The following is a 161,587-nucleotide window of genomic DNA, read 5'->3' as shown; positions in this document are numbered from 1 at the left end:
GCGCCCTGTCCAGAAACGTCGCTCCCCTCTCCCGACCCACTTCGTGGGCCACCCTCTCCCGCAGAGGGGAGAGGGTTCACGCGCACGACTTTCAGCGAAACAAGGACGCCCGTCGTGATCGTTGAGGTCGGCCACTTCGCTCTAGCCCTGGCGCTGGCGCTGTCCGTCATCCAGGCGGCGATGCCCGTCTGGGCAGCGCGCTCCGGCGACGAGACGCTCCGCGAGACGACCGTGCCGGCGGCGCTCGGCGTCTTCGCCTGCATCCTGTTCGCGTTCGGGGCACTCACCTACGCCCACGTGATGTCCGACTTCTCGGTCAAGAACGTCGTCGAGAACTCGCACACGCTGAAGCCGCTGATCTACAAGATCTCCGGCGTCTGGGGGAACCACGAGGGCTCGATGCTGCTCTGGGTCCTGATCCTGTCGCTGTTCGGCGCCATGGTCGCGGTCGCCAGGAACTCGGTGCCGCCGGTGCTCCGCACCAACACGCTGGCCGTGCAGGCGTTGATCACCTTCGTGTTCGTGCTGTTCATCATCACGACCTCGAACCCGTTCGACCGGGTCGCCCCGGCGCCGCTGGAGGGCAACGACCTCAACCCGCTGCTGCAGGATTTCGGGCTCGCGGTGCATCCGCCGCTCCTGTACCTCGGCTATGTCGGCTTCTCGATCACCTTCGCCTTCGCCGCCGCCGCACTCATCGACGGGCGCATCGACGCCGTCTGGGCGCGGGCCGTCCGGCCCTGGACGCTCACCGCCTGGGTCTTCCTGACGCTCGGCATCGCGATGGGCTCCTACTGGGCCTATTACGAGCTCGGCTGGGGCGGCTGGTGGTTCTGGGATCCGGTCGAGAACGCCTCGCTGATGCCTTGGATCGCCGGCACCGCGCTGCTGCACTCCACCGTCGTCATGGAGAAGCGCGACGCCCTCAAGGTCTGGACGGTGCTGCTCTCGGTCCTGACCTTCTCGTTGTCGCTGATGGGCACCTTCATCGTGCGCTCGGGGCTGCTGACCTCCGTCCACACCTTCGCTTCGGACCCGACTCGCGGCGTGTTCATCCTCGCGATCCTGGTGCTGTTCATCGGCGGCTCGCTGACGCTGTTCGCGTGGCGCGCGCCGTCGCTCCGCCAGGGCGGCCTGTTCGCGCCGATCTCCCGCGAGGGCGCGCTGGTGATGAACAACCTCTTCCTGGTCGCCGCCTGCGCCACCGTACTCGTCGGCACCCTCTACCCGCTGCTGCTGGAGATGCTGACCGGCGAGAAGATCTCCGTCGGACCACCCTTCTTCAACTGGACCTTCGTGCCGCTGGCGATCCCGCTGCTCCTGATCGTGCCCTTCGGCCAGTCTCTCGCGTGGAAGCGCGGCGACGTCGCCGCGGCCGCGCAGCGCCTTTTCGCGGCCTTCGCCTTCGCCTTCGTGGTCGGCATCGGTACCGCGGCCTACACCTGGGGCGGCCCGGTGATGGCGCCCGTCGCCATCGGCCTCGGCGCCTACCTCATCATCGGCTCGGCCCTCGAGATCATCGCACGGTCCCGCGGCTACGGCGCCAGCCGCTCGCGCGATCTCGGCACCGTCGCGCGTCGCGCCTTCGGCCTGCCGCGCTCCGCCTGGGGCACGGCACTCGCCCATGCCGGCGTCGGCGTCGTGGTGATCGGCATCGCCGCGCAGAGCTGGGCGGTGGAAGGCCTCGGCACGCTGAAGCCGGGCCAGAGCCTCGCGGTCGGCCCCTACGTCGCGACGCTCGACAAGGTCGGTCCGCAATCCGGCGAGAATTACGAGGAGACCGCGGCTTTCCTGACCGTGCGCACCGCCAAGGGCGACACCGTCGGCCCCGTGGAGACCGGCAAACGCTTCTATCCCTCACGAAAAATGACGGTGACGGAATCCGGCTTGATGACCATCGGCGTCAGCCAGGTCTATGCCAGCCTCGGCGAGGTCCTGCCCGACGGCGCCATCGGCCTGCGCCTCTACTACAAGCCGCTGATCCTGCTGATCTGGCTCGGCGCGGTGGTGATGGCGCTCGGCGGCGCCCTCTCCCTCACCGACCGCCGCATGCGCGTCGGCGCCCCGGCCAAGGCCCGCGCAAAACTGCCCCCGCACGCGGTGCCGGCGGAATGAGGCCCTCGACGCTCCGCTGGCACGGCCGGCCGATGGCAATCACACGGTCCCTCATGCTGAGGTGCCGCGCAGCGGCCTCGAAGCACGGCCGATCTGTGGTCCAAACCTCCCACGCCGGTTGGCATCGGCGTTCAGGGGTGCTTCGCGGCGCCTTCGGAGCACCTCGGCGTGAAGATCGTGGGGGCGTGCAGACCGCGTGGAGCAGGCAACTGCTGCTGGCTCTCATGCTTGCTCTCACAGCAGCTGCCCCCGCCCATGCCGTCCAGCCCGACGAAGTCCTGAAGGACCCCGTCCTCGAATCCCGCGCGCGCCACATCTCGGAAGGCCTGCGCTGCCTCGTCTGCCAGAACCAGTCGATCGACGATTCCGATGCGCCGCTCGCCAAGGATCTGCGCGTGATCGTGCGCGAGCGCCTCACCGCTGGCGACAGCAACAACCAGGTCGTCGATTATCTGGTGGCGCGCTACGGCGAGTTCGTACTGCTGCGCCCGGTCTTCGGCTGGCACACGTTGCTGCTCTGGCTGACGCCGCTGCTGGCGGTGCTGCTCGGTGGCTTCGGCATCTGGCGGCTGTCGCGTCGGCGCGCGCCGACGAAGGCCGCCGGGCTCTCGCAGGCCGAGCAGGCCGAGGTCGAGGCGCTGCTGGAGCGCCGATAGGTTTCGCGTCCGTCGTGCGAAGTCCTACGGCTGCTCAGGCCGCCAGCGCCGGAGCGCCGCTCCGAACGCAGGCCGCCTCGACCCGATCGCGTCCGTTGCGCTTGGCCTCGTAGAGCGCCCGGTCGGCCGCCGCGAGGAGATCGTCCGGACCGACGCCCCATCGCCGCGTCGCCCCATGCGCGGAGGTCACCCCGACGCTCGCGCTGACCACCGCATCGCCCCGAAATCCCGGATGGGGCAGGGCGAGCTCCGCGATCGCCCGATGCAGCGCCTCTCCGGCCGCGATCACCGCCTCGGGCGTCGCGTCCGGCAACAGCGCGACGAACTCCTCGCCGCCGTAGCGCGCCAGCAGACCGCCCCGCGCCGTCACGGCGGAGTGGAGAGCCCCGGCCACCTCGCGCAGGCAGCGGTCCCCCTCGGCATGGCCGGCCGCATCGTTGAACGCCTTGAAGTGATCGACGTCGATCAGGGCGAGCCCGAGCCAGCCGCGTTCTCCGATCGCGGATTCCCAAGCCGACCCCAGGCGCTCGCCGAACAGCCGGCGGTTGGCGATGCCCGTCAGCGGGTCGGTCTCGGAGAGTACGGTCAGACGGGAATTGGCCTCGGTCAGCGCGTCCGCCTGCATCTGCTCGCGCAATCCGAGCAGAAAGCTCTGCTTCGTTTCCCATTCGTGGGCGTAGGCGAGCTTCAACGGCACCAGGATCAGACTCGCGACGAGAAGCGGAATGCCGACCCCATCGGGGCCACCGAGTTCCAACCCGACGACAGCCGTCACGTACAGGGCGAAGCAGGTGCCGCAATAGAGGATCGCGTGCCGGAACGAGAGCGCCGCGATCATGCCGACGACGAGCGGGATGATCGCGGCGAGGATCAGGTAGACGTCGGCATGCCGCCCCGGGGCAATCAGGGCGCTGTTGAGCGTGATTGCCATGTCGACGAGGCTTGTGACCATCACGGCGGCGGTCTGCCGCGCCGGCGGCGCATCGTGGCGCAGGGCGAGGATGGCGAGCAGTGCCAACGGCACGAACAGGCACAGCGTCAGCGCCGCCGGAACGACCACCGCCTCGGCACCGAACATGTCGAGATCGACCTTCACCGAGAGCACGTTGAAGGCGATGAAGACGAGAAGCCAGGAGCGGATACGCCGCGCACTGCCCGCGGCGCCCTGCGCGGCGTAGCGCGCTTCGAGAGGCTCCGGCAGGCGAAGGCGATACCAGGGCCGTGCAAGGCCCCTTTCGATCGACGATAGCATCGTGGCGACGGCGGCTCCCGGCCCAGTGTTGACAAGCCGAGTTTACACCCGTGCGTTTTCGAAGACGTAAACAGACCCCGGATCACGATCAGTTCGGGCTCCCGAGATGCGACCGCTCTATCAATATTGCGCCGATGACGGCCGCGAGGTGGGAATCGTTTTTCAATCGATCGATATATTTCTAGTTGCAATAGGAAATTATTATCTGACGAGCCGGCACTGCATGGTGCCATGAAATTCGAACGAAGTAGAAACGCTTCTACATCGGCCGGTGTATTCGGAAAATATGTACCTTATCGGTAAAACGTTGATCGGAACCAGATCGATGATCGAGCGGAGTGACGTGGCGGCGGTCGTGCCGGCGACGCCGGGCGGTTGTCGGCAGGAGGTTCGGGTGAACGATGCGATGCCGATGTGAGCCGGCCGCGCCGCGCGATCCATTCGCGTTCGCGACCGAGATCGCCTATAGGAACGTCATTCCAAACGTCCCAAGGTTATCGAAGCAATGGCGACGGCGTCGTTCGACACCGCCCGGCGCGAGCCGACTGCAATCTCTCCGATCGAGAAGACGCCCGACTTCCGGCCGGAGCCCCTCGCGCTCAGCGGCAAGACCTCCCTCGTCGGCCTGACGCGCGCCGGTCTCAAGGAAGCGCTGCTCGGCATCGGCGTGTCCGAGCGCGAGGCGCGGATGCGTGGCAGCCAGCTCTGGAACTGGATCTACCTGCGCGGGGCCACCGACTTCGACGCGATGACCAATCTCGGCAAGAGCCTGAAGGCGCTGCTGGCCCAGACGTTTACCCTCGACCGGCCCGAGGTCGTCAGTGAGCAGATTTCTCGCGATGGCACCCGCAAGTGGCTGCTCCGCATGGCGCCGACGAACGTGCAGGAGCACAATCGCGGCGCCGAGATCGAGTGCGTCTACATCCCCGGGCCCGACCGCGGCACGCTCTGCGTCTCGTCCCAGGTCGGCTGCACGCTCACCTGCACCTTCTGCCACACCGGCACGCAGCGCCTCGTGCGCAACCTCTCGGCCGCCGAGATCGTCTCGCAGCTGATCCTAGCCCGCGACCGCCTCGGCGACTGGCCGGGCCTGGAGCCCGTGCGCAATGCCGGCAGCACCGGCGAAGCCGGCCGGCTCGTCACCAACGTCGTGTTCATGGGCATGGGCGAGCCACTCTACAACGTCGACGCCGTGATCGACGCCGTCCAGGTGATGACGGACCAGGAGGGCATCGGCCTCTCCCGCCGACGCATCACCGTCTCGACCTCCGGCGTCGTCCCGCAGATGACCCGCCTCGGCGAGGAGTCGCACGCGTCGTTGGCAATCTCGCTGCACGCCGTCCGCGACGAGCTGCGCAACGAACTCGTGCCGCTGAACCGCAAATACCCGATCGCGCAGCTGCTCCAGGCCTGCCGCGACTATCCGGGCCTGAGCAACGCCCGCCGCATCACCTTCGAGTACGTGATGCTGAAGGGCGTGAACGACAGCGACGACGACGCCTATGAACTGGTCGAGCTGCTCCGCGACATCCCGGCCAAGATCAACCTGATCCCGTTCAACCCCTGGCCCGGCAGCGCCTATGCCTGCTCGGACTGGAGCCGGATCGAGCGCTTCTCGCAGATCGTGTTCGATGCCGGCTACGCCTCGCCGGTGCGCACGCCGCGCGGCCGCGACATCCTCGCCGCCTGCGGCCAGCTCAAGAGCGAGACGGAGAAGCTGCGCGCCCGCGCCCGCATGATGCTGGAGGACGGCATGGGCGCGGAAGCCGTCTATGCGGGCGCCGATACCGACGACTGATTGGTCGGTCGATCGCATCGCCCGGAACGGTTGCGACGTCTTGGTCGTTCTTCGCTCCGATCATCCCGACCGGAGCAAACCATGCGCAAGACCCTCCTCGCTGCAGCCACCACCCTGACCCTGCTCGGCGTCTCGGCCGTTCAGGCCCAGACCACCGTGATCGAGCGCCGCGACGACGTCGTGGTCGACCGTCCCTCCACCGAGTCGAAGTCGGTCACCGTCAAGGAGCACGGCGACGGCTGCGTCTCGAAGACGGTCCGCAAGGAGAACGACGCGGGCGACACCAAGACCGTCAAGAAAGAGACCTGCGACTGATTTTTCAGGAGCTGGCGTCGCGGTTCCGCGGCCAGCAGAAAGCCCGCTCCGAGAGATCGGGGCGGGCTTTTTCGTTTGGCTGGTTATGTCCGGCTACTGGTGGGCGAGGATCGCCAGCAGCAGCAGGGCGATGATGTTGGTGATCTTGATCGCCGGGTTCACGGCGGGGCCGGCCGTGTCCTTGTAGGGGTCGCCGACGGTGTCGCCGGTGACCGAGGCCTTGTGCGCCTCCGAGCCCTTGTGATGGGTGACGCCGTTGTCGTCGGTGAAGCCGTCCTCGAAGGACTTCTTCGCGTTGTCCCAGGCGCCGCCGCCCGAGGTCATCGAGATCGCGACGTAGAGGCCGGTGATGATCACGCCGAGCAGGCTGGCGCCGACGGTCGCGAAGGCCTGGCTCTTTCCGGCGATCAGCTGGATCAGGAAGAACAGGACGATCGGCGAGAGCACCGGCAGCAGGGACGGGATCACCATCTCCTTGATCGCAGCGCGGGTGAGCATGTCGACGGCCCGGCCGTAATCGGGACGGTCCGTGCCCTGCATGATGCCGGGCTTCTCCTTGAACTGGCGGCGCACCTCGACGACCACCGCGCCGGCGGCGCGGCCGACCGCGGTCATGGCCATGCCGCCGAACAGGAACGGGATCAGGCCGCCGAGCAGCAGGCCGACGACGACGTAGGGGTTGGAGAGCGAGAAATCGACGCTGACGCCCTTGAAGAAGGGGTACTTGTCGGAATTCGCGATGAAGTAGTCCAGGTCCGAGGTGTAGGCGGCGAACAGCACCAGGGCGCCGAGGCCCGCCGAGCCGATGGCGTAGCCCTTGGTGACGGCCTTGGTGGTATTGCCGACCGCGTCGAGGGCGTCGGTGGCCTTGCGGACGTCGGAGGGCAGGCCTGCCATCTCGGCGATGCCGCCGGCATTGTCGGTGACGGGGCCGAAGGCGTCGAGCGCCACGATGAAGCCGGCCAGTGCCAGCATCGCGGTGACCGCGATGGCGATGCCGAACAGGCCGCCGAGCGCGTAGGTCGAGATGATGCCCGCCACGATGACGATGGCCGGCAGCGCCGTCGATTCGAGCGAGACCGCAAGGCCCTGGATCACGTTGGTGCCATGGCCGGTGACGGACGCGTTCGCGATCGACTTCACCGGACGGAAGTTGGTGCCGGTATAGTACTCCGTGATCACCACGATCAGCGCCGTGATGGCCAGCCCGATCACCGCGCAGCCGAAGAGACCGCCGGAGGTGAGGTTCACGCCGGTGCTGGTCTTAAAGGTGGTGCCGAAGCCGCCGAACAGAGCGAAGTTCACGATGGCGATGGCGCCGATGGAGAGCACGCCCGCGGTGATCAGGCCCTTGTAGAGCGCGCCCATGATCGACTGGTTGGCGCCGAGTTTCACCGCGTAGGTGCCGGCGATCGAGGTGAGGATGCAGGCCGAGCCGATGGCGAGCGGGTAGAGCATCATCGCTTCGAGGATGGGCTGGCCCGCGAAGAAGATCGCGGCGAGCACCATGGTGGCGACGACGGTGACGGCGTAGGTCTCGAACAGGTCGGCGGCCATGCCGGCGCAATCGCCGACATTGTCGCCGACGTTGTCGGCGATGGTGGCCGGGTTGCGCGGGTCGTCTTCCGGGATACCGGCTTCGACCTTGCCGACGAGATCGCCGCCGACGTCTGCGCCCTTGGTGAAGATACCGCCGCCGAGGCGGGCGAAGATCGAGATCAGCGAGGCGCCGAAGCCGAGGGCCACCAGGGCGTCGATGACCTCACGGCTGGCGGGCTCGAGACCGGCGACGCGGGTGAGGTAGAGGTAGTAGATCGCGACCCCGAGGAGCGCGAGGCCGGCGACCAGCATGCCGGTGACGGCGCCGGACTTGAAAGCGACGTCGAGGCCGCCGCCGAGGGAGGTCGTCGCGGCCTGGGCGGTGCGGACGTTGGCGCGCACCGAGACGTTCATGCCGATGAAGCCGGCCGCGCCCGAGAGCACGGCGCCGATCAGGAAGCCGACGGCGACCTTGAGCCCGAGGAAATAGGCCAGCGCCACGAAGAGAACGATGCCGACGATGCCGATCGTCGCGTATTGGCGCTTGAGATAGGCCTGGGCACCCTCGGCGATCGCACCGGCGATTTCCTGCATGCGGGCGGTGCCGGCGTCGCGTTTCATCACGTCTCGGATCGTGACGATTCCATAGGCGACGGCACAGAGCCCGCCCAGGATGATCAGCAACAATGCGGTCATGCGTTCGTCCTTGGCCTATTCATTCGTGTTTGCCGAGCTTGACCTTTTCGGTCACGGGACGGTTGCTCGGGTCAGGACGCTCCTCCCCGGAAGAGCGGGCCTTGATTGCCAAACTTCAGCGTAAAGCGCAAACGGTGGTTACGCTTCCGCAGCACTTATTTTTGCGCTGCGTAAATCACGAATAATTCTGATTCTTTTCCGGTCTTGTTGTGCAACGCAGCGCCAACTTTATTGCGACTGCGAAATATTGGAATCGATCGCAATCTCGTGCGTCCGAAGCCACGCCGGAACGGCACGTTGCAGTGACTGGAGCGTCGCTGGGCCGCAACGAATCTTCGAGACGGCGCTGCATGCGATCCAGCCCGCCGGGCCTCGTCGCGGACGAGCGATCGGGGCCGGCAGGATAAATCATGCCGTGACGGCTCCAAAGCACCCGGAGAAGGCGCGGCGGACCGGCCTCGCTCAGCGCGGGCAGCCGTTCCGGCGCTCATCGGCGACGATCTCGGCGATCTTCTTGCGGTCGGCGGCCGAAAGGGGGACGTCGGCTATGTCGTCGTAACGGCAGTCGGCATTGCCGAATTCGCGGATCGCCTGGGCCGTCTTGAAGCAGTAGCCGGCGTCCTTGTAGGTGGAATTCCGCTCGGCCCGCAGTTCGTCGCAGGGGAACCCTGCAAAGGCCCGTGACAGGGTGATGGACGAGGCGAGACAGGCGAAGGCGAGGCGCAGCACGGGGGGCTCCACGGACAGGAGCCGCATGAGCGCGGATCCTCGCCGCCTTCATGCTCGGCAGTCGCGACCGGGGATAGTCTTCACGCGTCAGCGCACGACGGAATTCAGCGCCGACGATGTCGTGTGGTTCGCGTCGCTTACCGCAGCGGAGCGCGCAACGCCGGTGCGAGGATCTGCTCGTTGATGTGCCGGCGCTGGCCGAGGCGGCCTTCGGTGCTGGCGTCGCTGTAGTAATCGGCGCCCGAGAGGCCGAAGCCGCCGCCGTTCATCACGTGCGGGACGGGCACGGCGTTGACGATCCGCTCGCCTGGGCCGGGCGCCACGGCGCCGAGCGGACGGCCGATGAAGCGGCCGCGATCGGGGTCGACCTGCAGCACGGTCAGGCCGGCGGCGGCGGCGCGGTTCGCCCGGTCGAGCTGGCTCTCGGCACGGGCGAGGCCGGTGAGCGACAGGCCGATCAGGGCCGCGGCGGCGAGAAGGCTGGGATGCGACACGGGCTCAGATCTCCGGCAGGCTGTGCTCGATCCTGGCGCCGAAACGCTCAGACCGGGTAAACGGCGCCTCGTCTCTTCCATCGGAAAGGACTGCGCTCAGCCCCGCGACTGCAGGACCGTCGGTGCCTCGCGGTAGCGGGGCGCACAGTTCGAGATCGCGGCGTTGAGCGGCAGCCGCGTGGTGCCGCAATCGTAGGCTTCGGCAGGCGACGGCGGCGGCTGCGGATCGCGCGCCACGATCGGGTGGGGCGCGCAGGCCGACACGGTGGCGCCCGCGAGCGCGAGAGCGACGGTCTGCATCAGGCGACGCATGGGGACCTCGAAGAACGGAATCGGGACGGTCGGCAGAGCCGGGACGTCGAGACAGGCCGGAACCCTGCGAGCCCGCGCATCGGCTGGCAAGCTTTGCCGGAGACGCAAGAGCGGATTGCCGGCGAATGTCGCCCGGCGGCCACATGGCGGATAGGCCGATCAAACCCCGTAACCGGCGAGGAAAACCCGCACGGCTTCGGAGATGCGATGGCGCTTGTCGTCCTCGGGGGGAGGCTCGCCGGCGGCGAAGAGCAGGCGGGTGAGCAAGCCCGCCTGGCACAGATGCAGGAAATGCTTGGCGGCGAGCTCGGTGTCCGACGCACGCAGCCGTCCGGCCGCGACCTGGGTGTCGAGATAGCCGGCAAGCCGCGCGATGCCGCAGGCCGGCCCAGCCTCGAAGAAGGCTTGGCCCAGCCGAGGGAACTTCTCGGTGGCGCCGATCACCATGCGGATCACCGAGACATGCTCGGGCCGGGCCATTTCGGTGAGATAGGTGGAGCCGAGCTTGGTCAGGGCACCGGAGAGGTCCGGGTCGTCCGGATCGAGCTGGAACATCGCCTCGGCGAGACCACGCTTCTCCTCGACGGTCAGCGCCTCGAACAACGCCTCCTTGCTGTCGAAATAGACGTAGAGCGTGCCCTTGGAGACGCCGGCCGACTTGGCGATCTCGCCCATGCTGGCGCCGTCGAAGCCGGCGGCCATGAATACGGCGCGCGCGCCCTCCAGGATCTGGCGGCGCTTGTCGGTTTCCACGGTTGAGGATGCGGTAACCGGTCGTTCCGTAGGATGCGCGCGGCGCGCCGCTGAGGCCGTCATCTCGTCATGCCCATTATTGACCGAACGGTTCGGTCAACGTATCTATGCGTGTGAAGCCGCTTCGGGTCAATGTGGATATCGCATTGACCGAACGGTTCGGTCAGTGGATCTGAGAGGCCGTGATGTCCCTTCGCGAGGACACTTCCCACCGGGAGGACGCCATCGTCGAGACGAACGACGAGAGCCTGTCGCCGACAACTGCCGACACGCCCCGCGTACCGGCCGTGACCCCGCCCGCGATGCCTGTCCCGGGGCCTTCGGAACCTGCAGGGGCCGCTCCGAAAAGACGCCGGCCCCTCAAGAAGCTCCTGCTTCTGACGGTGCTGGCCGCAGCGCTCGGCGGCGGCGGCTACGCGGGTTGGCAGTATTGGACGCTGGGGCGGTTCTTCGTCTCGACGGACGACGCCTACGTGCAGGCCGATATTTCCGTCCTTGCGGCGAAGGTCCCCGGCTACCTCGAGGCGGTGCCGGTGGTGAACGGCCAGTCGGTGAGGAAGGGCGATGTGATCGCCCGGCTCGACGACGGCGATTACCGCCTCGCTCTACGCGCTTCGCAGGACAAGCTCGCCACGCAGGAGAGCACGATCGCGCGTATCGCCCGGCAGGCCGAGGCGGCGCAGGCGCAGGTCGTCCAGAGCGCTGCCCAGGTCGAGGGCATGAAAGCCGACGCGGTTCGCGCCGCGGCCGATTACGTCCGTGCCACGCAGATGCAGGCCGACTACGTCGCGAAATCCAAGCTCGACCAGACCAAGGCCGACCGCGACCGCACCGATGCCTCGGTGAAGGGCGCCCAGGCGGCCGTGATCGCGGCGAAGGCCAATGTCGACGTGCTGAACGCCCAGAAGCAGGAAGCCGAAAGCCTCGCGGGCGAATTGCGGACCGCCGTCGACCGGGCCCAGCGCGATCTCGACTTCACCATGATCCGCGCACCCTTCGATGGCGTCGTCGGCAACAAGGCGGTGGAGGCCGGGGCCTATGTCCAGCCGGGCTCCCGCATCGTCGCGCTGGTGCCGCTCCAGAGCGTGCGGATCGATGCGAACTTCAAGGAGACGCAGGTTTCGCACATGAAGCCGGGCCAGCCCGTCTCCATCATCGTGGACGCCTATCCCGACAAGGCGATCCAGGGCGAGGTCGAGTCGTTCTCGCCGGCCTCCGGCACCGTGTTCAGCCTGCTGCCCACCGACAATGCCACCGGCAACTTCACCAAGATCGTCCAGCGCCTGCCCGTGCGTGTCCACGTGCCGGCGGACGTCGCCCGCGAGGGGCTGCTGCGGCCGGGCATGTCGGTGACGGTCAGGGTCGACACCCGTGGGCCGGACGAGCGCGCGCCCGTCCGTACCGCCCACGCCATCGGCGAGTAGCGCCCATGGCCGCTACGGCCGCCATCGCCGCCCCCTCGGCCGAACCGTCCCTCGACCGCCGCCGCATGGTGGCGTTCCTGTGCATGGTATTCGGGATGTTCATGGCGATCCTGGACATCCAGATCGTCTCGGCCTCGCTCAACGAGATCCAGGCCGGGCTCTCGGCCTCGGGCGACGAAATCCCCTGGGTCCAGACCAGCTACCTCATCGCCGAGGTCATCGCGATCCCGCTCTCGGGCACCCTCTCGCGGGTGCTCTCGACGCGCTGGATGTTCGTGATCTCGGCTGCCGGCTTCACGCTGATGAGCGCCATGTGCGCCACCAGCTCATCCATCAACGAGATGATCGTCTGGCGCGCCCTCCAGGGGTTTCTGGGCGGCGGCATGATCCCGACAGTGTTCGCCTCGGCCTTCACGATCTTCCCGCCGTCCAAGCGTTCCATCGTCTCGCCGATGATCGGCCTCGTCGCGACGCTCGCCCCCACGATCGGCCCAACGGTTGGGGGCTACCTCACCGACCTGCTCTCCTGGCACTGGCTGTTTCTGATCAACATCGTGCCGGGCATCTTCGTCACGGTCTCGACCTGGGCGCTGGTCGATTTCGACCGGCCGAACACGAGCCTCATCAAGAACTTCGACTGGACCGGCCTCGTCATGATGGGCGGCTTCCTCGGCTGCCTCGAATACGTGCTCGAAGAGGGTCCGAACCACGACTGGCTGCAGGACGAGGCGGTGCTGGTCTGCGCCGTCGTCGGCACGCTCTGCTGCGTGGCCTTCTTCTGGCGGGCCTTCACCGCGCGCCAGCCGATCGTGGAACTCCGCGCCTTCACGGATCGCAACTTCGCTGCCGGCTGCGCGGCGAGCTTCGTCATGGGCATCGGCCTCTACGGGCTGACCTATCTCTACCCGGTCTATCTCGCACGGGTGCGCGGCTACTCGGCGCTGCAGATCGGCGAGACGATGTTCGTGTCGGGCCTGTGCATGTTCGCCACCGCCCCGATCGCCGGACGGTTCTCCGGCAAGATCGATCCGCGCATCCTGATGGCGCTCGGCTTTTCGGGCTTTGCCGCCGGCACCTGGATCGTCACCGGGCTCACCAAGGACTGGGACTTCTGGGAGCTCCTATGGCCGCAGGTGCTGCGCGGCTGCTCGCTGATGCTGTGCATGATCCCGATCAACAACATCGCGCTCGGCACCCTGCCGCCCGAGCGGATGAAGAACGCCTCGGGCCTCTACAACCTCACGCGGAACCTGGGTGGTGCGGTCGGCCTCGCGCTCATCAACACGCTCCTCAACGACCGTTGGGACCTCCACCTCGCACGCCTCCATGAGCGCGTGACCTGGGCGAACGACACTGCGCTGCAGCGCCTCGACAGCCTGCGCCAAGGCTTTTCGGGGTTCGGCAGCGCGGCCGACGCCATGGCACTGAAGTCCCTGACCAATCAGGTCCGCATCCAGGGCATGGTCATGGCCTTCGAGGACGTGTTCCTCATCCTCACTCTGCTCTTCCTCGCCATGGCCTGCGCGACCCCGCTGATCCGCCGGCCGAAGGTCGCGGGAGCGGGTGGGGGCGGGCATTGATGCGCCGTCCGTAGGATCGCCCGATCGCGGTCGCGAACGGCTGCTCGCCAATCCATCAGCACCGACGGGCTTCCGCAGCGATCTGCTGAGCCCGCCGCCTTGATCCCTCCATCCATCCAGTCCATCCCCGCCGCGCCATCTCCTGCAGCGCGAGCCTCCATGCCCACCCCGAAAAAGCCCATCGCCGTGTTCGATCTCGACGGGACGCTCGCCGACACCGCGGGGGATCTCATCGGGACGCTGAACGTGATCCTGCAGCGGGAGGGGCTGGCGGCGTTGCCTCTGGAGCAGGCGCGGGATCTGCTGGGCGCCGGGGCGCGGGCGCTGATCCAGCGGGGGTTTTCAGCAGCCGGGGCGTCGCTGGAGCCGGAGCGGCTCGAGCGGTTGTTTTCGGAGTTTCTGGAGCATTACGGGGCGCATCTCGCCGACCGCTCCCGGCTCTATCCCGACGTGGTCGCGGCCCTCGATGAGCTGGAGGCAGCGGGGTTCCTGCTCGCCGTCTGCACCAACAAAGTCGAGAGCCATGCCGTGGACCTGCTCGCCGCCCTCGGGCTCGAGCCCCGCTTCGCGGCGATCGTCGGCAAGGACACGTTTGCCTGGTCGAAGCCCGACCCGCGCCACATCACCCTGACGATCGAGCGGGCCGAGGGCGATCCGGCGCGTGCCGTGATGGTCGGGGACTCGCGCGCCGACGTCGATGCCGCCAGGGCGGCCGGCATTCCGGTGGTAGGCGTGAGCTTCGGCTACACGGCGATTCCGATGTCCGACCTGAAGCCCGACCGTCTCATCGACCATTTCGAGGAACTGCCGGCGGCCATTTTCGCGGTCGTGCCGGGCTGAGTTCTCTCCGGCACGCGCGACCGCGCGCCGCCGCTGCGGACGGCTTTGGAAGCGAAGCTGGAAGAGCAACCGAAGAATGGTGGACGGTGCAGGGATCGAACCTGCGACCTTTCCCGTGTGAAGGGAACGCACTACCGCTGTGCTAACCGTCCGTGCCGGTCTTGTGCCGCTCGGGAGTGGTGCCCGACGGTGGGGCGCTTCTAGGGCCGGGCATCGAGTTCCGTCAAGGCTGGCCATGGCCGACTGCCGCGGCCGTTTCAGGCTACTGCGGTGTGTGGCCCGGGAAACCTCCCGGCGCGTGCCGTCTCAAGCTGGCGCAGCCTGCGGCGGCCCCCTTCGCAGGGGCGGCCAAACCCGCTAGGCGTGGCGGCCATGACCGCCCCCCTCGTCCGCTTCGCGCCCTCGCCGACGGGCTTCCTCCACATCGGCAACGCCCGGCCGGCGCTGCTGAACTTTTTGTATGCGCGCCGCGCGGGTGGGCGGTTTCTGCTGCGGCTCGACGATACCGACCGGGAGCGTTCGACCGACGCGTTCGCCCAGGCGATCCGGGAAGATCTGGCGTGGCTCGGCATCGTGCCCGACCTTTTTGCCCGGCAGAGCGAACGCACGCCGAGCCATGACGCGGCCAAGGAAAACCTGATCGCGCAGGGTCGGCTCTACCCCTGCTATGAAACCTCCGAAGAACTCGACCGACGCCGCAAGCGCCAGTTGGGCCGCGGCCTGCCGCCGATCTACGACCGGGCGGCGCTGGCTCTGACGGAGGCGGACAAGTCCGCCCTGGAGGCCGAGGGCCGTCGTCCGCACTGGCGCTTCAAGCTCGATCCCGTCGTCGTCGCCTGGACCGACCTCGTGCGCGGCGAGAGCCATGTCGACTGCGCCTCCCTCTCCGACCCCGTCCTGATCCGCGAGGACGGCAGCGCGCTCTACACGCTGCCCTCGGTGGTCGATGATGCGGAGATGGGCGTGACCCACATCATCCGCGGCGAGGACCACGTCACCAATACCGGCGTGCAGGTTCAGATCTTCCGGGCGCTCGGACACGCCGTGCCGGCCTTCGCGCATCACAACCTGCTCACCACCGCGGACGGGGAGGGGCTGTCGAAGCGGCTCGGCCACCTCTCGCTGCGGGGCTTGCGCGAGGCCGGCTACGAGCCGGCCGCGGTCGCCTCCCTCGCGGTGTTGACGGGCACGTCCGAGGCGGTGCGGCCGGTGGCCTCCCTCGACGAACTCGCGGGCCTCGTCGATCTCGGCCGGATCTCGCGGGCGCCGGCGAAATTCGACCCGGCCGAGCTCGACGGCATCAACGCCCAACTCGTCCATGCCATGCCTTTCGACGACGCGCGCGAACGGCTCTTGGCGCTGGACATACCGGGAGCTGTGGCCGAATCCTTTTGGAACGCGGTCCGGGCCAACCTCGAGAAAGTCGGGGATGCCGCCGCATGGTGGCGCGTCGTCGCCGGGCCGATCAGCCCGGTGATTGCGGATCCCGACTTCATCGCGCGGGCGCGGACCCTCCTGCCGGAAGGTCCGTTCGACGGCGGGACCTGGAAAGCCTGGACCGAGGCGGTCAAGCGCGAGACGGGGGCGAAGGGCCGCGCCCTGTTCATGCCGCTGCGCCAAGCGCTTACCGGGCTCGACCACGGCCCGGATCTCGCCAGCCTGTTGCCGCTGATCGGACGCGAGCGGTCCGCCCGGCGACTGGCCGGCGAGACCGCGTGATCCAGCGCACATGCGTGCCGTGGCGTAAGGATTCTTCTTTTCGAATAACGAAGGATCGAACTTTATTCCCTGCCGCGCTGTCGTCATGGAAGAATTCGCATGATTTTGCGACGGTCTGATCTAACTAGTTTTTCAGAAAATCTGACACGGGGTCTCGGCCCGAACCGAATGAGTGGATCTGTGCTTTACGGGCCGGCGGATCGTTCGGTATAGAGAACGAATTGGTCGTGTCGCTCGGTGTCGAGCGGCAGGCCTATTCCGTTCCGGAGTCTCCTCATCATGGGCGCGTCGCCCTCTGCGCTCCCCATCGCTGTGATCGGCGCCGGTTTCAGCGGCACCATGGCCGCGATCCAGCTGCTCGAGACCCTGCCGCGCGGGCGGCCGGTGCTGCTCTGCGAGCGCTCCGAGAGCTTTGCGCGCGGGCTCGCCTACGGCACCGGCGATTTCGGGCACTTCCTCAACCTGCGCGCGGCGAACATGAGCGCGTTTCCCGACCGGCCGCGGCATTTCGAGGACTGGCTCGCGCGCAACGCTCCCAGCCTGCCGCCGGAAGAGGCGGTCGGGATCCGCGTCACCCCGGCCGGCACCTTCGCCTCGCGGCCGCTCTACGGGCGCTATCTCTCGGAGATCCTGACCGAGACCGTCACGAATGGCGGGCCGCCGCGGCTGCGTCTCGTCAACGACGGAGTGACCGATCTCGTGCCGTCCGCCGGGGGCTTCTCGCTGCGCACCGAAGGCGGCCTCGGCCTGCCGGTGGCGGGTGCGGTGCTCGCCATGGGCAACCTTGCCGGCACCGGCGAACCGCATAGCCGGCACCGCGCCGACATCTGGGCGCCCGAGACCATCGGCCGGCTGCAGCCCGACCAGCCCGTGCTGATCGTCGGCACCGGACTGACCATGATCGATGCCGTCATCAGCCTGCGCCGGCGCGGCTTCGGCGGCCCGATCGTCGCGCTGTCGCGGCGCGGCCTGCTGCCGAACACGCATGCGCCCGCCGCGGCGCACCCCGTGCCGAACCTGACCGCGACGGACCTGTCCTCCCTCGTCACACTGAGCCGGCGGCTCCACGCCTCCGCCCGCGCGGCCGGCGGCGACTGGCGCGGGGTCATCGACGCGCTCCGTCCGGTGACGGATTTCATCTGGCGCAGCCTGCCGCAATCCGAGCGCGGCCGCTTCCTGCGCCACCTCCGCCCGTTCTGGGACGTGCACCGGCATCGCTCGGCGCCGCCCGCAGCCGACGCGATCGACAGGGAGATCGCGGACGGCCGGCTCACGGTGCGCGCCGGGCGGATCCTGTCGATCGCGGACGAGGCGACCCAGGCCGTCGTCACACTACGGCCACGCGGCGCGGCGGAGCCGGAGCGTCTCGCCGTCCAGTGCATCCTCGACGCCACCGGGATCGGACGCGTCGGCGAGACGACGGACCCGCTGCTGCGCCGGCTGATCGACCGCGGACTGGTCCGCCCCGGCGCCTTCGGCCTCGGCCTCGACGTGGGTGCGGATTTCCGGGCCCGCGGACAGCGGCAGGCCGGACCGGTCTGGACGCTCGGGCCCCTCATGCGCGGCGCGCTCTGGGAGTGCATCGCCGTCCCCGACATCCGCAACCAGGCGGCCGACCTCGCCGCCGGCATCGCGGCGGAGATGGCGCGCGCCGAAGCGGCGTAGGGCGCACTCCGTTATGGCGAGCGCAGCGAAGCAACCGAAGGCCGATGGTCTGGCATCGCGTGGTGGCCCTGGATTGCTTCGCCTGCGGCTCGCACTGACAGGTGGTCGAGAGGGATCTCCCCGCCTCGCTCACGCTTCGTCCGAGCCGCCCCTGCGCAGCAGGAACACGCCCTGCGCGCCGACGAGGTTCCAGAACCACCACGGCATCGAATAGCGCATCGGCCGGCCGCGCCCGTCGAGCGCCGTGGCCTTCTCGATCTCCGCACCGACCGTCCGGCACAGCCCGACGAAGTCGCGGATGGTGCAGTGGTGGATGTTGGGCGTCTCGTACCAGGCCTCCGGCATGATCTCGGTCACCGGCATGCGCCCGCGGAAGGCGAGTTCGGCCCGCACCCGCCAATGGCCGAAATTCGGAAACGAGATGATGACCTGACGGCCGATGCGCAGGAGATGATCGAGCACGATGCGCGGGTTGCGCGTCGCCTGGATGGTCTGGGAGAGCACGACGACGTCGAAGGCGTTGTCGGGGTAGTTGGCGAGATCGGTGTCGGCGTCGCCCTGGATCACCGGCAGGCCGCGGGCGAGGCAGGCGTTGACCCCGGCGCGCGAGAGTTCGATGCCGCGCCCGTCGACGCTGCGCCGATCGCGCAACAGCGCGAGCAGCGAGCCATCGCCGCAGCCGATGTCGAGCACGCGCGCACCGTCCGGCACGAGGCCGAGAACGACGAGATGGTCGACGCGCGTGCCGTCGTCACCGGCGTTCCGCGGCAGCGTCTCGATGCTCTTCCACGCCGCACCGGGAGCGGCGTCGCTCAGTCCCAGACGACCGCTCATAGCCCGCGCGCCCGGGCGGCCGCATCGACAAAGCCGCGAGCAGCCGAGAACAGCGCCGGCTCGTCGAGCAGAAAGGCGTCGTGGCCCTTGTCGCTCTCGACCTCGACGAAGGCGACGGGCGCAGCGACCGCGTTCAGCGCATGTACGATCGCGCGGGAATCCGCCGTCGGAAACAGCCAGTCGGAGGTGAATGAGATCACGCAGAACCGGCTCTTGGAGGCGCGGAAGGCGTTGGCGAGCACGCCGCCATGGTCCTCGGCGAGGTCGAAATAATCCATGGCGCGGGTGAGGTAGAGATAGGCGTTGGCGTCGAAGCGCTCGACGAAGCTGAGCCCCTGGTGGCGCAGGTAGCTCTCGATCTGGAAATCGGCGTTGAACGAGAAGGTCGGGGCCGCCCGGTTCTGAAGCCGTCGGCCGAACTTGCGGTGGAGCGCCGGCTCGGAGAGGTAGGTGATGTGCGCGCCCATCCGCGCGACGCCGAGGCCCTTGGCGGGCCTTGTGCCCTCCTCGAAGTAGCGCCCGTCGGCCCAGGCCGGATCGGCCATGATCGCCCGCCGGCCGACCTCGTGGAAGGCGATGTTCTGGGCCGAGTGGCGCGCGCCGGTGGCGATCGGCATCGCCGCGAAGACGCGCTCGGGAAACAGCGAGGCCCATTGCAGGACCTGCATCCCGCCCATCGAGCCGCCGATACAGAGAAACAGGTCGGGGATGCCGAGCCGGTCGAGCAGCATCGCCTGGGCACGCACCATGTCGCGGATGGTGACGAGCGGAAAGTCGAGGCCGTAGGGCTTGGCGGTCGCCGGATCGACCGACGCCGGCCCGGTCGAGCCCATGCAGCTGCCGATGACGTTCGAGCAGACGACGAAGTAGCGGTCGGTGTCGATCGGCTTGCCGGGGCCGACCAGGGTCTCCCACCAGCCGGCCTTGCCGGTCACCGGATGGCGATGGGCGAAATGCTGGTCGCCGGTCAGCGCATGGCAGATCAGGACGGCGTTGGAGCGCGCGGCGTTGAGCGTGCCGGCGGTCTGGTAGGCGATCTGGAACGGCCCGAGCGCCGCGCCCGAGTCCATGGCCAGCGGCTCGTCGGCGCCGAACAGCGCGACGGGGCTCTTCGGGTCGGTCGCCGGCATGGCCTCGTATCCGGGAAGAGGCTTGGCCTCGCTCCGCAGGCCGGCCTCGGCGTCTGACGTCAAGGTGCTGTCCATCGCGCTTCGGGTGCCGCCCTCAAAATGCGGCCTGCCCGGCCGACGGTCGAAGCCTTTGCCGAGGAGGAACGACGGGATCCGGTCGTCTCAGGCGCGAGCGAGCATCCTTCGCCGGACGCTTCGGGAGGTAATGTGCCCATCCTGATGCGTCAACGAAAGGGCGACGCGCCCGATCGCGGCAGGATGGCGGGCCACACGGTGCCGCACTGGCCGGCAGCAGCTGCGGGACGTAGTGCTCACCCGAACGATACGACACGCTGCAAGGACCGCGATGACGGCGACCGACACCGACCCGGCGACGCACAAAAAACTCGACCGCAAGGCGGTGGGTGCCGTGGTGCTCGGCAACGCCCTCGAATTCTACGATTTCACGATCTACGCCTTCTTCGCCGTGCCGATCGGCGCCGCCTTCTTCCCCTCCGACAACGCCACCGACAGCCTGCTCGCGTCGCTCGCCCTGTTCGGCATCGGCTACGTGATGCGGCCGGTGGGCGGCATCCTGATCGGCGCCTTCGCCGACCGGGCCGGACGCAAGCCCGCCATGCTGATCACCATCGCGCTGATGGCCGTCGGCATGATGATGCTGGCATTGACGCCGGGCTACGCGGTGCTCGGCGGCTGGTCGCAGGCCATCGTCATCGTCGGGCGGCTGATCCAGGGGCTGGCGCTCGGCGGCGAGGTCGGCCCCTCCACCGCCTACCTGCTCGAGGCGGCGCCGCCGAAGCAGCGCGGCTTCGTCGCCAGCTGGCAGATCGCGAGCCAGGGCTGCGCCGCGCTGATCGCGGGCATCGTCGCCTCCGTGCTGACACTTGCCGTGGGCGACCACGCCATGGCCGAGTGGGGCTGGCGCGGCATGTTCCTGCTCGGTCTCGCCGCCGTGCCGGTCGGGCTGATCATCCGCAGCCATCTGCCGGAGACGGCGGGCGAGGGGCAGGACCCCGCCGCGGCGGATTCGACGCTCCAGGTGGTGGTGCGGTTGGTGCGGGAGCATGGCCGCCTGCTTGCCCTGACCTTCCTCGTCATCGCGGCCTCCACCGTCTCGAACGCCATCGGCACCAACATGCCGGTCTATGCGCAGGCGACGCTGGGGCTGACCGAAACCGTCTCTACCGCCGTGCCGATCGCGCTGGGGCTCGCCTCGATCGTGTTTCCCCTGCTCGGCGGCTGGCTCGCCGACCGCGTCGGACGGCGCCCGGTCATGATCTGGCCGCGCGCCGCGATCGTCATTTTGGCCGTGCCGGCCTTCGCGTGGCTCGTCCACGCTCCCACGGCGCTGAACGTCTACGCCGTGACCTTCCTGATGTCGGCGCTGTCCTCGATCAACGCGGCGGCGATCATCGTCGGCATCCCGGAATCGCTGCCGCGCAACGTGCGCAGCGCCGGCCTCTCGATCGTCTATGCCTTCTCGGTCTCGATCTTCGGGGGCAGCACCAACTGGGTGGTGAACAAGCTGATCGCGGTGACGGGCGACCGGCTGGCCCCGGCCTATTACCTCGCCGCCTTCAGCGTGGTCGGCACCGTCGCCGCGTGGCTGATGCACGAGACCCGCGGGAAGGACATCGACGCGAACGTCGAGGCCTGAGCGGACCGACTCCACGGCGGCGCGAAATGCTGTAGACGGACGGATATCCGCCGCAGCCCTCAGCCGTCCGTCGCCATGTCCGTCGCCGAATCCCTCCGTCCCGTACCGCGTCCCGGCGTGCTCGCCATCGAGGCCTACGTGCCCGGCAAGAGCGCGGCGCCGGGCGTGGCCAAGATACACAAGCTCTCCTCGAACGAGACGCCGCTCGGCCCGAGCCCCAAGGCAGTGGCGGCCTTGCGGGCGGAATCCGAGACGCTGGCGCTCTATCCCGATGGCAGCGCGACGAAGCTCCGCACCGCCATCGCCGCGCGCTACGGGCTCGATCCGGCCCGCATCGTCTGCGGTGCGGGCTCCGACGAGCTGCTGAGCCTGCTGGCACTGGCCTTCGTGGGGCCGGGCGACGAGGGCATCTTCTGCGAGCACGGATTTCTGGTGTACCGCATCGCGATCCTGGCCGCCGGGGGCACGCCCGTGGTCGCGCCGGAGACCGACCTGACGGCCGATGTCGACGCGATCCTGGCCGCCGTGACGCCGCGGACCAAGATCGTCTTCATCGCCAATCCGAACAATCCGACAGGCACCTACCTGCCCTTCGACGAAGTCCGCCGGCTCCATGCCGGGCTGCCGGGCGACGTGCTGCTGGTGCTCGACGGCGCCTATGCCGAGTATGTCCGCGCCAACGATTACGGCGCCGGGCTGGAGCTCGTCCTGGAGTCTCAGAACGTCGTGATGACGCGGACCTTCTCGAAGATCCATGGCCTCGCCGCGCAGCGGATCGGCTGGATGGTCGGACCGGAGGGGGTGGTCGACGCCCTCAACCGCATCCGCGGACCCTTCAACGTCTCGGCCGGCGGCATCGCGGCGGGTGCCGCCGCGATCGGCGACGAGGCGCATCTCGCGGCGGCGATCGCCCACAACGAGGAATGGCTCGGCTGGCTGACGGAACAGATCCGCGGACTCGGCCTGACGGTCACCCCGAGCGTCGGCAATTTCGTGCTCGTGCACTTCCCTGACGCGCCCGGCCGGACTGCGGCCGAGGCGGACGCTCACCTGTCGCTGCAGGGCGTGATCGTGCGCCGGGTCACGGCCTACGGCCTGCCGAACGCGCTGCGCGTCACCGTCGGCAGCGAGGAAGCGAACCGGGCCTTCGTCGCGGCGCTGACGGACTTCGTGCGCGGATCGCGCGATGCCTGAGACGATCGCCATCGTCGGCCTCGGGCTGATCGGCTCCTCGATCGCCCGCGGTGCCCGAACCTATGGGCTCGCTCGAAAGATCGTTGCGGTGGACCGCGATGCGGCTGTGCTCGACCGGGTCCGGGCGCTCGGCATCGCGGATCAGGCCTCCGCAAGCTTCGCCGAGGGGGTGGAACAGGCCGACCTCGTGATCCTGTGCGTTCCGGTCTGTTCCATCGGCGCCGTCGCGGCCGAACTTGCGCCGCACCTGAAACCCGGCGCGGTGCTGTCCGATGTCGGCTCGGTTAAGGGCTCCGTCGTCGCGGCAGTGATGCCGCATCTCAAGTCCGGCAACGCCTTCGTGCCGGCGCATCCGGTGGCGGGCACCGAATATTCCGGCCCCGATTCCGGCTTCAGCACGCTGTTCTCGAACCGGTGGTGCATCCTGACCCCGCCGGACGGCACCGACCCGGCCGCCGTCGCCGCGGTGACCGCCTTCTGGGAGGGCCTCGGCGCCATCGTCGAGACCATGAGCCCGGAGCATCACGACCTCGTGCTCGCCATCACCAGCCATGTGCCGCACCTGATCGCCTACAACATCGTCGGAACGGCAGCGGACCTCGAAACCGTGACCCAGTCCGAAGTCATAAAGTTCTCGGCCGGCGGGTTCCGCGATTTCACCCGCATCGCCGCCTCCGACCCGACCATGTGGCGCGACGTCTTCCTGACCAACAAGGACGCCGTGCTGGAGATGCTCGGCCGCTTCAACGAGGACCTCGCGGCGCTGACCAAGGCGATCCGCTGGGGCGACGGCGATGCGCTGTTCGACCTGTTCACCCGCACCCGCGCGATCCGCAAGGGGATCGTCGCCATGGGGCAGGAGACGGCGGAGGCCGATTTCGGGCGGGCGCGGCCCGACGCAAAGAGCACGGGCGGCTGAGGGCACCTGCGCGCTCTCCCTCCGGTCACGACGGCGTAGCGCACGTTTTGGGAGAAGCACCTATTGCAGCGTCGGCGCCATCAGGTCGTTGACCTGAAGCATCGTCTTCGATGCATGGATCATCGACACCGTCAGAGCGCTCGCGCCCGCCAGGACCGCCTCCATCTCGAGGTCGTTCATGGCTCCAATGAGCTCCGGGCGTCTGCGACAGTCACGCGTATCGGCTTCTTCGTCGAGGAGCACGATCAATGCGTCCAGGAAGGGGCAAGCAGGCCTGTCGCTTTGTGAACGCATTGCCAAAGTCCTCTTCATCGAAATGGACACGCCTCTTGCCGCGACGGCAATCGACGCGCGATCAGGGCCGATCACCCACTACGGCAGGGTCCAATCGACCAGCAGCACCAAGCCCTCGACCGTGAACAGCATGATGATGACGAGAGCGATCCAGCGTGTGCCGTCTCTTAGATCGTCGACGGAACCTCTCTCCACTGCGATCGGCTTTCGAAAATCGAAACTACGTCGAGGCAACCATCGAATCGATTTCTGACGTGTAGGACATGACCAGGCGGTCTGCGGGATCGTAGATCTCGAATACGAGCGGATACGTCTCACGTGGCGCGGATTTCAATTGGTTGATCCCGAGGTCTATGGCCTCTTCTTAGGTCCGGGTGTCGTAGACCTGTATCTGGCTGATGGCACTGCCGTCCTTGCTGACACGATAGATGCGGACACGATGAGACATCGTCAGGCCTCGCATGCGAGAACCCCTTTGGCCCGTCATCTCGCCGGAGGGAAGGACAACGAGATGACGGAGCCTGCCGAGTGACAGGGCAGAACACGACTCGACGGACTGAGATCTGCACGCCTTTGCAGGGGATTCACCGACATAGAGCAGCTTTTTCTCCGATCGTTCTTCATTTTCCGGAGAAATATTGCTGTTTGGGAACGCCGCGACCCTCAAGGATTACTCGGTCGAGGTCGCTCAGACGGCATCACGCGTGTTCAGACGCTGCCGCAGCCATCGCTTGGCTTCCTCCAAGGTTTCGAAGGCCGGCGGTTTCAGATCTCGCAGCGAACCGAAGCCACTTTCCAAGAACCAGTATCCCGGATTCCTGTGCTCGGGCGCCATAAGCTGGACCAATACGGCCACGAGCATGCCGTTTGCCAGCACCAGCATCCCCTCCCGGTCGGGACTGCCGGTATCGACCGCGATCGGTTGCAGCACGACCAACGTCTCGACGTTGTGTCGTTGGTTCACGGTCAGCCGCCCTGCGATCGCGCCAGCCACGGCGAGGTCCGGCGATCGCTCCAGCGGGCGTTCTTGAGATGCAGATAGTTCGGCGTGAAGTTGCAATACTCCTTCAGACGGGCGCTATCGTGGATCGTCAGAATCCGCTGTTTGAGCGCGATGAGGCCACGCTTCCGCAAATCCCGCAGCGTGCGGTTCACGTGCACGTCGGACAGGCCCATGCAGTCGGCGAGGTCGATCTGCTTGAACGGGAAAGCGAAGCTGTTGTCGGAGGCGTACCCCACGGCCTCCAGACGCGTCAGCAGCTCGCAGATCAGATGGGCGATACGCTGGTCGGCCTGGCGGCCGCCGAGGTTGACCAGCCACTCGCGCAGCACCGCTTCATCGACCAGCGTGCACCACCAGAAGGCGCGCGTGATGCGGGGATGGTTCTCGGTGATGTGATCGATGGCGTTGCGTGGGATGTCGGCCACCCGGCAGGCCGAGATCGTCCCGATGCTGTGATCCATCGCGTCGAGGATGAAGACGTTCAAGTCGCAGAAGTCGCCCGGGACGAAGAATGCCATGATCTGACGCTGACCGTCGGGCAGAATCTTGTAGCGGCAGGCGAAGCCTTCGAGAATGAGATGTACGAGCTCGGGCGGATCGCCTTCACGGATCAGGTCCGTTCGGGCCGGGACCTGCCTGACATGCGGGGTCAACGCGCTGAGAGCACGGCGCTCCTGCTCGGACAGCACTTCGTAGCTCTCGAGCTTGCGGACCAGAGCATCCTGCATCGTACCTCGATCCGTGCGATCGAACAGGTTCGGTGGTCTTCGATCCGCCAGACCTGCTCTTTGTTGGCGTGTGCTCGCATTGTCTTCACGCGAGCCGCGCCGGGCGTGATCGAGAATGCTTCGATAACCTAAATATGTCGGGTTCCCGACATTGCTACCTGTGGTAATTTTGTTGAATTACGGGCCGAGCTTCGAAACGGCGCGACATCGACGTCTTGCGACGGATTTGCGCGTGGTGCCGGACAGGCTTCGCTATCGATCCATGCGTCCGACGAAGGCGCGCGCGGAAGATCGCAGGACTTCGTCGCAGGCGGCATGATGCCCTCTCCGGCCGAAGCGCCCGGTTCCATGTCGAGGTTCCGGCGGCGATTTCGCCGCAATGGATCGGAGACTGTCGAGGCGGTCGCCGTGGCGATCGGCGCCGCCCGGCTCAGCGCGGAAACACCGTGCCCACCGCCGGGAAGCCGCCGTAGAAGCCGGAATACGGATCGCGCTGGTAGTTGCCGATGATGGTGAGCGCGGTGTCGGTGGAGGGCCGCCACGTCACGCTGGGGTTGATGAGCGCGCGCTCGAGCTCCGTCGTCACCGCCGGCCCGTCGCCCTTCCAGCCGAAGCCGACGACGCGGTAGGCGAACTGGTCGGAGAGACCGGCGACGTCGGAGGCGATCGGGCCGCCGACATCGAAACCGCCGCGGATCTCGTTGAAGCCGCCGCCCTGCACGAAGACCTCGCCGTGCTGCACGAAGCGCGGCACCTTCGAGACGAGATTGACGATGCCGCCCGGCCCCGACTGCCCGTAGAGCACCGAGGCCGGCCCCATGATCACGTCGACGCGCTCCAGCCGGTAGGGGTCGATCGTCGCGTTGGCATCGCGCCCGCCGACGAGCGCCATGCCGTCGAGGAAGACCGGGGCGTTGAAGCCGCGGATCAGGAACTGCTCCAGCCGGGTCGAGCCGGCGCCGCCGCGCTGCTCGGTGGTGACGCTCGGGGTGTAGCGCAGGGCCTTGGTTGATCGCGAGCGCGTTCTGGTCCTCGATCTGCTGTTACAAGGAAAGGTTCGACGGCGGGCCCGTGGATTATCCGCGACCGCCATTCGTGGTCTCGCCGCAGAGGGGGACGGCTGTCGCGGCCCGCGCAAACCGGTCCCACCCGTCCGGCAACCGGCGCGACGGGAGGCACCCGTGCGTCGTGCGATGTGATGAATCGGTGACACTTCAGGTGGCTCAGGGCCGTCGCGGCGTTTCGTTCCGCGCGACGCAGCCCGCACGCGTCCGCTAGATCAGACCGGCCAGCGCATCCGGAAATCCTGCGCCTCGGTGCAGCACCGCCACCGGTGCCGCGATCCGCCGGGCGATCGCGTCGGCCACGGTCTCGGGGGGCGTGGGCGCGCTCGCGCTCTCGCTCACCACGACGCCGACGAGCGGGACGCCGTGAGCGCGCAAGGTCTCGATCGCAGTGAGGGCGTGGCTGATCGCGCCAAGATAGCTGCCGGTGACGAGGAGAGCCGGCAAACCAAGCCGGTCGAGCCAGTCGAGCCCGGTGGCGTCGGCGGTGATCGGGCTCATCAACCCGCCGACCCCTTCGACGAGGACGGTCTTCCCATCCGCGCCCTCATCCTCGGGTGCCGGGTGGGATGCGAGGCGTGCCGCGCACCACGCGACGAGAGCGTCGAGGCTCAGCGCGCGGCCTTCCCGGGCGGCGGCCTGATCGGGCGCGAGGGGTGCCGAAAACCGCCATGGCGAGCAGGCCTCCACGGTCTCGGCGGTGACGGGCAGGCCTTGCGCAGCGAGCAGGATCGCGGTGTCGCTGTCGGCGAAGGCAGGATCGTCGATCGCCGGCACGCCGCTCGCCAGCGGCTTCAGCGCCGTCACGGCGCGGCCCTGATCGCGCAGGCGGCGGGTCAGCGCGGCGGTGACGTAGGTCTTGCCGATCTCGGTTCCGGCGCCGGCGATGAAGAGGGCGCGGAGCGCCGCCACCCTCAACGAAGCCCTGGCCTGGAGAGGCGAAACCGACAGAAGATCATTTTTCGACGAAGGCTTTTTCGATGACGTAATGGGCCGCCACGCCGTGGTTGCCCTCCTCGTAGCCGAGGCCGGTGAGCAGGTCGCGGGTGTCGCGGATCATTTCCGGCGAGCCGCAGAGCATGAAGCGGTCGTTCTCGATCGACATGTTCGGCAGGCCGATATCCTCGAACAGCTTGCCGGAGACCATCAGGTCGGTGATGCGGCCGCGGTTGCGGAACGGCTCGCGGGTCACGGTCGGGTAGTAGACCAGACCGCCGGAGATCGCCTCGCCGAGGAACTCGTGGTTCGGCAACGCCTCGGTGATGGTCTCGCCGTAGGCGAGTTCCTGCACCTGCCGGCAGCCGTGGACCAGCACGACCTTCTCGAAGCGCTCGTAGGTCTCCGGATCCTTGATGATCGACATGAAGGGGGCGAGGCCGGTGCCGGTGCCGAGCAGATAGAGGTTCTTGCCGGGCAGCAGGTTGTCGAGCACCAGCGTGCCGGTCGGCTTCTTGCCGACCATGATCGGGTCTCCGACCTTGAGGTGCTGCAGCTTCGAGGTGAGTGGGCCGTTCGCCACCTTGATCGAGAAGAACTCGAGCTCCTCCTCGTAATTGGCCGAGACGACGGAATAGGCGCGCAGCAGCGGCCGACCCTCGACCTCGATGCCGATCATCGTGAATTCGCCGTTGCGGAACCGGAACGCGGGATCGCGGGTGGTGCGGAAGGAAAAGAGCGTGTCGGTCCAGTGATGGACGCTGAGAACCCGCTCCTCGTAGTACTTGCTCATAATTCTAAGCTGTCCCGAGTCCGATTCAATTTGGCGGCTCTTCTCGCAGGTGCGGCCGGCGCGTCAAGCCGGAGGGCTCCTGCGCGCGCCGTGCGAGCCCGGCCGAGTGCGCCGTCCCATGCCGGGGACATGCCAGTCGTTCATGACTGAATCGCGGCGTCTGCAGGGTTCGGCCGCCGCGGCATCCCCGCCTGCGATCCGATGGCCGCCGTGGCCAGATTTTGAGAGCATCAAATGTTAGTGCTTTCGGTGTTGCGAATCATTATAAGTCCGATTCAGATATACTGATCTCGTTGTGAGAACTGACAAATGGTTAAAATTTAAACTTTTGAATTTTTCGAAGATCATTGGAGAAAGTCATGCCGATCGATCTCGATGCACCGCTGTCATGGAAAAACGCCGACCGAGACGAGCTTCTTCTGCTGCAATGCCTTCAGGGCAATATTCTCAAAGGTCATGGACGCGACTTCACGGCAAATCTCTTCTTCCGGTTCGATCCGGCGAGGACGCGCGAATCGCGACGATTGCTGCGCGATCTCGCCTATCACCATCTCACCAATGCCTACCGGCAATTGCTGGATGCGGAGGTGTTCAAGCGGACCGGCCAGGGCGGCGGTCCTTTCGTGCACCTCGCCCTGTCCAAGACCGGATACGACGCGATCGGCCGGTCGGCCGATGCTCCGGGGGATCCGGAATTCCAGGCCGGTATGAAGGCGCCGGCAAGCATCGTCGCGCTCAGCGACCCGCCGGTCACGGCGTGGCAGCCGAAGTTCCGCGAGGACCTCCATGGGGTCGTGCTGGTCGCGCACGAGACGCCCGCCAGGACCGGCGCGCTCGCCCTGCAAGTTCGCGAGCTGATCGAAGAGGCCGGTGGCGAGGTGGTGTTCGTCCAGCACGGGGCGGCCGTCCGCAACACCGCCGGCGAGGGTATCGAGCATTTCGGCTACGTCGACGGGCGCAGCCAGCCGCTGCTTCTCGCGGAGGACATCGCGGAGGAACGGGAATCCGCCGGCACGGATCGCTGGGATCCCGCCTTCCCCCTCAAGGCCGCCCTGGTGAAGGATCCCGGCACCGTCGATGCCATCAGCTTCGGAAGCTACTTCGTCTTCCGCAAGCTCGAGCAGCACGTGCGCGCCTTCAAGACGCGGGAGCAGAAGATCGCGGACAAGCTGAAGCTGAAGGGCGACGACCGCGAGCTGGCCGGCGCGATGATCGTCGGGCGGTTCGAGGACGGCACGCCGGTGACGATGTCGAAGGTCGCCCGCGGCGAGAAGCCGCCGAACGATTTCGACTACGACAGCGATCCGGGCATCCGCTGCCCGTTCCACGGCCACATCCGCAAGACCAATCCGCGCGGCAGCGGCGGCGCGCCGGGCGGCGAGGAGGGCGAACGCACCCACATCATGCCGCGACGCGGCATCCTCTACGAGGACGCCCGGCGCGAGGTCCACCCGGACGAATTGCCCGAGACGGACAGCACCTCGGAGTTCCTGAGCGAGGTGGCGCCGAAGCTGCCGAAGGACGGGGTCGGCCTGTTGTTCATGGCCTACAACCAGTCGATCGCCGGCCAGTTCAAGTTCACCCAGGAGACCTGGGCGAACAATGCCGGATTTCCGCTCCAGCCGCCGGGTCCGCACGGAATCGATCCCGTGATCGGACAGGGCGTCAACGGCGCGGGCCAGCAGAAGCTGCCCAAGGTGTGGGACGACGACTCTGCCGGCATGGAGGACGACGTCGGTTTCGCCGGCTTCGTGACGATGAAGGGCGGCGAGTATTTCTTCTCGCCGAGCCTCACCTTCCTGCTCAATCTGTGAGCGTCAAAGGGGTTTCAGCCCCGCCTCGATCTCGGCCCGGCGCGGCTCCAGGAACGGCGGCAGGGCGAGGCCCTGGCCGAGGGTCTCCAGCGGCTCGTCGGCGGTGAAGCCGGGGCCGTCGGTGGCGATCTCGAACAGGATGCCGTTGGGCTCGCGGAAGTACAGGCTGCGGAAGTAGAACCGGTCGATCGGCCCGCTCGTCGGTATGCGCCGCGTCTTCAGACGGTCGGCCCAGGCCGAGTAGTCGACATCGGGGATGCGGAAGGCGACGTGGTGGACGCCGCCGGCCCCCTGCCGCGCCGGGGCGCCGGCATCCTTCAGGAGCTGCACTTCGGCCGCCGCGCCGCCCTCGCCCATGGCGAAGACGCGGACTTCACCCTCGGGCGTGTCGAAGCTGCGATCGAAGCGCATGCCGAGCACGTCCGTCAGCACGGCCTCGGTGCGCTCCGGCGCGGCGACGCTGAGCCGGACCGGGCCGAGCCCGCGGATCTGGCGCTCCGTCGGCACGGGGCTCTTCGCCCAGGGATGCGCCGCGCCCGCGCCTCCGTCGTCGACGAGGCTGAGGCGCTGGCCCTCCGGGTCCTCGAAATCCAGGGTGAGGCGCCCGTCGCGCAGGACGGGTTCATCCACCCGCACGCTCTCGCGCAAGAGATGCTCGCGCCACCAGTCGAGGCCGCCCGCGACGCGCAGACCCGTGCGGCTGATGCTGTCGGCACCGCGCCGCTCGGGCGGCGCCGGCCAGTCGAAGAAGGTGAGGTCGGTACCGGGCGAGGCCAGCCCGTCGGCATAGAACAGGTGATAGGCCGAGACGTCGTCCTGGTTCACCGTCTTCTTGACGAGGCGCAGGCCGAGCACGCAGGTGTAGAACGCGGCATTGTCGGCGGCCCGCGCCGTCACGGCGGTCAGGTGGTGAAGTCCGGTGAGCTGCATCCTGAATCCGTCCCGTCGCGCGCCTGAGGCTCAGATGGGATGACGGATCGGATTTGCCAAAGCGGGGCGCCGATGCCCGGGAACGAGATCCCGCTCACGCCGCCCGCAGCGTCTCGATCTGCCCGAAGGCTAGCCGCCGCTGGGCATGCAGCCGTGCGAGCAGGGCGCGATAATCGTCGCCGGTGCGGCAGGCGGTCTCGACCGCGCGGCAGAGTTTCGCCAGCTCCGTGAACCCGAGCATGCCGGTGGGCGAGATCATGGCGTGGGCGCCCTCGGCGAGGCTGTCGCGGTCGGGAATCGTGCCCTCCGGTCCGAGCCGGCCGCCGAGTTCGTCCGCGAGGGTGAGGAGCAGCCGGTCGATGGCGCTGCGGCCGAGCACGGCCACCATCCCGTCGAAGGCGTCGCGGTCCAGACCGGGCGTCTCGGCCGCGACCGGCTCGGGCTCGCCCGCCAGCGCCCAACGCTCGATCGTGGCGAGCAGTGCGGCCAGTTCGAAAGGCTTGCCGACGTGGTCCTGCATGCCGGCGGCCCGATAGCTCGCGATCTGCTGGGCCAGCACGTTGGCGGTCATCGCGACGATCGGCACCGTGGCGGCGGGACGATCGAGGGCACGGATCAGGCGGGTGGCGGTGATCCCGTCCATGCCCGGCATCTGGATGTCCATCAGCACGAGGTCGTAGGATTTCGCCTGCACCGCCGCGATGGCCTCGGCTCCCCCCGGCACCACGTCGACCGCATGGCCGGCCCGGGTCAGCACGGCATGGGCAAGTTCCTGGTTGAGCACCACGTCCTCCACGAGCAGCAGCCGGCGCCGGCCGCGGGTCGTCTGCTGTGCGGAGGCCGGCGCCTTGACCGGCACGCCTTCCGCCAGCGGCAGGGCGAGTTCGAACCAGAATGTCGCGCCGCGACCCGCCTCGCTCTCGAGGCCGATGGTGCCGCCCATCAGCTCGACCAGCCGCTTCGAGATGGCGAGGCCGAGGCCGGTGCCGCCGAATTCGCGCCGGATGGTGCCGTCGATCTGGCTGAAGCGCTCGAACAGCAGGTGCTGCTTGGCGGCCGGGATGCCGATGCCGGTGTCGCGCACGGCGAAGCGCAGCCGGGCCGCATCGCCGGCGACCGTGGCGTCGATCGTCAGGGTGACGCTGCCGGCGGCGGTGAACTTGACGGCGTTGTTGAGCAGGTTGAGCAGGACCTGCCGCAGGCGGTCGCGGTCGCCGAGCACGAACGGCGGCAGCCCGGGTCCCGCCACGACGCGCAGCGACAGACCCTTCTGCTCCGCGCTCAGCCGCACGATCGCGGCCGCCTCCTCGGCGAGGCGGTCGAGCGCCAACGGCTCCGGTGAGAGCGCGATCCGTCCCGCCTCGACGGTGGAGAAATCCAGGATGTCGTCGACGATGGTCAGGAGCGCCGATCCGGCCGAGCGGATGCGCTCGCCGTAGCGGCGCAGGCCCAGATCGAGGGCGACGTGTTCGAGCAGCAGGTCGGTGTAGCCGAGGATGCCGTTGAGCGGGGTGCGGATTTCGTGGCTCATCGAGGCGAGGAAATCCGACTTGGCGCGACTGGCCGCCTCGGCCTCTTCGCGGGCCGCATCCGCTTCCTGCGTGCGCGCGGCGACGCGTTGCGCCAGGGTGGCGTTCAGTTCGCGCAGGGCCTCGCTGGTCCGCTTCTGCTCGGTGACATCGATCAGGATGCCGTCCCAGATCAGCGAGCCGTCGGGCAGCTCCCGCGGCGCGGAGATGATCCGGCCCCAGCGCACCTCCCCCGTATCGGCGCGCCGGAACTCCACCTCGACGTCGAAGGGCGCCCGCTCGCGGATCGAGCGCGCCTCGGCCTCGGCGATCACGGCGTGGTGCTCCGGCAGGATCAGGCCGTAGGCGACGCCCGCGTCCGCGAGCACGATTTCGGCCGGCACGCCGGTCAGACGCTCGTGGCTGCGCGACAGGTGCAGGAAGCGCCGCGCGCATCCGTCGCGCCCGACGGCGAGCTGGAAGACCACGCCCGCGGGCATGTTGTCGGTGAGCGCGCGCATCCGCGCCTCGCTCTCGCGCAGGCGGCGCTCGACGGCCTCGCGCGCCGTGTCGTCGCGCAGCGTCAGCACCGCGCCGATCCGCTCGTCCCTCGGGCCGCGCAGGGGCCGCGCGCTGCCGATGGCCAGCATCTCCGAGCCGTCGGGCCGCAGGATGCGCCAACGCGCATCCGTGACCGTCTGGCCGCGCACGGCGCGCGCGAGCGGCAGATCCTGCGGGACGTAGGGACAGCCGTCCTCGGTGTAGAGGTGGTAGGTGTCGCTGTAGTCGCTCGGCGCCACGTCGAGGCGGGCGACGCCGTGAATCGCGGCGGCGGCCTCGTTGACGAGGACGATGCGGCCCTCCGCATCGGTGACGATCACGCCCTCGGCAAGCTGCGCCAGGATCGCGGCCTGCCGGTCGGCGACCTCGCGGGCCCTGTCGGCATTCGCCGCGTGCAGGCGCAGATGCGCCACCACCATCTCGGCGAGGTCCTGCAACTGCCGGCTCTGCGCCTCCGAGAACCGGCGCGGCGCGAAGTCCAGCAGGCAGACGCTGCCGACCCGCACGCCCGGCCGCAGGATCAGCGGCGCGCCGGCATAGAAGCGCACATGCGGCGCACCCGTCACGAGCGGGCTGTCGGAGAAGCGCGCGTCGCAGGCCGCATCCTCGGCGACGACGACGGCATCCGAGAGGATGGTGTGGCTGCAGAACGCGCCCTCGCGCGGCATCGTCCCGGCAGCGATCCCGCAACGCGCCTTGGTCCAGAGCGTGTCCGCGTCGACCAGTGTGACCAGGGCGACGGGCACCGAGAACAGGGCGCAGGCGGTGCGGCAGACCGCATCGAAATGCGGCTCGGGTGCACTGCCGAGGATGCGCAGGTCGCGCAGCGCGCTCAGGCGCTCGGCCTCGTTCGGCGGGATCGGAAGCATCGTCGGAATTCGCACGGGAGGGGAAGCCGGCAGCGGGGCCGGCATTCGCTCAGGTTAATGCGGGATCCATTAACTCCTTACAAAGCCGCACGATCGATTCACCGACCACGCCCGATCACGAAGCCGGGAGCCGCAGCACGGCACGCAGTCCGCCGAGATCGGAACGGCCGAGATCGAGGCCGCCGCCGTAGAGCTCGGCTAGCTCCAGGGTGATCGGCAGCCCGAAACCGTCTCCGGGCACGCTCTCGTCGAGGCGACGACCGCGCAGGAGGACGTGGGCTATGGCCTCGGCTTCGAGGCCCCGTCCGTCATCCTCCACGCTGACGTCGACCGTCGAGCCCGCGCGCTCGGCCGAGATGCGCACGCGGGTCCTGGCCCAGCGGCAGGCATTGTCGACGAGGTTGCCGAGCATCTCGTCGAGATCCTGTCCCTCGCAGGGCACCAGCGTGCCGGCTGCGACGGCGTTCTCGATCCGCAGAGCCTTGTCGGCATGGAGGCGCGCCAGGATGTCGGCGAGGTCCGCGGCATGGGCGGCGAGATCGCTGCGGGCGCGCGTCGGGCCGCCGAGCGCAGCGGCACGGGCGCGGCGCAGGTGGTGGCGCACGCGCCGGTCCATGCCGCTGACGAGATGCGAGAGCTGCCCGTCCGGATCGCGCGTCCCGTCGAGCGCCATGGTGAGGGTCGCCAGCGGCGTCTTGAGGCCGTGGGCGAGGTTCGCGACCTGGGCGCGCGCCCGCTCCAGCCCGGCTTCGTTGCGGTCGAGCAGCAGGTTGACCTCGTCCACCAGCGGCCGGACCTCGCTCGGCTGCTCGATCGGCACGCGGGCACGGGTACCGGCACGGACCTCCGCCAGATTGTCTCGCAGGCGATCGAGGGGCCTCAGCCCCAGCCGCACCTGCGCGGTGACGGCGGCGAGGAGGCCGAGGCCGAGGAGGCCCAGCGTGATCGCGAGGGTGCGGGCCGCCTCCCGCAGCGGGCCGTGCAGGGCCGCGCTCGGGGCGGAGGCCATGATCGTCGCCGCCGGTGCGCCGTTTGCGGCCGGCAGCGTCAGGATGCGCAGGATCAGCGCCTCGCCCTGGGGACCGGTGCCGTCGGCGGGGCTCGGGCCGTCCGCGTGCTCCGGTTCCGTCCGCGCGGGGGGCTCGAGGGTCGCCCCCTCCAGCGAGGCCGAGCGCAGCACCGTGTCGCCGGAGCGAACCTGCCAGTACCAGCCGCGCGGACCGCGATCGGAGCCCGGAATCCTGTGCTCGCCGGCGAGTTCCAGGCGGTCCGGTTCCCGCTTCAGGTCGGTGACGAGGGCGGCGATCTCGGCATCGAGCCGGCCGTCGACCTGGGCGCGGGCGAAGCGGTAGAGCACGAGACCGATAGCGAGCCCGGCGACGACGAGGGCGATCAGGATGAACAGGGCCGCCCCGAAGAACAGCCGCCGCTGCAGCGAGCCGAGCCCGAACAGGCGCTTCACGCCTCCGGCTCCGCATGCAGCCGCCAGCCGAGGCCGCGTATGGATTCGATCCGCGCCGGGGCGATCTTGCGGCGCAGCCGGGTGATGATGACTTCGACGGAGTTCGAATCGACCTCGGCGTCGCCCTCGTAGACCCGCTCGATCAGCTGCGTGCGCGGCACCACACTCTCCTTGCGCAGGATCAGCGCCGAGAGCACCCGCCATTCGAGCCCGGTGAGCTTGAGCGGCAGGCCGTCGCGCTCGAAGCTGCCGAGGCCGGAATCGTAGCTGAGCGGGCCGCACACGATCCGGCTGGCGCCGCCGCCCTGCGCCCGCCGCACCAGGGCACGCAGGCGGATCACCAGCTCTTCCACCCGGAACGGCTTGACGAGGTAGTCGTCGGCGCCGGCCTTGAAGCCCGCGACCTTGTCGCTCCAGCCGTCGCGGGCGGTGAGGATCAGCACCGGCAGGGTGCGCCCGGCCGCCCGCCAGTCGCGCAGCACCGTGACGCCGTCGCGCTTCGGAAGGCCGAGATCGAGCACCACCGCGTCGTAGCGCTCGGTCTCGCCGAGATGCCACGCATCCTCGCCGTTCGCGGCGTGGTCGACGGCAAAGTGCTCGGCGCGCAGGGCCTTGAGGATCTCGGCGGCGAGCGGGCCGTCATCCTCGGCGAGCAGCAGTTTCATGGTTTTTCCGGGTTCCGCGCGGCGGCGGTGGATAGGCAGGGGCCTTTAACCGGGACTGAACCGGCGGGTTCAGTCCGGATTTGCGGGCCTGTCCTAGAACGCCGTCATCCCGAAAGGGTCCACGGAAAAGGACACGTCGCTCATGACCAACCCGAACACGACCACGCTCATCGACGGCACCGCCCGGGAGCTGCCCGAGAGCCCGAAGCCGGTCGCGGCCCGCCGCGCCCGGCGCGGCCTCGTCGTCGGCGCGCTGGCCATCCCCCTGGCGGTCGGCGCCGTCGGCCTCTCGCTGGCGCAGCGCGGCGAGGCTTCGCTGGATTCGATCGCGCCGGTGGCGATCTCGGCGCTCGCCCCCTCCGGCGCAGTCGCCGCCAAGGGCGAGGTCGCCGAGATCTTCGGCAACAAGCTCATCATCCAGGACGGCACCGGCCGCGCCCTCGTCGAGACCGGCCGCCAGGGCGAAGACGGCACATTGGCCAGGAAGGGCGAGACGATCACCGTCCAGGGCCGCTTCGAGAACGGCTTCCTGCACGCCCGGCTGCTGACGCATGGCGACGGCAGCGTCGTGCGCCTCGGCCCGGCCGGCGGCCCGCCCCCCGGCGGCCTCGACTGGGCGCGGGACAAGGTCGGCCTCGGGCCGCAGGCCGATGTCCCGGCCCTGACGAAGTCCGTGGAGGCCGCCGGCTACACCGACATCCGCGTCGCCGGCCGCGGCCCGCGCCACCTCGAAGTCGCCGCCAAGGGCGCGGACGGCCGCGAACGCCTGCTGCATGTCGGGTTCGATGGGCAGGTGCGGGAGGTGAAGGCGTATTGAGCGTCGTTTGCCGGCTGCTCGCTACAGACGGGCGAGCAGCCGCTCGGCCAGCGGGTTCTCCGCGGCAAACGCATAGTCGATGCGGCGGACGCTGACGGCGCGGGCTCCCGCCTGGACGAGGGCGTCTGCGAGCGCGAACACCGCCTCGGCCGGGCAGCGCAGGACGATCTCGCCGTCGAGACCCTTCGGCGCGCCGTAGGGCAGCTCGGCCTCGTGCAGGGCCGCCAGGCTGGCGAGGTCGAGTCCACCGCTCTCCGGCAGAGCGGCACGGACCTCGCGGCTGGTGCGGGCACGTTCCTCGGCGGCAATACGGCCGAGCACGGCCCGCAACGCGCCGCGCTGGCTCTCGCCCCATGGGGCCTTCAGCGAAGCGACGAGATTCGCTTCCGAGCGCAGGATGATGCCGTCGTCCAGGATCTTCAGGGCGTTGGCCTGGAGCGTCGCGCCGGTGGTGGTGATGTCGACGACGATCTCGGCGGAGCCGGCGGCCGGCGCGCCCTCGGTGGCCCCGAGGCTCTCGACGATGCGGTAGTCGGCGATGCCGTGCTCGGCGAGGAAGCGCCGGGTCAGGTTTACGTATTTCGTGGCGATGCGAAGTTTTCGGCCCTGGCGCAGGCGCATCTCGCTGGCGACCTCGTCGAGGTCGCCCATGGCGCGCACGTCGATCCAGGCCTGCGGTACCGCGACCACCACCGTCGCCTGCCCGAAGCCGAGCGGCGTCAGCATCTCCACCGAGGCTTCCGCGTTCGGCAGCGTCTCGCGGATCAGGTCCTCGCCGGTCACGCCGAGATGGGCCGCGCCGCTGGCGAGCTGGCTCGCGATCTCGGAGGCCGAGAGGTAGCGCACCTCGACGCCGGGTACGCCGACGAGGGTGCCGCGATAGTCGCGGGCGCCGCTGAGCTGCGCCAGCTTGAGGCCGGCGCGGCCGAAGAAGGCGGCGGCGTTTTCCTGCAGGCGACCCTTCGAGGGGACGGCAAGCACCAGAGGGGCGTTGATCCGGTCGGTCATGTCAGTTCCCGCCGCATCGCGAGAGCCAGAAGGCGCAGCCCACCGCCGGCAGCGGCACGGGACTGCCGAGATGCTGCAGCAGGCCGTCGTAGCGCCCGCCCCCGACGAGGGCCGGGGCGCTGGGCCTGTCCGTCACCTCGAAGATGAAGCCGGTATAGTAGTCGAGGTTGCGCGCGAACCCGCCGGAGAAGGCGAAGCGCTCGACGGGCAGGCCGCGCGCGGCCATGAAGCCGGTGCGTTCCTCGAAGAGCGCGAGCGCCGCGTGAAGCCCGTCGTGCCGGAGACCCGCCTCGGCCGCGAGGGCGCGCACCTCGGCGACGGCCAGGTCCGGATTTCCCGTCACGGCGCAATAGCGCTCGACGACGGCGCGGTTCTCGGCGTTCAGGCCGGCGCCGCCATGGGCCTGGGCGGCGGCCTTGGCGAGGAAGCGCTCGGCGATCTCGCCGGCGCTGCGGCCGCCGACCCGCGAGATGCCGGCGATCGAGAGCACGTCCTCGACGAAGGCGCGCACGCCCTTGGGATCCTGCCCCTGGATCGTGGCCAACAAGCCCGCGTGAGGATCCTCGGTCTGGGCGGTGTTGGCGACCTCGTCGAGGGGACGGCTGGCGGCGATGGCGCGCAGCGTCCGGCGCTTGGCCACGGGCGGCACGGCCAGTGCATCGAGCAGCGCGTGGGTCAGTCCCATGTCGCCGAGGCGCACGGCGACCTCCTTGCGGCCGAGGCGCTCCAGCCCGTCGAGGGCCATGCCCAGCACTTCGGCGTCCGCCGCCGGCGTGTCGGTGCGGCCGATCGATTCGATGCCGGCCTGCGTGAACTCGTCGGGATCGCCGGCCGCGAGCCGAAAGACCGGGCCGAGATAGGCATAGTCGGCCGATTCGCCGGGACGCATCGCCTGATGGTGGCGGCAGACGGGAATCGTGAATTCGGGCCGCAGGCAGAGTTCGGCGCCGGCGCCGTCCGTCGTCACGAAGATGCGCCGGCGGATGTCCTCGCCCGACAACTCCAGGAACGGTTCGACCGGTTGCAGCACCGGCGGCGCGACGGGCGCGTAGCCGGCCTCCGCAAAATGGGCGAGCAGTCGCGCCTGGGCCTCGGCCTCCACCGTACTCGCTCCGCTTGGCTCCGGTCTCGTCATGGTCCTCGTCCGGGCTCGACAGGCCTTCGCCATGAACCCCGAATCATGGAGAAAGCGCTAAGGCCTTGTCGTGACGCCGCTTCTTCGCCTGGCTGCCTGCGAAGATGCTTAAGTGCACCTCGCACGATCCCCGATAACTCGAGAGTTCTCCCTCTCGTCCCGACCGCCCAGCGGGAGCCGTGTGACCCGAAGGTTCGGCTCTCCTAGCAACCGCTGCCGCACTTGGCGACAGGGCCGGCCCGGGCGCGAGGGACGCGAATTACGCAGGGCCGGCACGGCTCCGGCCCCTCGTCATCCGGAGGACATCGGCTCGGCCGACTACCGAGCTTGGCGTGAAATCCGGGATAGCCGCAACGTTAGGTGACGTTAGCTCTTGCCTAAACGTCGCGGTTGGGCTGACTTTGGACTGGGCCACGACTGATGGAGGGAGGTATGGCGACTCATTCGAAGGTGCCGGCCTGGGTCAAGAGGCGCATCAGTGATCGACCGGCAGCGCGCTGGATCGCGTGGAATGCCGGCCGGCCGCCGGAACCCGGCATCCAGGCGCGGGAGCCTCAGCCGGTGACGCAGCCGGACTACCGTGGGAACGTCGTATCCTTGTTCAGGCGGTCGGCTTAGCCCAACCTGAGCCGGTTTCAGAAAGCCCCGCCGCGGCTTTCCGGCAAAAGCCTGCGAGGATTCAGGACGCGAAGCCGACGAAGGGTCGATGAGCATCGTGGGTCGGCGCAGCCGCTGCCGACCGAGCTTCAGGCGACTTGGCCGACGACCCGCGACAGCATCCCGCGCAGATCCCGGGTTTCGGCCACGCCGAATCGGGTCTCGAACTCGGCCTGTGCCCGATCCCAGGCCGGCGCCAACTCTTCGATCAGGGCGTGGCCGGCCGGCGTTAGGGACAGCAGGCGGGTCCGCGCGTCGCGGCCCGGCGCCATGCTCACGAGCCCTTCCCGTTCGAGCGGGCGCAGAGCCCGGCTCAATGTGGTCCGGTCCATGACCATGCGGTCGGCCAGCGCCTGCATGGCGAGCGGCTCGTTGCGCCCGAGCATGCGCAGGACGGAATACTGGGTGACGCGGAGGCCCGTCGGCGCGAAATGCCGGTCGTAGAGCTGCGTCACCTGCCGTGAGGCCTGACGCATCGTCAGGCAATGGCAGGGGGAGGCGTTAAAGCTACGCTCGGGCACGGCACGCCACTCGTCCTGGTGTGTCAAGATAGACTTTCGTACAAGTGCTGTAGCACGCTTTCCGGTGATGGGACAGGTACGGACCGGGTCGGTGGCCACGCGCTCGAAGGGCGCCGCGTACGGCCACCGGTCTCATCCGATCGACAGCCGTGTGCGTGGGCCGATGCGACGGAGCAACCGTACGAGATCGGGACGGGCGAGCGCCACACAGCCTTCCGTCGGCCGATAGCCCGGACGCGCGACGTGCAGAAAGATCGCCGAGCCACGGCCCGGGCGGATCGGGCCGCGGTTGCAGTCGAGGTCGACCACGAGGTCGTAGAGACCGTCGCCGCGCCACATTTCCTCCGCGCCGACGCCGGGGAGCGGCAGGCGGACCGGCCGGTTGTAGCGCCGGTCGCGCGGGTCGTCGCACCAGCCGTCTCCGGGCTTCGTCGCACGCAGCTGCAAAGGAGTCCGTGGTCGTGCCGCAAAATGGTCGGGCCGGTAGACGCCGCCGCGCAGACGGAAAGCCCCACGCGGCGAGGCGCCGTCGCCCTCGCGCTTGACCTGGACGATGCCGGTGCGCCCGAGTGCGCAGGCGACGACCGCCGATCCCGCCAGGAGCTGCCCGCGGGTCCGGTCGCCGACGAGCGGGCGCACCCGCAGCAGGGAGATCGTGGTCCGTTTCATCGCGAGCCCCGTCGTGGCATTCGGGTGGCGTCTTATCCCGGCGGCGGCCTCGTCGGGAGGGCCGTCGCGGCGCGAGCGCGGCTCGAATGGCCTGCGGTTGGGAGCGGTTGAGCCGAAAACGCTGCAAAACCGGAGCGTTGCTTATTCCCTGACCGCAAAAACCGGATAGGTTGACCGTTGGGTCCGGCCGGTACGGTCGTCCTCGGCAGGTTTCGGAAAGCCGCTCCGCGGATTTCCGATACGAGCCTGCGACACGACCGAAGCTGGGCGGGCGAAGCGTCGGACCCCCGACGCAAGTCTGCTCAGGTGCAGCCGGCGGCCGGATGGGCAGTCTCGTCGCAGCGCACGCCCTTGCAGACGTAGCGGCCCGATCGTGGATCGATCGGGCTCAGACGCGCAACGAACCGCGCGGGAGTCCCGCCCCTGATGTCCAATACCCACCGTCTCCTCGTCTGCGACGACGACGATGCCCTGCGGGAGACGCTTACCGAAGAGATCGACCACTACGAGGAATTCGCCGCCATCGGCGAAGCGACGGCGCAGGGCGCCATCGCGCTCGTGGCCGAGGATCGCGTCGACCTCGTCGTGATGGATGTCGGCCTGCCCGACATGGACGGGCGCGAGGCGGTGCGCGTGATGCGGCGCGAGGGCTTTCGCGGGCCGATCATCATGCTGACCGCACAGGATTCCGAGGACGACACCGTCGAGGGGCTGGAGGCCGGCGCCAACGACTACGTCACCAAGCCCTTCAAGTTCGCGGTGCTGCTCGCCCGCATCCGCGCCCAGCTGCGCCAGCACGAGGCGAGCGAGGACGCGATCTTCCGGATCGGCCCCTACACCTTCCGGCCGGGCGCGAAGCTGCTCGTCGGCGAGCGCGGCTCGAAGCTGAAGCTCACGGAGAAGGAGACCGCGATCCTGCGCTATCTCTACCGCGCCGGCCGCGAGGTGGTGGGGCGCGATACGCTCCTCGCCGAGGTCTGGGGCTACAACGCCCACGTCACCACCCACACCCTCGAGACGCACATCTACCGGCTGCGCCAGAAGATCGAGCCGAACCCGGCCGCCGCGGCGATCCTGATCACCGAATCCGGCGGCTACAAGCTGCTGCCGTGACCGGGCATCGCCAGTCGCTTCAGCCGCGGTCCGGCTGAGGGCGCCGCCGGCCCGTGCTCAACGCCGGGTTAAGATCTCGGCGATAATGATGGTCGATGGTCGTCCGACGATGGGGATGCAGGTCGTGCAACCCGATCGCCGACGCCCAGACGCGGCGCGGAGCCTCGCGTTTCGCAGCCCGGCCTGCTTCGGCTAAGGGTCTTGTCGCAAGCGGAACCGGCCGAGGGATGGGCGCGCATTGGGGTTCGACGACGACATCGCGATCCTGTCCGCCGCCCCCGTTTTCGGATTCTTCGATTCCGGTGCGCTGCGCCTGCTGAGCTTTGCCGGCGAACGTCTCGCCCTGGACACTGGCGAGACCCTGTTCAAGCGCGGCGACCGGGCCGATGGCGGCTACGTCGTGCTCTCCGGTGCGATCGAACTGACCGGTCAAGGCGGCGTCCCGATCGTCGCCGGCCGCTCGGCCCTCATCGGACGCACCGCCTTGTTCGCGCCGGGCAAGCGCCCCGCCGATGCCACGGCAACGACGAAGGCCGAGGTGATGCGGATCAGCACGCAGCTGATGACCCGCGTCCTGAAGGAATTCCCGGACGCCGCCGTGGCGATCTACGACTGGCTCGCGGACGATCTCGGCGAGCTCACGCGGGGGCTGGCGCAGGTGCGGGCGAAGCTCGTCGACACGCGGGCCGGGTGACGCGCGGAGACTGAGGCCCGTCCGGTTCGCGGCCCTGCGGGCAGCCGGGACCGAAATGCAGCCGAACGCCAAAGGCCGAGCAACCCCGAATTCGCCCGGTTTCGGGGTTCAACCTCGGTTCATGCGGGGAGGAGCGCCATGGCGCCGCCCCGGCTCGTCGAGTCGAGCCAGCCGAGGGAGGCCTGTCATGAGCGCGCCGTCGCGGGTTATCGTACTGCTTGCCGTCCTGTCGTCGTTTCTTCTCGCCAGCCTCGCGCGGGCCGAGCCGGTGCCGGGCGGATCCGAGAAGCGGATCGCCCTCGTCGTCGGCAACGCCGCCTACAGGGCCGGCGAACTGGCGACACCGGCCAACGATGCCGGGCTCGTCGCACAGACGCTTCAGGGGGCGGGGTTCGACGTCGTTGGCGCCCGCGACCTCGACGAGGATTCACTGCGCCGGGCCATGCGCGACTTCACCGACAAGGCGGCGGCGTCCGGCCCGGATACCGTCGCCTTCGTCTACCTCGCCGGCTACGGCCTGCAGCTCAACGGCGAGAACTATTTCGCGCCGGTCGATGCGCAGATCGCCAGCGCCGCCGACGTGCCGGTGCGGGCGCTGCGGCTCTCCGACTACAAGCGTCAACTCGCCGCGATCCCTCTCAAGGCCCGCTTCGTGGTGTTCGATGCCGGCCGCACCGCCCCCTTCGCCAAGACGGGTGACCCGCTCGCCGGGGGCCTCGCCCTGACCGAGGCCGAGCCGGGCTCGCTGATTGCGTTCAACGCCGCGCCCGGCACCGTCGGCCCCCAGGAGAAGGGCCCCTACGGCGCCTATGCCCAAGCATTGGTCGAGATGATCCGAGAGGGTGGGCTGCCGCCGGCCGAGCTGTTCGACCGGGTGCGCCTGCGCGTCAGCGAGACCACGCAGGGCGGCGAGGTACCGTGGAGTGCCTCGCGGATCGAGGGAGGCTTCGAATTCTTCAAGCGCGCGGCCGATGCGCCGCCTGTCTCCGACCCCGCCAAGATCGCAGCGCTGAATGCGCGTCCGTTGCGCGAGATCGGCCCGCAGGACGCCTACGCCTCCTGCCTGCAGCGCGACTCCCTCCAGGGCTACCAGGAATTCGTTTCGGCCTATCCGCGCGATGCGCTCGCCAAGCGCGTGCGCGTGCTGATCGCAGCCCGTCGCGAGGCGCTGACGTGGCGGCGCACCTATCTCGCCGACGGTCCGGACGGCTACTGGTCCTATCTCAGCCGTTACCCGCGCGGTCCGCACGCCTGGGACGCGCGTCGTCGCTTGCGCGAACTCGCCGTGGCGCTGGAACCGCCGCCGCATTTCGCGATGCTGGCCTACGACGTGCCGCCGCCGCCGCCGGAGGAGATCGTCTACGTCGAGCGCCCGGCCGTCTATTTCGACGACCCCTACTACGATCTCGCGCCGCCGCCCCCGCCGCCGGTGTTCTTCCTGCCGCCGCGGCCGGCCTACATCGTCGACCTCGCACCGCCGCCGCCGGTCTACGTCGAATATGCCCTGCCGGCGCCGGCCTTCGTGCCGATGCCGGCTTATGTCGTCGCGCCAGCCTTCATCGTGCCGCCGCCGAACAACGTCTATTTCGAAAACATCCACAACACGACGGTGATCAACGAGATCAACCAGCAGAACGGCGCGTTCGTGCGCGACCGGCGCGGCCCCTCCGTGCAAGCCCTCGGCGCAGGGGCCGTCGCGGGCGCGGCCGCCGGACTGGCGATCTCCCGCGTGGCACTGCCCCCGGCGCTGCAGCAGCGGGCGGCGCTGCCGGCCAATGCGCTGTCCGGCGGCGGTGGACCTGTCGGCGACCCGCACTCGCGACAGGGAAGTTTTGGTGGTCCGGGGTTGGCGCCGAACGGCCAGCCCGGTCTCCAGCCCCCGGCGAATCGGCCGGGTCAGCCGCAGCAGGGCCTCCCGGCCGGTCCGCGGCCGGCATTTGGGCAGTCACTTCCCGGACAGAACGGACAACCGCTGCCACAACAGGCGAACCGTCCCGGCCAGCCGGGACAGCCTCCGCAAGGACCCGTGCCGGTCGTTGGCACCGGCCAGCCGCGACAGGGGCTCACCTCTCCGAACGGCCAACAGCTGCCGCAGGCGCAGGCCAACCGACCGAATGCACCGGTTCGGCCTCCCGCCCAGCCGCTCCAGCCGATGCAGGCCGTCGGCCCGGGACGGCAGGCTCCCGGCATCGGTCCGAATGCCCGGCCGGCCGTGGGACAGGCCCAGCCGGTTCCGAACGCGCTGCCGCAACAGCCCGTTCGGCCGGGACAGCCTCCGGGAGGGGGTTCGCCGAACGCCGCCCAGCAACAGCAAGCGGCCCAGCAACGTCAGCTCCTGCAGCAACAGCAGCGGGCTGCGGCGCAGCAGCAGGCGAACCAGCAGCGCCAGATGCAGATGCAACAGCAGCAGGCCGTCCAACAGCGAGCGGCTGCGCAGCAACAGCAAGTCGCGCAGCAGCGGGCCGTGGCTCAACAGCAGCAGGCCGCGCAGCAGCGCCAGATGATGCAACAGCAGCAACAGCAGCGGGCCGCCGCTCAGCAGCAGATGGCCCAGCAGCGTCAGATGCAGGCTCAGCATCAGCAGATGGCCCGGCCGCAACCCCAGCCGCAGCAGCAGCCGCACGGCGGTGGGGGCGGGCGCCCCCATTGTCCTCCGGGCATGCCCTGCCGCTAGAACGCCTTCCGACCAGGGGGATGCCGGTCGATCGAAAGAAGGCGCGTCAAAGCAAGGGCTTAGAGACGTCGGCCCGATGCGGTCGGGTCTAATGCGGCTCTAAGCGGATGCGGTCGTTATCGCACCATGGCGGCGGAGAGCGCCGCCGCCGTGTTGCCGATCGGCGCCGCGGTGGCGCGGCAATGCTTCCATCCTGCTCCCGAAATCCGCTGAAGCACCCGTCATGAGACCACCTCATGATACCGCGGCCACCGTCAGCACCGTCCCCTCCACCCCCGTCACCCGCACCCGTGTGCCGGCTGGCAGGTCCGGGCCGGAGACACGCCAGAGCGTGTCGTCGACGCGTGCGCGCCCGCTGCCTTCGACGATGGCGGTGTCGAGGACGATGTCCCGCCCGATCAGCCCATGCGCGCCCCGGTTCAACAGCGGAACATGCCCGCGGTTGAGGCGGGTGGAGAGCGTCACCGCAATCACCGACAGGACGGCGAAGAGCGGCAGCTGCGCCTGCCAGGGCAGGTCGAATGCGGTCTCGACGAGGCCGGTGACGAAGGCCGCGAGGCCGAGCCAGACCAGGAACACGCCGGGCAGCAGCAACTCGCCGCCCATCAGCACGAAGCCGGCGAGGACCCAGGCCCATGCCGGATCGATCGCGTGCAGGCTGCTCACGACGTCGCCGTGGATTTGCTCGCCGAGCCGCCGACGCGCGGCGGCAGGCCGGACGCACGGGAGCCCTGGCCCGAACCGCCATCGCCGAAGACGCTGCGGGTGATCTCGGCGATTCCGCCCAGAGTCCCGGCCAGCGCGGCCGCCTCGATCGGAACCACCACGACGCGCTGGTTCGGCGCGGTGGCGATGGCCTTGATCGCCTCGACATACTTCTCGGCGACCAGAAAGTTGGCGCCCGCGATGTCGCCCTGGGCGATGGCCTCGCTGACCATGCCGGTGGCCTTCGCCTCGGCTTCGGCCGAGCGCTCGCGCGCCTCGGCGTCGCGGAACGCGGCCTCCTTGCGCCCCTCGGCTTCGAGGATCGCCGATTGCTTCCGACCTTCCGCGCGAAGGATCTCGGCCTGGCGCTGGCCCTCGGCCTCCAGCACCGAGGCGCGCTTTTCGCGCTCGGCCTTCATCTGGCGCGCCATCGAGCCGGCGAGGTCGGCGGGGGGCAGGATGTCCTTGATCTCGACGCGGTTCATCTTGACGCCCCAGGGCGCGCCGGCGGCGTCGAGCACCTTGAGCAGGCGGTCGTTGATCTCGTCGCGGTGCGAGAGCAGCTGGTCGAGATCCATCGAGCCGACCACGGTGCGGATGTTGGTCATGGTCAGCGTCAGCAACGCGACTTCGAGGTTCGAGATCTCGTAGGAGGCGCGGGCCGCGTCGAGCACCTGATAGAAGACCACGGCGTCGATGCGCACGCCGGCGTTGTCGCGGGTGAAGGCCTCCTGGCTCGGCACCTCCACGACCTGCTCCATGATGTTCACCCGCCGGCCGACCCGCTCGACATAAGGAATGATCAGCCCGAGGCCGGATTCGAGCGAGCGGTTGTAGCGGCCGAAGCGCTCGACGGTGTGGACATGGCCCTGGGGGATCGTGCGGATGCCGATCGCCAGCGTCACGATGACGAGGAGCGCGAAGGCGATCGCCACCGCGCTCAGCCCGATCGAAATGGTCATGACGGCCCCCGCCTGATTCCGCTTGCGAGCGTTCTATACGAGGATCGGTCGACACGGCAGGCGCCAGACCGAACCGATCTGTTCATCTGGCCACCGCGTATCTCAGCGTTTCCACACCCCGAGCCGCTCCGTCCGTGCATGGTCCTCGGCCGCGACGAGGTCCGGGGAAGCCTCCGACGAGGCCCGGCCGCCGCCGTTGAAGAGCACGACCTCCGAGAGGTCGCGGCCCTCCACCGCGCAGAGGAAGGCGCTGGAGCCGGCCGCCGGGCGGCAGGTCACGGAGCGGCCGCGGATGTACTTGGCGAGCTCGTCGGCCTGGCCCCCGCGGACCCACTCGACTCCGAACAGGTGGATGACCTTGCCGGAGAGCTTCAGGGTCGCGGTGTCGATCACCTGGGGTACCCCGGCGATGTCGTTGGGATTGCGTGGCGGCTCCTCGACCGGCGCGGCTTCGGCATCCTCGGGCGCGGCGTCGGATAGAGTCGGCCTCGGCTCCGGTGCGGGAGGCGCGGGCTCGTTCCTGGCCTCCGCCTTCGGCGCTTCCTTCGGCGCCTCGGTGCGGGGCGCTCCCGTTCCGGAGGGCGAGGGGCCGGTCGCGGGTCCCGAGTTCATCAGAACGACCGCACCGAACACGAGCACGGTGGCGGCGGCGAGCCCGAAGAAGGCGATGCGGTGCAGGTCGAAGGCGTGACGGTCGATCGTCGGCAGGGCCTCGCGCGCGCGCCGGGCGAGATCGCCCAGGTGGCTGCCACCGGCTCCTGCAGCCCTTGGGAGGGGACGGCCGCTGTCGAAGGATGTCGTGGCGGGCCGCTCGGACGGCTGCGGCAGCGCGCCCCCGAAAAGGTCCGGCTGCGGATCGCCGGCGACGGGGAGCGGAGCCGGCTTTGCCGCACGGCGCTGGTTCAGCTGCGCGCGCCACCCTGCGACTCGTCGGCCGGCGGCGTTGGCGAGTGTCCGGCCGCGCTCGGCCGAAGTGGCCGCGAAGGATTTCGCCAGGGCCGATTGCGTCTCGACGAAACGCGCGCCGGCGGCTTTCACGTCGGCCAGGGCATCGTGCGGCGGCTCGGGCGGGGGCGGTGGCACGGGATCCACCACTTCGGGCTCGGGCGGCGTCGCGAACAGATCGGGATGGCGCTCGCGCAGCTCCGCGACGAGGCCGCGCAGGGTCATCGGTGCGGTGAGATCGCCCGCTTCGTCCGGATCGGCATCGCCGTCCCGGATCAGCCGAGTGTCGCCGCTGCGGTCGATGACGCGGTAGCCGGGCTCGTCCTGCGTCGGCTCCAATTCGGCCTCGGCGAGCAGCTCCAGCGTGCGGCGCGCCAGCGGCATGGCATGCTGGCGGTCGAGCTCGGCCCGGATCAGGACGCGCAGCCGCTCGTCGTCCTCCGGCGTCGGCGTGCTGAGCGTCGGGGCGTCGATGCGCGCGTCCTGCTCCCCCTCTCGCGCTTTTTCAGCGGCTTCGGCCGTCATCCGGTCTGTGTCTCCAGGAGCCCGATCAGGAAGAGCCCGATCACGCTCCGCCATGGCGGCCGCGCTCGTCCGAACTCAGTGCCGCGCTTCCACGGCGGAGCACACGGCTCGATTCCGAGACGATCACAGGGCGCTCCCCCGTGAAACTGACGGTGAGGCTCAGCTCCGACAAGCCCTCCGACCGGACACCTCGCGCCGGATTCCCGGCGGAAAAGGCCATCACGGTGCGGACGACGCAGACGGAACCGGCGGCGTTGCAGGCCGTGCGCATGGTGCCATCCTGCGGCGCGTAGCGGCGCTCGGGCCAGCGGCGCACGAAGCGCCGCTTCTCGGACATCAGGGCGGAGATGCTCATGGGCCGGCCGTGGAAGCGCACCCGGTCGCCGTAAAAGCGCGGAGCGGCGGCCAGCATGGCGCCGTTCGGGGCGGAAACGCTATCGAGATAGTCTCCCGTCAACCGCTGCGCCTGTGCGGCCCAGCCGCCGAAGCGCGGATCAGGCGCCGTCGTATCGATCTCGGAGGACACGGCCATCCGACGACGCTCCTGACGCCGCTCGCGCCGCTCCACCCGCTCGACACGGCGGTGGTCACGGGGTGCCGCAGCCTGCTGGCTGTCCACCGCGTCGGGGTCGGCCGACGTGTCCGCGGACTTGGCCGCTTCCTTCGTGGGATCGGCGGCTTGCGGCTTCGACGCGTCGGATCGGGCCGCCCCCGTCTTCGCCGGCGGATCGACCCAGCCGGAGGCCGGGTCGGCGCGCGTCGGCATACAGGCGAGCAGCAGAGCGGCCAGGCTCGATGTTGTGAGGGCGAGGACGGAGCGCATAGGCGGGACCGGGGTTTGGCCGAGGAACCTGCCCGAACGCCCGGATGCGGGCCGCGACGAGACGCGCGCGTTCGGCATCATCCAACGTCGGCGGATACCGGCACGGTTCCATCGTGCCGGCGGGGGTGCATGCCAGGGGACGCATTGCGGAGCAAGCTGCAGCCGCGCGGGGTCGGATAAATCTTAACCTTGAGCAATCGCATTTCATGGCCGCTCCCGGCCTTGCCGCCACGCTCGGGCTCCCCACCTTGGGCGTGATGGGTCCGGGCCCCTCTGACGGTCGAGGCGTCGACCGTGATGTCGGGCCACCACGCGCCTCGCGCCCACGCCGCGCATTCAGGCTGCCCATGCCCTCACCCGTCGCCAGAACCCTGTCCTCCGGATGGCCGCTATGAGCGCACCACGCCGCGCCCTGATGCTGGTCAACCCGAAGGCCCGCAACGGCGGCGTGCCGCTCGATGCGATCCGCGAGGCCCTGCGCGACGGCGGCATCGAGCCTGTCGAGCCGCAGGGCGCCGATAGCGGGCAGGCCGACTGCAGCGCCGTCATCGCCCGCCACGCCAGGAACGCCGACCTGATCGTCCTCGGCGGCGGCGACGGCACGCTGAATGCCGCCGCGCCCGCCCTTGTCGAGACCGGGCTGCCCCTCGGCATCCTTCCCCTCGGTACCGCCAACGACCTCGCCCGCTCGCTCGGCCTGCCCCTCGATCCTTTGGCGGCGGCGCGCGCCATCACCACGGCCGAGGCCCAGCCCGTCGATCTCGGATGCGTCAACGGGCACTACTACTTCAACGTCGCCAGCATCGGCTTCTCCGCCGACCTCGCGGGCGAGCTCACCGCCGAGGCCAAGAAGACCTGGGGCACGGTGGGCTACGCCATCGCCGCCTTCCGCCTGCTGCGCCGCGCCCGGCCGTTCTCGATCACCATCGAGCATGACGGCAAGGTCGAGAAGGTCACCACGATCCAGGCTTCCGTCGGCAATGGCCGCCATTACGGCGGCGGCATGACCGTGTCGGAGGACGCCACCGTCGACGACGGCAAGCTCGATTTCTACAGCCTCGAAGTCGACCATTGGTGGCGGCTGATCGCCCTGCTGCCGGCGCTCCGCCGCGGCACACATGGCGAGGCCGCGGACGTGCGCGCCTTCAGCACCACAGAAATCGTCCTGAAGACGAAGAAGCCGCGGCCGGTGAACACCGACGGCGAACTCGCCACACACACGCCGGCGCATTTCAAGGTGCTGCCGAAGGCCGTGCGGATCTTTGCGCCCGAGCGGAGTGCGCGGCCCGCGGCGCAGACCGGCTTCCGGATGCCGTTCTGACGGCGTCACGCATCTGACGGCACAACCAAAAACGAGGACCGACCGGGCGTGGACCACATTCTTCAACTTGCCGCTGACCCCACCGCCTGGGCGGCGCTGGCGACCCTGATGGTCATGGAGGTCGTCCTCGGCGTCGACAACCTGATCTTCATCTCGATCCTGACCAACCGGCTGCCGGCCGACCAGCAGACCCGGGCGCGCCGCATCGGCATCGGCTTGGCCCTGGTGCTGCGCCTCGGACTGCTCGGCACCGTCGCCTGGATCGTCCACCTCACCGAGCCGGTCTTCGAGGTCTTCGGCAAGGGCTTCTCCTGGCGCGACCTGATCCTCATCGCCGGTGGCCTCTTCCTGCTCTGGAAGGCGACGAAGGAAATCCATCACAGCGTCGACCCGGACGGCGGCCAGGGGGCAGAAAACGCGGTCAAGCTCGGCTTCGCCGCGGCCATCGGCCAGATCCTGGTGCTCGACCTCGTCTTCTCGATCGACTCGATCATCACGGCGGTGGGCATGACCGAGCACGTGCCGATCATGGTGATCGCCGTGGTCGCCGCCGTGACCGTGATGCTGATCGCCGCCGATCCGCTCTCCCGCTTCATCGCCGCCAACCCTACGGTGGTGATGCTGGCGCTCGGCTTCCTCATCATGATCGGCATGACGCTGATCGCCGAAGGCTTCGGGGCACACGTGCCGAAAGGCTACATCTACACCGCCATGGCCTTCTCGGCCGGCGTCGAAGGCCTGAACATGCTGGCCCGGCGCCGGAGGAAGAGGCGGGCGGCCACGCAGCCGTGATGTTTCACGTGGAAGCGGGGCCGCCGGACCAGAGATGGCGGCTGCGCTCGCAAGGACGAGGACGAATCGAAGGCGCGATGGCCCGGTGCGGATCGGCCGGACAGGGGCGTCAGAGAATCGGCTCGCGCGCCGCGGCGTCCTCCCGGGCGCAGATTGCGGCGTCCGGCTTCGCGCCGCTCGTCGTCAGCGCCTTGGAAAGCTCGCTGCGGGCCCGGTCGAGATCGCTCCGAAACCCGGCATCGCTCATCAGAGCCGCGAACACGACCGAGGCGTTGGTGCGCGCGGCAACGACGTCGCTCATCCAGTGGACGCCGCAGATGACGCGGCTCTCGCCGTAGAGCCGGCCGCGCACCAGGATCGGCGTCGCCTTTTCCGGCAGGAGGGTCGCCATGATCATCGCGTAGGCCCAGCCCTGCGTGGCGTGGCCGGAGGGGTAGCTGAAGCTGTCGGCGAGTTTCGGATCGCGCGCGACGCAGATCGGAAGTTCGTTGCCGACGAAAGGCCGCAGGCGGCGGTAATGGCGCTTGGGCGCCCGCACCGCGCGGACGAGATCGAGCCGCGTGCGCTCGAGCAGCGTGATCAGGACGGGCACGCGGGCCGGGTCGAGGCGCTGGCCGAGTACGCAGGAGAAGTCCTCCAGCAGGGCGGCCGCGCCTTCGGCGACGTCGTTGGTGGCGAGGTCCCAGCGCGGCGTCCCGGCATAGCTCCGGGTCATGGTGTAGATGGCGTGGTCGGCGCTTTCCGAGGCCGAATGACCGCCGGGCGGCGGTGGCAGGATCGCCAGGGTATCGGGCGCGGTCTCGTCCGCGAGATACGGCTTGTGCGCAGGCTTGTCGGGGTTCACCGGATCCGACGCCAGCGAGGGCGCCGACGGCTCCTTGGACGGGGTCTTGCCCGGTTCGGCCGCGCCGGGGGACGCCGCCAGCAGGAGGACGGCCAGCAGGGTCGGCAGGCGCAGCATCGGATCGGCCTTGGGTGAGGCTCGCCGGGGCGGGCGAGGCAGAAACGGGGACGGAATCGGGTTTACGGTCGCGCTCTAACATCGACGTGCGACGGCACGGTCACAATCCGATGTTATCGCGGCGCGGATGAACCGCTCCCGTCATTGCTTCGCTGCGTTCGCAACGATGGGAAGCATAGCGGCGCCGTCTGCCTGGACGTATCTCACGCCGCACGGATCGCCGCGGCCGTCTCGCGAGAAAACTCTTCGTGGGGGCTGAGCGCGCCCGGGATCCGCCTCGCGACGACCCGGCCCGAGGCGCAGAGCGCATCCATCTCCGCCCCCGACCGGCGCGGCGCGCTCTCGGAGCGCAGCACCAGCACCGGCGGCACGTCTCGTCCGAACAAGTCGAGGAAGGCCTCACGGCTGTCGACCGGGTCGAGGCCTCCGGTGACGAAGGCCGCCGTGCCGAAGCGCCCGCCGCGCTGGCGCGTGATCCTGTGCTTGTCCGCGATCACCTCCGGCGTCACATGCGCCGAGTCGGCGAAGACGTGGGCACGCATCATCTTGCCGATCACCGGGCGGCTGATGTTCGCGCGATAGAGCGCCTCGCCGACTACCGGCATCTCCACGGCCTTGCGGATGCGCCCGAACCAGGGCCGGCGCGCCTCGCCCATCGCGGTGGGGAGAGGGCCGCGCCAGGTCGGCGCGATCAGGACCAGTTTCTGGAAGGTCTGCGGATGCCGGGCCGCCGCCGCGACGAGATAGCCGGCGGCGTGGCCCGCGGCGATGCCGAGGGCATAGGGGCCGGGCGCGGCGGCGAGCAGGGCATCGAGGAAGGCATGGAAGGTCGCCGGTTCGAGGGGCACCCGCGCCCGGTCATGCGCACCGAAGCCGGGCCAATCGGGTAAGAGGCAGCGATGGGAGCCGGACAGCGCGCGCGCCAGCGGCAGCATTTCTTCGCGTGCAGAAATGGAAGACAGCGCCGGAAGCAACAGCGCCTCGGATCCCTCGCCGAGCACGTCGCAGGGCGTCGGCACGCGCCGGCCGGCCACCGTCAGGTCGAGCGTCCGGGTGACGGGGACCGGGACTGTCATGCTGACCGTCTCTCTATCATGTGGCCGGGAGATACTGACGCGGTCGCCAGCCTCCCGGCGCCGGATGTCAGGTCCGCAGCAGCTCGTTGATCCCCGTCTTCGCCCGCGTCTTGGCGTCGACGCGCTTGACGATCACGGCGCAGTAGAGGCCCGGACCCGGAGTACCGTCGGGGAGCGGCTTGCCGGGGGTCGTACCGGAGACGACGACCGAATAGGGCGGCACGCGGCCGTAGAAGGTCTCGCCGGTGGCGCGGTCGATTATGCGGGTCGAGGCGCCGATATAGACGCCCATGGAGAGCACCGAGCCCTCGCCGACGATCACGCCCTCGGCCACCTCGGCGCGGGCGCCGACGAAGCAGTTGTCCTCGATGATCACCGGATTGGCCTGCAGCGGCTCCAGCACGCCGGCGATGCCGGCGCCGCCGGAGATGTGGCAATTCTTCCCCACCTGCGCGCACGACCCGATCGTTACCCAGGTATCGACCATGGTGCCTTCGCCGACATAGGCGCCGAGGTTGACGAAGGACGGCATCAGCACCGCACCTGGCGCGATGAACGCGCCGCGGCGCACGAAGCAGCCCGGCACGGCGCGGAAGCCGCCGGCGCGGAACTCGGCCTCACCCCAGCCCTCGAACTTCGAGGGCACCTTGTCCCACCAGGTGGACGAGCCGGGTCCGCCCTGGATCGGGACCATGTCGTTCAAGCGGAACGAGAGCAGGACGGCCTTCTTCAGCCACTGGTTCACCTGCCAGCCTTCGCCGGGCTGGTCGCCGGTCTTGTAGGCGACGCGTTCCCGGCCGGAATCGAGCAGGTTCAGCGCCTCCTCGACGGCCTCGCGCACCGCGCCTGTGGTCGTGGTGGAGATGCCGGCGCGGTCTTCCCAGGCGGCTTCGATGGTCTGGGCGAGAGCGTCGTGGGACATCGGGTGTTTCCGGGCGGACGGGATAGGCGGCCTCTCTACAAAAGCCGCCCGTCGCTGTCACGGTGTGGGCGCGCGCGTCAGCGCTTCGTATTCCCGGCGGTCTGGCCGAACATCACCTTCTTGGCGTCGTCGCTCATGGTCTTTCCGAAATCGGGATTGACCTCCGGCGCCCGGGCATAGGCGGCCTTGGTCGCCGGGCGCTCGGCGATCGTCTCGAACCAGCGCTTGAGGTGCGGGTGGTCGTCGAGGCGCTGGCCCTGCTTCTGCCACGGCACGATCCAGGGATAGGCTGCCATGTCGGCAATGGAATAGTCGGGTCCGGCCACGAACGCGCGGTCGGCGAGGCGCCGGTCGAGGACGCCATAGAGGCGGTCGGTCTCGTTGACGTAGCGGTCGATCGCGTAGGGGATCTTTTCGGGCGCATATTGCGAGAAGTGGTGGTTCTGGCCGGCCATCGGCCCGAGACCGCCCATCTGCCAAAAGAGCCATTGCAGTACCTCGGCCCGGCTGCGGACGTCCTCCGGTAGGAACCGCCCGGTCTTCTCCGCGAGGTAGAGGAGGATGGCGCCGGATTCGAACAGCGAGATGGGCGCGCGGCCGTCGGCCGGGTCGTGGTCGACGATCGCCGGCATCCGGTTGTTGGGGGCGATCTTCAGGAAATCCGGCGCGAACTGGTCGCCCTTGCCGATGTTCACGGGAAAGATCCGGTAGGGCAGTCCGGTCTCCTCCAGGAACAGCGTCACCTTGTGGCCGTTCGGGGTGGGCCAGTAATGCAGGTCGATCATCGGATGCTCCGGAGAAGCTGACGGGCTGCCCTCTCGGCGGTTCACATGAGTCCGCCTTCGGGCCTCGACAACCGGCTTAACCCGCTCGAAACGCTGCGGCCGATACAACGCGGACTGGTGCGTGTGCGCCCGCGCACGCCGATTCGCGAAGAACCGTCATGGCAGCGGGTCTCTCCTTCGACGCCACGTTCGGACGCCTGAAGGCGGTCCGTTCCGGCGCCGGCCTCTCGGCCGTGAGCGTGTTCGCCGTGCGGATCGCTGCGGCCGGCTTCGCCTACGCGGCGCAGGTGCTGATGGTCCGGCTGATGGGCGGGACCGAGTACGGAATTTTCGCGACCGTCTGGGTCTGGATGACCATTCTCGGACATACGGCCACGCTCGGGCTCTCGCAGGGCGCCTGCCGCTTCCTGCCGGCCGCCGAGGCGCTGGGGCGCCGGGCCGAGATGCGCGGCTTCCTCGCCGGCGGGGCGGCGGCGAGCATGGCGTGCGGGCTGGCCGTGTCGCTGCTCGGGCTGCTCGCCCTGCGGGCGGAGGGCAGCCTGCTCGCCGGCCCCTTCGGCGTGCCGATCGTGCTCGGCGCTCTGGTCCTTCCGCTCCTCGCCTTCCAAGACTACCTCGAAGGCGTCGCCCGCAGCCGCAACTGGGCCGTGCTCGCCATCGCGCCGCCCTACCTCCTGCGCCAGGGCCTGATGATGGCCGCGATGGTCGTCGCGGTCCTGGCGGGTGCGCCGGCCAAGGCCTCGGTGGCGCTGGCCTGCACGCTGCTCGCGACCGGCATCGCCGTGACCGTCCAGGGTGGCCTGCTGCTGGCGCGGCTCGGGCCTTCGCTGCTGCGGGGCGAGCGCCGCTACCGCTGGCGCGAATGGATGACCGCCTGCCTGCCGATCGCGGCCGTGGAACTCGCCGCCGCCGCCTTCGCCTTCGTCGACGTGCTCGTCATCGGCATGCTGATGTCGCCCGCCGCCGTCGGCCTGTACTTCGCCGCGACCCGGATCCAGCAGCTCGTGATCCTGGTGCATTACGCGGCCTCCGCCGCCACCGCGCAGCGCTTCACCGCCGCCAAGGCACAGGGGGACATGGCAGGGCTCAATAATCTGGTGCGCGATCAGGCCCGCTGGGTGCTCGGCGCGACGGCCCTCATCGGTGCGGGCACGGTGATCGCCGCACCGCTGCTGCTCGGCCTGTTCGGGCCGGAATTCCGCGAGAGCCTTCCGGTGCTGACGGTCCTCGTCGTCGGCAGCATAGGCGCGAGCCTGTTCGGCCCGGGCGAAGACCTGCTGACCATGCTGGGTGGGGAAAGACTTTGCGCCGGCATCACCGTGGCGATGCTCGGCCTCGGCGCCGTGCTCTGCTTCGTCCTCGTCCCGTGGCTCGGCCTGATCGGCGCGGCTCTGGCCATGGCCTGCGTGACGATCCTGCGCGCCGCCGCCATGGCGCTCGCCGCCCGCGCCATCCACGGCATCGCGACGCCGGCGTTTTCGCAGGCTCGCGCGCAGAGGGCCGGGCGGTGACCGCACGGACTGGTCTTCGCCGGGTCGAAGCCCAGACGGGCGAGCGTCGGGTCCGTCACTCGGTCGCGATCGTCGATCTCGCTGCGCTGAGGGCCGAGCCGCAGGCCTGGGACGATCTCGTCGCGCGCGCGGTCGAACCTCATCCGCATTTCACCCGGCACGTCGTCGAGGCGCACCGACGGGCCGGACTGCTCCGCGACGACTGCGCCTTCGTCATCGTCCGCACGGCCGACCGGCTCGATGCGATCCTGCCGTTCCGCAGTGGCCTCGACATCACAGGCCTCGGGACCGCGGTGGCGCAGCCCGTCCTCTCGCCGTTCATGCCGTCGAGCGCGCCGTTGGTGGCGGGCGAAGTCTTCGCCGAGACGCTGGCGATCCTGGTCGCGGGCCTCGCCGAGGCTTCCAACGGACGAGCCTGGCGCTGGCCGCTTCTGTCGATCTCGAGTCCTGTCGGCCGAGCCTTGCTCGCCGCGCTGCGTGATGCCGGCTGGACGACCGGCATCGTCGACAGCTTCGAGCGCCCGGTCCTCGACCGTCGCCCGAGCCACGACGCCTTTCTGGAGGACCATCCCTACAAAAGCCGGCTCAAGGACCTGCGCCGCCGCCGGCGCCGGCTCGCCGAAGCGGGCGCGATCGAATGCGTCACCGCGACCGAGGGCGATGCCCTCGTCTCGGCCGTCGAGGATTTCCTGGCGCTGGAATCGGCCGGCTGGAAGGGCGACGCCGGTACGGCCATGGCTTGCCGCCCCAGGACACTCGCCCTGGCGCACGCCCTGTTCGCCGAGGCATCGGGTCCGGTGACCGTGCGGGCCGACACGCTGAGCCTCGACGGTCGCCCCCTCGCCGTCAGCCTCGCATTGATCGCGGGCGGCACGGCCTGTCTCCTCAAGACCGCCTACGACGAGCGCGAGCGCGCCCTCGCGCCCGGCCTCGTGCTGGAAGCCGAGATCGTCCGCGCCTTTCACGAGGCCGCCTTCGCCGAGCGACTGGATTCGGCCACACGCGCCGGCTCGGCCCTGGAGAGCCTCTACCGCGAGCGCGAGACGGTGGCGGAGATCATCGCGGTCCCGCCCGGCGGGGAGGGGCGGTTGTCGATCGATCGGCGCGTGGCGCTCGCCCGCTTCGAGCGCCGGGCGAAGGCCGAGGCCAGGCGGCTGCTGAAGCGCGGCTGAGGCCCTCGTCATCAACCGCGTTGCCACCGCGCGCGAGCCGGTCCTATAACGCAGCCCCATTCCGTAGAACGTCAGGCGTCGAGGATCCCACTCTCGGGAGCCCTCCGCCGATCAAGCAAAAGAAGAAGGTCACGCCATGGCCGGGCATTCCCAGTTCAAGAACATCATGCACCGGAAGGGTCGCGTCGACGCGGTCCGCTCCAAGCTGTTCGGAAAGCTCGCCCGCGAGATCACGGTCGCGGCCAAGCTCGGCATGCCCGACCCTGCGATGAACGCCCGCCTGCGCGCGGCCATCGTCGCGGCGCGTGCCGAGAACGTGCCGAAGGACAACATCGAACGCGCCATCAAGAAGGCCAGCGGCGCCGACGGCGAGAACTACGAGGAGATCCGCTACGAGGGCTACGGCCCCGGCGGTGCCGCGCTGATCGTCGAGGCGCAGACCGACAATCGCAACCGCACGGCGAGCGACGTGCGCTCGGCCTTCACCAAGTCCGGCGGCAGCCTCGCCGAGACCGGTGCGGTGGCCTTCATGTTCGACCATGTCGGGCTGGTCGAATTCGCGCCCGAGGTCGGCGATGCCGACGCCGTGCTGGAAGCCGCGATCGAGGCCGGCGCCGACGACGTCCGCTCGTCGGAGGATGGCCACGAGATCGTCTGCGAGCAGACCGCCTACGGCGAGGTCTCGAAGGCGCTGGAGGCCCGCTTCGGCGAGCCGCGCCGCACCGCACTGATCTGGAAGGCCCAGAACACCATCGATGTCGACGACGAGACCGGCGAGAAGCTGCTCCGCCTCGTCGAGGTCATCGAGGACCAGGACGACGTGCAGAACGTCTTCGTGAACTTCGCGCTGTCGCCGGAGCTGATGGCCCGCCTCGCGGACCAGTAGGCTCGATAGGACTGTGTCATTGTGACGCAGTTCGGTGCCGGAGATCGCGGCGTCTGCCTAAAGAATGTTCTGGAACCGAAACGTCTGCAGGGTCATCCTGCCGCCGGTGTCGTCCGTATGACGGCATGCATCCTGTGGATGGCTCTTTCTCCATTTGGTGCGGTGCACAAAGCGTATGGAAGCGCCTAGTTTCGGGCGATGACCTCTGCGAGTCGTGCCGTGAAGAAGACCTCGAAGAACTTCGCCGACCTGCCGCCCATCCGGGTGCGCAAGGAGCCGCCGACCCTGGTCGAGGCGGTCGCGGCTGCGCAGGACCTCGCCGACGATGTCGAGCAGCAGGTCGAGATCGCGGCCGGTCTGATCGGTCTGGCGCTCGACGAGGTCCGCCCGCATGTCGTCGCCGCCGCCAAGGCACGGCAGGAGCGGCCGAAAGAGCGTTTCTCGGAGCGGATGCTCGACCGCGCCTTCGAGCGGATGCCGGACCGGGTCATGAGCCCGGGCTCGCCGAGCCGCGCACCGCGCACCGTGGTCGTCGAGCGCCGGACCCGTCCGACCGTGGTGATCGAGCGCCGCAGCGGACGGCCGCTGGAGCCGCGCCGCTGAACCGCTCTCGCGGCCGGACTTGACCCCGGCCGCCGAGCGCCCGCATCCCGTCGACATGACAGACCGGCGCGGCGATCACCTCTGGCGGCCCTATACCCAGATGAAGCACGCCGCCGCCCCGCTCGAAGCGGTGGCGACCTCCGGCAGCCGGATCACGCTCGGTGACGGCCGTGAGCTGATCGACGGCATCGCCTCGTGGTGGACGGCAGTCCACGGCTACAACCATCCCCATATCCGCGATGCGGTCGCCGACCAGCTCGGGCGGATGCCGCACGTGATGTTCGGCGGCCTGACGCATGCGCCGGCGGAACGACTGGCCGCGCGTCTCGCCGCCCTGCTGCCGGGCGCGCTGAACCACGTCTTCTTCACCGATTCCGGTTCGGTCGCCGTCGAGGTCGCCCTGAAGATGGCCGTGCAGCTCTGGCTGAACCGAGGCATCACCGGCCGGACCCGCGTCCTCGCCTTCCGCGGCGGCTACCATGGCGACACGATGGGCGCGATGTCGGCCTGCGACCCCGACGAGGGCATGCATCGCCGCTTCGGCGCCTACCTGCCGTCCCAGGTGTTCTGTGAACTGCCGCGCACGGCCGCCCTCGAAGCCGATCTCGATGCGGCACTCGTCGCCCATCGGCACGAGCTCGCAGCGGTGATCGTCGAGCCGCTGGTCCAGGGCGCCGGCGGCATGCTGATGCATCCGCCCGAGGTGCTTGCGACGATCGAAAAACTCAGCCGCCGCCACGGCCTTCCCCTCATCGCCGACGAGATCTTTACGGGCTTCGGCCGTACGGGCTCGCTGTTCGCCTGTGAGCAGGCCGGTGTAACGCCCGACATCCTCTGCCTGTCGAAGGCGCTCACCGGCGGCACCCTGGCCCTCGCCGCCACCATCGCCACCACCGAGATTTTTTCGCAGTTCTGGTCCGACGATCCGGCCCATGCCCTGATGCACGGCCCGACCTTCATGGCGAACCCGCTGGCCTGCGCCGCCGCCAACGCCAGCCTCGACCTTTTCGAAGTGGAGCCGCGGCTCGTTCAGGCCGGCGCTATCGGCAGATCGCTCACCGCAGGCTTGGCGCCTGTGCGAAGTAAGCAGGGGATCGCGGATGTCCGGGTGCTGGGCGCAATCGGCGTCGTGCAATTCGAAAAGGCACCGGATCTGGCGGCGCTCAAGCAGCGCTTCATCGCGCGCGGCGTCTGGGTTCGGCCCTTTGGCGACATCGTCTATCTCACCCCGGCGCTGACGATTTCGGAGGGGGATCTCGAAGAGCTGATCGCGGCGGTCTGCGAGGTCGCTGCGGCCGCGGCGTGATGCCGGTTCCGGTTGGTCACCTCGAACGATCCTTCGTCATTGCGAGCGCAGCGAAGCAATCCAGGGCCAACACGCCGACGGCAGGGCGTTGGCCCTGGATTGCTTCGCTGCGCTCGCAATGACCGCTTGGCATTTTGCGGAGGATGGCCCGGACGCATCAACCGAAGACGGTCCGAGAGGGATCCTCGCCGGAGGCCCGCTCGGATTCGTACTCTGGCGTCGGCCAATCCGCGCCGCGGTGCGGCCCTACAGCCCCCGCTCTCGCCGTAGCCGGACGATGGCCCGGTCGAGGGCTCCGAGAAACGCCGAGCGATCCTTCGGCGAGAACGGCTTCGGGCCGCCGGTGATCGCGCCGGCCTCGCGCAGGTCCTGCATCAGGTTGCGGGTCGCCAGCGCCATGCCGACGGAGGAATCCGTGAAGGCCTTGCCGTTCGGGGCGATGGCGACCGCGCCTGCCTTCACGCAGCGGCTCGCCAGCGGCACGTCGTTGGTGACGACGACGGAGGCGGCGTTCGCCCGCTCGGCGATCCAGTCGTCGGCCGCGTCGAACCCGTCGCTGACGACGACGCGCTCGATCCAGGGCTCGCGCGGCAGGTTCATGAAGCTGTTGGCGACGACGTAGACGTGCAGCCCGTAGCGGGCCGCCACGCGAAACGTCTCGTCCTTCACCGGGCAGGCATCCGCGTCGACGTAGAGCGTGATCGCGTCGGGCCGGTTCGGATCGCCCATGGTCGGTGGCTCAGGAGCCCGAGGGCTTGATCACCGCGAGCACGGAGGCGATGCGGGTCTTGATCTGATCGGCCAGCACCTTGGCGAGGCGAATCTCGGCATCGCGGGCCGCCCGCAGCGAGGCGAAGCGCTGGGTCGAGCGGTCGTAGGTCGCGGTCGAGGTGGCGACGCCCTCGGTGACGATCTTGGTGCCGTCGAGGTTCTCCAGCGAGAAGCTGACGGTGCCGATGATGGTCCCGGCCTCCGCCCGCGCCGTGGTCGAGGACACGATCGGCGTGGTGACCGACTCGCTGCCGCGCAGCTTCAGCCGATAGCGCTTCGGCGTCGCGTTCTGGCCCGATCCGTCGAGGCCGAAGATCAGCTCGCTGCGCAGGTAGTGCCCGAGGCGATCCTGGTCCTGCGCCATGATGACGTCGTCGATCTGCACCGAGGCGAGGGCCACCTGCATCGACTCGCCGGAAGCGGTCGGTCCGTAGAGCGGGCGGAAACAGGCGGAGACGTTCAGCGCGAGGCCGGCTGCCAGAGCGAGCCGCGCCGTGCGGAAGGCCGCCTCTCGTGTCCCGAACCGCATCATCGCCCGTGGTCGCCCCGACTCGTATGCTCAAGCTTGTACGGCAAGCGCCGCGTCCGGTCATCAGCCTGCCACGGCGGGGTTTACGCTTCGTCTGCGGCGAGAGTGGGGTGAAGCGGCGGCTTCACACCACGAGGTTCACGATCCGCCCCGGCACGACGATCACCTTCTTCGGAGACCGTCCTTCGAGAGCACGCAGAACGGCCTCGTCGGCAAGCACGGCAGCCTCGACGACGGCCTTGTCGGCACCGCTCGGCACGGTGACGTCGGCGCGCTTGCGGCCGTTGATTTGCACCGGCAGGGTGATCTCGTCTTCGACCAAGAGCGCCCGCTCGACCTGCGGCCAGGGGGCGTCGGCGACGAGCCCGTCGCGGCCTAGCGCCTGCCAGCATTCTTCGGCGAGATGCGGCATCATCGGTGCGATCAGCTGCACCAGGATGCCGGCCGCTTCGCCCGCGATCGTGCGGGTGGCGCCCGTGCGGAGCGCCTCGTCGAGGGCGTTGGCCAGGGTGTAGACATGGGCGACGCAGCGGTTGAAGCGCAGGCGCTCGACATCCTCTTCGACGGACGCCAGCGCCTTATGAGCCGCCTTGCGGAGCGGCGCGTCGGCGGCTCGGGTCTGGCCGTCGGTGACCGCTGCGAGGTTCACGAGGCGCCAGATGCGCTGGACGAAGCGGGCGGCGCCCTGCACGCCCTCCTCGGTCCAGATCACGTCGCGCTCGGGCGGCGAGTCGGAGAGCACGAACCAGCGGGCGGTGTCGGCGCCGTAGCTCGCGATAATATCGTCGGGGTCGACGACGTTCTTCTTCGACTTCGACATCTTCTCGATGGGGCCGATGGCGATCTCGGCCCCCGTGCCCACGTGAAACGCCCGGCGTGTGCCTCCCTCGTTGTCGAGGCGGATCTCGGCCGGGGGCACCCAGGCGCCCGCCGCATCCTTGTAGGTCTCGTGGACGACCATGCCCTGCGTGAACAACCCGGCGAACGGCTCGGAGACGCCGGACCAGCCGGTCTCGCGCATCGCCCGCATGAAGAAGCGCGAGTAGAGCAGGTGCAGGATCGCGTGCTCGACGCCGCCGATATACTGGTCGACGGCGAGCCAGTGATCGACCGCGCCCCGGTCGGTCGGGGCGTCCTGCAACCAGGGCGCGGTGAAGCGGGCGTAGTACCAGGACGAATCGACGAAGGTGTCCATGGTGTCGGTCTCGCGCCGGGCCGCAGCGCCGCAGCGCGGGCAGGGCACGTTGCGCCAGGCATGGTCGCGCTCCAGCGGGTTGCCGGGCACGTCGAACGAGACGTCGTCGGGCAGCTTCACGGGCAGGTCGGCGACGGGGACCGGCACCGGGCCGCAGGCATCGCAATGGATGATCGGGATCGGGCAGCCCCAGTAGCGCTGCCGAGAGACGCCCCAGTCGCGCAGCCGGAACTGAATCTTTCGTTTTCCTACCTTTCGATTTTCGCATTCACTAATGGCTGCTTCGATTGCTTCTTTGATGCTTGTCACGTAGCGCGGGCACCCGGGGATTGGATTTGTGTATAGAAATTCTCCGTCCCGCTCATGCTCCTTCACTTTCTGAAGAATCCGGATGAAATCCTCCTTAAGTTGTCCGAATTCTTCTATCTCTTTCGTTAAAGAATTATCAGTTGTATATTTCTCATTGCCTCCAATCTCGAATGCGCGCGACGTAATACGAAAGAAGTCGATATAATCCTCGTTCAAATACCCATATTTATCAATGTAGCTTAGACTAACATGGGGATTCTTCTCAAAAGACTCCTTCAGCTTTTCGAATATTTCTGGCGTTGGGTCTTGTGCTGGTGCCGGGCGATAGACTTCAGTGACACCCAGGTCATATTTAATTGCGAAGTCAAGATCGCGCTGGTCGTGCGCCGGGCAGCCGAAGACCGCGCCGGTGCCGTATTCCATCAGCACGAAATTCGCGACGTAGACCGGCAGGGTCCAAGACGCGTCGAGCGGGTGGCGCACGGTGAGGCCGGTATCGAAGCCGAGTTTTTCGGCCGTATCGATCGCGGCCTGCGCCGTACCGAGACGCCGGCATTCCTCGATGAAGATCTGCAGGTCGGGCCGGTCCGCCGCGAGCGTCGCGGCGAGGGGATGATCGGCAGCGATGGCGAGGAAGCGGGCGCCGAACAGCGTGTCGGGACGGGTCGTGAACACGGTCACGGCGTCGTCCACACCCGCAGGGGCGGACGTCAGCGAAAACCGGACCTCCAGCCCCTCCGAGCGGCCGATCCAGTTCTTCTGCATGACCCGGACTTTTTCCGGCCAGCGATCGAGCCCGTCGAGCGCGCTCAACAGATCCTCTGCGAAATCGGAAATCCGAAAGAACCACTGGGTCAGCTCGCGCTGTTCCACCAGCGCGCCCGAGCGCCAGCCGCGCCCGTCGATGACCTGTTCGTTGGCGAGCACGGTGTGGTCGACCGGGTCCCAGTTCACCTTCGCCGTGCGGCGGGTGACGAGGCCCTTGTCGAGGAAATCGAGGAACAGGCGCTGCTGGTGGCGATAGTAGTCGGGGTCGCAGGTGGCGATCTCGCGGCTCCAGTCGAGGGACAGGCCCATCGACTGCAGCTGCTTCTTCATCGTCGCGATGTTGGCGTAGGTCCACTCGCGCGGATTGACCTTCCGCTCCATGGCCGCGTTCTCGGCCGGCAGGCCGAAGGCGTCCCAGCCCATCGGGTGCAGCACGTTGAAGCCGCGTGCCCGCTTGTAGCGCGCCACCACGTCGCCCATCGCGTAGTTGCGCACGTGCCCGACATGGATGCGCCCCGACGGGTAGGGAAACATCTCGAGCACGTAGTATTTCGGGCGTGGATCGTCGTTTCGCGTCTCGAACAGGCGCGCCGCGTCCCAGGCCTGCTGCCAGCGCGGCTCGGCATCCTTGGCGTTGTAGCGCTCGATGGCGCGGTCGTGGCTGGGGGTGCTGGTCATGGGCCGAGAACGCCGCGAAGTCCGAAGGAAAGCGAGGGGCGGCACTAGCATATCCCCGGCGCGGGGCGTCAACGCATCGGCTCTCTCCGACTTTCGTGCAGTCGCGCGGAGCCGAGGGCTGCCGGCCCGCGTTCCGGGAAGGTAAGGCGGGCGGCTGCGCTCCGAGCCCCTACGGAAGATAACCGAGACCCGATGACGGACCCCTGGACTCCCACAGTGCCCGAGGACAAGCCGCCGCTTGGCGAGGCCGACGTCGCGGCGGGCCTTGCCGAGGTGCGCGCGCTGATCGCGGGGGCCGCCGAGGACAGCGAGCGGGATCCGCAAGACATCCACCTCGTCGCGATCTCGAAGACGGCGCCGGCCGAGGTGATCCTTCCGGCGCTGGAGGCGGGCCAGCGTCTCTTCGGCGAGAACTACGTGCAGGAGGCGAAGGCGAAGTGGCCGGCGCTGCGCGAGCGGTTTCCGGACGTCGAGCTGCACTTCGTCGGCCCGCTGCAATCGAACAAGGCGCGGGAAGCCGTCGAGCTGTTCGATGTGATCCACTCTCTCGACCGGCTCTCGCTCGCCGCGGCGATCAGTAAGGAGAGCGAGCGGACGGGCCGGCAGCCGCGGCTGCTGATTCAGGTCAACACCGGCGGCGAGGAGCAGAAGGCGGGAGTCGCGCCCGACGCCGTCGATACGCTGCTCGCCGAGTGTCGCGACACGCACGGCCTCGTCGTGCAGGGCCTGATGTGCATTCCGCCCTTCGACGATCCGCCCTCGCCGCATTTCGCGCTGCTGGCGCGCATCGCCGACAAGCATCGCCTGCCGATCCTGTCGATGGGCATGAGTGCGGATTACCCGGCCGCGATCCAGATGGGTGCGACGCATATCCGCGTCGGCACCGCGATTTTCGGAGCCCGGGCGAAGAAGGCTTGAGACGCCGTCAGAGCGCGTCGCCGCGCAGCAACCGCGGCTGCGCCCCGCGGATCGCCGAGGCCTCGCCGATGAAGAAGCGCTTGAGACCGGGCAGGCGGTCGACGAGGCCGAGGCCGAAATCGCGGGCGAGGCGCACCGGCAGGGCGTCGTTCGAAAACAGCCGGTTCAGGCCGTCGGTGGCGGCCGCCATCGCCACGGTGTCGAAGCGGCGGGCGCGCTCATAGGCGCGCAGCACCTCCGGCGCGCCGGGATCGGTGCCGAGGCGCAGCGCCTCGGTGATGGCCTCGGCCAGGGCAGCGGCGTCCGAAAGGCCGAGATTGAGCCCCTGCCCAGCGACCGGGTGGATGACGTGGGCGGCGTCGCCGAGCAGCGCGAGGCGGTCGCCGCAGAACCTGCGGGCGATGCCGAAGCTCAGCGGATGGGCGCTGGGGCCGTCCTCCAGTTCGATATGGCCGAGGCTCAGTCCGAATCGCCGCTCGATCGCGGCCAGCGTCTCGTCGGCACTGCCGCCCAGCAGCGCCGGCACGTCGGCCTGCCGCTCGGTCCAGACGATCGAGGAGCGGTGCCGGCCGTCGCGATCCGGCAGCGGCAGGATCGCGAAGGGGCCGCTCGGCAGGAAGTGCTCGTAGGCGCGGCCCTCGTGATCGCGCTCATGCGCAATCGTCGCGACGATGCCCGATTGCGGGTAGGACCAGCCGACCCAGCTGATGCCGGCGGCCTCGCGCAGGCGCGAGCGCCCGCCATCGGCCGCGACAAGGAGGGAGGCGGCGAGGTCGCGCCCGTCCCCTAGCGTCGCGCGGATGCGGTCGCGTTCCGGCAAAGCCGTCGTGATGCCCGTCGCTTCGAAGCCGATCCCGGTCTCCGCCCCCGCCCTCAGCAGCACATCGACGAAAGCCTCCGCCTCGACCATGTGGGCGAACGGCTCGCCCCGGCTCTCGTCCTCCGCGCTTCTCTGCGCGAACGTCAGGAATGTCGGGCGCACCGGGTCGGCGAGGCGGCTGTCGGTGATGACCATGTCGCGGATGGGCTCCGCCGCCGGCGCGATCCGCTCCCAGAGTCCGAGTCGCTCGAACATCCGGCGCGGGCCGGCCGCCACGGCGAAGGCGCGGCCGCGATGGCGCGCGGCGCCGGCGGACAGGCCGGGATCGCAGATCGTGACCTCGAGTGCCGGTCCGTTCGCCTGCTTCAGGGCGAGCGCGAGGCTCAGGCCGGGGATGCCGGCACCGGCGACGAGCAGGCTGCGGCTGCCCGCGCGATTTTTGTTCGCACTGCTCATGCTGCTCCCCCGATGATTGTGCGATCGACGTCGAGCGCTTGCGCCTCCAAGCGGACACCTCCCGGCACCACGGTCCTGGAAGCCCCGACGACCCTCATGCTGAGGTGCCCGCGTCAGCGGGCCTCGAAGCACGGCAGCGGCTTATCCGATACGGAGAAACGCCGCCCGTCGAAGGCTATGGCAATCTCATTCAGTCGAGATCGACACACTGTCGCGACATCGAGATCTGCAGAACCGTCGGCCGTGCTTCGAGGCTCGCTTCGCGAGCACCTCAGCATGAGGAGGTTTTGTGATGGCAGCATGGTTGCGGTCAACCGGTTCTCGGCCGCCCAGCGTCGCAGGCATGAACGCGCGGCATGGCGAGGGGCGCCGTCCCCGCGCTATATCCCGACCCGCATCCGCCCCCGGGAGACCATGACAGCTGCCGTCCGCGAACTCCTCGACATCCTCGATCTCGAACGTCTCGAGACCGATCTGTTTCGCGGAGCCTGCCAGAAGAACGGCTGGCCGCGCGTCTTCGGCGGGCAGGTCGTGGCGCAGGCGCTGGTGGCGGCCTCGCGCACGGTTGACACGGCGCGGCCGCCGCACTCGCTGCATGCCTATTTCCTGCTCGGCGGCGATCCGGGCGTGCCGATCGTCTACGAGGTCGAGCGCATCCGCGACGGCGGCAGCTTCACCACCCGCCGGGTCAAGGCGGTCCAGCACGGCCGCGCGATTTTCGCGATGTCGGTTTCCTTCCACGCGGGGGAAGCCGGCTTCGACCACGCCACGGCGATGCCGGACGTGCCGCCGCCGGAGGATCTGGCGGATGCGGGCAGTTTCGTCGCCGCGGGCCGCGAAACGGACGACATCATCGTGCCCCCGCTGAAATTCGCCTACTTCACGCAGAAATGGCCGATCCAACTCAGGCCCGTCGAGGTCGAGCGCTATCGCAGCCGCGCGCCGCGCGCACCGCGCTTTCATGTCTGGATGCGCGCCGCCGAAACCCTGCCCGACGATCCGGCGATCCACCGGGCCGTGCTCGCTTACGCGTCCGACATGACGCTGCTCGATTCGACGCTCATCGCCCACGGGTGCACCGTGTTCGATCCCGAGATCCAGTCGGCGAGCCTCGATCACGCCCTCTGGTTCCACCGGCCGGTGAAGGCCGACGAATGGCTGCTCTACGCCCAGGACAGCCCCAGCGCCTCGGGCGCGCTCGGCTTCGCCCGCGGCGCGATTTTTTCGCGGGATGGACGGCTCGTCGCCTCCGTCGCTCAGGAAGGGCTCATCCGGCCGCGGGACCGCTGAGGCAGCGCACGCGGATCGATGGATCCTTAGGCGTTCGCCGGTGTCGACAGCGGGCGCCGGCCAAATCTGCCGCACCCTTCGACTTATTGCCTAAAAGGTATGCAGCTTGAGCGTTTGCTGTGCCTCCCGCGGAGTCATCTCCGGCTCAGTTTCTGGGCAGACAGGCAAACCGCCGAAAAGTTCCGACTGGCATAGTCCTTGAATGATGGCGCGCGGTCGCAGGCTCATTCCGAGCGCTGCGGAACCGCCGGACCTAAAGCCGTCCCAGTGACGAAGAGGGCGACCGGCGGCACATCGTGCGAACCCAGGGGGCGCCGCCCATGAAAATCGTGATGGCGATCATCAAGCCGTTCAAGTTGGAGGAGGTCCGGGATGCCCTCACGGGGATCGGCGTGCACGGCCTCACCGTGACCGAGGTCAAGGGATACGGCCGCCAGAAGGGCCATACCGAAATCTACCGCGGCGCCGAATATGCCGTCAGCTTCCTGCCGAAGCTCAAGATCGAGGTCGCGGTCGCCGCGGATCTCGTCACCAACGTCATCGACACCATCGCGGGTGCCGCCCGCACCGGCCAGATCGGCGACGGCAAGATCTTCGTCCTGCCGCTGGAGAAAGCGATCCGCATCCGCACCGGCGAGACCGACCAGGACGCCCTCTAGTCCCTGAGATCATCGGCGATCCGGCCCGGCCGGACTATCGCGCCTTCTCCTTCCACCAGAATCGCATCGCGATCGGGAGCCCCGTTTCCATGAAACTCCGTCACTTCCTTGCGCTCGGACTGGGAGGAGCCGCCATGGGCCTCCTCCTCGCCGAGCCTTCGCTCGCGCAGGATGCCGTCGCCGCGGCCGCCGCGCCGCCGGCCCCCGTCCCCAACAAGGGCGATACCGCCTGGATGCTGATCTCGGCCGCCCTCGTGCTGATGATGAGCGTGCCGGGCCTAGCCCTGTTCTACGGCGGCCTCGTGCGCACCAAGAACATGCTCTCGGTGCTGACCCAGGTCTTCGCCATCGTCTGCATCGTCGGCCTGCTGTGGGTTTTCTACGGCTACAGCCTCGCCTTCACCAACGGCGCCGGCCTCAACGACTTCATCGGCGGCTTCTCCAAGGCCTTCCTCAAGGGCGTCGATCCGAACTCGACCGTCGCCACCTTCTCGAATGGCGTCGTGATCCCCGAATACGTCTACATCTGCTTCCAGATGACGTTCGCGATGATCACGCCGGCTCTCATCGTCGGCGCCTTCGCCGAGCGGATGAAGTTCTCCGCGTTGATCGTGTTCATGGTCCTCTGGGTCACGCTCATCTACTTCCCGATGGCGCACATGGTCTGGTACTGGGGCGGCCCGGACGCCGTCGGCAACGCCGCCAAGGCGCTGGCCGCCGCAACCGACGACGCCACCAAGGCCAGCGCACAGGCGGCTCTCGACGCGGTCAATGCCGATGCGGGCTTCCTGTTCAAGAAGGGCGCCCTCGACTTCGCCGGCGGCACGGTCGTTCACATCAACGCGGGCATCGCCGGCTTCGTCGGCTGCCTGATGCTTGGCAAGCGCATCGGCTACGGCCGTGACCTGCTCGCCCCGCACTCGCTGACCATGACCACGATCGGCGCCTCGCTGCTCTGGGTCGGCTGGTTCGGCTTCAACGCCGGCTCCAACCTCGAGTCGAACGGCACCACCGGCCTCGCCATGCTGAACACCTTCGTCGCGACCTGCGCCGCGGCCGTGTCTTGGCTGTTCGTGGAATGGGCCGCCAAGGGCAAGCCGTCGCTCCTCGGCATGCTCTCGGGCGCCATCGCCGGCCTCGTGGCCGTCACCCCGGCCTCGGGCTTCGCCGGCCCGATGGGCTCGATCGTCCTCGGCTTCGTCGCCGGCGGCGTCTGCTTCGTGATGTGCTCCACCGTGAAGAACGCCATCGGCTACGACGACTCGCTGGACGTCTTCGGCGTCCACTGCGTCGGCGGCATCCTCGGCGCCCTCGCGACCGGCATCCTGGTCGACCCGAAGCTCGGCGGCGTCGGCATCCCCGACTACACCACAAAGCCCGGTGAGCTCGTGGTCGGCGCCTACGACATGATGGGCCAGTTCATCATCCAGGCCGAGGCCGTCGGCCTCACCCTGCTCTGGTCCGGCATCGGGTCCGCCATCCTCTACAAGCTCGTCGATCTCACGATCGGCCTGCGCGTGAAGGAAGACGAAGAGCGCGAAGGTCTCGACATCGCCGATCACGGCGAGCGCGCCTACAACTACTGATCCGAACGCGGCAGCGCTTCGAACGGAAGACCCCGGCGCCCGGCGCCGGGGTCTTTTCGTTTGCGTCGCGAATCTACGCTTGGACGATTGGCGGCGGTGATTCGAAATCGGGACGAATACGCAGGCGCGGCGATCGAATTCGCGCAATGGTCAAGAATTGATGAAAGACTTCGCACGCGAAACCGTGATCGGACGTGCCCGTGAGGCAGCGAAATTGTTGCGATACGGCAACAGTTTCGGGGGACCGCGACGACAGGAGCCGATTTGCCTAATCGATAGGCAATTGCTCGAATCTTCCTTTTGCGGTGCAGGGCGCTTTCGGCAACCTTGACCATACAAGAAACAAGGGGCTCGACCGATGTCTTCCAAACTGGTGCTGCGGGGATCCGTAGCGACGCTTGCACTGCTCGCCGCCGGTTCCGCTTTCGCGGCCGATCTGCCTTCCAAGGCCGCTGCACCGATCGTGGTCGAGGAGCATTGCAAGGCGGCGATCTCCACGCCGGCTTACGGCGCCACCATCAAGGCCCCGGCGACCTCGTCCTGCTGGGCCTCGCCCATCGGCGACCTCTACCTCGGCGGCGCCTTCTCGGCCTACGCCTACAGCTTCTCCAACCCGTTCAATGCGGCGGTGACCCCGATCAACACCGATCCGGACCAGAACTCGCGTCTCGACGTCAGCAACGCGCTGCTCTTCGTCCAGAAGGCGGACGGCCCGTTCCAGTTCTTCGTGGCGACCGGCCTCTACTCCATCCCGTCGCTCGGCCTGCCGGTCTACTACTCCTACGACCAGAACAGCCTCCTGTTCGGGCCGGTGCCGGTGGCTTTCGGCAAGTACCAGATCAACGAGGAATTCTCGGTCCAGGGCGGACGGATGTTCACGAACATCGGCTCCGAGGCGCCGTTTACGTTCCAAAACATCAACATCTCGCGCGGTCTGCTGTTCAACCAAGAAAACATCATCAACCAGGGCGTCCAGGTGAACTATGCGAGCGGACCGTGGGCGGCTTCGCTGGCGGTCACCGACGGCTTCTTCTCGGGTGAGCTGAACTGGATCACCGGTCTCGTCACCTACAAGATCGACGACTCGAACACGATCGGCATCAACGGCGGCACGAGCTTCAGCAAGTTCGACAGCCGCAACCGCGGTTCGCAGTTCCAGTTCGCGACCTTCAACACCTTCCAGAACAGCAGCATCGTCAGCGTCAACTACACCTACGCCAACGGTCCCTGGACCATCACGCCCTACGTCCAGTACACCGAAGTCGCTCCCGACCTGTCGCTCGGCATCGTCGGCGGCGCCTCGACCTTCGGCGGCGCGCTGCTCGCGGCCTACTCGTTCACCGACAACTTCTCGCTCGGCGGCCGCTTCGAGTACATCACGCAGGACGGCAACCGCTTCGGTCCGATCGCGACGACCAGCCTGCTCTACGGCCCGGGCAGCTCGGCGATCTCCTACACGATCACGCCGACCTTCACCTTCGACCGCTTCTTCATCCGCGGCGAGTACTCGCACGTGGATCTGCAGGACATCCAGCGCGGCAACCTGCTCGCCGGCACGCTCGGCACGGGCTTCGGCCGCACCGGCAACCGCACCACGCAGGATCGCTACATGATCGAGACCGGCATCACCTTCTGATCCACTCCGATCACGATCGACGAAAGGCCCCGGAGCGATCCGGGGCCTTTTTCGTTTCGCGCCCAGCCTGGATGGTGCGCCACGGCCTCCGACCGAGGCCGATCCGACACGAGAATCACGCGGCGTCGGCGGGTTTGTCCTTGGCGGCCTCGGGCTTCGGGCCGCCCTTGGAGACGCCGACGAGGGCCGGTCGCAGGGTGCGGTCGCCGAGGATGTAGCCGCTCTGGATCACTTGGACGACGGTCCCGTTGGGAACCTGGGTGTCCGGCACCTCGAACATCGCCTGATGGCGGTTGGGGTCGAAGCGCTGGCCCTTGGGCTCCACCACCTTCACGCCGTGACGCTCCAGGGTCTTGGCGAGGTCGCGCTCGGTCAGCTCGATCCCTTCGATCAGGCCCTTGAACGCTCCCTCGGCGGTCTCGCGGGCCTCGGCCGGCACGCTTTCGAGGGCGCGGCGGATGTTGTCGGCCGCGTTGAGGATGTCGCGGGCGAAGTTGGTGACGGCGTAGGTGCGGGCGTCGACGACCTCGCGCTCCGTGCGGCGGCGCAGGTTCTCCATCTCCGCGAGCGTACGCAGCAGGCGATCCTTCATCTCGTCGCGCTCGCGCAGAGCGGTCGCCAGCGTCTCGGCGTCGATCGCCGCCGGTATCGCTTCGGCCTCCGACGCCTCCGCTCCGTTGCGCCGATCCTCGTGCTCGTCGTGGTCTGCCATCATCGCCGTTCGTCAGTCGAAACAATCGTTCAGGAACGGCGCTGATATCAGGCGGGGCGCGCTCGAAATCAAGTTTTGCGCGAGCTGCCCACCCTCAAGCCTCACGCGGCGGCGGCGAGTCGACCAAGGCGTCGAGCCCCTCGGCCCGGAGCGCGGCGACGTCTCCGGCAAACACCTCCATGACAGCGACGCGGATCGCGGCGAGGCGGTCGGGCTGCATCACCCGGGTGCCGGTGAGGTCGACCACGTAGAACACGTCGACTGCCCGCTCGCCGAAGGTGGCGATATGGGCCGAGACGATGTTGAGGCCGAGCCGGTTGATCGCGGTGGTCAGCTCGTAGAGCAGGCCGGGCCGGTCGAGGCCGGTGATCTCGATCACGGTCTCGCGGCTCGACAGGGCGTTGTCGATCGAGAGGTCCGGCGGCACCAGGAAGGTCTTGGGCGACTCCTTCGGGTGCTTGTCGGCGACGAGCTCGGCGATCTTGATCTCGCCCTTGAGCGCCTTCTCGATGGCGGTGGCGATGCGCTTGGCGCGGCGCATCTCGTCCTCGTCGCGCTCGAAGGCGCGGGAGATGAAGATCGTGTCGAGGGCGAAGCCGTCGGTGGTGGTGAAGATCTGCGCGTCGACGATGTTGCCGCCGGCTGCCGCGCAGGCGCCGGTTATGATGGCGAGCAACCGCGGATGGTCCGGCGAGTAGACCGTCAGTTCGGTGACACCGCGAAACACGTCGGTCTCGTAGGCGGTGGCCGAGGTGCGGCCCTCGTCGGTCACGGCCTTCAGGAAGCCGGCATTCTTGAACTGCCGAGTGCCGTCGACCTTGAGCCAGTAGGCCTGGTTGTGCCGGGCCGCGTAGCCGTCGAAGTCTTCCGCGCTCCAGTCGGAGAGGCGCTCGCGGAGCGCCATCTGAATCAGCCTGACCCGATCGGTGCGGGCGAACTCGGAATGGCCGCCCGAGAGATAGACCTCGGTCTCCTCGTAGAGCGTACGCAGCAGCGTGCCCTTCCAGGCCGTCCAGGTGCCCGGACCCACCGCCTTGATGTCGGCGACGGTGAGGATGGTGAGGAGCTTCAGGCGCTCCAGGCTCTGCACGACGGCGGCGAATTTCTCGATGGTCTTCGGATCGGACAGGTCGCGGCTCTGCGCCACCATGGACATCAGCAGATGATGCTCAACGAGCCACGAGACGGTGCCTGTCTCGGCCTGGGTCAGGCCGAAGCGCGGGCCGAGCTTCTTCGCGATGGCGGCGCCGGCGATGGAGTGGTCTTCCGGTCGGCCCTTGGCGATGTCGTGCAGCAGCACGGCGACGAACAGCGCCCGGCGGTTCTGGATCGTGCCGATCAGCCGGGAGGCGAGGGGATGCTCCTCCTCCAGCCGCCCGCTATCGACCGCGGAGAGCACGCCGAGCGTGCGCAAGAGATGCTCGTCCACCGTGAAGTGGTGGTACATGTTGAACTGCATCATCGCGACGATGCGCCGGAAATCCGGGATGAAGCGGCCGAGCACGCCCGCCTCGTTCATCAGCCGCAGGATGGTCTCGGGGGCGTTCTTCGAGGTCAGGATGTCGAGAAACAGCCGGTTGGCTTCCGGGTCGGTCCGGACTGCCTGGCTGACGAGCCGCAGGGAGCGGTTGGCGAGCCGGGCCGCATCCGGGTGGATCGGCAGGTTGTGGCGGTCCGCGAGCCAGAACAGCCGGATCAGGTTGACCGGATCGCGCTCGAAGGTCGCCTCGTTGCGGGTGTTGACTCGTCCGTTGTCGATCCGGAAATCCTCGGCCTCGATCGTCGTGGCGCGGAAACGGTCGCGAAAGCGGCCGATCCAGCGGTCGAGCACCGGCGTGCGCTTGGCGTGGCGCGCCTCCAGCTCCGAGCAGACGATCGCGGTGAGGTCGCCGACCTCCTTGGCGACCAGGAAATACGCCTTCATGAAACGCTCGACGCCCGAGAGGCCGCCGCGCGCGCCGAAGCCGAACCGCTCGGCGATCTTGGGCTGAAGCCCGAAGGACAGGCGCTCCTCGGCGCGGCCGGTGGCGAAATGCATGTGGCAGCGCACCCGCCACAGGAACTCGTCGCAGCGCTCGAACAGCCTGTATTCCTCGGCCGTGAACAGGCCGGCATTCACCAGCTCGGCCTGATCGCGGACCCGGTAGGTGTATTTCGCGATCCAGAACAGCGTGTTGAGGTCACGCAGGCCGCCCTTGCCGTCCTTGACGTTCGGCTCGACGAGGTAGCGGGACGACCCGGCCTTGGCGACGCGGCCGTCGCGCTCGCGCAGCTTCGCGTCCACGAACTCGGCGGCGGTGCCCATGACGAGCTCGCCGTCGAAGCGCGTCACCAGCTGCTCGAACAGGGTGCGCGAGCCGAACAGGAAGCGCGCTTCGAGGAGCGCCGTGCGGATCGTCATGTCCGCGCGGCCCTCGCGCAGGCATTCCTCGACCGAGCGAGTGGCGTGGCCGACCTTCAGCTTGAGGTCCCACAGCACGTAGAGCATCGCCTCGACGACGCTCTCCGACCACGCCGTCTGCTTGTAGGGCAGCAGGAACAGCAGATCGATGTCCGAGCCCGGCGCCATCGTGCCCCGGCCGTAGCCGCCGGTGGCGACGATGGCGAGCTGCTCGCCGGTGGAGGGGTTGTCGTTCGGGTAAAGACGCCAGACCACGGCGTCGAAGATCGCCTTCACGACGTGGTCGGTCAGCCGCGAGATGCGCTGGGCGCAGGCGACGCCGTTGCGATCCTTGAGGAGCTGGCGCTCCGCGTCCTTGTGGCCGGCTTCGATGACCTTGCGCAGCTCGGGCACCAGGGCCGCGCGCAACCGGGTCGGCTCCCGCGCGTCCCGGTCTAACGATTCCAGGACTTTCTCGAGAGCGGGCGCGGCGTCGAACATGGCATTCCCGTTAGCATGTTACGGGCCGCGCGACAGCGGGCGCGCATGGTTGGAACATCGCACCTGCGGTTGCGTGAAGCGGGAGAGGATTGTTCTGTTCTTCGGATTTCCGTTTGACGCGATGAATGGGGTTGACCTAGCGCTTGCGCCTTCTCGGTCCCGAGATACCGCAACGATCGCCCCCCGGAGCCCGTCCATGCTCGACCGCCGCATCCTCCTCTCGGCTCTGGCCGGCGCCCTGGCGCTCGTCGGCATGCCGACGTCGCCCCGCGCGGCCGACGTCAAGGAGATCCGGCTCGATTGGGCGACCTACAACCCGGTGAGCCTCGTCCTGAAGGACAAGGGCTTTCTCGAAGAGGCGCTGAAGGCCCAGGGCATCAAGGTGCGCTGGGTGCAGTCTCTCGGCTCCAACAAGGCGCTGGAATTCCTCAACGGCGGCGCCATCGATTTCGGCTCGTCGGCCGGCGCGGCGGCGCTGCTCGCGCGCATCAACGGCAACCCGATCAAGGTGGTCTACGCCTATTCGCGGCCGGAATGGACCGCGCTCGTCACCCGCAAGGATGCCGGGATCGCCACCGTCGCCGACCTCAAGGGCAAGCGCATCGCGGTGACCCGCGGCACCGATCCGCACATCTTCCTGATCCGGGCGCTCCAAGGGGCGGGCCTGACGGAGAAGGACGCCAAGCTCGTCCTGCTGCAGCACGCGGACGGCCGCACGGCGCTGGACCGCGGCGACGTCGACGCCTGGGCCGGGCTCGATCCGATGATGGCCGCGGCCGAGATCGAGAACGACGACGTGCTGTTTCACCGTGAACCGGCCGCCAACACCTGGGGCGTCCTCGATGTCCGCGAAGACTTCGCCAAGGAGCATCCGGACCTCGTGAAGACCGTGATCGCGGCCTACGAGCAGGCGCGCGTCTTTTCCCTGGCCAACCCCGACGCCCTGAAGGCCGCCCTCGTCGCGGCGACGAAGCTGCCCGATCCGGTGATCGCCCGCCAACTGGAGCGCACCGATTTGGCCAAGCCCACCGTCGGCCCGGCCCAGGCCGACACGATCCGCGCGGCCGGGATAGCCTTGCAGCAGGCCGGCGTGATACCGGCGGCTACCGACGTCGCCGCCGCCGTGGACGGGCTGATCGACCCGCAGTTCAATCCGCCGCCGGCCCGCTGAGTCTTTTCGCTTTTGCAGGTCAGGGCCTTGGCTGCCGAGGGAACCATCTCCGTCGCTGTGCCCGAGCCGGCGATCGCCGCAACGCCGCGGGCGCCCCGCGCCAACGGCTCCGCCCTACGCTGGGGCTTGGGCCTCGCGGTGCCGGTGATCCTGGCGCTCGGCTGGGAACTCGCCGTTCGCTTCGGCTTCGCGCAGGGGCGGCTGATCCCGCCGCCGAGCCGTGTCGGTGCGACCCTCTGGCAACTCGCCGCCTCCGGCGATCTGCGGATGCATGTCGCTGCGACGCTGATCCGCGTCGGCCTCGGCTTCGCCTTCGGGGCGGGCGCCGGCATCCTCGCCGGCACGGCCACCGCGACGCTGCCGTGGCTGCGCTGGCTCATCGACCCGACCCTGCAGGCCCTGCGGGCCGTGCCGTCGCTGGCCTGGGTGCCGCTGTTCATCCTATGGTTCGGCATCCTGGAGACGCCGAAGGTGGCGCTGATCGCGGTCGGCGTATTCTTCCCGGTCTATGTCGGCGTCTCGGCGGCCATCGCCTCCGTCGACCGCAAGCTCGTCGAGGTCGGCCGCATCTTCCGGCTTTCGAAAACCGCGCTCGCCCGCCGTATCCTGCTGCCGGCCGTGCTGCCGGCGACGCTCACCGCGCTGCGCACCGGCCTCGGCCTCGGCTTCCTGTTCGTGGTCGCGGCCGAGCTGATGGGCGCTTCGGAGGGCCTCGGCTACCTGCTGGTCGACGGCCAGCAATTCGGAAAGCCCGACCAGATCCTCGCCGCGATCATCAGCTTCGCCATCGTCGGCAAGCTCGCCGATACCCTGCTCGTGGCGCTGACCAACCCGCTGGTGCGCTGGCAGGACACGGCGCGGGAGACGCTCTGAGGCATCCTTCGGCCACGACGGACCTGCCAACCCCAAGCCTCCTCATGCCGAGGTGCCGGCAGAGCGGCCTCGAAGCACGATTGACGGCTGCGCAAAGCCTCCGCTTCTGCAGCTATGCCAGTTGGCACACCGCTTTTGGCCGAGCGCTCACCCCTTCGCCCGCAACCTCACCCGCACTCGCCCATCTCCAAGTGGAAGCGGGCACGACCCCGGCACGACGCTGAGGATCGCCGAGTTCGGGCACAATGCCCGGCAGTTCAGCGCCGCGTCGATCTGGTTGCGGCCGCAGGCGTCGGCGAAGCAGAACTGGCCGAGGTCTTCGCAGGTGGCGAGGAAGCGGCCCGTCCGCACCGGCGCGCCGGAGAGGTCGGCGGCGGAGGCCGGGCCGAGCACGAGCGCGGCGAGCAGGAGGCCACGAAGGCTGGTGGTCAAGGCCCGATACCCCGGCGGACTGGATGTCGCTGCCTAGCACCGCACCGGCCCAGGCGGATATGCCCTGTGGGCGACACGGTCGCTGCGAATCCGCCGTTCCGGCGCGATGCCCTCCGCCCACATCGCGTGCTATCGAAACGCCGCCATGCTGAGCCTCGACGCCCTCTCCAAGACCTATGCCGACGGCACCCACGCCCTCGACCGCATCGATCTGCAGGTCGCCGGCGGCGAGATCGTCGCGCTGATCGGCGGCTCGGGCTGCGGCAAGACCACGTTGCTGCGCCTCATCGCCGGGCTCGACACGGCGAGCGCCGGCCGGATCAGCCTCGACGGCGAGGCCATCGCCGGCCCGCATCCCGGCGTCGGCTTGGTGTTTCAGGAGCCGCGCCTGCTGCCCTGGCTGACGGTGACCGACAATGTCGGCTTCGGCCTCGCCGACCGGCCGCGGCGGGAGCAGCGTGCGCGCGTCGCCCATGCCCTCGACCGCGTCGGCCTGTCCGAGCACGGACACCGCTGGCCGCGCGAACTCTCCGGCGGGCAGCAGCAGCGGGTTGCGATCGCCCGTGCCTTCGTCGCGAGCCCGCGCGTACTGCTCCTCGACGAGCCGTTCTCGGCCCTCGACGCCTTCACCCGCAAGGACCTGCACCGGCACCTGCTCGCCCTGTGGGAGGAGGTCCGCCCGACGGTGCTCATCGTCACCCACGACGTGGCCGAAGCCGTGGCGCTGGCCGACCGTGCGGTGGTGATGCGGCCCAAGCCCGGTCGCCTCGACGAGACCCTGGCGCTGCCCATGCCCCGCCCGCGCGACCCGACCTCGCCGGCAAGCGAGGCCGCGACCCGGGGCATCCTCGCCGCCCTCGACCGCTCGCTGCGTCCAGTCGAGACGCGGGCGAAGGTGGCCGAGGCCTTTGCCGGTGGGGGTTCGTTTTAGCGGAAAGCGCGTCGCGTGCGGGACGATCGTCCCGCCTGTCCCGGGCCGTCCCGGCGGCCAGCCGCTCGATTTGGAGAAGATTTCTTTTCGAGGAAGGATCCGGCGCACGATATGGCGCCGTTCCCGACTTTCTGCACCAACCGTCCGGGCCGCATCAGGGGGGCGGCCAAGCTCGTGAGGGCGAACTGGGGGAGCGATCCGGATCGGCTGCGGGACTTCGGACTCGGGTGAATGTCCATCTGACTTGGCTACAGCCATGCCGCACTGTCATTCCGGGTCCGCGCAGCGGAACCCGGGATGACGGTGTGGTTGTCACAAATCAGAGGGGTCACCGTATACGTTGCAAGTCGTTGACGCGGGTTCGGAGCCCTGGAGCCGGCCGCCATCCGATTGCCTCGGCCTCGATCCGGCACTAAGCCGCGCCGACGATGGAATGACGAGGACACGCCCGATGGACGCCACCGCCCTTCGCGAGATGCAGGCCCCGCTCAAGAACCGATACCGCGAGACGCCGGATTCGGCGGTCGTCACGCTCAAGGCCCGGGGCACCCTCGACGACACCTCCATCGCCTGCAAGGTCGAGACCGGCCGCGCCCTGGCGGTAGCCGGCCTGCATCCGGCGACCGGCGGCTCGGGCCTGGAGCTGTGCTCGGGCGACATGCTGCTCGAAGCCCTCGTCGCCTGCGCCGGCGTGACCGTGAAGGCGGTGGCGACGGCCCTCGAGATTCCGTTGCGCGCCGGCACGGTCAGCGCCGAGGGCGACCTCGACTTCCGCGGCACGCTCGGCGTCGACAAGGAGGCCCCGGTGGGCTTTCGCGCCATCCGCCTGAGCTTCGCACTCGACACCGACGCGCCGCAGGAGAAGCTCGACCAACTGCTCAAGCTGACCGAGCGCTACTGCGTGGTGTTTCAGACGCTGAACCACAAGCCGGAGCTGGCGGTCACGTCCTCGCGAGGCTGATCGCCGCATCCGTAAGTACGCGCGCCGCGAAGCCGTCCAGGGCCGGACCCGTGACCTCGGGGGAGGCGGCCCCGGACCGACAGTCAGCGCAACTGCACGCTGTCCACCACCTGCCGGAACAGCGACAACGTCTCGTCGCGCTGCTCGGCGCGGACCACGCCGAGCGAGCGCAGGTAGCCGTCGGGGTTGAAGCGGATGGTCTGGGTGATGACCACCGCCGTGCCGGTGGGCACGTCGTTGGCGCGGGCGACGATCTCGTGCCAGTCGATGCCGTTCTGGCGGTAGCTCTGCGAGCGCTCGACCATGAAATCCTTCAGGGTCTGGTTCGAGTAGAGCGCGGCGCGGGCGAAGGCTTCGCGCTGCTCGGCGGCCGGCGGTTGCTGCACGGCCTGGGCGAGCACCAGGATCGGCTGCTCGAAGTTCGCCGGCTGGTCGTTCGGGCCGCGGGTCAGCAGGATCGAGTTTCCGGCGAGCGCCCGGATCGGCCGGAATCCGGCGAGATCCGTGATGCGGAAGGGCAGGGCGTCGATCTGCTGCGCGACGGTGAGCGCCGGCCGCAGGGTCACGCCGAGCAGCATGCTCTTGATGGTCTCGTCGGTCTCGGCGCCGGGGGTGATCTGCGCGACGACGATGCCGGTGACGTCCGGGCCGTTCACCAGGAGGAGCCACTTCTTGATCGTCGGGCCGCCGGGGGCGATGGCCGGCGCCTCCGCCGACGGCGTGCCCGTCGCGTCGGGGGTCGGCGCGGCCGGCACCGATTGCCCGCCCGTGAACAGCAGGCCCTCGAGACCGCCGCTGACCTTCACCGCCTCGCGCGAATCCACCGCGAACCCCTGGCTCTTGAGGTTTTCGTCGGTGAAGCTCCTCTCGATCTCCGCATAGGCCCCGGCCGGCAGCTCGACCACCGAGACCATCGCGCCGCCCTCCAGACGCTCGAAGCCCATGAAGCGCTTCGAGGGCGCCATGTCCGAGGGCGGCTGGAAGCCGAAGCGCGAGCTCGGCGGAAACACCGTCGCATCGGCGCGGGCCGCCTCGGTCGCCAGGAACGGCACCGAGAGGGCGGCGACCAGAACACCGAGGGCGGCATAACGGCGGAGGGCAGGACGCAACGGCATCGGGTTGGTGTCTCCGGGAGGCCCGGTCGAACGGGCACTTCTTCGCGATGCGTCAGCCCGTCCTCGCTTCCTGTCAAGCGCTCGGCCCGACCTCCCATGCTCCGAGCCGAGGTAAAAGACCTGCAACTTGAACGGCGAAAGTTGCGGCTCGCGACAACCATGCCGTCATTCCGGAGCGGCGTCGGTGAACTCGGAAGGACGCGAGGGTGCAAGACGCCGCCCGGCGCACCCTTTCTCGCGGCGCTGCCAGGAGATCGATGAACCGGTGAACGCCTTCCTCGACCGTCCGATCGAGGGCGAGCGGCCCTATCTCGGGATCGACGCCACCGACGTGAAGACCCGAGAGGCCGGCCGCACCGTCTCGGTCGCGGTGATCGTCAATGCAGACCGGCGACGGGAGGTGCTCGGCAGGGATGCCGGGCCGTCCGAGGCCGAGACGTTCTGGACGGCCTTCCGCCGGAGGCTGGCGCGCCGCGGTCTGCGCGGGGTCAAGCTCGCCGTCTCGGACGCGCATGCGGGCATCACGCATGGCTCCTCGGGCAACGGTCGGGGTCCCGCCTCAGAAATCGACGGAGGCCGAGAGCAGTACGGTGCGCGGCGCACCCTGGCTCAGGATGCCGCGGCCGGTGGAAGCCCAGTAGTTGTTGCCCGTCACGTTCACGACGGTCGCCCGCAACGTCACCGGCCGGGTGTCGTAGACGGTGGTGTAGCGCAGGCCGACGTCGAGCGTCGCCCAGTCGGGAATCTTCTGGGTGTTGCCGAGGTCGTAGTATTGCGACGCCGTGTAGATGACGCGGCCGGTCGCGGTCAGTCCGGGCGCGAGCCAGGACGGCAGGTCGTACTCGCCGTAGAGGTTGATCTGCGCGTCCGGCACGCCGATGGCGGTCTTGCCGGCGAAGGCGGCGGTCGAGCTGCGGACCTGCACGCCGTCGAGGAGCGTGAAGCCGCCGATGAGCCGCACGCCGGGCATCGGCTCGCCGAACACCGTGAACTCGACGCCGTCGTTGCGCTGCTTGCCGCCCGCGAAGAAGACGTTGCTGGTCGGATCGAGGAAGCCGAAGGGCTGCTCGATGGTGAAGGCGGCAAAGCCGAGGCCCACGTTGCCGAAATCGTACTTGGCGCCGACCTCGGTCTGGCGCGAGACGAAGGCGGGGAACGCATCCGTCGCGTTCCGCGCGGTCACCGGCGCCACCGGCGAGGTCAGGCCCTCGATGTAGTTGGCGTAGAGCGAGAGCCGCTCGAAGGGCTTCACCACGAGGCCGATGCCCGGTGAGAAGGCGCCGGCGTCGCTGCCGCCGGTCTTGAACCCGGTCGTGGGGCTGAACGAGCGCACGTCGAGGCTCTGCCAGCGGCCGCCGATGGTCAGCAGCACGTGGTCGTCGAGGAACGACATCGTGTCGGCGATGGCGATCGAGCGGTTGATGCGCGTGCTCGTGGTCGGCGTGCGCTGGGAGATGCCGATCGCCGAGCGCTCGGGTACATAGGTCGGTGCGTAGAGATTCGAGACGATGGTCGCGCCGACGGGGATGCCCGGCTGCTGTCCGTTCGCCTGCCAGAATCCGACGGCGGCGAGGCCGAAACTGTGCTTGATGAAGCCGGTCTCGGCGGTGCCGCGCAGGCCAGCTTCGGCCGTCTCGTTGTTGATCTCGAACGGGATGAACTGGATCGGGTCGCGATAGTCGCCGCGCGTGTTGAAGATCGTCAGCACGCCGCCGAAATACTGCTGGAAGAACTGGCTACGGCCGTAGGCGCCGTAGATCGTGAGATCCGGCGTGAGATCGTACTCGATCCGCGTCGCGACCGACTTGTTGTCGCTGGTGCGGTACTCCCAGGGCTGATGCTGGTTCAGCGTCAAATCGGGCGCGCGGGGGATGCGCACGCCGGCGGCCACCGAGCGGTTGCGCAGGGGCGAGTCGAAGTCGAGCTGCTGGTAGCCGAGGTCGACGCTCGCCCGGAACCGCTCCCCGCGATAGTCGAGCGCCAAGGCCGCGACGCCGAAGTCGATGCTCTGGTTGTCGATCGGGGTCTGGCCCTTGTTGATCGCCCCGTTGAAGCGGATGCCCCACTCCTTGCCCTCGCCGAAGCGCCGGCTGACGTCGACGGCCGAGTAGATCGTCGCGTTGGAGGAATAGCCGACCGTGACGCGATTCAAGGGCTCGTCCAGGGCCCGCTTCGGGATCAGATTGATCGTGCCGCCGATATTGCCGAAGGGCGGCACGCCCGAGAGCAGGGTCGAGGGCCCGTGCAGCACCTCGATCCGCTCGATCGGCTCGATCGCCGGGTTGAAGGAATCGGCGACGCCGTAGAGCCCGTTGAAGGCGATGTCCTGTGCGAAATAGGGGAAGCCGCGGATGAAGAATCCGAGAATCCCCGAAAAGGCCGGCACGTTGGTGCGGATCGAGGGATCGTTGTCGACCACGTCCTGAACGGTGCGCGCCTGCTGGTCGCGGATCACCTTCTCGGTGAAACTGGTGGAGCTGAAGGGCTGATCGAAGACGTTGCGGTTGCCGAGCAGCCCGAGGCGCGAGCCGGACCCGACCTGCCCGCCGGAATAGGGCGCCGGCGGCGGCCCGACGACGCCGGTGGTGGGGGTCGGGATCGACGTCGTCGGTGCCGGTGTGGGGGCGGCAACCGGCGGTGCTTCCGGACGTGGGCCGGTTCCGCCGCCGCCACCTTCGACGCTGATCTCGTCAAGCCGCGTGGCGTTCTGGGCTGACACGGCCGACGCGTCGAACAACAGCAGGGTCGACAGCAAGACGACCTGACTGTTGCGAGAACCACTGCGAGCGTCGCGCGATTGCTTCACAGCACCAGAGATGCATAGACCGCGTGTTCGCCGATCCTTCATAGTCAGCAGCCCACTTCTTGCACGCAACCTAAGATGACGCTGTATTGAGCGCAGTAATATACTGCGCGCCCAACACGCTGACGAGGCATCTACTGGGCCGATCAACAGGGGTGCAAGCCTCGGGGAGAGCGATCCAGACGGTTTGCGTCGTCCGTGACTGGAGAGACACAGGATTGTTCTGGTCTAATTCTAAACTTTGATTCTTTGTATAGAATGCAACCTTCCCGACGGCTGCCGTTTTTGCCCGAGGTGGCGTTGTTTCGATCACCGCCGGCCGCGCAGCGCCGGCACCGGTCTCGCCGCGATCCCGACTAAGTTTCAGAATGCGAACGATATTTTCGTTCGAATTGGAATAGATCTACAGTAAACTCTAAGATGCAGATCGACAATTTCTGCGTTTTGCTTGATTTACGATCGCAGCTGATTATGTCTGTGCCAAGCTGAGGTCGATGGCGATCTTGGCTCTTGCGTCAAGTGAGCTGGCGTATTGCCGCTTAAATTTTGAATTATCTTCAATCCGGGATCAGCCATGACGACGATCTCTCAAACGCCGGTGGGCAAGACGCCGCTGGTCGCGCTCGATCGGATGTTTCCGCCCGTTGCGGTCCCGGTCTTCGCCAAGCTCGAAATGCTGAATGTCGGCGGCAGCGTGAAGGACCGTACGGCGCATTATATGGTCGACCAAGCCATCGCGGCGGGCCGCATCACCACCGGCAGCCATCTCGTCGAGAGTTCGTCCGGCAATCTCGCCATCGCCCTGGCGATGATCGCCCGCCAGCGCGGCCTCGCCTTCACGGCGGTCGTCGACCCGAACATCGCCGCGGCCAATCTGCGGCTGATCGAGGCCTATGGCGGGCGGATCGATATGGTCGAGGAGAAGGACGAGGAAGGCGGCTACCTCCACACCCGGGTGCGCCGCGTCCAACATCTCGCCGCCAAGATCCCCGGCGCCGTCTGGCTCAACCAATACGCCAACCCCGACAACTGGCGGGCCCATTACAACGGGATCGGTGCCGAGATCGTGCGCGAGATGCCGGTCGAGCCGACCCACGTGGTCGCCGCGGTCTCGACCTGCGGCACGCTGATGGGCCTCGCCCGGCGCCTGCGCGAGCGCTGGCCGCGGATCGAAGTCGTCGCCGTCGACATGGAGGGCTCGGTGATCTTCGGCGCGCCCGGCGGCCGCCGCGACATCCCCGGGATCGGGGCGAGCCGCGTGCCGGAACAGCTCGAGGAATCCGAGGTCGATGCGGTCATCTACGCCACCGACTGGGAGGCGGCGCTCGGCTGCCGCCGTCTCGTCGACACGCAGGGCATCCTGGCCGGCGGCTCCTCGGGCGCGGTGATCGCCGCGATCACGAAGCTGGTCCCCGAGCTGCCGCGCGGCTCGCGCATCGTCACGCTGCTGCCCGACCGCGGCGAACGCTACCTCGACACCGTCCACGACCGGTCCTGGCCGGACGAGGAGCGCCGGCTGACCCGCTCCTTCGCGGATTCCCACCACCGGGTCGGCTGCGGCCGACACGACGCCGCGCGATCCGCCGCAGCCTGATCCGAACGCCGGTCGCAGGCCCGCCTACCGGCCCGGCCGGGGGGCGCCGTCCTGCGCGCCGATCCATCGCACCGCCAGGTCCAGAAGGCCGACGCCATGACCGCACCGACGCTCCGCTACCTGTCACGCTCAGACATCGCCGCCCTCGGCGGCGACCATTCCGATCTCTACATGGCAGCGATCGAGCACGGCCTGCGCCTGCACGCGGCCGGAGAGTTCGTACAGCCGCTGAAGCCCTATCTGCGCAATCCGCGCGGCTGCCACATCGCCGACCGCATCATCGCCATGCCGGCCTGGATCGGCGGCGACCATCCGATTTCCGGCCTGAAATGGATCGGCTCCAAGCACGACAACCCGTCTGCGCGCGGCCTGGAGCGGGCGAGCGCCGTGATGGTGCTGAACGACGCCGAGACGAATTTTCCGGTGGCGATCATGGAGGCGGGCCTGATCAGCGCCATGCGGACCGCCGCCGTCACCGGCGTTGCCGTGCGCCATCTCGCGAAGTCCGGCTTCACTGATGCTTCCATCGTCGGCTGCGGGCCGATCGGCGAGCGTCAGGCCAGGATGCTGGCCGAGCAGTTTCCGACGCTGGAAACCCTGCGCCTGTTCGACCTGCGCCGCGAAGCGGCCGAGGATCTCTCGTCCCGCCTGCGCGACCGGTTCCCGCGCCTGCGCATCGCGATCGCGGAGACCGCCGAAGCGGCCGTGCGCGACGCATCGGTGGTCGTCACCTGCACCGTCACCGACACGCCCTACCTGCCGTTCTCCTGGCTCTCGCGCGGAACATTTTTGGCCAACGTCTCGATCATGGATGTCGAGAGCGAGGTGTTTCTCAAGTCCGACAAGGTCGTCGTCGACGACTGGGACCAGTCGAACCGCGAGAAGAAGGTGATCAACCTGCTCGTCGAGTCCGGCCAGTTCTCCCGCGAGACCTTGCATGCGGAACTCGGCGAGATCGTCGTCGGCAGGAAACCCGGCCGCGAGAGCGACGACGAGATCATCCTCCTGAACCCGATGGGCATGGCGATCGACGACGTCGCCTGCGCCGCCGCCATCCTGCGCCTTGCCGAGGCGAAGGGCGCCGGCACGCTACTGCCGCTGTACTGACGGGCGGCACGTCGTGACCGACGCCATGACCGGCCGCATCGGGCCAGAGCTCCTGGCCGAGCTGTTCGACGCGCTCTGGATCGAGGATGTGGCGGGCTTTCGCAGCCGCGCCGTCCTCGGGGCGGACTTCGCCGACGGCAGCCGCGACTATGCCCTGGCGCTCGGCGCGGCCCATCTGCGCGCGACGGTGCGGCCGGACGGCTGGAGACGCGGCGTCCGCCTCGCCGGACCAGTGCGCTACGAGAGCGCCACGACCGAGGACCCGCTCGACGCGCCGGGCCTGCTCGCCGGCGTCCTCGCGGCGGTACCGGACCTCGCGCCCGCAACCGCCGCGGCCACGATCGCGCGGCTGCAAGGCATCGTCGCCGAGGCCGATCTCTGGGAGACGGCTGCCCCGGATCTGGAGGCCGATGCCCGCGATGGCCCGCCGCTGGCCTTCGAGCGGCTCGCCGCCTGGCGGGACCGTCCGTTCCACCCGCTTGCGCGCGCACGGCACGGCCTGAGCCGGGAGGACATGCTGGCCTACGGCGCGGAAGCCGGTCGCTATTTCCCGCTCGCCTGGTGCGCGCTGGTGCGAGAGCGATGCGAGCCATCGCCCGCGGCCGATCCCGGCGGACCGGCCGCGGTGCTGCTCGACGCGCCCCAACGGGTCCTCCTCGACGCCGAACTCGCCGCGCGAGGGCTGACGGGCTCGCACGTCGCTACCCCGCTGCATCCCTGGCAGGCCGCGCACGCGCTGGCCGAGCCGTTCGCCGACGAGACGCGCTCCGGCCGTCTCGTCCCGCTCGACTTCCAGGGATCGCTGTGCGCGGCGACCTCGTCGCTGCGGACGGTGGCGCTGCCGTCGCGGCCGGGGCTCCATCTCAAGCTGCCTCTCGATGTGCAGACGCTCGGCGTGCGCCGCCTGCTGCCGCCGCAATCCCTCCAGAACGGCCTGCATGGCGAGGCGCTGGTGCGAGCGGGGCTCGCCCGCGACCCCTGGCTCGCTCACCACGTCCGGGCCGCAGACGAGACGGCGTTCTGGCACTTTTCGGAAGCCGACGGCGACGTCTACGCCGAGCGTGGCGCCCTGCTCGGCTGCCAGATCCGCCGCCTGCCCGAGGCGGCCGGCATGCCCGTGCCGCTCGCGAGCTTCGCCGTCGCGCCCCTCGGCGGCCTACCGCCCGCCGTCCGCGCCGTGGCGGGAGACCATCCGGACCTGGCCGGGTTGTTTGCCGGGATCGCCGATCTCGTCCTCGGCACGGCCCTGCGCTGCATCGCCCTCGGCTTCGTGCCCGAACTTCACGGCCAGAACGCGCTGCTGCTCTGCTCGGACGGCGCGCCGCGCCGCCTCGTCCTGCGCGACCACGACACCGTGCGCACCGCGCCGGCCTGGCTCGCCGAGAGCGGCCTGACCGTGCCGCCCTATCTCGTCACCGATCCGCTGCGGAACTCGCTGCTGCTGCGCCGGCCGGAAGACCTCCTGGCCTACGCGCAGACGCTCGCGGTCGACGTCGCCCTCCGCGCGATCGCGGAGGCCTTCGCCGCCGCCGATCCCGGCTTTAGCCTCTCCATCGCGCGAAACAGTCTCGTCGCCACCTGCGAGCGCGTGCTCGCCGAGACGCAGATGCCGGCCGAACGCCGGTCCTTCATCACGAAAAACCTGCTCGACAGCGAGGCGGCACCGTTCAAGCAGGTGCTTATCCCGCTCTTCACGCTCGAGACGGCGAACACCTCGATGCCGAGCCGGCTCGGCTCCGCGCCGAACCCCCTGTTTCGGGACGCCCTGCGATGACCGGCCTGTCGCGGACCCCGACGGCAGACCCGTGCGCCGGGGCGGGGCATCCGCGTGCCCTCCTCGCGCTTGTCGCCCTGCAGACCCTGGTGACGGCCGCTCCCCTGGCGCTGCTGCCCTTCCTCGGCTTGCAGGTCGCCGTGATGAGCGACGCGCCGGCCTCGTGGACGGCCCTGGCGCTGGCGGCGCCAGCCGTCACGACGCTGGCGCTCACGCCGGCCTGGCCGTGGCTCGCGGCCAGGGTCTCGCTGCCCGGCCTGATCCTCTGGACCGGCCTGCTCACTGCCTTGAGCTGCGCGATGATCGCCTCCGCCGCGCACCCTGCCGCCCTGGTCATCGGCCGCTTCGTCCAGGGCGCGGCCGGCGGCGGCGTCGTGCTGGCCTTGGGCTTCCGGGAGGCGTGCCTCGGCCCGGCCCGGGGCTACACGCTGATGCAGCAGGCCGTCTCGGCCGGCTGCCTGATCGGGCCGCTCGTCGGCGGTCTCGCCTTCGAGCATGGCCGGTTCGCGGCGCTGATGCTCGCCTGCGGCGGGTTCATTCTAGTGGCGAGCCTCCTCGCCGCCGGCCTCTGCCGTGGCATTGCGCTCCAGGCCCCGGACGGCACGGTCGGTGAGGGGATCACCGGCTGGCCGGTGCTCGGGGCCGGCCTGCTCGGCAGCGCGGGCGCCTTCGCCTTCGTCGCTTTCTTCCCGACCTGGGCGAACGCGGAGGACCCGGCCACCTTCACGCCCGGGCTGATCGGCTTGCTGCACTCCGCGAGCTGGCTCGTGGCGCTGCTGGTGCTGCCGGCCTGGGGACGCGGGATCGGCGCGCTCTCGCCGCTCACCGCGCTCGCCCTGTCGCTGGCCGGCTGCGCGGCCGCCTTCGCGGCGGTCCCGCTCGGCCTCGGTCTCGTCGGGATCGCCGCGCTGCGGCTGCTGCAGGGCGCCCTCTTTGCCGGCCAGTCGCCGGCCCTGTTCGCCGCGGCCGAACAGGCCGGCGCGAACCGCGTCGCCGCGGTGGCGCATGTCCGGGCGAGCCTGACCCTCGGCCAGCTCGCCGGACCCTTCGCGGCCGGTCTCGTCCTGGTGCCGTTCGGCCCGGCCGGGGCGATCTGGGCCGCGGCCGGCCTGTCGCTGGCCGGCGCCGTCTGGCTCGCCATCGCCCGCCATCCCCTAAACCAGACCCGGAGCCGCGCCGCATGACCCGCGCCCTCGCCACCTCCGACCGTCTCGACCCGGTCGCCGCCATCCACAGGACCCACGCCGTCGAGCGTCTGCTCAATACCTGGTTGCGCGAGAGCCCAGGCACTGTCAGGCCGCAGGCGGGCGAGACCTGCGCGATCCCCCTCGGCGCCGACACCCTGCTCGCACCCTGCCTGCGGCATTCGCCGGGCGGATTTCACGAATGGGGGCAGCCCCTCCGGCTCCGCCGGCCGGACGGCCGCACCCTGCCGTGCGACGATCCGGGTGATCTGGCCCGGCGTATGGTCGATGCGCTCGCGACCGATCCGAGCCCGATCCGCGAGACGGTGAAGCGGCGCATGCTCGACAGCCTCGACCGCTCGGCCGATCACATCCGCGCCTGTGCCGCTCGGCCCGCCGACCTCTCGCCGATCGGGCTGGAGCAGAGCCTCTGGCACGGTCACCCGTTTCACCCCATGGCGAAAAGCGTCGACGGCTTCTCGGAGGCGGACACGGCGGCCTACGGCCCGGAGCGCGGCGCCGCCTTCCGGCTGCGCTGGATCCTGGCCGATCGCGACTGCGTCGGCGGCCTGTGGCGCGATCCGGGCGCCGAGGCAGCGACCCACGCTGCGCTGGTCGCCCTGTCCGGCCTCTCGCCGGAGACGATCGGCGAACGCGTCGTCCTGCCGAGCCATCCCTGGCAGGCCGCGCGCCTGGAGGCCGACCCGGCCTTCACGACGCTCGTCGCCGAGGGCCGGCTCGTGCTGACGGGACCGAGCGGCGAGACCGTGCGGCCGACTTCCTCCGTCCGCACGGTGTTCGCGCCGGAGAGCAACCTGTTTCTCAAGCTGCCGATCGCGGCCCGGATCACCAACTTCGCCCGCACCAACAGCCGCGAGCATCTCGCCCGCAGCATCGCCGCCGCCCGCGCCTTCGCGGCCGTGCCCGAAGCCGTCGCCGCGGCGGGGCTCGACGTGTTGAGCGAGCGCGGTGCGCTATTCGTCGACCATCCGCAACTCGACGCCGTCACCGGCGTTCTGGTGCGCGAGGGACCGTCCCGCGAAGCCTTCGTCGTCGCCGGCCTGCTGGAACCCTTGCCCCGCGACGGCCGGCCGATCCTGGCCGATCTCGGCTGTGCGCTCCATGCCGAGGGGGCAGCGGCCTGGATCCGGGCCTATGGGCGGGCCGTCCTGCTGCCGGCCCTGCGCCTGTTCGCGACGACCGGGATCAGCCTGGAGGCGCACGCGCAGAACAGCCTGCTCGCCTTCGACGCAATCGCGGACGGCCGTCTGCCCGACCGCCTCGTGCTGCGCGATCTCGAGGGCATCAGCATCGACGGCCGACGCTTTGCGGCGGTGGCGCCCGGCCTCGAACTCGATCCGGCGGTCTATTATTCGGCCGACGAGGCTTGGCACCGGCTTCTCTATTACCTCGTCGTCAACCAAGCCTCGCATGTCGTCGCGATCGTCGCGCGGGCGGCCGATCGCGACGAGGCCGGTCTCTGGCAGGTGCTGTCGCAAACCCTCGCCGAGGCAGACGAGGGCCCCGCGACGGCCGCCCTGGTCGCGCGCCTGCTCGACGCCGAGACGCTGCCCGCCAAGGGCAATCTCGCGAGCTGCCTCGCCGGACGCGGTGAACGGCCGGATTATGTGCGGCTGGCCAACCCGCTACGCATTCCGAATGCGGACAGCCGCTCGGATATCGCGGCGGACGCCACGCTGCAGGCCTGGAACGAGGCCGGTCAGCGCGTCGCCGTCCAACTGCTCGGAGCGCTGCTGCACGAGGAACTGCTTCCCGCCTCCGTACTGACGCTCCGAGAGGCCGACAACGGCCTAAGCATCGTCATCACCACCGCGAACGGGGCCCGAACCTACACGGCCCGCGCCCGCCGGATGTGGGCTTATGGCCGCGTGCTGGTCGAGGCCGGCAGCCTCACCACGGCGGGAGCGGCGGTCGGCGATGCCTCCACCTTCCTTGCCGATCTTCTGCCGCACCTGCCCGGCACGGCAGACGACCACACACGTTTCGCGGAGGAACTCGCCCGCACCCAGGACAACCACGCCCGCGCCCTCGCACACGGTGCCGGCAAGCGCCTCCGATCGCTCGACTACGACTCGCTGGAGGGCGCCCTGCCCGACGGGCATCGCTACCACCCCTGCTTCAAGTCCCGCATCGGCTTCTCGCCCGCCGACAACGCCGCCTACGGTCCCGAATTCGGGGCCGATATCCGTCCCGTCTGGATCGCCGCCCACCGTTCGATCGCGGCCGGCGGCGCGATCGGCGTCGCGAACGGTCAGGACGACGGCCTGCTGTCCCAAACCCTCGACCCAAAGACCCGGTCGGCGTTCGAGGCCCGCATAACGGTGCGCGGCGGAGCCTCCGAAGACTTCGTTCTGCTGCCGGTCCATCCCTGGCAGTGGGAGCGTCTCGCCGACGGCGCGAGCGCCGCGGCGCGGCATGGGGGCCGATTGATCGTTCTCGGCGAGGGACCGCATGCTTACCGCGCCCAGCAATCGATCCGCACCCTCGGCGACAGCACGGATCCGTCCGCGCCGTCGCTGAAGCTCTCTCTCTCGATCCGCAACACGTCCACGGCCCGCACGCTGGCGCCGCATACGGTGCTGAACGCGCCGATCGTCAGCGAATGGCTCGGCGAGGTCGCCCGCGACGATGCGTTCCTGCGCATGTCGGGCACCGTCCTGCTCGCCGAGCGCATGGGCGCGGCGGTGACGCTCGCGCCGTCCTGGGACCGGGCCGGATCGCTCCGCGGCGCGCTCTCGGCGATCTGGCGCGACCCGGTCGGCCCGCATCTCCAGGGCGAAGCCGCCGTGCCGTTCACGGCGCTGACCCATCGCGACGGCGATGCGCCGTTCATCGCGGACTGGATCGCCCGGCACGGCGTCGAGCCGTGGCTCGACAGGCTGCTCACCGTGGCGATGCTGCCGGTGGTGCACCTGCTGGTCGCGAAGGGCATCGCGCTGGAGAGCCACCAGCAGAACATGGTGCTGTTCCACCGCGACGGCTGGCCGACCCGCGTGGCGCTGAAGGACTTTCACGACGGCGTCCGCTTCGTGCCGGACCTGCTGAAATGCCGACGGCCGGACCTCGTCCCGACGCCGGCCGAGCATGCCCGCGTCAACGCCAATTCCTATGTCGAGGCCCGCGATGTCGAGGATGTGCGCGACTTCATGGTCGACGCTCTCTTCGGCGTGAACCTGGCCGAGCTCGGCTGGTGCCTCGATCTCTGGTTCGGGTTTCCGGAGGCGCGGTTCTGGGAGCGGGTCGTCGCCGTGTTGGCCGATCATTGCGCCGCCCATCCCGCTTCACGCGAGGGGGCTTTGCGCTATCGGCTCGCGGCCGAGACCGTGGTGATGGAGGACCTTGCCCGCCGCCGTCTCGACCCGGCCGGCGCCCGCGGCCGAAGAGTCGCCAATCCACTCGCGGCGCCGGGACACAGGCTGTGAGCGCGCGCCTTCGCCTCAAGACCCTCTTGGATCGAGGCCGTCCGGCCGGCGGCCTGTTCGTGTCGATTCCCGCCTCCGAGATCGTCGAGATCGCGGCCGTGGCCGGCTTCGACTTCGTGCTGATCGACCTGGAGCACACCCTGATCGACGGCGGCGCCCTCGAACGGCTCCTCGCTGCCGCCGACCGGGCCGGCGTGAGCGCCCTCGTTCGCGTGCCGAACGCCGCCTCCGAGCGCATCCTGCAGAGCCTGGATGCCGGAGCCGCCGGGATCGTGGTGCCACGGGTCGAGTCGCCCGAGCAGGCCGAGGAGACGGTGCGGAACGCGCGCTACGCGCCGCGCGGCATCCGGGGGCTCAATGCCGGACGCCTCGGCCGCTTCGGCGACTGCGACCTCCCGGACCTCGTCGCCCGGCTCGATCGCGAGACCCTGGTGATCGCGATGATCGAAACGCCGGCCGGCCTCGATGCCGCCGAGCGGATCGCCCGGCTCGACGGCATCGACGGGCTGCTCTTCGGCGCCGCCGACTACTCACAGGCGATCGGCCTGCCCTGGCAGACCGGCGCCGAAGCCGTGACCGCTGCGGGAACCGCGCTCGCCCGGATCTGCCGGCAGGCCGGGATCCTCAACTTCGCCTTCGCCCGTTCGGAGGCCGACACCCCGAAAATACTGGACGAAGGCACCCTCGGGGTCATCGCCGCCAATGACCGCGGCCTGCTGCGCCGGGCGCTGACCGAGTCGGATCGCGGCTGGCGTGCCGCCTTCGGAGACCAGGCATGACGCTGTTTCGCCCCACCATCGAGCAGATCGCCGCCCTGACGCGGGATGACCGGCCGGTCTGCGCCTTCGTCTACGATCTCGATGCCCTGATGGATCACGCCCGGTCGCTCGTCTCGGCGCTGCCGCGCGGCGCCGAGTTCTTCTACGCCGTAAAGGCGAACAACGACCCCCGCGTGCTCAGGGCGCTCGCTCCCCATGTCGCCGGCTTCGAAGTCGCTTCCGCGGGCGAGATCAGGCGGGTTCGCGCTGCCGTAGGCCTGAGCGCACGGATCATCATGGGCGGCCCGGCCCGCACGGGATCGGACATCGCCACGCTGCTCGCGCACGGCGTCGAGCGGCTGCACCTGGAGAGCCTGCAGGCCATGCGGATCGCCAACGCCGTCGCCGAGGCGGCCGGCGCGATCCTGCCGGTGCTGCTGCGGGTCAACCTCGCCGGCCCGGTGCCCGGCGCGACCCTGACCATGGGCGGCGCGGCAACGCAGTTCGGCATCGAGGAGGCCGCGATCCCCGACGCCATCGCGGTACTACGCGACTGCCCGGCGCTGCGCTTCGAGGGGTTCCACTTCCACACCGTCTCGAACAACCGCGATGCTGCCGGCCACGCTGCGCTCTGCGCCGCGGAACTCGCCCTCGCCCGCCGCTGGGCGGAGGCCTACGGCCTCGATCTCCGGCTGGTCAATCTCGGCGGCGGATGGGGGGTCGACTACGCCGATCCGGACTGGCGCTTCGACGCGGACGCGTTCGCACGCCTGCTCGCGCCGCATCTCGATGCGCGCACCCGCGTCCAGTTCGAGTGCGGCCGCATCGTCGCCGCCTATCACGCGGCCTATGTCTGCGAGATCGTCGACCTCAAGCGTGCCCACGGCCGGGCCTTCGCGCTCCTGCGCGGCGGCACGCATCATTTCCGCCTGCCGAATTCCTGGGCGCATGATCACCCCTTCGCCATCCAACCGCGGGAGGCATGGCACAACGACTGGCCACGTCCGGAGATCGCCGGGGAGCCGCTGACGCTGGCCGGCGAACTCTGCACGCCCAAGGATATTCTGGCCCGCGACATCCCCGTGGAACGTGCCCGGATCGGCGACCGCGTCGTCTTCCTGATGGCCGGCGCCTATGGCTGGGACATCTCGCACCACGACTTCCTGTGCCACGCGCACCCGGAGCGCCTCTTCCTGGCCGACGGCGCCGTCGTCCCGGAGCAGTCGGCGTGAACGCGGACGAGATCCGCCTGATGTCCCCCCTGGACCTGCGGCCGACGGAGCAGATCATCCCGGGGCGGGTCCGCGACGTCATCGCGATGATCGTCACGCGACAGGCTTGGACGCAGCCGATCTGCCTCGAACGGACGACGTTCGCCATCCTCGACGGCCACCACCGCCACGCAGCCGCGATCCAGCTCGGCCTCGGCCGGGTGCCCGTTCGCATCCTGGCATACGATGACGTGGCTTTGACGTCATGGCGCGCCGAGATTCGCCCGACCCGAGAAGACGTTCTTCGTCGTGCGCGTGCCGGTGAACTCTACCCGCCGAAAACCACGCGTCATTTCTTCGAAGCGAAGGCATCAGAGACATTCTGCCTACAAGCTCTGCTTTGGTAGCAATGGTCAGATTCAAATCGATCTTGGATCTTAGCGATCGCTGCTCGCGCACGCGTCCCAAAGCGTGACGATGTCGGGGCGAGCGGATAGCACTATGCTGCGCGGTCTGTTCGTCGGACGACAACCTGATGCGCGCTCTACGACGTTACCATTCATTGGTTGTTCGGCTGGTCTACATCCGGGGAACCGTAAAACCCTTGTAGACATATTTCGAGGATCCATAGCCGCTGCAGATTCTTGCCGGCCGGCCTGATTCTACGTCCTGCGAGCCTCGGTACTTCGCGCTCTGCGTCGTTCCCAACTTTACAGAAATCGTAGTGCCACACTGGTTGTTGACGATGAGGCAGTTATCGTCTCGACCAGCTTCTTCCGATACGGTCACCCCGCCGTTGCACCCACGCGTGGCTTGTCGCCGTGGCTCCGGATCACGCGGCGCCGCGGTCAGGCGAATTGCCCTGTTGTTTCCCGGCCCTTGCAACACTTGGCCACCCGGCTGAAGCACGTAGTCCCATGCACCGCCGGCGTTCTGGTAGTGCGCCACGTTCCCGGTGCATGACCACGTGCCCTGACTGCAGAAGGCGTTGCCACTGCAGATCGCCTGTCCGTCGGCTGTCAGTGTCTCGGTATTGCTCGTGGTTGCGCCTTCGTGCCGCCAAGTGCCGATAAATTTCCGAGCGCAATCGCTGGATGGCGTCTCAGCATAGGCCGACCCAATAAAAAGCGGACCGGCGAACAGGGTGAGTAGCAGTTTCATCAAGATCCAAATCCTTGATTGAGTGCGGCCGTAGTTCTTCTCTGATGTGCCGACGCATGCATCGACAATTTCCATGAGCGCAAGTCGGCGTTGCCTGCGGTTGGCGTCTGGATTGCGAGCATGTGTAACGATGGTCGAGATCGATAGAAATTAGCTACTTCAAAGGAACAGTACGGACGGTACTCCACCACATGGAAAATGCTTGAGAAGACCGATACGTCATCACGATGCTGAGTTGCGTTGTGATTTGCTATGCCCATGTTTTATTTTGATGTGGATGGTGAGCATCCAGTCCACGATACGCAAGGCGTTGAATTGGCTTCTGCGCAAGACGCACGACATAGGGCACTCATGCTTGCGGTAACTTTCGTTCAAGAACTCGATGTTCTAGGCGAAGGCGGTGTTATAGCGATCCGTGTGAAGGACGAATACCAAGCCATCGTGAGCAATGTTCGGCTCGTATGCGAAGTCGATCAGGGACAGCCTGACGTTCGAATACCGACGCCTGGGAACGACCCTTGACTGACTGAGCGCCGTTCCCTGTCATGTTGGCTCGAAAGCATCGTATCCAGCGGCTGCGACATGGTTTCGGCGTTCGTCGGGTTTGAAAGTGGCGAAGGCGTTTGGGATGGCGGCCCAAAGGTCTGGGACGGTCCGTGCGGCGGCTGTCCGCAAGAGTGCCTTCAGTTCGGCGAAGGCCTGCTCGATCGGGTTGAGGTCCGGACTGTAGGCCGGGAGATAGAGCAGACGCGCACCGGCCGCTTCGATCGCTTCGCGCACGCCGGCTAGCCCACGCTGCTGCATCGGACCGGAGTAGAAACGTTTTCGAGATCGGGGAAAGACCGTCACGGCGCACTTGGCCCTGCCAAGATTGCCCACGCTTGCGGATGATTGCCATGGTTTCAGCCTCGATGCTTGTGACGGCAGCGTGACAGGCTGATCGACGGTGTGATTGGGCCGCTTGGATCAAAATGCCAAAATCATAACGAAAACGAGCCGTTATGATTGGCGCACCCGACACGATTCGAACGTGTGACCTTTGCCTTCGGAGGGCAACGCTCTATCCAGCTGAGCTACGGGTGCTGACCGTATGTGGTGAGTAGCCCAAGCCGTTGACGGGTGCAACGGGCGTCCACGCGCGCGAAGGGATGACGGCGAAGGCGCGAGGGGCAACGGTCACACGGTCGAACGTGTCGGCTGCGCAGCCATCTGTCATCGAACTCGGATCGACGCGGTGGCGCAGGAGAGGCGCTCCGCTGGCGCCGCCCGTGCGCCGGCATTTTGTGATCCGACTCTCGGAAAGCGCGTGTGAGGTCCAGGCCAGCGGCCACCCTGGCCCTCTTCGCTGCGACCTGGAGCCGGACGCAAACGGCTCCACTCGCCGGCCAGGTCGTGCGGTGAACCCTCATTTCTCGCGAAACGCACGCCGTGCCTGATCGGCGAGGGGCTTGGTCAGATATGAAAAGACCGTGCGGTCGGCGGTGCGGATGAAGGCTTCCACCGGCATGCCGGGCATCAGCTTGGCGCCGTCGAGGCGGCCGAGTTCATCCTTCGTGACGCCCAGCCGCACGAGGTAGTAGAAGCTGCCCGTGCGCTTGTCCTCGCTGACGTCGGCCGCGATGCGGGTGACGCGGCCGTGCAACTCGGGCGTGGTGCGCTGGTCGAAGCTCGGGAAGCGCAGGCCCGCGGCCTGGCCGGTGCGCAGGCGGTCGATGTCCTGAGGGGCGACGCGCACCTCGACGACGAGGGAATCCGCGGTCGGGACCACGAGCATGATCTGTTCGCCCGGCGAGATCACGCCGCCGCGGGTATGGACCGCGAGTTCGTGGACGTAGCCGGTCTGGGGCGACCGGATGTCGATGCGCTGGAGCTGATCGAGAGCGGTGATCTTCTGCTCCGTCAGGGTCGCGGCCTTGGCGCGGATCTCGGCGAGCTCTTTGGCCACGTCGCTGCGCAGGTTCTGTTCGAGCTGGATCACCTGCAGCTCGGTCTCCGAAATCTTGCCCTTGGTCTGCGCGATGTTGGCCAGGAGCAGGCCGCGCTCGCCCTTCAGCCGCGAGATGTCGCGTTCCAGCGCGGTCAGGCGGCTCATCTGGATGAGGTTCCGCTTCCAGAGCTCCTGCACGCCCTCGTATTCGCGGGCGATGATCGTCGATTCCTGCTCCTTGGCCGCGGATTGCTCGACAAGGCCTTTGATCTCTTCGCCGAGCTGCCCGACGCGCTCCTTCAACTGGGATTTCTGGCCTTGCAGCGCGTCGCGCCGGAAGCGGAAGAGCTTGCGCTCGCCATCGACGATGCGGGCGATCTCGGCACCGGAGGCGGTCAGGTCGGCGGGGAAGGTGACCCCGTCGAGCCCATCACGCTCGGCCTCCAGCCGGGCGCCGCGGGCGGCCAGCTCGAACAGGCTCTTGGTGACGCTGTCGTAGGTGGCGCGCGCGGTGGTGGCGTCGAGGCGGATCAGCAGGTCGCCGGCCTGGACGCGGGCGCCCTCCTGAACCTTGAGATCATCGACCACACCGCCGGTGGGATGCTGCACCTTCTTGATGTTGGTCTCGACCACCAGCGAACCGGTGGCGATGATGGCGCCGGAGAGTTCGGTGGCCCCGGTCCAGGCGCCCACGCCCGCCGCCACGGCGATGACCGCGACCACGCCGCCGATGTGACGCCGCAGCGAGCGACGGGTGTCCCGGGTGACGTCCGCTTCGTTGCTCATGCGACTCTCGTGGGGGTCTGCCGGGTGAGTGCGCTGAGCTGCGCCAGGACGTCGTCGCGGGGGCCGTGCATCTGCACGCGGCCGTCGGCGAGGACGAGGATGCGGTCGACCGCCGTCAGGGCGCTCGGGCGATGGGCGATGACGATGGCGATGCCGCCGCGCGCCCGCACGGCCTGGACCGCCGCCGACAACGCCCGGTCGCCCTCGACGTCGAGGTTGGAATTCGGCTCGTCGAGCACCACGAGGAACGGATCGCCGTAGAGGGCCCGCGCAAGGGCGATGCGCTGGCGCTGGCCGCCCGACAGGCCGAGGCCGCCGGCGCCGAGCAGCGCGTCGTAGCCGCCGGGCAGCCGCAGCACGACCTCGTGGACGCCCGCCGCCCGGGCGGCGGAGAGCAGCGCCTCCGGGTCCGGTTTGGGATCGAAGCGGGTGATGTTCTGAGCGATGGTGCCCTCGAACATCTCGATGTCCTGTGGCAGGTAGCCGATGGACCGGCCGAGCGCGTCGGGGTCCCACTGTGCGATGGCCGCCCCGTCGAGGCGGATGACGCCGCGGCTCGCCCGCGCCAGCCCGACCAGCGCCCGCGCGAAGGTCGACTTGCCCGAACCGCTCGGGCCGATCACGCCGAGGGCACTGCCCGGCGCAAGGGCGAGGTTGACGTCGTGCAGGGCCAGCGTGTCGGTGCCGGGGATCGCCACCGAGAGCGCCGTCACCCGCAGGCTCTCGCGCGGCGCGGGCAGCGGGGTCAGCGCCGCCGGCTCCCTGCGCGGCAGGAACGTCACGAGGCGGGTCCAGGCCTGCCGCGCGGCAGCGAACGACTTCCAGTTGGCGATCACGAGGTCCACCGGCGCCAGCGCGCGGGCCGACAGGATGGTGGCGGCGAGCATCACGCCGGCCGTCGCTTCCTCCCGCACCACGAGGTAGGCGCCGAGGGCGAGGATGCCGGATTGCAGGACGGTGCGCATCAACCTGGCCATGGCGCCGAAGCCGATGGCGAGATCGTTGCCGTAGGTCGCCACGTCGAGGTTGTTGCGGGCCCTGACCTGCCAGAGGGCGGCGATGCGCGCGCGCATGCCGAGCGCGGACAGCAGCGGCGCGGTACGGTGCGCCATGTCCACGAAGGCCCGGCGCTCGCTCCCCGCCTTGACGGCGTCCCGCGTCGGGCCTGACGAGGCCCAGTCGGTCAGGATCGTCAGCACGCACAGGAAGAGCGCGCCGCCGAGCACCGTCAGACCGATCCAGGGGTGGAACAGGAAGCAGACCGCCACGTAGAGCGGCACCCAGGGCAGGTCGAAGAAGGCCGTGAAGGCCATGCTCGACAGGAAGCCGCGCACCGTGTCGAGGTCGCGGAGCGCCTGGGGGCCTTCGTCGCTGCGCGGCATCTCAGAGCCGCGCACCAGCAGCGCCCGAAAGATCCGGTGTCCGAGCCGTTCGTCGACGAGGCGGCCGAAGCGCGACAGGATGCGCGCCCGGAACACTTCGAGCACGCTCTGGACCAGGAATAGGATGAGCGCGATGCCGGCGAGCCCGACGAGGGTGGCGAGGCTCCGGCTCGGCAGCACCCGGTCGTAGACCTGAAGCATGAAGACCGGGGCCGTCAGCATCAGCAGGTTGATCAGCCCGCTGACCCCGATGGCGGCGATCAGCGCCCCCCGCCCCGCCGCCACGGCAGCCCAGAACTCCCGGCGCTTGGCCAGACGCACCACGCGGTCTTCGCTCACGTCACGGTTCCGGGTTTTCGGGTGAAGGGGGTGCAGTCGGTCGGGCCGGAAGCTGCGTCGTCCTGTGTCCGTGCGCGCACTTCGGATCAGCCGCGCGCCTTCCCCGGACGGGGGAGCGAAAGCGGAAACCGATCCGGGGCCCGGCACGAAAACCGCGCGAAGCGTCCGAACACTTACGCCGTTCGTATCGAGCGGCTGACGCGGCTCTTCTCTCGCTGGGTCCCGGATCGCCTTCCGCTTCGCTGCGGGCGTCCTGGAAAGGGCCGGGTGTGCTCGAGCGCGCGTTGATCGAAGGTCCCCCGCCGCTGCGGGGCGGCGGGGGGCGGGTGCTACAGCCCGAGCAGGTGGAGCCCGCCCGTCGCGCCGTGCGGGGTCGGATCGGTGTGATGGGCTTCCGCATGGCCGCCGAGATCGATCGAGAGGACCCCCAGATCGAGGCCGGCATCGTGCGAGGCGCCCGCATCCGCCGGCCCGGAGGTCGCGGTGTGGACGATGTCGAGGACATGGCCGACGAGCGCGTCTCCGCCGCCGCCGCCCGTCGCCGGGAAGGCGATGCCGTCGCCGGCGAGCAGGCCGGCGCTGAGCAGACCCGGTTGCTCGGCGCCGACGCCGATCGCTCCGACCTGGACCGTGTGCGCCGGATCGGCCGGGGGCGTGAGGACCCCAACATTCGCGAGCGGCGTCGCAGTGGTCGGGCCGGCCGCCACGTCGATCAGCGGATGTGTCCCGTCCGAACCGCCACCGGTCAGGCCGCCGAGGATCCCTGTGAGCGGCGTGCCGCCCGCGGTCAGTCCGCCGACGGTGGACAGCACGGGCGCGAGTGCGCCGCCGCCACCGCCGGTGAGGCCGCCGAGGACCCCATCGAGCGGCGTGCCCGTCCCGGCGCCGCCGGAGAGGAGACCGTCGATCACGCCGGGAACGCTTCCGACCACCGCGCCGGCCGCATCCGCGACGTGGCCGACGTCACCCGCGACCTGACCGATGCCGGCCGGACCGTTTCCGCTCAGAATGTCGCCGGGCAGATTGACGACGTCGGTGAGGAGGTTGTTGCCCTCGCCCAGCGCACCGAGTCCGACGGTCGTGCCGAGGTTGATGACCTCGTGCAGCGGCACGTTCAGGATCGGGATGTCGTGGCCCAGGTTCTCGATGTTGGCATGAATGCCGTCGATCAGCCCATTGGCCACGTTGCCCACCGGCTGCAGGACGCCGCCGGGGCCGAGCAGGTCGCCGCCGAGCGGACCGCCGCCGCCCGTCACGCCGCCAAGGAGGGCGGTGACGGGTGCCAGCACGCCGCCACCGTCGCCGGTCAGCCCGCCGAGAAGGCCGTCGAGCGGGAGCCCCGAATGCCCGCCGGTCAGGCCGCCGAGGAGCGACGTCACAGGCGCCAGCACGCCGTCGAGGGGCGTGCCGGTCGCGGCGCCCCCGAGCAGGCTCCCCGGAATGTTGATGACGTCGCCGAGCAGGCCCGTCGCCGCGCCGGTGACATGGCCGAGATCGCCGAGGATCGGCGAGAGCGCATCGAGCCCCTGGCCGCCCAGCAGGCCGCCGGGCAGACCGACGACGTCGGTCAGCAGGTTACCGCTGGTGCCGAGATGCCCGAGCCCGACCGTTTCGCCGAGCGCGGTGAGGCCGTGGAGCGCCTCGTTCAGAATCGGCAGATCGTGGCCGAGACCCTCGATGTTCGCGTGGAGATCGAGCACGACGGCGTTGGCGAGGCTCGAGACCGGCGCGAGCAGGCCGTTGGGCGCGAGCAGGTTGCTCCCGGTCGCGCTCCCGCTGACCGAAGCGACCAGACCGTCGCTCGCGCCGAGGGCGTCGCCGAGATCGTCGAGCAGAGGCACCGCCGAGGCAAGGCCACCGCCGCCGGCCACGGCAGCCGGTATCGCCGTCAGATCGGTGACGATGTTGCCGGGCTGGCCAATATGACCGAGTCCGACGGTCTCGCCGAGATGGGTCAGGGCGTGCAGCGGACCGTTCAGCGGGGCGACTTCATGGCCGAGATTTTCCAGCGCGGCATGAAAGTCGATCACCGCCTGATTGGCGATCCCGGTGGCCGAGCCGGTGAGCCCTGATGCGGCACCGTCGGTTCTGGTGAGATCGAGCCCGCCTTCGACGAGCGAGGCGATGGGGCCGAGCGTACCGAGTTGTCCGGTCGCCAGTGCCGTCGAGGACAGCAGCGCATCGGGGCCGATCAGCCATTCGAGCGAGCGCGTGGGCTGGCCGAGTATCGATAGGGGAGATGTCGACATGTGATCCTCCAGGAGTGAAATTCTAACTCCAGAAGCAGACCATGGTTTCTATATTGATGTTCTATGGTTAAGTGATCATTATCGATCAACTTTGGAATAAATTGTTATGTATCTCCCACGACGCTACGGCTTAGTTTTTCTCACGTGGCCGAAATCTCTTTTCCACTATTGGAACGACCAGTGGTGAGATCTCAGGCCTGACGATGCGCTCCAGGCCAGCGCCAGGGCGCTGAGGCCGATCGGCACGTCGACGGCGCATTGACGAGAACCAGCGACGCGACGGTCGGGCCTACCGCGAAGCCGACGCCGACGACGAAGGCGTTCAGCCCGACGCCGCGCCCCAGCCGGTGAGCCGGATAGATGAAGCGGATCAGACTAATGTTGACGAGCGCATCTTGGATACTGCAGGTAACCTCGCTGTCGGCACCCCTAAGACACAACAGGGCTACCGCGGCGACCGCGTAGATTGAAGGCGAGAATGAGAAGCATCACGCCGAAAGCGACGCTGTAGATGCCCATCCACAATGCCAGCACGATCGCCGACATGCCGGGATTGATGGCCAGCGCCAGTCCGAACATGATCGAAATCACGCCGCCGAGTCCGAGCCACCAACGGCCATAATGGAGATGCAGCCGAAAGGCGGCAGCGATCATCAGTCCACCCGTGACAAGCGCCCACGTCGCGACCAGAAGCACGAAGGCCCAGATCGCCGCGGCGGGGATCAGCGCCGCAGCCATGCCGACAAGGATGTCGACGATGCCTTCGAGCAGCAGGAACCCGTAGCGCTCGTGCTTCTGTGCCGCGCGGATCGCTGAAGCGATCGTCCACCCACCGTCGACCAGCATGTAGACAGCGAAGTATAGAGCCAACGCGAGCAGAAAGGCCTGCGGCGCTGCAAACGCGAGGATTCCAAACAGAACCGCGAAAATTCCGCGCAGCGCTACGATCCACCAGTTGCGCGCGAGCACCGAGCTCATTGCGTCGAGTCGGGCTAAGCCGCGGCGCGATAAACCCGAAGAGCTCGCGGGTGATGCGGTATTTGAGTTGGACATTGTAGCCTCCGGGTCGCTCCGTCGACGCCAGCGACGAGCGCTGCGCGGCGACAATCGGTGACACGCATTCTACCGTGATCTCACGTGCTCAAAAACAACGATATACCATGATTACCTAGTATCGAATACTAGAATCGGGTATCATAACCAGTAGCTGACGGTTGTCGCGATACGGATGGCGCTGAGGCGATCGTAGCGAGTCGCCGCGCGACGGAAGTCCCTGAGGCGACAGAACATCCTCTCGATGGGTTACGACCGCGGTAAAGCACCCCGTAGATCTCGCGCGGTGCATCGGACTGCAAAACGGCGTGGCGCTCAGGCCCCGTCGAGATGCGCTCTGATGAAGGCGCCGGCCTCCGCCAGCGAACGCCGTCCATCTGCGACCTCTTGGTAAAATAGATGCCAGGCATGGATCATGTGCGGCCAGATCGCGAGACGCACGGATACGTCCACAGCGCCCGCGGCAGCGGCCAATCGAATGGAGTCGTCGAGCAGCGTTTCAGCCGAGCCGACCTGGATCAGCATCGGCGGCACGCCTGTCAGATCGGCGTAGATCGGCGAGACGAGCGGGTCCCGCGCATCGGCCCCGTCGAGGTAGAGGTTTGCGAGTTCGGTGAGGTAGGTCCGGCTGAGCAACGGATCGACGGCGGCTTTGGCCTCCATACTGGCACCGATCAGGGCGAGATCGGTCCAGGGGGAGCTGAGCCAAAGGCATCCCGGTAGCGGCAATCCCGCTTCTCGCAACGACAGGACCGTCGCGAGTGCAAGACCGCCCCCCGCGCTCTCACCCGCAAGCGCGATCTGTGTCGGGGCGACATTCGCATCGAGAAGGAAGCGATATCCGGCGAGCGCATCCTCGAGAGCGGCCGGAAACGGGTGCTCGGGAGCGAGCCGGTAATCCAGCGCGAGGGTGCGTGCCTCAGCCTCGCGGCCAGCCTGCGCAATCATGTGGCGATGGCTCGTCAGTGAGCCGGAGACGTAGCCGCCTCCGTGCAAGAACAGCACGACACGGCCGCCGCTCGCCGCGGGCGTGCGCGTCCACTCCGCTGGCACGCCGTGAGCACTGACCGGTTCTACGACCACGTCCGGCGGCAGCACGTAGCCCGCCCCGAGATCATCGATCCGCTCGCGCCGCGCCGCGAGGTCGGCCCGCCTTGGATGCGCGGCGAGGCGAGCCCGGATGAGGTCGATTTCGGATGGCGGCATCTCTCGCTCCGTTCCAGCCACGGGGAAGGCACTCCCTGCCAATGAAGGGGCAAGCCTTTTACGTGTCCAAGCGAATACTTTTGCATGCAGGCCCATTTTTGAAAATGGCTCGCGTGAAGCCTTTCAAATCAACAACGTGGATCTCTGCCGGACCAAATGCGCAACGTGCTGCGACTGTATTGTGAATTTGGTGGTGACAAACTCGACCAGGCTGTGCCGCCAAGGAGCGGACCTGGAGCATCATGAGGGCAGAAGGCGTCCCTCAGGCGCAAGCCCAGACTTTCCAGGACTTCACATCCACTTGGACATGATGCGACGTCTTCAACTCTGCCTCAGAGAAGCGTTCAATGAAACCGAGCTTTGCACGAAGGTGTCGCACTGCGGTTGATGTTGCCCGGCAAAGCCTCCCCGTTCGACGCATGCGGTGTGTTGGACAATCCCGACCTGCCCAGCCCCTACGCCGCATGGTGATCGGGACCGGTCGCGGGACTGGGCGTCCGTGCCGATCGGCAGAGTGCCATCGCAACGCCGAAGACGACGAATCGCTCGCCCGCTGCGATCCGCAATGCCGCATGCCCGGAACGAACCCCGCCTCGCGCTCTTCTCCGGTCACTTCGCGGATCTGAGGAGAACACGATGGACGACGAGCGGGTTTGGTCTTTCGAGAAGAGCCTCTGGACCGGAGACGAAGAGAACTATCGCAAGCTGATCGACGAGTCCTGCCTGATGGTGTTGCCGCACCCGCCCTTCGCCATGAGCGGGGTTCAGGCCATCGAGGCCGTCGCCGGCACCCCGCGCTGGACGGAGGTGGAACTGGCGAAGGGTCAGATCGCCCGGCCGCAGGAAGGGCTCATCGTCATTGCCTATCAGGCGAAGGCCTCGCGCGGGGACGAGACGTACGAGGCCTATTGCACCTCGACCTACCGCCGGCTCGCGCATGACGAATGGCGCGTGGTGCAGCACCAGCAGACGCTGCCGGCCGCCATCTCCGGGGTCGTGGAGAAGGGCTGAGCGCCGGGAGTGGGGCGACGGCCGAGCCGTCGTCGCCCACATCGCACAGGATCATCGCGAAACCGCGATGGTGAACTTCGCGCGCCACCGCCCGTTGCCGGCGGATCTCCGGAGCATGCCGCTCTTTCACGGAAACCGCAGCCCGCTCCGGCTCATTGTCGCCGCATGATGTTTCCGGGAAGCCGGATTCCCCAGTCCCGCATCATGCGCCGGATCACACGGATACGCTCGATGACACGCATGACGATGGCTCTCGCAGGCGCCCTGGGGCTCGCCCTGGCCGGCCCGGCCCTGGCGCAGATCACGACCGGTGGCGCGGCCAATACCGGTGTCGCCCCGCCGCCGGTCGTCGGCGGCGTACCGGCCGGGACCGTCCGCAGCGGAACGCTCGACACCCGCAGCCCCGAGGCACCGGCCGGCAACGCGGCGAGCCGCAGCAACGCCTCCGTGCCGGGCACGACGCCGGACGTGAATATCGGCGGGACGCCGACGAGCGGTCCGCCCGGCACGGGCGGCGCGGCCGGCGGTCCCTCCCTCGGCAACTGACGGGATCTGGGGAGCCCCGGCTCCTCCGAAGGCTCACGAGGGCGTCTGCTGCCGAGTGCGGGCGGCGCGAAGGATATGGACATGCGGGCAGTGATCTTCGACATCGACGGCACGCTGCTCGACAGTGTCGACCTGCACGCGCAGGCCTGGGTCGAGGCCTTTGCGCATTTCGGGGTCGAGACCGATCCCGAGCGGGTCCGCAGCCAGATCGGCAAGGGCGGGGACGAATTGATGCCGGTGTTTCTGCCGCCGGACCGCGTGGAGCGCGACGGCAAGACGATCGAGGCCTGGCGCTCCGACCTGTTCAAGCGCGACTATCTCGATCGGGTGAAGCCGTTTCCCGGTGTCCGCGCCCTGTTCGAGCGCATCCGCGCGGCGGACATGACCGTCGCGCTTGCTTCTTCCGGCAAGCGCGACGAGGTCGAGCATTATCAGGAGATCCTGGGAATCGCCGACCTGGTGGACACGACGACCTCGTCCGACGACGCCGAGCGGTCGAAGCCTCATCCGGACATCTTCGAGGCAGCCCTGACAAAGCTCGCACCGCTCGATACGGCGTCGATCCTGGTCGTGGGCGATACGCCTTACGACGCCGAGGCCGCCGGCAAGGCCGGACTTGCGACGGTCGGCGTGCTCTGCGGCGGCTTTCCCGAAGCCGATCTGTCGGCCGCCGGCTGCATCGCGATCTATCGCGATCCGCAGGACCTGCTCGACGGCTTCGATCGATCGCCACTCGCCGCGCGCTGATCGCGCCGGCCGAAGTGTTGCCCGGCCGGCTAGCGGGCCTGCCCGGGGAAGCCCGCTCTACGGGCCGCGACCGTTGCCACGAGCGTCGGGCCGAGCCTCCGCTTGGACCGAGCAGTGACCCGATTGCCATTGGCACCGCACGGCGGTTTATCGCCGCCGGTGTAACCATCGATCCGTTCGGCGCTGTCGCCGCCATAGGCGGAGGGTGCGGACGTCGATGCCGGCCAACTCCGTGAATCGAGGCCGATCGGTGCCCGTGCGGTTCGGAACACGCGTGCGCTTTGAAAGCTTCCCTGAGAGCCATATGGAGCAAACGCGAATGACGACGCCGGAGAAACCGATCCGCCCCACGATCGACCCGACGGAGCAGGCACCCCCCAGCGGGCCGACCGCACCGGCGGGCGAGTCCGACAAGGACAAGGGACCAAAGACGGGCGGCTACGACGATCACTCGCCGGATCGGACGTCGAGCAACGAAAAAGGCGGCTACGGCGCCGGCTGAACGGTCACACGGCCATAAAGAAACGGCCGCCTCGTCGGGAGGCGGCCGGTGTCATTCGCGGGTGGGATCGGCTTCAGTAGCCGTAGCCGTAATAGCCCGGATACGGCCGGCGATAACCGTAGCCATACCCGCCGTAGGCTGCCGGCGCATATCCATAGCCGTAGCCGCCATAGCCTACGGGCGCGTAGCCGTAGTCGCCGTAGAGACCGCCGGCAGCGAGGCCCAGGCCGACGCCGAGCCCGAGGCCGCCGAGACCGTATCCGATCCCTCGGCGACCGTAGAAGCCACGTCCGTAACCGCCACCGAAGCGAGCGCCACGGAAGCCGCCGCCGTAGCCGCCGAAGCGCGCTCCCCGGAAACCGCCGCCACGGAACCCACCGAATCCACCGCCGTGGAAGCCGCCGCCACGGAAACCCTGCGCATCGGCGCTCGCCGGCATGAAGGCGAATGCGGCAACGAGCGCCGTCGAGGCCAAAGCAAGATGTTTCATCGATACCATCTCCAATCTGAAAGTCTGCCCCGCCAACGTCGTGGCGAGGCCAGGAGATCCAGAGCGCTGGTCCGCAGATTGTCGCAGAAATGTTTCGCCATGTTGCTGTCGAAGTCGATCGCAGAGCGAGCGCTATAGCCTCCTGAGCACCGAACGCGATCGGATTTATCGATCGCACGACGTTCGCGAGCGCGAACCGATCTGCTCGCTGCGTATCGCCTTGGCTGCCGCAGTTGCTGTCGAGCGGCCGAAGCGCGGTGCGATCGGACCGAGGGCGCTACCCGACGCCCGCATCGTCGAGGCGAAGGGCACGCCGAGGCTCGACACGCCCCGGCCCGGAGAACGTCGGCCGAGGCCTCGGGATCGGCCCGGCTGCGTCATGCGAAGGAGGCCCCGACCCCCACGCGAGCTTCCACGGTCAGCGATGCGCCGGTTCCCGTTGACATGCGCCGGCCACCGGGCATCCGATCCCGCGCATGACCACTCGCGATCCACGCCTCACCCCCGCCCGGCCCGACCTCGCCGACAGCCGCCTGCGCGGACTGGTCGAGGCGGAGCGGTTCGTCGAGGGTCAACCCCGGCGGGTGGTCGCGGCCTCCGCACCGCTGCGCCGTACGCCGCGGGTCGAGGCCGGGCTCGACACCGAGGCGGTGATGGGCGAGCCGGTGACGGTCTATGACGTCACCGACGGTTTCGCCTTCGTGCAGCTCGGGCTCGACGGCTATGTCGGCTACGTCCCCGAGGATGCCCTTGGGCCGGTGGATCCGGCCCCAACCCACCGGGTCACGGCGCTCCGCACCTTCCTCTACCCCGAGCCGAACATGAAGCGGCCGAATGGCGGCTACCTCAGCCTCGGCGCAAGCGTTTCCGCGCAGGACCGCGACGGCGACTTTTTGCGCGTCGGTGCCGACGCGTACGTTTTCGCTGCGCATGCCGAGACCGTGCAGCACCGCGAGCCCGACTTCGGCGGCACCGCCGAGCGCCTCGTCGGCACGCCCTATCTGTGGGGCGGTCGCACCAGCCTCGGGCTCGACTGCTCGGGCCTCGTGCAGCTCTCCCTCCTGATGGCGGGGATCGCGTGTCCCCGCGACGCCGACATGCAGGAAGCGGCCCTGGGCGACGCCTTGCCGCCCGGCCTCGACGGGCTGCTGCGTGGCGACCTCGTCTTCTGGAAAGGCCATGTCGGCCTGATGCTCGACACCGACCGCCTCATTCACGCCAACGGCCATCACATGACGGTGGCGGTGGAGCCGTTGCGCGAGGCGGTGGCGCGGATCGCCGAGAAGAGCTTCGGAGCGGTCACGTCGATCCGACGACTGCCGCGGAGCGCCGCGTGATCTGACGGATAAGGCACGAAGACTCTCGGATTGATTCTGAGAGTTTTGCGAATCCTTAGCGGTGCCGGTGCGAAACCTCTCGGGGGCAAGACGACGTGCGCCTGCGCACGGCGTTGGGTATCCGACAGGCTCATACGAGGTCATGCGCTGAGCGCACGGAAACTCAGGCCCTCCCATTCAGCCCTTCGCCTGACACATTGCTTTAGGACTCTTCGCCGTGGACGTCGCGACCGCCAAGACCCTGGTTTCCCTCACGCTGATCGTCGCCATCGCGATCTTCTCGTACGTGTCGATCGAGATGTTCGTCAGGCAGATGGTGAAAGACCTGCGGGTGGCCTGGACCGAGCGCGCCGCCGTGGCCGATACCCGGCACGAGTAGTCCTGCCGGCCGCCGAAGCGCCAGTCGAAGCTGCACAAAGAGCCCGCTGTGGCCACCGGCGTCGACCTCGGGTCGCAGCCTTGCCGGCTCGCGCACGCTTCCCTGCAATCCTGCGATCCTCTAAGCCGCGCCTGATATGATGCGCATCGAGCCCCACCATCGCAGCCGCAGGCGGCCCGTCGATGGAGCGTGATCCGATCCTGTTCGCGTGGTCGTCGGCACGGCGGCAGCACGCGACCGCCGTGGCGCTCGGGGTCGGCCTCGGCGCGCCGCTCGCCCTGTTCGCCCTGCTCTGCCTGCGCGACCTGATCGCCCTGCTGAGCCCGGGCGCGCCCGGGCCGCTGCCGTTCCTCGCGCTCGCCCTGCCGCTTCCCGGCGAGCCGGCGCGGCTGCTGCCGATCGCCCCCGGCTTCCCATTGAGCGAGCACGGCCTCGAAGTCGCGGCCCTCATCGGCCTCGCGGCTTCGGCCCTGGCCTTCGCCGGGCTCGGCTGGCTCGTCGCCCGGGTCTGCTTCTCCGCGCAAGCCCGCGCCGCGACCCGCCTGCGCGCCGCCGCCACGGACGCGATCCTGCGTGCACCGCCGGGCGCCCGCGAGGACGTGCGCGCGCTGCCCGCCCTGATCGGCGCGGCGCTGGCGGGATTACCGGCGGCCGGAATCCTCGTGCCGGCGATGACGCTCGCCGCGGTGCTGCTGGCCCTGCTCACCGCGGCCCTCGCTGCGCCGCGCCTCGTGCCGGCGGTGGCGATCGGCCTGTTCGCCATCGGCCTCGCCCGCGCCCTCCAGATCCGCCGCGGCGGCGATCGCACCGACCTGCGGCAGCGTGAGCGCGCGGCCGCCGAGGCCGGGCTCGGCGACCTGATCCTGAGGATGCCGGCCGTGCGCGTCCACGGCTCGGCGATGTTCGAGCGGCGCCGCCTCGGCCTGCGCGCGCGGGCGACACACGGCACGCTGGCACGGGCGGAGGGCGCGCTCGCCTATGCCCGTGCGCCCGCGCTGGCGCTGGCCGTGCTGCTGCCGGCGATCCTGGTGGCGACGGCGCTCTGGCGCGGTCCGGGCGCACCGATCGAGGCCGAGCGGGTCCTGCCCGGTGCCCTCGCGGCGGCGGCCGGCGCCTTCGTCCTCGCCGCCGGCTTGGTCACGGCCTTCCTGCGGCTGTGGTTCCTCCGGATCGAGGTGACGCCCGTCTATCGCCGGCTGTCGCAGACCCTCGACGGCCTGACCGACAAGCGTCCGGCCCAGCATCGCCGCGCGGCCTTCCCGGCCTCCGGCGGACTGATCGCGGCCGATGCGGGCGCCTACGATCCGGCCAGCGGCGAGCGGCTCACCGGCCTCGCCGCCGACCTACCGATGCCGGCCCATGTCGCCATCGTCGGCGAGCGCGGCAGCGGCGCCCAGGCGCTCGCGGCGCTGCTCGCCGGACAGATCGAGCCGAGCGTCGGTGCGATCACCTTCGGCGGCGTCGACCTGCGCAGCCTCGACCCGGCCGAGCGCGCCCACCGCATTGCCTTCGCCGGCTCGGAAGCGATCCTGATCGAGGGCACGCTGAAGCAGAACCTGCTCTACGGCGCACGCACCGACGAGCGCGAGGCGTTGGGCGAGAAGGGCCGCATCGCGCTCCTCAAGCTCTCCGGGCTCGACGCGCTGATCTATTCGCGCGGGCTGGAAGGGACGATCGACCCCGACGACGAGCCGGCCGCCGCAGCGGCGATCGTCGCGGCCCGCTCGGCGGTGCGCGAGGCCCTGGCCGCGCAGGGCATGGCCCGGCTCGTCGAGCCGTTCGACCCGGCGCTCTACAACCATCAGGCGGCGGTCGGCGAAAACATCCTGTTCGGTGAGGCCGTCGGCCCGACCTTTTCGGAGGAGCGTCTGGCGCGCCACCCCTATCTGCGGGCGGTGCTCGAGGCGGAGGAGCTGACCCGGACCTTCGTCGAGATGGGCTTGAGCATCGCCCGCTCCACCGTCGAGATCTTCGCGGATCTGCCGGACGACCACCCGCTCTTCGACGCCTTCTCGCTGTTTCCGGCCCGCGAGCGCGGCTTCTTCGAGGACCTGATCGCCCGCCAGCCCGATGGGCGCAGCTGGCGGCGCGGGCCGGCCGGGCAACGCGACCGCGAGCGCCTGATCGGCCTGACGCTGCGCTACAGCGAGACCCGCCACCGCTTCGGCCTGATCGACGCCGAGCTGGAGGAACGGATCGTCTCGGCGCGCCGCTCCTTCGCGCGCCTGATGCCCCCGAAATTTCGCGAAAAGGTCGATCTCTACGATCCCGCCCGCGTCACCGCCGCCGCGAGCCTGGAAGAGAACGTCCTGTTCGGCCGCATCACGCAGGGCGAGGCCGGTGCGGAGGCGCGGGTGCGCGCCCTCGTGCGCCAGGTGTTGGCCGAGCAGGGTCTGGAGCCGACGGTCTACCGGCTCGGCCTCGCCAGCCGCGTGACCTCGAGCGGTCCGGGTACGGCGATGGCGCGCCGGCAGGGCCTGACCGAAAGCGGTATCGGCCCGCGCGAGCGCGTGGCCATCGATCTCGTGCGCTGTCTCGTGCGCCGCCCGGACATCCTCGTCGTCGGCCTGCTGCCGGACGAGCGAAAGTCGGAAGAGATCGCCGCGCGGATCATGCGCCTGCGCATGATCCGGCAGGGCATGGGCCTGATCGTCTGCCTGCCCGACGCCGAGACCCTCGGCCGGCTGCCGCCGTTCGATGTCGTGCTGACGGTGGCGCGCAACAGCGTGACGGTGTCCGGCGCGGTCGAGGCGGAGCGCTCGGCCTCGTCCCACGCGGCCTGAGCCGACGTTTTATGCCCGGTCGCGCAGCGGCTGAAGATGCAGAAAGCTGCGCTCGCCGGTCGCCGCCTCGGCGACGTGCTGGATGGTGTCGAGCAACTCGGCCATGGTCTTCGCGGCCGGCGGCCGGAAGCCGGCCTCTGCGGTGACGCTGCGCCGCGCGGTGCGCCCGGCGGCCACCTGCGCTTCGCTCAGCGCGTCGAAGTCCCGGTTGCGCGTCATGGCGTCCTCATCGCGTCGCTCCGGCGATACCGTGTCGGCGTTATGGTTGACGAATGGTTAATCGCCTCGCCTGCGGGTGCACGGTCCCGGTGGATGGCGGATCTGCCCTGTCACCGGCCGCTTCCCGCAAAAAAGCCCCGCACGATGTGCAGGGCTCGATGGCGGTGGGATCGCCGCCCGGGACTACGGGCAGGCGTGGCGGGCGCCGTCGTTGCCGAGATAGGTGCCGGAGGCCGGATCGTACGAGCGGAACCGCTGCTGGCAATAGGCGACCGCGTCACCGCCCGGAGCACCATAGACCGGAGCGGGCGCCGCCTGGGCCGCGATCGCGCCGCCGATGAGGGCGCCCGCTGCGAGGCCGCCGAGGACCGCCGCCCCACCGCCGATGCCACGACGCCGGCCGTAGCCGTAACCATAGCCACGCCCGTAACCGCCGCGCCCGGCGAAGCCGCGTCTGCCGGCAAAACCGCCACGCCCGAAACCACGTCCGGCGAAGCCACCGTGGCTGCCGCGGAACCCACGGCCTCGCACGTAGCTGGTCTCGGCCCCGCTCTGCTTGAGCTGAGTCAGGAGCGAGCCGGCCTCCTGGGCCGAGGCGGGCGCCGCCATCATCGCGGCGGATGCAATCATGCCGGCAACGAACAACGGCTTGAACACTTGAAACATCGATAAAAACTCTTCTTCGAACGGCGGTCAAAATGAAAGTAGGATCCGAAGGTGCAACCGACGAACGAATGGTGAGAGGCTTGGTTCGAAAAGATTATCTAAAGGTTTTGTAATGTCGTGTGCGGGATTGCCGGGCCGGCTCGCGCGTGCCCCGGGCCAGCCTCCCGGCGTCGCGGAACGATTGGCGAACCATCGGCGCCAAGCCTGCTTGACCCTGCTGCACCGGAACGCCACGATCGTATCGGCCCTCAGGCCATCGACGCCCGTGCAACCGGCGGGGTCGGGCCGCGTGCGGCGCCTGAGGTTGCCTGTGCAGCGACCTCGCGGACCGTTCCGCGCGATCGTGCTATGGCGGTGCGGCGTCGGGGCGGGGGGTGAGGCAGTGTCGAGTGGCCGGCTGGCGAGCATTCCGTTCTTCAAGGAACCGGAGATCGATCTCGCACCCTACGAGACCCGCTGCCACTGGCGCCGGTTCGACGAGAACGAGGTGCTGGTCGACTTCGACGATATCTCCACCGACGTCTATTTCCTGGCCACCGGCGAGGTGCGCATCCTCAACCGGACCCAGTCCGGCAAGGAGGTGATCCTGGGCGAGATGCGAGCGGGCGCCTTCTTCGGCGAACTCGCGGCGATCGACGGCATCGGCCGCTCGGCCAACGTCACGGCTCTGACCCGCGGCGAGGTCTGCGTGGTGCCGGCCGCGGTGTTTCGCCAGATGGTCTCAGCCTCCGAAATCATCGCCGACCGGCTGTTCCGCCTGCTCGCCAAGCGTGTGCGCGAGCTGAACACTCGCCTGATGGAGCACGCACTGCTCGACCTGCGCCACCGGCTCTATTCCGAGCTGCTGCGCCTCTCGGTGCCCCGCGCCGGCCATGAGGGCGAGCGCGTCGTCACCCCGCCGCCCTACCACCACGTGCTCGCTGCCCGCATCGGCTGCCGCCGCGAGCAGGTGACCCGCGAGTTCACGGTCATGGCCGGCGAGGGCCTGATCGACCGCACCCGCGGCGCCCTCGTGCTGCGCCGGCCGGACCTGCTCGAGGCGCGAGTGGCGGAGGCCTTGCGGGAGGACGGGTGACCTGCTCGTCGTCTCCTATGACATGGCGTCGGATCCGCATGTCGCTTGACCGCTTAGCCACGGCCCTTCCGCTTTGCCTGCTCCAGCTCCCGATCATCCCGAACCCCTCCTGCGCCTCGACCGCGTCACCAAGTCCTTCGGCGCGCACCGGGCCGTCGACGCGGTCTCGCTCGATCTGGCGCCGGGCGAGTTCCTCTGCCTGCTCGGCCCGTCGGGCTGCGGGAAGAGCACATTGCTGCGGCTGCTCGCCGGCTTCGAGACGCCGGATGCGGGCACGATCCGGCTCGGCGGCGAGGACCTGACCGGGCTGCCGCCGCATCGGCGGCCGGTGAACATGATGTTCCAATCCTACGCGCTGTTTCCGCATATGAGCGTGGCCCAGAACCTCGCCTACGGGTTGCAGGGGCTCGGCCATTCCCGATCCGCCATCGCCGAGCGGGTGCAGGGGCTCCTCCGCCTCGTGAAGCTCGAAGGGTTCGGGGCGCGGCGGCCCGACAAACTCTCGGGCGGCCAGCGCCAGCGCGTGGCCTTGGCCCGGGCGCTCGCCCGCGAGCCGCAATTGCTATTGCTCGACGAGCCGCTGGGCGCCCTCGACCGGGCGCTGCGCGAGGAGACGCAAGGCGAGTTGCGCGCGCTGCAGCGCCGGCTCGGCACGGGTTTCGTTGTCGTCACGCACGATCCAGAGGAGGCGATGGCGCTGGCCGACCGCATCGGCGTGATGGATCGCGGCCGGCTCGTGCAGGTCGGGCCGGCACGCGACCTCTACGAGCGCCCGGCGAGCCGCTTCGTGGCGGGGTTGCTCGGCGACGTGAACCTGATCGCCGGCTTTTTGGAATCCGCGGTCGGAGCGATGCGGAGCGTGCGCACGGAGCTCGGTCCGATCCGAGCCGTGGCCTCGGAGGCGCTCTCCGGTGCGGAACTCGGCGATCCGGTCGTCGTGGCCGTGCGGCCCGAGCGGATGCGGTTCGGCGCGGGCGACAACGCGCTCGCCGGCACGCTCGTCGACGCGGCCTATCTTGGCGACCGCATGCGGCGGCAGGTCCGCATGGCCGACGGCACCGTGTTGCGCGCCAGCGCGAGCCTGCCGGAGGAGGCTGCAGGGCCGGCCGTCGGCGACAGCATCAGCCCAGGCTTCGCCCCGGAGGACGGATGGATCCTCCCGGCATGAGGCGCGTCGGCTCCCCCCTCGGGCGCTGGCTGGTGCGGGCACCGCCGCTCTTGTGGCTCGGCCTGTTCTTCCTGGTGCCCTTCGTCATCACCTTGAAGATCAGCTTTTCGTTGCCGGCGACGGCGCAGCCGCCCTACCGGCCGGTGCTCGACTGGAGTGACGGCATCGCGGGCTGGCGCGCGTTCTTCGAGGGCCTCGAGCTTACCAACTATGCGATGCTCGCGGCCGATTCCCTCTACTGGAAGGCAACGCTGTCCTCCCTCGCCTACGCGGCCGGGGCCACCGCGATCCTCGTCCTGATCGGCACGCCGATGGCGCTCGCCATGGCGCGGGCGAGCGTGCGGATCCAACCGCTCCTGGTTGCGCTGGTGGTTGTGCCGTTCTGGACGAGCTTTCTGATCCGGGTCTATGCCTGGATCGCGATCCTGAAGCCTGAGGGCCTGCTCAACGCCGCGCTGCTGAAGCTCGGAGTCGTCGCGCAGCCGCTGACAATCCTCGATACGCCGCTCGCAGTAATGATCGGCCTGACCTACGCCTACCTGCCCTTCGTGGTGCTGCCGCTCTACGCTGTGATGAGCCGGCTCGATACCACCCTGCCGGAGGCTGCGGCCGATCTCGGCGCCTCGCGCGCCCGTATCTTCCGCACCGTGACCCTGCCGCTGGCGATGCCGGGGCTCGTCGCGGGCGCGCTGCTCTGCTTCATCCCGATGGTCGGCGAATTCATCATCCCGGACCTGCTCGGCGGCTCCGAGACCTTGATGCTCGGCCGGATGCTCTGGATCGAGTTCTTCTCCAACCGCGACTGGCCGATCGCCTCGGCCGTGGCGGTGCTGCTGCTGATCCTGATCGTCGTCCCCGTCGTGCTGTTTCGCGGGGCTGAGGAGCGGCGGGAAGAGGCGTTGCGATGAGGACGCATCAGCCGTCCCCCGGCGTCAACCGTCAGCGTGACTGCATTGCGCCGCTCGCGCAGCGGATTTCTCCCGGTTCGACCCGTGGAAGCGGGAGCGCACCACGATGACCCCGTTCAATCGCGCCGCCCTGACGCTGGGGCTGAGTTTCCTCTATGCGCCGATCGTGGTGCTGATCGTCTACTCGTTCAACGACTCGCGGCTCGTCACCGTCTGGGGCGGGTTCTCCACACGCTGGTATGGCGTACTGTTTGCCGACGCGCCGCTCCTCGCGTCCGCCTTAGTCTCGCTGGAGGTCGCGACGCTTTCGGCGGCCATCGCAGCGGCGCTCGGAACCCTCGCCGCCCTGGCGCTCGACCGGCACGGGCGCTTCAGCGGGCGCGGGGCGTTCACCGGGCTGCTCTATGCCCCGATGGTGATGCCGGAGGTGATCACCGGGCTGTCCTTGCTGCTGCTCTTCGTCGGCCTCGACGTCGAACGCGGCGTCTCGACCATCGTGATCGCGCACGCCACCTTCGGGACAGGCTTCGTCGCGGTGGTGGTGGGCGCTCGGCTGAAGGGCCTGGACCGCTCGCTGGAAGACGCCGCGGCCGATCTCGGCGCCGGCCCGCTGCGGGTGTTCTGCAGCGTTACGCTGCCGCTGATCGCGCCTGCATTGGCGGCAGGGTTCCTGCTTGCCTTCACCCTGTCGCTCGACGACCTCGTCATCGCGAGCTTCGTCTCGGGGCCAGGGGCGACGACCCTGCCGATGCGGCTCTACAGCCAGGTCCGGCTCGGGGTGAACCCGGAGATCAACGCCGCCTCGACGCTCCTGATCGCTGCCGTCAGCCTGGTCGTGCTCGGCGCGTCGTGGCTGAGCGCACGCCGCGGTGTGGGCGCGGCCGTCTGAACGCAAAACCGCCGCGGGGCGAACCCGCGACGACGGCCTCCCGGTTGGAGTGCTTTCTCGGCGAAGCGGCATCCGCTTCGCCGAGAACTCAACGACGATCCACGTGAAGCACGCGGCGCGACCGACGAAAAAAAGCTCAGATTCGGCCGGTGAGCAGCAGCACGATCAGGACGATGATCAGGATGCCGCCGAGACCGAAGCCGGGGCCGCGATAGGCGCCGCCGCCGAGGAAGTTGCCGCCGCCGAACAGCGCCAGGATGAGGATGATCAGAATGATGGTGGTCAGCATCGACGGTAACTCCGAACCGCTCAAACATCGTCGCGTGAGCTAGACCGTTGCAACGCGGCGATGCGGCATTCCGTTCACGTGCTGTTGCAAAAAGTTCATCGAGGCGTTGGGGATAGCGTCAGACGACCGGAATCGCCGTCATGCCTCAGGCTCGCCAATCCGGCAGCTCGCCCGTCTCCGCGCCGAGCCACTCCGGAATCGGCAGTCCGCGCTCCCGCAGGAACGCGGCGTTGAACAGCTTCGAGGCGTAGCGCGCGGCGCCATCGCAGAGGATGGTCACGATGGTGTGGCCGGGGCCGAGATGGCGCGCCAGCCGGATCGCGCCGGCGACGTTGATGCCCGAGGATCCACCGAGGCTCAGGCCCTCCTCCCGCATCAGCTGGAACACGATGGCGACGGCCTCGGTGTCGGGGATCCGAAACGAGACGTCGGGCGTGAAGCCCTCCAGGTTCCGGGTGATCCGGCCTTGCCCGATGCCCTCGGTGATCGAGGAGCCCTCGGCCTTGAGCGTGCCGATGGTGTAATGCGCGTGGAGCGCCGAGCCGTCGGGGTCGGACAGGGCGATCGTCACGCCGGGCTTCCTGGCCCGCAGCGCCTCGGCGACGCCGGCAAGCGTGCCGCCGGTGCCGGCCGCGCAGACGAAGCCGTCGACCGCACCGCCGGTCTGGTCGAAGATCTCGGGGCCGGTGGTGTCCACATGCGCCTGCCGGTTGGCGACGTTGTCGAACTGGTCGGCGAAGAAGGCGCCGGCCGGCTCGCTCGCCGCGAGCTTCTCCGCGAGGCGGCGGGCGGCGTGGACGTAGTTGTTCGGGTTTGCGAAGGGTACGGCCGGCACCTCGACGAGGCGCGCGCCGGCGAGCCGCAGCGTCGCCTTCTTCTCGGCCGACTGGGTCTCGGGGATGACGATGACGGTGCGGTAGCCGCGCACCGCCGCCACCAGCGCCAGCCCGATCCCGGTATTGCCCGCCGTCCCCTCCACGATGGTGCCTCCGGGCCGGATCAGGCCCTTCGCCTCCGCATCCCGCACGATCGAGAGCGCCGCCCGGTCCTTTACGGAGAGGCCGGGATTGAGGAATTCGGCCTTGCCCAGGATGGTGCAGCCGGTCTCGTCCGAAGCACGGGCGAGCCGGATCAACGGGGTGTCGCCGATCGCGGCGAGGATGTCGGATTTCGTCTGCATGGCCGCAGATTTAAGCGGGGCCGGGCTGCTTGGCGAGAGAAGGTTTTTTTCTATGCGGGCGCGAGAGGAGACGAAGCCGCTCCTCACCCGATCGCGCCGCGGGCCCCGGCGAGGACCTTCGCCAGCGTCTCGGCCCAATCGACCGACGGCGCCCAGCCGATGGCGGCGCGGAGCCGGCCGGCATCGCCGATGGCGATCGGGATCTCGGAGGGACGCATCCGATCGGGGGCCTCGACGACGGTGAAGGGCCGCAGCGCCATTTTGCGCAGATCCTCCAGGATGCTCGCGATGGCGCGCGGCCGGCCCGAGCAGATGTTCAGGATCGTGCCGCTCGGCAGGATCTCGGCCGCCGCGATCAGGTCGACATAGGCGCGAGCCACGTCGGCGACGTCGAGGAAGTCGCGCTGTGCGGTGAGGTTGCCGACCTCCAGGCGCGGCGGCGACAAGCCCGCCTCGATCCGGGCGATCTGCCCGGCGAAGCTCGGCACGACGAAGCGCTCGTCCTGGCCCGCGCCGGTATGGTTGAAGGGCCGCAGGATCACCAGCCGCACCTGCGTGGGCCGAAGGATGTCGAGGAGCATCTGCTCGCCGATCCACTTCGAGCGGGCGTAGCTTCCGGCGGGCTCCGGCGCGAAGGTCTCGTCGATGGGGCGTCCCGAGAGGAAGGCGCGGCCGTAGACCTCTCCCGAGCTGACGAAGAACAGGTTGGTGGTCGAGGCCTCCTTCAGCACGGCGTCGACCAGATTGAACAGGCCCCCGACATTCGAACGCCAGGCCGAGAGCGGATCGGCCGCCGATTGCTGCACGGCCGAGACCGCGGCGAGATGGAGGATGTCGGTCGGCCGGAAGTCGGCGAGGCACCGAGCCAGCGCCTCTGCATCCAGCAGGTCGACTTGGCCGTAATCGGCGCCGTCGATCGGTTCGGCGGCCGCTCTGCGGCCGATGCCGAGAATGGCGTTATCGGCCGCGAACCGGGCGCGCAGGGCCGCGACGACGTGCCGGCCGACGAAGCCGGCTGCCCCCGTGACGAGTATTCGCCTCATACGCTGCTCGGTTCGCTCAGAGCCCGCTCCACCGGTTTCGCTGCTTCCTGGCGCATGATGCGGGACGATCGATTCCGGCTTCCCGGAAGCATCATGCGAAAACGACAGCCTGGAACATGCCGCTGATCCCATGAAAAAGCAGCGTGCTCTAGGTGCAAACCATCCCAATTTTGGTGAATACGGCGAACGTCATGCCGAAGTGCTCCCCTCGCGTCGACGCGTCGGCCCTCGCTCCGACGATGCGTACATTGCGGAGCCGCCAGCCATGCTTTGAGTTCGCTACGCGAGTGCCTCGGCACGAAGACAGCTCGTGATGGCAGGCCCGTGCCGGGGCGATCCGTCCCTCAGACCCGCGGCTTCAGGCGGGCGAGGTCGGCATCGACCATCTCGCGGATCATCGCTTCGAGCGAGATCTCGGCCTTCCAGCCGAACGCCCCCTCCGCCTTGGCGGGGTTGCCGAGCAGCACCTCGACCTCGGCCGGGCGAAACAGCTTCTCGTCGATGATGAGATGCCCGGCCGAATCGAGGCCGACATGCTGGAAGGCGATCTCGCACATGTCGCGCACCGTGGTGGTGCGGCCGGTGGCGATGACGAAGTCGTCCGGCGTCTCCTGCTGGAGCATCATCCACATGGCGCGGACGTAGTCCTTGGCGTGGCCCCAGTCGCGCTTGGCGTCGATGTTGCCGAGCCGCAGCTCGTTGGCCAGCCCGAGCTTGATCCGGGCGACGCCGTCGGTAACCTTGCGGGTAACGAACTCGACGCCGCGGAGCGGGCTCTCGTGGTTGAACAGAATGCCGTTCGAGGCATGCAGGTTGAAGCTCTCGCGGTAATTGATCGTCATCCAGTGGGCGTAGAGCTTGGCCACGCCGTAGGGCGAACGCGGGTAGAACGGCGTCGCCTCGCTCTGGACCTGCTCCTGGATCAGGCCGAACATCTCCGAGGAGGAGGCCTGATAGTAGCGCGCATCGGGCTTCAGCGTGCGCACGCATTCGAGCAGGTTGACCGCCCCGAGGCCGGTGATCTGGCCCGTCAGGATCGGCTGCTGCCACGAGGCGGTGACGAAGGACTGTGCCGCGAGGTTGTAGACCTCGTCCGGCTGGACCTGCTGCACGATGCGGGCGAGGCTCGACAGGTCGAGCAGGTTGCCGTCATGGAGCTCGACGTCGGTCTCGATGCCGAGCCATTTCAGCCGGTGGTCGAATACCCCGGCATGGCTCGAGCGGCGCACGACGCCGTGGACCTCGTAGCCCTTGCCCAGAAGCAGCTGCGCCAGATAGGCGCCGTCCTGCCCTGTGATGCCGGTGATCAATGCACGCTTGCCAGTCATGAAGCACTCTATGCTGGTCGCGGATGCCGGGTACGCCCATCATCTGACGGCGATGGAGGTGCACGACATCCGGGACGATGTCCCTCGGATCGAGCGATTCCGATCCTTGGAGAAAATGAAGATCGAGCGTTTCCGTCTTCTTTTGAATACGCGAACGCAACCGTGCGGCCTCGGCGATCAGGCCCGAGGGCGTCGATCACCCGTCATGGGCCGCTTGATCGACAAAGGACATTGTACGTCCCGTCCGAACTGGCCCTCGCGAGGCGAAAGCGGGCGAGCCGTTCCGTCATGCTGTAGGTACAGATCCGGGGTCGCTATAGCCGGTCTCCCCGATCGGTCAACCGTGGCACAGGGCGGGGCTCCCTCGGCGGCGCCGCTCGATGACGGCAGAGCGCCCGGGTCAGGAGTCCAGATAGCCGGTCCGGCGCAGCGCCGCGGCGACGGCTTCGAAATACGGCTCTCCCGCCGAGAGCAGGTCCGGGGAGGCCTGCGGGTCGGCCTCGGCGGCGAAGCCCGGCTCGGTCATGGAGACGGGGCCGTCCGCACCGAGCCCGGCCGCACCGAAGCCGAGGAATCCGACGGCCGCCAGGACCGCATCGCTTGCCGTGATCATCGCCGACAGCCCTCGCGGCGCACCCGTGGCCGCAGCGGACAGACGTTAACCCGAATGTAACCAATTTGCGGCGAATCGGCCTGCGGCGGTGAGAAAAGTCAGTTTCGGCAAGTGTTCGGATGCAGGGGTGACCCGCGCGGGACGAGAACCGTTGCCGTGTTGCATCGCACCCGATCCCGGTTCCGGTTTCCGGCACTGTGAGGCGCTGACGTAGCAGCGGCGCACGATCCGAACCGCTAGACAGCCCCTCCCAAATCTCCGGATCAGGTCCCCGACACCCTCATGACGGTCATCGCTCTCGTTCTTGCCGGCAACATCCTCCTCGCCGGCCTCTTCTCCCTCGTGGCCGTCGCCTTCGATTAGAGCGCCGTCCGACCGAGCGGATACCGGCTGGTCGAACGAAGACGCGTCAAAACAAGAGCTTGGAGATGCCGGCGCGATGCAATCGTGTCGGGTACGGCTCTACGCAGGTACCGGAGCGATGCAGCGCGGCCTGCCGAGGCGGGCCTGCTAAGGGTGCTTGCCGACGCGCTGGCGGCGTCGAGGCTTTCGGCTGTGTCCGGCGCAAATGCCGAAGGCGGCCCGATCCTGACGGATCGCGGCGGCGTTCGGGGGGGGCGGCCGGACGCGTCCGGACCGATCAGCCCTTCTGCCCTTCGAGCTTCGCCAGCACCGCTTCGAGCCGCTCGCTGACCGGCTCGGCGAGCGCGGCGGCGTAATGGGAGCGCAGGCTCTTGCCGAGGTGCCGGCGCACCGTGGCGCTCAGCGGGGGCGTCTCGATGCGGCAGGGCCGCGTGTCGGTCCTCGGCTCGCTCTGGATCTTGGCCACGGAACCACTCCTCGCGCGACGCGACCGGATGCGTCCTCGGTCCCATCCTGCGGAACAAGAGTTAAGATCGTTTTTACGTTTCTTCGCGGCGACTCGGTTACCTTGGGCGCGAATTTCGAGCCTGCATCATGCTCGGCCCGGCAGCGGAGCGATCGCTTCGGCTGCGGCCATGCAGATTGCTCACGAGTGCCCTGCGGTTCTGCGCGAATGACCTGCTCGGGACCGGGCCGGCTCAGCCTCATCCGGCCGCGGTCCAGGCAACGGCCAAGGAGGCCACCTGTCCTGGTAAGCCGGCGTTAAGCACATTTCGGCACAGTGCCGACATGACTTTGCTCGTCACATCCCTCCACCGCTCGGCCCGGATCGGGGTGCTCTCGACGTTGGGAGTTCTCGCGCTCGGGCCTGCCCATGCGGCCGACCTGCCGCTGCGCTCGTCGTTGCCGCCGATGGAGCAGCTGCCGCCGCCCGCACCGCCGCCGGTCTGGGGCGGGTTTCATGTCGGGCTCGACGCGGGGTACGCCCGCACCGGCACCCAGCACCTCAAGACCTCCGGTACGACCCCGCAGGAGCAGGCGCTGGTCGATTTCGGCAATCTCGGCGCGGTGGCGATGCACGGCAGCTCTTTCGTGCTGCGCGGCGGCCTCGGCTATGACGTGCAGTTCACGCCGGGCTCCGGCTTCGTCGTCGGCGTGGAGGCGGACGCGCTCTACACCAACCTCCAGCGTGTTCGCACCACAGGCTTCAACTTCGGCGGCAGCGATATCGGGCTCGAGGCGCGCCAGACCCTCGACTTCCTCGGTACCGTGCGCGGGCGCCTCGGCTATGCCTTCGGCCCCGTGCTGGTCTACGGCACCGGCGGCTTCGCCTATGGTGGCATCGGGGTCGCGGCCCACACCACCCTCTCGAACGCCCAGTACACGGGCCTCTACGACGGCGGCCGCTACACCGGCATCGACACCGGTTTCGTCTATGGCGGCGGCATCGAACTGATGGCGCCGGACGGCTACACCCCCGCCTTCCTCACCCCCGGGCGCCTGTCTTTCAAGGTCGAGTACCTGCGCTACGATCTCGGCAAGCGGAACGTGGAAGTCGGCGGTATCGGCCCGGTCTTCGGCCCCGGAGGACTCACGCCCACCGGCCACACCGCGGACTCCATCGCCCGCACGCAGGGACAACTCGTGACCGCGGGCCTCGCCTACCGCTTCGCCGGCCTGGGCTACTGACAGCGGACGTCTCCGACGCCCGGAGCCGTTGCGTCATGCGTCCCTATGCTCCTCGCATTGCGACGCTCGCCGGCCTATCTCGCGGACTTCACGCGATCACCGACGGCCGAAATCGATGTCCGGATCCGACCGCGAAGCCAACCGCTTCTCAGCCCGCGCGAGCCGCTATGCCAATGTCGGCGCGAACATGGGGGGGGTCGCCGCGCGGATGGCGATGGCGCGGCTGTTCGGCGGGGACAACAACCCCGTTGCCCTGGCGCAGGCGCTCGGCGGCCTGAAGGGGCCGATCATGAAGGTGGCGCAGCTGCTCGCCACCATCCCCGACCTGCTCCCGCCCGAATATGCGGCCGAGCTGCAGAAATTGCAGGCGGACGCTCCGCCGATGGGCGCCGCCTTCGTCAAGCGCCGGATGATGGCCGAGCTCGGCCCCGACTGGCAGACGCGCTTTTCCGGCTTCGATCTCAAGCCCGCGGCCGCGGCCTCCCTCGGTCAGGTCCACAAGGCGACGTCCCTCGACGGGGCGCCGCTCGCCTGCAAGCTCCAGTACCCGGACATGCAATCCGCGGTGGAGGCCGACCTCAAGCAGCTGGAGGTCGCCTTCGCTCTGCACCGGCGCATGAACTCCTGGCTCGATACCAGCGAGATCAAGAAGGAGATCGGCGCCCGCATTCGCGAAGAGCTCGACTACGCCCGCGAAGCCAAGCACGCCATGCTCTACGGCAACGTTCTGAAGGACGCTTACGCGGTGCGCGTGCCGGCGGTCCATGGCGACCTGTCGACGAAACGGCTGCTGACGCTCGGCTGGCTCGACGGTGAGCGCATCCTGTCCTTCGCCGAGGCGCCCGTGGAGATCCGCAACCGGATCGCGCAGGCGATGTTCAAGGCGTGGTGGCACCCGTTCAGCCGTGCCGCGGTGATCCACGGCGATCCGCATCTCGGCAACTACACGGTGTTCTCGGAGGGCGGCGAAGGCGCGGGCATCAACCTGCTCGATTACGGCTGCGTACGGATCTTCCATCCGCGCTTCGTCGGCGGCGTGGTCGACCTCTATCGCGGCCTGCAGAGCGGCGACCATGAGCGCGTCGTCCATGCCTACGAGGTCTGGGGTTTCAAGCGCCTCGACCGCAAGACCATCGACATCCTCAACATCTGGGCGCGTTTCATCTACGGGCCGCTGCTGGAGGATCGCACCCGCACGGTGGCCGACGGCGTGAAGCCCGGCGCCTACGGCCGGCGTGAGGCGTTCTCGGTGCATCAGGCGCTCAAGGAGCACGGGCCGGTGACGGTGCCGCAGGAATTCGTGTTCATGGACCGCGCCGCGGTGGGCTTGGGCGCCGTGTTCCTGCACCTGCGCTCCGAGCTGAACTACCACCGCCTGTTCGAGGCCGAGATCGAGCACTTCTCCCTCGAATCCCTCGGTGACCGGCAGAAGGCCGCGCTCGATGCCGTGGGCCTCGAGACGCCGGCCTGAGAAAATTCCTCACATCAATCGTTTGCCGACCGGCCAAGCCGATTGCCGCTGGCAAGCCCATGCGCTAAATCCGCGCTGGACCAGAACAAGACGAGCTTGAGGGAACGGGCACGCGATGGCCGATACGAAGACCCTGTCCGGCGTGAGCTACAGCCCGGCGATGGACGAAAAGACCCACGAACAGACCTATCGCGGCTTCGTGAAATTCGTCGAGATCGGCTCCGTCACCGTATTGTGCTGGGTCCTCGCCCTCGCCGTCGGCGGCATTCGCGAGGCTTGGCTGACGGCCATCGGCGGCGTTCTGCTGTCCTGGGTCGCGGCCGCCATCGGCGCCTTCGTTCCGTCGATCGGCTGGAAGGCTCCCGCCGTCGTGCTGGCGCTGCTCTTGCTAGCGCTGGCCCTCGGCTAAGCTTTCTGCGACGTCTTCGAAAATCCTGACGCGGGTCGCGATCGAGGTATCCGGCGGGGCGGCCCGCACAGGCACAACATCATCAGATAGGCTCGGATACCGGCGCCCTTGACGGGTCGCTGTAAGAACGGGAGCTCTTGAATGCGCATCGGCGTCTTGACGGAATCGGATCCGGGGGAACCCCGGGTCGCGGCCGTCCCCGACATCGTCAAAAAGTATGTCGCGCTCGGCGTCGAGATTGCGGTCCAGTCGGGCGCCGGCAAGACTGCCGGCATCACCGACAAGGACTACGAGGACGCGGGCGCCACGGTCGTCGGTTCCGCCGACGAGGCCGTCCGGGACGCCGACGTCGTCCTCAAGGTCCGCCGCCCCAACGCGGAGGAACTGAAGACCCTCAAGAGCGGCGCCGTCGTCGTCGCGATCATGGACCCCTACGGCCGAGAGGCCGAGGTGAAGGCGATGGCCGATGCCGGCATCTCCGCCTTCGCGATGGAGCTGATGCCCCGCATCACCCGCGCCCAGGTCATGGACGTGCTCTCGTCCCAGGCGAACCTCGCCGGCTACCGCGCGGTGATCGACGCTTCCTCCGAATTCGGCAAGGCGCTGCCGATGATGATGACCGCAGCCGGCACGGTGCCCGCGGCCAAGGCCTTCATCATGGGCGTCGGCGTCGCCGGCCTGCAGGCGATCGCCACCGCCAAGCGCCTCGGCGCCGTAGTTTCGGCGACCGACGTGCGTCCCGCGGTGAAGGAGCAGGTTGCCTCGCTCGGCGGCAAGTTCGTCGCGGTCGAGGACGACGAGTTCAAGCAGGCCGAGACCTCGGGCGGCTACGCCAAGGAGATGTCGGCCGAGTACCAGAAGAAGCAGGCCGAGCTGGTGGCGACCCACATCGCCAAGCAGGACATCGTCATCACCACGGCGCTGATCCCGGGCCGCCCGGCACCGAAGCTGCTCTCCAAGGCCATGGTCGACTCGATGAAGCCGGGTTCGGTCATCGTCGACCTCGCGGTGGAGCGCGGCGGCAACGTCGAGGGCTCGAAGCTCGGCGAGGTCGTGATCACCGAGAAGGGCGTCAAGATCGTCGGCCACGCCAACGTGCCGGGCCGCCTCGCCGCCACCGCCTCCGGCCTCTACGCCAAGAACCTCTACGCCTTCGTCGAGACGATGATCGACAAGGAATCGAAGCAGCTCGCGGTGAAGTGGGACGACGAACTCGTCAAGGCGACGAACCTCACCCGCGACGGAGCGGTCGTCCACGATGCGTTCAAGGGCAAGGCCGAGCCGCCGAAATCGGACACGCCGAAGCCCGAGGCGGTGAAATCCGAGGAATCGGCGGCGTCGAATGAAGCCAAGCTGCCGGACGCCAAGGGTCTAGAGACGCCGAAGACCACGGACGGGGAGAAATAAGAATGGCCACTCTTCCTCCAGGTGCGGCGGCCGATCAGGCCCAAGCCGCGGCAGCCGCAGCCCGCGCGGCCGCGGACATCGCCCGGCAGAACGCCGACTACGCCCAGAGCATCGCCGACGGCCTCGGCCACGGCGCCGCTGCCGTGACGCACGGCGCCGTCGATCCCACCGTGTTTCGGCTGGCGATCTTCGTGCTGGCGATCTTCGTCGGCTACTACGTGGTCTGGTCGGTGACCCCGGCGCTGCACACGCCGCTGATGTCCGTCACCAACGCGATCTCGTCCGTCATCATCGTCGGCGCGATCCTCGCCGTCGGCGTGCCGCTGATCGAGCACGGCACCGGCTGGGCCCGGTTCTTCGGCTTCATCGGCATCGTGCTCGCCAGCGTGAACATCTTCGGCGGCTTCCTCGTCACCCAGCGCATGCTCAGCATGTACAAGAAGAAGGCTTGAGACGATGTCCGAGAACATCTCCTCCCTTCTCTACATCGTCGCCGGCGTCCTGTTCATCATGGCGCTGCGGGGGCTCTCGCACCCCACCACCTCCCGTCAGGGTAACCTCTACGGCATGGTTGGCATGGCGCTGGCCGTGCTCACCACGCTGGTCGGCCATCCGCCCGCGGGCGTCGGCGCCTGGTTCCTGGTGCTGCTGGGCCTCGGCATCGGCGGCGGCATCGGCGCGGTGATCGCCAAGCGCGTGCCGATGACGGCGATGCCGGAACTCGTCGCCGCCTTCCACTCGCTGGTGGGCATGGCGGCGGTGTTCGTGGCCGCGGGCGCGCTCTACGCACCGCAGGCCTTCGGCATCGTCGAGAACGGCCACATCCACGGGCAGTCGCTGTTCGAGATGGGTCTGGGAGTCGCCATCGGCGCGATCACCTTTACCGGCTCGGTCATCGCCTTCGCCAAGCTGTCGGGCCGGATGTCCGGCAAGCCGATCATCTTGCCGCAGCGTCACCTGATCAATGCCGGGCTCGCGGTGCTGCTGGTGGTGCTGCTCGGCCTGTTCATCGCCGGCGAGAGCAAGCTGGTGTTCTGGCTGATCGTGCTGGTGTCGCTGACGCTCGGCGGGTTGCTCATCGTTCCGATCGGCGGCGCGGACATGCCCGTCGTCATCTCGATGCTGAATTCCTACTCGGGCTGGGCGGCGGCCGGCATCGGCTTCACCCTGGGCAACCTCGCGCTGATCATCACGGGCTCGCTCGTGGGCTCGTCCGGCGCGATCCTGTCCTACATCATGTGCCACGCGATGAACCGGTCGTTCTTCTCGGTCATCCTCGGCGGCTTCGGCGGCGAGACCGCCGGGGGCGGCGCGGGCGGCGGAGGCGAGCAGCGCCCGGTCAAGCAGGGCTCGGCGGACGACGCGGCCTACCTGATGAAGAACGCGGAGCGCGTCATCATCGTCCCGGGCTACGGCATGGCCGTCGCCCAGGCGCAGCACTCGCTGCGCGAGATGGCCGACCTGCTCAAGAAGGAGGGCATCGAGGTCAAGTACGCGATCCATCCGGTCGCGGGCCGCATGCCGGGGCACATGAACGTGCTGCTCGCCGAGGCCAACGTGCCCTACGACGAGGTCTTCGAGCTCGAGGACATCAACAGCGAGTTCCGCGATGCCGACGTCGCCTTCGTCATCGGCGCCAACGACGTCACGAACCCGGCCGCCAAGACCGACAAGACCTCGCCGATCTACGGCATGCCGGTCCTCGACGTGGAGAACGCCAAGCAGGTGCTCTTCCTGAAGCGCGGCATGGGCTCGGGCTATGCCGGCGTCGAGAACGAGCTGTTCTTCCGCGACAACACGCTGATGCTGTTCGGCGACGCCAAAAAGATGGTCGATTCGATCCTGAAGAACATGTGACGCGACGGGCTCGACGCACCAGCGCCACGAAGCACCGACCGCTTCGTGGGTCACGATCGCCAAAGCCGCCGGCCCGATCGCATCGGGCCGGCGGCTTTGTATTTCAGCCTGCCACGGCGTCCTGCGAAGAACCGACGCGACCGCTTCGGAAAGCGCTTCTAGCGGCTTGCCAAGCTGCAACGAACGACTTAGACACCGCCCACGGTCGGACGAGGCACTCGCTGCCCCCTGATCACCGCGCGCCCGTAGCTCAGCTGGATAGAGCACCAGACTACGAATCTGGGGGTCAGAGGTTCGAATCCTTTCGGGCGCGCCATTCAATATCAAGCACTTAGTTGCCGGCGCGGTGCCGGGCTGTTTCCCAGAAATCCGATTTGGGAAGCACATGGGAAGCGCCGTCGCGAGCCGCTTTCCAATCGGTCATCATTACCACGGCTCGGGCATTTTCTGACCTATTAGTGCCTCACCACGTGGCGATGGAATTTCCATCGAAACGGTTTGAGGGCGAAATTGAACATGGTCGCACACACGGTGGTGCATCGGTTTGGTGTCGTGCTGGCTGTCCTAAGCGCGGCCTTTTTCGCTGCGGTCTACCTTCTGATGCGAGATTCCTTGATCGACGGCGATTCTGTCTATTTCGCTGCGGCCGCTGTTGCAGCAGGATTGATAATTTACGGCCTCTGCCGTGCGTTCGGTTGGATCGTGGGCGGTTTTTCACAGCCACAGCCATAAAGTGACCCTCGGAATTTTCGGCGGGTGCCACCTGCAGAAATTGGCCCGGGGGTGGGGCAACCGATAATTCCTCCCCAGGCACCGGGGCAGCGAGACCCACTCGGATTTTTCCCAGGTGGCCCATTTCCGGAATGATGGGAGATAGTGGGGCCGAGACGGTGTTCTCCGGGATCATTCGCCCGGACGTGGCGCGAGACCACCGTTTAAATCGCGGCGCCGAGCCTCTTGCACGGGGTTGGGGGGCTCAAGGCGGGCGACCGCCCTGGTGGAGCCCATGGCCTGCCCTCGCCGCATCCGGGCTACAGCCCCAGCATGTCGTCCGATTCTGCAGGCAATCCGCAATAATGCACCGTTTAGTGGTGGAATCCTGACGCTTGGTACCCGCCCCAAACGTCCGCACCGGGTGAAAATTCGACTTTGGCCTTACCCCTCAAGCGGACGTTCCGCCTCCGACCCAACGTAGCCGTTCAGCCCCTTTTCCCGTCTGCTCGTAAGCGGCCGTTGGCCCGTATATCCCACTTAACGCCTGAGATTGGTCGACAGCGGAACGGTGTGTTACAGGCAGTTGTTAGCAATGCTAAATATTAGTTTGGCAGGCATCTGGAGGCGCGCATCGCGGTAACAGAGCGCCACTGCCAACGCCATTCGCGAGAGCAGAGGATGCTGTCGTGCCAGTTCTGCAAAAACAATACTTGGATTTACGCCCTTCCGATCCGTGACGCCGTCTGATCAGTCTTTGGTCTGCACCTGCACGACGCCGCCGAGTTCGCCGGGCTTGCCTGCGGCCACCACCAAGTAGCGGCGGCCCGTGCCGGCATCGGTGCGGGTCACCTGACGGATCGGGCCGATGGCGTTGACGATGGCAGCGCCGGCCGGATTGGTCATGAAGGCGGCCAGCGGCTCGATCATGCCCGCACCCTTCGGATCGTCGGACAGCGCGAGCACGAACGGCATTTTCGCCGGGAGACCGGTGACGGCGGCCTGCAGAGTCTGGAGAACGCCCTGGTCGAACAGGGTGATCTGCGTCGCCGGCTTTCCGTCCGTGCCGCTCAGCGTCAGCGCGCTGGTCTTGCCCGAGGCGCCAAGAGGCTGGAGATTCTGCCGGCCGTCGCCCTCCGGCACGGTGTTCGGCACATAGGCAACGCCCTGGGGGCCCTGTCCAATCGGCACCTCGGCGACGACCGTGTTGGTAGCGGTGTCGATCACCGCGGCCTTGTCGGCATTCTCCAGGCCAACATAGACGCGGCTGCCATCGCCCGAGGGCCAGAGTCCGTGCGGCAGGGCCCCGGTCGGGATGGTCGCGATCTGCGAGAAATCATCGGTGCGGAACACCTTGACCAGGTTCAGGCCGCCGATGGTGACGTAGGCGAACTGGCCGGCCTTGGTGCGCACGATGTTGACATGGTTGGTGATCGGCCCGGTTTCGATGGTCTTCAGGGCTTTGAACGGCGGTTTAGCCTCGAACACCTGCGTGCGTCCGACGTCCTTGAGGGTGAACCAGACCTGCTCGCCGTCCGGCGTCGCCGCGATGTCGGGGCAGAACGGGCTCTCCTGCTTCACGCGGCCGACGATGGCGTGGGTCTTGGTATCGATCACCACCGTCTCGGGGCTGAAGCTGGAGCAGACGTAGCCGTATTGCCCGTCGGGCGAGAAGATCGTCATGCCCGGCCCGTTCGGCACCTCAATGCGGCGGATCTCCTTGCCGGTGCCGGCATCGAGCACCGCGAGATAGTTCTCGCCGCGCACGCTGACCCAGACTTCCTTGCCGTCCGGCGTGAAGAAGGCCTCGTGCGGCGAGCGACCGACATAGCTGGTATGGCGCACGGTGTTCGTCGCGGTGTCGATGAAGCTCACCGCGTTCGAGCCGATCGAGACTGCGAGCAGGGTCTTGTGATCGGGCGAGAAGCCCATGCCGTGGACGAGCAACTGACCCTTGTAGAGCGGGCTCAGGTTCATCGGCGTCGGATCGCCGAGCTTGATCACCCCGAGCAGGGTATTCGCGGCCGGGTCGATTACCGAGATCGTGTTGGAGAACTGGTCGGAGGTGTAGAACCGGTCCTTCGCGCTGACCGGCACGTCCGGTGCCGAGGCCGGTCCCGGAGCCTGGCCGGCGAGCGCCGTCCCCGCGAGCAGAAGCATCGTCAGCGTGGGCAGCAGGATCTGTCTCATCGCAAATTCATACCTGGTTGGGTGGGCGGGTAGGCCGCCGGTCAGTGGTGATGGCTATGGGCGGGCGACGGCGAGGCGAGGGGCGTGGCGGGCGGCCTCTCGGCGAGCGCCCGGCGCATGACTTCGATCTCCTGCTGCTGCTCGACGATGATCCCCTGCGCGAGCCGGCGCAGGACAGGGTCGTGGCCATAGGCGAGTTCGGCCTTGGCCATGTCGACCGCGCCCTGGTGGTGCGGGATCATCATCGCCGCGAAGTCGCGGTCGGGATCGGTGGAGGGCGGCACCGCCATCTCGGCATGCATCCGCTCCATGGACTCGCGCATCAGCGCGTCGAAGCCGGCTTTGTCCGACATCGGGGCGGGCTCGGCCCGGCTCGGGCGCATCATCGATCCGCCGACGAGCCCCGTCGCGATCAGGGCGATGGTCGCCAGGGATGCCAGTGCTCCGCGCATGTTCACTCCAAACCTCGAGTGCCGGTCTTCGAGAGGAGAGATGCCGCCGGCGGCCTTTCATTCCGTCGGCTTGCAAAAAAAATCCGGCCCCGCGTCCGTGATCGCGAATTTAAATCGTGCGAGGGAATAGATGCGTGGCGCCGGCATCTCTCTCGTCACAGGGGCCGTCGCGAAGGGAGAGCGCTTGGACGAGATCGCCGCGTTGATCGAGCCGCAGATTCCGGGCTTGCGACGCTACGCTCATGCCCTGCTGCGCGAGCGCGAGGCCGCCGACGACCTGGTTCAGGATACCCTGGAGCGGGCTCTCGCCGGCTGGTCGCAACGCCGGCGAGATGGTGATCTGCGGGCCTGGCTGTTCACGATCCAGCGCAACCTGTTTCTCGCCGGCCTGCGCCGGACGAAGCGAACCGCGCCGCGGGCAGGGCCAGACCTACTGGACCAGGTGCCAGACGCGAGCGCCGATCCGGCCTCGGGCCTCGGGCTGCGCGACATCCTTGCCGGGCTCGATGCCCTGCCAGAGGAGCAGCGCTCGGTCCTGCTTCTCGTGGCGGTTGAAGATCTGTCCTATGCCGAGGCGGCGAACGTCCTCGGGGTGCCGGTGGGAACGATCATGTCGCGCCTCAGCCGGGCGCGGGAGCGGATGCGTGGCTTCCTCGAGACCGGGCGGACCGGCTTCCTGCGGAGGGTAAAATGAGCGGGCCTGATCCGCGGCCGGTGGGCGAGGACGACCTTCACGCGTTCGTCGACGGCCGGCTCGATACGCTGCGCCGTGCAATGGTCGAGGCCTGGCTCGCCGAGCATCCCGAGGCTGCCGGCCGGATCGTCTCCGACAAAGCGGTACGCGAGCAGTTGCGCGCCCGCCTCGCTTTGATCGCCGACGAGCCGATCCCGGCCCGCCTGCGCGTCGCCAACCTGACCGGGCCGAGCGCCTTCCGTGTCGCGCGCTGGCGCCCGGTCGCAGCGGCGGCGCTGGTATTCCTGACCCTCGGAGCCGGCGCCGGATGGATCGGGCACGGTCTCGTCCATTCCTCCGCCCCGATCCTGCTGGCCTCCGAGCCGGCGACGCAGGATGCGGTGGCAGCCTTCAGGACCTTCGTCTCGGAAACCGTCCATCCCGTCGAGGTCCGTGCCAATGAGATGCCGCATTTGGTCCAATGGCTGTCGCAGCGGCTCGGCCGCCGCCTCGTGGCACCGGACCTGCGCGGGCTCGGCTTTCGCCTGATGGGTGGTCGCCTGCTGCCGGCGGGCTCGGAGCCTGCAGCCCTGCTGATGTACGACGACGACGAGGGCACCCGGCTGACGCTCTACAGCCGTGCCGGCACAGATGCGGGCCGCACGATTTTCCGTTTCGCCCGCGAGGGGGACGTCGCCGCCTTCTCCTGGATCGATGCCGGCATGGCCTATGTCGTCACGGCACGAACGACGGAAGCGCGCCTCCTCGGCGTCGCCGAGGCTGTGGACGCGCAGGTGCGCGGGCTCGCGCCCGCCCGCCCCGCCGGAACGGCCGCGCCATGACCCTCGACCAGCTCCGCATCTTCATCGCTGTGGCCGAGCGCGAGCACGTCACGCGGGCGGCCGAGGCGCTGAACCTGGTTCAGTCCGCCGTCAGCACGGCGATCGGCAACATCGAGGGGCGGCACGCGACGAAGCTGTTCCACCGGGTCGGGCGCGGCATCGAGCTGACCGAGGCCGGCCGCGTCTTCCTGATCGAGGCCCGGGCCGTGCTGGCGCGGGCCGAAGCCGCCGAATTGGTGCTGGCCGATCTGAGCGGCCTGCGCCGCGGGACGCTGTCGCTGTTCGCCAGCCAGACCACCGCCAGCGACTGGCTGCCCCGGCACCTCGTCGCCTTCCGCCGGGCCCATCCGGAGATCGTGGTTCGTCTATCGGTGGGCAACACCGCCGAGGCTGCCCATGCCGTACGCGAGGGCATCGCCGAACTCGGCTTCGTCGAGGGCGGCGTCGAGGATCCGACGCTGGCGAGCACCACTGTCGCTGAGGACCAGCTTGTCCTCGTGGTCGCGCCGGATCATCCCTTCGCAGCCGCCGGGGCGCTCTCGCCCGAGGATCTGGCGGAGGCCGAGTGGGTCCTGCGAGAGGCGGGGTCTGGAACGCGCTCGGTCTTCGAGGATGCACTCGCCGCAGTCGGAGTCGCACCGGCCCGGCTCAAGGTCATGCTCGAACTGCCCTCCAACGAGGCCGTCCGCGCGGCGGTCGAGGCCGGAGGTGGTGCCGCCATGCTGTCGCAGACCGTGGTCGCCGCATCTCTGCGGGCCGGAACCCTGGTCGAGGCTGCATTCGCGCTGCCGACGCGGCCGTTCCGGGTGCTACGTCACAAGGAGCGCTATCGCAGCCGGGTCGCCGACGCGCTCCTCGATCTCATTGGGATGCCGCCCCGATGAGCGACATCGCGCCTGACGATCCGCGCGTGAAGCTCGCCGAGGACCGGACGGTGCTCGCCGCCGAGCGGACCTTCGCGGCATGGCTGAGGACCGGGCTCGCCTTCCTCGGCGGCGGCCTCGCCGCGCAGCGCTTTCTGCGAGAGGTGCTACCGGTCTGGCCGCTGAAGGTGCTCTCGTTGACGCTGATCGTTTGCGCATTGGCCTCGTTCGCTGGGGCGGCCTGGCGCGACCGGGCCATCCGCACGCGCCTCGCCCAGGCCGAGATCCCGATGATGCCGCGTGTCCTAACCGTCGGCATCGCCATTCTGCTGATCGCGATCTCGGGCTTCGCCGCGACCGCTCTGCTCTGGACCTGAGCGCTGGGGCTGCACTTCAGGCGACGGTGACCCGCACCCGGTGCCAGGCTGCGCTGAGATAGCCTTTGTAGTTCCAGGTATCGTCGGGAGCGGCCGGCTGGGTCTGGCCGGCAGAATCCCAAGCCCGCACCGCGAGTTCATGCTCGCCTGTGCCGAGATCGAGGTCGATCTCCCAGAAGGTCCAGGCGAAGGGAGCGCGCCTGTCGTGCTCGATCCGGGCCTGGGCCCAGCTACGGCCGCCATCGGGCGAGACGTCGACCCGGGCGACGGCGCGGTCGCTGGCGATGGCATAGCCGCGGATCGAGTGCCGACCGGCTTTCAGGGCTGCGCCGCGGGCGGGCTCGCAGATCGCGCTGTTGAGTGGCATCGCCTCGATGGTGTGGCCAGCGGCCGGGTCGGCGGTCTCGGCCGTCACGCCGGGCGGAAACAGCTTGTAGTCGTCGGCCTGCATCGGGTTGTCGGAGGGCTGATCCTGCACCGTGATGCGGGCAAGCCATTTCGGGCTGCGGATGCCGGCAAAGCCGGGCACCACCACGCGCAAAGGGTGACCGTGCTCGGGGGCGAGCGCCGCGCCGTTCATCGCGAAGGCAAGCAGCGTCTCGGGGGCCAGCGCCTTGGCCAACGGGATCGAGGCGCCGAAGCGTGTGTCCGATTCCGCGATCCGGTCGTGGCTCTCGAAGGCGACATGACGCTCTTCGCCAGCCTCGCATCCGGCGGCCTGCAACACGTCGGCAAGCCGCACCCCGGTCCATTCCGCATTGCCGATGGCGCCGGGCGCCCACGGGTCGCCGGAAACCGGGGCCACAGCCAGCATGTCGGCCCGGCGGTTTCCGGCGCATTGCATCACTGCCGTGACGGTGACGGGCTCGAAGCGTTCCTTGAGATCGGCCAGCGAGAGTTCGAGCGGCGTGGCGACCATCCCGCCCACCGTCAGCCGGTAGTCGTCGGCGTCGAGGTCCGGGATGTCGCCGTGGCTACGGACGTAGAAGTCGGCCTGATCGGTAAGGAAGGCGGCCCGTAGGCGATCGAGCGGCGGCTCGGCGTTGTAGGGCGCCTCGCCGTGGACGATGAGGCGGTCCTTGCGCTGGAACAGGCCGAGCATGGGGTCTTTGTCCTGCGTTCGTGAGGTGTCGAGGTCGAGAACGCGCCGGGAGCCGAGAAGGCACCCGGCGCGGGACGACTCAGGGCTTCATCGTCGAGACCACCGCGTTCGTCGCGCGATCGACCACGGCGACGCTGAGATCACGGTTGAGGACGTAAGCGTGGGCGTTGTCGGCCGAGAACGCGATCGCCTGGCGCGGCTCGTTCAGGCCGGTCACCGTGGCGACGACCTTGAGCGTGCCGGTGTCGATCACCGAGAGCGAGTTGTCCTTGAGATTGCCCGAATAGACAAAGCGCCCGTCCGGGGTGAGCGCGGCACCGTAGGGGTCCTTGCCCACCGCAACTTCGGACATGACCTTGCGGGCGGCGACGTCGACCACGCCAACGGTGTTGCGGCCGCTGTTGGCGGCAAACAGCGTCTTGCCGTCCTTGGTAATCGAGATGGCGCGAAGCTTGTCGAACCCGGCGATCTCACCGGTGATCTTGTTGGTGGCAGTGTCGACCAATGTGATCTTGTCGCCGAGGAAGTTCGTCACGAACACGGTCTTGCCGTCCGGCGACAGCTTCACGCCCTGGCGCGGCTGCGAGAAGCCGGGGATCACGGCCTCGGCGAGCATGGTCTTCGTGTCGAACACGGTCAGCGTGCTCGCGGCTTCGTTGTTGACGTAGAGCCTTGCCCCATCGGTCGAGAGCACTGTGCCGAAGGCGCCGGGGCCGGCGGCGAGAATCCCGGCCTCCTTGCCGGTGGCGGTCTCGTAGATCGTGATCCGGCCTGTACCGCTGTCCGAGACGTAGAAGCGGGCGCCATCCGGCGCAAACACGATGTTGCGCGGCGTCGCGAAGCCGTCGAGGCGGCGCAGCACCGTGCCCTTGGCGACGTCGTAGACGATGACGGCGCTCTCCTCGCTGTTCGACACCGCGGCGACGGTCCCGGCGGCGTTCAGCGCCAGGGCATTGTTCTTGATCGCGCCGTCGAAGCCGGCGGCGAACCCGGGCTGGCCCTGGGCGAGGAGCATGCCGGCTCCGGCGAGGAGGGCACGCAGGCTGGTGCGGAGATGGGTCATGAATCGTTTCTCTCGGGCATGAGCCCTCGTTCGGCGGCCAAGGGCCGGCCGTGAGGGCGGGTCTACGTCGGATTGCGTGGTCCCGGACCATTCGGGCCGTGCATCGCCTTGAGGAGATGCCGGTCAGGAAGGTCTATTCCCCGAGGCTGCCGAAAAAGCGCGACGGCCTCGGGATCGTGGGGCTCAGGGCGTGGGCTTCAACGCCGTGAGGTAGTCGACGATGGTCTGCACGTCGGCCTGATCGATCGGCGCCTTGTAGACGTGGACCATCTTGTTCACGGTCTCGGTCCATTGCGTCTTCGAGAGCTTGGGTTGGGTCAACACCATCCCAGCCGAGTGGCAGGCGAGGCAGTTGTTGTTGACCGCCTCCGCCCCCGGCCCGTCCGGGAAGATCCGATCGGAGGTCGGCATCTCGATGGCTTGCGAAGTGAAGCGCATCGGCTCGGGAGTCGGCGCTGCGAGCGCCATCAGAGGAGACAGAATGAGCGCGGCGATCAGGGCCGCAGGGCGGATCGGGGTCATGGCTGTTCTCCTCAAGCGGCCTGGAAGGACACGGCCTCAATGCCGTTCTGCATAAAGCCGTTAGCGTTCCAGACCCGGTCCATGCCCTGCGCGACGCCGTTGGTGTTGGTGCAGCGGACCCTGACCGTGTGGGTCCCGGCGGCCAGCGCCGGCAGGCTGCCGTCGAAGCGGCGGAAGCTGTAGGGGCCTTCGTCCGCGCCGAGCTGCGTCGGGAACCACGTCGCCCCGCCGTCTCCGGAGAACTCGACCGTCTTCACCCCGCAATCGCCGCCGAAGGCGATGCCGCGCAACGCGACCGGCGATCCGGCCGCCACCTTGGCGCCGTCCTGAAGGTTGGTGACGAAGGAGCGCGGCACCATCCTGTTGATCGGCACCGTTTTGAAGCCGGTCTGACCGGGCTTGATGTTGGCGCCCGGCACGTCCGGGATGCGGTAGGCGGTCTTCATCCAGTATTGGTCGTCTGGCTTGTCCAGCACCTCGATGTCGGACAGCATCTTGACCCAGTAGGTCGAGTACCAGCCCGGCACCACAAGGCGGAGCGGGAAACCGTTGAGCAACGGCAGTTGCTCGCCGTTCATGGCGTAGGCGATCATCACCTCACCATTGTTGGCGTGGTCGAGATCGAGCGACTTCTTGAAGTCCGGGGCATCGTCGACCACCGGCGCGTCGAGGCCGTCGAAGCGCACCTGCACGGCGCCGGGCTTGATGCCGGCCATTTCGAGCACGTCCTTGAGGCGCACGCCGGTCCAGCGTGCATTGCCCATCGAGCCGTTGGCCCATTGCGCTCCGGGCACCCGCGGCTCGAACAACCCACGAGAATTGCCCGAGCACTGGTTCACCGCGGCGATCTCGAAACGCGGCAGGCCGGCGATGGCATCGAGCGAAAGCGAGAGCTCCTTCTCGACATGGCCGCGGACCTTGAGACGGAAGGCGTCGGCGTCGATCTCGGTCGGGATCGAGGCCCAATGCCAGCGCACGTAGAAGCGATCGTTGGGTGTGAACACGCCCTCGTCAAATACCGAGAACGGCGTCTCCAGCAGCGGCGGATGGGTGCGCTGGAGGATCATCTCGCCCTTGCCCGGAAAAGCGGTGGTCAGCGCCCGCTCGTCCGGGCCGCCGGGCAGCGGAAGCTTCACCGAGCCTGCAGCCCAGGCCGGCATCGCGGCGCCGAGGCTGCCGAGCCCGAGCCCACCCAGAACGAGGCGGCGGTTCATCGGTTCGTGCAGGTGGCGCATGGTGTCTCCCTAAAATCGTCTGTTGGGCCGCATCGGCCGGTCGTTGGGATTCGGCGGCGTCGGCGGCGGATGGAATTGGCGGCAGGCACGACGGTTCGGTCTCGCCATCGCAGAGCCGAATTGTCGGTCCCGGGCATCCCGGCGGAGATGCGGCTTCCTCAGGATGAGATACTACGGTGAGACGATTATTCCATCCAACGGCGGCTGGAGATCACAACGATCTCCGATATAGATCATCGGGAGATTTTCGATCTCCATCGACGACTCGCGACCGGTCAAATGATCGCCAGCCAGGCGGTGCCGACGGCGGCAATGGTCAGCGCGACCGTCCAGAACAGGACCCAGCGCATATGGCCGCTGGTCTCTCCCTACCGGGCCTCGTTGATGGTCTCGATGGTGGGTCGGGTCATGATCGATCCCCTGTCGAGCCGGTGGTTCATGCCTCTCGTGCCACCGGACATGAGGCCGGCGGCTGGGGTGGCGCTCTCAGCGGCCGATCAGCTGGCGCGCCGGGCCACCGGTCTCCTGGCCGCGGCCACGGGCGTAGGCCGGGAGCGCCGGGTTCTTGGCGTTGGCGCCATCGGTGTCGCCGTAGACCAGTGCGAATGGGCTGCTGATGGAGCGGGCCTGCGGAGCGCGGAGACCCTGGGCCTGGGAGAGGCCCGTCATGCCGACGAGGGCGGAAGCGGCAAGAGCGAGGGCAGCGATGGTACGGGTCATGATCGATATCCTTCTGGTGGGGTCGTCACGTCAGTTCGTGATGACGAGAAGGTAGCGGCCAGCAACCATTCATTCCAATAGTTTGGTTAGCTTATTCTCATCGTTTTTTTCGATGTTTTATCGTGGCGTTCGAGCGGCTGTCCATCGCGACGACGCGCGATGCGGCCTTGTGCTAGAGCCGGTCCTACGTCCTCTCGAAGCCCGGAAGCGCCCCGTGTCCGAGTCCAGTCTGCTGGCGATCAGCACCGGCCTGAAGCCGCTCTCGCGCCTCCAGCATCCGCGCGACGTGATCCGGCAGTTCACGCCGAACTGGTTCACGGTGGTGATGGGCACCGGTGTGGTCGCCCTGGCCCTCGACCGTCTGCCTGCGACGCATTCCCTGTTGGCCCCGGTCCCGCTCGGTCTCTGGCTTGCCTCTGTCGTTCTCTTCGCCGCGTTCTGCCTGCTCTACGGCGCGCGCTGGATCTTCTTCTTCGACGGCGCCCGGCGCATCTTCGGGCACTCGACGGTGTCGATGTTCTTCGGGGCGATCCCGATGGCGCTGGCGACGCTGCTGAACGGGCTGCTGATCTTCGGGGCGCCCTATCTCGGCGCCGAGACCATCCGCATTGCCCTGCCGCTGTGGTGGTTCGACGTGGCGCTCGCCCTGATCTGTGCCGTGGCGATCCCCTACCTGATGTTCACCCGCCAGGAGCACCGCATCGACCAGATGACGGCCGTCTGGCTGCTGCCGGTGGTGACGGCCGAGGTCGTCGCCGTCTCCGGTGGCCTGCTCGCGCCGGCCCTGAGCGGCGAGAGCCAGCAACTCGCCGTCATCGTCACGAGTTTCGTGCTTTGGGGCGTCTCGGTACCACTCGCGCTGAGCATCCTGGCGATCCTGGTGCTGCGCATGGCGCTCCACAACCTGCCGCCGCGAGAGATGGCCGCATCGAGCTGGCTCTCCCTCGGTCCGCTCGGAACCGGGGCGCTCGGCCTGCTCGTGCTGGGGCAGGCCGGTGGCCCGATCCTCGCGGCGGCCGGTTTTGCCGGCGCGCCCGAGATCCTCCGGATCGCGGGCCTTATCGGCGCGCTGATCCTCTGGGGCTACGGGGCCTGGTGGTTCCTGCTCTCGCTCGCCGTCACCGTGCGCTACCTGCGCGCCGGCGTTCCGTTTAACCTTGGCTGGTGGGGCTACATTTTCCCCCTCGGGGTCTATGCCCTGGCCACCCTACGGATCGGCGATGTGACGGAGTTGAGCGGCTTCGCCTGGCTCGGAGCGGGCCTCGTCGGCTTGTTGACCCTGCTCTGGCTGGTGGTGTCCGTGCGCACCCTGCGCGGGGCCTATCGCGGCGAGCTCTTCGTCTCGCCCTGCCTCGCCGGGGCCTGATTCGGCTTCGCCTAGCCGACAGGTTCAGGCGAGGCCGAGCACGCGGATCAGGCCGAGGCTGACGGCGCCGAGCGCGAGGAGCGAAGCGAGTACCGCCAGGGTCACCCGCGCGCCGGCCTTGGCGACGCTGCGAACGTCGACTCCAAGGCCGAGCGCGGCCATCGAGACGATGGTGAGGACGTTGGCCGTCTGCGAGATCGGCTTGAGGGCGACGGCCGGGATCAGTCCGGCCGAGCGCAGGCCGGCGACCGCCAGGAAGGCCAGGATGAACCATGGCACGAGCCGGTGGATCGCGAGACGGCCGCCGGCCGGCCGGTCGCCAGCCGTGACGCGAGGTGCGGCCGCGTCCGTCTCCTCACGCAGCCGGCTCGCGCCGAGGGAGAGCGCCAGCACCACCGGGCCGAGCATCAGCACGCGCACCAGCTTGACCAGCGTCCCGACCTGAACGCTGAGCGCCGCGACTGGCGCGGTGGCGGCCAGCACCTGGGGAACCGCATAGACGGTGAGTCCGGCGAGCACCCCGTACTGCATCGGCGAGAGACCGAGCAGCGGAACCAGCAGGGGCAGGCCGAGCACCACGAGCACGCCCAGCACCGCCGTGAAGGCGATGGACGAGGCGACGTCCTCACCATCGGCGCCGATCACCGGCGCGGTCGCCGCGATGGCCGAGTTCCCGCAGATCGAGTTCCCGCATGCGACGAGGATCGCCATGCGCGGATGCAGGCCGAGCGCCCGGCCGATGCCGTAGCTCGACAGGATCGCAACCACGACGACGCCGGCGATGCCGAAGAGCAGGCCCGGACCGGCGGCGAGGATCGTCGCGAGGCTGAGCGACGCGCCGAGCAGCACGACGGCGATCTCCAGGACGGTCTTCGCCCCGAAGGCGATGCCGGGAAAGAAACGCTGCGACGGGGTCCAGGCGGTGCGGATCGCGCTCCCGAGTAGGATCGCCAGCACCAGGGCTTCGAGCCAAGCGCGGCCGAAGGCTTCTTCTTCCGCCGCCTCCAGCGCCAGGGCTATGGCGGTCACCGCGATGCAGAGCGCGAGGCCCGGCAGAATGGCGCGAGCTCCCGCGGAGAATGCTGCAAAGCGGGTTGGCAGGGCGGGGATCATCGGTCGACTCCAGAACTCAGGAGCCACTCTTTCTTATCGACGCAGTTCGATCCAATAGAACGATATGAATGTTGTCATCGATCATATCGATGAAATGCGGCCGCCTTGCTAGGCGTCATCGCATCGCGAGGGCGAGCGCGACGAGCGCGACGACCAGGAGGGTGCCCAGAACGATCCAGATCGCACTCATGGTGCCGCTGGACACGCCGAAGGCACGGGAGGCCTTGCGGTGCTGGTGCGCGAGGAGGCCGAGTTCGCGGATGGCCTCCAGTTCAGGGTCCGCTTCATGCGTCGGCTTGCGGCTCATGGTGAGAACTCCGTCGTTTGGATTGGATCAGGGCAGGAACTCGACAGCTTCGATCGTGGCGTCTGCTGCCAACGTGTAGATGCGGATAGAGCCGGTCGGGATTTCGAGACGCTCGACCGCGTCGGGACCGAGGCCCTCCATCGCCATGACGACGGCGCGCAGCGCATTTCCATGCGCGACTACAAGGGCGGTGCCGCGCAAGGCCGCGGGAAGGAGTTGGCGCAGGAGGCAGGGGGTAATGCGGGCCAGGGTATCGCGCAGGCTCTCGCCCTGGGGTGGACCGTCGGCGTAGGAGCGCCGCCATGTTTCGACTCGGTCAGCGCCCCATCGTGCGACGGCCGCCGGCATATCCAGTCCGGTGAGCACCCCATAATCGCGCTCGTCGAGGGTATCGAGGCCTTCCGGCTCGAGCGATCGCTGCTCCAAGACCTCAAGAATGAGTTCGGCGGTCGCGCGCGTCCGCGACAGAGAGGAGCAGAATACGCGATCGGGAGCGAGTTCGCGCTCCGACAGGCGCCGTCCGACCGCCCGGGCCTGCTCTCGGCCGCGCTCGGTCAACGGCACGTCGAGCCGGCCGGTGAAAGCGCCTGCAGCGTTCGCCGTGCTCTCGCCGTGACGGACCAGGATCAGGCTACGAGGTCCGAGATTCACGACACGCCCCCGCCGAGGAGCGTGCGGGCCAGCGCTAGTCCGGCAATCAGTCCGAGAAGCGCCGCAACCACCGATGCGAGGACGTAGAAGCCGGCCGCGGCGACCTCACCTCGATCGTAAAGGGTGACGGCGTCGAGCGAGAAGGTCGAGAAGGTGGTGAAACCGCCGAGCATCCCGGTGGTGAGGAAGAGCTTGAGCGGGTGCCCGCCGGCGCCGCGCATCACGAAGGCTTCGGCCAGGACGCCCATCAAGAACGAGCCCAGCACATTGATGATCAGGGTCGCCAAGGGAAAGTCGAGTTGCGGCGCGAGCCGGGCGACAGCGAGATTGACCCCGTGGCGAACTCCGCCACCGAGGCCGGCACCGAGTATGACGATGAGTGCATTCACGCAATCAGATCCCTCACGTTGAACGGAGGGGTATGAGCGTCGGCACGCGGTGACGGAAGCACGTGTTCTTACCGCGGGCGAAACGGATGGCGCCCTCGCGGTAGGAGTTATCAGCCCTCGCGGGCGGTTGTAGGGGGCGTTCCATCCTGGCGAACGGCGAAATTCAACCCTATTCGCCAACCGACCAGGGATCGAACTTGCGGACCTCGCCCGGCCTGAGACCGGCGGACTTGAGGAAGCCGGGACTGGCCCAGGCGCTTTCGAACCTGATGGTGAGCCCCGAGCCCGCGTGGTTCGCGTCGAGGTAGGTCTTGATCGCACTCTCGGCGCTCGCCCGGTGCAGCGCCAGGACGATGACCCGATAGGCCTCGACGGCTTGGGCGTCGGGCCCGTCCGGTGGTGAGACCATCGCGATGAATGGGACCATGCCGCTTCCGGGAACGCGTCTCGACCTGTCGGACCGCGAGGTGCGGACCGGGCATCAATGCAGGCGGTTGGCGGCTAGGGCAGCCCGGTCGGCCAGCTCGATCTGGCCACGCCGAAGCACCACCAGCCCGCTCTCGGCCCACTGCCCGAGGATCCGGCTGACCACCTCGCGCACGCTGCCGACGTCGGAGGCGAGCTGCTGATGCGTCGTGTGGACGACGCCGTGTCGGTCGGCCTCCGTCAGCAGGCGTCGGGCAAGCCTCTGTTCAAGGGGCGCGAACACGACCTCCTCGATCAGCGTGAACATGCTCGCCATGAGCCGCGAGTAGTCGTCCAGCACGAAGGCCCGGAACTCGGGGCTCTCCCCCATGAGCTGCTTGAACGTGTCGGTCGGGATCGCGGCCAGCTCGGTGCGTTCCTCGGCGATGCTCTCGGCCGGGAAGCCGCCGCCCGCGAGCAGGCATTGTGTGGTCAGCACGCACGTGCCGCCGGCGCCGACCTTGTAGATCAGGACCTCACGCCCGCCATCCGACATTCGAAACACCCGGGTCCGGCCGTCGATGCACATGAGGTAGTTCGCGCAGGCCCCGTCGAGCTCGTAGGCGACGGCGCCGGCCTCAAGGACCGGGAAATGCACCGTCCCCCGCGCGATCTGCAGGTGCGAGGCCGAAAAGTTCTTGATGAGGGGGAAGCGCTCGATCCAGCGCTCGATCTGATGGGGTGCCGGCATGCGTGGCGTCCGCCTGTCGCCGGTACGATGCGGGATCGTCCGGTCGTTCTTGGAAGTTTCTCCCACCGTCCATGGCCTGCGCGACCTGCGTCACCGACATGGGCGGCACCTTCGGCATAACATTTCGCACGATGATTCATAAGCCGGAACCCGATCCGACGACGCAAATCGTCCAAGGGGTCCCCGGCACACACGGGAGGCCCATGATGCGCATCCGCACACTCGCCCTGCTCGCCGCGATCCTGACCGCGGGGCCGGCACTCGCCGCCCAGGACATGCTGCTCGGCGGCGACATGACCTCCGACAAGATGACCAAGGCCGAGATGACCCGCGCCGACGTCGAGGGCCTGATCGCCAAGGCCGGCGGCCGGCCGGTCGACCTCCCGGACAAGAGCCTGTCGGGTCTCGACCTGTCCGGCCTCGACCTCAAGGGCGCGAACATGCGCACGGCGCGCCTCAACGGCACCAACCTCAAAGGCACCGTTCTCAGCGGCGCTAGCCTGCAGCAGGCCTAGTTCCTCAAGGCGAACTTGAGCGGGGCCAAGCTCGTCGGCGCCGACATGTTCGGCATCACGGCCCGCAACGCGAACCTTTCCGGAGCCGACCTCAGCAAGGCGAAGCCTATCGGCGATTTTTCGGGGGCCAACCTCAGCGGCGCGACGCTGACCGATCTCAACGGCAACGCCGACCTTAAGAACCAATCCATGGGCCTGATGGGTACGGTGTTCACCAATGTGAACCTGGAGGGTGCCAAGCTGAAGGGCGCCGGCCTCAGCCATGCCAAGCTCGACTACGCCAACCTAAAAGGCACCGACCTGACCGACGCCGTGCTCACCGCGGCGGACGCCTCGGGCGCCGATCTCACGGGTGCCACCATCGCCGGCGCGAGCCTCAAGGGCTTCGACGTCAGCGGCCCAAGCTGCGCGATCTCAAGGGCCGAGACAGCGCCAAGGACTGGTCTGGCCTCGTCAACGTCGATCGCGCCGTCACCGACGAAGGGCACTGACCGGCCTCGTCCGGTCCGGAAATCGTGTCCGTCGCGGCGCTTCTGTGACCTAGGTCACAGACATCCATTAGACCGCAATCTAAGCCTATCCGGAGAGAGGCCCGCGCACGACGGGCCCAACAACGAAAATCCGTGGAGAGAACGCCGTGAGAATGACACGCCAGACGACCGCCCTGCTTTCCGGACTTGCCCTGGCCGGTGCTATCTCCAGCGGTGCGGCCAACGCCGCGGCCGGCGACAGCGACGCCCAACGCGCCGAGCGTTGGGGCGAGATCAAGCAGCAAATCTTCCCGGGCCAGACGATCCAGCCAGGCGGCACAGCGGTGAAGATCGAGGCCCCGAAGCGCGCGGAAGATGCCTCGCTCGTGCCGATCACCCTGACGATGCCAGACAAGGACAAGATCGCGGAACTGTCGCTGATCATCGACGACAACCCGACGCCCTACGCCGCCCACTTCGTCTTCGGCCCCGCCGCCGATCCGGGCGAGCTCAAGCTGCGGGTGCGCGTCAACAACTACACCGACGTCCATGCCGTCGCGAAGATGAAGGACGGCTCGTTCGTCGAGTCCACCGAATACGTGAAGGCGTCCGGCGGCTGCTCGGCCCCGATGGGTATGAGCGACGAGGAGGCCATGCAGGGCATGGGCGACATGCGCGTGAAGTTCGGCGAGACGCAGCCCGGTAAGCCCGTCCCGGCGACCCTTATGATCCGCCACCCGAACTTCTCGGGCATGCAGATGAACCAGGTCTCCCGCGACTACACGCCGGCCCGCTACATCCAGAAGATCACGGTCAGCTACGGCGATAAGAGCGTGTTCACCATGGACGGGGACATCTCGATCTCCTCGAATCCGGTGATCAACTTCGCCTACCTGCCTGAGGGCAGCGGCCCGATGAAGGTCACCGCCTCCGACAACCAGGGCGGCCATTGGGAGAACAGCTTCCCGGTCCGTGCGGCGAGCAACTAAGGCGGGCATGTACCGCCTTCCCCTCGCCGCCGCGGCCGCCGTCTTCCTGATCGCGGCGGCGCCCGCCGATTCCCCCGTCGGCGTGCAGGAGCCTGATGGCTACTGGCAGGGCGCCCTGCACGGTTACACCCCGCCGACCCTGAAGGGCGCGACGGTGGTCGACGCTGCCACGCTGGCCAAGCTGGTCGCGGAGCGCAAGCCGGTGCTCCTCGACGTGTCCGACCTCGACCGCAAGCCGGCGGGCCTGCCGCCGGGCGGGCTCTGGTTCCCGGTCCACCGCAACATTCCCGGCAGCACCTGGCTGCCGGGCTCCGGCGACGGCGACCTCGACGCGTCCGCCCAGGCGACGCTGAAGGCGCGGGTTGCCGAACTCACCAGCGGCGACCTCGACCGTCCCGTGGTCACCTACTGCCATCCGGATTGCTGGGGCAGCTGGAACCTCGGCAAACGCCTCGTCGGGCTAGGATACCGGCAGGTGCACTGGTTCCCGCAGGGCATCGACGGCTGGCAAGAGGGACACGACACCACGGGGTCGCGACCGGACAAGCAATGGGCCGCACGACCGTCAGCGACCGCCGGCCAATGACCGCCGGCGCCCATCCAACCGAAAGGCCGACCCCGATGATCCGTCGCTCCCTCCTTGCCCTCGTCGCCACGGCGTCGATCGGACTTCCCGCAGCCCGGGCCGCAGACTTCGTTCCGTACACGCCCGAGGCCCTGGCGGCCGCGCAGAAGGCCGGCAAGCCCATCCTCGTCGAGATCAGCGCGCCCTGGTGCCCGATCTGTAAGACCCAGAAGCCGATCCTCTCGAAGCTCGGTGCGGACCCCCGGTTCAAGGACCTGCAGGTCTTCGACGTCGACTTCGACAGCCAGAAGCCTTCCCTGAAGACCCTGAACGCCCGCATGCAGAGCACGATCATCGTGTTCAAGGGCGACAAGGAGATGGGCCGCTCCATCGGCGAGACGCAGCCCGAATGGATCGAGGGGCTGGCGGAAAAGGCGCTCTGAGGCCCGGCCATGCTCACCACCCTCGGCTTGGCGTTCCTCGCCGGCGTCCTCTCAGTGCTCTCGCCCTGCGTGCTGCCGCTATTGCCCCTGGTGCTAGGTGCGGCGGCATCGGAACACCGGCTCGGGCCGGCGGCCCTGGCGGCCGGGCTGGCACTGTCGTTCGTGGTGATCGGGCTGTTCGTCGCCACGGTGGGCTTCGCCATCGGCCTCGACACCGACATCTTCCGGACGGTCGCCGCGATCCTGCTGGTGCTGATCGGCCTCGTCCTGATGGTGCCGGCGGCGCAGACGCGCCTGGCGGTGGCGGCTGGTCCGGTGAGCAATTGGACGGAAAGCCGCTTCGGCGGGTTCTCGCCGGCAGGCTTATACGGCCAATTTGGCGTCGGCCTGCTACTCGGGGCGGTCTGGAGCCCCTGCGTCGGCCCAACGCTCGGCGCCGCATCCCTCATGGCGTCACAGGGCAAGGACCTCGTCGCCGTGGCCCTGACCATGCTTCTCTTCGGCCTGGGGGCGGCCTTCCCGTTGCTGTTCCTCGGCACCCTGTCGCGCGAGGTACTGATGCGTTGGCGCGACCGGATGATGAGCGCCGGCAAGGGCTTGAAGGCTGCCCTCGGCATGATCCTGGTCGTCAGCGGGGGCGTGATCCTGTCGGGCTACGACAAGGCCATGGAGACGGCGCTGGTGAACGCCTCGCCGGAATGGCTCACCAGCCTGACGACCCGATTCTGAGGTTTGGCTCTCCAATCGGGAGGGCGACCCCAAACTCCCCACTGCATTGACCAGGGCTAAAAGGGCGGAGCAGGCAAGAATCGGCGTTGGCCGTCCGAAGCAGGGGTCGGAGCCCAAAATACGAACCTTCAAGCGGCCGACCTGAGTCTTTAAAATGATTCGGCGAACTTATGGGCGCAGCTGCAGCGATAAATACATTTTAATAATTCAATCGGATTTCAAAATTTGAATATTAATACATAAATTAATTATTGATTAGCTGATTTAATATCTCTAGAATGAACTAAGAGAAGTCCTAAATCATATTGCTAATTATAGAGGAGGAAATATTGGAAAAATTACTGCTCTCGGTTGTATTTCTGACTGCTAGTAGTTTCAGCTCCGTCGCGCTCGCCAGCGGCGAAGGCGACGCTGGCTTACGGGCAGAGCTCCAGAACCCTTCTCTGATACAGCCCGGATACGACGCATCAAGGGTCGAGCGCCCCTACGGTCTTAGGGGTCCTGGACGATACACTGTCTATGTGCATCCTAGCACGCGCTGGCGCCGCGTTTATTCCCGACGGTAAGCTCCTATGGATGGGCTCTCGATGTTCTCTAAAAGTGCTTGTTTGATTTTTTGTCTCACATTTAGTCAGCCTGTATTATCTCAAAATATCGACTGTCAGACTTTAAAAAAAGGCCTTGATCCTTTCGAGGTCAATCAAGAATTTATCCGTAGATCTGTGAAGGCTCCAGGAGAAGATTTGGGCGACCCGACGAAAGATCTGGCGAAGCGCCAGATTTTTCGCGAGAAAAATGGTATTGTAAATGCATATGAAGATCGCGCGGGTACATTGACAAAGCAGATTTTTGTCTACGGCAAACCGCAGTCCATGCAGGTCTATGGCAAAATAGATAAACCGTTTCAGGTTACTTACAGGCAGGATTTACCATTAGATTTTGATTATATGGGAAGTCGAAGAAATCACCAGTTCAAAGTATCAATGGAAATGACGACGTCTCCGGGGAATTCGTCGGTGTCCGAGTCTAATTTCAAATACATGCGCGAAGATCAGATGATAATATCAGGCTGTCTGTTCGGCGTCTCGCTGTTCGAGGTCACATCCCAGGCTCAAAATTCGCCTCTCCGGACGATGGGACAAGTATATTATTCACCAGATCTTCAGATCGCATTACAAACAGAGTTCAAAACCCTAAAAGATGAGCGAGATATAATGGAAGTTATACTCAAAACTAGAGATATCAGGCCGATCTCTCAAAAAATTGCTGAACCATAGCGCGATCAAAGTAAATCTACTAATCAGACGGCGAGATAGCGCACTGACGCCGACAAAAAGCACGCCTCGCGGCGCGAATTGCTTCGTCCGCTCAGACGTTTAGCGAAGGGTTTCTGGTGCAAATGTCGGTGTTGGTGCACTAGGATTGGGTGCACAACTATTTGCTGTGCAATTTAGTTTATTTTCTAACCGTAGCGTATTCGCTGGACTAAGGGGAATTTATCTATTTTATATTAGGATGTCCCTGATTTGGATGCGAACTAACTATATTCCGAAATTCTCGTCGATCTGCTACGGTCATTCTGCGCCATCTAATACCGGCAGACTACCGGACCAGCCCGGTATCCTGTTTTGCCCGGCCCCACTCGACGGCGGCGATCTTGTGACCACCATCCGTTTGTAGACGGATTGTGCGGGTCAGTGCCTGCAAACTAGAATGGATAGTACCGCAGTGAAGCCAACCCAACGACCATATGGGTGGAGGGCGCAACGCCCGCCGCACCACGGAATGCGTCGCGGGTGGTGTACGAGGCCTGCGCGCCCGCGACGAGGCGGCCGTAACTGCCCTTGTAGAGGTCGTGCCAGAAGCCGCCGGTGACCTGGCGGATGTCGCGGCTCTCGGCCTGGCAGAGGGCTGCCGCCGAACCTTCGACGTCACAGCCCGTCACCACGAGGGTCGGCGAGCCGTAGCCGGCGAGGCTGAGTGCGCCTGTGCGTTCGGCATGCTCCCAGCCGGCATAGGCGTAGACGTCGGTTCCTGGTTGGACGTGACCGACGAGGCCGGCGAGCAGCTGGAACATCGGCACCGCCGCCACCGAACCGTCGGCGCGCAGCGCGAAGTCCGGAAGCTGGGCTGAGCCGTAGCGGCCGATGCCGCGGCCGGCCAGGCCGGAGAGCTGCAGGTCGGCGTAGTCCCGGACGATAGGCAGCGTCGCCGCTCCGCCGATGCCGTAGCCGGCCTGGGCGTCGGTCTTTCCGACCAGCCTGTCGCTGAACAGGCGTCCGACGCCCTTCAGCTCGTAATGACCCCAGCCCGGCTCCCAGCCGAGCTTGGCGAGGATGTCGGGCGCCTCGCTGTTGCTGTAGGTCGTGGTCGCGTTGTTGAGGCCGCCGGCGTCGCCGCTGTTGTTGACGTTGATCCCGGCCGGTACCGTGAATGGGCTCGGCGGCACCACCGATTGCGGGCTCTCGAGGGAGGCCGCCGCCCAGAGGCCCTGGCCGAGATCCTTGGTGACGCGGATCTGCGGTGTGCGGGCCCAGTTGAAACCCGGCACGTATTGCGCGTCGATGGTGAGCGGGATCTGCTCCTTCAGCGGCGTGATCCCGCTGAGGTTGGTCGTCGCGAGGCTGAAGGCTTGGCCCGCGAGCACGTGCAGGCCCCATTCCGACTGGTCGAGGGCGGCCCAGACCTGCCGGATGCGCGGCACGTAGCTGTTGCTCTCGCGGCTGTTCGAGGTGACGCCGGCGCCGAGGAAGTCGAGTTCGGCATAGCCCGAGGCCTTGAGGCTCGGATCGATCATCGCGGTGACGAGGCCGGAGAGCCGGCTCTGGCGGGCGCTGAAGCGGAACTCTCCCTCGCGCGCCTGGAAGGAATTGCGGAAAGGGATGCCGGCGAAATCGCTGGCGATGTCGGCCGCCTGGTTCGGCGTGCGGTAGAAGCCGGCGAGCTCGACGAAGCCGCCGGGCGTGAAGCAGACATGGCCGAGGGGCATGGCGTTGCCCTCGCAGACCGTCTCGGCCTGGACGAAGGCCGGCGTCCGCGGCTCGGAGCCGGGGATACCCTGCAGAGCCTGCGTGCGCCGGGTCAGGCGGCTGCCGCCGGGACCCGTGGCCGAGCGCGCCTCGGCGGTGGCTGCTGGGGCGGGCCGTCGCCGGAGTGTCTGCAACTCGCGCTGCATCGCCGCCATCTGTTTCTGCAGCGCCGCGAGACGCGCTTCCGTCGCCGCCTCGTCCATCGCGGAAGCAGGATTTGGAAAGGCGGCGAGCACCGTCAGAGCCAGTGCCGTTGCGGCACGTTCTTTCAGCCTCGAGGAGAGACGATCCATGGCTATGGCCGACCAAATTGGAGATCACGATGCGGCCGCCGTTTGGCAGCGCGCAACGTCTACTGCCAAGCTAGCCGTGTAAGTTTGATGACACGGAAATTGAACGATTTTTTCGATTTTGAAATCTTGATAAATCTTGCTTCGACCAAGGCGATATCGACCGAGGCGGTTGTTGGACGCAAGCCTCAGCGTGATCCATGCCGCATGCGTCGCAGCCACGCGCCACGGCGGGCGGCACAAGCCGGGTCGAAGATCGAGCAGGCCGGCGGATAGCCGGGGGGCTCGGCGAGCATGATCTGCCCACCGATATCGCCGATGGAATGCTGCTGGGACCAGGCCGACTTCGGATCGAAATACGGGTCCGAGGTGTAGCTGTTCATGAAGGCGCCTCCGGCCGGGATCCGGCTCTCGGCGAAGGCGGTCCCGGCACAGCCGAGAAGCACCGCCGCGCCGAGCGCGACCGGCAGTATGAAGCGCATGATCGAAGGTCCTGGATCGGGAGAGGTGTGATTGCCGTCGAGGCCAACTCGGGGCCGCCGGCTCGACAGCTGGTTGCCCATCGAACGACGACGGCCTCGCCCGCGCGCGGCGCGGACGAGGCCGTGAATGATTGAGAGTGGCGATTACTGGCCGATTTCCATCCGGTCCGGACCGCCGGTCTCCTGGCCGCGGCCGCGGGCGTACCAGGGCAGAGCGGGGTTCTTGGCATTCGCGCTGTCGTCGTCGCGCGGGGCGTGGATCCAGGACCGGCGCGATGCCTCCGCCATCATCGGGGCCGGCTCGGCGAAGCCGGTGCTCATGTACTGGCCGGACTGTGCCGCGCGGGTGGCCTGGGCGTGATGGGCGACGTGGTGGGCCGCGTGATGCAGCGGATGAGCCTCGGCAGCGGCCGAAAGGCCGCCGAGAGCGCCGAATGCAGCAAGGGCCGTCAGGGCGGAGCGCATGGACGTCGACATACAGATAGTCTCCGATATGTGAGTAGTATTCTTTTCGGCGGTTGCTTCGGCTTGTGCCGCTGCCGTCCGCTTGACCATACAATGCGGCCGTCTTGCCTTTGGATCAAATGAACATCGCTTTATTTTATTCAAACAATTTTGGATCTTGAAATCGGTTTTATATTTGCGATCGTATTCAAAATGCGCTGCATGCAGAGCGCCATGCATCGCAGCGACAAACAGACCGAAGATCGTCGGCAAACCCCGTCCGGACGCCAAAACCAAAATGAAATTTCAAGATTGAAACCGAATTCATTGGTGGCCGCCGAGCCTTCGACTTACCCGGACGTTGTGGCCAGGATCGATCGGCAGGCGGGCGAAGGCCTCTGCTGCCGGCCGGTCGCCACGGGCGGGAGGCCTCGTTCCCCGCATTCCCCCGCAGCAAGGTCCGCGTATCGCGATGGGTGTCGTTCGGTTTGCCCTGAAGTTCCGCAACAGCTTCTTCGTGCTGGCCGTGCTTATGATGCTCGCGGGTGCGGGCTCGATCATCGTCGCCCCCAAGGACGTGCTGCCGGCGGTCGACATCCCGGTGGTGGTGGTGGTCTGGACTTATAACGGCCTCGACACGACCGACATCGTCCAGCGCATCACGAATTACAGCGAGTTCTCGCTGTCCTCAAACGTCAACAACATCAAGCGCATCGACTCGACCTCGATCCAGGGCACGGTGACGGAGCGGATCTATTTCGATCCAAGCGTCAGCATCGATCTCGCGATCACGCAGGTGGATTCCGCCATGAACGCGGTGCGCTCGCGCATGCCACCCGGCGTGCAGCCGCCGGTGATCATGCGGTTCTCGGCCTCCTCCGTGCCGGTGATCCAGCTCGCGCTGTCCTCGACGAAGGACACGCTGACCAAGGTCTTCGACTACGCGCAGTACCGCACCCGCCAGCGCCTCGCCGAGGTGCCGGGCTCGACGCTGCCCTCGCCCTATGGCGGCGCGCCCCGCCAGGTCATGGTCGATCTCGACCTGGCGGCCCTGCGCGCCGTCGGCATGACGCCCCTCGACGTCACCAATGCCGTGCTGAAGCAGAACCTCGCGGTACCCTCGGGCCTCGCCAAGATCGGCGAGCAGCAATACGCGATCCGCCTCAACGCCTCGCCGGAACTCGTCGACCAGCTCAACCGCATCCCGGTGAAGGTCGTCGACGGCCAGCCGGTGCTGCTGCGGGACGTCGCGCATGTCCGCGACGGGGCGCCACCGCAACTCAACATCGTGCGGTCCGACGGGCACCATTCGGTGCTGCTGCAGATCCTCAAGAACGGTGCCGCCTCGACCCTCGACGTCGTCAACAACGTCAAGAAGTCCCTGCCGGACATCCGCGCCGCAGCCCCGGCGGGCATGACGATCACCCCGCTCTTCGACCAGTCGGTCTTCGTGTCGGACGCGATCCGGGACGTGGTGCGCGAGGCGGTGATCGCGGCGGGCCTCACCGGGCTGACCATCCTGCTCTTCCTAGGTTCGTGGCGCTCGACCCTCGTCGTGCTGATCACGATCCCGCTGGCGATCCTGACCTCGCTCAGCGTGCTCACCGCCATGGGCGAGACCATCAACATCATGACCCTCGGCGGCCTTGCGCTCTCGGTGGGCATCCTCGTCGACCACGCGACGGTGGCGATCGAGAACACCTACCGAATGTTCGAGGAGGGCCAGCCCTTCCGAAAATCCGTGGTGATGGGCGTGTCGGGGATCGCCAAGCCGGCGCTGATCTCGACGCTGGCGATCTGCGCCGCCTTCGTCGCGGTGTTCTTCCTCACCGATGCGCCGAAGTACCTGTTCACGCCGCAGGCCGAGGCGGTCGTGTTCGCGATGCTGGCCTCCTACGTGCTGTCGCTGACGCTGGTGCCGATCCTGATCGACGTGTTCGTGGCGCGCGAATACGCGCAAAACCACGCGCCGAAACAGGCCGGTGCGGACCCGGAGCAGATCGAGGTGCGGCGCTCGTTTCTTGGCCGCATCGTCGCGCAGGTGCTGCGCCTCGTCGCGATCCCGTTCCGGCCGATCGGGCGGGCGGCGACGGCATTCCGCGCCGCCTTCGAGCGCGGCTTCACGCGCTTCCATCGCGGCTATGTCGGCCTGCTGCGGGTGGTGATCGGCCACCGCATCGCGACGGTCGCCGGCGTGCTGCTCATCTTCGCTGTCGCCGGCACGCTCTTCCCCTTCGTCGGGCAGGATTACTTCCCGCAGATCGAATCGAGCCAGATGACGCTCCACATCCGCACCCGCCCGGGCATGCGGATCGAGACGACGGAGAAGGTCTTCGCCAAGGTCGAGGATGCGGTGCGGCGCACGGTGCCGAAGGACGAGCTCGGGCTGATCCTCGACAACATCGGCCTGCCGGCGTCGAACTACAACTTCGCCTTCATCGACGCGTCCTTCGTCGCCTACAACGACGGCCAGATGCTCATCAACCTGAAGGGCGAGCACAAGCCGATCTCGTTCTACGAGAAGCAGCTCCGGAAATCCCTGCGCAAGGAGTTTCCGGACGTGGTCTTCTACTTCCAGCCGTCCGACATCATCACCCAGATCCTGAACTTCGGCACGATCGCGCAGATCGACGTCCAGGTGACGGGCCGGCACGATGTGAAAGACCTCGCTACGGCGCAGGACCTCGTGCGGCGGATCTCCAAGGTGCGCGGGGCGGTGGACGTCCACCTGCACCAGATCGTCGACGCGCCGCAGTTCTACGTGAACGTCGACCGCAAGCTTGCTTCCGAGATGGGGCTGTCCGAGCAGGAGATCGCGCAGAACCTGAACGTCTCGCTGTCCGGCTCCTTCCAGGTCAGCCCGAATTTCTGGGCCGATCCGAAAACCGGAACGCCCTACCAGCTCTGGGTGCAGACGCCGGAATACCGCAACGCCAGCATGACCAGCCTGATGAACACGCCGCTAGCCGTGCGTGATGCCGACCATGGCGACCCGGGCATCCCAATCCTGCTGTCGAGCGTCGCCTCCATGGAGCGCAAGCCCGAGCAGACCGTGGTCAGCCACGTCAACACGCAGCCCACCTACGACGTGCTGGCGAGCGTGCAGAACTCCGATCTCGGCTCCGTCCGCAACGCCATCGAGCAGATCGTCAGCGAGGAGCAGGCCGGCCTCCAGGCGCCCGACAAGATCCGCATCCGCGGCCAGATCGAGAGCATGGAGAGCGCGTTCTTCCACCTCGAGATCGGCCTCGGCATCGCGCTGGTGGCCGTCTACCTGCTGCTCGTCCTGAACTACCAGACCTGGGGCGACCCCTTCGTGGTGCTCGCCGCCCTGCCGCTCGCCTTCTGCGGCATCGTCATGAGCCTGTTCATCACCGGGACCACCTTCTCGATCCCGGCCCTGTTCGGCGCGATCATGTCGGTGGGCGTGGCCTCGGCGAACTCGATCCTGCTCGTCACCTTCGCCAAGGAGCATCGCGAGGCGACCGGCTGCTCGGCGATCGAGGCCGCCCTGGTCGCCGGTCAGACCCGCCTGCGGCCGGTGCTGATGACGGCCGCGGCGATGTTCCTCGGCCTGATCCCGATGGCGATCGGCTCGGGCGAAGGCTCGGAGCAAAACGCGGCGCTCGCCCGCGCCGTGCTCGGCGGCATCGCCATGGGCACCGGCTCGACCCTGATCTTCGTCCCCTTCCTCTACACCCTGCTGCGCCGCGGCGCGGTCAAACCCCTCGAGGATTACGCATGAGCGCCGAGACCGCTGCTCGACACGACGACGCGATAGAGACCGATCCGCTGGCCACCGACCGGGCCGACACGGCGCTCGCCCACGAGCATGCCCCGCCGCCGCGCATGCTGCCCTTCGTGGTCGCGCTCCTCGTCGTCTCCGGCGGCCTCGGCTTCGGCGGCTGGCGCCACTGGGGCGAGGTCGCGGCCGCGCAGGAGACGCAACGGGAGACCATCGACTACGTGCCGGAGGTCCGCACGATGCCGGCCGGCCGCGACGACAGCCCGATGCGCCTGACCCTGCCGGGCCAGACGGAGGCCTTCGACAAGGCCGACGTCTTCGCCCGCGCCACCGGCTACGTCGCGGAACGCAAAGTCGATATCGGCTCGCGGGTGAAGAAGGGCGACCTGCTCGTGCGCATCGCCGCGCCCGATCTCGACGAGCAACTCCGCCAGGCCGAGGCCCAGCTCGGCCAGATGCGGGCGCAGCTCGTCGAGGCCAAGGCGAATGTCGACCAGGCCAAGGCCGATGTGACCCTCGCCAACGTCACCGACGGCCGCACCACGACGCTCGCCGGCCAGGGCTGGGCCTCCAAGCAGACCGCCGATACCAGCCGCGCCAAGGTGCAGACCGCCGCCGCTACGCTCAACGCCGCAGAGGCTCGTGTGAAGGTCGCCGAGGCCAACCTCGCTGCGCAGCAGGCCACCGCCGACCGCCTCACTGCGCTCAAGGGCTTCGAGAACGTGACGGCGCCCTTCGCCGGCATCATCACCGACCGCAAGGTGGATGTCGGCGATCTCGTCCACGCCGATTCCGGCTCGGGCTCGCCCCTGTTCTCGATCGAGAGCGACGACGTGCTGCGCGTCTCGGTGCAGATCCCGCAATACGCGGCCATCGACATTCACGACGGCGTCTCGGCCGAGGTCTCCGTGCCGCAGATGCCGCGCAAGGCATTTTCCGGCAGCGTCTCCCGCAGTTCGGTGGCGCTCCGCTCGTCCGCGCGGACCCTGACGACGCAGGTCGACGTCGCCAATCCCGACGGCATCCTGCGTCCGGGCCTCTACGTCGCCGTGACCTTCTCGGTGCCGCGGGCGCAGCCGAGCGTCGCGATCCCGTCGGAGGCGCTGATCTTCGACGCCAAGGGTACCCAGGTCGCCGTGGTCGAGCCCGACGATACGGTGAAGCTGGAGCCGGTCACGATCGCGCGCGACCTCGGCACGACCCTGGAGTTGCGCGACGGCCTGAACGGCGGGGAGCACGTCGTCCTCAGCCCGCCCGCGGACCTGCAGGACGGTGCCAAGGTCACCGTGGCCAAGACCGGAGACGACACGGCTGCTTCCAAGACCATCGCCGCTGCGACACCCTCCATCCAGGTCAAGGCGGAATGAGCGCACGACCCACGACGCCGGGCCGGGCTGCGCCCCGCACACGGCGGACCCGTATTTTTCCCACATGGCTTCGTTAGGCGGCTGCCTATCTATGGCTATGCGCAACAAGCCTGACGGCACGAGGAGGCGTCCCATGGCACGCGTGTTGATCATCGAGGACGACAACCGCGTCGCGGCCGAGATCGGCTCGGCCCTCTCGGACTATGGATTCCGCGTCGATGACGCTTTCACCGGATCGACCGGGCTGCAGAAGGCGATGGAGGGCGATTTCGACGTGATCGTCCTCGACCGCATGCTGCCGGAAATCGACGGGCTCTCGCTCCTCGGGCAATTGCGGGAGGCGAAGGTCTCGACGCCGGTGCTGATCTTGAGCGCGCTCTCCGCAGTGAACGAGCGCGTCGACGGCCTGCGCGCCGGTGGCGACGATTATCTCGCCAAACCCTTCGAGTTCATCGAGCTCACCGCCCGCGTCGATGCGCTGGCCCGCCGTCGCATTGCCGCGGAGGCCGTCAACGAGCTCGTCGTCGGCGACCTGCGCCTCGACCTGATCGACCGGGTGCTGTTTCGTGCCGAGCGCGAGGTCGACCTGCTGCCGAAGGAGTTCGCGATCGTCGAATTCCTGATGCGCAACGCCAACACGCTGGTCAGCCGGAAGATGATCTTCGAATCCGTGTGGGGCTACAGCTTCAACCACCAGTCGAGCGTGATCGACGTGCATATCGGCAAGATCCGCAAGAAGATCGATCCGGATGGCCTGAACCCCTGCATCCACACGGTGCGCAACACGGGCTTCATCCTCCGTGCGTCTACGTGACCTTCACCGCACCAGCGGGTTCCACGTCGCGCTCCTGTTCTTCGCCACCTTCGGCGCGGCCTCGCTGGCCCTGTTCGGGTTCCTCTACCTCGAGACCCGGAATTACGGCCGTAACGCCGCCTACGAATGGGTCCGCTGGGAATCCTCGCGCCTGACACGGCTCTCGACCACCCAACTGCGCGAGCGAACCGATGCCTGGGAGGATTTCGAGCAGGGCGGCCGGCCACTCGTGGTGTTCGACCCCAAGGGGCACCGGCTCGCGGGGGCCGACCTGCCGTTCCCGGCATCGGCCCCGATCGGCAGGCCGTTCGAGCTCAAGCAGAGCGTCGCAAGCCGGCCGCTCGTCTACTACAGCATGCTCAGCCGTCTCCCGGACGACAACCTGCTGCTTGTCAGCCGCTCCGCCAAGGTGCTGGAAGCGCTGGAGACGGCTCTCGTCGACACCTTCGCCTGGGGCATCGCCGGCACGATCGGCATCGGCCTGGTCGGCGCCATCGTGTTCGGTGTCGGCTCGCTGCGGCAGATCGCGGCGATCACGTCCTCGGCCGAGAAGATCATGCGGGGCGATCTCTCGGGCCGGCTCCCGAGCCGCGGCCTGTCCGCCGATTTCGGGCACCTCACCAGCGTCGTGAACGACATGCTGGAGCAGCTCGAACGCCTGATGAGCGAGGTGAAGGGCGTCAACGAGAACATCGCCCACGACCTGCGCACGCCGCTGACCCGGGTGATGGCAAGCCTCGAGCGTTCGCTGCGCAACGCGCGGACCATGGATGACTTCCGCACTGCGAACGAGGACGTTCTGGCCGAGCTCCGCCAGATCGTCGTGCGCTTCTCGGCACTGCTGCGGATCTCGGAGCTCGAGGATCGGGTCCGTCGTGCGGGGTTCGCCCCGGTCGATCTCGTCCGCATCCTCGACGACGCAGTGGAGTATTACGAGCCCCTCGCCGCAGACAAGGGTCTGGCGCTCGTCTGGGAGAAACCGGACCGAGAGATCCCCATCGACGGGGATGCCAGCCTGCTGTTCGAGGCCGCCAGCAACCTCATCGACAACGCGATCAAGTTCACCCCGGACGGTGGCCGGGTACTGGTTGCCGCAACCACGGCTCCCGTCGGGTTCGTGATCGCGGATACAGGCTGCGGCATCCCGGAGGCAGAACTGACGCGCGTGAAACAGCGATTCCATAGGAGCAGTAAAGCGCGCGTCCATTCCGGCTTCGGAATCGGGCTGAGCCTCGTCGAGTCGATCGCCAGGTTGCACAACCTCGAGTTCTCGCTCGTGAACGATGCACCGGGTTGCTGCGCCTCTTTGAAGAATTGGACGGCGCTTCCCCCGCGTTCGTCCGGCTGAGGCCATCGCGCCAACGCAGCGAAAAGTGCCGGTCGGTCGACCCGACCGGCAAAGTCGCATTCAGGTCTCAATGGAGCGGAGGCTCCGGACGTCGCCGCGAGCGCGATGCTCTCGCCTCGCGCTCGCGGCAGGTGTGTGCCCCATGGATCGGGGGATGAGGCACAGGCATCGTATGTGCCGAAGGGCGCTGTCTCAAACAATAAAATTCGATTTTCATTTTTTAAAGCCATTCAGTAATAAAGCGCCGACTGGATGAATAAATATTATATAATTAAACTTTAATTCAAATGATCAGCCCTACCAATTATGGATTTGGATCGTATATTGTCTTGATAGAAGTATTATCATTAATATAGGGGTGATCAGATGAAGTTCGCAATAGCAATTGGTTGCTCGCTTGCAATCGCTGCCGGCATACACGGTGCCCACGCGGCCAGTACGCACCTCGACCGAAATATTGTCCAGCTTGTCAGCGGCGATGGCCTCGACAGGGATGCCGCCGCCACCGGCAACGACCGCACCGGGGGTATCTGGCCAAGTAGTGACGGGGCATCGCGCTGGCGCCGATCGGCCAGCCGCTGGTCCTATAGGCCGCGCCGGTGGAGCCACTACCACCATCGCATCCGTCACGGCTGGTGGTGACAGTAGCGCCCTTTTGGTCCGCTCCGATCCTGTGGGCCGCCCCGCAGAAGCCAAAGTACCAAAATACAATCCCGCGAACGGCCGATCGCCGGCGGGCAAATGATGCACATCTCTC

General features: G+C 68.2%; 143 protein-coding genes, 3 tRNA genes and 5 pseudogenes. 78 read left to right on the top strand and 73 right to left on the bottom strand.

Annotated elements, in window-relative coordinates; translation table 11 throughout:
• Window positions 1-114: 114 nt before the first annotated feature.
• Both MHA02_RS08890 and MHA02_RS08885 read left to right on the top strand, forming a co-directional pair.
• Window positions 115-2,115, top strand: coding sequence for a heme lyase CcmF/NrfE family subunit (locus tag MHA02_RS08890; protein WP_147078283.1), 2,001 nt, complete (start codon window positions 115-117; stop codon window positions 2,113-2,115).
• 224 nt (window positions 2,116-2,339) lie between these two features.
• Window positions 2,340-2,771: a cytochrome c-type biogenesis protein gene (locus MHA02_RS08885; protein ID WP_147078282.1), complete on the top strand. Its 432-nt coding sequence runs from the start codon at window positions 2,340-2,342 to the stop codon at window positions 2,769-2,771.
• Window positions 2,772-2,805: 34 nt separating this feature from the next.
• Here the strand turns inward: MHA02_RS08885 and MHA02_RS08880 are convergent, their stop codons facing one another.
• Entirely contained in the window at window positions 2,806-4,023 is a 1,218-nt protein-coding gene (locus tag MHA02_RS08880) for a GGDEF domain-containing protein (RefSeq protein ID WP_147078281.1), read from the bottom strand.
• Between the two features lie 505 nt (window positions 4,024-4,528).
• Here MHA02_RS08880 and rlmN point away from each other — a divergent pair.
• Together rlmN and MHA02_RS08870 are read left to right on the top strand one after the other, a co-directional pair.
• Window positions 4,529-5,821, top strand: coding sequence for a dual-specificity RNA methyltransferase RlmN (gene rlmN / locus MHA02_RS08875; RefSeq protein WP_147078280.1), 1,293 nt, complete (start codon window positions 4,529-4,531; stop codon window positions 5,819-5,821).
• Between the two features lie 81 nt (window positions 5,822-5,902).
• Entirely contained in the window at window positions 5,903-6,136 is a 234-nt protein-coding gene (locus tag MHA02_RS08870; RefSeq protein WP_147078279.1) for a hypothetical protein, read from the top strand.
• Between the two features lie 93 nt (window positions 6,137-6,229).
• Here MHA02_RS08870 and MHA02_RS08865 read toward each other — a convergent pair whose 3' ends face one another.
• From MHA02_RS08865 to MHA02_RS08845, 5 genes are all read right to left on the bottom strand, one after another.
• A complete protein-coding gene (locus MHA02_RS08865; RefSeq protein WP_147078278.1) occupies window positions 6,230-8,371 on the bottom strand; it encodes a sodium-translocating pyrophosphatase in 2,142 nt (713 codons plus the stop codon).
• Between the two features lie 462 nt (window positions 8,372-8,833).
• Window positions 8,834-9,127 (bottom strand): YARHG domain-containing protein, encoded by a 294-nt coding sequence (locus tag MHA02_RS08860; RefSeq protein WP_147078277.1) that lies wholly within the window; start codon window positions 9,125-9,127, stop codon window positions 8,834-8,836.
• Between the two features lie 110 nt (window positions 9,128-9,237).
• A complete protein-coding gene (locus tag MHA02_RS08855) occupies window positions 9,238-9,594 on the bottom strand; it encodes a hypothetical protein (RefSeq protein ID WP_238180253.1) in 357 nt (118 codons plus the stop codon).
• 96 nt (window positions 9,595-9,690) lie between these two features.
• Window positions 9,691-9,906: a hypothetical protein gene (locus MHA02_RS08850; RefSeq protein ID WP_147078275.1), complete on the bottom strand. Its 216-nt coding sequence runs from the start codon at window positions 9,904-9,906 to the stop codon at window positions 9,691-9,693.
• Between the two features lie 159 nt (window positions 9,907-10,065).
• On the bottom strand, window positions 10,066-10,722 hold the full coding sequence (locus MHA02_RS08845) for a TetR/AcrR family transcriptional regulator (RefSeq protein ID WP_147078274.1): 657 nt from the start codon (window positions 10,720-10,722) through the stop codon (window positions 10,066-10,068).
• Between the two features lie 122 nt (window positions 10,723-10,844).
• Between MHA02_RS08845 and MHA02_RS08840 the strand changes: the two genes are divergently transcribed.
• From MHA02_RS08840 to gph, 3 genes are all read left to right on the top strand, one after another.
• Entirely contained in the window at window positions 10,845-12,083 is a 1,239-nt protein-coding gene (locus MHA02_RS08840) for an HlyD family secretion protein (RefSeq protein WP_147078273.1), read from the top strand.
• A gap of 5 nt (window positions 12,084-12,088) precedes the next feature.
• Complete coding sequence (locus MHA02_RS08835) at window positions 12,089-13,663, top strand: DHA2 family efflux MFS transporter permease subunit (RefSeq protein ID WP_147078272.1); 1,575 nt, start codon at window positions 12,089-12,091, stop codon at window positions 13,661-13,663.
• A 159-nt stretch (window positions 13,664-13,822) separates the two neighbouring features.
• Entirely contained in the window at window positions 13,823-14,503 is a 681-nt protein-coding gene (gene gph, locus MHA02_RS08830) for a phosphoglycolate phosphatase (protein WP_147078271.1), read from the top strand.
• 77 nt (window positions 14,504-14,580) lie between these two features.
• Here the strand turns inward: gph and MHA02_RS08825 are convergent.
• A tRNA-Val gene (locus tag MHA02_RS08825) sits at window positions 14,581-14,655 on the bottom strand.
• 220 nt (window positions 14,656-14,875) lie between these two features.
• Between MHA02_RS08825 and gltX the strand changes: the two genes are divergently transcribed.
• Entirely contained in the window at window positions 14,876-16,222 is a 1,347-nt protein-coding gene (gene gltX / locus MHA02_RS08820; RefSeq protein WP_147078270.1) for a glutamate--tRNA ligase, read from the top strand.
• Between the two features lie 279 nt (window positions 16,223-16,501).
• Window positions 16,502-17,887, top strand: a complete 1,386-nt coding sequence (locus MHA02_RS08815) for an FAD/NAD(P)-binding protein (RefSeq protein ID WP_147078269.1) — start codon at window positions 16,502-16,504, stop codon at window positions 17,885-17,887.
• Between the two features lie 129 nt (window positions 17,888-18,016).
• Here MHA02_RS08815 and metW read toward each other — a convergent pair whose 3' ends face one another.
• Together metW and metX are read right to left on the bottom strand one after the other, a co-directional pair.
• Window positions 18,017-18,721: a methionine biosynthesis protein MetW gene (gene metW, locus MHA02_RS08810; protein WP_147078268.1), complete on the bottom strand. Its 705-nt coding sequence runs from the start codon at window positions 18,719-18,721 to the stop codon at window positions 18,017-18,019.
• Window positions 18,718-19,926, bottom strand: coding sequence for a homoserine O-acetyltransferase MetX (gene metX / locus MHA02_RS08805; protein ID WP_373318347.1), 1,209 nt, complete (start codon window positions 19,924-19,926; stop codon window positions 18,718-18,720). The genes metW and metX overlap by 4 nt, the downstream gene beginning before the upstream one ends.
• 271 nt (window positions 19,927-20,197) lie before the next feature.
• Here metX and MHA02_RS08800 point away from each other — a divergent pair, with 271 nt between their 5' ends.
• From MHA02_RS08800 to MHA02_RS08790, 3 genes are all read left to right on the top strand, one after another.
• Complete coding sequence (locus MHA02_RS08800) at window positions 20,198-21,508, top strand: MFS transporter (RefSeq protein WP_147078267.1); 1,311 nt, start codon at window positions 20,198-20,200, stop codon at window positions 21,506-21,508.
• 75 nt (window positions 21,509-21,583) lie between these two features.
• Window positions 21,584-22,702 carry a pyridoxal phosphate-dependent aminotransferase gene (locus MHA02_RS08795; RefSeq protein WP_147078266.1) on the top strand — a complete coding sequence of 373 codons (1,119 nt, stop codon included), beginning with the start codon at window positions 21,584-21,586 and terminating at the stop codon, window positions 22,700-22,702.
• Window positions 22,695-23,621 carry a prephenate/arogenate dehydrogenase family protein gene (locus tag MHA02_RS08790; protein ID WP_147078265.1) on the top strand — a complete coding sequence of 309 codons (927 nt, stop codon included), beginning with the start codon at window positions 22,695-22,697 and terminating at the stop codon, window positions 23,619-23,621. Before MHA02_RS08795 ends, MHA02_RS08790 begins: the two co-directional genes overlap by 8 nt.
• Before the next feature lie 982 nt (window positions 23,622-24,603).
• Here the strand turns inward: MHA02_RS08790 and MHA02_RS08785 are convergent.
• The 5 genes and pseudogenes from MHA02_RS08785 to MHA02_RS08765 form a co-directional block, all read right to left on the bottom strand.
• Window positions 24,604-24,909 carry a hypothetical protein gene (locus MHA02_RS08785; protein ID WP_238180254.1) on the bottom strand — a complete coding sequence of 102 codons (306 nt, stop codon included), beginning with the start codon at window positions 24,907-24,909 and terminating at the stop codon, window positions 24,604-24,606.
• Window positions 24,882-25,646: a Crp/Fnr family transcriptional regulator gene (locus MHA02_RS08780; RefSeq protein ID WP_147078264.1), complete on the bottom strand. Its 765-nt coding sequence runs from the start codon at window positions 25,644-25,646 to the stop codon at window positions 24,882-24,884. The genes MHA02_RS08785 and MHA02_RS08780 overlap by 28 nt, the downstream gene beginning before the upstream one ends.
• A gap of 433 nt (window positions 25,647-26,079) precedes the next feature.
• Window positions 26,080-26,689, bottom strand: a pseudogene (locus tag MHA02_RS22840) (TonB-dependent siderophore receptor); the annotation flags it as partial.
• A 231-nt stretch (window positions 26,690-26,920) separates the two neighbouring features.
• Window positions 26,921-27,622 (bottom strand): dethiobiotin synthase, encoded by a 702-nt coding sequence (gene bioD, locus MHA02_RS08770; RefSeq protein ID WP_147078263.1) that lies wholly within the window; start codon window positions 27,620-27,622, stop codon window positions 26,921-26,923.
• A gap of 43 nt (window positions 27,623-27,665) precedes the next feature.
• Window positions 27,666-28,439: a ferredoxin--NADP reductase gene (locus tag MHA02_RS08765; protein ID WP_147078262.1), complete on the bottom strand. Its 774-nt coding sequence runs from the start codon at window positions 28,437-28,439 to the stop codon at window positions 27,666-27,668.
• Between the two features lie 359 nt (window positions 28,440-28,798).
• Between MHA02_RS08765 and MHA02_RS08760 the strand changes: the two genes are divergently transcribed.
• A complete protein-coding gene (locus MHA02_RS08760; protein WP_147078261.1) occupies window positions 28,799-30,253 on the top strand; it encodes a Dyp-type peroxidase in 1,455 nt (484 codons plus the stop codon).
• 3 nt (window positions 30,254-30,256) lie between these two features.
• Here the strand turns inward: MHA02_RS08760 and MHA02_RS08755 are convergent, their stop codons facing one another.
• The 4 genes from MHA02_RS08755 to MHA02_RS08740 form a co-directional block, all read right to left on the bottom strand.
• The gene (locus MHA02_RS08755; RefSeq protein ID WP_147078260.1) at window positions 30,257-31,183 is read right to left on the bottom strand and encodes a ring-cleaving dioxygenase; all 927 of its coding nucleotides are present in this window, start codon (window positions 31,181-31,183) and stop codon (window positions 30,257-30,259) included.
• A 94-nt stretch (window positions 31,184-31,277) separates the two neighbouring features.
• Window positions 31,278-34,121, bottom strand: coding sequence for an ATP-binding protein (locus MHA02_RS08750; RefSeq protein WP_170249122.1), 2,844 nt, complete (start codon window positions 34,119-34,121; stop codon window positions 31,278-31,280).
• Between the two features lie 115 nt (window positions 34,122-34,236).
• Window positions 34,237-35,583 (bottom strand): sensor histidine kinase, encoded by a 1,347-nt coding sequence (locus MHA02_RS08745; protein ID WP_147078258.1) that lies wholly within the window; start codon window positions 35,581-35,583, stop codon window positions 34,237-34,239.
• The gene (locus tag MHA02_RS08740) at window positions 35,580-36,248 is read right to left on the bottom strand and encodes a response regulator (RefSeq protein ID WP_147078257.1); all 669 of its coding nucleotides are present in this window, start codon (window positions 36,246-36,248) and stop codon (window positions 35,580-35,582) included. The genes MHA02_RS08745 and MHA02_RS08740 overlap by 4 nt, the downstream gene beginning before the upstream one ends.
• 142 nt (window positions 36,249-36,390) lie before the next feature.
• Between MHA02_RS08740 and MHA02_RS08735 the strand changes: the two genes are divergently transcribed.
• Complete coding sequence (locus MHA02_RS08735) at window positions 36,391-37,065, top strand: DNA-binding protein (RefSeq protein WP_147078256.1); 675 nt, start codon at window positions 36,391-36,393, stop codon at window positions 37,063-37,065.
• 21 nt (window positions 37,066-37,086) lie between these two features.
• Here the strand turns inward: MHA02_RS08735 and hisG are convergent, their stop codons facing one another.
• From hisG to MHA02_RS08715, 4 genes are all read right to left on the bottom strand, one after another.
• A complete protein-coding gene (gene hisG / locus MHA02_RS08730) occupies window positions 37,087-38,073 on the bottom strand; it encodes an ATP phosphoribosyltransferase (protein ID WP_147078255.1) in 987 nt (328 codons plus the stop codon).
• A gap of 1 nt (window position 38,074) precedes the next feature.
• The gene (locus MHA02_RS08725; protein ID WP_147078254.1) at window positions 38,075-39,208 is read right to left on the bottom strand and encodes an ATP phosphoribosyltransferase regulatory subunit; all 1,134 of its coding nucleotides are present in this window, start codon (window positions 39,206-39,208) and stop codon (window positions 38,075-38,077) included.
• Window positions 39,209-39,954: 746 nt separating this feature from the next.
• A complete protein-coding gene (locus MHA02_RS08720; protein ID WP_147078290.1) occupies window positions 39,955-40,341 on the bottom strand; it encodes a MarR family winged helix-turn-helix transcriptional regulator in 387 nt (128 codons plus the stop codon).
• Between the two features lie 177 nt (window positions 40,342-40,518).
• The gene (locus MHA02_RS08715; protein WP_147078253.1) at window positions 40,519-41,055 is read right to left on the bottom strand and encodes a L,D-transpeptidase family protein; all 537 of its coding nucleotides are present in this window, start codon (window positions 41,053-41,055) and stop codon (window positions 40,519-40,521) included.
• A gap of 426 nt (window positions 41,056-41,481) precedes the next feature.
• On the opposite strand from MHA02_RS08715, the gene MHA02_RS08710 reads away from it, so the two are divergent.
• The 3 genes from MHA02_RS08710 to MHA02_RS08700 all read left to right on the top strand — a co-directional run bounded on the left by MHA02_RS08710 (window position 41,482) and on the right by MHA02_RS08700 (window position 45,536).
• A complete protein-coding gene (locus MHA02_RS08710; RefSeq protein WP_147078252.1) occupies window positions 41,482-42,168 on the top strand; it encodes a response regulator transcription factor in 687 nt (228 codons plus the stop codon).
• A 238-nt stretch (window positions 42,169-42,406) separates the two neighbouring features.
• Complete coding sequence (locus MHA02_RS08705; RefSeq protein ID WP_147078251.1) at window positions 42,407-42,862, top strand: cyclic nucleotide-binding domain-containing protein; 456 nt, start codon at window positions 42,407-42,409, stop codon at window positions 42,860-42,862.
• 187 nt (window positions 42,863-43,049) lie between these two features.
• Window positions 43,050-45,536, top strand: coding sequence for a caspase family protein (locus tag MHA02_RS08700; protein WP_147078250.1), 2,487 nt, complete (start codon window positions 43,050-43,052; stop codon window positions 45,534-45,536).
• Window positions 45,537-45,770: 234 nt separating this feature from the next.
• On the opposite strand, the gene MHA02_RS08695 is transcribed toward MHA02_RS08700, so the two are convergent.
• From MHA02_RS08695 to MHA02_RS08680, 4 genes are all read right to left on the bottom strand, one after another.
• Complete coding sequence (locus tag MHA02_RS08695) at window positions 45,771-46,202, bottom strand: NfeD family protein (RefSeq protein WP_238180256.1); 432 nt, start codon at window positions 46,200-46,202, stop codon at window positions 45,771-45,773.
• Complete coding sequence (locus MHA02_RS08690) at window positions 46,199-47,203, bottom strand: SPFH domain-containing protein (RefSeq protein ID WP_147078249.1); 1,005 nt, start codon at window positions 47,201-47,203, stop codon at window positions 46,199-46,201. The genes MHA02_RS08695 and MHA02_RS08690 overlap by 4 nt, the downstream gene beginning before the upstream one ends.
• 102 nt (window positions 47,204-47,305) lie before the next feature.
• Window positions 47,306-48,673, bottom strand: coding sequence for a thermonuclease family protein (locus MHA02_RS08685; protein ID WP_147078248.1), 1,368 nt, complete (start codon window positions 48,671-48,673; stop codon window positions 47,306-47,308).
• 40 nt (window positions 48,674-48,713) lie between these two features.
• On the bottom strand, window positions 48,714-49,496 hold the full coding sequence (locus MHA02_RS08680) for a hypothetical protein (RefSeq protein ID WP_147078247.1): 783 nt from the start codon (window positions 49,494-49,496) through the stop codon (window positions 48,714-48,716).
• Between the two features lie 382 nt (window positions 49,497-49,878).
• Between MHA02_RS08680 and MHA02_RS08675 the strand changes: the two genes are divergently transcribed.
• Entirely contained in the window at window positions 49,879-50,817 is a 939-nt protein-coding gene (locus tag MHA02_RS08675; protein ID WP_147078246.1) for a lipid kinase, read from the top strand.
• 48 nt (window positions 50,818-50,865) lie between these two features.
• Entirely contained in the window at window positions 50,866-51,609 is a 744-nt protein-coding gene (locus MHA02_RS08670) for a TerC family protein (RefSeq protein ID WP_147078245.1), read from the top strand.
• Window positions 51,610-51,718: 109 nt separating this feature from the next.
• Here MHA02_RS08670 and MHA02_RS08665 read toward each other — a convergent pair whose 3' ends face one another.
• From MHA02_RS08665 to MHA02_RS08650, 4 genes are all read right to left on the bottom strand, one after another.
• On the bottom strand, window positions 51,719-52,570 hold the full coding sequence (locus MHA02_RS08665) for an acid phosphatase (protein WP_147078244.1): 852 nt from the start codon (window positions 52,568-52,570) through the stop codon (window positions 51,719-51,721).
• Window positions 52,571-52,773: 203 nt separating this feature from the next.
• Window positions 52,774-53,646, bottom strand: a complete 873-nt coding sequence (locus MHA02_RS08660; protein WP_147078243.1) for an alpha/beta fold hydrolase — start codon at window positions 53,644-53,646, stop codon at window positions 52,774-52,776.
• Between the two features lie 67 nt (window positions 53,647-53,713).
• Complete coding sequence (dapD, locus tag MHA02_RS08655; protein WP_147078242.1) at window positions 53,714-54,568, bottom strand: 2,3,4,5-tetrahydropyridine-2,6-dicarboxylate N-succinyltransferase; 855 nt, start codon at window positions 54,566-54,568, stop codon at window positions 53,714-53,716.
• A 77-nt stretch (window positions 54,569-54,645) separates the two neighbouring features.
• Window positions 54,646-55,353, bottom strand: coding sequence for a glutathione binding-like protein (locus MHA02_RS08650; protein ID WP_147078241.1), 708 nt, complete (start codon window positions 55,351-55,353; stop codon window positions 54,646-54,648).
• Between the two features lie 158 nt (window positions 55,354-55,511).
• Here MHA02_RS08650 and MHA02_RS08645 point away from each other — a divergent pair, with 158 nt between their 5' ends.
• From MHA02_RS08645 to MHA02_RS08625, 5 genes are all read left to right on the top strand, one after another.
• Entirely contained in the window at window positions 55,512-56,864 is a 1,353-nt protein-coding gene (locus MHA02_RS08645) for a lipopolysaccharide biosynthesis protein (RefSeq protein WP_147078240.1), read from the top strand.
• Window positions 56,865-56,932: 68 nt separating this feature from the next.
• Complete coding sequence (locus tag MHA02_RS08640; protein WP_238180265.1) at window positions 56,933-58,036, top strand: GNAT family N-acetyltransferase; 1,104 nt, start codon at window positions 56,933-56,935, stop codon at window positions 58,034-58,036.
• Between the two features lie 136 nt (window positions 58,037-58,172).
• Entirely contained in the window at window positions 58,173-58,922 is a 750-nt protein-coding gene (locus MHA02_RS08635; RefSeq protein ID WP_147078238.1) for a YebC/PmpR family DNA-binding transcriptional regulator, read from the top strand.
• Between the two features lie 198 nt (window positions 58,923-59,120).
• A complete protein-coding gene (locus MHA02_RS08630; RefSeq protein ID WP_147078237.1) occupies window positions 59,121-59,525 on the top strand; it encodes a hypothetical protein in 405 nt (134 codons plus the stop codon).
• Window positions 59,526-59,580: 55 nt separating this feature from the next.
• A complete protein-coding gene (locus MHA02_RS08625; protein ID WP_147078236.1) occupies window positions 59,581-60,831 on the top strand; it encodes an adenosylmethionine--8-amino-7-oxononanoate transaminase in 1,251 nt (416 codons plus the stop codon).
• A 246-nt stretch (window positions 60,832-61,077) separates the two neighbouring features.
• On the opposite strand, the gene MHA02_RS08620 is transcribed toward MHA02_RS08625, so the two are convergent.
• The 3 genes from MHA02_RS08620 to MHA02_RS08610 form a co-directional block, all read right to left on the bottom strand.
• Window positions 61,078-61,560, bottom strand: a complete 483-nt coding sequence (locus MHA02_RS08620) for a YaiI/YqxD family protein (protein WP_147078235.1) — start codon at window positions 61,558-61,560, stop codon at window positions 61,078-61,080.
• A gap of 10 nt (window positions 61,561-61,570) precedes the next feature.
• Window positions 61,571-62,134 (bottom strand): LPS assembly lipoprotein LptE, encoded by a 564-nt coding sequence (gene lptE / locus MHA02_RS08615; RefSeq protein ID WP_147078234.1) that lies wholly within the window; start codon window positions 62,132-62,134, stop codon window positions 61,571-61,573.
• A 121-nt stretch (window positions 62,135-62,255) separates the two neighbouring features.
• On the bottom strand, window positions 62,256-65,081 hold the full coding sequence (locus MHA02_RS08610; protein WP_147078233.1) for a leucine--tRNA ligase: 2,826 nt from the start codon (window positions 65,079-65,081) through the stop codon (window positions 62,256-62,258).
• Between the two features lie 192 nt (window positions 65,082-65,273).
• Here MHA02_RS08610 and MHA02_RS08605 point away from each other — a divergent pair, with 192 nt between their 5' ends.
• The gene (locus MHA02_RS08605; RefSeq protein ID WP_147078232.1) at window positions 65,274-65,999 is read left to right on the top strand and encodes a YggS family pyridoxal phosphate-dependent enzyme; all 726 of its coding nucleotides are present in this window, start codon (window positions 65,274-65,276) and stop codon (window positions 65,997-65,999) included.
• Between the two features lie 7 nt (window positions 66,000-66,006).
• Here MHA02_RS08605 and MHA02_RS08600 read toward each other — a convergent pair whose 3' ends face one another.
• A complete protein-coding gene (locus tag MHA02_RS08600) occupies window positions 66,007-67,275 on the bottom strand; it encodes an FAD-dependent monooxygenase (protein WP_147078231.1) in 1,269 nt (422 codons plus the stop codon).
• A gap of 414 nt (window positions 67,276-67,689) precedes the next feature.
• On the opposite strand from MHA02_RS08600, the gene tesB reads away from it, so the two are divergent.
• The 4 genes from tesB to MHA02_RS08580 all read left to right on the top strand — a co-directional run bounded on the left by tesB (window position 67,690) and on the right by MHA02_RS08580 (window position 72,446).
• Window positions 67,690-68,565 (top strand): acyl-CoA thioesterase II, encoded by an 876-nt coding sequence (tesB, locus tag MHA02_RS08595; RefSeq protein ID WP_147078230.1) that lies wholly within the window; start codon window positions 67,690-67,692, stop codon window positions 68,563-68,565.
• A gap of 320 nt (window positions 68,566-68,885) precedes the next feature.
• Window positions 68,886-69,224 (top strand): P-II family nitrogen regulator, encoded by a 339-nt coding sequence (locus MHA02_RS08590; RefSeq protein WP_147078229.1) that lies wholly within the window; start codon window positions 68,886-68,888, stop codon window positions 69,222-69,224.
• Between the two features lie 89 nt (window positions 69,225-69,313).
• Window positions 69,314-70,810: an ammonium transporter gene (locus MHA02_RS08585; RefSeq protein ID WP_147078228.1), complete on the top strand. Its 1,497-nt coding sequence runs from the start codon at window positions 69,314-69,316 to the stop codon at window positions 70,808-70,810.
• 358 nt (window positions 70,811-71,168) lie between these two features.
• Window positions 71,169-72,446, top strand: coding sequence for an outer membrane beta-barrel protein (locus tag MHA02_RS08580; protein WP_174804656.1), 1,278 nt, complete (start codon window positions 71,169-71,171; stop codon window positions 72,444-72,446).
• Between the two features lie 115 nt (window positions 72,447-72,561).
• On the opposite strand, the gene grpE is transcribed toward MHA02_RS08580, so the two are convergent.
• Window positions 72,562-73,161 carry a nucleotide exchange factor GrpE gene (grpE, locus tag MHA02_RS08575; RefSeq protein ID WP_147078227.1) on the bottom strand — a complete coding sequence of 200 codons (600 nt, stop codon included), beginning with the start codon at window positions 73,159-73,161 and terminating at the stop codon, window positions 72,562-72,564.
• 91 nt (window positions 73,162-73,252) lie between these two features.
• On the bottom strand, window positions 73,253-76,039 hold the full coding sequence (locus MHA02_RS08570; RefSeq protein ID WP_147078226.1) for a [protein-PII] uridylyltransferase: 2,787 nt from the start codon (window positions 76,037-76,039) through the stop codon (window positions 73,253-73,255).
• A gap of 196 nt (window positions 76,040-76,235) precedes the next feature.
• On the opposite strand from MHA02_RS08570, the gene MHA02_RS08565 reads away from it, so the two are divergent.
• Together MHA02_RS08565 and MHA02_RS08560 are read left to right on the top strand one after the other, a co-directional pair.
• A complete protein-coding gene (locus tag MHA02_RS08565; protein WP_147078225.1) occupies window positions 76,236-77,210 on the top strand; it encodes an aliphatic sulfonate ABC transporter substrate-binding protein in 975 nt (324 codons plus the stop codon).
• A 57-nt stretch (window positions 77,211-77,267) separates the two neighbouring features.
• Window positions 77,268-78,083 carry an ABC transporter permease gene (locus MHA02_RS08560; protein ID WP_373318350.1) on the top strand — a complete coding sequence of 272 codons (816 nt, stop codon included), beginning with the start codon at window positions 77,268-77,270 and terminating at the stop codon, window positions 78,081-78,083.
• Between the two features lie 147 nt (window positions 78,084-78,230).
• Here MHA02_RS08560 and MHA02_RS08555 read toward each other — a convergent pair whose 3' ends face one another.
• Complete coding sequence (locus MHA02_RS08555) at window positions 78,231-78,515, bottom strand: hypothetical protein (RefSeq protein ID WP_147078224.1); 285 nt, start codon at window positions 78,513-78,515, stop codon at window positions 78,231-78,233.
• Between the two features lie 145 nt (window positions 78,516-78,660).
• On the opposite strand from MHA02_RS08555, the gene MHA02_RS08550 reads away from it, so the two are divergent.
• Window positions 78,661-79,446 (top strand): ABC transporter ATP-binding protein, encoded by a 786-nt coding sequence (locus MHA02_RS08550; RefSeq protein WP_147078223.1) that lies wholly within the window; start codon window positions 78,661-78,663, stop codon window positions 79,444-79,446.
• Between the two features lie 451 nt (window positions 79,447-79,897).
• Window positions 79,898-80,407: an OsmC family protein gene (locus MHA02_RS08545; protein ID WP_147078222.1), complete on the top strand. Its 510-nt coding sequence runs from the start codon at window positions 79,898-79,900 to the stop codon at window positions 80,405-80,407.
• Window positions 80,408-80,490: 83 nt separating this feature from the next.
• Here the strand turns inward: MHA02_RS08545 and MHA02_RS08540 are convergent, their stop codons facing one another.
• Window positions 80,491-81,522 (bottom strand): hypothetical protein, encoded by a 1,032-nt coding sequence (locus MHA02_RS08540; RefSeq protein WP_147078221.1) that lies wholly within the window; start codon window positions 81,520-81,522, stop codon window positions 80,491-80,493.
• A 235-nt stretch (window positions 81,523-81,757) separates the two neighbouring features.
• On the opposite strand from MHA02_RS08540, the pseudogene MHA02_RS08535 reads away from it, so the two are divergent.
• Window positions 81,758-82,045, top strand: a pseudogene (locus MHA02_RS08535) (transposase); the annotation flags it as partial.
• A gap of 36 nt (window positions 82,046-82,081) precedes the next feature.
• Here MHA02_RS08535 and MHA02_RS08530 read toward each other — a convergent pair.
• Window positions 82,082-84,277: a TonB-dependent receptor gene (locus MHA02_RS08530; RefSeq protein ID WP_244612411.1), complete on the bottom strand. Its 2,196-nt coding sequence runs from the start codon at window positions 84,275-84,277 to the stop codon at window positions 82,082-82,084.
• A 622-nt stretch (window positions 84,278-84,899) separates the two neighbouring features.
• Between MHA02_RS08530 and sbnA the strand changes: the two genes are divergently transcribed.
• The 8 genes from sbnA (at window position 84,900) to MHA02_RS08490 (ending at window position 95,803) form a co-directional block, all read left to right on the top strand.
• Window positions 84,900-85,919, top strand: a complete 1,020-nt coding sequence (gene sbnA, locus MHA02_RS08525) for a 2,3-diaminopropionate biosynthesis protein SbnA (protein ID WP_147078219.1) — start codon at window positions 84,900-84,902, stop codon at window positions 85,917-85,919.
• Window positions 85,920-86,015: 96 nt separating this feature from the next.
• Complete coding sequence (gene sbnB / locus MHA02_RS08520; protein ID WP_147078218.1) at window positions 86,016-87,026, top strand: 2,3-diaminopropionate biosynthesis protein SbnB; 1,011 nt, start codon at window positions 86,016-86,018, stop codon at window positions 87,024-87,026.
• A 13-nt stretch (window positions 87,027-87,039) separates the two neighbouring features.
• On the top strand, window positions 87,040-88,800 hold the full coding sequence (locus MHA02_RS08515; RefSeq protein ID WP_147078217.1) for an IucA/IucC family protein: 1,761 nt from the start codon (window positions 87,040-87,042) through the stop codon (window positions 88,798-88,800).
• Entirely contained in the window at window positions 88,797-89,984 is a 1,188-nt protein-coding gene (locus tag MHA02_RS08510) for an MFS transporter (protein WP_147078216.1), read from the top strand. Before MHA02_RS08515 ends, MHA02_RS08510 begins: the two co-directional genes overlap by 4 nt.
• Window positions 89,981-93,427, top strand: coding sequence for an IucA/IucC family protein (locus MHA02_RS08505; RefSeq protein ID WP_147078215.1), 3,447 nt, complete (start codon window positions 89,981-89,983; stop codon window positions 93,425-93,427). The genes MHA02_RS08510 and MHA02_RS08505 overlap by 4 nt, the downstream gene beginning before the upstream one ends.
• On the top strand, window positions 93,424-94,206 hold the full coding sequence (locus MHA02_RS08500) for an HpcH/HpaI aldolase family protein (RefSeq protein WP_147078214.1): 783 nt from the start codon (window positions 93,424-93,426) through the stop codon (window positions 94,204-94,206). Before MHA02_RS08505 ends, MHA02_RS08500 begins: the two co-directional genes overlap by 4 nt.
• On the top strand, window positions 94,203-95,417 hold the full coding sequence (locus tag MHA02_RS08495) for a type III PLP-dependent enzyme (protein WP_147078213.1): 1,215 nt from the start codon (window positions 94,203-94,205) through the stop codon (window positions 95,415-95,417). Before MHA02_RS08500 ends, MHA02_RS08495 begins: the two co-directional genes overlap by 4 nt.
• A complete protein-coding gene (locus MHA02_RS08490; protein WP_147078212.1) occupies window positions 95,414-95,803 on the top strand; it encodes a ParB N-terminal domain-containing protein in 390 nt (129 codons plus the stop codon). The genes MHA02_RS08495 and MHA02_RS08490 overlap by 4 nt, the downstream gene beginning before the upstream one ends.
• 172 nt (window positions 95,804-95,975) lie before the next feature.
• On the opposite strand, the gene MHA02_RS08485 is transcribed toward MHA02_RS08490, so the two are convergent.
• Window positions 95,976-96,632 carry a hypothetical protein gene (locus MHA02_RS08485; RefSeq protein ID WP_147078211.1) on the bottom strand — a complete coding sequence of 219 codons (657 nt, stop codon included), beginning with the start codon at window positions 96,630-96,632 and terminating at the stop codon, window positions 95,976-95,978.
• A gap of 177 nt (window positions 96,633-96,809) precedes the next feature.
• On the opposite strand from MHA02_RS08485, the gene MHA02_RS22965 reads away from it, so the two are divergent.
• On the top strand, window positions 96,810-97,079 hold the full coding sequence (locus tag MHA02_RS22965) for a DUF6894 family protein (protein ID WP_373866684.1): 270 nt from the start codon (window positions 96,810-96,812) through the stop codon (window positions 97,077-97,079).
• A 21-nt stretch (window positions 97,080-97,100) separates the two neighbouring features.
• On the opposite strand, the pseudogene MHA02_RS08480 reads toward MHA02_RS22965, so the two are convergent.
• The 8 genes and pseudogenes from MHA02_RS08480 to MHA02_RS08440 form a co-directional block, all read right to left on the bottom strand.
• A pseudogene (locus MHA02_RS08480) lies at window positions 97,101-97,346 on the bottom strand (transposase); the annotation flags it as partial.
• A 217-nt stretch (window positions 97,347-97,563) separates the two neighbouring features.
• A tRNA-Arg gene (locus MHA02_RS08475) sits at window positions 97,564-97,640 on the bottom strand.
• A 322-nt stretch (window positions 97,641-97,962) separates the two neighbouring features.
• Complete coding sequence (locus tag MHA02_RS08470; RefSeq protein ID WP_147078210.1) at window positions 97,963-99,270, bottom strand: HlyD family type I secretion periplasmic adaptor subunit; 1,308 nt, start codon at window positions 99,268-99,270, stop codon at window positions 97,963-97,965.
• Entirely contained in the window at window positions 99,267-100,991 is a 1,725-nt protein-coding gene (locus MHA02_RS08465) for a type I secretion system permease/ATPase (RefSeq protein ID WP_147078209.1), read from the bottom strand. The genes MHA02_RS08470 and MHA02_RS08465 overlap by 4 nt, the downstream gene beginning before the upstream one ends.
• 329 nt (window positions 100,992-101,320) lie before the next feature.
• Complete coding sequence (locus MHA02_RS08460) at window positions 101,321-103,240, bottom strand: hypothetical protein (protein WP_147078208.1); 1,920 nt, start codon at window positions 103,238-103,240, stop codon at window positions 101,321-101,323.
• Between the two features lie 429 nt (window positions 103,241-103,669).
• Window positions 103,670-104,293, bottom strand: coding sequence for an HdeD family acid-resistance protein (locus MHA02_RS08450; protein WP_147078207.1), 624 nt, complete (start codon window positions 104,291-104,293; stop codon window positions 103,670-103,672).
• Between the two features lie 141 nt (window positions 104,294-104,434).
• Window positions 104,435-104,559, bottom strand: a pseudogene (locus MHA02_RS08445) (IS5/IS1182 family transposase); the annotation flags it as partial.
• A 49-nt stretch (window positions 104,560-104,608) separates the two neighbouring features.
• Window positions 104,609-105,499 (bottom strand): alpha/beta hydrolase, encoded by an 891-nt coding sequence (locus MHA02_RS08440; RefSeq protein ID WP_147078286.1) that lies wholly within the window; start codon window positions 105,497-105,499, stop codon window positions 104,609-104,611.
• A gap of 636 nt (window positions 105,500-106,135) precedes the next feature.
• Here MHA02_RS08440 and MHA02_RS08435 point away from each other — a divergent pair.
• The 4 genes from MHA02_RS08435 to MHA02_RS08420 all read left to right on the top strand — a co-directional run bounded on the left by MHA02_RS08435 (window position 106,136) and on the right by MHA02_RS08420 (window position 108,305).
• A complete protein-coding gene (locus MHA02_RS08435; RefSeq protein ID WP_147078206.1) occupies window positions 106,136-106,510 on the top strand; it encodes a DUF4440 domain-containing protein in 375 nt (124 codons plus the stop codon).
• A gap of 231 nt (window positions 106,511-106,741) precedes the next feature.
• Window positions 106,742-107,056 carry a hypothetical protein gene (locus MHA02_RS08430; RefSeq protein ID WP_147078205.1) on the top strand — a complete coding sequence of 105 codons (315 nt, stop codon included), beginning with the start codon at window positions 106,742-106,744 and terminating at the stop codon, window positions 107,054-107,056.
• Between the two features lie 81 nt (window positions 107,057-107,137).
• Window positions 107,138-107,803, top strand: a complete 666-nt coding sequence (locus MHA02_RS08425; RefSeq protein WP_147078204.1) for an HAD family hydrolase — start codon at window positions 107,138-107,140, stop codon at window positions 107,801-107,803.
• A gap of 319 nt (window positions 107,804-108,122) precedes the next feature.
• Window positions 108,123-108,305: a hypothetical protein gene (locus tag MHA02_RS08420; protein ID WP_147078203.1), complete on the top strand. Its 183-nt coding sequence runs from the start codon at window positions 108,123-108,125 to the stop codon at window positions 108,303-108,305.
• 73 nt (window positions 108,306-108,378) lie between these two features.
• Here MHA02_RS08420 and MHA02_RS08415 read toward each other — a convergent pair whose 3' ends face one another.
• The gene (locus MHA02_RS08415; RefSeq protein ID WP_147078202.1) at window positions 108,379-108,795 is read right to left on the bottom strand and encodes a hypothetical protein; all 417 of its coding nucleotides are present in this window, start codon (window positions 108,793-108,795) and stop codon (window positions 108,379-108,381) included.
• Between the two features lie 476 nt (window positions 108,796-109,271).
• Here MHA02_RS08415 and MHA02_RS08410 point away from each other — a divergent pair, with 476 nt between their 5' ends.
• From MHA02_RS08410 to MHA02_RS08405, 3 genes are all read left to right on the top strand, one after another.
• A complete protein-coding gene (locus MHA02_RS08410; protein WP_147078201.1) occupies window positions 109,272-110,132 on the top strand; it encodes a C40 family peptidase in 861 nt (286 codons plus the stop codon).
• A 217-nt stretch (window positions 110,133-110,349) separates the two neighbouring features.
• On the top strand, window positions 110,350-110,511 hold the full coding sequence (locus MHA02_RS22095) for a hypothetical protein (protein ID WP_170249120.1): 162 nt from the start codon (window positions 110,350-110,352) through the stop codon (window positions 110,509-110,511).
• 182 nt (window positions 110,512-110,693) lie between these two features.
• A complete protein-coding gene (locus tag MHA02_RS08405; RefSeq protein ID WP_147078200.1) occupies window positions 110,694-113,294 on the top strand; it encodes a P-loop NTPase family protein in 2,601 nt (866 codons plus the stop codon).
• A 9-nt stretch (window positions 113,295-113,303) separates the two neighbouring features.
• On the opposite strand, the gene MHA02_RS08400 is transcribed toward MHA02_RS08405, so the two are convergent.
• Window positions 113,304-113,513, bottom strand: a complete 210-nt coding sequence (locus MHA02_RS08400; RefSeq protein ID WP_147078199.1) for a hypothetical protein — start codon at window positions 113,511-113,513, stop codon at window positions 113,304-113,306.
• Window positions 113,514-113,696: 183 nt separating this feature from the next.
• A complete protein-coding gene (locus MHA02_RS08395; RefSeq protein WP_238180259.1) occupies window positions 113,697-114,179 on the bottom strand; it encodes a BA14K family protein in 483 nt (160 codons plus the stop codon).
• Window positions 114,180-114,561: 382 nt separating this feature from the next.
• Between MHA02_RS08395 and MHA02_RS08390 the strand changes: the two genes are divergently transcribed.
• From MHA02_RS08390 to MHA02_RS08375, 4 genes are all read left to right on the top strand, one after another.
• The gene (locus MHA02_RS08390; protein ID WP_147078198.1) at window positions 114,562-115,254 is read left to right on the top strand and encodes a Crp/Fnr family transcriptional regulator; all 693 of its coding nucleotides are present in this window, start codon (window positions 114,562-114,564) and stop codon (window positions 115,252-115,254) included.
• Window positions 115,255-115,327: 73 nt separating this feature from the next.
• The gene (locus MHA02_RS08385) at window positions 115,328-116,422 is read left to right on the top strand and encodes an ABC transporter ATP-binding protein (RefSeq protein WP_147078197.1); all 1,095 of its coding nucleotides are present in this window, start codon (window positions 115,328-115,330) and stop codon (window positions 116,420-116,422) included.
• Window positions 116,419-117,330: an ABC transporter permease gene (locus MHA02_RS08380; protein WP_238180260.1), complete on the top strand. Its 912-nt coding sequence runs from the start codon at window positions 116,419-116,421 to the stop codon at window positions 117,328-117,330. The genes MHA02_RS08385 and MHA02_RS08380 overlap by 4 nt, the downstream gene beginning before the upstream one ends.
• A 106-nt stretch (window positions 117,331-117,436) precedes the next feature.
• The gene (locus tag MHA02_RS08375; protein ID WP_147078195.1) at window positions 117,437-118,219 is read left to right on the top strand and encodes an ABC transporter permease subunit; all 783 of its coding nucleotides are present in this window, start codon (window positions 117,437-117,439) and stop codon (window positions 118,217-118,219) included.
• A 136-nt stretch (window positions 118,220-118,355) separates the two neighbouring features.
• Here the strand turns inward: MHA02_RS08375 and MHA02_RS08370 are convergent, their stop codons facing one another.
• The 6 genes from MHA02_RS08370 to MHA02_RS08345 all read right to left on the bottom strand — a co-directional run bounded on the left by MHA02_RS08370 (window position 118,356) and on the right by MHA02_RS08345 (window position 123,501).
• The gene (locus MHA02_RS08370; protein ID WP_147078194.1) at window positions 118,356-118,508 is read right to left on the bottom strand and encodes a DUF3309 domain-containing protein; all 153 of its coding nucleotides are present in this window, start codon (window positions 118,506-118,508) and stop codon (window positions 118,356-118,358) included.
• 145 nt (window positions 118,509-118,653) lie between these two features.
• The gene (locus MHA02_RS08365; RefSeq protein WP_147078193.1) at window positions 118,654-119,688 is read right to left on the bottom strand and encodes a cysteine synthase A; all 1,035 of its coding nucleotides are present in this window, start codon (window positions 119,686-119,688) and stop codon (window positions 118,654-118,656) included.
• Between the two features lie 83 nt (window positions 119,689-119,771).
• Complete coding sequence (locus tag MHA02_RS08360; protein WP_147078192.1) at window positions 119,772-120,731, bottom strand: NAD-dependent epimerase/dehydratase family protein; 960 nt, start codon at window positions 120,729-120,731, stop codon at window positions 119,772-119,774.
• Between the two features lie 344 nt (window positions 120,732-121,075).
• Window positions 121,076-122,059, bottom strand: coding sequence for a GDP-mannose 4,6-dehydratase (gmd, locus tag MHA02_RS08355; protein ID WP_147078191.1), 984 nt, complete (start codon window positions 122,057-122,059; stop codon window positions 121,076-121,078).
• Between the two features lie 400 nt (window positions 122,060-122,459).
• Window positions 122,460-122,672, bottom strand: a complete 213-nt coding sequence (locus tag MHA02_RS08350) for a hypothetical protein (RefSeq protein ID WP_147078190.1) — start codon at window positions 122,670-122,672, stop codon at window positions 122,460-122,462.
• Between the two features lie 640 nt (window positions 122,673-123,312).
• The gene (locus tag MHA02_RS08345; protein WP_373318349.1) at window positions 123,313-123,501 is read right to left on the bottom strand and encodes a hypothetical protein; all 189 of its coding nucleotides are present in this window, start codon (window positions 123,499-123,501) and stop codon (window positions 123,313-123,315) included.
• Window positions 123,502-123,824: 323 nt separating this feature from the next.
• Here MHA02_RS08345 and MHA02_RS08340 point away from each other — a divergent pair, with 323 nt between their 5' ends.
• The 8 genes from MHA02_RS08340 (at window position 123,825) to MHA02_RS22435 (ending at window position 130,600) form a co-directional block, all read left to right on the top strand.
• A complete protein-coding gene (locus MHA02_RS08340; RefSeq protein WP_147078189.1) occupies window positions 123,825-124,724 on the top strand; it encodes an outer membrane protein in 900 nt (299 codons plus the stop codon).
• 115 nt (window positions 124,725-124,839) lie between these two features.
• Entirely contained in the window at window positions 124,840-126,195 is a 1,356-nt protein-coding gene (locus MHA02_RS08335; protein WP_147078188.1) for an ABC1 kinase family protein, read from the top strand.
• Between the two features lie 115 nt (window positions 126,196-126,310).
• Window positions 126,311-126,604 (top strand): aa3-type cytochrome c oxidase subunit IV, encoded by a 294-nt coding sequence (locus tag MHA02_RS08330; protein WP_147078187.1) that lies wholly within the window; start codon window positions 126,311-126,313, stop codon window positions 126,602-126,604.
• A 141-nt stretch (window positions 126,605-126,745) separates the two neighbouring features.
• A complete protein-coding gene (locus MHA02_RS08325; RefSeq protein WP_147078186.1) occupies window positions 126,746-128,011 on the top strand; it encodes a Re/Si-specific NAD(P)(+) transhydrogenase subunit alpha in 1,266 nt (421 codons plus the stop codon).
• Window positions 128,012-128,013: 2 nt separating this feature from the next.
• The gene (locus tag MHA02_RS08320) at window positions 128,014-128,463 is read left to right on the top strand and encodes a proton-translocating transhydrogenase family protein (protein ID WP_147078185.1); all 450 of its coding nucleotides are present in this window, start codon (window positions 128,014-128,016) and stop codon (window positions 128,461-128,463) included.
• 4 nt (window positions 128,464-128,467) lie between these two features.
• Window positions 128,468-129,868: an NAD(P)(+) transhydrogenase (Re/Si-specific) subunit beta gene (locus MHA02_RS08315; protein ID WP_147078184.1), complete on the top strand. Its 1,401-nt coding sequence runs from the start codon at window positions 128,468-128,470 to the stop codon at window positions 129,866-129,868.
• A gap of 239 nt (window positions 129,869-130,107) precedes the next feature.
• Window positions 130,108-130,184 (top strand) — tRNA-Arg (locus MHA02_RS08310).
• Between the two features lie 200 nt (window positions 130,185-130,384).
• Window positions 130,385-130,600: a hypothetical protein gene (locus tag MHA02_RS22435; RefSeq protein WP_147078183.1), complete on the top strand. Its 216-nt coding sequence runs from the start codon at window positions 130,385-130,387 to the stop codon at window positions 130,598-130,600.
• 729 nt (window positions 130,601-131,329) lie between these two features.
• Here the strand turns inward: MHA02_RS22435 and MHA02_RS08300 are convergent.
• Window positions 131,330-132,769 carry a YncE family protein gene (locus tag MHA02_RS08300; RefSeq protein ID WP_147078182.1) on the bottom strand — a complete coding sequence of 480 codons (1,440 nt, stop codon included), beginning with the start codon at window positions 132,767-132,769 and terminating at the stop codon, window positions 131,330-131,332.
• 41 nt (window positions 132,770-132,810) lie between these two features.
• Window positions 132,811-133,221: a CopM family metallochaperone gene (gene copM / locus MHA02_RS08295; protein ID WP_147078181.1), complete on the bottom strand. Its 411-nt coding sequence runs from the start codon at window positions 133,219-133,221 to the stop codon at window positions 132,811-132,813.
• A gap of 184 nt (window positions 133,222-133,405) precedes the next feature.
• On the opposite strand from copM, the gene MHA02_RS08290 reads away from it, so the two are divergent.
• From MHA02_RS08290 to MHA02_RS08275, 4 genes are read left to right on the top strand one after another with little or no spacing between them, the layout of a single operon-like run.
• On the top strand, window positions 133,406-133,915 hold the full coding sequence (locus MHA02_RS08290) for an RNA polymerase sigma factor (protein ID WP_147078180.1): 510 nt from the start codon (window positions 133,406-133,408) through the stop codon (window positions 133,913-133,915).
• On the top strand, window positions 133,912-134,736 hold the full coding sequence (locus tag MHA02_RS08285) for an anti-sigma factor family protein (protein ID WP_147078179.1): 825 nt from the start codon (window positions 133,912-133,914) through the stop codon (window positions 134,734-134,736). The genes MHA02_RS08290 and MHA02_RS08285 overlap by 4 nt, the downstream gene beginning before the upstream one ends.
• The gene (locus MHA02_RS08280) at window positions 134,733-135,620 is read left to right on the top strand and encodes a LysR family transcriptional regulator (RefSeq protein ID WP_147078178.1); all 888 of its coding nucleotides are present in this window, start codon (window positions 134,733-134,735) and stop codon (window positions 135,618-135,620) included. Before MHA02_RS08285 ends, MHA02_RS08280 begins: the two co-directional genes overlap by 4 nt.
• The gene (locus MHA02_RS08275) at window positions 135,617-135,976 is read left to right on the top strand and encodes a YidH family protein (protein ID WP_147078177.1); all 360 of its coding nucleotides are present in this window, start codon (window positions 135,617-135,619) and stop codon (window positions 135,974-135,976) included. Before MHA02_RS08280 ends, MHA02_RS08275 begins: the two co-directional genes overlap by 4 nt.
• Before the next feature lie 16 nt (window positions 135,977-135,992).
• Here the strand turns inward: MHA02_RS08275 and MHA02_RS08270 are convergent, their stop codons facing one another.
• The 5 genes from MHA02_RS08270 to MHA02_RS08250 form a co-directional block, all read right to left on the bottom strand.
• On the bottom strand, window positions 135,993-137,078 hold the full coding sequence (locus MHA02_RS08270) for a molybdopterin-dependent oxidoreductase (protein WP_147078176.1): 1,086 nt from the start codon (window positions 137,076-137,078) through the stop codon (window positions 135,993-135,995).
• A 79-nt stretch (window positions 137,079-137,157) separates the two neighbouring features.
• Window positions 137,158-138,141, bottom strand: a complete 984-nt coding sequence (locus MHA02_RS08265; RefSeq protein WP_147078175.1) for a beta-propeller fold lactonase family protein — start codon at window positions 138,139-138,141, stop codon at window positions 137,158-137,160.
• A gap of 183 nt (window positions 138,142-138,324) precedes the next feature.
• Complete coding sequence (locus MHA02_RS08260) at window positions 138,325-138,663, bottom strand: c-type cytochrome (protein WP_147078174.1); 339 nt, start codon at window positions 138,661-138,663, stop codon at window positions 138,325-138,327.
• Between the two features lie 11 nt (window positions 138,664-138,674).
• Window positions 138,675-139,898 (bottom strand): molybdopterin-dependent oxidoreductase, encoded by a 1,224-nt coding sequence (locus tag MHA02_RS08255; RefSeq protein WP_147078173.1) that lies wholly within the window; start codon window positions 139,896-139,898, stop codon window positions 138,675-138,677.
• Between the two features lie 486 nt (window positions 139,899-140,384).
• Window positions 140,385-140,618: a hypothetical protein gene (locus MHA02_RS08250; RefSeq protein ID WP_147078172.1), complete on the bottom strand. Its 234-nt coding sequence runs from the start codon at window positions 140,616-140,618 to the stop codon at window positions 140,385-140,387.
• Window positions 140,619-140,832: 214 nt separating this feature from the next.
• On the opposite strand from MHA02_RS08250, the gene MHA02_RS08245 reads away from it, so the two are divergent.
• Window positions 140,833-141,984 carry a TDT family transporter gene (locus MHA02_RS08245; protein ID WP_147078171.1) on the top strand — a complete coding sequence of 384 codons (1,152 nt, stop codon included), beginning with the start codon at window positions 140,833-140,835 and terminating at the stop codon, window positions 141,982-141,984.
• Window positions 141,985-142,008: 24 nt separating this feature from the next.
• On the opposite strand, the gene MHA02_RS08240 is transcribed toward MHA02_RS08245, so the two are convergent.
• The 6 genes from MHA02_RS08240 to MHA02_RS08215 all read right to left on the bottom strand — a co-directional run bounded on the left by MHA02_RS08240 (window position 142,009) and on the right by MHA02_RS08215 (window position 145,600).
• Entirely contained in the window at window positions 142,009-143,097 is a 1,089-nt protein-coding gene (locus tag MHA02_RS08240) for a YeiH family protein (protein WP_147078170.1), read from the bottom strand.
• A 115-nt stretch (window positions 143,098-143,212) separates the two neighbouring features.
• Window positions 143,213-143,404 carry a hypothetical protein gene (locus MHA02_RS08235; RefSeq protein ID WP_147078169.1) on the bottom strand — a complete coding sequence of 64 codons (192 nt, stop codon included), beginning with the start codon at window positions 143,402-143,404 and terminating at the stop codon, window positions 143,213-143,215.
• A 27-nt stretch (window positions 143,405-143,431) separates the two neighbouring features.
• A complete protein-coding gene (locus tag MHA02_RS08230; RefSeq protein WP_147078168.1) occupies window positions 143,432-144,055 on the bottom strand; it encodes a 2,3-bisphosphoglycerate-dependent phosphoglycerate mutase in 624 nt (207 codons plus the stop codon).
• Window positions 144,052-144,444 carry a fluoride efflux transporter CrcB gene (gene crcB / locus MHA02_RS08225; protein WP_147078167.1) on the bottom strand — a complete coding sequence of 131 codons (393 nt, stop codon included), beginning with the start codon at window positions 144,442-144,444 and terminating at the stop codon, window positions 144,052-144,054. Before crcB ends, MHA02_RS08230 begins: the two co-directional genes overlap by 4 nt.
• A 169-nt stretch (window positions 144,445-144,613) precedes the next feature.
• Window positions 144,614-144,871, bottom strand: a complete 258-nt coding sequence (locus tag MHA02_RS08220) for a hypothetical protein (RefSeq protein ID WP_147078166.1) — start codon at window positions 144,869-144,871, stop codon at window positions 144,614-144,616.
• 54 nt (window positions 144,872-144,925) lie between these two features.
• On the bottom strand, window positions 144,926-145,600 hold the full coding sequence (locus tag MHA02_RS08215) for a Crp/Fnr family transcriptional regulator (RefSeq protein ID WP_147078165.1): 675 nt from the start codon (window positions 145,598-145,600) through the stop codon (window positions 144,926-144,928).
• A 206-nt stretch (window positions 145,601-145,806) separates the two neighbouring features.
• Here MHA02_RS08215 and MHA02_RS23040 point away from each other — a divergent pair, with 206 nt between their 5' ends.
• The 7 genes and pseudogenes from MHA02_RS23040 (at window position 145,807) to MHA02_RS08185 (ending at window position 150,588) form a co-directional block, all read left to right on the top strand.
• Window positions 145,807-146,115, top strand: coding sequence for a pentapeptide repeat-containing protein (locus MHA02_RS23040; protein ID WP_444980199.1), 309 nt, complete (start codon window positions 145,807-145,809; stop codon window positions 146,113-146,115).
• A 45-nt stretch (window positions 146,116-146,160) separates the two neighbouring features.
• Window positions 146,161-146,463, top strand: a pseudogene (locus tag MHA02_RS23035) (pentapeptide repeat-containing protein); the annotation flags it as partial.
• 295 nt (window positions 146,464-146,758) lie between these two features.
• Window positions 146,759-147,574: a quinoprotein dehydrogenase-associated SoxYZ-like carrier gene (locus tag MHA02_RS08205; protein ID WP_147078164.1), complete on the top strand. Its 816-nt coding sequence runs from the start codon at window positions 146,759-146,761 to the stop codon at window positions 147,572-147,574.
• 7 nt (window positions 147,575-147,581) lie between these two features.
• Complete coding sequence (locus MHA02_RS08200; protein ID WP_147078163.1) at window positions 147,582-148,160, top strand: rhodanese-like domain-containing protein; 579 nt, start codon at window positions 147,582-147,584, stop codon at window positions 148,158-148,160.
• 35 nt (window positions 148,161-148,195) lie between these two features.
• Window positions 148,196-148,582, top strand: a complete 387-nt coding sequence (locus MHA02_RS08195; RefSeq protein ID WP_147078162.1) for a thioredoxin family protein — start codon at window positions 148,196-148,198, stop codon at window positions 148,580-148,582.
• A 9-nt stretch (window positions 148,583-148,591) separates the two neighbouring features.
• Entirely contained in the window at window positions 148,592-149,311 is a 720-nt protein-coding gene (locus tag MHA02_RS08190; protein ID WP_147078161.1) for a cytochrome c biogenesis CcdA family protein, read from the top strand.
• A gap of 572 nt (window positions 149,312-149,883) precedes the next feature.
• On the top strand, window positions 149,884-150,588 hold the full coding sequence (locus MHA02_RS08185) for a hypothetical protein (RefSeq protein WP_210245060.1): 705 nt from the start codon (window positions 149,884-149,886) through the stop codon (window positions 150,586-150,588).
• 431 nt (window positions 150,589-151,019) lie between these two features.
• Here MHA02_RS08185 and MHA02_RS08180 read toward each other — a convergent pair whose 3' ends face one another.
• From MHA02_RS08180 to MHA02_RS08170, 3 genes are all read right to left on the bottom strand, one after another.
• Complete coding sequence (locus tag MHA02_RS08180) at window positions 151,020-152,543, bottom strand: hypothetical protein (protein ID WP_170249118.1); 1,524 nt, start codon at window positions 152,541-152,543, stop codon at window positions 151,020-151,022.
• A 275-nt stretch (window positions 152,544-152,818) separates the two neighbouring features.
• Window positions 152,819-153,112 (bottom strand): hypothetical protein, encoded by a 294-nt coding sequence (locus MHA02_RS08175; protein ID WP_147078158.1) that lies wholly within the window; start codon window positions 153,110-153,112, stop codon window positions 152,819-152,821.
• Between the two features lie 144 nt (window positions 153,113-153,256).
• Window positions 153,257-153,589: a hypothetical protein gene (locus tag MHA02_RS08170; RefSeq protein WP_147078157.1), complete on the bottom strand. Its 333-nt coding sequence runs from the start codon at window positions 153,587-153,589 to the stop codon at window positions 153,257-153,259.
• A gap of 439 nt (window positions 153,590-154,028) precedes the next feature.
• Here MHA02_RS08170 and MHA02_RS08165 point away from each other — a divergent pair, with 439 nt between their 5' ends.
• The 4 genes from MHA02_RS08165 (at window position 154,029) to MHA02_RS08150 (ending at window position 160,830) form a co-directional block, all read left to right on the top strand.
• The gene (locus tag MHA02_RS08165) at window positions 154,029-157,301 is read left to right on the top strand and encodes an efflux RND transporter permease subunit (RefSeq protein ID WP_147078156.1); all 3,273 of its coding nucleotides are present in this window, start codon (window positions 154,029-154,031) and stop codon (window positions 157,299-157,301) included.
• Window positions 157,298-158,668 (top strand): efflux RND transporter periplasmic adaptor subunit, encoded by a 1,371-nt coding sequence (locus tag MHA02_RS08160; protein WP_147078155.1) that lies wholly within the window; start codon window positions 157,298-157,300, stop codon window positions 158,666-158,668. The genes MHA02_RS08165 and MHA02_RS08160 overlap by 4 nt, the downstream gene beginning before the upstream one ends.
• Before the next feature lie 133 nt (window positions 158,669-158,801).
• Window positions 158,802-159,482 carry a response regulator transcription factor gene (locus MHA02_RS08155; RefSeq protein ID WP_147078154.1) on the top strand — a complete coding sequence of 227 codons (681 nt, stop codon included), beginning with the start codon at window positions 158,802-158,804 and terminating at the stop codon, window positions 159,480-159,482.
• Complete coding sequence (locus tag MHA02_RS08150; RefSeq protein ID WP_147078153.1) at window positions 159,469-160,830, top strand: sensor histidine kinase; 1,362 nt, start codon at window positions 159,469-159,471, stop codon at window positions 160,828-160,830. The genes MHA02_RS08155 and MHA02_RS08150 overlap by 14 nt, the downstream gene beginning before the upstream one ends.
• The last annotated feature ends 757 nt before the right edge of the window (window positions 160,831-161,587 follow it).

The organism is Methylobacterium haplocladii, from assembly GCF_007992175.1.
In the GTDB taxonomy this organism is placed as follows: domain Bacteria; phylum Pseudomonadota; class Alphaproteobacteria; order Rhizobiales; family Beijerinckiaceae; genus Methylobacterium; species Methylobacterium haplocladii.
This window is presented reverse-complemented; position numbering and strand designations above follow the sequence as displayed.

Bases quoted from the DNA above. Each gene is read 5' to 3' on its own strand.
- MHA02_RS08220 (WP_147078166.1), bottom strand. From the start codon at position 144,871: ATGGTCCCATTCATCGCGATGGTCTCACCACCGGACGGGCCCGACGCC.
- MHA02_RS08635 (WP_147078238.1), top strand. From the start codon at position 58,173: ATGGCCGGGCATTCCCAGTTCAAGAACATCATGCACCGGAAGGGTCGC.
- MHA02_RS08720 (WP_147078290.1), bottom strand. From the start codon at position 40,341: ATGCGTCAGGCCTCACGGCAGGTGACGCAGCTCTACGACCGGCATTTC.
- MHA02_RS08375 (WP_147078195.1), top strand. From the start codon at position 117,437: ATGACCCCGTTCAATCGCGCCGCCCTGACGCTGGGGCTGAGTTTCCTC.
- MHA02_RS08645 (WP_147078240.1), top strand. From the start codon at position 55,512: ATGGCAGCGGGTCTCTCCTTCGACGCCACGTTCGGACGCCTGAAGGCG.
- MHA02_RS08360 (WP_147078192.1), bottom strand. From the start codon at position 120,731: ATGAGGCGAATACTCGTCACGGGGGCAGCCGGCTTCGTCGGCCGGCAC.
- MHA02_RS08405 (WP_147078200.1), top strand. From the start codon at position 110,694: ATGGAGCGTGATCCGATCCTGTTCGCGTGGTCGTCGGCACGGCGGCAG.
- MHA02_RS08240 (WP_147078170.1), bottom strand. From the start codon at position 143,097: ATGATCCCCGCCCTGCCAACCCGCTTTGCAGCATTCTCCGCGGGAGCT.
- MHA02_RS08780 (WP_147078264.1), bottom strand. From the start codon at position 25,646: ATGCAGGATGCTCTGGTCCGCAAGCTCGAGAGCTACGAAGTGCTGTCC.
- MHA02_RS08605 (WP_147078232.1), top strand. From the start codon at position 65,274: ATGACGGACCCCTGGACTCCCACAGTGCCCGAGGACAAGCCGCCGCTT.
- MHA02_RS08580 (WP_174804656.1), top strand. From the start codon at position 71,169: ATGTCTTCCAAACTGGTGCTGCGGGGATCCGTAGCGACGCTTGCACTG.
- MHA02_RS08765 (WP_147078262.1), bottom strand. From the start codon at position 28,439: ATGAGCAAGTACTACGAGGAGCGGGTTCTCAGCGTCCATCACTGGACC.
- gph (WP_147078271.1), top strand. From the start codon at position 13,823: ATGCCCACCCCGAAAAAGCCCATCGCCGTGTTCGATCTCGACGGGACG.
- MHA02_RS08850 (WP_147078275.1), bottom strand. From the start codon at position 9,906: ATGCGTCGCCTGATGCAGACCGTCGCTCTCGCGCTCGCGGGCGCCACC.
- MHA02_RS08440 (WP_147078286.1), bottom strand. From the start codon at position 105,499: ATGCCGCCATCCGAAATCGACCTCATCCGGGCTCGCCTCGCCGCGCAT.
- MHA02_RS08335 (WP_147078188.1), top strand. From the start codon at position 124,840: ATGTCCGGATCCGACCGCGAAGCCAACCGCTTCTCAGCCCGCGCGAGC.
- MHA02_RS08610 (WP_147078233.1), bottom strand. From the start codon at position 65,081: ATGACCAGCACCCCCAGCCACGACCGCGCCATCGAGCGCTACAACGCC.
- MHA02_RS08325 (WP_147078186.1), top strand. From the start codon at position 126,746: ATGCGCATCGGCGTCTTGACGGAATCGGATCCGGGGGAACCCCGGGTC.
- MHA02_RS08155 (WP_147078154.1), top strand. From the start codon at position 158,802: ATGGCACGCGTGTTGATCATCGAGGACGACAACCGCGTCGCGGCCGAG.
- MHA02_RS08885 (WP_147078282.1), top strand. From the start codon at position 2,340: ATGCTTGCTCTCACAGCAGCTGCCCCCGCCCATGCCGTCCAGCCCGAC.
- lptE (WP_147078234.1), bottom strand. From the start codon at position 62,134: ATGATGCGGTTCGGGACACGAGAGGCGGCCTTCCGCACGGCGCGGCTC.
- MHA02_RS08725 (WP_147078254.1), bottom strand. From the start codon at position 39,208: ATGACGAGACCGGAGCCAAGCGGAGCGAGTACGGTGGAGGCCGAGGCC.
- MHA02_RS22965 (WP_373866684.1), top strand. From the start codon at position 96,810: ATGCCCATGTTTTATTTTGATGTGGATGGTGAGCATCCAGTCCACGAT.
- MHA02_RS08185 (WP_210245060.1), top strand. From the start codon at position 149,884: ATGGATGGGCTCTCGATGTTCTCTAAAAGTGCTTGTTTGATTTTTTGT.
- MHA02_RS08545 (WP_147078222.1), top strand. From the start codon at position 79,898: ATGGACGCCACCGCCCTTCGCGAGATGCAGGCCCCGCTCAAGAACCGA.
- MHA02_RS08870 (WP_147078279.1), top strand. From the start codon at position 5,903: ATGCGCAAGACCCTCCTCGCTGCAGCCACCACCCTGACCCTGCTCGGC.
- MHA02_RS08255 (WP_147078173.1), bottom strand. From the start codon at position 139,898: ATGCGCCACCTGCACGAACCGATGAACCGCCGCCTCGTTCTGGGTGGG.
- MHA02_RS08735 (WP_147078256.1), top strand. From the start codon at position 36,391: ATGACCAACCCGAACACGACCACGCTCATCGACGGCACCGCCCGGGAG.
- MHA02_RS08740 (WP_147078257.1), bottom strand. From the start codon at position 36,248: ATGAAACTGCTGCTCGCCGAGGATGACGGCCCGCTCGCCGCCGAGATC.
- MHA02_RS08470 (WP_147078210.1), bottom strand. From the start codon at position 99,270: ATGAGCAACGAAGCGGACGTCACCCGGGACACCCGTCGCTCGCTGCGG.
- MHA02_RS08330 (WP_147078187.1), top strand. From the start codon at position 126,311: ATGGCCGATACGAAGACCCTGTCCGGCGTGAGCTACAGCCCGGCGATG.
- MHA02_RS08380 (WP_238180260.1), top strand. From the start codon at position 116,419: ATGAGGCGCGTCGGCTCCCCCCTCGGGCGCTGGCTGGTGCGGGCACCG.
- MHA02_RS08860 (WP_147078277.1), bottom strand. From the start codon at position 9,127: ATGCGGCTCCTGTCCGTGGAGCCCCCCGTGCTGCGCCTCGCCTTCGCC.
- MHA02_RS08650 (WP_147078241.1), bottom strand. From the start codon at position 55,353: ATGATCGACCTGCATTACTGGCCCACCCCGAACGGCCACAAGGTGACG.
- MHA02_RS08190 (WP_147078161.1), top strand. From the start codon at position 148,592: ATGCTCACCACCCTCGGCTTGGCGTTCCTCGCCGGCGTCCTCTCAGTG.
- MHA02_RS08840 (WP_147078273.1), top strand. From the start codon at position 10,845: ATGTCCCTTCGCGAGGACACTTCCCACCGGGAGGACGCCATCGTCGAG.
- MHA02_RS22435 (WP_147078183.1), top strand. From the start codon at position 130,385: ATGGTCGCACACACGGTGGTGCATCGGTTTGGTGTCGTGCTGGCTGTC.
- grpE (WP_147078227.1), bottom strand. From the start codon at position 73,161: ATGATGGCAGACCACGACGAGCACGAGGATCGGCGCAACGGAGCGGAG.
- MHA02_RS08270 (WP_147078176.1), bottom strand. From the start codon at position 137,078: ATGCTCGGCCTGTTCCAGCGCAAGGACCGCCTCATCGTCCACGGCGAG.
- MHA02_RS08845 (WP_147078274.1), bottom strand. From the start codon at position 10,722: ATGACGGCCTCAGCGGCGCGCCGCGCGCATCCTACGGAACGACCGGTT.
- tesB (WP_147078230.1), top strand. From the start codon at position 67,690: ATGACAGCTGCCGTCCGCGAACTCCTCGACATCCTCGATCTCGAACGT.
- MHA02_RS08715 (WP_147078253.1), bottom strand. From the start codon at position 41,055: ATGAAACGGACCACGATCTCCCTGCTGCGGGTGCGCCCGCTCGTCGGC.
- MHA02_RS08285 (WP_147078179.1), top strand. From the start codon at position 133,912: ATGAGCGGGCCTGATCCGCGGCCGGTGGGCGAGGACGACCTTCACGCG.
- MHA02_RS23040 (WP_444980199.1), top strand. From the start codon at position 145,807: ATGCGCATCCGCACACTCGCCCTGCTCGCCGCGATCCTGACCGCGGGG.
- MHA02_RS08415 (WP_147078202.1), bottom strand. From the start codon at position 108,795: ATGAAACATCTTGCTTTGGCCTCGACGGCGCTCGTTGCCGCATTCGCC.
- MHA02_RS08170 (WP_147078157.1), bottom strand. From the start codon at position 153,589: ATGTCGACGTCCATGCGCTCCGCCCTGACGGCCCTTGCTGCATTCGGC.
- MHA02_RS08585 (WP_147078228.1), top strand. From the start codon at position 69,314: ATGAAACTCCGTCACTTCCTTGCGCTCGGACTGGGAGGAGCCGCCATG.
- MHA02_RS08265 (WP_147078175.1), bottom strand. From the start codon at position 138,141: ATGACCCATCTCCGCACCAGCCTGCGTGCCCTCCTCGCCGGAGCCGGC.
- MHA02_RS08435 (WP_147078206.1), top strand. From the start codon at position 106,136: ATGGACGACGAGCGGGTTTGGTCTTTCGAGAAGAGCCTCTGGACCGGA.
- MHA02_RS08790 (WP_147078265.1), top strand. From the start codon at position 22,695: ATGCCTGAGACGATCGCCATCGTCGGCCTCGGGCTGATCGGCTCCTCG.
- MHA02_RS08690 (WP_147078249.1), bottom strand. From the start codon at position 47,203: ATGACCATTTCGATCGGGCTGAGCGCGGTGGCGATCGCCTTCGCGCTC.
- MHA02_RS08370 (WP_147078194.1), bottom strand. From the start codon at position 118,508: ATGCTGACCACCATCATTCTGATCATCCTCATCCTGGCGCTGTTCGGC.
- MHA02_RS08505 (WP_147078215.1), top strand. From the start codon at position 89,981: ATGACCCGCGCCCTCGCCACCTCCGACCGTCTCGACCCGGTCGCCGCC.
- metX (WP_373318347.1), bottom strand. From the start codon at position 19,926: ATGGACAGCACCTTGACGTCAGACGCCGAGGCCGGCCTGCGGAGCGAG.
- MHA02_RS08160 (WP_147078155.1), top strand. From the start codon at position 157,298: ATGAGCGCCGAGACCGCTGCTCGACACGACGACGCGATAGAGACCGAT.
- MHA02_RS08350 (WP_147078190.1), bottom strand. From the start codon at position 122,672: ATGATCACGGCAAGCGATGCGGTCCTGGCGGCCGTCGGATTCCTCGGC.
- MHA02_RS08565 (WP_147078225.1), top strand. From the start codon at position 76,236: ATGCTCGACCGCCGCATCCTCCTCTCGGCTCTGGCCGGCGCCCTGGCG.
- MHA02_RS08495 (WP_147078213.1), top strand. From the start codon at position 94,203: ATGACGCTGTTTCGCCCCACCATCGAGCAGATCGCCGCCCTGACGCGG.
- MHA02_RS08630 (WP_147078237.1), top strand. From the start codon at position 59,121: ATGACCTCTGCGAGTCGTGCCGTGAAGAAGACCTCGAAGAACTTCGCC.
- MHA02_RS08410 (WP_147078201.1), top strand. From the start codon at position 109,272: ATGACCACTCGCGATCCACGCCTCACCCCCGCCCGGCCCGACCTCGCC.
- MHA02_RS08620 (WP_147078235.1), bottom strand. From the start codon at position 61,560: ATGGGCGATCCGAACCGGCCCGACGCGATCACGCTCTACGTCGACGCG.
- MHA02_RS08320 (WP_147078185.1), top strand. From the start codon at position 128,014: ATGGCCACTCTTCCTCCAGGTGCGGCGGCCGATCAGGCCCAAGCCGCG.
- MHA02_RS08315 (WP_147078184.1), top strand. From the start codon at position 128,468: ATGTCCGAGAACATCTCCTCCCTTCTCTACATCGTCGCCGGCGTCCTG.
- MHA02_RS08540 (WP_147078221.1), bottom strand. From the start codon at position 81,522: ATGCCGTTGCGTCCTGCCCTCCGCCGTTATGCCGCCCTCGGTGTTCTG.
- MHA02_RS08755 (WP_147078260.1), bottom strand. From the start codon at position 31,183: ATGCAGCTCACCGGACTTCACCACCTGACCGCCGTGACGGCGCGGGCC.
- MHA02_RS08710 (WP_147078252.1), top strand. From the start codon at position 41,482: ATGTCCAATACCCACCGTCTCCTCGTCTGCGACGACGACGATGCCCTG.
- MHA02_RS08340 (WP_147078189.1), top strand. From the start codon at position 123,825: ATGACTTTGCTCGTCACATCCCTCCACCGCTCGGCCCGGATCGGGGTG.
- MHA02_RS08280 (WP_147078178.1), top strand. From the start codon at position 134,733: ATGACCCTCGACCAGCTCCGCATCTTCATCGCTGTGGCCGAGCGCGAG.
- sbnA (WP_147078219.1), top strand. From the start codon at position 84,900: ATGACGACGATCTCTCAAACGCCGGTGGGCAAGACGCCGCTGGTCGCG.
- MHA02_RS08600 (WP_147078231.1), bottom strand. From the start codon at position 67,275: ATGAGCAGTGCGAACAAAAATCGCGCGGGCAGCCGCAGCCTGCTCGTC.
- MHA02_RS08175 (WP_147078158.1), bottom strand. From the start codon at position 153,112: ATGCGCTTCATACTGCCGGTCGCGCTCGGCGCGGCGGTGCTTCTCGGC.
- MHA02_RS08400 (WP_147078199.1), bottom strand. From the start codon at position 113,513: ATGACGCGCAACCGGGACTTCGACGCGCTGAGCGAAGCGCAGGTGGCC.
- MHA02_RS08570 (WP_147078226.1), bottom strand. From the start codon at position 76,039: ATGTTCGACGCCGCGCCCGCTCTCGAGAAAGTCCTGGAATCGTTAGAC.
- MHA02_RS08760 (WP_147078261.1), top strand. From the start codon at position 28,799: ATGCCGATCGATCTCGATGCACCGCTGTCATGGAAAAACGCCGACCGA.
- MHA02_RS08800 (WP_147078267.1), top strand. From the start codon at position 20,198: ATGACGGCGACCGACACCGACCCGGCGACGCACAAAAAACTCGACCGC.
- MHA02_RS08660 (WP_147078243.1), bottom strand. From the start codon at position 53,646: ATGACAGTCCCGGTCCCCGTCACCCGGACGCTCGACCTGACGGTGGCC.
- MHA02_RS08510 (WP_147078216.1), top strand. From the start codon at position 88,797: ATGACCGGCCTGTCGCGGACCCCGACGGCAGACCCGTGCGCCGGGGCG.
- MHA02_RS08835 (WP_147078272.1), top strand. From the start codon at position 12,089: ATGGCCGCTACGGCCGCCATCGCCGCCCCCTCGGCCGAACCGTCCCTC.
- dapD (WP_147078242.1), bottom strand. From the start codon at position 54,568: ATGTCCCACGACGCTCTCGCCCAGACCATCGAAGCCGCCTGGGAAGAC.
- MHA02_RS08165 (WP_147078156.1), top strand. From the start codon at position 154,029: ATGGGTGTCGTTCGGTTTGCCCTGAAGTTCCGCAACAGCTTCTTCGTG.
- MHA02_RS08680 (WP_147078247.1), bottom strand. From the start codon at position 49,496: ATGCGCTCCGTCCTCGCCCTCACAACATCGAGCCTGGCCGCTCTGCTG.
- MHA02_RS08425 (WP_147078204.1), top strand. From the start codon at position 107,138: ATGCGGGCAGTGATCTTCGACATCGACGGCACGCTGCTCGACAGTGTC.
- metW (WP_147078268.1), bottom strand. From the start codon at position 18,721: ATGAGCGGTCGTCTGGGACTGAGCGACGCCGCTCCCGGTGCGGCGTGG.
- MHA02_RS08675 (WP_147078246.1), top strand. From the start codon at position 49,879: ATGGCCGCTATGAGCGCACCACGCCGCGCCCTGATGCTGGTCAACCCG.
- MHA02_RS08880 (WP_147078281.1), bottom strand. From the start codon at position 4,023: ATGCTATCGTCGATCGAAAGGGGCCTTGCACGGCCCTGGTATCGCCTT.
- MHA02_RS08865 (WP_147078278.1), bottom strand. From the start codon at position 8,371: ATGACCGCATTGTTGCTGATCATCCTGGGCGGGCTCTGTGCCGTCGCC.
- MHA02_RS08180 (WP_170249118.1), bottom strand. From the start codon at position 152,543: ATGGACGAGGCGGCGACGGAAGCGCGTCTCGCGGCGCTGCAGAAACAG.
- MHA02_RS08430 (WP_147078205.1), top strand. From the start codon at position 106,742: ATGACACGCATGACGATGGCTCTCGCAGGCGCCCTGGGGCTCGCCCTG.
- MHA02_RS08450 (WP_147078207.1), bottom strand. From the start codon at position 104,293: ATGTCCAACTCAAATACCGCATCACCCGCGAGCTCTTCGGGTTTATCG.
- MHA02_RS08200 (WP_147078163.1), top strand. From the start codon at position 147,582: ATGTACCGCCTTCCCCTCGCCGCCGCGGCCGCCGTCTTCCTGATCGCG.
- MHA02_RS08300 (WP_147078182.1), bottom strand. From the start codon at position 132,769: ATGAGACAGATCCTGCTGCCCACGCTGACGATGCTTCTGCTCGCGGGG.
- sbnB (WP_147078218.1), top strand. From the start codon at position 86,016: ATGACCGCACCGACGCTCCGCTACCTGTCACGCTCAGACATCGCCGCC.
- MHA02_RS08795 (WP_147078266.1), top strand. From the start codon at position 21,584: ATGTCCGTCGCCGAATCCCTCCGTCCCGTACCGCGTCCCGGCGTGCTC.
- MHA02_RS08700 (WP_147078250.1), top strand. From the start codon at position 43,050: ATGAGCGCGCCGTCGCGGGTTATCGTACTGCTTGCCGTCCTGTCGTCG.
- MHA02_RS08815 (WP_147078269.1), top strand. From the start codon at position 16,502: ATGGGCGCGTCGCCCTCTGCGCTCCCCATCGCTGTGATCGGCGCCGGT.
- MHA02_RS08215 (WP_147078165.1), bottom strand. From the start codon at position 145,600: ATGCCGGCACCCCATCAGATCGAGCGCTGGATCGAGCGCTTCCCCCTC.
- gltX (WP_147078270.1), top strand. From the start codon at position 14,876: ATGACCGCCCCCCTCGTCCGCTTCGCGCCCTCGCCGACGGGCTTCCTC.
- MHA02_RS08625 (WP_147078236.1), top strand. From the start codon at position 59,581: ATGACAGACCGGCGCGGCGATCACCTCTGGCGGCCCTATACCCAGATG.
- copM (WP_147078181.1), bottom strand. From the start codon at position 133,221: ATGCGCGGAGCACTGGCATCCCTGGCGACCATCGCCCTGATCGCGACG.
- MHA02_RS08665 (WP_147078244.1), bottom strand. From the start codon at position 52,570: ATGCTGCGCCTGCCGACCCTGCTGGCCGTCCTCCTGCTGGCGGCGTCC.
- hisG (WP_147078255.1), bottom strand. From the start codon at position 38,073: ATGACCGACCGGATCAACGCCCCTCTGGTGCTTGCCGTCCCCTCGAAG.
- MHA02_RS08420 (WP_147078203.1), top strand. From the start codon at position 108,123: ATGACGACGCCGGAGAAACCGATCCGCCCCACGATCGACCCGACGGAG.
- rlmN (WP_147078280.1), top strand. From the start codon at position 4,529: ATGGCGACGGCGTCGTTCGACACCGCCCGGCGCGAGCCGACTGCAATC.
- MHA02_RS08395 (WP_238180259.1), bottom strand. From the start codon at position 114,179: ATGTTTCAAGTGTTCAAGCCGTTGTTCGTTGCCGGCATGATTGCATCC.
- MHA02_RS08365 (WP_147078193.1), bottom strand. From the start codon at position 119,688: ATGCAGACGAAATCCGACATCCTCGCCGCGATCGGCGACACCCCGTTG.
- MHA02_RS08260 (WP_147078174.1), bottom strand. From the start codon at position 138,663: ATGACCCCGATCCGCCCTGCGGCCCTGATCGCCGCGCTCATTCTGTCT.
- MHA02_RS08685 (WP_147078248.1), bottom strand. From the start codon at position 48,673: ATGACGGCCGAAGCCGCTGAAAAAGCGCGAGAGGGGGAGCAGGACGCG.
- MHA02_RS08550 (WP_147078223.1), top strand. From the start codon at position 78,661: ATGCTGAGCCTCGACGCCCTCTCCAAGACCTATGCCGACGGCACCCAC.
- MHA02_RS08235 (WP_147078169.1), bottom strand. From the start codon at position 143,404: ATGAGCCGCAAGCCGACGCATGAAGCGGACCCTGAACTGGAGGCCATC.
- MHA02_RS08275 (WP_147078177.1), top strand. From the start codon at position 135,617: ATGAGCGACATCGCGCCTGACGATCCGCGCGTGAAGCTCGCCGAGGAC.
- gmd (WP_147078191.1), bottom strand. From the start codon at position 122,059: ATGACTGGCAAGCGTGCATTGATCACCGGCATCACAGGGCAGGACGGC.
- MHA02_RS08460 (WP_147078208.1), bottom strand. From the start codon at position 103,240: ATGTCGACATCTCCCCTATCGATACTCGGCCAGCCCACGCGCTCGCTC.
- MHA02_RS08590 (WP_147078229.1), top strand. From the start codon at position 68,886: ATGAAAATCGTGATGGCGATCATCAAGCCGTTCAAGTTGGAGGAGGTC.
- MHA02_RS08750 (WP_170249122.1), bottom strand. From the start codon at position 34,121: ATGCTTCCGATCCCGCCGAACGAGGCCGAGCGCCTGAGCGCGCTGCGC.
- MHA02_RS08485 (WP_147078211.1), bottom strand. From the start codon at position 96,632: ATGGAAATTGTCGATGCATGCGTCGGCACATCAGAGAAGAACTACGGC.
- MHA02_RS08250 (WP_147078172.1), bottom strand. From the start codon at position 140,618: ATGACCCGTACCATCGCTGCCCTCGCTCTTGCCGCTTCCGCCCTCGTC.
- MHA02_RS08205 (WP_147078164.1), top strand. From the start codon at position 146,759: ATGACACGCCAGACGACCGCCCTGCTTTCCGGACTTGCCCTGGCCGGT.
- MHA02_RS08195 (WP_147078162.1), top strand. From the start codon at position 148,196: ATGATCCGTCGCTCCCTCCTTGCCCTCGTCGCCACGGCGTCGATCGGA.